The following is a 229,683-nucleotide window of genomic DNA, read 5'->3' as shown; positions in this document are numbered from 1 at the left end:
GAAGGGCTACGAGTTCCGCTCGGAGACCGACACCGAGGTCGCCGCCGTCCTGCTCGCCGACACCTACAACGACCTCGACGGCCAGGACCTCACCGCCGCGATGCAGGCGACGTGCCGCCGGCTCGAGGGCGCGTTCACGCTCCTCGCCGTGCACGTCGACCACCCCGGCCACGTCGTGGCCGCCCGCCGCAACTCCCCGCTCGTGCTCGGCCTGGGCGAGGGCGAGAACTTCCTGGGCTCGGACGTCTCCGGGTTCATCGACTACACCCGCAGCGCCGTGGAGCTCGGCCAGGACCAGGTCGTGTCCATCACCGCCGACGACTACGAGATCACCGACTTCCACGGCAACCCCGCCGAGGGAAAGCCCTTCGAGGTGCTCTGGGACGCGGCCGCCGCGGAGAAGGGCGGCTTCCCGTCCTTCATGGAGAAGGAGATCCACGACCAGCCGATGGCCGTGGAGCAGACCCTCCTGGGCCGGCTCGACGAGAAGGGCAACCTGACCCTCGACGAGCTGAAGATCGACGAGTCGCTGCTGCGCTCGGTCGACAAGATCATCGTCATCGCCTGCGGCACCGCGTCCTACGCGGGCCAGGTCGCCCGCTACGCGATCGAGCACTGGTGCCGGATCCCCACCGAGGTGGAGCTCGCCCACGAGTTCCGCTACCGCGACCCGATCGTGGACGAGCGCACCCTGGTGGTCGCGATCTCCCAGTCGGGCGAGACGATGGACACGCTCATGGCCGTGCGCCACGCGCAGGAGCAGGGCGCGAAGGTCGTGGCGATCTGCAACACCAACGGCTCCACCATCCCGCGCGAGGCCGACGCCGTGCTCTACACGCACGCCGGCCCGGAGATCGCCGTGGCCTCCACCAAGGCGTTCCTCGCCCAGATCACCGCCGCCTACCTGCTGGGCCTGTACCTGGCGCAGCTGCGCGGCAACAAGTTCAAGGACGAGATCGGCACGATCCTCGCCGAGCTCGAGGCGATGCCGGCGAAGATCCAGACCGTCATCGACAACGAGGACCAGGTCAAGGAGCTGGCCCGGGCCATGAAGGACGAGGGCTCCGTGCTGTTCCTGGGCCGCCACGTGGGCTACCCCGTGGCCCTGGAGGGCGCGCTGAAGCTCAAGGAGATCGCCTACATCCACGCCGAGGGCTTCGCCGCCGGCGAGCTCAAGCACGGCCCGATCGCGCTGATCGACGAGGGCCAGCCCGTGTTCGTGATCGTGCCGTCCCCGCGGGGCCGCGACTCGCTGCACGCCAAGGTCGTCTCCAACATCCAGGAGGTCCGCGCCCGCGGCGCCGTGACCATCGTGATCGCCGAGGAGGGCGACGAGTCGGTCTCCGACTACGCCAACCACGTCTTCCGCGTCCCGGCCGCGCCCGCGCTGCTGCAGCCGCTGCTGGCGACCGTCCCGCTGCAGATCTTCGCGTGCGAGCTCGCCGGCGCGAAGGGCTACGACGTGGACCAGCCGCGCAACCTCGCGAAGTCCGTCACCGTCGAGTAGGCACGACCCGCCCGACCCTCCGCCGGCCCGCCGCCCCGCCTCGTCCGAGGACCGGGGCGGCGGGCCGGCGGCCGTCGGGGCCCCGGCCGGGCGCCGCCGGGGTCGCTAGGGTGGGGGGATGATCATCGGCACCGGCATCGACGTGGTGGACATCGCCCGCTTCGAGGAGCAGATCGCCCGCACCCCCGGCCTCGTGGCCCGGCTGTTCGTCCCCTCCGAGCGGGAGCTGCCCGTGCGCTCGCTCGCGGCACGCTTCGCGGCCAAGGAGGCGGCGGCCAAGGCGCTCAAGGCCCCGCCGGGGATGATCTGGCAGCACTGCTGGATCGAGAAGGACGCCTCCGGCGCGCCCCTGCTGTGCACGGAGGGCACGGTCGCCGCCGAGGCCCGCCGGCAGGGCATCGACCGCTGGCACCTGACCATGACGCACGACGGAGGGATCGCGATGGCCATGGTCGTCGCCGAGCGCCTGGACGAGCCCGCGGCCGGGCAGGAGGGGCCCGCGTGATCGAGGCGTACACCGGCGCGCAGGTGCGCGCCGCCGAGACCCCCTACCTCGAGCGCGGCCAGGGCCCGGCGCTCATGCGGCGCGCCGCCCACGGACTGGCCCTCGTCGCCCTCGAGCGGCTACGGGACCGGCGCGGGCGCGTCGCCGGGGCCCGCGTCGTCGTGCTGGCCGGCACCGGCAACAACGGCGGCGACGGCCTGTGGGCCGGGGCCGAGCTGGCCCGGCGGGGCGCCGCCGTGCTCGCGGTGGCCGTCGGGGACCGGCTGCACCCGGAGGGCGAGGCGGCGCTGCGCGCCGCGGGCGGGCGGGTCCTGCCCGCCGCCGACGGCGCGCCGGCGCTCCGTCGGGCCGTCGAGCAGGTCCTGGACGCCGACCTCGTGCTCGACGCGGTCCTGGGCACCGGCGCCCGCGGGGGGCTGCGCGGCACCGCGGCCGAGATCGTGCGCGCCGTCCTGGACCGGTGGCCGGCTCCCGGGGGCCGCGCGCCCCTGGTGGTGGCCTGCGACGTGCCCTCGGGCGTCTCCGCCGACACCGGTGCGGCGGACGGGCCGGTGCTGCCCGCGGACGCCACCGTGACCTTCGGCGCCACGAAGGCCGGGCACCTGCTCCCGCCGGGGGACCGGCTGTGCGGGGAGGTGCGCACCGTGCCCCTCGGCCTCGAGGACGCCCTCCCCGCCCCCGCCCTGCGGCGCCTGGAGCACGACGACGTCGCCGCGCTGTGGCCCCGGCCCGGCGCCGGCTCGCACAAGTACTCCCGCGGGGTGGTGGGCGTCGTCGCCGGCTCGGCCACCTACCCGGGCGCCGCGCTCATGTGCACCCGCGCGGCGGTGGACGCCGGCGCGGGCATGGTCCGCCACCTCGGCGACGCCGGGACCCGCCGGCTCGTGTGCCTCACCAGCCCCGAGGTCGTCGCCTCGGAGGACCACCCCGCCGACCTGCACGTCCAGGCGTGGGTGGTGGGCCCCGGCGCGGTGGGGGACCCCGCGCAGGAGTCCCGGATCGACGCGGTGCTCGCCGGGCCCGTGCCCGCCGTCGTCGACGCGGGCGCGCTCGGCGCCGCCGCCCGGGCCGCCGCCGACGGAGCCCTGGGCCCCGCCAAGATCCTCACCCCGCACGCCGGGGAGCTCGTGCAGGTCCTGGCCTGGCTGGCCGCCCTCGGCGCGACCGACGAGGCCCCCGACCGGGCCGCCGTCGAGGCCGACCCCGCCCGGTGGGCCCGGACGGCCGCGGAGGCCACGGGCGCCGTGGTCGTGCTCAAGGGCGCCACCACGCTGGTGGCCGCCCCCGGCGGGACGCTGCTCTCCCAGGCGGACGGCAGCCCCTGGCTCGCGACCGCCGGCAGCGGGGACACCCTGGCCGGCGTCATGGGCGCCGTGCTCGCGGGCTGCGCCGAGCACCCCGACGCCTTCGCGGCGGCGGGGGAGTGGGCCCGCGGGGACGCGCGCTTCGCCGTGGCGGCCGCGCTCGCGGTGGCCGTGCACGGCTACGCGTCCCGCGCCGACGGGCTCGGCCCCGTGCCGCCCACGGCCCTCTCGGCCGCCGTGCGCTCGGTCCTCCGCCTGGCGCCGTGAAGCGGCGCCCCGGACCGGCGCCCCGGACCGGCGTCCCGGCGCGGTCCGGGCTCTCGCCGCACGGCCCGCGGCGGGGGCGGCGCCGTGCTCCGGCTAAGGTTAAGACCACTAGCCACATTTGCAGTCCGCTGAGGGTGACCCCTGCCCGGCGGGCGTGACAGGAGATCCCCCATGGAAGTCTGGCCCGGTCATGCGTATCCCCTCGGTGCGACATTCGACGGCAACGGTACGAACTTCGCGCTCTTCAGCGAGGTGGCGGAGAAGGTCGAGCTGTGCCTGTTCGACGAGGACGGCACCGAGAACCGGATCGAGGTCGCAGCCCAGGACGGCTACGTCTGGCACTGCTACCTCCCGCAGGTCCAGCCCGGCCAGCGCTACGGCTACCGCGTGCACGGTCCGTGGAACCCCGCGGAGGGCCAGCGCTGCAACCCGTCGAAGCTGCTGCTCGACCCCTACGCCAAGGCCGTGGCGGGCCAGTTCGACTGGGCCCAGCCGCTGTTCTCCTACAACTTCGGCGACGAGGACTCGTTCAACGACGAGGACTCGGCCCCCCACATGGCAATGGGCGTGGTGATCAACCCCTTCTTCAACTGGGAGGGCGACCGCACCCCCCGCACGCCGTACCACAAGTCCGTGATCTACGAGGCGCACGTCAAGGGCCTCACAGAGCTGCACCCCGAGGTGCCGGAGGAGCAGCGCGGCACGTACGCCGGCGTTGCCCACCCCGCCGTCATCGCGCACCTGCAGAAGCTCGGGGTCACCGCGATCGAGCTCATGCCCGTGCACCAGTTCGTGCAGGACAGCACGCTGCTCGAGAAGGGCCTGCGCAACTACTGGGGTTACAACACCATCGGGTTCTTCGCCCCCCACAACGAGTACCACTCCACCAACGACCTCGGCGGCCAGGTCCAGGAGTTCAAGGCCATGGTCAAGGCCCTGCACCAGGCCGACATCGAGGTCATCCTCGACGTGGTGTACAACCACACGGCCGAGGGCAACCACCTGGGCCCCACGCTGTCCATGAAGGGCATCGACAACCAGGCCTACTACCGCACGGTGGAGGACGACCAGAAGTTCTACATGGACTACACGGGCACCGGCAACTCCCTCAACGTCCGCCACCCCCACTCGCTGCAGCTGATCATGGACTCCCTGCGCTACTGGGTGACCGAGATGCACGTGGACGGCTTCCGCTTCGACCTCGCCGCGACCCTCGCCCGCGAGTTCTACGACGTCGACAAGCTGGCCACCTTCTTCGAGCTCGTCCAGCAGGACCCGGTCGTCTCGCAGGTCAAGCTGATCGCGGAGCCGTGGGACATCGGCCCCGGCGGCTACCAGGTGGGCAACTTCCCGCCGCAGTGGACCGAGTGGAACGGCAAGTACCGGGACACCGTGCGCGACTTCTGGCGCGGCGAGCCGGCGAGCCTCGGGGAGTTCGCCTCCCGCATCACCGGTTCCGCCGACCTCTACGAGCACACCGGCCGGCGCCCGTTCGCCTCGATCAACTTCGTCACCGCCCATGACGGCTTCACGCTGCGGGACATCGTGTCCTACAACGAGAAGCACAACGAGGCCAACGGCGAGGACAACAACGACGGGGAGTCCCACAACCGCTCCTGGAACTGCGGCGTGGAGGGCCCCACGGACGACCCGAAGATCCTCGCCCTGCGGGCCCGCCAGCAGCGCAACTTCCTCGCCACCCTCCTGCTGTCCCAGGGCACCCCCATGGTGCTGCACGGCGACGAGCTGGGCCGGTCGACGAACGGCAACAACAACACGTACTGCCAGGACAACGAGCTCTCGTGGATCAACTGGGAGAACATGGACGGGCCGCTGGTCGAGTTCACGTCCGCCGTGATCCACCTGCGCCACGACCACCCGACGTTCCGCCGCTCGAACTTCTTCGACGGGCGCCCCGTCGAGATGGACGAGGACGACACCCGCCGGCCCATGCCGGACATCGCCTGGCTCAACGCCGACGGCTCGCCGATGAAGCCCGCCGACTGGGACGAGCCCCTGTCCCGCGCCATGGGCATGTGGCTCAACGGCCACGGCATCGCCGGGGTGGACATGCGCGGCCGGCCCATCACGGACGTGAACTTCATCATGTACTTCAACTCCAACCCGGAGCCCGTGAAGTACAAGCTGCCGCCGGTGCGCTACGGCCGGCAGTGGGAGGCCGTCCTCGACACCGCGGGGGAGCACTCCGACGGGCAGATCCGCAAGGCCCGCAGCACGCTCACCCTGGCGGGCAAGTCGATGGTCGTGCTGCGCGCCTACGAGCAGCCCGAGGAGGAGCCGGACGCATCGGTCGCCGCCTCCGTGGCCGCCTACGCGAAGGCGCCGCAGGACCAGTGACCCGGCACGCCAGCAGGCTGTCGACCCGGACACGGGTCGACAGCCTGCTGGCGTTTTCGGGGTCCTCCCGACAGACTGGTCCGGTGCGCACACCTACCTCGACCTACCGACTGCAGATCACCTCCGACCTGACCCTCGACCGGGCGGCGGGCCTCGTGGACTACCTCCACGACCTCGGCGCCGACTGGGTCTACCTCTCCCCGATCCTGCGGGCCGTCGACGGCTCCGACCACGGCTACGACGTCGCGTCCCCCGCCGAGATCGACCCCGTCCGCGGGGGCGCCGCCGGGCTGAAGGCCCTGTCGGACGCCGCGCACGCGCGGGGGATGGGCGTGCTCGTCGACATCGTCCCCAACCACCAGGGCGTGGCCGTGCCGCGGCAGAACCCCTGGTGGTGGTCCCTGCTGGCCGAGGGCCGGGACTCCCGCTACGCGAAGGCGTTCGACGTGGAGTGGGAGGCCGGCGGCGGCAAGGTGCTGATCCCCGTGCTGGGCGACGGCGACGGCGAGCTGGAGCAGCTGCGCGTCGAGGACGGCACGCTGCGCTACTACGACAACGTCTACCCCCTGGCCGAGGGCACCTGGGCGGAGGGCGACGACCCGAAGGACGTCCACGCCCGGCAGCACTACGAGCTGATCAACTGGCGCCGCGGGGACACCGAGCTCAACTACCGCCGCTTCTTCACCGTGGCCACGCTCGCCGGGGTGCGCGTCGAGGACCCCGAGGTCTTCGACGAGTCGCACGCCGAGATCCGGCGGTGGATCGACGAGGGCCTCGTCGACGGCCTGCGGATCGACCACCCGGACGGGCTGCGGGACCCCAAGGCGTACCTCGAGCAGCTGAAGGAGCTCACCGGCGGTGCCTACGTCGTCGTCGAGAAGATCCTCGAGCCCGGCGAGCGGCTGCCCCGGGACTGGGCCACCCAGGGCACCACCGGCTACGACGCCCTCGGCGTGGTCGACCGGCTGCTCACCGACCCCGCGGGGGAGTACGCCCTCACCAGCCTCGACGCCCGCCTGCGCGGCGGCGAGCCCGTGGAGTGGGACGAGCTGATCCACGGCACCAAGCGCGCCATGGCCGACGGCGCGCTGCGCGCCGAGGTGCTGCGCCTCGCCCGGGCCGTGCCCGCCGACGCCGGGCTCGGCCACGAGGAGGCCGCGGACGCCATCGCGGAGGTCCTCGCGAACTTCCCCGTCTACCGCAGCTACCTGCCCGAGGGCGCCGAGCACCTCCGGACGGCCCTCGACGCCGCCCGCGCCCGCCGCCCCGAGCTCGCCGGCGCCCTGGCGACCCTCGGCCGGCTGCTCGGCGCCGACGCCGCGGACGACGCCGAGCTGGGCGAGCTGGCCCGGCGCTTCCAGCAGACCTCCGGCATGGTCATGGCCAAGGGCGTCGAGGACACCGCGTTCTACCGCTTCACGCGGCTGACCTCCCTCACCGAGGTCGGCGGCGACCCGTCGCACTTCGCGGTGGCGCCCGCGGAGGCCCACGCCGAGCTCGCCCGCCGGGCCGCCGAGGAGCCCCTGGCCATGACGGCGCTCTCCACCCACGACACCAAGCGCTCCGAGGCAGTGCGGGCCCGGATCACGGTCCTCGCCGAGGCCGCCGAGCAGTGGGCCGGCGTGGTCGGGACCGTGAAGCGGCTCGCCGAGCGGGCCGGCGTCCTCGTGGGCGACGGGCCCCTGGTCAACCTCGTGCTGCAGGCCCTGGTCGGGGCCTGGCCCGTCGAGCAGGACCGGATCACCGACTACGCCCTCAAGGCCGCCCGCGAGGCCGGGAACTCCACCGCGTGGGTCGACGGCGACACAGGGTTCGAGGAGCGCCTGACCCGGTTCGTCGACCTGGTGCTGCACGACCCCGAGATGCGGGCCGTCGTCGAGGGCTTCGCCGAGCACGTCACCGCCGCGGGCTGGGCCAACGGGCTCTCCGCCAAGCTCGTCCAGCTCACCATGCCCGGCGTGCCCGACGTCTACCAGGGCTCCGAGCTGTGGGCCGCATCCCTCGTGGACCCCGACAACCGCCGGCCGGTCGACTTCGCGCAGCGGGCGGAGATGCTCCAACGGCTCGACAGCTCCGTCACCGGCTCCGCGCAGGGCACACCCGCCGTGGGCCCCGACGCCGCCGCCAAGCTGCTCCTCACCAGCCGGGCCCTGCGGCTGCGCCGGGACCACCCCGGGCTGTTCACCGGCTACACCCCCCTGGCCGCCTCCGGCCCGCTGGCCGAGCACGTCTTCGCGTTCGACCGCGGCGGCGCCGTGGCCGTGGCCACCCGCCTGCCCCTGGGCCTCGCCGCCGCGGGCGGGTTCGCCGCCGAGACCCTCGACCTGCCCACGGGCGACTGGGAGGACGTGCTGACCCGCCGTCCCCACACCGGCGCCGTGGCGCTGGCCGACCTGCTGGCCGACTACCCCGTGGCGCTGCTGCGCCGGAAGGACTCCTGAGCACCCCATGAGCACCCGAGAGCACCTGAACCGCTTCGACGTCTGGGCCCCCCACGCCAAGGACGTCGACGTCCGGATCGAGGGCGTGGACCACCGCATGGTCCCCGCCGCCGCCCTGCCCGAGGGCTCCGCGGAGGGCCCCGCCGCCCGCCGCGACGGCTGGTGGACCCTCCCCGACGACGCCGAGGTCCCCGCCGGGACGGTCCGCTACGGCTACGTCCTGACCAAGACCTTCGACGAGGGCACCGCGGAGGAGCGCACCCAGGTCTCCGACGTGCTGCCCGACCCGCGCTCCCGCCGCCAGCCGCAGGGCGTGCACGACCTCTCCTGCACCTTCGACCCCGCCGAGCACACCTGGGGCGACGCCGCGTGGAAGGGCCGCACGCTGGCCGGGTCCGTGATCTACGAGCTGCACGTCGGCACCTTCACCCCCGGCGGGACCCTCGACTCCGCGGTCGAGCGGCTCGACCACCTGGTGGAGCTCGGCGTGGACTTCGTCGAGCTGCTGCCCGTCAACGGGTTCAACGGCGAGCACAACTGGGGCTACGACGGCGTCCTCTGGTACACCGTCGACGAGTCCTACGGCGGGCCGGCGGCCTACCAGCGCTTCGTGGACGCCTGCCACCAGCGGGGGATCGGCGTCATCCAGGACGTCGTCTACAACCACCTGGGGCCCTCGGGGAACTACCTGCCGCTGTTCGCCGAGTACTTCAAGCCCGGCGCCAGCACGTGGGGCGACCTCATCAACCTGGACGGGTGGGGCTCCGACGGGGTGCGCGAGTACATCCTGGACAACGTGGAGATGTGGCTGCGCGACTACCACGTGGACGGCTTCCGCCTGGACGCCGTGCACGCGCTGCAGGACCACCGGGCGCTTCACATCCTGGAGGAGATCGCCGACCGCGTGGAGCGCGTCGGCGTGGAGACGGGCAAGCCGCTGTTCACCGTGGCGGAGTCCGACCTCAACGACCCCCGCATGATCACGCCCACCGCGGCCAACGGGCTGGGCATGACCGGGCAGTGGCTCGACGACTTCCACCACGCCGCCCACGTGGCGCTCACCGGGGAGACGCAGGGCTACTACGCCGACTTCGCGTCCCTGGAGACCCTCGACAAGGTGATGCGGGAGGCGTTCTACCACAACGGCACCATGTCCACGTTCCGGGGCCGCCACCACGGCCGGCCGGTCGACAAGCGCCGCGTGCAGCCGTGGCAGTTCGTCACCTGCATCCAGAACCACGACCAGGTGGGCAACCGTGCCGCCGGGGACAGGATCAGCGCGACGCTGACGCCCGAGCAGCTGGTGCTCGGCGCGACCCTGCTGCTGACCCAGCCGTTCACCCCCATGCTGTTCATGGGGGAGGAGTGGGGCGCCTCCACCCCGTGGCAGTTCTTCACCGCCCACCCCGAGCCCGAGCTGGGCGAGGCCGTCGCACAGGGCCGCAAGGCCGAGTTCGCGTCCATGGGCTGGGACGAGTCCACGGTCCCGGACCCGCAGGCGCCCTCCACCTTCGAGAACTCCCGCCTGGACTGGGCGGAGCCGGGGCGCGACGGGCACGCCCGCGTGCTGGCGGCCTACCGCGAGCTGATCGCCCTGCGCCGCTCCGTGCCCGAGCTGACCGACCCGCGCTTCGACACGATCGCCACGGCCCACGACGACGACGCGCGCTGGTTCGTGCTCAGCCGCGCCGCGCACCCCGGCTCCCCGCACGGGGTCGCCGTCCTGCTGAACTTCGGCGCCGCGCCGGCGCGCGCGCCGTTCCCCGGCCGGGCGGACGCCGAGGTGCTCTTCCGCTCCGGCGAGGTCTCCCTCACGGCCGGGCCCGACGGCGGCGCGCTCGCCGCGCTGCCCGCCCACGGCGCGGCCGTCGTCCGCTGGTGAGCCGGCCCGCCCGCCCCGCCCCGCCATCCCCTCCCGACCACGAAAGGCCCTCCGTGCTGACCTACGGACCCGACGCCCGCTACGTCCCCGCCGCGGACCGCTACGAGACCATGCCCTTCCGCCGCGTGGGGGAGTCGGGGCTGAAGCTGCCCGCGATCTCCCTCGGCCTGTGGCACAACTTCGGCGACGACAAGCCGCTGGAGACCCAGCGGGCCACGCTGCGCAAGGCCTTCGACCTCGGCGTGACGCACTTCGACCTCGCCAACAACTACGGGCCGCCGGCCGGCGCCGCCGAGGTGAACTTCGGCACGATCCTGGAGCAGGACCTCGCCCCCTACCGGGACGAGCTCGTGATCTCCTCGAAGGCCGGGTGGGACATGTGGCCGGGCCCCTACGGCTTCGGCGGCTCCCGCAAGTACCTGGTGTCCTCCCTGGACCAGACCCTGCGCCGCACGGGCCTGGACTACGTCGACATCTTCTACCACCACCGCCCGGACCCCGAGACCCCGCTCGAGGAGACCATGCGGGCCCTCGACCACATCGTCCGGTCCGGCCGGGCGCTCTACGTGGGCGTCTCCTCCTACAACGCGGAGCTCACCCTCCGCGCCCAGGAGATCATGCGCGGGCTGGGCACGCCGCTGCTGATCCACCAGCCCTCCTACTCGATGCTCAACCGGTGGATCGAGGCGCCGTCCGAGAGCGGGACGTCCCTGCTCGGCGCCCTCACGCAGGCCGGGATGGGTTCCATCGTGTTCACGCCCCTCGCCCAGGGCATGCTCACCGACCGGTACCTCGACGGCGTCCCCGCCGACTCGCGGGCCGCGGCGGAGAAGTCCCTGGACCCGGAGTGGCTGACGGAGACCACCCTCGGGAGGATCCGGGGCCTGCGCGAGATCGCGGCGGGCCGCGGGCAGTCGCTGGCCCAGATGGCGCTCGCCTGGGTGCTGCGCGAGCAGGCGGACGGGCAGGTCACCACCGCGCTCGTGGGCGCCTCCTCCCCGGAGCAGATCGAGGACAACGTCGGCGCCGTGCGCAACCTCGAGTTCACGGCCGAGGAGCTGGCGGAGATCGACCGGCTGGCCTTCGACTCGGACATCAACATCTGGGCGGGCGCCCAGGACTCCAAGCACGCGTGACGGCCGGGAGCCGCTGACCCATGGAGGCCTCGCAGTACCTCGCCCTGCTCGGGCTGTGGATCGCCGGGATCGTCGCGCCCGGCCCGGACGTCCTGGTGATCCTGCGCAACGCGTCGCTGGGCTCCCGCCTGGCCGGGGTGCTCACGGCGGTGGGCGTGATGACCGGCAACCTCCTGTGGATCACGCTCTCCCTCACCGGGGTGACCGTGCTGATCGGGCGGGCCGACGCGCTACAGGGCCTGATCCAGGTGGCCGGGGCCCTGTTCCTGGGCTGGCTGGGCGTGGGCGGGATCCGGGCCGGTCTCGCCGCCCGGGCCGCCCGCGCCGCCGTCCCGGCGGGGGACGGTCCCGCGGACCCGGGCGGGGCCCCGTCCCCGGGACCGTCCGGGGAGTCCCTCCCCGCGGCCCCGCCGGGGCGCACGCCCACCCCGCTGCGGGCGTTCGTGCTCGGCCTCGTGACGAACCTCTCGAACGCGAAGGCCATCGTCTTCTTCGTGGCCCTGTTCGCCAACGTGGTCCCCGCCGGCGCCCGCTGGTGGGAGAACGTCCTGGTCTTCGTGCTCCTCGTGGCCGTGGGCCTGGCATGGTTCACGGCCGTGGCGTGGATGGGCTCCGTCGAGCGGCTCGCCGTCCGCTTCCGCCGCAACGCCGCCGCGGTGGAGCTCGCCTCCGGCGCCCTGTTCCTGGTGCTGGCGCTGGGCCTGCTGCTCAGCGCCCTGTGACCCGGCGGGTGCCGCTCCGTCCCCGGGGTGGGGCCCGGCCCGTCCCCGCTGAGTGAGGGGCCGGTTCTGTGCCGTCTCGGCCGCGGGTCTAGACTGGACCGCTGAGTCTTCCCTGCTGCTCCCCGGACGCCGGAACGGGCGTCTCCCTGGCGTGCGCCCGGGACGGGAGGCAGACGACCATCGACAAAGGAGAACCGTGTCCCACCACCCGATCCGTGTGGCCATCGCGGGCGTCGGCAACTGCGCCTCGTCCCTCGTCCAGGGCGTCCACTTCTACGCCGCGGCCGATCCCGCCCAGTCCGTCCCGGGGCTGATGCACGTCCAGTTCGGCAACTACCACGTCAACGACGTGGCGTTCGTGGCGGCGTTCGACGTCGACGCCGCGAAGGTCGGCCTGGACCTGTCCGAGGCCATCCACTCCTCGAAGAACAACACGATGACCTTCGCGGAGGTCCCGCACACCGGCGTGACGGTGAAGCGCGGGCCCACCCTGGACGGTCTGGGGGCCTACTACCGCGAGATGGTCGAGGAGTCCACCGCCGAGGCGGTGGACGTCGTGCAGGCCCTCAAGGACGCCGACGTCGACGTGCTGGTGTCCTACCTGCCCGTGGGCTCCGAGGAGGCCGACCGCTTCTACGCCCAGGCCGCGATCGACGCCGGGGTGGCGTTCGTCAACGCCCTGCCCGTGTTCATCGCGGGGACCCCGGAGTGGGCGGAGAAGTTCACTGCCGCCGGCGTGCCGATCGTCGGCGACGACATCAAGTCCCAGGTGGGGGCCACGATCACCCACCGGGTGCTGGCGAAGCTGCTGGAGGACCGCGGGTACGTGCTGGACCGCACCTACCAGCTCAACGTGGGCGGGAACATGGACTTCATGAACATGCTCGAGCGCTCCCGCCTCGAGTCCAAGAAGATCTCCAAGACGCAGGCCGTGACCTCCAACGTGGCCCGCGAGTTCGGCACCCGGGACGTGCACATCGGCCCCTCCGACTACGTCGAGTGGCTCGACGACCGGAAGTTCGCCTTCGTCCGTCTCGAGGGCCACGGCTTCGGCAACGCCCCGATCTCCCTGGAGTACAAGCTGGAGGTCTGGGACTCCCCCAACTCGGCCGGGGTGATCATCGACGCGATCCGCGCCGCCAAGATCGGCCTGGACCGCGGCATCGGCGGGCCCCTGACCTCCGCCTCGGCGTACTTCATGAAGTCCCCGCCCCAGCAGCAGGCCGACGAGACCGCCCGGGCCAACCTCGAGGCGTTCATCCGCGGGGAGCTCGAGCGCTGAGCACACCCCGGACAGCAGAGGACCCCCGCACCCCACGGTGCGGGGGTCCTCTGCTGTCCGGGGCAGGCGCACCGTCACGGGGCCCGAGTCCATGCGGCCCGGCGCTGCCGGCAGGTCCTCCGGCCGACGACCGCTGAACCCCGGCGCACCGGTCGTCTAGACGAACTCCTCCAGGCCCGCCCGGTGCAGCACGAACGCCGTGAGGGGGTCGTAGACGCGCGGGGGGAGGTTGTCGTCCAGCGGCACGGCGACCTCCACCTGGCCCTGGGCCTCGGCCACGAACACCCCCGGGTCGTTGCAGTCGGCGAACGCGATGGTGCGCAGCCCGCGCGAGCCGGCGGCGCCGGCGAGGCCGTGGTCGGCGACCACGAGGTCCGGCGGGTTCTGCCCGTCCCGGCGCAGCCTCTGCAGGGTGAGGGCCATGGGGGTGGGATAGTGCGTGTGGCGCAGCCCGCCGTACTGCTCCACCATCACGACGTGCTCGATCTGACGGACGTCGCCGTCCTCGAACGCGAAGCCGTCCGGGACCTGGACCACGTGCGCGCCGGCGCGGCGGGCCACCCGGGCGAACTGGGCGTAGACGGGGAACAGCCCCGCGGGGTGGCCGGTCGCGAACAGGAGACGGCCGCCGGCGGCGACGACCTCCCCGAACACCCGCGCGTAGCGCTCCAGCGCCGCGAGGGTCAGGTGGGCGCCGATCGTGTCCTGGCCCTGCCGGTGCTCGGGGTCGGGGGAGATGCCGACGCGATCGCGCATCAGGGCGAACACATCGTCGTAGGTCCACTCGCGGGTGCGCACCACGCCCATGTGCTGGTGCTCGTCGCCGTCCAGGAAACCCTGGATGTTGCGCAGGTTCGCCTCCCGGGGGGTCGCGACGTTCCCGGTGATGCGGTGCAGGTCGAGGTGGCGTGCGAGGTCTTCGGGGGGAAGGGGAGGATTCGTCACCGTTCGAGTGTATTCAGCTGCCGGCGGCTACCGTCGCGTACCCCCGCCCGCCCGTAGGCGTCCACGGTGGCGCGGGCCGTGCGCTCCCAGGAGTACTCCCGCGCCCGGCGCGCGGCGGCCGCGCCCAGGCGCCGGAGGGCCTCCGGGTCACGGGCGAGGTCCACGACGGCGCGCGCCCACGTGCCGGGGGCGCGGTCCCGGACGAGCCGGCCGGTGGCCCCGTGCAGGACGGCGGTGCGCAGGCCGTCGACGTCCGTGGCGAGCACGGGCGTCCCGCAGGCCTGGGCCTCGAGCGCCACGAGCCCGAAGGTCTCGGAGGAGGAGGGGACGACGACGGCGTCGGCCCGGCGCATCCGCGCGGCGAGCTCCTGCGCCGGCAGCGCCGGCGAGAACACCACGGAGTCCCCGAGCCCCAGCTCCCGGACCCGCGCCCGCAGCGCCCCGATGAACGAGGGCGCGCCCACCCCGGTGATCTCCAGCTCCACCACGAGGTCGGGGGCGAGCTCGCGGATGCGGGCGAGTGCCTCGACGAGCACCTGCGGGCCCTTCAGGGCCTGGAGCCGCCCGGCGAACAGCAGCCGCAGCGGCCGGGCCGCGGTGCCCGGGCCGTCGCCGGCCCCGGGGGAGACGCCGGGAGAAGCCGCGGGGGAGTTCGCGGGCCCCGCCGGGTGGAAGACGCCCAGGTCCACGCCGGGGGCGATCACCGCCAGGCGCGCGGGGTCCGCGTCGTAGAGCTCGAGCATCTGGTGGGCCTCGGCCCCGGTGTTGACGACCGTCGCCTCGGCGCGGGCGACGAGCGCCTCCTCGGCCGCGGCGCGCTCCTCCGGCTCGAGACCCTCGCCCAGGGCGGCCCGCAGGTTCTTCGCCCGGGCCGTGGTGTGCAGGCTCAGGACGAGGGGCACGCCCCACTCGTCCGCGAGGACGCGGCCCGCCGCCCCGGAGAGCCAGTAGTGGGCGTGCACGGCGTCGGGGCGCCGGTCCTCGGCGTCCAGCGCGGCGCCGAGGACGGCGGCGAAGGGGTCGACGAAGCGGGGCAGGTCCTCCTTGGCGGCCCCGGCCGCGCCCGGCAGGGTCACGGTGAGCAGCCGCATCCCCGGGCCGACGGACTCGGCGCGCAGCCCCTCCGCGCCGGGGGCGTCCGGGGAACGGTCGAGGACGGCCATGTCCACGGTGTGCCCCGCGTCGGCGAGGCCCGCGGCGAGGTGGCGCACGTAGACGTTCATGCCGCCCGCGTCCCCGGACCCCGGTTGTTCGAGGGGCGAGGTGTGCAGGCTGACGAGGAGGACGTGGAGGGCGGCATCGGGCACGGCTCAACTGTAGCCGCCGGGCCGCGGCCGGGCACCCGGGGCGAGCACGGCCCCGGGCCGGCCGGTGCGACAATAGGGGGGTGAACCGTGCCGAACCCGTACTGTCCCCCGCACCCGCCGCGGCCTTCGCCCCTCCCGCCGAGCGCAGCGCCGTCGTCGACCTCGCAGCGGTCCGCCACAACGTGCGCCGGCTGCGCGGCCTGGCCGCCCCCGCCCGCCTGATGGCCGTGGTCAAGGCCGACGCCTACGGCCACGGGGCCGTGCCCGTCGCCCGCGCCGTGCTGGAGGCCGGTGCCGACGCGCTGGGCGTCGCCCACGTGGGCGAGGCCCTGGAGCTGCGGGCGGCCGGCATCACCGCGCCGGTCCTCGCCTGGCTGCACACCGTGGACACCGACTTCCGCGCGGCGCTGGCGCAGGACGTGGAGATCGGGGTGAGCGGCTGGGAGCTGACCCCCGTCGCCGAGGCCGCCCGCGCGCTCGGCGTCACCGCGCGGGTCCACCTCAAGATCGACACGGGCCTGGGCCGCAACGGCGCCACGGAGCAGCAGTGGCCGCGGCTCGTCGCCGCGGCCGCGGAGGCGGAGGCCGCGGGGCTGGTGCGCGTGGTCGGGATCTTCACGCACCTGGCCGTGGCCGACGACCCGGCCCGGCCCGAGACGGGCGAGCAGCTCGCCCGCCTGCGCGCCGCCGTGGACGCAGCCCGGGCCGCCGGGCTGCGCCCCGCCCTCCGGCACGCGGCGAACTCGCCCGGGCTGCTCTCCGCCGCGGGCCGCGAGCGCCCGGACGAGATGGTCCTGGACATGGTGCGGGTGGGCGTCTCCCTCTACGGCCTCTCGCCGTTCCCGGACCGCACCCCCGAGGACCTCGACCTGGTCCCGGCGATGACGCTGCGCACCACCGTCAACGCGGTCAAGGAGGTGCCCGCCGGGCAGGGCGTGTCCTACGGGCTGAACTACGTCACCGACCGGCCCACCACCCTGGCCCTCGTGCCCCTGGGCTACGCGGACGGCGTGCCGCGGGTCGGCACCGGCGGGCCGGTGCGGATCAACGGCAGGACCTACCCCGAGGTCGGCCGGGTCGCGATGGACCAGATCGTCGTGGACCTGGGCGCGCCGGGCCTGTCCGCGCCCGAGCACGGGCTGCTCGGCGCGGAGGCCGTCCTGTTCGGGGCGGGGCAGAACCCGTCCGCGACCGAGTGGGCCGACGCCGCCGGCACCATCAACTACGAGATCGTCACCCGGGTCTCCCCGCGGGTTCCCCGCCTCTACGTGGACGGCCCGGGGGAGGGCGGGCAGCGCCCCGCGGAGCACGCGGACGGGGAGCCGGCGTGAGCGCGTGGACCCGGACCGTCGTCGTGGACGGGCCCGAGCAGACGCAGGCCCTCGCGGAGCGCCTGGGGGCCCAGCTGCGCGCCGGGGACCTGGTGGTTCTCACCGGCGAGCTCGGCGCCGGGAAGACGACGTTCACCCAGGGCCTGGGCCGCGGCCTCGGCGTGCGCGAGGGCATCATCTCGCCCACGTTCGTGCTGGTGCGCCGCCACCCCAGCGCCCCCGACGGCCCCCGCCCGGGCGGGCCCGACCTCGTCCACGTGGACGCGTACCGGCTGTCCTCGCCCGCGGAGGTCGACGACATCGACCTCGAGGACACCGTGGACACGGCCGTGACCGTGGTCGAGTGGGGGACCGGCCTGGTCGAGCACCTCTCCGACTCCCGCCTGGAGGTCTCCCTCGAGCGCGCCGTGGGCGCCGACCCCCTGGACCTCGGCGACCTCACCGGCCCGGCCGAGGAGAGCGAGGAGGAAGGCGAGGAGGCCGACGACGCCGAGCCCCGGCGCATCACCCTCACCGGTGTCGGCCCGCGCTGGGCGGGAGGGCCCCCGCGGCTCTGACCGCCGAAGCTCTGACCGCCGAAGCTCTGACCCCCACGGCCCGGCCCTGATCCCCTGACCCCGGCCCGCCCGCAGCCGTCGCCCGCGGGGCCGACGCCTCCGCCGGGCGGGCACTAGAATGGCCGGGTGCTTCTCTGCCTGGACTCCTCCGCCGTCGCCTCCGCCGCCCTTGTCACGGGCGGCGGCGAGGTGCTGGGCAGCTTCGCGAGCCCGGACACCCGCTCCCACGCCGAGGTCCTGGCCCCCGCCGTCCGCGCGCTACTGGCCGACCGCGGCCTCACCGGCGCGGACCTCGGCGGGATCCTCGTGGGCACCGGCCCCGGCCCCTTCACGGGCCTGCGCGCGGGGATCGCGACGGCCCGGGCTCTCGCCTTCGCGTGGGACCTTCCGCTTCACGGGCTGATGAGCCTCGAGGCCGTGGCCCAGGACGCCGCGGGCGCCGCCCGCGCCGCCGGCCACGACGAGTTCCTCGTGCTCACCGACGCCCGCCGCAAGGAGGTCTACTGGGCCCGCTTCGCGCTCGCCGAGGACGGGCCCCGGCCGGTCGGCGGCCCCGGCGTGGCCGCCGCCGGGCAGCTGCCGGAGCTGCCCGCCTACGGGCGCGGCGCGGGCCTCTACGCCGACCGGCTGGCCCGTCCCGTGGCGGAGTTCGCCGAGGCGCAGCCCACGGCGTCGTCGCTGGGCCTCGCCGCCGTGCGCCGCGCGGCCCGCGGGGAGGCCCTGTCCCCGGACACGACCCCGCTGTACCTGCGCGAGTCCGACGCGAAGGTCCCCGGCCCGCGGAAGCGGGCGAGCGCGTGAGCCCCGCCCCGGAGCCCGGCTGCTGGACCCTGCGCCGGATGGTCCCCGAGGACGTCGCCGTGGTGCACGCCCTCGAGCGGCGGCTGTTCCCGGTGGACGCCTGGCCGCTCGAGATGTTCTTCGCCGAGCTCGCCCAGCCCGTGTGCTGGTACTGGGTCGCCGAGCAGGACGGCGCGATCGTCGGCTACGCGGGGCTGATGTGCATCCCCCCGGTCGGCGACGTCCAGACGATCGCCGTGCTCCCCGAGCACGAGGGCCGCGGGATCGGCTCGGCCCTGCTGCGCACCCTGCACGGACAGGCCGTGGAGCTCGGCGCCACGGAGATGCTGCTCGAGGTGCGGGCGGACAACCCCCGCGCCCAGGAGCTCTACCGCCGCTTCGGCTACGAGCAGATCCACACCCGGCCCCGCTACTACCGCGACGGCGCCGACGCGATCGTCATGCGCTGCGACCTCACCCGCCCGGCGGAGCCCGGCACGACGACCTCCGAGGGAGCCACCCCATGACCGACGGACCACTGGTGCTGGGCATCGAGTCGTCCTGCGACGAGACCGGCGTGGGCGTCGTCCGCGGCCGGACGCTGCTGGCCAACACCGTCTCCTCCTCCATGGACGAGCACGTGCGCTTCGGCGGCGTGATCCCGGAGATCGCCTCCCGCGCCCACCTGGACGCCATGGTCCCGACCCTGCGCGCCGCGCTGGACACCGCCGGGGTGGCGCTCGAGGACCTCGACGCAATCGCGGTGACCTCCGGCCCGGGCCTCTCCGGCGCGCTGATGGTCGGGGTCGCCGCCGCGAAGGCCCTCGCCGTGGCCACGGGCAAGCCGCTGTACGCGATCAACCACCTCGTGGCCCACGTCGGCGTGGGCGTGCTCGAGGACTCGGGGATCGAGGGCTTCCAGGGGGCGTTCGACGACGGGCTGCCCCGCGGGCTCGGGGCGCTGCTCGTCTCCGGCGGGCACACCGAGATCCTGGCCGTCGAGGACCTGACCCGGGACGTGCGCCTGCTCGGGGCCACCCTCGACGACGCCGCGGGGGAGGCCTACGACAAGGTCGCCCGCGTGCTCGGCCTCGACTACCCCGGGGGGCCCGCCATCGACGCGGCCGCCCGCCGCGGTGACCCCACCGCCTTCCGCCTCCCCCGCGGGCTCACCGCGGGCAAGTACATGGGCTCCGCCGAGAAGCCCGGCCCGCACCGCTACGACTTCTCCTTCTCCGGGCTCAAGACCGCCGTGGCCCGCGTCGTCGAGGCCTACGAGGCCGAGGGCGAGCCGGTCCCGGTGGAGGACGTCGCGGCGTCCTTCCAGGAGGCCGTGGCCGACGTCATCACCCGCAAGGCCGTGCTCGCGTGCACCGAGCAGGGCCTGACCACCCTGCTGCTGGGCGGCGGCGTGGCCGCGAACTCGCGGCTGCGGGAGCTCACGGCGGAGCGCTGCGCCGCGCACGGCATCGAGCTCGTGGTGCCCAAGCTGTCCCTGTGCACGGACAACGGGGCGATGGTCGCCGCGCTCGCCGCGCGCGTGGTCGCCGAGGGCCGTGCCCCCTCGGACCTGGGCTTCGCCGTGGACCCGTCCCTGCCGGTGACGACCGTCTCGGTCTGAGCGCCGCCGGGCGCCCGCGCTCAGGCGTTCTCGCGGGTCCTGCGGACGATGTCGAGGGCCACGGCGTGCAGGTCCCCGCCGTTCGCGGCGGCGACCGCCCGCTGGCGCTGGTAGCCGGCGCCCTCCTGCATGATCCGCTCCACGTCGGAGAGCTCCTTCGAGCAGCCCAGCCGCGCCGCGACCGGCTCGAGCCGGTCCAGCAGCGCGCTGAGGTCCTCGCAGAGCTCCCGCTCCGTGTTGCGGGGGTCCGTGATGATCTCGGCGTCGAGGCCGTAGCGGGCCGCCCGCCACTTGTTCTCGCGGATGTGCCAGGGCTGCAGCCGCTCCGGGGCGCGGCCGGCCTCGACGTCCCGGGAGAGGGAGTCCACGAGGCACTGGGTGAGGGCGGTGAGGGCCCCCACCTCCCACAGCGTGGAGAGCCCGTCGCAGAACCGGACCTCGGTGGTGCCGAGACGGGGCACCGGGCGCACGTCCCAGCGGCACTCGCTGAGCTCGTCGATGATCCCCGTGGAGATCATGTCCGTCACGCACTTCTCGTACTCGTCCCAGGACGCGAAGTGGTAGGGCAGCCCGGCCGTCGACAGCTGCTGGAAGATCATGGAGCGCTGGGACGCGTAGCCGGTGTCCTCGCCCGCCCAGAAGGGGGAGTTGGCGGACAGCGCCAGCAGGTGGGGGTAGTAGGTGAGCAGCCCGTCGAGCACCGGCAGGGCCTTGCCCGGGGTGTCCAGGCCCACGTGCACGTGCACTCCGTAGATGACCATCTGCCGGCCCCAGTACTGGGTCCGGTCCACGAGCTTGTGGTAGCGGTGCTTGTCGGTGACCTGCTGGTCCTGCCAGCGCGCGAAGGGGTGGGTGCCGGCAGCGAAGATCTCCAGTCCCTGCGGGCCGGCGACGCCGCGGATCTCGTCCATCATGGTGGACAGCTGCTCCGTGGAGGCGGCCACGTCCCGGCACACGCCGGTGACCATCTCCACCGTGTTCAGCAGGAACTCCCCGGTCAGGTGGGGGTGGTTGCCGTGCTCGCTCCACTCGGGGTGTCCGGCCAGGACGGCCTCGTACATCTCCCGGCCGCGGGGGACGAGGTCGCCGGTGGCGCTGTCCACGAGGGCGATTTCCCACTCGACGCCGAGCGTCGACTGGTCGGAGCGGGCGAACGAGATCTCCACGCGGCAGGTCCTTACGTGCGTCGGCGAGCGGGTGGGGCCACCACCCTCGGGTCCCTCAGTCTACGGTTTCGACGACCAGCACCACGCGCTTCTCGGCGGCGTCGGCGCCGCCGCCCGGGCCGCCGCCCGGGCCACCGTGCGTGCCGCCGGGCGCCGTCCTGGTCACCACGAGCGTGGCCCGGTTCGGGCCCCTGGGGGCGAGCTGGCGGCGCAGCTGCTCGGGGGTCACGTCCGTGCCGCGCTTCTTGATCTCCAGGGTGCCGACCTCGTGCTCCCGCACCCACCGCCTGAGCACCTTGACGGTGTGCGGCAGCACCTCCCGCACCCGGTAGGCCCGGGCGAGCGGCGTGCGCACGAGCTCGTCCGAGGTGAGGTAGGCGATCCGCGGGTGGATCAGCCGCGCGCCCAGCTGCCGCGCGAGGTCCGCGACGAGTCCGGCGCGGATCACCGCGCCGTCGGGCTCGTACAGCCAGGCGCCCACGGGGCCCACCTCGGCCTCCTCGTGCCCGGGGTCGGCGTCGCGGGGGCTGACCAGCTCCGCGGCCCCGTGCTCGCCGAGCACGAGCGCGGCCCGCCGCACGCCCGGGCGGGCCACGGCGTTGAACCACAGCACCGCCTCGACCACGTCCCCGCGGTCGGAGACCCACTGGGCCTCGCACCCGGCGGGCACGGCCTCGTGGGGGATGCCGGGGCCCATCTTCACGCCGACGGGCAGCCCGCGCGCGGCGAGCGCCTGGGCGAAGGACAGGGGCGGGGAGAACGCCTCGGGGTCGAAGATCCGCCGGGTGCCGGAGGACGACGTCGTGCGCCGCGCCGGGTCCAGCCACACCCCGTCGGGCATCCCGCCCGGCAGCGCGGCGAGGTCCAGCGACTCGACGTCGGCGTGCACGACCGTGGCCTCCGGGAAGGGGGTGAGGTTGACGGTGGCGACCGCCGCGGTGGTCTCGTCGAGCTCCACGGCGGTGACGCGCCGGTCGAGGGCGGCCAGGGCCATGGCGTCCGCGCCGATCCCGCAGCCGAGGTCGGCCACGTGGGCGAGGCCCGCGTCGGCGAAGCGCCGGGCGTGCAGCGCGGCCACGCGCAGCCGGGTGGCCTGCTCCAGGCCGGCCTTCGTGAAGAGCATGTGCCCGGCGAAGTCGCCGAACTTCTCGCGGGCCCGCGTGCGCAGCCGGGACTGGGTGAGGGCCGCGGAGACCAGGCCCGGGTCGAAGCCCTCGGCCCGCAGCCGGGACGCGGCGCGCAGGGCGTCGGCCTCGTCGTAGGGGCCCAGGGAGTCGAGCAGCGCCATGCCCTCCGCGGTCAGCAGGGGCGCGATCTCGCGCGGGTCGGCGGGGGCGTCGGGGCTCATGGGGGACCGTTCTGCCGGAGGGGCGGGGGCGTCAGGCGAAGTAGATGCCGATGCGGTGGCCGTCGATCTGCTCGACGCGGATGTCGATGCCGTAGACGTCCCGCAGCACCTCGGGGCGCATGATCTGCTCGGGCGTGCCGTGGTGGACCAGCGCCCCGTCCTTCATGGCCATGATGCGGTCCGAGTAGCAGGACGCGAAGTTGATGTCGTGGATGACCAGCACCACGGTCTTGCCGAAGTCGTGCGCCATCCGCCGCAGCAACTGCATCATCTCCACGGCGTGCTTCATGTCCAGGTTGTTGAGGGGCTCGTCCAGCAGGACGTAGTCGGTGTCCTGGGCGATCACCATCGCGATGAACGCCCGCTGCCGCTGCCCGCCGGAGAGCTCGTCGACGTAGCGGTCCGCGAGCTCGTCCAGCTGGAGGTAGCGCAGGGCGCGGTCCACGTGCTCCCGGTCCTCGGCGGTGTGCCGGCCCCTGTTGTGCGGGTGGCGGCCGAAGGCCACGAGGTCCCGCACGCTCAGCCGCACGCTCAGGGTGTTCTCCTGACGCAGGATGGACAGCTTCCGGGCGAGCTGGTCCGAGGGGGTCGAGAGGACGTCCAGCTCGTCCACGAAGACCGTGCCCTCGTCCATCGGCAGCAGCCGCGCGGCCATCGACAGGAGGGTCGACTTCCCGGCGCCGTTGGCGCCGATGATCGAGATGATCCCGCCCGCCTCGATGGTCCCCGAGACGCGGTCGACGACCGTCCGGGACCCGTACCTCTTGGTGAGGCCGGTCAGTTCGATCACGGTGCACTCCTTCTCACTTGATGGACCCCCGCAGCAGCATGACGAGGAACAGCAGCCCGCCCGCGAACTCGATCACGATGCTCAGCGCCGTGTCGAAGGCGAAGACCTGCTCGAGGACCACCTGCCCGCCCACGAGGGCGATGATCCCGAGCAGCACCGCGATCGGCAGGACGTGGCGGTGCCGGAACCGGCGGCACAGCGCGTAGGCCAGGTTCGCCACGATGAGGCCGAAGAAGGTGATGGGCCCGACCAGCGCGGTGCACACGCCCACGAGCACGGAGCAGACCACGAGGACGGCGGTGACCACCCGGGCGTGGTCGATGCCCAGGCTGATCGCGGTGTCCCGGCCCAGGGCCAGGACGTCGAACTGGCGGCGCAGCCCGAGGACCACGAGGCTGGCCAGGCCGACCAGGACGAAGGACACGCGCAGCAGGCCGGTGTCCACGTTCGTGAAGGACGCGAACATCGCGTCCTGCAGGACGACGAACTCGCTGGGCTCCAGCAGCCGCTGCAGCAGGGAGGAGACGCCCCGGAACATGGTGCCGAAGACGATGCCCACGAGCAGCACCAGGTGCAGGGACGTGCCGGAGCCGGTGAACAGCCAGCGGTAGATCGCCCAGCTGAACGCCACCATGAGGGCCAGCTCGACGCCGAACTTGGTGGTGGACCCGAGGGCGACCACCCCGCTGGAGCCGATGAAGAACACCAGCCCCGTCTGGATCAGCAGGTACAGGGCGTCGAAGCCCATGATGGAGGGGGTGAGGATGCGGTTCCCGGTGATCGTCTGGAACAGCACGGTGGACACGCCCACGGAGTAGGCCACGAGCACCATGGTCAGCACCCGGTTGACCCGCCGCGGCAGGACGTAGCCGAGGTTCCCGCCGAGGTCCACCGTCAGGTAGAGGGCGACCGAGGCGGCGGCCAGCACCGCGAGGACGCCGATCCACGCGGCGGGGGACAGGGCGGCGGGTGACAGGGACGGGCGGCGCCGCAGGCGCGGGGCGGTGGTGACGGAGGGGGGCAGGGGGGAGGTGCCGGCGCTCATCGGCGGCGCCCCCTCAGCAGCATGGTCAGGAACAGGGCCGCGCCGACCACGGCCACGATGGTGCCGACCGGGATCTCGTACGGGTACCGGATCACGCGGGCCACGATGTCGCACACCAGGACGAAGCCCGCGCCGAAGACGGCGACCCACGGGACCGTGCGGCGCACGTTGTCCCCGATCAGCATGGAGACGAGGTTGGGGACCACGAGGCCCAGGAACGGGATCGAGCCGATGGTCACCACCACGACGGCGGAGATCAGCGCCACGAGCGTCAGGCCCAGGGCCATGACCCGGCGGTAGTCGATGCCGAGGTTCGTCGTGAACTCCTGGCCCATGCCAGCCACCGTGAACCGGTCCGCGGCCACGTAGCCCACGACGGTCAGGGCCAGGACCAGCCACAGCAGCTCGTAGCGGCCGCGGATCACCCCGGAGAAGTCCCCGATCATCCAGGAGTTGAGGGTCTGCAGCAGATCGAAGCGGTAGGCGAAGAACGTGGTGAGGGAGGCGATGACGTTGCCGAGCATGATGCCCACGAGCGGCACGAGCAGGGTGTTGCGCAGCGGCACGCGCTGGAGGACCAGCAGGAACAGCGCGGTGCCGGCGACCGCGAACACCGCGGCGAAGCCCATCTTCGCCATCAGCGGGGCGGCGGGCAGGAAGATGCTGACCACGAGCAGCCCGGCGGAGGCCGACTCGACCGTGCCCACGGTCGAGGGCTCCACGAACTTGTTGCGGACCATCAGCTGCATGATCAGCCCCGCCACGGCAAGGGCCGTCCCGGCCAGGACGACGGAGGCGGTGCGGGGGAGGCGGGAGACCGCGAGGATCTCCGTCGAGGCCCAGAAGCCGTCGGCGTCCCCGGAGACCAGCTGGTGCCACAGGGACCAGGGCGTGACGTCGAGGACGCCCACGAACGTGCTCACCACGGCGAGCAGCAGCACCACGGCGCTCGCGGCGGCGAGGCGGCGGGCGTTGCGCCGGCCGGAGGCCCCGGGGACGGCCGCCGCGGACCCCGAGGGCGCGCCCGGCGACGGAGGACCCGCCGGCACGGTGCCGGGGGTCGCAGGGGCCGGGGCTGTGGTCGCGGCGGGGTTCATCGCTGCGCGTGGGCGGTCATCGGGGACCTTCCGGGTCGGGGGCGGCCGCCCCCAGGGGCGGCCGCGGGAGGAGAGGGGGCCGGGCCGTCCCGCGCGGGCGGTGGCGATCGCCGCGCGGGACGGCCCGGGAGCCCGGCCCCGGGGTCAGGACAGGGAGTCCTCGACCTCGGTGATCATGGCCGGGAGGTTGTTCAGGCCGAAGCCCACGAGGTACCAGCCGGCGCCGTCGAGGTAGGTGATCCTGTCCTCCCGGGCCGCGGTGGTGCCGTTGACGAGCTCGTTGTCCAGCACCTGCTGGGCGGCGTCGCCGGACTCGCCGATCGTGGTGTCGCGGTCGATGACGTAGAGCCGGTCGGGGTTCGCGTCGGCGATCGCCTCGAAGGAGACGGCCTCGCCGTGGGTGCCCTCGGCCTCGACCTGGGCGGCCGACTCCAGGCCCAGGGCGTCGAAGACGATGTTGCCGAAGCGGGAGCCGGGGCCGTAGGCGTTGACCTCGCCCGCGCTGGTCAGCAGGAACAGGGCCGAGCCGGCGTCCGCGGCACCGGCCTTCGTCCGCTCGATCTGCTCGTCGATCGCGGCGAGCTTCTCCTCCACCTCGGCCTCCTTGCCGAAGATCCGCCCGAGGGTCTCGGACTGCTCGGTGAAGGAGGCCATGGCGTCGGCCTGGTCGATGCTCAGGTCGACCGTGGGGGCGATCTCGGACAGCTCGTCGTAGTACTCCGCGGTGCGCCCCGAGATGATGATGAGGTCCGGGTCCGCCTCGGCGACCGACTCGAGGTCCGGCTCCTTCAGGGCCCCGGCGTTGACGTACTCGTCCGACTCGTACTTCGAGAACTGCTCCGGCAGGCTCGAGCCCTTGGGCAGGCCCTGGACGTCCTCACCGAGGGCCTCGAGGGAGTCGAGCACGCCGAGGTCGTAGGTGATGACGTTCTCCGGGTCGGCCGGGACCTCGGTGGTGCCCTGGGCGTGCTCCACGCTGACGGTCCCGGCCGCCGAGCTCTCGGCGCTGCCGGCGGACGCGGCGCCGCCGGTCGAGCAGCCGGCGAGGGCCAGGGCGGAGGCCGCGGCGAGCAGGGCGCTGGAGCGCTTCAGGAGGGTGCGGGTCATGGGTGTTCCTTTGCGAAGGCCGGCGGCGCCCCGCACGGGGAGGCGCCGTCGGGGGTCCGGTGGGCGCGACGGCCTGCGCGCCTGTGCGCGGGTCGTCGGGGAGGGCACCCTGTCTCGGCCGAGGTTAGGTCTGCCTTAGCGCCAACCTAAGGGGTGCCGGGCCGGTGAGGCAAATCATTGGGCAACACCCGTGTGCCCTAATTGCCCCTGGCTGCCGCGTCCCGTCCGCCGCGCTGGCACTCGCCTTGACCGACTGCCAGCCCCCTCCTACAGTTGGCCTTGGCACTCTCCGGGTGAGGGTGCTAAGGGCCAGGCGATCGATCGGCACCGCGACGACGGTTGGTGCGCCAACCGGCCCGAAGCACGACGGCGGGCCCCGCCCGCGGTCGCCCATTGTTTTCCACGCCTACAGAAAGGGAGAGATCGTGTCGGTCTCCATCAAGCCCCTCGAGGATCGCATCGTCGTTCAGCCGCTCGCCGCTGAGCAGACCACCGCGTCCGGTCTCGTCATTCCCGACACCGCCAAGGAGAAGCCCCAGGAGGGCAAGGTCCTGGCCGTCGGCCCGGGTCGTGTCGACGACTCCGGGAACCGCATCCCGGTCGACGTCAAGGAGGGCGACGTCGTGATCTTCTCCAAGTACGGCGGGACCGAGGTCAAGTACAACGGCGAGGAGTACCTGGTGCTCCCCGCCCGCGACGTGCTCGCCGTCGTCGAGAAGTAGACCCCGCGCACACCGCGCAGTCCTGACGAAGGGTGCCCGCCGCACGACCCGCTTCACCGGCGGGCCGCGGCCGGCACCCTTCGCCGCTCCCGTCCCCGACATTCCCCGCTGGACCCCCAGCCACCCAGAAGGAGCCATCGTCCATGGCGAAGCAGCTGGCATTCAACGATGCCGCCCGCAAGTCCCTCGAGAACGGCGTGAACAAGCTCGCCGACACCGTCAAGGTCACCCTCGGCCCGCGCGGGCGCAACGTCGTGCTCGACAAGAAGTGGGGTGCGCCCACGATCACCAACGACGGCGTGACCATCGCCCGCGAGGTCGAGCTCGACGACCCGTACGAGAACCTCGGCGCGCAGCTCGCCAAGGAGGTCGCGACCAAGACCAACGACGTCGCCGGTGACGGCACCACCACCGCGACCGTCCTGGCCCAGGCCCTGGTCAAGGAGGGCCTGCGCAACGTGGCCGCCGGCGCCGACCCGCTGAGCCTCAAGCGCGGCATCGAGAAGGCCGTGGAGGCCGTCTCCGAGCGCCTCCTCGCGAACGCCCGTCCCGTCGAGGGCGCCAACGTCGCGCACGTCGCGACGATCTCCGCCCAGGACCCCGCGATCGGGCAGCTCATCGCCCAGGCCTTCGACACCGTCGGCAAGGACGGCGTGATCAGCATCGAGGACGGCTCCTCGACCGAGGTCGAGCTCGAGGTCACCGAGGGCATGCAGTTCGACAAGGGCTACCTCTCCCCGTCCTTCGTCACCGACCTCGAGCGCCAGGAAGCGGTCATGGAGAACTCCCTGGTGCTGATGTACCAGGGCAAGATCTCCTCCGTCGCCGAGATCATGCCGGTGCTGGAGAAGGTCCTCCAGGCCAAGAAGCCCCTGACGATCATCGCCGAGGACGTCGAGGGCGAGGCCCTCTCCACCCTCGTGGTGAACAAGCTGCGCGGGACCCTCGACGTCGTGGCCCTCAAGGCCCCGGGCTTCGGCGACCGCCGCAAGGCGATCCTGCAGGACCTCGCCGTGCTCACCGGCGGCGAGGTCGTCACCAGCGAGCTGGGGATCACCCTGGAGCAGGTCACCCTCGAGCAGCTGGGCACCGCCCGCCGCGTGACGGTCACCAAGGGCAGCACCACCGTCGTCGACGGCGGCGGGACCGAGGCCCAGATCCAGGAGCGGGTCGCCACGATCCGCGCCGAGGTCGAGCGCACCGACTCCGAGTGGGACCGCGAGAAGCTCCAGGAGCGCCTCGCGCGCCTGGCCGGCGGCGTGTCCGTCATCAAGGTCGGCGCGGCCACCGAGGTGGAGGCCAAGGAGCGCAAGCACCGCATCGAGGACGCCGTGTCCTCGACCCGCGCGGCCCTCGAGCAGGGCATCGTCTCCGGCGGCGGCACCGCGCTCATCCAGGCGGCGAAGGTCCTCGACGAGTCCGACCTCGGGCTCACCGGGGACGCCGCCACGGCCCTGAAGATCGTCCGCCGCGCGCTGCAGCAGCCGCTGTACTGGATCGCGAGCAACGCGGGCCAGGACGGCGCCGTGGTCGCCGCCCGCGTCGCCGAGCTCGAGCTGGGCCACGGGTACGACGCGGCCACCGGCGAGTACGTCGACATGGTCGCCGCGGGCATCATCGACCCCGTCAAGGTCACCCGCTCGGCCCTGCAGAACGCGGCCTCCATCGCCGCGCTCGTGCTGACCACCGAGACCCTCGTGACGGACAAGCCCGCCGAGTCGCAGGAGCACGGCCACCAGCACTGAGCCGTGCCCGGCGCCGCGTCCGGCGCCCGGTTGCCGACGGACCCGTCCCACCACCGGTGGGCGGGTCCGTCGCCGTTCCCGCCGAGCCGCTCCCGCCGAGCCGCTCCCGCCGAGCCGCTCCCGCCGAGCCGCTCCCGCCGAGCCGCTGCCGTTCAGCCGTTCCTCAGGTCGCGCGAGTAGGGTGCTGTGGTCCTGCCACGTCCCGGCGCTCCAGGAGGAACCCCGCCCATGCCGACCCTCAGCGCACCCGTCTCCGGCCCCCCGGCCCGGGCCCCGCGCCACCGGAGCGCGCGGCCCGGCCGCGGCGCGGACCGGTACTCCGGGTTCCGCCCCGAGGTGCAGGGGCTGCGGGCGCTGGCCGTGCTGCTCGTGGTGGCCTACCACGTGTTCCTCGGCCGGGTCTCCGGGGGAGTGGACATCTTCCTGCTCATCTCGGCGTTCTTCCTCACCCTCTCCTTCGCGCGCAAGCTCGAGGCCGGCCGGCCACTGGCGCTGGGCCGCTACTGGCTGCACGTGTTCAAGCGGCTGCTGCCCCTGGCGGCCCTCACCGTCCTGGCGACCCTCGTGCTGGTCGCGCTCCTCTTCCCGCCGGAGCAGGTCGAGCAGCTCCGCACCGAGGCGTGGGCCTCGCTGCTCTACGCCGAGAACTGGGCGCTGGCGGCCGCGGCCGTGGACTACTACGCCGCCGACCACTCGACGGCCTCGCCGTTCCAGCACTTCTGGTCCCTGTCCGTGCAGGGCCAGGTGTTCCTGCTGTGGCCGCTGGTCTTCGGGCTGGCGGCACTGCTGAGCCGGCGGGGCCGGTGGCGCCCCGTGCCGGTGCTGGCGGTGGCCTTCGGCGTGATCTTCGCCGCCTCCCTGGCGTACTCGGTGCACGTCACCGCCACGGACCAGGCCTTCGCGTACTTCGACACCCGGGCCCGGCTGTGGGAGTTCGCCCTGGGCTCCCTCCTGGCCCTGGCCGTGCCGTACCTGCGCCCGCCCCGGTGGGCGCGGGTCCTCCTCGGCTGGCTCGGGCTGGCCGGGATGCTCACGGTCGGGCTGGTCGTCGACGTGCAGGGGGCGTTCCCCGGCTGGATCGCCCTGTGGCCGCTGCTGTCCGCGGCCGCGATCATCGTGGCCGGGCAGTCCGGCTCCCCGGCGGGCGTGGACCGGCTCCTGTCCTCCCGCCCGCTCGTGCGGCTGGGCGACGCCTCCTACGCCCTGTACCTCGTGCACTGGCCGCTGCTGATCACCTACCTGGTGCTCCGCGACCGGCCGATGGCCGGGCCCCGTTCGGGCGCGGCGATCATCCTGCTCTCGCTCGTGCTGGCCGTGCTGGCCACCCGGTACGTCGAGAACCCCCTGAAGCGCTGGGCCTGGCCCGAGCGCGGCCGGCGGACGCTGGCGGTGTCCATCGCGGTGAGCCTGGGCCTGGTCGCCCTGCCCCTGGGGTCGTGGCACGTCCTCGACGAGCGGCGCGACGCCCGCATCGCCGCCGCCCAGCACGTCAACAACCCCGGGGCGGCCGTCCTGCTGCCCGGCTTCCGGTTCCAGGGGGACCCGGCCGCGCCCACGCTGCCCCTGCCCGAGGACCTGCCCGCCGGCGCCTCCCCGGTGGGGGAGCCCTGCCCGGAGGACGTCGCCCTCGGCGACGCCTACCGCGAGTTCTGCCACGAGACCGTGGCCCAGGCGGACCCCGCGAAGACCGTGCTGGTCACGGGCAACAGCCACATGCAGCACTGGCTGCCGGCCCTGAAGCCCCTCGCCGAGGCCAACGGCTGGCGCCTGGTGGTCTACCTCATGCCCGGGTGCTTGTACACCACGGCCGAGGAGCAGCCCGCGTCCGAGACGTGCCGGCGCTGGTTCGAGGGCACCGACGACGTGCTCGAGTCGGTGGACCCGGACCTGATGTTCGTCCAGGGCACCTTCACCAACCCCTCGGGCGAGTTCTGGAAGCCGGGGCTCGAGGAGCGGGTCCGGGAGCTCGACGCCCGCGGCGTGCAGGTGGTCGGCGTGCGTGACGTCCCCCGCTTCGGGACGGAGCCCGGCGAGTGCGCGATCGAGCACGGCGCGGACGCCCCGGAGTGCGTGTACACGCACCCGATGCTCGGCACCCCGGACCCGCAGGCGCCGCTGGCGCAGGAGCTGGAGCGCTTCTCCGCCGTGGACATGACCGACCTGGTCTGCCCCGAGGAGCAGTGCCGGCCCGTCGTGGGCAACGTCTACGTCTACTTCGACGACGACCACCTCAGCCGTGTCTACTCGGCCACCCTGGCGCCGATGTTCGCGCAGCGGGTCGGCGAGGCCCTGGCCTCCGACGGCGTCGAGGCCCCCGCGCTGCCGTGAGGTCACGCACATCCGCCGCGGGGCCCGCCCGCGGCTCCCGGGGCGGCCCGTAGAATGGTCGGGACTCCCTCCAGCTGAAAGGCTCCACCGTGTCGGATACTGCTGTCCCCACCGCCCTGCTCGAGGACCCGTTCGGGTTCACCGGCCTGACCTACGACGACGTCCTGCTGCTGCCGGGGAACACGGACGTCATCCCGTCCGAGGCCACCACGCGCACCCGCCTGTCGCGGCGCATCACCCTCGAGGCGCCGCTGCTGTCCGCCGCGATGGACACCGTCACCGAGTCCCCGATGGCGATCGCCATGGCCCGCCAGGGCGGGATCGGCGTGATCCACCGCAACCTCTCCATCCAGGACCAGGCCGCGCACGTGGACCGCGTCAAGCGCAGCGAGTCCGGGATGATCACCGACCCGGTCACCATCTCCCCGGACGCCACGCTCGAGGAGCTGGACCGGCTGTGCGGCTACTACAAGGTCTCGGGCCTGCCGGTGGTCGACGCCGAGCAGAAGCTGCTGGGCATCATCACCAACCGCGACACCCGCTACCTGCCCGAGAGCGACTTCCCGCGGCGGCGCGTGCACGAGATCATGACCCCGATGCCCCTCATCACGGGCAAGGTCGGGATGGCCAAGGAGGACGCGCACGGGCTGCTCGCCACCAACAAGATCGAGAAGCTGCCGCTCGTCGACGACGAGGGCCGCCTCACCGGCCTGATCACCATCAAGGACTTCACCAAGGCGGAGCAGTACCCGCGCGCCACGAAGGACGACGAGGGCCGGCTGCGCGTCGGCGCCGCCGTCGGCTTCTTCGGCGACGGCTTCGAGCGCGCCATGGCCCTGGTCGAGGCCGGCGTGGACGCCCTGTTCATCGACACCGCCAACGGCCACTCCCAGGGCGTGCTGGACATGGTCGCCCGGCTCAAGGCCGAGCCCGCCGCCGCGCACGTGGACGTCATCGGCGGCCAGGCCGCCACCCGGTACGGCGCCCAGGCGATCATCGACGCCGGCGCGGACGCCGTGAAGGTCGGCGTGGGCCCCGGCTCGATCTGCACCACCCGCATCATCGCCGGCGTCGGCGTCCCGCAGGTCACCGCCGTCAACGAGGCCGCGAAGGCCGCGATCCCGGCCGGTGTGCCGATCATCGCCGACGGCGGCCTGCAGTACTCCGGGGACATCGGCAAGGCCCTCGTGGCCGGCGCCGACTCCGTGATGATCGGCTCCCTGCTGGCCGGCTGCGACGAGTCCCCGGGCGAGCTGATCTTCGTCAACGGCAAGCAGTTCAAGGCCTACCGCGGCATGGGCTCCCTGGGCGCCATGCAGTCCCGCGGCAAGAACACCTCCTACTCCAAGGACCGCTACTTCCAGGCGGACGTCGCGAGCGACGAGAAGCTCATCCCCGAGGGCATCGAGGGGCAGGTGCCCTACCGCGGCCCGCTCTCCGCCGTGGTCCACCAGCTGGACGGCGGCCTGCGCCAGACCATGTTCTACGTGGGGGCGCACAGCATCGACGAGCTCAAGACCAAGGGCCGGTTCGTGCGCATCACCCCGGCCGGGCTCAAGGAGTCCCACCCGCACGACATCACGATGACCGTCGAGGCCCCCAACTACAAGCGCTGAGCGCCCCGGCCCCGCACCGTCCGGAAAGGACACCATGAGCTACGACATCGAGATCGGCCGGTCCAAGCGCGCCCGCCGCACCTACTCCCTCGACGAGATCGCCCTCGTCCCCTCCCGCCGCACCCGCGACCCGCAGGACGTCTCCACGGACTGGCAGATCGACGCCTACCGCTTCTCCATCCCGTTCCTGGGCGCCCCGATGGACTCGGTGACCTCCCCGGAGACCGCCATCGCGCTCGGCCGGGCCGGCGGCCTGGGCGTGCTCGACCTGGAGGGCCTGTGGACGCGCTACGAGGACCCGCAGGCCGTCCTCGACGAGATCGCCGACCTCGGCGGCGAGGACGCCCCGGCCGCGACCCGCCGGATGCAGGAGCTCTACGAGGCGCCCGTGCAGCCGGAGCTGATCACCGCCCGGCTGGCCCAGGTCCGCGAGGCCGGGGTGATCGTGGCCGGCTCGCTCACCCCGCAGCGCACGGCGGAGCACTACCGGACCGTCCTCGCCGCGGGCGTGGACGTCTTCGTGATCCGCGGGACCACGGTCTCGGCCGAGCACGTCTCCCGCAACCAGGAGCCGCTGGACCTCAAGAAGTTCATCTACGACCTCGACGTCCCCGTCATCGTGGGCGGGGCCGCCGGGTACACCCCCGCGCTGCACCTCATGCGCACGGGCGCGGCGGGCGTCCTCGTCGGCTTCGGCGGCGGCGCGTCGCTGCGCACCCAGACCACCCTCGGCATCCACGCGGCCATGGCCACGGCCATCTCCGACGTGGCCGCGGCCCGCCGCGACTACCTCGACGAGTCCGGCGGGCGCTACGTGCACGTCATCGCGGACGGCGGCGTGGGCGTCTCCGGGGACATCGTGAAGGCGCTCGCGATGGGCGCCGACGCCGTGATGCTCGGCACCGCCCTGGCCCGCGCCGACGAGGCCCCCGGCCAGGGGTGGCACTGGGGCGCGGAGGCCCACCACGGGCACCTGCCGCGGGGGCTGCGTACCCGGGTCGGGACCGTCGGCCCCCTCGAGGAGGTGCTCTTCGGCCCGTCCCGCCACGTGGACGGGACCTCCAACCTCGTGGGCGCGCTGCGCCGGTCGATGGCCACCACCGGCTACCTGGACCTCAAGGAGTTCCAGCGCGCCGAGGTCGTCGTCCGCACCTGAGCCCCCGCGCCGGGCGCCCGGCGGCGGGATTGGCGAACGCCCAGGAACGAGCACTAGCCTTGACGGGTGCTCAAGACCGCCCTGCGCCCCCGTTCGCTCCTCGCCCTGGCGCTGTCCCTGGGGATCGCGGTGGCGTTCGTGCTGCTGAGCCAGTGGCAGCTGGAGTCCAGCGAGCAGTCCCGCACGGTCGCCGACCCCGCCAAGGACGTGGCCCGTCCGCTGACGGAGGCGGACCGGGCCGGCACCGCGGTGACCGTGCCCGAGGCGGACCAGCTGGTCACCGCGACCGGCGTCTACCGGGACGGCTCCACCGTCCTGGTGCCCGGCCGGCTCCAGGACGGCGCCGAGGGGTGGTGGGTCGTCTCCGCCCTGACGCTGCCCGGCACCGAGGAGCAGTGGCCCGCCGCGGACGGCCCCCTCACCGTCGCCGTGGCCCGCGGGTGGGTGGCCGACCCCGCCCTGGCCCCCGACGAGCCGGCGGGGACGGTCGGCGTCGTCGGGCGCTACCTGCCCCCGGAGGCGCCGCTGCCCGGCGAGGACCTCCCCGACGGGCAGGTCCCCACCGTCTCCCCGGCGCAGCTCACCAACCTGTGGGACGCGCCCCTCTACGCGGGGTTCGTGGCCGCCTTCGCGGAGAGCCCCGCGGGGCAGCCCCTCCAGGTCGGCGACGACGGCGCCCTCGCCGCCGACCCCTCCCTGCTGAGCCCGGAGCTGTCCCGGCTGGAGATCGACCAGCAGCCCACCGACGAGTCCGTCAACCTGCTCAACCTCTTCTACGCCGTCGAGTGGGTCGTCTTCGCCGGGTTCGCCGTGTACATCTGGTGGCGCTTCGTGCGCGACCAGTGGCTGCGGGAGCAGAACCCCGAGGAGTACTTCTACCTCGACGGCGACCACGACGGCGACCACGACGGCGAGTACTACTGGGACGAGAGCGCCGGGCGCTACTACTACTACGACCCCGCGGCGGGGGAGTACTACTGGTTCGACGACCAGCCCGCGGACCAGCCCGTGCCGCAGGACCAGCCCGCCGACAGGACCGAGAACAGGACCGGAGCCCACCATGACTGAGCCCACGCAGCCCACCCCCACGCCGACGTCCGCGCGGTCGTCCGCGCCCGCGCCGAAGGAGCGCGCCGACGGGGTGCGGGTCCCGCTCCCGCGCGACGCCGCGCCGTCGCGGGCGGCGACCCCCGGGCGGGTGCCGCGCCAGCCCGCGGCCCTGCAGCCGCGCCGCCGCTTCGGGGGGACCGAGGCGCAGATCCGCGGGGCCCTGAAGTTCTACATGGTCTCCGCGTGGATCTCCGGCACGTTCCTGCTGCTGCTCGTCGCCGAGATGATCACCCGCTACGGCCTGGGCTACGACCTGGTCGCCGGCGGCACGGACAAGCTCACCGGCGCCACCGTGCCGCTGGGCTGGCAGGACCTGGAGCTGGAGAACCTCTCCGGCGGGGTCAACATCTCCACGTGGATCCTCATCGTCCACGGCTGGTTCTACGTGGTCTACCTCATCTCCTGCTTCCGCGTGTGGACGCTCATGCGCTGGCCCTTCCCGCAGCTGGTCGTCATGGCCCTCGGCGGCGTCGTCCCCTTCCTGTCCTTCATCGTGGAGCGCAAGATCCACGCCTCGACGGCGGCGGAGCTGAGGGCCAACCCGAAGGCCGCGAAGCGGTACTGAGCCTGCCCTAGACTGGAGGGCGTGACCGAAACACCTGAGACCCGCACCGACCTGGAGCAGCGCCCGGTCCTGGTGGTCGACTACGGCGCGCAGTACGCGCAGCTGATCGCCCGCCGCGTCCGCGAGGCCAACGTCTACTCCGAGATCGTCCCCCACACCTGGCCCACCGAGAAGATCCTGGCGAAGAACCCCGCCGCGATCATCCTCTCCGGCGGCCCCTCGTCGGTCTACGCCGAGGACGCCCCGCAGCAGGACCCCGCCCTCTTCGAGGCCGGCGTGCCCGTGTTCGGCATCTGCTACGGCTTCCAGGCCATGGCGCAGGCCCTCGGCGGGACCGTCGCCCACACCGGCGCCCGCGAGTACGGGGCCACCACCGCCACCGCCGTCGGCGGGCCCGGGGCCTCCATCCTGGAGGGCTCGCCCGGCACCCAGACCGTGTGGATGAGCCACGGCGACTCCGTGGTCGAGGCCCCCGCCGGCTTCGAGGTCCTCGCCTCCACCGAGACGACCCCCGTGGCCGCGTTCGCCGACGACGCCCGCCGGCTCTACGGCGTGCAGTGGCACCCCGAGGTCAAGCACTCCGTGCACGGGCAGAAGGTGCTCGAGCACTTCCTCTTCGACGGCGCCGGGATCGAGCCCACGTGGTCGACCGGCAACATCATCGAGGAGCACGTCCAGCGGATCCGCGAGCAGGTCGGCTCCGCCTCCGTGATCTGCGGGCTCTCCGGCGGCGTGGACTCCGCCGTGGCCGCGGCCCTGGTCCAGCGCGCCGTGGGCGACCAGCTCACCTGCGTGTTCGTCGACCACGGGCTGCTGCGCGAGGGCGAGGCCGAGCAGGTCGAGCAGGACTTCGTGGCCGCCACCGGGGTGAACCTCTACGTCGCCGAGGAGAAGGAGCGCTTCCTCAGCGCGCTCGCCGGCGTCACCGACCCCGAGCAGAAGCGCAAGATCATCGGCCGGGAGTTCATCCGCTCGTTCGAGGCCGCCGCCGAGGAGGTCGCCAAGGCCGCCGCCCAGGAGGGCGAGCCCGTGCGCTTCCTCGTGCAGGGCACCCTCTACCCGGACGTCGTCGAGTCCGGCGGGGGCGAGGGCGCCGCCAACATCAAGAGCCACCACAACGTCGGCGGGCTCCCCGAGGACCTGCAGTTCGAGCTCGTCGAGCCGCTGCGGACCCTGTTCAAGGACGAGGTCCGCGCCGTCGGCCGCGAGCTCGGGCTGCCGCACGAGATCGTCGGCCGCCAGCCGTTCCCCGGGCCCGGCCTGGGCATCCGCATCATCGGCGAGGTCACCGAGCACAACCTCGGCATCCTCCGTCGCGCCGACGCGATCGCCCGCGAGGAGCTCACCCGCGCCGGCCTCGACGACGAGGTGTGGCAGATGCCGGTCGTGCTGCTCGCCGACGTCCGCTCCGTGGGCGTCCAGGGCGACGGCCGCACCTACGGCCACCCGATCGTCCTGCGCCCCGTGTCCAGCGAGGACGCCATGACCGCCGACTGGTCGCGGCTGCCCTACGACCTGCTGGCCCGCATCTCCAACCGCATCACCAACGAGGTGGAGGAGGTCAACCGGGTGGTCCTGGACGTCACGTCCAAGCCCCCGGGAACCATCGAGTGGGAGTAGGCCCCCCGGCCTGCCCCACCCCTCACCGGCGAGGAACGAAGAGCTGAGGTCGAGCGGTCCGCACGGGCCGCTCGACCGACGCATGACCGGTGCGCGGCCCAGGGGCCGTGGCACGGGAGGAGAAGCATGTCGATCGGATCCGACCGCACCCCCCAGACGTCGGAGACCCCCCAGGAGCAGCCGCGGCGCGTCTCGCTGCAGCCCTGGACCCGCCAGATGGACGCCTACACGGGCCCGGACACGCTGCTGGACTTCAACCAGGTCGACAACGTGTGCATCGACCTCACCGAGGCGAACTCCTCGGGCCAGGCCCAGCTGCTGATGGGCCGGCCCACCCGTCTGTCCACGATCGTCCACGACCGCCAGGCGTACGGGGTCGCCGCCCGCGCCGCCCGGTCCCTGCGCACCAAGATCCACGAGCTGTCCGTCAACCACGGGCTGGACGCGGCCTACCTGGCGGCCGGCACCGCCTCCTGGCTGGCCCGCCCCAAGGGCTCCGACCCCACGGGCGCCGGACAGCGGCGGTGGATCGCCCCGGTGCTGCTCGCCCCCGTCACCCTCAAGCCGCGCCCGGACCTCGACGACTTCGAGCTCCAGATCGTGGGCCCCGCCCGGCTCAACCCCGCCATGGTGCGGCGGCTGGCCGCCGACCACGGCGTGGACCTCACCTCCGGCGACCTCGCCCGCCTCGCCTACGGCACCCGCCGGCTCGACCCGGCCCCCACCCTCGAGACCCTGCGCGCGGTGGCGGGCTCGGTGCCGGGCATGCACGTGGAGCACCGGCTGCTCGTGTCCACCTTCGCGGACCTGCACGACCGGCCCGCGGACCTGTCCGTCGTCGCGGAGACGGCGGTGATCCGGGACCTGGCCCGGCTCAAGGACCCCCAGGTCGGGCGGATCCCGCAGGTCGAGGAGATCACCGTCGAGGCCCCGCCCACCGACGAGCGGGACCCCGCCGACGAGCTGCTGCTGCTCGACGCCGACGGCCCCCAGCAGGAGGTGCTGGACCTCGCCGCGCAGGGCCGCTCCTTCGTGGTGACCGCGGCCCCCGGCACCGGCCAGCTCGACACCGCCGTCAACACCGTCGGCACCCTCGTCGCGCAGGGCCGGACCGTCCTGGTGCTGGGGGAGCGGCGGACCACGCTCGCCGCGTTCCGCCGGCGGATGGACGGCCTCGGGCTCGGCAGCGCGGTGCTGCCGCTGTCCTCCCAGCTCAGCGACGCGGACGTCGCCCAGCAGCTCGTCCGGGCGATCACCCGCAACGAGCGCGCCGAGCGCCCCGAGCTGGACGAGCTGCACGCGACGCTGCGGGAGTCCCGGGACCGGCTCGCCGAGCACGTCCGGTCCCTGCACGCCGTCCGGCCCCGCTGGTCCGTCTCCCCGTACCGTGCCATGCAGGCCCTCGCCGAGCTCACCTCCCGGCGGCCCGCGCCGGCCACGCCCGTGCGCTTCCCCCGCTCCGTCCTCGACGCCGTCCACGACCGGGACGACGCCGTCGCCCGCCTGGAGCGCGCCGCGGCCCTCGGCGCCTTCGACGCCGACGTCCTCGCCGGGCCCTGGAGCGGCGCCCGGCTCGTCAACGAGGACGAGGCCCGGCAGGCCCACCGGCTCGCCCAGTCCCTGCTGCTGGAGCTCACGACCCTCGAGACCGGGATGCGCCACGTGCTGGCCACCAGCGGGCTGCGCTCCGGCGCCACGGTCCCCGAGTGGGGCCGGCAGCTGCGCCTGCTCCAGGAGGTCCAGGACTCCCTCACCCGCTTCACCCCCGACATCTACGACCGGCCCGTGACCGACCTCGTCGCCGCGACGGCCGGGTCCGCCTGGCGCCGGGAGCAGGGCATCGAGATGACGGGCCTGCAGCGCTCGCGGCTGCGCAAGGCCGCCAAGGAGTACATCCGGCCCGGGGTGCACCTGTCCGACCTGCACAGCGCGCTGGTGCGGGTCCAGTCCGAGCGGGAGCGCTGGCGCGAGTGGGCCACCACCCGTGAGCAGCCCGCGGTCTCCGACCGCGTCGACGAGATCGCCGCCGTGCAGTCGCGCTTCGTCGAGGACCTCGAGGGTCTGGCCATCGCCCTGGAGGGCTCGCCCGCCGGGCGGGGGCTGCTCGAGCTGCCCGTCGGCGAGCTCCGGGAGACCCTCGACCGGCTCATCAACGACGAGGCGAACCTCGCCACCCTGCCCGAGCGCACGGTCCTGCTCGACGAGCTGCGCAGCCACGGCCTCGGCCCGTTCGTGGACGACCACGTCCGGCGCACCGTGCCGCTCGAGCAGGTGCGCGGGGAGTTCGAGCTCGCCTGGTGGCAGTCCACGCTCGAGGCCATGATCAGCGGCGACGACTTCCTCGCCATGCCCGACGGGCACGCCCTGCGCCGGGTCGAGTCCACGTTCCGCCGGGCCGACTCCGCGCACGTCGCCTCCGGGGCGGGACGGCTGCTGTGGGAGCTGGCCGAGCGGTGGCGCCGCTCCCTCCGCCGCTCGCCGCGGGCCGCCGTCGCGCTGCGGACGATGCTGCGCGCCGGGGCCGCCCCGCTGGAGGAGCTCGGCGCGTCCGCCGGGGAGCTGATCGGCTCGCTCGTGCCCGTGTGGACGGCGAGCCCGCTCGTCCTGTCCGCGGCGCTGCCCGAGGAGCACCGCTTCGACGCGGTGGTGGTGCTCGACGCGGAGAGCTCCCCGCTCGCGGCGGTGCTGCCCGCCCTGACCCGCGGCCGGCAGGTCGTCGCGTTCGGCGACCCCCACCTGGGCCGTCCCCAGCCGTTCACGGTCGCGCCCATGGCTGCGCCGGGCGGGGCGCAGCCCGTGGTCGAGGTGGACAGCGCCTTCGACGCCCTCTCCCGCGTGGTGCCCGAGCGGACGCTGCGCACCATGTACCGCTCCATGGACGAGCAGGTCTTCGGCTACCTCAACGAGCACTTCTACGGCGGCCGGCTGACCCGGCTGCCCCACGGGGAGTCCGTGACCGGCACGACCCCCGTCCTCTCCGTCGAGCACGTCCCCGACGGGATCGGCGCCCTGACCGCCGGGATCGAGGGCATCCAGGCCCCCGCCGCCGAGGTGCGCCGCGTCGTGGAGCTCGTCTTCGAGCACGCCGCGCGGCACCCCCAGCGCTCGCTGGCCGTGGTCACGGCCAGCGCGGTGCACGCCGCCCGGATCGCCGAGGCGGTCCGGCAGCGGATGCGGGAGGAGCCGGGCGCCGCCGACTTCTTCGCCCCCGGCCCGGAGTCCTTCCGGGTGGTCGACCTGCACCGTGCGGCCGGCATCGTGCGGGACACGGTGATCTTCTCCCTGGGCTTCGGCAAGACGGCCAACGGCCGCACCGTTCCCTACCTCGGGGCGCTGTCGGAGCGGCACGGGCGGCAGTTCTTCGTGCTCGGCATGACCCGAGCCCGGCACTCGACCCTGATCGTGACCTCCCTGGACCCCGGAGAGGTCGAGGGCAAGGGCCTCCAGCACGGGGCCCGGGACTTCGCGAACGTGCTGGGCATGCTCATGGGGGAGGGCGCCGGGCGCAGGCCCAGCTCCCAGGACACCCACGACGACGCCCTGGTGCTCGACCTCGCCCGGCGGCTCACCGCGCGCGGGGCCTCGGTGCTCCTGGACTACGCGGGCGTCATCGACCTCGTGGCCTGGGCCCGGACCGAGTCCCTGTCCGCCGGGGGCGCGCTCCCTGAGCGGGCCGGCACGCGGGCCCGCCCGCTGCGGATCCCCGTGGCCGTCGAGTCGGACGGCTCGCCCACCGCCTCGGCGCTGTCCGTGCGCGAGCGCTCCCGGCTGCGGCCCCAGCAGCTCGAGCGCACGGGGTGGAACTACCTGACGCTGTGGACCATCGAGGTGTTCAGCGACCCGGACACGGTCGCCGAGCTCATCCGCCGCTACCTCGGCCTGCCCGCCGGCCCCGGGGGCTCCTCCCGTGCCGGCTGAGCCGGAGGACCGCCCCGGGGAGGGGGCGCCGGCCCCGCGGCCGCGGCGGCGCGGCCCCCGGCGGGCGACCGGCGGCACGGCCCCCGGCACCTGGTCCGGCCCGGAGCCGCGGCTGCCCGGGGCGCCGGCGCCCGGGGCGGGGGAGGAGTCCCGCGAGGGCGGGGAGGACCACGAGCGGTGGCTCAGGGAGCAGCGCCCTCCCCACTGGGGCTGATGCTGGGGCTGACACCGGGGCGGGCACCGGGGCCGGATGGCGCCGGGACGAGGACCACGGTGGCGCGGCCCGCGCCGACGGCCCCCGCCAGCTGCGCGGCGTCCTCGTGCGCGGCGCCGACCACGAGCAGGCCGCCGTCGTCCCCGAGCCCGTCCGCGAGCAGGCCCTGATCCTGCCGCCCGTCCTGGGCGGAGACCCACAGCACCGGCAGCGCGCGGCCGAGGACCTCCCGCCCGGCGGGGCCCGCGCCGTCGGGCAGCCCCACCACGTCCACGTGGTCCCCGGCCCGGACGTGGCGCAGCACCCCGGGGTCGTCGATCCGCAGGGTCACGGCCGTCACGCCGGGCGGCCGGCCGGTGAGCAGGCCCGGCCCCATCACGGCGGCCTCGGTGAGGGGCAGCCCCGGCACGGCGGCGCCGGCCAGGACGCGCCCGACCAGGCGGCCGGGGTCGGAGACGGCGCCCTGCGGGACCAGCCCGTCCGGGTAGGCCGCGACCGCGAGCTGCCCGGCGGACAGGACCGTTCCGGCGGCCAGCGGCTCGGCGGCGGTGACCACGGGGACGGTGGGCGCCTGCGGCGGGCTCAGCCGCAGCACCACGACGGTCAGGGCGAGGCTCAGGAGCGCGGCGGCCGCCAGCCGCCGCCGCCGCGACAGGGCGGTGCGCAGGTGCAGGGAGAGGGGATAGCGGCGGCGCGCCGCGCGCGGACGTGGGCTCACGCGCCCGACGCTAGGCCCGGCGCGGCCCCGGTGGCCCGGCGCGCCGCCGGGTCGTGGACGCGGGCCCGGCCGTGGCCCGGGGGAGCCCTGCGGTGCAGTGCCGGTGCCGCCCGGGTGCCGGGGCGGGGGGCCTCAGGAGGCGGTGCTGCCCGCGGTGGCGGGGGCCGCCGACGCGGTGGAGGACGAGTCCCCGGAGGCGGAGGGCGACGCCGTGGACGCCGTGGCGGGCGCAGACGCCGAGGATGAGGACGACGCGGCGGCCTCGGTGTTCCCGGAGCGGGAGTCGTTCCGGTAGAAGCCGGAGCCCTTGAACACCACGCCCACGGTGTTGAACTTCTTGCGCAGCTCCCCCTCGCACTCGGGGCAGACGGTGAGGGCGTTCTCGCTGAACGACTGGCGGATGTCGAACGCGTGGCCGCAGTCCTTGCAGGCGTAGGCGTACACGGGCATGGGTCCTCCTGGACGGGTCGACGGGCACCTCTGGCACTCGCGTGGTTCGAGTGCCGATTCTACCGTGTGCGCGCGGCGGCCTCCGCCCGGGGCGCCAGCCGTTCCAGGCCCTCCTCGGTGAGGGCGAGCTGCACGGGCGCGTCGAGCTCGTCCACGGGGACGGAACCGGCGGGCAGGACCTCGTCCGCGAACACGCACGCCGCCGTGACCATCTCCGGGTGGGCGGTGCGCGGTAGGTGCGCCAGGAAGCGGTCGTAGTAGCCGCCGCCGAAGCCGAGCCGCGCCCCGTCCCTGGCCACGGCCAGTGCGGGCACCAGCAGCACCCCGACCGAGCGCATCACCTCCGCGCCGTGGCGCGGGCCGACCGGCTCGCGCAGCTCGGTGAGGCTGCTGTCGCGCACGGTGCTCTCCGGGGTCCACCGGGCCCAGGACAGCCGCCGTCCCGGCTCGCACACGGGCACCCACACCCGGTGGCCGTGCCGGTGCGCGGAGGTCAGCGCGCGCTCGAGGGGCGGCTCGGTGGGCATCGGCAGGTACGCCGCGATGTCGAGGTGGCCCCGGTCGGCGATCAGCTCCCGGACCTGCCGGTCGAGCCCCGCGGCGGCGTGCTCCCGGGCCGCCCGCGGGCGCCGGGTGCGGGCCGCGCGCAGCTCGTGGCGCAGCCGCGCCTTCCGCTCGGCGGGTCCGTCCGCGTCCGTCATGGTGGTGTGCGCTCCCGTCCGCCGGTTCTCCCGGCCGTCGTGGGGGCCGCTGGTGCGAGGGTAGCTGCGGCGGTCGGGGCGATCAACAGGGCGGTGCGGATTTTCCGTTAGCCTGAGCCCATGACTGGAAACAACAACCGACGTGCCGTCCGGAAGGCGGTCATTCCCGCGGCCGGGCTCGGCACCCGCTTCCTCCCCGCGACCAAGGCCATGCCCAAGGAGATGCTGCCGGTCGTGGACCGGCCGGCCATCCAGTACGTGGTGCAGGAGGCGGTGGACGCCGGTCTCGACGACGTCCTCATGATCACCGGCCGCTCGAAGCGGGCCCTCGAGGACCACTTCGACCGCGTGCCCGCCCTGGAGCACCAGCTGGAGGAGTCCGGCAAGACCGCCCAGCTCCGCGACGTCCAGCACGCCTCCGACCTCGGCGAGATCCACTATCTCCGCCAGGCCGACCCCATGGGCCTCGGGCACGCGGTGCTGCGCGCCAAGATCCACGTGGGGGACGAGCCCTTCGCGGTGCTGCTCGGCGACGACCTCATCGACGCCCGGGACGACCTCCTCACCGAGATGATCGCGGTCCAGGAGCGCACCGGCGGCTCCGTCGTGGCCCTGATGGAGGTCCCGCAGGAGCAGATCAGCTCCTACGGCTGCGCCGACGTCACGCCCGTCGAGGGCGAGGACTACGTGAAGATCAACGGCCTCGTGGAGAAGCCCTCGCCCGAGGACGCCCCCTCCAACCTGGCGGTCATCGGCCGCTACGTCCTGCACCCGGACGTCTTTGAGGTGCTCGAGAACACCCCGCCGGGCCGCGGCAACGAGATCCAGCTGACCGACGCCCTGCAGACCCTGGCCGTCCGCGACGGCGAGGGCGGCGGGGTCTACGGCGTGATCTTCAAGGGCCGCCGCTACGACACCGGCGACAAGCTCAGCTACCTCAAGGCCAACATCATCCTGGCCTCGGAGCGGGAGGACCTCGGCCCGGAGCTGTGCGCCTGGCTGAAGGACTACACCCGCTCCCTGCCGGCGGACTGAGCGGCACGCCCCCCGTGGCCGGACAGTTCCGCTGGCCCGTCACCGTCTCGTGGGGAGACCTCCGGCTCCGCCCGCTCACGCGGGCGGACCGGAGGGAGTGGGACGAGGTGCGGTTCCGCAACCGCGAGTGGCTCGACCCGTGGGAGGCGACGAACCCCGCCCCCGGCGGGTCCGCCCCTACCTTCGGGCAGTTCGTGCGGACCCTCGACCAGCAGGCGCGGCACGGCACGGCCCTGCCCTTCGTCATCACCGAGCGCCACCCGGAGACGGACCGGCACGACCTCATCGGCCAGCTGACCGTCTCCGGGATCACGTGGGGCTCGTTCCTGTCCGCGACCCTCGGCTACTGGGTGGACCAGGAGCAGGCGGGTCGCGGCGTGGCGCCCATGGCCGTGGCGATGGCCACGGACTACTGCTTCCAGGGCCTCGGGCTGCACCGGATGGAGATCAACATCCGCCCCGAGAACACCAAGTCGCTGCGGGTCGTGGAGAAGCTGGGCTTCCGGGACGAGGGCCTGCGCAAGGACTTCCTGCACATCGGCGGGCGGTGGACGGACCACCGCAGCTTCGCGCTCACCGCCCCCGAGGTGCCGGAGGGCCTGGTGCGGCGGTTCACCGGCTCGGACCGCCCAGCGGTCTGGGAGTGAAGGGGGCCCGCGCCCGCGGTGCCCCGCCCGGCGCCGACGACGTCGGCCCCCGCGGCCACCCCAGCGGGATCCGCATTGACATCCACAGTGACATCCACAGCGACACCCGCAGGCGCACGCCCCCACCGGGCCCGCGGTAGTAGGCTGTCCCTCACGGCCCGACCGGGGCCCCGAGCACGCCGGCGTCCTGCGCCGGCGGTTCCCGTCCGCTCGCCGGCCGAGCGCAGAAGAACAGGACCGCGACGATGATCTGGGTGAGCAGTTCGGCCGTGCTGGCCGTGGTGTGCGCCCTGTCCCTCTTCTGGGTCGTCCCACGCCTGCAACGTCGCCGCGAAGCCCCCGTCGAGGCCCAGGTCGAGATCGAGGACAGCGATCTCGCTCCGGAGCACCTCGCAGCCGAGGCCGAGCCGCCCCCATCCGTGTCCCGCCGACGAAGGATCACCATGGCGACCACCGACACCACGTCCCGGCGCGCGGGCAGCAGCGCCGCCTCCCGCTCCGCCCCGGGGACCCTGCACGTCAGGTGGGACCGCACGGGCATCTTCCTGGCCGGCTGCGCGGCCCTGCTCGGAGCCCTCGTCACCGCCGTCGTCGCCCCCTTCTCCGCCGCCGTGGCCTGGCCGTGGCCGGTGTTCCTGGGCCTGCTCGGCGTGGGCTCCGTGCTGGCGCTGCGCTACCTGGCGGTCCAGGAGCGCGCGGCCCGCCGGGCCGGGCGCCCCGCCCCCGCCCGTCCGGCGGACCCGCACGCCCCGCGGGCGGACGTCTCCCTCTTCGACCACGAGGGCGCCGCTCCCGAGCAGGCCCGCGCCGGCACCGTGCCGGCCGAGCAGGAGCTGGACCTCCCCGCCGAGCACGAGCAGCCGCAGACGCCCGCCGCCGCCACGCCCGTCCCCGCCACGCCCGTCCCCGCCCCCACCCCGGCCTTCACGGTCGAGGAGCTGCGCGCCGAGGCGCTCAGGGTGGCCCGCGAGTCCGGCGCGGCGACCGCGGACCGCACCTGGGAGCCCGTGCCCGTGCCGAAGCCGACCTACGCCGCAGCCCCTGTGGTGCAGCGGCCCGAGCCCGAGCCGCTGCCCGTCCCGGAGCAGCCGGCCGCCCGCTCGGCCACCCTGAAGGAGGCCGTCCGCACGGGGGAGGAGCGCGGGCGTGCCGCCCTCGACCTGGACGACGTCCTCAAGCGCCGCCGGGCCTGAGCGCCCTCTCCGCCCACCACGACCGCCGCACGTCCCTCCGGGGCTGCGGCGGTTCGTCGTTGCCGGGCACTCCCCGGGCCGGCCCCTGGCCCGCCGCCGGGCCGCGCGTATCATCGCGGGAAGAGCCGGCGGGTGGCCGAGGCCCCCGCGCACCCGACCGAGGAGGACCCATGAGCCCCGTCGCCCACCACGAGGTCGAGCGGAAGTACGAGGTGCCGGAGGGCACGCAGGCTCGCATCGACTGGAGCGGGCTGCAGGGCTTCACGGTGGCCGCGGAGCCCGTCGAGCACCGCATGGAGGCCGTCTACTACGACACCGCGGACATGGCCCTGGGCCGGCGCATGGTCGCCCTGCGCCGCCGCCGCGGCGGGGCCGACGACGGGTGGCACATCAAGTTCCAGGAGGCGTCCGCGCGCCGGGAGCTGCAGTTCCCGCTGCTGCGGACCCCGGACCGCATGCCGGCGGCGGTCCGCCGTCTGCTCGCGGGTCTGACGCACGGCGAGCCGCTCGTGCCGATCGCCACGCTGCGGACGGTCCGGCGGGTGCTGATGATCAGCGACGAGGGCGGCACGGAGGTGGCGGAGGTCGCCGCCGACGACGTCGAGGCCGTCGACGAGCGCAGCGGGACCGAGCGGTCGTGGTCGGAGTGGGAGGTCGAGCTCGTCGACGGGTCCGTGCCCGAGGAGCGGCAGCAGGAGATCTTCGACGCGGTCGAGGAGGCCGTGTTCGCGGCCGGCGGGGTGCCGTCCGCCTCGCGGGCCAAGATCGCCCGCGCGCTGGGCGAGGACGACGCGGCCGGGGACGAGCCGGCGGGGCGGGGGAGCGCGCCCCGGAAGCAGGACGGGAAGAACGGCAAGAGCACGAAGAGCGGCAAGACCGGCAAGAACGGCAAGAGCACGAGGAGCGGGACGGGCGTCCTGCGGACGGTGCTGTCCGAGCTCGCCGAGCGGCTGGTGCTGTGGGACTTCAAGGTCCGGCTCGACCTCCCGGACGCCGTTCACCAGATGCGCGTGACGTCCCGCTCCCTGCGCAGCGTCCTCAAGGCCGCGGCCCCCTTCTTCGAAGGAGACGCCGCCGATGACCTGTACGTGCGGCTGCGGGCCCTGGCCCGGGCCCTGTCGGTGGCCCGGGACGCCGAGGTGGCGGCGGAGCTGCTGCCGGCGCGCGTCGAGGAGCTGGACGGGCTGGTCGGCCCGGAGGCGGCGACCGCGCTGCAGCGCTCGGCCCGGGAGGAGGCGGAGGCCGCCTCCGCCACCGTGCGCCGGCACGTGACCTCGAAGCAGCACCTGCAGCTGCTGGCCGACGTGCAGGCCTTCGCTGCCGATCCGCCCCTGACCGAGGCGTGCGCGGGGCTGTCGGCGCGCGAGGTCTCGGATGCGATGGTGCGCAGGGCGGTGCGCAAGGTCGTGCGCGTCGCGGAGCGCGGCGCCGCCGCCGAGGAGTCGGGCACGGAGACCGACGCCGCCCACCGGCTGGAGCACCTCCACACGGTCCGCAAGGCGGTCAAGCGCGTCCGCTACGTGGAGGCCGCGCTCGGCCGCGCGGGGTTCCGCCCGGGCAAGTCCCTGCGCCGGGCCGCCGCCGACGCCGAGGACTACCAGGACTCGCTCGGCCGCGTCATGGACTCCGCCGTCGTGGAGGGGTGGCTCGCCCGCTCGGCGCAGGCGCTCAACGGCTCCGAGGAGGACCGGTACGCGGTGGGCGTCCTGCACGGCGCGGAGAAGGTCCACCTGCACACCGGGGTCACCGGCGGCTCGGACGTGGTGGAGGTGCTCCTGAAGCAGCTCCGCCAGGACCTCTCCTGACGGTCCCGTGCCCGGCCCGCGGGGGCCCGATACCATCACCTCCGCGGCGGCCGTGGTCCCCACGTCGGCCGGCGCGGACTCCCTGGCGGAGCAGCGCAACGCCGCGCTGAGGGCCATGCGGGAGACGCAGAGGTCCACCCAGGCGCGGGACGCGCAGGCCGAGTAGGAGGCCAGGGCCAGGGAGCTGGGCCTGTAGTCCTCCACCGCGCCCTGCGCCCGGCACTGCGTCCTGCGTCCGATCCCACCGGGGCCGGAGGAGCCGGCCCCCCGGAACCAAAAAAATGGCCCGCCCGGTCCAGTAAGACCGAGCGAGCCGCGGACACCAGACGGCGAGATCTAGATGTCCACCCCACAGACTACCCCACCCCTGCCCCATCAGGGGGAGCCGTGGCACCGACTCGGAGCGCGGTTTCCCGCTGCTGGGACGATCTCCCGTCTCCTGTGGGAGAACCCCAGGCGGATCCGCTACAATGCCGCCGTCCGAACCCGCAGAGAAGGGCCTGGGATGGGCGAGCTGACCGCACCTCGGTACCGGGTGCCGTTGCGGCTGCGGAGCGTGGAGGGCAGGATCGCCACCTTCGTGGTGCCGCCGGAGTTCGCAGAACATCTCGCATCGGCCACGCCGGCGAAGGACGCCTGGACCCGGGACTTCAACACCGGTCTCGTGGGCGGGGTCCGCATCGACCGGACGACGGAGCCGCCCACGATCATCAGCTACCTCACCCGGCCCCTGCAGCAGCTGGACGTTGCCAGCGAGGGGTGGGTGGCGCTGCTCCGGCGGGACCCCCGGCCCCGGGCCAAACGGCCCTACCAGGTGGTCTCCGTCACGCGCAGCATGGGACAGGGCAAGGCCCAGGGCTCACTGGGCAAGCCGGCCCCGGTCCGCGTCGCCCCGCCCATGGCCCTGGACGACCGGCTTTGACGGTCCGGCGGCAGGGGCGCGCTCGGCTCGTTCGGGGGCCGAGCGGGGGCCCGGCCCGTTCTCCGGGGCAGAGCAAAGGGTCCTCACCAGGCGTTCTGCCCGGTGAGGGCCCTTCTCGGGGTGGAGCTAAGGGGAATCGAACCCCTGACCTTTTCATTGCGAACGAAACGCTCTACCAACTGAGCTATAGCCCCGGAGCAACCGTTTCATCCTATACGGGCGGCGTCGGTTTCGCATCTCGGGCCCCGGCGCGCCACGCCGGGAGCGCCGGCGGGCGGCGGGGGACGGAAGCGGGAATCGGGCCCCGCCCCGGCAGTGGGTAGATTGGCGGCCATGAGCGAAGCACCCGGGAACCGGGACCCCATCGAGAACGAGCACACCGGCGGCCCGGACGCCGCGGCGGCCGCAGGGCCGAGCGCCGACCTGGCCGTGGCCTTCGTCCCGGGTGTCATGCCGGGCAAGTGGTTCTTCCGGTGGCGGGACCGCAACCCCGGCCGCGTCCTCGCCGAGCTCCCGCTGGAGACTGACGCCTGGCGGGAGGAGCTCGCGGCGGGCCGGGCCCACGCGTGCTTCGTGCGGCTCCCGCCGCACCCCCGGGCCGGCGTGGACGACATCGCGGCCCTGCGCGAGGAGTACCGGGCCGTGGAGCTCTACGCGGAGCAGCAGGTCGTGGTGCTGCCGCAGGACCACGAGCTGACGCTGCTCGACGAGGTGCCCGTGGCCGAGCTCGCCGGCGAGGTGCTGCTCCAGGACCCCGCGGCCCTCCCCGAGCGCGAGCGGCTGCGCTCCCCGGAGCAGGCCGCGGCGGACGCCCCGCTGCCGGCGATGCGCCACACCAAGGACGCGATCGACCTCGTCGCCGCCGGGCTGGGGCTCGTGGTGGTGCCCATGTCCCTGGCGCGGCTGCACCACCGCAAGGACCTCGTCCACCGGGTGGTGCCGGACGCCGCCACGGTCCCGGTGGCGCTGGTGTGGCCGCAGGACCTCCCCGAGGAGCGCGAGGAGCTCGTCCAGGACTTCGTGGGCGTGGTGCGCGGGCGCGGGCTCAACAGCTCGCGCGGCACGGCGACCCCGCCCGAGCCCGCGCCGGCGAAGGGCCCCGCCCGGAAGCCGGCCGGGGCGGCGTCGTCGTCGGGGCGCACCGGGCGCGCGGGCGCGGGCAGGGGATCCGGCGCCCGCAGGGGCGCAGGGAAGGGCGGCCGCGGAAAGGCCCCGGGCCGGGCCAAGGGCCGCCGCTGAGCGCTACCGGCTGACGGCCACCGTGTAGGACCACAGCTCCGAGGACGTGCCCACGGGCCGCGGACGGGACGCGCCCTCCTCGGCGGACCCGTGGCCGTGGGAGCGGGCGAAGTCCTGGGAGGACGTCCAGGCCTCGAAGGACTCCTCGTCGGCCCAGCGGGTGAGCACGAGCCACTGCGTGCGCCCGTCCGTGGGCTGCAGCAGCTCGAAGCCCTCGAAGCCGGCGACCCCGGCCATGGACCCGCCGTGGGCGGCGAAGCGCTTGCCGAGCTCGTCGCCGGAGTCGGCGGGGACGGTGATGGCGTTGATCTTGATGATGCTCATGCGTCCGATCCTGGCACATCCCGCCGCACGGCCCGCACCTGCCCGGTCTCCGGGAGCGCGCTGGACCCGCCGGCCGGCTCGGCCTGCCGGATGACCGTCTGGTTCAGCAGGGGCACGTGCAGGCCCTCGCGGTCCAGCATCTTCTTCATCCGCAGCCGCAGCGCCCGCGCCACGTCCCACTGCTTGAGGGGCACGGTGCGGACGGCGATCCGCACGGTGATGGACTCGCCGGTGACGGCCTCGACGCCCCAGACCTCGGGGTCCTCGGTGATGAACTCGCCCACCTTCGGGTCGTCGCGGAGCAGGGCCGCCTCGTGCAGGATCAGCTCGCTGAGCAGGTCGATGTTCGTGTCGTAGGGGACGGGGACGTCCAGCACGCAGCGGGCCCAGCCCTGGGACTGGTTGCCGACCCGCAGGATCTCGCCGTTGCGCACGTGCCAGAGGGTGCCGTTGACGTCCCGGACCTGGGTCACCCGCAGCCCCACGGACTCCACGGTGCCGCTGGCCTCCCCGAGGTCGACGACGTCGCCGATGCCCAGCTGGTCCTCGGCCACCATGAAGATCCCGGAGAGGTAGTCCTTCACCAGGGACTGCGCCCCGAAGCTCAGCGCCACGCCGGCGATGCCGGCGGAGGCCAGGACCGGGCCGATGTTGTAGTCGAGCTCCGAGATGACCATGAGCAGCGCGACGGCCCAGATCACCACGGTCGAGACGGAGGACAGCACCGATCCGATGGTGTGGGCGCGCTGGGCCTGCCGGGCCCCGGCCAGGCCGGCGTCCTCCACCCACCGCGGCCGCCCGCTCTCCAGCCGGCGCACGATCCTCGACCGGGTGCCCCGGGCGATCCCGCCGGTGATCCTGCGCAGGAGCAGGCGCACCACGGCGGCCAGGATCGTGGCGCCGAACAGGACGAGGACGATGCGCAGGGGCTTGTCGAGCCAGAAGTCCCAGCCGAGGGAGGGGGCGGGGGCGGGGAGCGAGAGGGGGGAGGACAGGGGGAAGAGCATGGGGGAAGCGTAGCGAAGCCCGCTCCGGACCTCCGCACCGGCGGGCGGCGCCCAGCGTCCTCCCGGGGCCGTCGGGCACAATGGTGCGCAGACCCGTGGCGCCGCCGCGCACGCCCCGACCCCGAGGATCCCATGACTTCTTCTCCCAGCACCGTCCTGCCCGCAGCCCTCCACGCCGCCGCCGACCCCGCGGCGGAGAGCCTGGGCGGGATCGCCGACTGGGCGGTGAGCATCATGGAGGCCATCGGCGCGCCCGGCGCCGGTCTGCTGGTGGCGCTGGAGAACCTGTTCCCGCCGCTGCCCTCGGAGGTCATCCTCCCGCTCGCCGGGTTCACCGCGAGCCAGGGCAACTTCACGGTGGGCGGGGCGATCTTCTGGACGACCCTGGGCGCCGTGGTGGGCGCGATCGCCCTCTACTGGATCGGCGCCGCGCTCGGCCGCCGGCGGCTGCGCGCCATCGTGGACCGGATGCCGCTCGTGGACCTGCACGACCTCGACCGCACTGAGGAGTGGTTCGCACGGCACGGCAAGGCGACGGTCTTCTTCGGGCGGATGGTGCCGATCTTCCGGTCGCTCATCTCCATCCCGGCCGGCATCGAGCGGATGTCCTTCGGGATGTTCGTGCTGCTCAGCGCGGCGGGCTCCCTCATCTGGAACACGATCTTCGTGCTGGCCGGGTACTACCTGGGGGAGAACTGGCACGTGGCGGAGCAGTACGCCGGGATCTTCTCGAAGGTCGTGGTCGTCGCCGTGGCGGCCTTCCTCGTCTGGTGGGTCGTCAAGCGCGTGCTGCGCAACCGCCGGGGCCTGTCCGACGCCGCGCTCCGCGAGCGCGGCGACTCCTGACCCGCCCGCTCAGAGCCACTTCTTGAGCTTGAACACCGTGTAGAGCGAGACCCCCGTCAGGAGCATCAGCCCCAGCGACATGGGGTAGCCCCAGGTCCAGGACAGCTCGGGCATGCGGTGGAAGTTCATCCCGTAGACCGAGCCGATGATCGAGGGGGCGAAGAGGATCGCCGCCCACGAGGAGATCCGCTTCATCTGCTCGTTCTGCTCGATCGCGGCCTCGTTCTGCCGGGCGGCGAGCAGGGTGGAGTCGAGCATGAGCGCGTTCGTGAGCGACGCCTGGAAGGACTCGATCTTGTTGTCCACGACGATCAGGTGGTCCAGGACGTCGCGCAGGCCGTGCCGCAGCTCGAGGTCGGTGCCGTCCTGGCCGAGCTCCTCGAGGAACTGGTGCAGCTCCATGTGCAGCGGCGCGACCGCCCGGTGGAAGGCGCTGACCTCGCGGGTGAGCTGGTAGATGCGCTGGGACACGAGACCGTCCCTGTCGGCCGTGGCGGAGACCAGGGCGTCGGAGATCTCGTCGATGTCGTTCTCCAGCCCCTCCACCACGGGGAAGTAGTCGTCCACCGTCTGGTCGAGCACCGCGTAGAGCACGGCCTCGGCGCCGGTGCTCAGCAGGCGCGGCTCGGACTCCACCCGCTCCCGGACGCGTCCCACGCGGGCGTGCTCGGAGTGGCGGACGGTGATGACGAAGTGCTCGCCGGTGAAGATGTGGATCTCCCCGAAGTCCACGGTCTCGGTCGCGTCCTGGTAGACGGCCGGGCGCAGCACCGTGAACAGGGTCTGCCCGTAGCGGTCCAGCTTGGGCCGCTGCTCCGCCTGCCGGATGTCCTCCACCGCCAGGGAGTGGAGGTCGAAGTGGCGGGCGACGGAGTCGAGCTCCCGGTCGGAGGGGCGGTGCAGGCCGATCCAGACCAGGACGCGGTGCTCGCCCGGTTCCGCGCACCGGGGGTCCTCCGCGAGCAGCCGGTCGAGCAGGCGGTAGGTCTCCTCGAGCGTGGCGGGGGTCGCGATGCGCTGACCGCCCCGGTAGACGGCGTTGTCGACGATGCTCACGCGGCCCATTATCCCCGGCGGCGCCCGCGGCACGGCGGACGCGCGGACCTTCCTAGAATGGGCCCATGAGTCTTCCCATGGACACCCGGGTGGGTGCCTACGCCGTCATCGTCCAGGACGGGGCGGTGCTGCTCAGCCACTGGAACCCCCGCCACCCCACGCTGCATGGGGCGTGGAGCCTGCCCGGGGGAGGCATGGAGATCGGGGAGCAGCCGGCCGAGACCGCCGTCCGGGAGGTGCTCGAGGAGACCGGTTTCACGGTGGAGCTCGACGAGCTGCTGGGGGTGCACAGCCGCCACATGGAGCCCGGCGAGCGGCTCGACGGGCTCGGCCGGCCCTTCCACGCCCTGCGCGTGGTCTACCGCGCGCACATCACCGGGGGAACGCTCACCGCGGAGACGGACGGCTCCTCCGACGAGGCGCGCTGGTTCCCCCTCGACGCCCTGCCCGGGCTCCCGCTCGTCAGCCTGGTCCCCGTCGCGCTCGAGCTCGCCGGGCACCGCGGCCCCGCCCGGGAACGGCGGTGAGCCGCCCCCGCGCGGCCGCAGCCCTCCTCGCCGCGGCCGCCGCCGTCCTGTCCGGCTGCGGCCCCGCCGACCCGCCGCCGGCGCCCGAGACCTCGGCGCCCACGGCCACCGCCCCGGCCACGCCCTCGGCCGCCGCCGGGCCGGTCCGGATCGCCACGGGCCCCACGGAGCAGACGGCCGTCCTCGCCCACCTCTACGCCGGCCGGCTGCGCGAGGCGGGCTTCGACGCGAGCGTGGTCGACACCGGGACGGACCGGGACGCCTACCTCGGGGCCCTGGAGCGGGGCGAGGTCGAGCTCGTCCCGGACCACTCCGGCAACCTGTACCTGCACCTGCGCGGACTGGAGCCCGTGGGCCCCGCCACCCCGGCGCCCACCGGCACCCCGGCGCCGACCCCCACGCCCGCCCGCGGCGGGCTCGCCGAGGACCTCTCCGAGCTGCTCGGCCTGGGCGGCGAGGGCGCGGACAACGACGACGTCCTCGCGGGCGTGCGCGACGTCCTGCCGGAGGGCCTGCGGATCCTCGAGCCCGCGCCGGCGGAGAACACGGTGGCGGTCGTCGTGACCAGGGCGACCGCCGTCGAGCACTCGCTGGAGGACCTCGCCGACCTCGGCCCGATCTGCGCCGGGATCGCCCTGGGCGCGGACCCCGACTTCGCCGACCGGCCCTACGGCATCGAGGGCCTCGCCGAGGCCTACGAGTGCGTGCCCGAGGACGTGGTGCCCTTCGGCTCCGCCGAGGAGCTGGTCACCGCCCTGCTGGAGGACGAGGTGCAGGCCGCGGCGCTGTTCACCGCGTCCCCCGAGATCGAGGACAACGCCCTCGTGGTCCTCGGCGACCCCCTCAACAACTTCGTCCCGCAGCGGGTCGTGCCCGTGGCCGACGAGGACCTGCCGGAGGCCGCCGCGGACGTCGTCGACGAGGTCTCGGCGGGGATCGGCACCGAGGACCTCGTGCTCATGACCCGGATGACCACCGCGCGCGACCCGTACCGCCCCGAGGAGGCCGCCCGCTACTGGCTGGAGGGCGGCGACGACACCTGAGCGGCGTCGGGGCCGTCCTCCGTCCCGGGGGTAGGGTGGAGCGCATGGCAGTGGTGAAGCAGTCCGAGAAGCTCAAGAACGTCCTCTACGACATCCGCGGCCCGGTGCTGGAGCAGGCGGAGCGCATGGAGGCGGAGGGCCACCGGATCCTCAAGCTCAACATCGGCAACCCTGCCCCCTTCGGGTTCGAGGCGCCGGACGCGATCCTCGTGGACATGATCAAGAACCTGCCCAACGCGCAGGGCTACTCGGACTCCCGGGGCATCTACTCCGCCCGCACCGCGGTGGTGCAGTACTACCAGACGCGCGGGATCATGAACCTCGACACCGACGACGTCTACCTGGGCAACGGCGTCTCCGAGCTGATCACCATGTCCCTCCAGGCCCTGTGCAACCCGGGCGACGAGATCCTCGTGCCGACCCCGGACTACCCGCTGTGGACGGCGTCCGTGGCGCTCGCCGGCGGGACCCCCGTGCACTACCGCTGCGACGAGGAGGACGGCTGGAACCCGGACCTCGAGGACCTCGAGGCGCGGATCACCCCGAACACCCGGGGCATCGTGATCATCAACCCGAACAACCCCACGGGCGCCGTGTACTCCCGCGAGGTGCTGCAGAAGATCGTGGCGCTCGCCGCCGAGCACGAGCTGCTGCTGTTCTCCGACGAGATCTACGAGAAGATCACCTACGACGGCGCGGAGATGATCAACACCGCGTCCCTCACGGGCGAGGACGTCCTGTGCCTGACCTTCTCGGGGCTGTCCAAGGCGTACCGGGTGGCCGGGTACCGCTCCGGGTGGCTCGCCATCACCGGGCCGAACTGGAAGGCCGAGAGCTTCATCGAGGGCATCAAGCTGCTCGCCAACATGCGCATGTGCGCCAACGTGCCGGCCCAGCACGCGATCCAGACCGCGCTCGGCGGGTACCAGTCCATCAACGACCTGATCCTGCCCGGGGGCCGGCTCAAGGCGCAGCGCGACCTCGCGCACCGGCGGCTCAACGAGATCGACGGCGTCACCTGCCAGCAGGCCGACGGCGCCCTCTACCTGTTCCCGAAGCTCGACGTCGAGAAGTTCCACATCGTCGACGACGAGAAGTTCGCGCTGGACCTGCTCAAGGAGCAGAAGATCCTGGTCAGCCACGGCACGGCCTTCAACTGGTCCGAGCCGGACCACTTCCGCCTCGTGACCCTCCCGTCCGTGGAGATGCTCGGCACCGCCCTGGACCGGATCGAGGAGTTCCTCTCCAACTACCGCCAGTGACCGGCCGGCGGCCGGTCCCGCCCCACCAGGAGGTCCGCGCATGACCGTCGGCGAGAAGCTGTCCGGCACCGGGTTCGAGCAGGACGTGCGGCCGCTGCTGCGCGCCCGTCCGGGGCTCTCCCTGGCCGCGGTGGACACCGGGGCCACGCCCGGCTTCGCCGGCACCAAGCGGCTCGGCCTCTCGGTGCGCGCGGCCCGCGACGGCGAGCTGGCCCTGCTGCAGCGGCTCATCTACGCCAACGCCACGACCGGGGCCCGGCACCGGCTGCTGCTGGTGCTCCAGGGCATGGACACCTCCGGCAAGGGCGGGATCCTCCAGCACGTGCTCGGGGGGCTGAACCCCCACGGCGTGCACACCCACGGCTTCGGCCGGCCCACCCCGGAGGAGGCCGCCCAGCACTTCCTGGAGCGGATCCGCCGGCAGCTGCCCCGCCCGGGGGTGATCGGGGCCTTCGACCGCTCCCACTACGAGGACGTCCTGGTGCCCGTGGTCCACGACACGATCGACGACGAGCAGCTGGAGCGGCGCTACGCCGAGATCCGGGAGTTCGAGCGGGAGCTGGCCGAGGACGGGACGCTGATCGTCAAGGTCTTCCTGCACCTGGGCCTGGCGGCCCAGCGGAAGAACCTGCTGGCCCGCCTCGAGGACCCGACCCGGCAGTGGAAGTTCGACCCCTCGGACCTCGAGGCCCGCAGGCAGTGGGACACCTACATGGCCGCGTACGAGCGGGCCATCGACGCGACCGACGCCGACCACGCGCCCTGGTACGTGGTGCCCACCGACAAGAAGTGGTACTCCCGCGCCGTGGTGCAGGACCTGCTGATCTCCGCGCTGGCCGAGCTGCAGCTGGACTGGCCGGCCCCGCCCTACGACGTCCGGCTGATGCGCCGGCGCCTCGCCCGGCTCTGACGCGCCGCGGCTCAGGACTCCTCGGCGGGCTCCCCGCCGTCGGCGTCCGCGCGGCGGGCCCGGGCGGCGTCGAGCCGTTCGCGGGCGCCGTCGAGCCACTGCTCGCACCGGGCGGCCAGCGCCTCGCCGCGCTCCCACAGGGCGAGGGACTCCTCGAGGGACGTGCCCCCGGCCTCGAGCCGGGAGACGACCTGCACGAGCTCCTCGCGGGCCTGCTCGTAGCCCATGCTCGCGATGTCGGACAGGTCGGGTGCTGCGGGGTGGTCGGTGCTCGCCATCGGTGCGGCCTCTCGTTCGGACGTGCTCGGTCGGGTGGTCCCGTGGTGGGTTCCGGGGGTTCTCTGAAGGCGGTGGGGGCGCGGGCTCAGCCCGGCCCGGGGTGCTCGCCGGGCCTGCGGGCGGAGACCGTCTCGGCCCGCACGCCGAGCTCGCCGGCGGCCAGCCGCACGCCGAGCGCGTCCCCGGGCCGCACCGCGGCGGCGTCGGTGACCACGGCCCCGGAGGCGTCCAGGACCACGGCGTAGCCGCGCTGCAGGGTCTCCTGCGGGGACAGGGCGCGGACCCGGGCGCGCAGGTGGCGCACGGCGTCGCGGTCCCGCAGCGTGCGGGAGTCCACGGCGGACAGCGCGCGGGTGCGCAGCCGGTCCACGTCCTCCTCCCGCAGCAGGATCATGTCCTCGGGCTGGGCCAGCGCGGGGCGGGAGCGGACCCCGGCGAGGCCGGCGGCCTCCCGGTCCAGGAACGTCCGCACGGCCCGGTCCAGGGACGCCCGGGCGCGGGCGACCCCCGCCCGCTCCTCGACCACGTCGGGGACGATCCGCTTGCCGGCGTCCGTGGGCGTCGAGGCGCGCAGGTCCGCCACCCAGTCCAGGATCGGCTGGTCGTTCTCGTGGCCGATCGCGCTGACCACGGGGGTGCGGGCCGCGGCGACCGCACGGACGAGCTGCTCGTCGCTGAAGGCCAGGAGGTCCTCGAAGGAGCCGCCGCCGCGGGCGATGACGATGACGTCGACCTCCGCCATCACGTCGAGCTCCCGGAGGGCCTCGGTCACGGCGCGCACGGCGCCGGAGCCCTGCACCGCGACCTCGCGGACCTCGAAGCGCACGGCGGGCCAGCGCAGGGTCGCGTTGCGGATGACGTCCTTCTCCGCGTCCGAGCTGCGCCCGGTGACCAGGCCCACCCGGCGGGGGAGCAGGGGCAGGGGCTGCTTGCGGGAGGCGTCGAAGAGGCCCTCCTCGGCGAGGGCCCGGCGCAGCCGCTCGAGCCGCTCCAGGAGGTCCCCGAGGCCCACGGGCCGGATGCCGTGGCCCAGCATCGACAGCCGGCCCGTCTTCGTCCAGAAGTCCGGCTTGAGCTGGGCGACCACGCGCATGCCCTTCTCGAGCGGGCGGTCCAGGTGGGCGGTCGCCCCGGCGAAGAGGGTCACCGGCACCGAGATCTCGGCGTCGACGTCGCGCAGGGTCACGTAGGTGACGCGGGCGCGCTGGTTGAGCTCGATGATCTGCCCCTCCACCCAGGTGGGGGCGCAGCGGGCGATGTAGGCGTGCAGGTTCTCGGAGAGCAGCCGCAGCGGCCACGGGTTCTCCGGCGTCGTCCGGTCCGCCCGCGGCGGCAGCTCGCGGGCTCCGTCCCCCGGCGCGTCCTGCGGCGGCTCCAGATAGGTCATGCTCCATGCATACCACCCCCGCCGGACAGCCGACCCGGGCCCGGGCCCCCGCGGGCGCGCCGGGGACCCGGCAGGGCTGTGCGGCACGGGAATCCTGCCTACAGTGGTCGCGTGAGCTCCACCGCCACCGCCACCGCCACCGCTCCCGGGCCCGGCTCCCCACGACGGGCCGCCACCGTGCTGCGCACCGGCCTCGGCACGGTCCTCGGCCTCGCCACGGCGTCCCTCGTCGCGGTGCTCGTGCCGCTGCACTGGGCCGGGGAGACGGTGGTCTCCCGCGAGGGCTTCACCCGCGTCGTCGGGACCCTCGCCGACGACCGCGCCTTCCAGGAGGAGCTGGCCCGCACGGCCGTGGACCGGGCCGTCGACTCGTTCGTGGGGGAGCGCTCAACGGGCATCGCCTTCCTGGACCGCCTCGTCGACGAGGCGGCCCGCCGTGCCGGGGACGTCGCGGTGAACCTCTCCGCCGACCCCGCCTACCAGCGCGCCTGGACCCAGGCGCTGGTCCGCACCCACGCGGCGAACGTCCCCGCCGACGGCGCGGTGGAGCGGGCGCCGGCGGACCTCGTGCTCGACCTCACCCCGCTGCTCGGCGCGGTCGACGGCGCCGTGCAGCGCGCCGTGGGGGTGGACACCGGCCTGGCCGGCCGGCAGGGCGTGCTGACCGTCCCGGGGACCGGCACGGGCCGGCTCGTCGACCACGGGACGCGGCTGACCGGCATGGCCGAGCCGCTCACCTGGGCCGCCGGGGCACTGGGGGTGCTCGCGCTCGCCGTGACCCGGCACCGGTTCGCGACCCTCGCCGTCATGGGCCTCGGCTCGCTCGCGGGCCTCGGGGTCGTGTGGGTGGTCGTCGAGCGGGGCGTGCACCGGACCACCGGCGCCCTGGGCTCCGACCCGCTCGTGCAGCTCGTCGTCGACCGCGTCACGCAGCTGCTCCTGGGCGAGCTCGGCGAGCGCATGGTCACGGCCGGGTGGGTGGCCGGCGCCGCGGGCGCCGTCGGCCTCCTGGGGGCCGTCGCGGTGTCGGCCGGCTCACGGCGCCGGAGGCGCGCCACCGCGTAGCATGGAGGCCATGCCGACCACCGTTGCGCTCTCCATGCCCACCGTCCCCCGTCAGCGGCGCTCGCCCGAGGACGTGGCCGCCGCCGCCCCCGTCGACGGCCCCAAGAAGGTCCTGCTCGCCTCCCCGCGCGGGTACTGCGCCGGTGTGGACCGCGCGGTCATCGCGGTGGAGAAGGCGCTCGAGCACTACGGCGCCCCGGTGTACGTGCGCAAGGAGATCGTGCACAACAAGTTCGTGGTCGGCACCCTCGAGGAGCAGGGCGCCGTGTTCGTGGACGAGACCGACGAGGTGCCGGAGGGGTCCCTGCTGATCTTCTCCGCCCACGGCGTCTCCCCGGCCGTCGTGCAGTCCGCCGAGGACCGCAGCCTGCGCACCATCGACGCCACGTGCCCCCTCGTGACCAAGGTGCACCGAGAGGCCGTGCGCTTCGCCAGGAGCGACTACGACATCCTGCTCATCGGCCACGACGGCCACGAGGAGGTGGAGGGCACCTCCGGGGAGGCCCCCGAGCACATCCAGGTCGTCAACAGCCCCGACGAGGTCGACAAGGTGGTCGTCCGGGACCCCGACAAGGTCGTGTGGCTGTCCCAGACCACCCTCAGCGTCGACGAGACCCTGGAGACCGTCGAGCGGCTGCGCGAGCGCTTCCCCTCGCTGCAGGACCCGCCCAGCGACGACATCTGCTACGCGACCTCCAACCGGCAGACCGCGATCAAGAAGGTCGCCCCCGACGCCGACCTCGTGATCGTGGTGGGCTCCGCGAACTCCTCCAACTCCGTGCGGCTCAAGGAGGTCGCCCTCGAGTACGGCGCCCGCCGGGCCGAGCGCGTGGACTTCGCCCACCAGGTGGACGAGTCCTGGTTCGAGGGCGTCGCCACGGTCGGGGTGACCAGCGGCGCGTCCGTGCCGGAGGTGCTCGTCCAGGACGTCCTGCGGCTGCTGGCGGAGTACGGCTACGGCGAGGTCGAGGAGGTCGTCACCGCCGAGGAGGACGTCCTGTTCTCCCTCCCCAAGGAGCTGCGCGCCCGGCTCACCGCCGCCGGGGACACCTCCCACCGGCTCGGCGGCCGCGGGGCCCGGCCCACGCGCTGACCCGGGGGACGACCGGCGGGTAGACTTGTCTCCCGTGGCTCTTACTATCGGAATCGTCGGACTGCCCAACGTCGGCAAGTCCACCCTGTTCAACGCGCTGACCCGCAACACCGTCCTGGCGGCGAACTACCCGTTCGCGACCATCGAACCGAACATCGGCGTGGTCAACCTGCCGGACCCCCGGCTCGACCGGCTCGCCGAGATCTTCGGTTCCGAGCGCATCCTCCCCGCCACCGTCTCCTTCGTGGACATCGCCGGCATCGTGAAGGGCGCCTCCGAGGGGGAGGGCCTGGGCAACCAGTTCCTCGCCAACATCCGCGAGGCGCAGGCCATCGCGCAGGTCGTGCGCGCGTTCGACGACCCGGACGTCATCCACGTGGACGGCAAGATCGACCCCGCCTCCGACATGGAGACCATCAACACCGAGCTGATCCTCGCCGACCTGCAGACCCTCGAGAACGCGATCCCGCGGCTCGAGAAGCAGGTCAAGATCAAGAAGGCCGACCCCGCCAAGCTCGCCGCCATGCAGCAGGCGCAGGCGGTGCTCGAGCGGGGGGACACGGTCTTCGGGGTCGCGGAGAAGGAGAAGCTCGACGTCGAGCAGCTGCGCGACCTGAGCCTGCTCACCGCCAAGCCCTTCATCTACGTCTTCAACGCCGACGACGGGGTGCTGGCCGACCCCGCCAGGCAGCAGGAGCTCCGGGACCTGGTGGCCCCCGCCGACGCCGTCTTCCTGGACGCCAAGCTCGAGTCCGAGCTCGTGGAGCTCGACGAGGAGGAGGCCCGCGAGATGCTGGAGATGTCCGGCCAGGACGAGGCCGGCCTCGACAAGCTCGCCCGCGTCGGCTTCCACACCCTCGGGCTGCAGACCTACCTCACCGCCGGCCCCAAGGAGTCCCGCGCCTGGACCATCCCCGTGGGCGCCACCGCCCCGCAGGCCGCCGGCGTCATCCACACCGACTTCGAGCGCGGGTTCATCAAGGCCGAGATCGTCTCCTTCGAGGACCTGGACGCCGCCGGGTCCATGGCCGAGGCCAAGGCCGCCGGCAAGGTCCGGATGGAGGGCAAGGACTACGTCATGCGCGACGGCGACGTGGTGGAGTTCCGCTTCAACGTCTAGTCCTGCATATATACCCTAGTCAGACGGCATGTTGTCGCTCAAGGTCCGCATGGAGTCCGCAGGAATACCGAACGCGGAGTCGATGAGGCCCTGAGCAGCGGCCCTTGTCCTGTCTTCGGCCGTGGGCCAGAGGTGGCTGTACGTGTTGAGCGTGACAGTGGGTTTCTTGTGGCCCAAGGCCCTCTGCACGGTCACGACGTCGCAGCCGGCAGCGATGAGCCCGGAGGCGTAGAAGTGCCGGAGGTCGTGGAGAACGAACCCGGTCACGCCCGCAGTCGCGGTGGTCTTCCGCCACCAGTGCCCGACCGTGTTTTGGTGTGGTGGGTTGCCTCTCGAGCCGATGAACAACCAACCGTCGCCGTAGACGCCACTGCCGATATGCTCTTCCAACATCGTGGTGAGACTGTCCGGTGCGTACACGGTGCGTTGCGACCCGTACTTCGGTTCGCGGACTTCGACACCGCCCGGTGCCCGTTGGACTTGCCGCTCTATCCGGATCGTGCGGCCCTCGATGTCGATGTCCTCGGCGCGCAGACCCGCAGCTTCCCCGAGCCGTAGACCAGCGAACGCGCAGACCGCCCAGAACGTCCGTGTGTGATCCTCGGACGCGCCCAGGATCATCCCGACCTGCTCGGGTGTGGGAATCCTTAGCTTGTGCTCTGTGGAGCCGGTGGAGGGCAACCTCACGCCTCGCATGAAGTCTTCGGGAAGCCTCTTGTCGTGGACTGCGCCACGGATGACGGTGTGGACGTTGTTGAAGCGGGTTCGGATGGTACCGGGCGCGAGTCGGGTGGACATGTCCTTCACCCAGTGTTCGGCGTGACCCCTGCTGAGCTTCCCGAACGGGGTGCCGGCGAAGGTGCAGTCGCGGACTGCTAAGCGCATGGCGCGTTCGGTTCCGGCTTCCCAGAGCTGACGCGCAGCGTACTCCTCGAAATAGTCCGTCAACGTGGTGCGCCCGTGCCCGGGATCGACGTAGCGGCCAGTGCGGACCGAAGTGGTCACCTCATCGAGCCAGTGTTGAGCGTCGATCTTCCGGGGAAAATGCCGGGCGTGCTCTTTACCCTCGTGGTCCCTGTACCGGGCCCTCCAGGAGCCATTAGGGCGTTTCTTGATGGATGCCATCAGTCGTCGACACCCATGGCAGGCAGATTTTCACCGCTGGGGATAGGAAGTTGCGCCTTGATGATGTCGAAAAGCATTGCCCTAAGGCGTTTCGTTTGCTCTATATCGCCGCTCAAAAGCACGTGGCCCGCGCCGGGTGGTGACATTTCCTCGCGCGCACGGGTTGCGACCCATCCGGGATAATCCGCGGCTGAGGCTGGCGGTTCCTGGTCGCTGGACGCCAGGCTGGCGAGCAACTCAGGGTCCGTGGCCAGCATATCTTCGATATCACCGGCAGTAGTAGCCACCCTGAAAACAGAACTGTGAAATTCCTTCAAATATCTGCTCAGCTCGTTGCGGATTGTGTTTAGTTCGGCCCGGGCGCTTTGGCCGTGGATGAGGTAGTCAAGTGGCACATCTAGAGCTTCAGCCAAGGCAACGGCCTCAAATAACTTAACCGTCCTCGTGCCCTTCTCAATACGGGAGATACCGGAGGCGTCCACCGATGCACCGAGTGCAGTTACACGTCTAGCCAGGTCCCGTTGACTCACCTCTTGAGCCTCACGGTAGTGGCGAACTCGTCCGCCGAACTGGGTGTCAAACATCTTCTCTGAGGGCTCTTCGTGTTGCATGTCTGCAAGGGTATTGCAGAAACCGCAATCCATGCTAGTCTGTTGCAGGACAGCACGGGGTGTGCGGATCTGCAACGGAAGGAGGCGCAACAGATGGACAAGTTCATGACGGTTGAGGAAGTCGCGGAAGCTCTGCGCAAGACGCCGGGCGCGCTGCGATACCAGATCCATGCGGGGACGGCCCCGCCGTCGGCGCGGATCATGGGCCGGCGACTCTTCAAGGAGTCAGACGTCATCGCCTGGATCGAACGACAATTCGTAGCCGAAGACCACAAAGCCATGGCTTAGCACCACAGAAGTCCCGGGTATCCCCGGGCGGAGAGCAGAGCAAATGCTCACAAGTCACGGCACAAGACTGCCTAGACATGAATTAGCCGCCATCGTCTTCCAGCAGTACAAGGAAGACGGTGAACCAATATCCAAGTCCAAAGCGGGGCGCATCGCGGACAAGATCATCCGCGGAACCTTCAACCCTGACCCGCGACTAGCAAGCGCAATTGAGTACCAAGATCCAACGGGCAATACAGCAGCCGCCAACGTGGATCGAGAAAGACAACGGCCCCAGTGCATCGCCGCCAAGCTCACGCACCAGGGCCTCTCTAGTCCCCCAGGAGGGAACCGAAATGTCTACTGACAACACTACCGGAACCACGCAGGACGTCAACACGCTTTCCCGGTGCCACCGATGTGGCAAGAAGTACCGAGGTCGAGGCGAGTGGAACGTGGAGATGCGACGGGGCGTCCCCCAATGGATTCTCTGCCCCGACTGCCAGAGCCCGGAAGAGAACGCCGAAGCCGCCATCAATGAGGCGATGCTCCACTACGGCCGCGATTCGTTTGGCCGGTGCCTCGCTATGCCGAAGGGCATCTCCCTGTGAGCGGCGTCTTCTACCCGGACGAGGACCACCTGTTCCCCTACGTCCTCGACTTCCGGGCCGAACACATCAAAGCAATGGACCACAACGACGTCCGACACTTCATGGCCGCGCCCATCCCCCGGGACGCCCGCCACCTGTACCGCCAGGAGAGAAAGTGACCCACTGGACCGAGGAGGAAGACTTCGACCCCGCGAACCCCTACGGCGTGGACCTCGGGAGTGCCCCCGCACTCCGGGTCGTACCCACTGGAGACCGTCTATACCACCCCCACCACCATGATGGGGAAGGTGGTAAAGACGGCGAAGACGGCGAAGACGCCACGGAGAAGCGCACCTCCTTGAAGCTTCGCCGCCTCACCGACATGCGAACCCCACCACCCACGCGGTGGATCGGCACGGGCTTCTTGCCGCGATCCGAGATCACCGTCCTCGTGGGTGACGAGGGGATCGGTAAGTCTCTGGCCTGGGTGGCGGTCGCCGCAGCAATCACAACGGGGAAAGCTTTCAAGCCGTTCAACATCCCCGCTCGTGACCCTGCGGACGTGGTGCTCGTGATCACCGAGGACAGCTTGGGGGAGGTGCAGGCCCGTCTACAGGTTGCCGGCGCTGACCTGTCCCGGGTGCTCGTGTACTCCCACGACGACGACGGCACGGGTTCTCCCACGTTCGGGAACAACGCCCGCGATGGTGCGTTCCTCGCTCTACGCGGCTACCTGGAAGCCGAGGACGTGCAACCTGCGCTGCTGGTCGTGGACGCATGGCTGGACACCGTGCAAGGGAACCTCAACGTCCGTGACACTCAGCAGGCGCGGCAGGCTCTTCACCCGTGGAAGGTGGTGGCGGCTGGGCATGACCTCGCGGTGGTCCTGTTGACCCACACCAACCGGATCGACACGGGGGATACCCGGGCGAAGATGGGCGCGACTGCGGCACTGCGGCAAAAAGCACGCATGGTCTTGTTCGCCACGAAACCGCCCACTGAGGATGATGACCTCCGTCGACGTCTGGTGATCGGACCGGAGAAGTCGAACGTGACGGGTTTGGCCAACGCGATCAGCTTCGACGTGGACGTGGTGCAGGTTCGCCCGCCGTCCGACGACGACCCTGGCACCACCGCCCGGCTCGCGAACCCCGAGGACATGGGTGCGCCGGTTGGTGACCTGTTCGGGAAATGGCATCAGGAAACACGGGATATACGGAACGGTGACGGCGACAAGCTCGAGCCCGCCCGCATGGTCCTCCGCGCCTACATGCAGGGTCGTGAGTCGGCTAACCCGTCCGATGTGAAGAAGCACCTCAAGGAGCGCGGCGTCAGTCGACGCAACACCGAGACCGTGATGAAGGAGCTGGGGAAGTCGACGAACGTCGGCCCGGATTGGTCTTACCGGCTCAACCCCTCGGATGACTGAGCAACCGTCTTTACCGTCTTCGCCGTCTTTACCGTTTCCACCGGGATGGGGGAGTGGTGGTGAAGACGTATTAGTGAGGCCCGCAGCCGTAATGGTTCGCGGGCCTCACCTGTACCCGGAAGGAACAGACATGGAACAAACAATCACCGAGGCCCCCGACGATCCCCGAGTGGCGCAAAGGCTAAAGACAGCCAAGAGCAAGGCCGAGCTTCAAGAACTCGTTCGGAGCCTCGACCGTAGGAACATGCGGCTCCAGAAAATCCGCGACGACCTCGCCGTGCAGCTCGCACAGGCCCGGCTCAACAAAGGCACACGATGAAGAGGAACACCGCATGACCACGAAGCACCCCGTCCCCACGATCGACGCACACGAAGTACGCGCCGAACTCGCAGCCCTTGGCGCACGCCTGGACGCCATTGAAGACACCGTGACGCATTCGGCATGGCGGCTCGACCACCTGATCGACCTGCTGACCGCATCGAAGGGGAAGTAACCGCCTTGGACCGATACGAATATCGCAAGACGTATTTCAGGCAGACAGCAGTCGGGTGGGTATTCGTCCCATCAGCGCCAGGCCCCGGATCACCCGGCATCAGATTCACGACCCCGGGCCACGCCGGTGGTTGGTTGCCTCTCGGGGAAGTTGACGACTTCTGCGAAGCGCTTAGAGCAGCCGCACGCGCCTCGTCCGCCCAGTACGCAAACCGCGCCGAAAGGTGGGCCGCATGAAACCCGTACTCGTCGGACCAGTGATTAGCACCGCCGCATTCGTCCTCGCAATCATCACCAAACTGGCCGCATAAGGAAACCCGTGGATATCACAGTCAATCTCTATAACTGGAACCGCGGGAAAGGACCCGACAAGGAAATCCCCGGCGTAATGGTCCGCCGCACCGACGACAGAACCTTCATGTTCCTCCCGATGGATCGACTAATCCATATCGCGGACCAGCTCGTCGATAGCTATGAGCAGCACGACCACGAAAGGAACTGAATTGTTTACCACAGCCCCCAATCACTACGAATCCAATCTTGAGCACGACCGGACGATCACCGCGTCACCCGCGCTCATCACAACCCCCGACAGGGAACACGAACCCGGGGTGGCCGTCTTCACGCGCCGCCGAGTCGTCGCCGTCATCTCCCCCGAGTCCGCTAAGGGGCTCGCTCTTGAACTGGCAGACGCTATCGACGCTCACGACCGGCGCACCAAGGTTCGCAGGGATACCGCGGTGAACGCAGCCTTCGCGGACTTGGCCGACAGATGATCCCCTGCACGCGTCCCGTATGGGCCGTATTCGCAGATGGAACCCGCGTTCCTGTGATTGCTTTCAATGCACAGGGGAAGGCGCTCATCGTCAACAGTGACGGAGACCTTGCAGTAGCCGCGAAGGCACCGCGATTTGATCGCATCACAACCAGGGAAGAGAGCTAACAAATGAACATTTCCGCCATGACCGCACCAGAGCTTGAAAAGCACCTCAAAGACATTACGGCCGAGCAGGCGCGCCGGCGTGACCCCGCAGCAAACGCAATCCCCGACGAAGACCGAAACGAATACCTAGCGGCAATGTCGAATGGTGCGTTGCAGGTGGACACAGATTATATCCGCCAGGAACTCTTCCGCCACGACGCAGACACACGCCGCAGTCGCGCCTACTTCAACTGAACACCGAACCGAAAGCAACAGGAGACACACCATGACGAACATGACCCGCACCGTCCGTACCGGCACCGTCGCTAACGTCCTCGAGACCGCAATCCCCGAGTGGGTGACCATGCGAGACACCGCCGTCCGACTCCGTAAGGAAGTCCAGCGCCGGCAGGTCGACCGCCCCACCATCATGGACACCAGCAAAAGCGTGTCCGATGCCCTCCTCGCAGCCGACGGGCCCGCCGATATGCAGGCCGTCCTCGACGCCGCGCGCCTCGAGAAGCACCGCCTCGATGCAGGGCAGCAGGACCTCGACGCCATCGCACACGCCATGGGCCGAGCCGAGCACCAGCTCCGCACCATCGAAGAGGACTCGACGGACGCCGTAGTCACCGAGATTCGGGGACGGGTGGACAAGATCGCATCCCGCGTTTACGGGCTCCGCCACCGCCCCCTGTCTGCGCAGGAAGCTATCGAACTGGGCGCGATCGATGAGTGGAAGGTATTGCAGGAGCTCGCCGGAGAGTGGCAGCAGCTCGCCGCCGCCTACCAGACCCTAACCAGGCACACCGTCTCCGGGCTCGACGTGTCGATCCTCGCCGCCGCGGCATTCTGTGATGATCCCTTGGCGAATCACCCCTACATGATCGGCCGACGACGGGCAGCCGCCAAGGCCAACGTCCGCCCTCAGGCAAGGAGCTTCCACGAGGTTCAGCACGCCTGGGCCAGCAACGCCCCCTCGACGCAGTTCCCCACCGACCAGCCCCGGGGTGGAGCCCTCCCGATGGGCGCAGATCCGGTGCACTGGATCACGTATCTGGCAGACAAGCACGCACTCGTCGTCCACGACCCGCACGAGGGCATCGCACTGTGGAAGGCAGCGGAAGCCGCTACCGACGACCTCACCGCGCACTCCGCTGAGTCCCGCGCCGTGGCCCGAGTGCAGTACGCAAAGTTGGTGGGGGATGACCAGCTCGAGACCGTGGCCGACCTGCGCCCCCTCATCGAGCAGGGCAAGCGCCGGCCGGCACGGGGCTCCTTCTTCGGCTAACCCCCGGGTGCTCTGACAACAGCACCCCCACCGCATGACCAGCAGGGGCCCCAACAACCACACGTTGCCGGGGCCCCTGCCATGCCCCCGAGACCACCACGCGCCCGTCAGCAGCACAGCACCACCACACGGGCACAGGGCACCACTGAGCCCGGAGAAGCGCACACACGGGCGCACACAACATCAGCAACAGGAAGGAGGGATATGGAAAGAAACCATCGACGCGTGCAAGACAGGATCAAAGCACTGAAACGCCAATGGGAGAGGGAAGGGCGAACCTGCACATACTGCGGGACTGAACTCTTATGGGGGACATCAGGTCTGGAGAAATCACTGGAAGCTGACCACGTTATACCTGTCAGCTTAGGCGGTCACGTCCTTGGGGAAATGATCCCGAGTTGCAGACTGCACAATCAACGGCGGCAGAACAAGACAGTCCAAGAGTTTATGCAATTATTCGAAGACGAACGATCAAGTAAACGCTTTAAAAGCATCAAGGGTAAAGGCACCAACGTGCCTAAAAATATCCCCGAAGTGAAGCGCCCGCTTCTCTGGTAGCCGGCAACACCACACAGCACCAGGACGCGCAGCACACACAACAAAGCCATCGGAGCATCAGACTTTTTACCGACACGCTGGCCAAGCCAGCGTATCACAGGCCACCAACAACACGACACGCCGCTGACAAGGATAAACGCAACGGGTACCCGGTTACCCCTTCCCGGACCCCCTTGTGGCGCCCACTCACCTTATTGTCTTTCCCCGTAGGAACCTCCTGAAACTATGCCCCTATGGGGGTCTGGGAGGGGCTGTGCGCCGCTCTGAGGGACTTGCTGGGATCTGGGGTAGTCCCGTGTGTTTCTGCGGATTCTGGGGGCTTAGCGGGGATCGGCTCAGTAACGGATACGGGGCCGCTGGACCTATCGCAGACACATGATTTGGAAAGTAAATGAGCATGGAAACGTGCAGAAAGTGCATGATTGACATGGAGGGAACGAAATGACCGAGCAGAAGAAGCGTGCTCCGAGGAATCTGGGGCGGGCGGGGAAGAGCCTCTGGAATCGCGTGATGGATGACTACGAACTCAGCCCGGCGGAAGAGGCTGTGCTAGTTGAGGCGGCTCGGGTGATGGACACGCTCGAGCGCCTGGAGACGGAAGCGGCGGGGCAGCCGCTCACGGACTCTTCTCCGCAGGGGCGCGTGGTGAACCCGCTTCTACGTGAGGCGAGAATGCAACGTCAGACTTTGGACCGGCTGGTGAGGTCCCTGGGCATCCCGTTGGTTGAGGGCACCTCGAGGGGGAACCGGCGCGGGAATTCGCAGGAGGAGCCCACGGGGCCGCGGAGCTTCCATGTCGTTGAGGATGCGTCCTGATGGCCCGCAGGGTGGTGCGAGAGGTTGTGGGGCCGGCTGTTCCGAGATGGGTTGTCGAGTATCAGCCGGGGCGGTTCGTGGATCAGGGGGATTGGGTGGTTGCTGTGTGGGATTGGGTGGAGGCGAACCTGTCTGCGGAGCACCGTTCTGCTGCGTATGACTTGATGGAAGCTAGCTTCCAGGCATGGATGGGGGCCGGTCGTGGCGCGTAGGGCTGTCCGGGCAGCGGATCGGGGGCCAGCAGTGCCCCGCTGGTGCGTGGAGTTCCATGAGGAGAGCTGGCCCGGGGGGTTCCGTGAGTGGTCGTCAGCGGTCCGGGCGTGGATCCAAGAGAACCTTTATGCGTGGGAGCATTACGGGGCGTGGATCGACATTACCCGCAACATCTACGTGACGCAGGACGAGCTACGCGCCCGAGGGTACTGGGCGAACGCCGATAGAGCTTAAACAAGTCGGGGCCGTGCCGGCAGTTCTCCTGGAAATGTTTGCAGGGCCTCTGAGATAAGTTTCTCCGAGGCCCTGCCATCCTTACGTGGGCGGATTTCTATTTATTGTGTTTGAAGGTGGCTGTCTTACTAGTATCCCACTCAGTCCAGCCACTATCCCATTTACCGTCGCGGGATCGGGTGATGAATCGGATCCTGTGGTACACGTCCTCGCGTTCGGCCCCTGTGTCCGGGAGTCTGCTTATCGTGCTTAATCTAAATTTTCCTCCGGTGTCCTTGAAGGTGCGAGTGTGTGTCGTGGCGCCCTTTCTCATGGATCGGCGGGGTGTAACTACATAAATTTCTTGCTGAACTTCAAGACGTCGATCTGCTGCACAGTCCAAGCTTATTCGGTAGTTAATTGTTCTCTCGCCATCCTTCGGGTCATCCTGGGCGAGAATGGGCGCCAGCGGGTTGAGCGTGCAGCCGCCCCGGGTCGTTGCTGCCTCGGCCGCTGGTGCAACGGCTAGGGGGCCCGCGGTGGCGGCGAAACCTAAGACGGAAATGAGGGCTATTCTGCGCGCGGCAGGCCGGATCCGTTTTTGGAGGCCCTGGTTTCTGGGCATGATGAAACCCCTATCATTGAGTGGTCCATTTTGGGTGACCCTTATTGCTGATGTCCGTAGCAGGTCAAGTGCCAGCTGTGGATGTCAGGTCTCCGAGTGAGGCTCAATTATTTTGGAAGAGGGTGCGTTACAGGCGCATGACTACTGTTCGGTTGCCACGGTGGTATATATTTCAAAATTGTTATGATGATTCGGGGGTGAAGCTTTTACTCCGAATGGCATGGCTGGACAAGGTCCGGAAAAACGAAGCCCCCCAGCAACGGTGCCGGGGCGCTGTCTTGTCTGTACTACCTGGCATAACTGAGGGCGTGAAACTCACTGCCGAACACATCGCAGCTATCCGGGCCGTATCTGCGCCGGGGATGACTGAGGGCAGCGGGGCTCGCCGGTACCCGTACAACAGGGAGCCCTACGGGCGTGCCCCTATCCCCACGGCCCGGGGCGTCATCGTCGTTGACGGCAAGGTGTTGCGGACCGAACGCGGCCCCGTGGTGGAGTTTTGGCGTGACGCGGGCGCACTGGGCATCCTCGACGTCTTCATTCCCGGGGCATGGGTAGAGCGGATCCGGCGGGATGAGTCGGCATGGCGACACCTGTACGACGAGCATGGAACCGACTGGTGACAAACCAAAGGACGTTTCTGCAACGCTCCGGTTGCCGCACCCATAAATCCTTATGGGTGACGTCCCCGTACCCTCATACCTACTAATGGGTTCCAAGTTCAAAATCGTATTGTTACGCAGGACTTAAACATGACTGCATGGTAGTCACGCACCAGTAACGCCAAATGGGCTCAACTTGTGATTGCCTCAAGCGAAATATATGGCAAAAGCAAAATTGTGGGTCATGTGCCATTGCCGGCAAATCGTAGAATTCGATTCCTAGCCGTGGTGGCCACCTATAAACGAATTTATAAAGTGGCTCCATCTGGGACGACGTAGGCCCGCAGTCGGAGCCTCTACAAGGGAGCGTTCAAATGTCGAATGAATTTGTGAGTGGATTACCGGCAAGTCACCATGACTCAGATCGGATCGGAGGTCTGATGCCCACTCGCAGACAGTCTTTGGCCGTCGGGGCAGGAGTCCTGGGTTCATCGTTATTGGCGGCCCCGGCTGTGTCCGCCACCCCCTTGAACAGTGTGGTAAGGACGGCGACTGCTCAGGAAGATGCTGCCCAGGCGGCTGCAAATTACAGGCAGTGGAGAATTGGGGCTAACAAAGCGGGGGTAGTTAAGTCGAAAAATAGCTTTGCGGCGCATCCTGAGTTCAATTACAGTCTGAAAAATATGAAGACCATTAAGTTCCTGCAGTATGAGAAGCAAAGCTGGGGGATAAATCTTGGGTGGACGGATGATGCCACCGACAAAACCGAAAAGAAAGTGTCCCGATGGTTCTTTACTAGAAGGGGTGAGGAGGGGAGCTCAATACTTTATGGGGAGGATATTGCCCTTGGTAATGGCGGGGGGAAATCCTTCCTCTACTACAGTGAACGACTTCTAGGTATCAACTTGGACTGGTCCGGCACGCAAAAGTTTGAATGGCAAATTTTGGGCGGCAAGAAAGGGACTGTGGTTAAAAGAGATGCCCCTGTCGCCATTTTCAACACCAAAGCGAATCTTTTCTTCATCTACTTTGATCGAAATCGTGGGGGTGACATTGGCTGGAATGATAGCACAAGGTGGGGGACGCAGCTAAAGAAAATGGCGGAGAAAAAAGCCATAGAGCTGATCAAAAAGGAACTTGGCGCGTAAGTCCCGTAAGGATTTTAGGCTCAAGGGATTAGGTCCAATTCTTCGCTATTTCTGCAGTTTCCGATAAGTAGTTGGCAGGCTGGTGCTTTCTATGTCTACCGTTTCCGAAAATTTTGACGGTCCTAGGTTAAGGCTCCAGCAATTACCTCACTGAGCTCATGGCGAAGCGCCCCCGGCAATTTTGCCCGGGGGCGCTTCTGCATTTAGCAGGTGTCAGGCTGCGTCGAGTGCCCGGAGCTTGCCTTCGAGGAGTTCGAGGTTGCTGATGAGGGCTCGGATGCCGGCGGCGTCCAGGTCTTCGGCAGTGATGTTCAGTTCAGCTGCGGTGCGTGCTTCGCCGCTTCCCTTGTTCAGCGCCACGGTGATGCCGTAGCCGTTCTCGTGGAAGGTGCGGGGTGCCGTGGTGTGGAGGACTGAGTCTGGGGCGTCCTCGATGCAGTGGGCGGGCTCGCACTAGGACGTGTGGGCAGAGGTGTGGGTGGTGTTCACGGGGGGCTCCTGAGGGGGTCGGAGTGTTGGTGGGGGAGTGGTCCGCAGTCCGCATGGAGTCCGCAAAAGGCTCGAATACGGACCGGATCAGCCTATGGCTGACTCATACAGAAACCGCGGAATCATGCGGTTAACTGGCCTGTGCTACTGCACACAATCAGACTACGGACATTCCGCTTCAACGTCTGACACGGCGAATGAGCCGCGCCGGCGCGCGGCTCATTCGGACTGGGGCCGTCTGCGGTTCCGCTTGGTCTCGGAGTGCCGGCGTTTGCCTTCGGCCCGTCGGCGCCGCGAGCCGCTCGTGGGCCGGGTGGGTCGCCGGGCGCGAGGCGGAACCAGGGCATCGCGCAGGAGGGCGGCAAGGCGTTGTCTCGCCGCCGTGCGATTGCGCCGCTGCGAACGGTGCTCCGCGGCGCTGATGGTGAGCACCGTGCCCGAGAGTCTCCCGGCGAGCCGGTCGAGGACAATCTCGCGCTGGGTGTCGCTCAGCGCAGTCGTCGTGGCCAGGTCGAGAGAGAGCTGGACCCGCGTGTCGGCGGTGTTGACGCCCTGGCCACCGGGCCCCGAGGCGTGGGAGAACTGCTCGACCAGCTCTCCCGCCGGTACCCTGAGGCCGCGGGGGATGCCGGGGCCCGGGGGCACGCAGAGATCGTCCACACGACGATTGTGCCGCACCTGCGCCGACACCGGACGCGACGTCTCCGGTGAGCACGAACAACGGGCCTCCGGCCGTGACGCGGATCCCCACGTCACGGCCGGAGGCCTTTCCGGGGTCCTGGAGCCGCGGCGGCGGTCAGGACCCCGGTTCGAGCAGGGTCAGTCCTGCTCGCCGGCCGTCCTGCGCGCGGTGTACGGCAGCACGAGCCGGGACCGGTGGGCCGCGTCGCGGTAGATCTTGTGGGTGACGGGCCGGCCCACCGGCAGGTGGAAGGCGTCCGGCGGCAGCAGCGCGTTGTGCTCGTCGGCCAGCGGCTCGTCGCAGGACAGCTCCACCGTCAGGCGGTGACCCGGCTTGAAGGTGTTCGCGAAGGGGTAGAGGCGCACCACGTACTCCTCGATCCTCCCGGGCTCCACCGGCACGGTGCGGGTGTGCGGGTGGTACGGGTTGCCCTCGGTGGTGCGGTCGTCGAGCTCGCGGTGCGAGGCCTTGAGGTAGCCGGTGGTGATCAGCTGGCGCTTCCCGTTGGGGGCCGAGTCCCACAGGCGCAGGATGAAGTTCGTGTCCTCCTGGTCGATCTCCGCGAAGATGTGGGCGGCGCCGGTGCCGATCAGCTCCGTGTCCTCCTCGAACGGCTCGGTGCTCCAGTCGAGGATCTCCACCTTGTCGGTGACCGTCAGCGGGGCCTGGTAGAAGCCGTCGGGGGCGGCGTGCTGCGCCCCCATCAGCTCGGGCTCCGTGGACAGCTTGCGGCGCGGGCGCAGGTAGAGCGACCGGTGCTCCACGTCCTTCGGCGGCCACTGGCTGCCGGTCACCCGCTCGCGCGAGCCCTCCACGAACACGGAGACCGCCGGCTCGTCCATCACGCCGTTGTCGATGCCCTTGATCCAGTAGTCGTACCAGCGGAACATCTTGTCGTGCTCCTCGATGAAGGGGCGCGACTGCATCGGCGGGTAGGAGCCGATGTCCAGCTTCTTGGGGCCCTTCAGCTCGTTGAACAGCTCGATCGTGCCGTCCATGGTCCACCCGCGCCCCTGGTCGATCTGCAGGTAGACCGGGACGTCGATGTTCGGGGCCAGCGTGATGGGGTTGCGCTCCTCGTACCACTCCCCGTCCAGCTCGTTCATCACGATGTCGAACCACGCCTCGTGGTTCTTCGGGTAGTTCAGGACGTGCACCAGGTTCGGCCAGGCGGCGACGTCCGGATCCTGCAGACGCTTCTCGACGAGCTTCTTCAGCTCCTCGGGGGAGTGCTTCTCGATCATGCGGGACTTGACGTTGTCGGTGAACGCCCAGCCGGAGTCGCCGCCGCGGCCCTCGCGGGCGGCGCGCGGCATGAACCACATGACGCCGCCGTGGTAGGTGGTCTCGTAGAAGTCGTAGTGGCCGCCCGAGACGAAGATCGCCTTGAGGTGCGGCGGGCGCTCGGCGGCGGCCAGCACCTGCATGGAGCCGAAGTAGGAGATGCCGACCATGCCGACGTTGCCGTCGCACCAGGGCTGCTCGGCGACCCACTCGATGAAGTCGTAGGCGTCCTGGCCGAGCGAAACGCCGCCGGCGTTGTAGTTGCCGATGTGCTCGCCGCCGGAGTCGCCGGAGCCGCGCAGGTCGCCGATGACGTGCGCGTAGTCCTCCTTGACGATGCGGGCGATGTCGCCGGCCTCGATGCAGCCGTCCCACATGGGGCTGGGGCGCCGCTGCGGCGGCATGGTGAGGGCGAGCGCCTGCAGCTCCTTGCCGTAGGGGCTCAGGGCCACCAGGGCCGGCCGGGGCTTGTCCTCCGTGCCGTGGTAGACGTCCAGGGCCAGCTCGACCCCGTCCCGCATCGGAGCCCTGAGGTCCTTGCGGATATGGATGGTCTCCCCACCGGCATCCCAGGTGTCGACTTCAGCCATGAGTGTGCAGCTCCTTCTTGGACGATCGAGTGCCAGCTTTCCCGCTGGACAGACCTGCTCTCCCGAGCCCGATCATGGACATATTATTATACTAATGTGGTTGTGGGCAAGGTCACGCCCCGTCGCGGGGGCGGCCGGTCGCCGCCGGGCCCCAGCGCCCGGGCACGCGCACAACCCCGTGGTCGATGATGGTCATCGGACACCGAGAAGTCCTACAACCGAGGAGCGAGCGATGACGCACGACGTGAAGGTCCACTCGCTGGTGTCCCCCTGGGGCCGTTTCGGCCTCTACAGTTTCTTCATCGATGCGCCGGAGCCGGCCGTCGTGGACACCGGGATCACCACCTCGCCGGCCGAGGGCATGGCCCCGGCGCTCGAGGCCCTGGGGCGGCGCATCGAGGACGTCCGCTGGATCCTGCTCACCCACGGCCACATCGACCACCTCGGTGGCGCGCACGCCCTGTGGGAGCTCACGGGCCGCCGCGCCCAGGTCGTGATCCACGAGGCCGACGCCCACCTGCTGCGCTCCCGGCGCGCGCACGTGGACCACTACCTCGACGTGCGGCAGAAGTACCTGAACGACCCGGAGGGCGAGGCCAAGCAGACCGGGATGGCCGAGCAGGCCATCTCGGGCGAGATGGAGCCGACCCTGCTGGTGAAGGGCGGCGAGCGACTCTCCCTCGGCGGGGGAGTCTCCGTCTCGGTGCACCACATCCCCGGCCACACCGCCGGGTCCGTCGCCTACGTCGTCGACGGGCAGAACGACGTCTTCGTGGGCGACGCCGTGCAGGCCCACGGCGCCGCCAACGGCTTCCCGGGCTACGAGGACCCGACCGCCTACCGGGCGAGCCTGGAGCACCTGCGGGACGAGGTCCGGCCGAACCGCCTGTTCCTGGGCCACCCGTACCGCGGCCCGGACGGGGAGCCCTACGAGATCGGGCTGGCCGGGGACACCGCCCGGCAGGCCCTCCAGCAGAGCCTCGACCTCGAGGCCCGCATCGCCGAGTCCGCCCGGCGCTGCCTGCAGGACGGTCCGCGGGAGACCGACTCGGTGTACTCCCCGTTCGCCCGGGTCGCCGAGGAGCTCGGCTACACCGGCGACCCCACGCTGGAGCCGTCCCCCTTCTTCACCACGCTCGACGGCTACCTGCGGCGGTCCGCCGCGGCGCGGTGACCCTCCCGGCGTGAGGCGCCCGCGGCGCGTCCCGCGCCGGCGGCGGCAGCACGGCGGCGGCGGCACGACGGCGGCACGCATCGGAGGATGCGTGCCGCCGTCTCCGCGTCACGACGCGGGTTCAGGAGGCCGGGGTCAGGAGGCCGGGGTCAGGAGGCCGCCGCCACCGGGTCCTTCGTGGCGGGTCCGTCGTCCGCCGCGGATCCGTCCCGGCCCCTCTTCCGTGCCAGCGGGACGAACAGGAACGCCAGCCCGGCGACGACCCCGGGGAGGGCGAAGAAGATGAAGTTCATCTGGACCGGCAGGCCCAGCGTCAGGAGGACGCCGCCGAACAGCGGCCCGACGATCGCCCCCATGCGCCCGACGCCCGACGCCAGCCCGATCGCCGTCGACCGCATGAACGACGGGTAGTACTGGGACACGAAGGCGTACGAGATGTTCTGGGCTCCCATGGTGCAGGCGCCCGTGACGGCCACCAGCAGCAGGAGGACCGCCATGTTGTTCCCCAGCCCGAGCAGGGCCAGGGAGATCGCCGAGATCACGTACATGGGCACGAGCACCCTCTTCACTCCCCAGCGATCCGCCAGCCTGCCCAGGACCAGGGTGCCGACGATGGCTCCGACGTTGAGCACGATCATGAAGGTCAGGCTGGAGCCCAGGGCGTACCCGGCCTTGACCATCAGGTTGGGCAGCCAGGTCGTCACGCCGTTGATCATCAGCAGGCACATGAAGAAGGCGACCCAGATCATGATCGTCCCCAGTGCGCGACGGTTCGTGAACAGCGCGCCGACGGGGCTGCCGGGCTCCTTCTCGTGGACTCCCTCGAACTGCGCGTCCGCGGGGAGCTCCGCCGACGGGACGACCTTCGCGAGGGCCGACCGCAGGTCGTCGATCCGGCCCTTCTCCAGGAGCATGGCGGGGGAGTCGAGGAAGTACTTCAGCATGAACGGCAGGAAGAGCAGGGGGATGACGGCGACCCGGTAGACGCTCTGCCAGCCGAGGGCGGGGATGAGGTTCATGGCGACCAGGGCGGCGAGGATGCCGCCGACGGAGAAGAAGCACATCACGACGGCCACCATGGTGTTGGCCATGCCCTTCGGGGCGTAGTCCGTCAGCATCGCGATGAGGGTCGGCAGGATGCCGCCGATGCCCAGGCCGGCCAGGAGCCGCAGGGCCGAGAAGGTGACCGGCTCCGGGGCGAAGCCGCACAGCGCGGTCGCGATGCTGAAGAGGACGACGCTGGCCGCCAGGATCCTCCTCCGCCCGAACCTGTCGGCGAGGATGCCGAACAGGACGGCGCCGACCATCATGCCGAAGAACCCGTAGCTGCCGATGGCCCCGGCCTGGACGGGCGACAAGGACCAGTCCTCGATGAGGACGGGCAGGACCGAGCCGTAGACGACCAGGTCGTACATGTCGAAGGTGATGATGAAACAGGCCCAGAACAGCATTCCGGCGTGGAAGCGGTTGAACCTGGCCTCGCCGATGAGGCCGTGGATGTTGATCGTGGTCATCACAGTGTTCCCTTGGTGGACCGGTGCGGCGCGGAGCGGCCGCCCGGGGCGGTGGGTGACAGAAGGACGGGCGCGGGACGAACGGGCATCCCGCGCACGCGAGGAGTCCCGCAGGGCGGCGCCCGCGGATCCAGGGCATGGTGCGTGCCGAACGGCGGCACGGATCCGAGGATCCGTGCCGCCGTTCGGCCGGGGGCGGCCGGGGCCCACCCCGGCCGGCTCAGCGCCGGTTCAGCGCCGGTCCAGGAACTCGGCCGTCTCCCGGAAGACCCGGTGGAACTCCGGGATCCAGGAGAAGTTGGCGACGAACCCGTGGTTCGCCCCCGAGTAGCGGCTGACCGTCGCGTCCACGCCGGCCTCCGCCAGGCGCTGGCCGTAAAGCTCGCCCTCGTCGCGCAGCGGGTCGTGCTCCGCCGTGACGACCAGGGCGGGCGGCAGGCCGGAGAGGTCCTCCCGCTTGATGGGGGAGACCAGCGGATCCGCCGGGTCGGCCCCGCTCTCGAGGTAGAACGCGTTGAAGGGCTTGAGGCCGGCCGTCTCGAGGCCGTACCCCTCGGCGTTCTCCCGCAGCGAGGCGTAGCGGTCGACGTCGAAGTCCAGGTCCAGGGACGGGTAGAACAGGATCTGGTGCGTGATGCCGTCGAACCCGTCGTCCTTCGCCATCGCGGCGACGGCGGCCACGAAGCCGCCGCCCGAGCTGTCGCCCGCGACGGCGAGGTCCTTGCCGTCCCACTTCAGGCTCTCGCCCTGCTCGGCGGCCCAGCGGACCACCCCGTAGCAGTCCTGCAGGCCGGCCGGGAAGGCTGCCTCCGGAGCCAGGCGGTAGCCGACGGAGACGACCTTGTGGCCGGTCTCCTCGGCCAGGGACCGCGCGACGTGGTCGTGCGTGTCCAGGCTGCCGAGGAAGAAGGCCCCGCCGTGGAAGTAGACCAGCAGGCCGTAGGAGTCGGCCTCGACCGGCGTGTAGATCCGCACCGGCACCTCCCCGGACGGGGTCGACGCCGTGACGTCCTCGACGGCGTGGAGCGGCAGCCGGTCCTCCGGCGGGGGCACCTGGGCGGCCTCGCCGGCGCGCATGGCCTGCGGGTCCAGCGGCGAGCCGTCGAGTGCCGGCAGGGTGGCGAGGATCTTGGCGATTTCCGGATGGATCGTCATGGCGTCAGGCCTGCGACCGGGCCGAGGGCTTCTGGCCGGGGAAGACGTCCTCGACCTCGTCCTCGGTCCACCCCTGGCGGGAGATGCGCTGCAGCTCGTCCGTCACCGGCTTGCGGGTGGCCTGGTACAGGGCCAGTGCCTCCTTGACGGAATCGGCCTCCGCGAGGGCGTCGGCGAGGGCGCCGGCGTCCTCGATGGCCGAGTTCGCGCCCTGGCCCTGGTGGTGCAGCATCGAGTGGGCCGCGTCGCCCAGGAGCACCACCGAGTCGGAGTGCCACGTGCCGACCGGGTCGATGTCGTACACGGCACGGATGTTCACGGTGTCCATGTCGAGGTCGCGGGTCATCTCCACGATCCGCTCGTCGAAGCCCTCGACCGTCGCCAGGAGATCCTCCTTCGTGATCTTCGGCGCCCAGGTGCTGTCCGGGGCCAGGGCGGTGATGTCGAAGGACACCTGGTTGCGGTGGCGCAGCGGCAGCAGGTAGACCTTGGTGCCCTTGCCGATGTACATCCGGAGGTTGTCGTCGTCGATCATCCCGTGGGCGTCGTCGAGGGAGACCACCGCGCGGTAGGCGTGCTCGCCGGAGAACACGGGCCCCTTGTCGCTGAACAGCTGCTGCCGCACCACCGACTTGATGCCGTCGGCGCCGACCACCAGGTCGGCCTCGGCGGTCTCGCCGTTGGTGAAGGTGAGGACGGAGCGGTCGCCCTTGTCCTCGATCCTCTCCAGCTTGTGGCCGAGCTTCACCATGCCCTCGGGGAGCACTCCGAGCAGGGCCTCGATGAAGTCCCCGCGGTGGATCAGGTAGGTGTGGGTCTCCTCGCCGAACTCCGGCCAGGTGTCCTTCATGATCGGGTCACCGGTGGCCGTGAGGATCTCGAAGTAGTCGCTCGGGGAGCTCACCTTCGCGATCGCGTCGAAGATCCCCCACTGGCGGAAGCGGTGCATGGTGGCCGGACGCAGGCCGATGCCGGCGCCGACCTCCCCGATCTGGGCCGCCTGCTCGTACACGGTGACGTCGGCGCCGAGCAGGCTCAGGGCCTTGGCCGCCGCGGCGCCGCCGTACCCCGCGCCGATGATCGCGATCTTGAGGTTCTTGATGTCAGAAGCCTTCATGTCTTCATTCTCTTTCGTGTGCCAGGACGTGCCTGGAAGAACTGGGATGTGTGCTGGTCGGGCGGGGAATCAGCTGCGGATCGACAGGAAGTCGGCCGGGTTGTCGACGAAGATCCGGGTGATCGTGTCCTCGTCGACGGCGTTGTGGCGCAGCTCGGGGATCAGGACCTCGAAGATGTAGTTCACGGTGTGGCCCTTCACGCCCGGCCAGCCCAGCGGGCTGCAGTTCGCGTCGGCCGAGGCGAGGACCCTGTCCGAGTGGCCGCCCTTGACGAAGCGGAGGAAATGGTCCATGCGGTCCTTGCGGGGGCGGGCCCAGAACGGCGGGTCCGGGAGCTCGGTCTCGTAGCCGAACGTGTCGAAGCCGAGGCGGCCGCCCTGCTCGATGATCCACCGGTCCGGGGTCTTCTCGGCGTTCACGCCGTCGTCGACGTGCCCGAAGAGCACGCGGTCCAGCGACAGGCCCTCCTCGTGGAAGATGTTCACCGCGGGCTCGGGGTCGATGGCCAGGTGGGTGAGGACCGGCACCCCGGTGGCGACGGCGGCGCGGGCGGCGGCGCGGTAGATCCGCTTGTCCAGCTCCGTCATGCGGCCACCGCGGCTGACGCCGACCTTGATGACGCCGGCCTTGGATCCGGTGCTCCCGATCCCGACCGTGATCTCGTGGACGAAGTGGCGGGCCAGGTAGTCCACCGACGCCCGCGAGAAGTGCGGCAGCGCGGTGTCGCCGCCGACGAAGCCCGTGCAGGCGACGATGTGCACCCCGGTCTTCTCGGACAGCGACTTGTAGTAGTCGACGTCGCGGCCGTTGCAGATGCCCGTGGCGTCGACGAACGTGCGACCGCCGTACTCGTGGAACTGCCGCAGCTTCGGCACGGTCTCCTCGTACCGCTGCTCGGGCGTCTTCCACCACTTCGTGTCCAGCTCGGAGCCGGGCATGCCGTACCCGATGTGCTCGTGGACGGCCACGTATCCGAGTTCTTCGGCCGGGACCGGTCCCAGCACCGTGTTGATTCTCGACAAGAGCTTCACCTAACAGTTGGAAAGAATGATGTGGGCGCGCGTTCTCAGCGCAGGGTCAGCAGGTTCCGCGGGTTGTCCACGAGGATCCGCCGGGCGTCCTCGTCGGTGAGCCCCGCCGACTTCGCGAAGGGCACGAACGTCGAGGCGACGTAGCCGAACGGCAGCTCGTAGTCCGGGTGTCCCTTGGCCACGCCGATCGCGCTGCTCGAGAGCAGGATCTGGTGGCCGTGGCCGGCCTCGACGAGCTCGAGGAGCAGGGCCGCGCGCTCGCGGTCGTCCACGTGGTCCTCGTCGTCGTCCAGGCCCACGTGGTCCAGGGCGACGAAGGCGCCCCGGCGGGCGACCTCCAGGGGCGCCCCGGCGGCGACCGCATCCCTGCGGTCGAGCCCGCCGACGACGACCCGGTCGGCCGGGAGCTGCTCGTCCAGGACGACGCCGAGGTCGTGCAGCGCGTCCTTCCCGTACCGGATGGAGACCGGGACGCCCGTGGCCAGGGCGGTCCGGGCCGCGCCGCGGAACAGACTCTCGTCGGTGGGGGTCATGCCCTCGCGGGTGGCCGTGGTGGCCACGATGCCCGCGGCGCCGCGCCGCTCCACGCGGGGGACGACCATGCCCTCGATGACCTCCTTGGTGAAGAGGTCGGCGAACTTCTCGGCCGGCCACGGCGTCGGCGGGTTGGTCTGCGGCGTCAGGAAGTAGCCCCCGAGCATCTCCTCGGGGCCCATGCCCGTCGAGGCGACGATGTGCACGCCGGTCGAGCGCGAGAGCGCCTCGTACAGGTTCACGTCGCGGCCGTGGAACATGCCCGTGCTGTCCACGATCGTCCGGCCGCCGGCCTCGCGGAAGTCCGTCAGCTTCGCGGCCAGGATCTCGAAGATCTCGGCCCGGTCCATGGTGATGTCGTACGCGTGCTCCGCGCCCGGAACCACGGAGAGCAGGGCCTCGTGGACCGCGACCACCCCCAGTTCGTCAGCGGGGACGGGGCCGAGCACCGTGTTGATGGTCTTGCTGGTGACAGTCGTTGTATCCGTCATTGGCACAACCTTTCGTCAGCGTCGCGCCGGTTGCGGCATGACGCGCTGGGAAGGATGATGCACCGCGGCCTCTGGAGGAACTCCTCGCCGAACTCGGTGCAGGCGGCTGTGGTCGAAGGAGTCAGTGCACCGGGGGGCCCGAAGTCCGCCTCTGGGCCGTAGTCCACTGCCTGGGAATGTGATCTCTCTTACGTTGTCTACTAAATTGACACGGTGTAAGGCGAAAGTCAAGGAAGGGTCTCCCGGCGGAGGCCGGTGCTGCGGGTTCTGGGGGAGGGGTTCTCGACCCGCGGGTGGGCGGGAGGATGGCCGACGTCGTGGCCGGGGGCTCAGGCGACCGGGTGGACCCTGTGCGCCGCCGGGGGGATCACCGGCTCGTGACGAAGCGGTACTTGAAGTCCTCGGCCCGGTGCACCGCGGACCGCCATCCCGCGGGCAGGCCGCCCGTCGTGTAGAAGGTCGTCTCGATGACGAGCAGCGGGCTCCCCTCGAGCACGCCGAAGGTCGCCGCGTGCTCGGCGGTCGCCGCCGTCGCCCAGGCCTCGTGCTCGGCCCGGTCGAGGGTGATGCCGAACTCCCGCTCCAGCAGCTCGAAGGCGGAGCCCGTGCCCTCCAGCTCCCCGGCCGTGGGGCTGAAGCCCTCGGGCGCCCGGATGTAGACGCTCGCCTCGACCAGCGGCTCGTCCTCGGCCGAGATCAGGCGGGTGAAGTGCAGGAGCCGCTCGTGCGCTGTGATCCCCAGGCGGTGCCGGATGTGGGCGGGCGGCTCCACCCGCTCGATGCCGGAGACCTTGGAGGCCGGGTGCAGCCCGCTCTCGGAGAGGTACTGGTACAGCGCCCCCGGCCGCACGTCGGCCGGCCGGTGCACCCGGGCGCCCGTGACCGGGAACGTCCCCCTGCCCTGCTTCCGGTAGACGTAGCCCTCGCTCGCGAGCTCCTTGAGGGCCTGGCGGATGGGGGCCCGGCTCACCCCGAACCGGTCGAGCAGCTGCGCCTCGGTCATCGGCTTCTGGGGATCCGCGACCCCCTCCGCGACCTCCGTGCGCAGGATGTCCTTGATCTGCCGGTACAGGGGGACCCCGGAGGAGGGGTCGAGCTCGCCAGAAGCCATGGGTCGTCGGCCCTCCAGGTCGTCGGTCACCGGAATGGATCTCCCGGCAGTCAACCACAGACCCGGGACAGCACGGGGGACGCCCGTGGCCAGGACGCCCGCGGCCGGGCGCACCCTTCGGCGGAGGCGCCGCCCGCGCGGCCGGGCGCGGGCGGAGGGCCGCCGCTCAGCCGGTGCAGACCGCCTCGGCGGCGACCAGGACCCCGTCGCTGATGGTCGTCTCCGCGCGCAGGTTCGGCTGCGGGCCGGTGCTCACCAGCAGGATCGTGCGGCGGTAGTGCTCCATCGGCCGGTAGTCCACGTAGCCGAAGCTCGCGGTCTCACGGTAGACGTACGGGCTGCCGTCGGAGCCGGCGCCGGTGCCGTGCACCTGGTCGCGGACCTCGTGGCTGCCGTCGGCGTGCTGCATCCGGACCCTGGTGTACGTCCCGGAGATGCTCACCTGCTCTCCGGCGCAGCCGGTGAAGGTCATCCCGGAGTAGGACCCCCGGGTGACGTCGGCGGGGGCCGCGTGGGCTCCCGCGAGCGGAAAGGCGGTGGCGACGAGGACGACCGCCCCCGCGAGGACTCGACCGGACCGGTGCATAGGACGCTCCTGTGCTGTGGGTTCCCGACCCAGGAGCGGGGGGCGAGGGGCGGGTGGGAACCTCGGAACGACTCCCCTCCCGGCCCACCCTAGGGCTCCGTGTGCGAACGCACAACGCACGAGGGCTCTGTTGCGGCCCGCGTCCGGAGCACCGGGCGCCCGGGTACGGGGACCCAGGAGAGGCGGGGGCGGGGCCGGACCTACTGCTCCGGGTCGGGCCCGGGCGGTCCCACCGCCTCGATGTAGTCCTCCACGTCGACGAGCACCGCGGAGCCGGCCTGCGCCGCGTGGAGCGCGACGGCCAGGCTCTCGACGTCGTCCTCGCGCAGGGGCGCGTCGGGCAGCTCGATCTCGTAGCGGTCCTCGCCGTCGACGACCACGGGGGTGATCTGGGCCTGGCCGGCCGCCAGGTCCACCACGGTCGCGGGGAGGGGCGTGGCGTCCTCCTCGGGCTCGGGCGGGCGGGGGGAGGTGACTGGGGGTTCCATGGGTCCGTCCTCGGGTTCGGGTGTGATGACAGGATACTGACGGTTGCAGGAATCGCGAGGCCCCCTCGCGGGCCGGAGTCGTCCTCCCCGCCCGGCGGCGTCACGCACCCGCGGCGCGCCGCTCCTCGAACCGCTCCGCCCATCCGGCCACGTCCCCGTGCGAGAGCGCCGTGGCCAGCAGGTCGGGGAAGGCGTCCGGGGTGCAGGCGAAGGCCGGCACGCCGAGCTGGGCCAGGGCGCCGGCGACGTCCTGGTCGTAGGAGGGGGCGCCGGAGTCGCTGAGCGCCAGCAGCACCACCACCTGCACCCCCGACCCGGAGAGCTGCCGCACCCGGCGCAGCAGCTCCTCCCGCACTCCGCCCTCGTAGAGGTCCGAGATCAGGACGAAGAGGGTCTCCTCGGGCCGCGTGATGAGCTCCTGGCAGTAGGCGACCGCCCGGTTGATGTCGGTGCCGCCGCCCAGCTGGGTGGCGAACAGCACCTCGACCGGGTCGCCCAGCTGGTCGGTGAGGTCCACGACGTTCGTGTCGAAGACCACCATCGACGTCCTCACCGACCGGATGGAGGCCATGACCGCCCCGAAGATCGCGGAGTAGACCACGGACTCGGCCATGGACCCCGACCGGTCCACGGCCAGGACGATCTCCCGCTCCACCCTGGTGCTGCGCCGGGCGTAGCCGATCAGGGTCTCGGGGACCACCGTCCGGTGCTCCGGCAGCCAGTGCCGGAGGTTGGCGCGGACGGTGCGGTTCCAGTCGATGTCGGCGGGCCGGGGGCGGCGGGTGCGCGCGGAGCGGTCCAGGGCGCCGCGCACGGCGGTCCGCGTGGGCTCGGCGATCCGCTCCTCGACCTCCTTCACGACCCGGCCCACCACCTCGCGGGCGGTGTGCCGGGACTGCTCGGGCATGAGGTGGCCGAGGCTGACGAGGGTGCTCACCAGGTGGACGTCCGGCTCCAGGGCGCCGAGGAGCTCCGGCTCCAGCAGCAGCGCCCTGAGGTCGAGCCGCTCGATGGCGTCCTTCTGCATCACCTGCACCACGGTGGACGGGAAGTAGGTGCGGATGTCGCCCAGCCACCGGGTCAGCGCGGGCGCGGAGGCGCCCAGGCCCCCGCGCCGGCTCCGCCCGGACGGCGCCCCGTCGCCGTCGTACAGGGCGCCGAGCGCCTCGTCGACGGCGCGGTCGTCGGGCGAGAGGGGGAGCCCTCCGGCGCCCGTGCACGCGGCGGCCGACGACGGGCGGTCGCCGCCCACCATCAGCCGCCACCGGCGCCGCCGTTCGGTGTCGTCGACCTGGCTCATGGGACTCCCAACAGGGTGCGGACGGTGGCGAGGACGTCGGCCGCCCCGGCGAGCAGCTCCTGCTCGGCCGCGGGCCCGTCGCGGCCGGGGGTCCGCCGGTGCCCCGCGGCCTCGACGATCCGGCGCTTCTCGGCGGGTTCGAAGGCCCCGAAGGTGCGGCGCAGGTACGGCAGGGCGTCCACGAACTCCTGGGGCGCCAGCGAACCGACCCAGTCGTCCAGGACGCCCAGGAGCCGGTCGTCGTGGATCAGCAGCAGCGCCCCGCCGGCGAGGAAGCCCTCGACCCAGTGCGCCTTCTGCACCGGGGGAGCGCCGCGGGACAGGGCGCGGCGCAGCCGTCCCGCGGCGTCCTCGGCGTCGATCCGCCCGGCGTCCAGGAGCAGGCGCACCAGGCGCCCGGTCAGCACCCCGGGCAGGTCGTGGCGGCCCAGCAGGTCCTCGAGGGCGCCGGCCCACAGCTCGTCCAGGGCCGGGTCCCGCAGCAGGGGCACGGCGTGGTGGCAGGCCTCCAGCTGCTCCCGGACGTCCTCGGCGGCCTCGTCCGACAGCCCGCTCGTCGCAGGGCCCAGGCCCGAGCAGATCCGCACCAAAAGGGCCCCGGCCACGTGGGAGAGGTCGGCCGCGTCCCGTGACCGGACGGAGCCGTAGCGGTGGGCGCGGGCCAGCGGCGGGAACGCCTCCAGCAGACGGCCGATGTCCGCGGTGCGCGCCGAGAGGGCGTCCAGTTGCGCGAGCAGCCCGGGCAGGGCCTCGGGCAGGCCGGCGGTCACGGCGTCGTCGACCGCCCGGGTCACGTCGGCCAGCTCCTCGTGCCGGCGGGCCAGCCGCGCGGCGGCCGCGTCGGGGACGGTGGTGCCCCACAGGGAGGCCTCCACGACCGCCACGGCGAGCTCGGGCCGCCACTGCAGCGCCCAGCCCTCCTTGAAGGTGCCGGTGCCGGTGACCGGCTGCGCGGTGCCCCAGCCGATGCCGAGGACCCGCAGCCGGTGCAGCAGCTGCGAGCGCTCGAGGTCTCCGTCCTGGCGCAGGTCCAGCACGAGGGAGCGGGCCTCCGGGCTCTGCCGGAGCCGCAGCCGCCGGGCCGTGGCCCGGAGGTCGGCCTCCAGGGGGAGGGAGACCGCGGCCTCCGGGACGGACCCCAGGGCCTCGCCCACCACGACCTCCCGGACGACCATGCGCACCGCCGTTTCGTCGCCCTCGCACAGCACGGCGCGCACGGCGTCGAGCACCTCCTCGAGCCCGGCCAGGGGCCGTCCCCGCAGGGCCGCGAGGGTCTCCGCCAGCCGCACGGACTCGATGACGTGGGCGCTGGAGGCCGGGAGGTCGTGGGCCCGCAGCTGCCCGGCGACCCTCGTCATCCACCGGGCGACGGGCCGGTCCGGTGCGGTGAAGAGGTGGTGGTACCAGCCGGGGGAGTCGATCCCCGCGCCGTAGCCGGAGTCCCAGGAGAGGCGGGAGTGGGTCCACGGCACCCAGGTGGCGGTGCACTTCAGCCTGGGCAGGCCCTTGAGCAGCGCGTTGTCCGGGCCGGCGGGCGGGAGCCTGCCCGCCAGCGCCGGCGCGTGGAAGGCCCCGCAGACCACGGCGATCCGCTGGGCGCTGCGCTGCTCGGCCCTCAGCACCTTGCGCATGTGCGCCTCCCGCAGGGCGTCCAGCGGCTCCTCCTGCGGGTCCAGCACCTGCGGGCGCAGTTCCGCCATGGCCTCCGCGAGCGCGTCGAAGGGGTCCCCGTCGGACCGGGACTCCACGACGCCGTCCCACCACCGCTCCGGGTCCTCGTGGCCGGCGGCCCGGGCCAGGGCCGCGATCGGGTCGGCGCGCAGGGCCGGGTCCGCCGGCGGGACGGCGGGGGGCCCGTCCCCGTCGTCCTCCTGCCGGTCCTGCCCCGCGCCGCCGCGGGCCTCCTCCTCGGCGCCGCGGGCCTCCTCCTCGGCGGCGCGCAGCGCGAGGCGGTGCGTCGCCGGCAGGTCCAGGAAGCGGACCCGCACCCCGTGGTCGACCGCCCAGCGCAGGGCCTGCCACTCGGGGGAGAAGACCGCCAGGGGGAAGAACGCGGCCAGGGACGGGCGCTCGGCCGCGTGCGCCAGCACCGCCACCGGGGGCACCAGCCCCGGGTCCGCCAGCAGCGCCACGAGGTCGTCCGCCTCGGGCGGGCCCTCGACCAGGACGACGTCCGGGTGCATCGCCTCCAGGGCGGCCACCACGGTGCGGGCGGACCCGGGGCCGTGGTGGCGCACGCCCAGCACGCGCGTGAGCCGTCCCGCCGGCACCCCGTCGGAGCCCGGCTCGCTCACGCGGTCACCTCGCGGCACGCCCGGTAGAACTCCCCCCACCCGTCGCGCTCGCGCACCACGGCCTCGAGGTACTCGGTCCAGGCCACGCGGTCGCTCACCGGGTCCTTGACCACGGCGCCGAGCAGGCCGGCGGCGACGTCGCCGGGGCTGAGCAGGCCGTCGCCGAAGTGCGCGGCCAGGGCCAGGCCGTTGGTGACCACCGAGATCGCCTCCGCGGTGGAGAGGGTGCCGGACGGGCTCTTCAGCGCGGTGCGGCCGTCCGCGGTGGCGCCCTCCCGCAGCTCGCGGAAGACGGTGACCACGCGGCGGATCTCGTCCGCGGCCGAGTCCACCGGGGGCAGGTCCAGGGAGGCGCCGAGGTCCGCGACCCGGCGGGAGACGATCTCCACCTCCTCGGCGACCGTGGCGGGCAGGGGCAGGACCACGGTGTTGAAGCGGCGGCGCAGGGCGGAGGAGAGCTCGTTGACCCCGCGGTCCCGGTTGTTGGCGGTGGCGATGACGTTGAAGCCGCGCGTCGCCTGCACCTCGGTGGCCAGCTCCGGCACGGGCAGGGTCTTCTCGGAGAGGACCGTGATCAGCGCGTCCTGCACGTCCGAGGGGATGCGGGTGAGCTCCTCGATGCGGGCGATCCGCCCCTCGGCCATGGCCGTCATGACGGGGGAGCGCACGAGGGCGGCCTCGGAGGGGCCGTGGGCCAGCAGCTGGGCGTAGTTCCAGCCGTAGCGGATCGCCTCCTCCGCGGTGCCGGCCGTGCCCTGGACGAGCAGCGTGGAGTCGCCGCTGACGGCGGCTGCCAGGTGCTCGGAGACCCAGGACTTCGCGGTGCCGGGCACGCCGAGCAGCAGCAGCCCGCGGTCGGTGGCCAGGGTGGCCACCGCCACCTCGACCAGCCGCCGCTGCCCCACGTACTTGGGGACGATCCGGGTGCCGTCCGGCAGCGTGCCCCCCATGAGGTAGGTGACCACCGCCCAGGGGGACAGGGCCCAGTTCACGGGGCGCGGGCGGTCGTCCGCGGCGGCCAGGGCCGCCAGCTCGCCGGCGAAGGCCTCCTCGGCGTGGGGTCGCAGGACGGCGGTGGTCTCGGTCATGACAGCTCCTCGTGCAGGGCGGAACGCAGGGTCAGGGTCTCGACGGCACGGTGGAGCGGGGTCCGCCACGCCGCGCCGTCGCCGCGGGCGGTGAGTTCGCGCAGGGCCGCGCCCACGGCCGTCAGGTCCGCGGGCCCGACCCGGTGCAGGAGCATCCGCCAGTGCGCGGCGGTGGGGCCCCCGCCGGTCGGCGCCTCCCGCACCAGGCGCTCCAGCCAGGCCCGCCACACGGCGGCCGGCAGCGGCGCGGCCAGGGCGGCGACCGCGTCCCACGGCCACCGGTCCTCCGGCGACCGGAGGGCCTGCGCCACGAGCCGCTCCTGCTCGGGCCGCTCGAGGAGGCGCAGCAGGTCCTGGTCGAGCGGCCGGACGGCGGACCGGTCGCCGGCGCGCCGGACCTGGCGCGGGCGGTGGACGATCACCGAGGCCAGCCGGCGGTGGCGGAAGGTGAGGGCCGCCGTGCGCAGGTGCGGCCACGGGTCCGTGCCGGCGGCCTCGAGCAGGGCCGCCAGCTCGAGCACGTCGAGGCCGAGGATCCGGGGCCAGGAGTCCGGGGGGACCCGGGAGACCACCTGCAGGACGCGGGCCGGGGCGCTGTCGCGGGGGATCCCCCAGCGCTCGGCGTCCGGGGGGCCCTCCCCGCCGAGGACCAGGCGGGGGGACCGGGCGAGGCGGCGCTGGACGGTGATCCACTCGGCCGCCCAGGCCTCGTGCTGCCGGGCGACCGCGGAGCCCGGGAGCCGCGCCAGGAGGTCCCGGGCCGCGGCGCGCGGTCCCGCGGCCCTCCCCTCCCACTGCCCCGTGAGCAGCGGCAGGTCCTCCGGGCCCAGCCCGACCTCGAGGGCGGGCAGCAGCGCCGCGCGCTCCCGGGGCCGGACGACGGCGAGCTCCTGCTCCAGCAGCTCCCGGCCCAGCGCGGGGTCCGCCGCCCGCAGCGCGCGCAGGGCGGCGGTCCGGGCCTCCGGCTCCGTCGCCCGGGCCCACCGCTCCTGTGCGGAGAGGCGGGGCCTCTGGCCGGGGAACGCGCCCTTGGCGAAGAGCCAGGCGCCGGCCTGTCCGGCCACCGGCTCCAGCACCGCCCAGCGGTCCTCGTCCGCGCCCTCCAGGCACCGGACGAGCGTCGAGGGGGAGAGGCGCAGCCCGCGGGCGGCGACGAGCCGGACCGCCTCGGAGAGCAGCTCGGGGTCGCCCGCGAGCCGCTGGACCACCCCGGCGAGGCGGGGCGGGACGGCAGGGCGGGTCTCCGGGGGCGGCGCCTCCGGCCGGGAGGGGGCGGCGGGGCGGACCCGGGCGCGCCGGGCCGTGGCGTACTGGGCCGCGGCGTCCAGCAGCCGGGGAGCGGGACCCCCTGCTCCTGCCCCGCCGGCCCGGGCGTCCTCGCCGGGCACGCTGATCTCCCCCGGCAGCCCGGCCAGGTCCACGCGACGGGAGGCGCAGCCCAGCGTGGCGGCGACGGCGAGGTCCGGGAAGCCGGTCACAGCACGACCACCGTCCCGTCCTCCAGGAAGGCCGTGGGGGTCAGCCCGTCCGGGCCGATCTCCCCGACCACGGGGAGGGACCGCGCGGCGGTCAGGCCCAGGAGCTCGACCAGCCCGGGCCACCGCCCGAGCAGGGCGACCGCGTCCCCGTCGTCGTCGGTGAGCACGAAGCACCCGCCCACGAGGTCCACGGTCCCGCGGACCACCACGGGCCAGCCGTCGGACCACGGGTCCCGGGCCAGCGTCTCCCGCCACTGCGCCCGGGCCCGGGCGAGCGTGCCGCCCGGCCAGGTGCAGTCCGCGGGCCGGCCGTGCTCGGCGTGCACCGTTCCGAGCGCCGCCCGCAGCGGCGGCCGTCCCGGGTGGAAGTGGAGGTCGGCGTCGACCTCCTCGCCCCGCCGCAGGGGGGTGGCGAAGCCCTCCCCGCCGCGGGAGTAGTAGTGGACGCTCGCCCAGCGCCCGGTGCTGCGCCCGCGCAGCCACAGCGTGCGCGTGCTCAGCCGGTCCTCCTCCGTGTCCCGCAGCCCCACCACGGTCCACCGGTCCCGGACGGGCGGGACGCGCAGGAGCTCCTCGGTGGTCACCGTGAAGCCGACGCGCCGGCGCACCACGGCCGCGAGGTCCTCGTCCAGCTCCGCCGCGCGCGCCCACGCCCGGGCCAGCAGGTGCAGCCGGGCGAGCTCCTCGAGCAATCGCTCGTTCCAGCCGTCGCCGGAGCGCACCACGCGGGGGAGCCGCCGCAGGGCCGAGGCGACGGCGGGGGCCTGGGCGTCCACCATGCGGGCGGCGACCTGCTCGGCCCACTGCTCGGGGTCCCGGGAAGCGGCGGCCAGCCCGGAGGACACCTGGTCCTGGAGCCACCGCTCCAGCTCGGCCATGCCCTCGGAGACGCGCTCCTCGCGGCGGGCGGCGCGCTGCTCGGCGCCGCGGCGCCGGGCCTGGGCCGCGGCGGGGTCCTCGGGCACCGCGTCCGCAGGGGACCCGTCGTCGCTCTTCCTCCGGGCGGCACCGGAGCGGGCGAAGCGCTCGGCGAAGTCGGTGAGGGTCCCCGACTCGTCCAGCCGGGCGTCGGCCCACAGGAGGAGCAGGCCCAGGACGTGCTTGCACGGGAACTTCCGCGACGGGCAGGAGCACTTCCAGCGCCGCGCGGCCACGTCGACCGTGACCTGGTACGGGGTGCTGCCGGAGCCGTGGCACTCGCCCCAGAGCAGCGCGCCCTGCGTCCCGGTCCCGGACCACGGTCCCGGCACGGCCAGCCGCCGCCCGGCCGCCCGGGACGAGGCGTCCGGGGCGACCTCCATCACCTGGTCGGGCGTCCATCGAGGAGTCACACGCGCAGTCTAGGGTGTGCGATCGCACACACCCGGGGGGCGGTGGCGCCCGCGACACGCGGCCGTCACGGAGCGTCACGGGCGGCGCGCTCCGCGCCGGCGTGGCGCGCCCGTCCTCAGCTCAGGGCGCGCTTGATGGCCTCGCGCTCCCTCTCCAGCATGCGCACCCGGTGGCCCAGCTTGAAGAGCCGCACCGAGCCCACGAGGGCCATGATGAGGGCCCCGGCGATCGCCGCGAGCAGCATCGCGACGCCGAGGGGGAGGTTGAACGTCCAGCCCAGGTAGGTGAAGTCCGCCGGGACGTTGTTCTGCAGGATGAACACGAGCAGCAGGATCAGGATCAGCAGGCCGAGGATCAGGGCGATCCAGGTGGTCCCCGCGATGCCCCGCTTCGGGTGCTCGTCGAGCCGGGGGTCGGTGTCCACCCGCGGCCGGGGAGCCTCCGCCGCGGCGCCCCCTCCCCGCGGGCCCCGCCGGGTGTCGTCCTGCTCCAGGGACGAGGACGGCGTTCCGGCGTCCGGGACCTGCCCGGCGGGACCGCCGGTCCCGGTCCCGGGGACGTCGTCCTGCCGGCGTGCGTCGGAAGGGTCGGGTGTGCGGTCCATGACGGTCCTCTTCCTGGTCGCGCGGATTCCTGGTCGCTCGGAGCTCCACTGCTCACGGTAGTCCTGGCCGGTCCGCGGATGAAGCCCCCGCGGCGCTCACCCGGCCGTGAGGGTCCGCCGGAGGAAGCCGTGGACGGCCTCGGCGACCAGCCGCCCGGCCTCCTCCTGGTCCAGCGGTGCGGTCCGGCCGACCTTCAGCCCGTGGTCCGCGCCCTCGACGGGCACGACTTCCACGGCCGGCGCCCCGGGGACGGCCCCGGGGACGGCCCCGGCGACGGCCCTGGGGACGGCCGCGACGATCTCCTCGGCGGAGCCGAACGGGTCGCGGGTGCCCTGCACGACCAGCACGGGCACCCCGGGCCGGAGCAGCTCCTCGGCCCGGGTCCGCTCGGGCCGGCCCGGCGGGTGCAGCGGGAAGGCCAGGCACACCACGGCGACCGCGTCCACGGCGCCCGCCGTCCGGCACGCCACCCGGGCCCCGGCGCTGCGGCCCCCGACGGCGAGGGGCAGGCCCGCCGCCAGCTCGCCCACGGCGGGCGCCGTGGCCAGCCACGCGGCGTCGAGGGCCGCAGGGCGGGGGGCGATCCGCTTCCCGGCCACCACCCACGGCTGCTCGTGCCGGACCACGGTGACGCCGTGGCGGGGCAGCGCGGCGGCGAGGGCGAGGAGGTCCCGCGATCCCGCGCCGCCGCCGGCGCCGTGGCCCAGCCACAGCACCGCCCGCGGCTCGGCGGCGGGAGACACCAGGAGGCGTCCCGGCCCGGCGTCGGTCGGCACGGTGAGGACCTCCACGGCCCGGGCGGCGGCGTCCCCGGCCGTGCGCTGCGGGCTCTGCTCGGCGGCGTGTGCGGCGGCGCGCTCGGTGTCGTGCTCGGGGGCGTGCGGGGCGGGGTTCTCGGCGGGGCTCGGCATGGCCACCACGGTAGCCGGGCCACGCGGGTCAGCCGGCGGCGTCGAACGCCTCGCGCAGCCACCGGTGCACCTCGGCGTCCACCTGCTCCGGAGCGCTCAGCTCGAGGTGGTGCATCCAGGCCCGGGGGGAGGGCCGCACGACCTCCTTGAACCGCGGCGAGGCCAGCCGCCGCGGCAGGGCGATCGACAGCACCGCGGGGACGTCGGAGCGCACGTACATGCCGGGCCGCCAGAGCCAGGCGAAGCCGCGGCGGCGGCGGAACGCCACCTGGCTCCTGGTCGCACGGACCTGCGCGCCGCCGAGCTCGCCGACGGCGTCCCGGACCGCGGCGAGGATCCGCAGGCCGGCGGGGGAGCCCGCGAAGAGCGTCCCGGGATCGTGCTGGTCGTCCGGCATGCCCCCAGGATGCCCGGGCGGCCCGGCGGGACCTAGCATGACGGCATGGCACCACCGCTCCCGTCCGGCACCGCGCGTCCGTCCCGGGCGGACCTCGAGGCAGCCCGGGGCACGAGCCTGCCCGACCTCCTCGGTCCCGGGCTGAGACTGCTGATCTGCGGCATCAACCCGAGCCTGTGGGCGGCCGCCACCCAGGCGCACTTCGCGCGGCCCGGCAACCGGTTCTGGCCGGCCCTGCACGACGCCGGGCTCACCGACCGGCTCGTGGACTGCTCCGCGGGGATGACCTCGGCGGACCGCGAGCACGTGGTGGCCCGCGGCATCGGCATCACCAACCTCGTGGCGCGGGCGACCGCCCGGGCGGACGAGCTCGACCCGGCCGAGTTCGTGGCGGGCCGGGAGCGGCTGGCCCGGCTCGTGGCCGAGCGCCGGCCCGCGGTGGTGGCCGTGGCGGGGGTCACCGCCTACCGGCACGCGTTCGCGCAGCCGCGGGCCGTGCTCGGCCGCCAGGACCAGGAGCTCTGCGGGGCCCAGCTGTGGGCGCTGCCCAGTCCCAGCGGCCTCAACGCGCACGCGTCGCGGGCGGACCTGGCCGCGGCCTTCGCCGAGGCCGCCCGGGCGGCGGGCGTGCTCTGACCCGCTCCCGGGACTACTCGAAGTCGGCCAGCCAGAGGTCCGGGCCGAAGACCTCGTACTGGATGTCCCGCGGCGGGACGCCCTTGGCGATCAGGCCGCTGCGGACCGACTGCATGAAGGGCAGCGGGCCGCACAGGTAGTACTGGGCGTCGTGGGGCAGCTCCACGGAGCTCACGTCCATGAGGCCCGCGTGCTCGTGGGCGGCGGGGGAGGCGGAGGGCTGCTCGTACCAGGTGGCCATGGTCCCGTCGAGGAGGCTGCCGAGGTCCTCCGTCACCTGCTCCCGCAGCGCGAATTCCTCCGGCGAGGTGTCCGCGTGCAGGAACAGGACCTTGCGCTGGGCGCCGGCCTTGACCATGTGGGAGAGCATGCCCGCCATGGGGGTGACGCCGATGCCGGCGCTGGCCAGGACCACCGGACGGTCGGTGTACTCCAGGACCACGTCGCCCGAGGGCACGGAGAGCTCGATCTCGTCGCCCACCTGCACGCGGTCGTGGAGGAGGTTGGACATCTCCCCGGCCGGGGTGCCGTTGCCGCGCACCCGCTTGACGGCGAACTGCCGATGCTGGCCGTCGTCGGCCCGGGTGAGGCTGTACTGCCGCGGCTGGCGCACGCCGTCGGGCATCTCCATCCGGAGGGTCACGTACTGCCCCGGCAGGGAGGGCTTCACCTCGCGCTCGTCGACGCGCTCGACCACGAAGGTGACGACGTCCTCGGTCTCGGGGACCTTCTCCGCGACCCGCCAGGTCCGCCAGATGGTCTCCGGGGAGAGCCGCACGGCCTCGTAGAGCCCGCGCTCCTTGTTGATCAGCACGTTCGCCATCAGCCAGTAGACCTCGTCCCACGCCGCGGCCACCTCGGGCGTCACGGCGTCGCCCAGCACGTCCACGATGGCCCACATCAGGTTGTCGTGCACGATCTGGTACTGGTCCGGGCGCAGCCCCAGGGACACGTGCTTGTGCGCGATGCGCGACAGCAGGTGGTCCGGGAGCTCGGTCGGCTTGTTCACCAGGTAGCCGGCGAAGGCGGCCACGGAGCCTGCCAGCGCCTGCTGCTGGCGGCCGTCGGCCTGGTTGCCCCGGTTGAACAGCCCGTCCAGCAGCTCGGGGTGCTCGCCGAACATGTGCCCGTAGAAGCGGCGGGCGATCTCCTGGATGTTCTCCCCGACGACGGGAAGCGTGGCCTTGACGACTGGGTACGAGGTGTCTGACAGCACTGTGGCTCCTGGGGTCCGGCGACGTCGGCGGTGGTTCCTCGGCGTCCCGCCAAGCTAGCACCGGCCCCTCCCGTCCACCAGGGTCCGCCGGGGTGCTCAGACGAACAGCAGCAGGCTCAGGGCCATGACCGCCATCCCGGCCACGAGCCCGTAGATCGACAGGTGGTGCTCGCCGTACTCCCGGGCCGTGGGCAGCAGCTTGTCCAGCGAGACGAACACCATGATCCCCGCGACCCCCGCGAAGACGACCCCGAAGAGGGTGTCGGTGAGGAACGGCCGCAGCAGCAGGTAGCCGAGGATCCCGCCGACGGGCTCGGCCAGGCCGGACAGGAACGACCAGGTGAACGCCTTCCGGCGGTTGCCCGTGGCGTGGTAGATCGGCACCGACACCGAGATCCCCTCGGGGATGTTGTGCAGGGCGATCGCGACGGCCACCGGGATCGCGATGGAGGGCTCCTGCAGGGCCGAGACGAAGGTCGCGAAGCCCTCCGGGAAGTTGTGCAGGGCGATGGCCAGCGCGGTGAGCGTGCCCATGCGCATCAGCCGCCGGCTGCGCCCGTCGTCGTCGTGCGGGAACTCGTGGGGGTTCGCGGGGGCGGGCACGAGCCGGTCGATCACCGCGATCAGGGCGACCCCCGCGAAGAACCCGCCCACCGTGGCCCACGCCCCGCCGCGCTCGCCGAGCTCCGCGACGAGGGCGCGCTGCGCCTTCACGAAGATCTCGATCATCGACACGTAGATCATCACGCCGGCGGAGAAGCCGAGGCTGATGGAGAGGAACTTCGCGTCGGTGCGCTTCGTCATCAGCGCCAGGAAGCTGCCCAGCCCCGTCGCGAGGCCCGCGAACAGCGTCAGGGCCGAGGCGAACAGCAGCTCGTTCACGGGCGGGTCTCCATCGGGTCCTCCGGGGTGGGCGCTCGCAGTCTAGCGAACGCTGGGGCGGGCCCGTGCGCCAGAATGGACCGGTGACGAGCAGGGACGACGCGACGGCCGACAGCGCCTGGGCGGACCGGGCGCGCGCGACCGCCCGGCGGTACCTGGCCGCGTGGGAGCTCGCCCCGGACGGCGACGAGGAGATCGACGGGGAGGCCGACGACGGCGCCCTGCTCCGGCCGGTGAGGACGCCCGCCGGGGAGGCGGCCGTCCTGCGGGTCTCCCGGCCGGTGCCGGGGACCGAGCACGAGCACCTGGCGCTGCGGCTGTGGGGCGGGCGCGGCGCCGTGCGGCTGCTCCGCGCCGAGCCGGCGGAGCGGGTCCTGCTGCTCGAGCGGACGCGGGCCGAGGACCTGCACTCGGTGCCCGTCCTGGAGGCGTGCCGGGTGCTGGGCGAGCTCGCCGGCGTCCTCGCCCGCCCGCCCCGGCCGCCGTTCCCGCCCCTGTCCGGGCTGGCCCGGGGGTGGCTGGCGGAGCTGGAGGGGGCCGCGGAGCTGGACGCCCGCTTCCCCCGCCGCTTCCGGCTCCAGGCCGTGGCCGCCCTGCGCCGGCTGCTGCGGGACGACCTGGACGCGGTCCTCCTGCCGGCCGACCTCCACTACGGCGCGGTGCGCGCGGCCGACCGCGCGCCCTGGCTGGTCGTCCGGGCGGAGCCGGTGCTCGCCGTCCCCGAGTTCGCCCTGGTCCCGGCCCTGCGCGACCGCACCGCGGAGGCGGGGCGCGGCGGGGCGCTCGCCGCGGCCCTGGAGGACCGGCTCGAGGCCCTGGCGCTCGCCGCGGACGCGGACGCGGACCGGCTGCGCGCGTGGGCGCTCGTGCGGTTCGCGCTCACCGCCCACCGCGGCCCGGACGCGACCGGGCTCGTGCAGCTGTGCAAGGCGGTGCAGAGGGGCGCCTGATCGTCCTCGGCGGGGGACGGGCCCGTGGCTCAGCCGGCGGGCGGGCGGGGCCGGCGGCCGAGGTCCGCGGCGAGCGGCCGCCACGCGGCCACCAGCAGCGTCAGCGCGGTGGGCACCAGGACCGCGAAGCCCACGGCGAGGTAGCCGAGCGCCCCCAGGACCCCGCCCGCGAAGAACAGCGCCACGAGCGCGGCCAGCAGCCTCAGCTTCGCGGCGTCGCCCGAGACAGGGTCCGAGCCGGCCAGGCGGCTGCGGTAGAGGAACTTGCCCAGCTCGATCCCGATGTCGGTCACCATGCCCGTGACGTGCGTCGTGCGGATCTGGGCGCCGGAGATCTTGGTGATCACCGCGTTCTGGAGACCCATGGTGAAGGCGAGGACGGGGATGAACAGCAGGTCCCGGTGCTCGTGGACGACGCTCTCGGCGAGCAGCCCGAACAGCATCATCATCAGGCCCTCCAGCAGGAGCACGTTCGCGTAGCGGCTGTGCAGACCGCGGCGGCGCGCCCAGTTGAACATCAGGGCGCAGCACGCGGCCCCGGCGGTGAACGCGGCGAGCGCCAGCAGTCCCACCAGGACGAGGCGGAGGTCGCCGAGCACGAGGTGGTCCGCGACCGTCGCGACGAGCCCCGTCATGTGGGAGGTGTAGACCGCGACGGCCACGAAGCCGACCGAGTTCAGGATCCCCGCGACCAGCGCCAGCAGGTAGGCGAGGTGCCGGTTGAGCGCGGGGGTGCGGCGCGGGCCCGCGACGTTGAGCAGGTAGCGATCGATCCGGGCCCTCATGGGCCAGAGCCTAGCCCCCGGCGGTCCGTGCACCTCGCGGGATCCGCGTCCGCACGGCCGTGGGGCGGTCCGTGCGGGACAATGGCGGTGTGGCTGTCGGAACCGGAAGCGCGACCCAGGACCCGTCCCTGCGCGAGGCGCGGTCGCTCCTCGCCGAGCTGGAGGTCGACCCCGGGCGGGGGCTCACCGCGGACGAGGCCCGCGCCCGGCTCGCGCGCCACGGCCCCAACGAGCTGCGCTCGGCCCCGCCGGTGCCGCTGTGGCGCAAGGTCCTGGCCCAGTTCCAGGACCCCTTGATCTACCTGCTGCTGGCCGGCATCGTCATCTCGCTGGGCGCCTGGGCCGCCGAGGGCGCGCGGGGCGTGCCCGTGGACGCGCTCGTGATCGGGATCGTCGTGGTGGCCAACGCTGTCCTGGGCTACGTGCAGGAGGCCAAGGCGGCGGACGCTGTCGCCGCGCTGGCCGTGCTGACCGCCGCGAACTCCACCGTGCTGCGCGACGGCCGGCTGACGACCGTCCCGTCGGCGGAGCTGGTCCCCGGGGACGTCCTGGCCCTGGCCGAGGGCGACGCCGTGGGCGCGGACGCGCGGCTGCTCTCGGCCGCGGCCCTCCGGGTGCAGGAGGCGTCGCTGACGGGGGAGTCCGAGGCGGAGCTGAAGGACCCGGCGGTGCTGCCTGCCCCCGCGGCCCTGGGGGACCGCAGCAACATGGTCTTCAAGGGCACGGCCGTCGCCCAGGGCGTGGGCCGCGCCGTGGTGACGGCCACCGGCATGGCGACCGAGGTGGGCGCCATCGCCGGCATGCTGGAGAGCACCCGGATCGAGCCGTCCCCGCTGCAGAAGGAGATCGCGGCCGTGTCCCGGTCGCTGGGCCTGGGGGTGGTGGCCATCGCCGTCGTCGTGATGGGCGCGGTGGTCCTGGTCCACGGCGTGCGCGGCGTCCAGGACCTCGTCACCGTGCTGCTGCTGGGCGTGTCCCTCGCCGTGGCCGCGGTCCCGGAGGGCATGCCCGCCATCATCTCGCTCGTGCTGGCCATCGGGGTGCGGGCCATGGCCCGGCGCCAGGCGGTGGTCAAGGACCTGCACTCCGTGGAGACGCTCGGCGCCGCGTCGGTGATCTGCTCGGACAAGACCGGCACCCTGACCCGCAACGAGATGACCCTGAAGCGGCTGGTGACCCCGTCCGGGACGGTGGAGCTGTCCGGGGCGGGGTACTCCCCCGAGGGGGAGGCCACGGTCGTCGAGGCCCGCTCCGGCGCCGAGCAGGCGCTGCAGGAGGCCAGGGGCGTGCTGGTGGGCGGGGCGCGGGCCAACAACGCACAGCTGAACCAGGCCGCGGGCGTGTGGACGGTCCAGGGCGACCCGACCGAGGCGGCCTTCCTGACCGCCGTGCACAAGCTCTACGGCGCCGCCGACCGCGCCGACGACTTCGCGCGGACCGCGGAGCTGCCCTTCACCTCGGAGCGGAAGATGATGTCCGCCCTGGAGATCGAGACGGACACCGGCCGGCGCTACCTCTTCACGAAGGGCGCCCCGGACGTCCTGCTGAGCCGCTGCTCGGGCGTGCGGGTCGGGGACGCCGTCGAGCCGTTCGACGAGGTGCGGCGCCGGGAGGCGGCCGCGGCCGTCGAGGAGCTCTCGGCGCAGGCGTTCCGCACCCTCGCCGTGGCCGTGCGCAGGGTCCACGACCACGAGCCCGGGGACCTGGGGGAGGCCGCGGAGCAGGACCTGGTCTGGCTCGGGGTGGTGGGCATCATCGACCCGCCGCGCGAGGAGGCCGCGGCCGCCGTGGCCGAGGCCCACTCCGCCGGGGTGCGCACCATCATGATCACCGGCGACCACCCCACGACCGCCGCCCGGATCGCCGCGGTCCTGGGCATCGTCCCGCCCGGCTCACCGGCCCTGACCGGGGCCGAGCTGGACGGGCTCACGGACGAGGAGCTCCGGGAGGCGGTCCGCGGCGTCTCGGTCTTCGCCCGGGTGGCCCCGGCGCACAAGCTGCGGATCGTCGCCGCCCTGCAGGCCGACGGCAGCGTCGTGGCGATGACCGGCGACGGCGTCAACGACGCCCCGGCGCTCAAGGCGGCGGACATCGGCGTGGCCATGGGCATCACCGGCACGGAGGTGACCAAGGAGGCCGGGCGGATGATCCTCGGCGACGACAACTACGCCACGATCGTGGCGGCGATCCGCCAGGGCCGGGTCATCTTCGAGAACATCAAGAAGTTCCTGCGGTACCTGCTGTCGTCGAACATGGGCGAGGTCGCCACCGTCTTCCTCGGGGTGGTCCTGGCCGGGGTCCTGGGCCTCACCGACGCGGGGACCGACGGGATCGCGCTGCCCCTGCTCGCCACGCAGATCCTGTGGATCAACCTCGTCACGGACTCGGGCCCGGCCCTCGCGATGGGCGTGGACCCCGAGGTCGACGACGTCATGGCGCGCCCGCCGCGGCGGCCGCACGAGCGGATCCTGGACCGGCGGATGTGGGCCCGGATCGGGCTCGTGGGCCTCGTCATGGCCGCCGTCACGCTGCTCACCATCGACATCTTCCTGCCGGGCGGGCTCGTGCCGGGCCAGGACTCCCTGGAGGTCGCCCGCACCGCCGGGTTCACCACCCTGGTGTTCGCGCAGCTGTTCAACGCCCTCAACTCCCGCTCGGACCTCTCCAGCGCCTTCCACCGCATGTTCGTCAACCCCTGGCTGTGGGGGGCGCTGACCCTCGCCGCGGCGCTGCAGGTGCTCGTCGTGCACGTCCCCGTGCTCCAGGTCGCGTTCGGCACGCAGCCCCTGGACCTCGCGCACTGGGCGGTGGCCGTCGGGATGGCCTCGATCGTGCTGTGGGCCGAGGAGCTGGCCAAGCTCGTACGGCGGTCCGCCCGCCGCCCGCGGCCCGCCGGGGCGTCGGCCTGACCCGCTCGCGGCCCGCCCGCACGGCGTCCGGCCGGGGCCCGCTCAGCGTTCGGTCGGCGGGAGCCCGAGGGCCTCGATCGTCTCCGAGGCCAGGGCGATGCCCGCGCCGCTGTAGAGGTTGAAGACGGTGCGCACACCGCGCGCCCGCAGCTCCTGCACCTCGTCGTCGTACTGGGCCACCGCGGCCACCGCCCCGGAGAACCCGCTCGCGCTCAGCTGCTGGAGGGCCACCACGTTGGAGCCGTGGAAGGGCATGGCCAGCACGGCCACCTGCACGTGGCCGGTCGCGATCACCCGCTCCCAGAACTCGGTGTCCGTCGCGTCCGCGCTCTGCACGTCGAAGCCCTCCGCGCGCAGGCGCTCGGCCCGGTCCGTGGAGTTCTCGATGCCCACCACCGAGAAGCCGTACTCGTCGGCGAACTCCCGGTACGCAGCCTGGCCCACCCGCCCCATGCCGAGCACGAGCACCTCGGCGTGGCCGATGTCGATGGGCCGGTCCTCCGGGTGCAGCTTCCGCTCGGGGTGCTCCGGCAGCAGCCCGGCCAGGGCCGTCGGCAGGGGGGACCCCCGCCGGTTCAGGAGGGTGGACACCACGAAGCTCGCCGCGACCGCCACGGAGAGCATCACGAGCCACTCCTCGACGAGCAGCCCCGTGGACACGCCGACGGCGCCGACGATCAGGGCGAACTCCGAGTAGTTCGTCAGGGCGAGGCCCGCCCGCGCGGAGGTTCGCCGGCGCAGGCCGAAGCCCCACAGCAGCAGCACGAACAGCAGCGCCTGGGCCGGGAGGAGCGCCAGCAGCAGCAGCCCCATGGCCACCGTCCCGAGGTCCGGCAGGCCGTGGAACCCGATCGAGACGAAGAACGCCACGAGCAGCAGGTCCTTGAAGGTGAACAGGGCGCGGGACAGCTCGCCGGCGTTGGGATGGGAGGCCAGCAGCACGCCCACCACCAGGGCCCCGAGGTCCCCCTTGAGGCCCACCGCGGAGAAGGCCAGGTAGCCGGGCACGAGAGCCATGACGATCCCGAACAGCGCCTGCATCTCGCCGTGCCCGATCCGGTCCCAGACCCGGCGGAACAGCCAGGCCCCCGGCAGCAGCAGCACCAGCGCCAGCGCCCAGGGGCTGGGCCACCCCTCTCCGGTGACGGTGATGAACGCCACCGCCGCGATGTCCTGGACCACGAGGATGCCGATCGCCACGCGGCCGTAGAGGGAGGTCGTCTCGCTGCGGTCCTCGAGCACCTTGAACACGAGCACGGTGCTCGAGAAGGACAGGGCGAAGCCGGCCAGCAGCAGGGACCTCGGGCTCTCCTCCGGCAGCTGCAGCCCGACGACCATGAGCAGCCCCAGGAAGCCCGCGCCCAGGGCGGTGCTGAGCGCCGCGTGCAGGCCGGCGGTGCCCCACACCTCCTTGCGCAGCAGCGAGCGCACGTCCAGCTTCAGCCCGATGCCGAACAGCAGCAGCGTCACGCCGAGGTCGGCGAGCTGGTCGACGGCGTCGAGCCGCTCCACGCCCAGGCCGTTGAGCACGAAGCCGGCCGCCAGGAACCCGATCAGCGGGGGCAGCCGGAAGAGGACGGCCAGCGCGCCCCCGCAGAACACGACGACGAGGTACACGGCGACTGTCGACACTGGCAGCTCCCTCGTCGGCGGGTGGGCGGGGACGTCACCAGTGTAGGGCGCGCCGCGCCGCCCCGGCCGGTGGCGGCGCCCCTCCGGCACCGCGCGCCGCCACGGGCGCCGGCCCGCCCGGACCGCCTAGAGTTGGGCGCAGAGCCCAGTCCACGGGGAAGGACCCGCAGCATGCACCAGACCCCCCGTCCGGCGGGCAGCACCGCCGGGCCCACCCGCACCGAGCGCCTGGACGGCCTGCCCTTCAACACCCAGCACCGGAAGCTGCTCGTCGGCTCCGGCGTGGGCTGGGCGCTGGACGCCATGGACGTGGGCCTCGTGTCGTTCGTCATGGCCGCCCTGGCCCAGCAGTGGGGGCTCGGGGCGGGGCAGCTGTCCTTGCTCGCCTCGATCGGCTTCGTGGGCATGGCCGTGGGCGCCGGCCTGGGCGGGCTGCTCGCCGACCGGATCGGCCGCCGCCAGGTCTTCGCCCTGACCCTGCTCGTCTACGGCCTCGCCACCGGGGCGTCGGCGCTCGTCGGCACGCTGGCGGCCCTCGTGGCGCTGCGCTTCGTGGTGGGCCTCGGCCTCGGCGCGGAGCTGCCGGTCGCCTCGACCCTGGTCTCCGAGTACGCCCCGCGGCGGATCCGGGGCCGGCTGGTCGTGATCCTCGAGTCGTTCTGGGCCGTGGGGTGGATCCTCGCGGCCCTGGTGGGCTACTTCGTGGTGCCGTCCTCCGAGGAGGGCTGGCGCTGGGCCCTGGCGATCGGCGTCCTCCCGGCCCTCTACGCCGTGGTGGTGCGCCGGGCCCTGCCGGAGTCCGTGCGCTTCCTCGAGGGCGCCGGGCGCGCCGACGAGGCCGAGGAGGCCGTGCGGGCCTTCGAGCGCGCCCGGCCGCTGGGCGGCGGCCGGTCCGAGGCCGCCGAGGAGCCCCCCTCCGCGGCGCCCGACGCCGCGGAGGGCGCCCGCGGGATCTGGTCGGCCGCGCTGCGCCGCCGCACGGCCGCCCTGTGGACCGTCTGGTTCTGCATCAACTTCGCCTACTACGGGGCGTTCACGTGGCTGCCCACGCTGCTGGTCCAGCAGGGCTTCACCCTGACCCGCTCCTTCGGCTACGTCCTGATCATCACCCTGGCCCAGCTGCCCGGCTACGCCGTCGCGGCGTGGCTGATCGAGGTGTGGGGCCGGCGGATCACCCTGGCCGTCTTCCTGGCCGGCTCGGCGGTCAGCGCGGTGCTGTTCGGGATCGCCTCGATGGGCACGGTCGTGATCGCGTGGCAGGTGATCGGCGCCGGCATGGCCCTGTCGTTCTTCAACCTGGGCGCCTGGGGGGCGCTCTACGCCATCGGCCCGGAGCTGTACCCCACCTCGGTGCGGGGCACGGGCACGGGCGCGGCGGCCGCCTTCGGCCGCGTCGCCTCGATCCTCGCGCCCCTGTCGGTGCCCCTGCTGCTGCGCCTCGGCGGGGAGCGCTACGACCTCATCGCGGTCTTCGCCGCGTTCGGCGCCGCGTTCCTGCTGGCCGCCCTCGCCACGTTCGCCATGCCCGAGCAGCGGGGCCGGGCGCTGCGATGACCGCGGCCCCGGACGTCCCGGTCCTCACCGACCGCGAGGTGGGGCTGGCGCGGCTGGTCTCCCACGGGCTCGTGGCGCCCGCCGACGTCGCGCCCGAGGACGTGGTGCGCCGGCTCGGCGCGGTCCAGGCCCAGGACCTGCCGGGGGCGCTCGTGGCGGTGGGGCTGCGCCGGGCCGCCGGCGCCGCCGGGCTGCGGGAGGCCTTCGACGAGGCCCGCGTGGTGCGCACCTGGCCCATGCGGGGGACCCTCCACCTCGTGCCCGCCGAGGAGCTGCGGCCGTGGCTCGCCGTGCTCGGGCCCCGCACCGCGGCCTCGGTGGCCGCCCGCCGCCGGGCCCTGGGCGTCGACGAGGTCCTCGACGCCGCCCGCGGCACGGCGCTGGCCGCCCTGCGCCACGGCCCCCAGCCGCGCGAGCGCCTCCACGCGGCGTGGGAGGAGGCCGGGCTGCTGGGGGTTCCGGGGCGCGCCTACCACCTGATGTTCGCCCTGCACCTGGAGGCCACCCTGTGCCTGGGCCCGCTCACCGGCGACGCGCGGGACCAGCTCGTGGTGCCCGTGGCGGACTGGCTGCCCGTCCCCGTGACGGGGGACGCCGGCCCTGCCGCACCGGGGGACGCCGGCCCTGCCGCACCGGGGGACGAGGGGGTCCCGCCCGTCGTCGTGCGCTGGCTCCGGCGCTACCTGCGCGGTCACGGACCGGTCTCCCTCGACGACGCCGCGCGCTGGTCCGCCCTGCCGAAGTCCGTGGTGCGCGCCGCGGCCGCGGGGCTCGACGACGTCGTGGCGGTGCACGACCGCCGCGGCCGGGAGCTGTGGTGCGCCCCGGAGGTCCTCGAGGAGCTGCCGCGCGCCGCCCGCCGGGCCGCCGGGGTCTTCCTGCTGCCGTCCTTCGACGAGTTCGTGCTCGGCTACGGCGACCGCTCGCACGTGCTCGCCGAGGACCGCGCCGCGCGCATCGTCCCCGGTGGGAACGGCGTCTTCCGCCCGGTCGTGGTCGCGGGCGGGCGGATCGTGGGGACGTGGGGCCGGCGCCGCCGCGCCGCCGGGGACGAGCTGGTGCTGGAGCCCTTCGAGGAGCTCTCGCCCGCCCGTCGGCGCGCCGCCGAGCGGGCGTTCGCCCGGCTGCCGGCCCTGCCCTGAGCGGCGCCCGCAGGCCTCCCGGAGGGCCTGTGTCGGGACCCGGAGTATCGGATACTTATCGTTTCGGTAAACGATGCGTTTCCCCGGGGGTTTCGTGCTGACGAGCTATCTACGCAGGGGTAATGTGTGACATCTGTGAGTTGGGTCACGTCATGGGCTCCCCCTGGCCGCAGTGCGCGGCAGGCTCACGATCCGTTATCACGACCGAGGAGAACGACATGCGATTCGATCGCGGAACCAAGGCCCTGGGACTGGCCGCGGCGTCAGCCCTCGCGCTGAGCGCCTGCGCCAGCGTCGGGGGCCCGTCCGGCGGCGACGAGGAGACCGGCGGCGCCGGCGGGGAGGGCTCCGGCGGCGTCATCACCGTGGCCGAGACCAACAACTTCACGTCGGTCAACTCCGCCACCACGGAGCACAACAAGGACATCAACGGCAAGATCAACTACATGATCCGCGAGGGCTTCACCTTCGTGGACTCCGAGCTCAACGTCGTGAAGAACGAGGGCTTCGGCACCTACGAGGTCGTCTCCGAGAACCCGCTCACGGTCGAGTACACGATCAGCGAGGACCAGCAGTGGTCGGACGGCAACGCCGTCGACCAGGCGGACCTCATGCTGTGGTGGGCGACCACCTCCGGCTACTACAACGACGCGAAGACCAGCGAGGCGGGCGACGTCGAGTCCGGGGCGAACTACTTCTCCATCGCCGGCTCCACCGACATCCTTGACGGCACGGACCTCCCGGAGTTCAGCGAGGACGGCCGGACCATGACGCTGACCTGGGACGAGCCGCACGCCGACTGGGAGCTGGCGCTCTCCGCCAGCGACGGCTACCTCCAGCCCGCCCACGTGGTCGCGGAGCAGGCCGGGATGTCCGAGGAGGACCTGCTCGCCGCGCTCCGGGACTCCCCGCAGGGGGACCCCGAGAGCCCCCGGGAGCGGCCCGAGGTCGAGCAGATCGCCGAGGCCTGGGACACCGCCTTCAACTTCGCGGAGATGCCCTCGGACGAGTCCCTGCTCGTGTCCAACGGCCCGTACGTGATCACGGACATCGTCAAGGACCAGTCGGTCACGCTGTCGAAGAACGAGAACTACCAGGGGGACCACGTCGGCCAGGTCGACGAGATCACCGTCCGGACCATCGGCGACTCCACCGCCCAGATCCAGGCCCTGCGCAACGGCGAGGTCGACATCATGGCCCCGGTCTCGGTCACCAAGGACACCATGGACCAGGTCTCCTCGATCGAGGGCGTCCAGGTGCTCGAGGGCCCGCAGCTGGCCTACGACCACGTGGACCTCAACTTCGGCGCCGACATCTTCGAGGACCAGGCCGTGCGCGAGGCGTTCCTGAAGACCATCCCGCGCCAGCAGATCCTCGACCAGCTGATCAAGCCCGTGGTGGAGAACTCCGAGGTCCTGAACTCGCAGCTGTTCGTCACCAGCGAGGAGGCCTACGAGGGCGCCGTCGCCGAGAACGGCGCGGCCGAGAAGTACCCGGCGGAGCCCGACATCGAGGGCGCCCGCCGGCTCCTCGACGGCAGGACCCCGACCGTCCGGATCCTCTACAACTCCGAGAACCCCGTGCGCGTGGACACCTTCGCGCTGATCAAGGAGTCCGCGGAGCAGGCCGGCTTCACGGTCGAGGACCTCGGCGACCCGCTGTGGGGCGAGAAGCTCGCCGAGGGCAACTACGACACCTCGCTGTTCGGCTGGGTGAGCCCGGGCGTCGGCACGGAGGCCCTGACCCAGATCTTCAAGGCCGGCGGCGGCGGCAACTACAACTCCTACTCCAACCCCGAGGTCGACGCCCTGGCCACGGACACCCGCGTGACGCTCGACGAGGAGGAGCGCCGGCAGAAGATGTACGAGATGGACCGGATCCTGTTCGAGGACGACTACGGCCTGCCGCTGTTCCAGTCCCCGGGCATGTTCGGTGTGGCCGAGGACGTCAACGGCGTCGAGTACATGGCCAACCAGACCGGCGTCTTCTGGAACTTCTGGGAGTGGAGCCGCGGCTGAGCACGTGACGGCGGACCAGCTCAGCTGAGGCCGCGGGTGCCGGGTCCCAGGACCCGGCACCCGCGGCCGGACCCCGACCTCTCCCACCGAGGAACACCATGCTCTCCTACGTCCTGCGCCGGCTCATCACTGCCGTGCTCATCCTCTTCGGGGCGTCGTTCATCGTCTACATGATGACCGCGCTCTCGGGCGACCCCCTCGGCGACCTCTACGGCGTCCCCAACTCCGAACGCCTGATCGCCGCCCGCGTCGAGGCGCTGAACCTCGACACCCCTCCCGTCCTGCGCTACTTCGACTGGCTGGGCGGGGCCCTCGGCTGCCTCGCCCCGTTCGCCGCCACGTGCGACCTCGGGGTCACGGTGGAGGGCCAGCAGGTGACCGGCCTGCTCGCGGCCGCCGTGGTCCAGACCCTCCTGCTCGTCACCGCCGGGACCGTCCTGGCCATCGTCGTGGGCATCACCCTCGGCATCGTCTCGGCCCTGCGCCAGTACTCGGGCCTCGACTACACCGTCACGTTCTTCACCTTCCTCTGCTTCTCCCTGCCCAGCTTCTGGCTCGCGGTGCTGCTCAAGGAGTTCGCGGCCATCAGCTTCAACAACTTCCTCCTGGACCCGGTGGTCTCCTGGGCCACCGTCCTGGGCGTGTCCGCCGTCGTGGGCCTCGGCTGGTACGTGGCCTCCTACGGCGCCCGCCGCACCCGCCTCCTGCTCGGCGCCACGGGCTTCGTGCTCACCGCCGCGGTGCTGTGGTTCCTCCTCGCCACCGACTGGTTCCAGCAGCCGGCCCTCGGCATCCCCCTCATCGCCCTCACGGGCGTGCTCGTGGCCGTCGTCGCCACGTTCCTCCTGGCGGGCCTGCGCAACCGGCGCGCCCTGTACGGCGGGCTGGCGACCGTGGGCGCCGGCCTGCTGCTCTACTTCCCGGTCCAGGGGCTGTTCGCGCAGGGCGGGCTCGGCGTCGTGGTCCTCCTGCTGGCGGCCACGACGGCGCTCGGCGCCGGCATCGGGCGGCTGTCCGGCGGCTACGACCGCGGCCAGAACGTCCGCGTCGGCGCGGTCACCGGGCTGCTCGTCATGGGTCTCGTGGTCCTCGACCGCTTCATGCAGTCCTGGCCCCAGTACCTCGACCACGGCCGGATCCGGGGCCGCCCGATCGCGACCGCCGGGTCCACCACCCCGGGCATGTCGGGGGACTTCTGGATGACCGGCCTGGACCTGTTCACCCACCTGCTGCTGCCCACCATTGCCCTCACGCTGCTGGCGCTGGCCAGCTACAGCCGGTACTCGCGGGCCTCGATGCTCGAGATCATGAACCAGGACTACGTGCGCACCGCCCGCGCCAAGGGCGTCTCCGAGCGCTCCGTGGTGATGCGCCACGCCTTCCGCAACGCCCTGATCCCCCTCGCCACCCTCGTGGCCTACGACATCGGGGCCCTGATCGGCGGGGCGATCATCACCGAGCAGGTCTTCGCGTTCACCGGCATGGGCAACCTGTTCGTCAACTCCGTGCACAACGTGGACCCGAACCCGGTGATGGGCGTGTTCCTCGTGACCGGGATCGTGGCGATGGTCTTCAACCTCCTCGCCGACCTCGTCTACTCCGTCCTCGACCCCCGAGTGAGGGTGAAAGCATGAGCCAGTACTTCCCCGGCCAGGTCCCCGGCGACCCCGAGAGCACCGTCGACGAGGCCGCCGACGACCGGCCGCACACCGCCCCCGGCGAGACCCCGGAGCAGACGCGGGGCAGGAGCCAGGGCCAGCTGGTGCGGCGGCGGTTCCTGCACAACACCGCCGCCGTGGTCTCCCTCGCGGCCCTGACCTTCGTGGTCCTGCTCTCCGTCACCTCGATCGGGGTGGGCCCGGTGCCCGGGTGGTGGAAGTGGGACCCCACGACCACCGGCCCTCTCCTGGCCGGCGGGGCCCCCACCATGGGCCTGGACCCGCTGCGGATCGGTGACCATCCGTTCGGGCAGGACAACCTGGGCCGCGACCTGTTCGCCATGACCATGCAGGGCACCCAGTACTCCCTGCTGGTGATGTTCATCGTGGGCGTCGTGGCGGGCCTGGTCGGGACGGTCGTGGGCGGCGTGGCCGGCTACTTCCGGGGCCTGACCGAGGCCGTGCTGATGCGCCTGACCGACGTCATCATCATCATCCCGCTGGTCATCATCGCCGCGCTGCTCGGCAAGATGGCCAGCGAGTACGTCCGCCGGCAGGGCTGGCCCACCTCGGCGACCGTCGTGGTGCTCGGCCTGCTCATCGGCGCCGCCTCGTGGCCCGCCCTCGCCCGCCTGGTGCGCGGGGAGTTCCTGTCCCTGCGCGAGCGCGAGTTCGTGGACGCGGCCCGGCTCGCCGGCGCCTCGAGCGGGCGGATCATCTTCCGGCACATCCTGCCCAACACGGTCGGGGTGATCACGGTCAACGTGACCCTGCTGATGTCCTCGGCCATCCTCCTGGAGACGGCGCTGTCCTACCTGGGCTTCGGCGTCCAGGCCCCGGACTGGTCCCTGGGGCGGCTGATCAGCGCCAACCAGACGGCGTTCGTGACCCGCCCGTGGCTGTTCTGGTGGCCCGGCGTGTTCATCGTGACCATCGCGCTGACCATCAACTTCGTCGGCGACGGGCTGCGGGACGCGTTCGACCCGCGGCAGAGGAAGTTCAACCCGAAGAAGGCCCGCGAGGCCGCGCTCCCCGCCGAGGACGCCGCGGAGCGGACCGGCTCCACGGCCGTGGCCGGCGACGGGGCCCCCCGGTGAGCGCGCGCCGCGGGGGCGCCTCAGCCCGCCAGCAGGCCCGCCGCCGCCAGGCCCGCCAGCACCAGCAGCACCAGGGCGGGGACGGGGTGCAGCTCGGTGCGCACGGCGTCGTCGTCGGCGTCCCGGTCCGCGAACACGTCCAGGGTGCCGTCCTCGACCATCGACTGCCAGCGGCGGCGGATCAGGTCCGCCGCGGCCCCGCCGCGGGTGCCGAGCAGGTCGCCCGGGCGGAGGGTCCCGTCCGGGCGGGCCGAGGGGTGCGTCCCCCGGAGATCCCCCGGGCTGCCCCGCAGCGCGGCCGAGGCGCCGCCGGAGGGCAGGGCGAAGCACGACCACGCGCCCTGCGGCGTGACCAGGGTCAGGGTGAAGCGGGTCCGCACGTCCACGAGCGCCCGCCACGGCACCACGACGGTGTGCAGCGGGTTCACGATCCGCACGCCCCCGTCCTCCACGACCACGCGCGGGCGCCAGTACAGCCACCAGCCGAGCTGGCCCAGGGCGGCGCCGACCAGCACGGACGCGACCGCGGAGGCCGGCCCGCCGGCCAGCCCCAGCACCGCGACCGCGGCCCCGAGCGCCACCAGGAAGCCGGTGAGCCACGGGGCGGCGGCGGAGCGGAAGACGAGGGGGGACGCGGTCGAGGGCACGGAAGCCATGCTAGGCACTCCTGCCCCGCCCGTCCCCGCCCCACCACCGAGAACGGGAGACCCCGACCATGAGCTCCAGCAGCACGACCGTCCTGGCCCCGGCGCGCCGCGGCGCCGAGGGGGTGCCCGTCCTGCAGGTCGAGCACCTCAGCGTGGACTTCGGCGTGGACCAGCAGTGGGTGCCCGCCGCGATCGACCTGTGCTACCACGTGGACGCGGGGGAGGTGCTCGCGATCGTCGGCGAGTCCGGCTCCGGCAAGTCCGCGAGCTCCATGTCGATCCTCGGCCTGCTGCCCTCGAACGCCCGGGTGCGCGGCTCCGCGAAGCTCTCGGGCCAGGAGCTCGTCGGGCTGACCGGCAGCGCCCTGCGCCGGGTGCGCGGCGAGGAGGTCGCCATGATCTTCCAGGAGCCGATGACCGCGCTGAACCCCGTCTACACCGTGGGCCAGCAGATCGTGGAGACCGTCCGGCTGCACCGGGACGTCTCGCCGGCGGAGGCCGCCGAGCGGGCCCTCGAGATGCTGCGCCTCGTCGAGCTGCCGGACCCGCAGAAGGCGTTCCGCTCGTACCCGCACCAGCTCTCGGGCGGCCAGCGCCAGCGCGCGATGATCGCCCAGTCCCTGGCCTGCGACCCCCGGCTGCTGATCGCCGACGAGCCCACCACGGCCCTGGACGTCACCGTGCAGGCCGAGATCCTCGACCTGATCCGCAACCTCAAGGACAAGCTGCACTCGGCGGTCGTGATCATCACCCACGACATGGGCGTGGTCGCCGACCTCGCCGACCGGATCGTGGTGATGCGCCGCGGCCGGATCGTGGAGACCGGGACCGCCGCGCAGATCTTCGGCAGCCCCGCCCACCCCTACACGCAGACCCTGCTCGGGGCGGTCCCGCACCTGGGCCGCGGCGGCGCGGGGGAGGAGGCGGTGGACATGGTCGCCTCCCTCGAGCGGGCCGTCGAGGGCCGGATCGGGGCCCTCGGCCGCGAGCCCGCCGCGGACACCGCCGCGGTGCGGGTGCGGGAGCCGGTGCTGGCGCTGCGCGACGTCGCGATCGAGTACCCCCGGCAGGGCCGCAACCCCGCGTTCCGCGCGGTCGAGGGCGTGAGCCTCACGATCGCCGCCGGCGAGGTGCTCGGCCTCGTGGGGGAGTCCGGCTCCGGCAAGACCACGATCGGCCGCGCCGCGGTGGGGCTGCTGCCCGTCGTCGAGGGCTCGCTCGTGGTGGACGCCCAGGAGCTGCACGGCGCGTCCCGGCGCCGGGTCGAGGCGGTCCGCAAGCACGTGGGCATGGTCTTCCAGGACCCCTCGTCCTCGCTGAACCCGCGGCTGCCGATCGGCGAGTCCATCGGGGAGCCGATGTACCTGGCCGGGCGGGCCAAGGGGGCCGTGCTCCAGCGGCGCATCGAGGAGCTCCTGGACCGGGTGGAGCTGCCGCGCTCCTACCGGAACAGGTACCCGCACGAGCTCTCGGGCGGGCAGAAGCAGCGCGTGGGCATCGCCCGGGCGCTGTCCCTGGCGCCGAAGCTGCTCGTGGCTGACGAGCCGACCTCCGCCCTGGACGTGTCCGTGCAGGCGAAGGTGCTCGAGCTGTTCGAGCAGCTCCAGGCGGAGATGGGCTTCGCGTGCCTGTTCGTCACCCACGACCTCGCGGTGATCGACCAGCTCGCGGACCGGATCGCGGTCATGCGCTCCGGCCGGATCGTGGAGCAGGGCTCGCGCGAGCAGGTGCTGCGCTCCCCGCAGGAGGACTACACCCGCCGCCTGCTGGCCGCCGTGCCGCTGCCGGACCCCGAGGCGCAGCGGGAGCGGCGCGAGCTGCGGGCCCGGCTGCGGGCGGCCGGGTCCTGACGGGCGCGGCCCCCGCAGCCGGGGACCGGGCGCGGCTCCCGCCGGGGCCCCGGCGGGGGGCCACTCGTACGATCTGGGTATGGATCACCCGCTGTGGCCGGTGGCCCGCGTCCTGGCCCGTGGATAGGGTGACAGCATGATCAATCCGGCACGCCTGCACTCGGACCTGTCCCGCCTCGGCCGCGAGACCGACATGTTCCTGGCCACCATCGAGTCCCTGTCCGACGACGAGATGGCGGCCCCCTCACTGTGCGGAGGGTGGACCCGGGCCCACGTCATCGCGCACATCGCCTCCAACGGGCGCGCCCTCGTCAAGCTCATCGACTGGGCCGTCACCGGCCAGGAGCAGGCTCCCTACGCCTCGACGGAGGCCCGCAACCAGGAGATCGCGGAGCTGGCGGCCCTGCCCCGGAAGGAGCTGGTCGAGAAGGTGCGCGAGACCGCCGCGTACTTCGCCGAGCAGGCCCAGCGGCTGACGGGCGAGCTCGCCGTCGAGGAGGTGCACCTGCACGGCAAGCAGATCCCCGCGACCTCCATCGTGGCGCTGCGCATCGCCGAGGTCGTCGTGCACCACCACGACCTCGACACCGCCTGGACCATCGAGGAGGCCGACCCCGACTCGCTGCTCAACGCCCTCGAGGCGGCCGTGCGCACCATGCGCGCCAAGGGCGCCCCGGGCATGACCCTGGTGACCGAGGAGCGCGACGAGTGGGTGATCGGCGACGGCGCCCTGCGCGTCGAGTCCGACCGCGAGGGGCTGCTGGAGTGGCTGGCCCGCGGCGACGCCGAGAACGTGGAGGCCGACGGCCCGTTGCCGGCCCTGCCCTCCTGGTGACCCGCGACCGTGCGCAGCAGGTGATCCGCGGCGCGCGCGGAGCCGGCGGTGGAGCCCGTGGCTGTTCGCGGCCGCACCCTGCTCGTGCGCGGGCCGGCGCTCTCCTCCGGTAGCGGCCGGCCCGTGCCCGACCGCGGTCCGGGCTGATGGGATGAGCACCCGTCACGGCCGTCCGGAGGACGCCGGCGCGCCGCTGGTGCTGCGGCCGGCGTCGGCCCGGGCGATCCCCGTCCTCGTCTGGGCGCTGTGCGGGTACCTGCTGGCCGACGCCCTGGTCCGGGGTGCGTGGGACGTGGCCCTGGGCGGCCTGCCCTGGCTGGCGCTGGGCTCGGTGGTGGTCCACGCCGTCCTGTGGCGCCCCCGCCTGGAGATCCACCGGGACCGGGTGGTCGTGGTCAATCCCCTGCGCGAGTACGAGCTGCCGTTCGGGGAGCTCGACGACGTCCGGGTGGGCCCGGCGGTCTCCGTGTCGTGGCGGGGGAGGCGGATCCAGGTGTGGAACGGCCCGGGCCTGGGCCGCGGCCGGCCGGGATCCCGGGGGACCACCTCCGGGCACCCCCTGAGCCGGGCATGGCACAGCCACCTGGACCACCGCGCCGAGGACCCGGCCGGGCCGAACGCGCCGTCGGGCCGGAGCCGGGTCCACGCGGGGGAGTGGGTGCTGGTGGCCGTGCTCGCTGCGGTGTGCGTGGCAGGGACGGCCGGCTGAGCCGCCAGCGCTCCCGGGTCAGCCGGTGTAGCCGACCTCCGTCCACTTCTCGGCGCCGGAGAACTGGAACGCACCCAGGTTGGCGATGTCGGCGCTGACCCCGACGACGGTGGGCGTCGCGTAGAACGGGACCATGGCCCGCATCCCCCAGAACTTCCCGTCCATCTCGTTGGCGAGCCCGATCCGGGCGGCGGGGTCGAGCTCCGAGGTGGCCCGTTCGTAGATCTCGCCGATGGAGTCGTCGGTGATCCCGAAGTAGTTCTGCGGCGAGTCCACCGGGTAGAACAGGTTCGCGGAGGTCGTCACGGGGAACGCCGTGCCCTGCCAGGAGAACGTGACCATGTCGAAGTTCCTCGGCGTGACGTAGTCGGAGAAGTACTTGTCCGAGGGCACGGTCTCCAGCTCGACGCGGAAGCCGATCGCGTTGAGGTCCCTCTGCACCTGCTGCGCGCGGGCGGCGTTGGACTGGGTGTCCGCCGGCACCACGATGGTCAGCTCGAGGGCCTCGCCGTCCTTGCGGCGCACGTCGCCGTCCATCGCCCATCCTGCGTCGTCGAGGATCCGCTGCGCGGCCTCCGGGTCCTGGGCGAGCCAGCCGCCGGAGTTGTCCTGGTAGCCGTTCTGGCCGGGCATGTAGACGTAGTTGTCCACATTGACGACCGGGGCCTCGACGGGGCCGACCGCGGCCTGGCCGATCACGTCCCGGTCCAGGGCCGTCCCGATGGCCTCCCGGACGGCCCGGTCCGCCAGGGGGCCGCGGGTGGCGTTCATGGTCAGGTGCGTGTAGAGCAGTCCCGAGGACTTGTAGACCCGCCCGTCCTCACGGTCCATGGCCGTCCGGTAGGCGTCGCCGTCCGTGCCGATGTTCACCACGTCGATCTCCTTGTTGGCGAAGGCCTGGGCCTGGGACGCCTGGGAGACGACCCGGAAGGTGATCGTGTCCAGCTTGGGCGTGGCACCCCACCACCGCTCGTTGCGCTCGAACACCACGACGCCGTTGCGCGCGTCCACGCTCCTGGCCCGGAAGGGCCCGTTCGACAGCATCGGCTCCTCGGCCATCCCGGTGTTGAACTCCTCCGGGTCGCTGGAGCGCTCGTCGGGGAGGGAGACCCCGACGTAGTTCGGCCAGTCCGCGAAGGCGCGCTCGAAGGTGATGACGACGTGGTGCTCGTCGTCGCCCTGCTCGATGCTCCGGATGTCCTCGTAGCCCTGCGTGGACGCGGGCTGGAACTGCTTGTCGCTTCCGTTCAGGGCCTTCCAGAACGCGATGTAGTCCTCGACGTCGATGGCGGTGCCGTCCTCCCACACGGCCTCGGGATTGAGCCGGACCTCCACGACCGTGGGGTCGTCCTGGACGACCTCGACCGACTCGGCGTAGTCCGGGTCGACCTCCCAGCTGCCGTCCCGCGTGATCCTGACGGGTCCGCCGAGCTGGGGGGCGTTGAGGTCGCTGTTGTCCACCAGGGCGCCGTCCAGGTGGGCGGAGTTGAAGTTGGCGGGGATGTCGGTGATGGGGAAGGTGAGGTTGCCACCGTCCCGGAGCTGCGCGGGGTCGACCTGCTGGTAGTCCGCGTTGGGCAGCGCCTCCTCCGAGGCGGCGTCCCCCGTGCCGGGGGCGCCGCCCTGCTGCTGGCAGGCCGAGGTCGTCAGTGCGGCCGCCACGATCAGCGACAGTGCCGCACACTTCTTGCGAGCGAGTGCCAAGGGATCCTCCTAGGGCGTGTTCTCCGATGACCGGTCCTCGTGCGCGCGGGGCGCGGGGGACCGGGTCCCCGCCCCGCTCCTGCCCGCCACGAGCAGGTGGTTCCGCTCGGCGTGGTGGCAGGCGGCGGTGAGCGGGCCCAGTGCGCGCAGCTCCGGCTCCTCGTCACGGCAGCGGGACCGCGCGTCCTCGTCGAGCACCCGGTAGAGGGGGCACCGCGGGCGGAACGGGCACCCGTGCGGCTCGGCGGTGGGGCTCGGCAGGTCGCCCTCGAGGAGGATGCGGCGCCGTGCGGCCTCCACGCCCGGGTCGGGCACGGGAACGGCCGAGATCAGCGCCTGGGTGTAGGGGTGACGGGGCCGCGCGTAGAGGGGGGCCACGGGGCCCTGCTCGACGATCCGCCCGAGGTACATGACGGCGACCGTGTCCGCGATCTGCCGGACCACGGCGAGGTCGTGGGCCACGAACACGTAGGACAGGCCCAGGCGGTCGCGCAGGTCCTCGAGCAGATTGATCACCCCGGCCTGGATCGACACGTCCAGGGCGGAGACGGGCTCGTCGAGCACCAGCACCCGGGGCTCGGTGCTGAGGGCCCGGGCGATGCCCAGGCGCTGCCGCTGCCCGCCTGAGAACTCGTGCGGGTACCGGGAGGCCATCGAGGGATCGAGCCCGACGAGCTCCAGCGTCTCGGCCACCCGCCGGGAGATCGTCGCCCGGTCGGCGCCCTGCGCGGTCAGCGGCTCGCCCACGAGGGCTGCGACCGGCAGCCGGGGGTCCAGCGCGGCCATGGGGTCCTGGAACACGACCTGCACGTCCCGCCGCAGGTGCCGCCGCTCCGCCTTCGTCAGCTGCGCGACGTCGCGCCCGTTGATCCGGATCGTCCCGTGCTGGGGCCGCGCCATCTCGAGGATCTCCAGGACGGTCGTCGACTTCCCGCACCCGGACTCGCCCACCAGGCCGAGGGTCTGGCCCCGGCGGAGGGTGAAGGACACGCCGTCGACGGCCCGGACCGTGCCCACCCGTCGTTTGACCACCGCACCGCGGGTGAGAGGGAAGTGCCGCACCAGGTCGGTGACCTCCAGGACGGTCTCGCCGTCGTCGGCGACGGTCCGGGCGGCCACGCCCGCCGGGCGGGGAAAGACGTCGGCCGCGTGCACGGCCCCGGACTCCAGCTCCGGCGCGCGCCAGCACGCCGCCGCGTGCACCCGTCCCGGGTCCCCGGGGAGCGGCCCGCGGCGCTCCGTCCCCACCGGCAGCAGCGCCGGCTCCTCCTGGCGGCAGCGGTCCACCACCAGGGGGCAGCGGGGGGCGAACGGGCATCCCGGGCCCAGTGCGTCGAGGGACGGGGGGCGCCCTTCGAGGGGCACGAGCCGCTCCGTGCCCGCGGTGGTGAGGTTGGGCACGGAGCGGAGGAGCCCGAGGGTGTACGGCATGCGGGGGGAGTAGAAGATCTCCTCCACCGTGCCCTGCTCCACCACGGTCCCGGCGTACATCACGGCCACGCGGTCGGCGTGGCCTGCCACGACCCCCAGGTCGTGGGTGATCAGCAGCACCGCGGCGCCGGTGAGTCGCCGCGCCTCCTGCAGGACCTCCATGATCTGCGCCTGGATCGTCACGTCCAGGGCGGTGGTCGGCTCGTCCGCGATGATCAGGTCCGGGTCGTTGGCGATCGCCATGGCGATCATCGCGCGCTGGCGCATGCCGCCGGAGAACTCGTGGGGGTAGGCCCGGGCACGCCGCGCCGCGTCCGGGATGCCCACCGTCCGGAGCAGCTCCACGGCCCGGGCGGACGCGGCGGCCGGGCTTGTCGAGGCGGCGTGCAGGCGCAGGACCTCCTCGACCTGGGCGCCCACCGTGTGCACCGGGTTCAGCGCGGACAACGGGTCCTGGAAGACCATGGAGATCCTGTTCCCGCGCAGCCGGGACAGCGCCCGGTCGCTCATCCCCAGCAGGGACCGGTCCTGGAACCGCACGTCACCGGTGACCCGGGCGGTGCTGGGCAGCAAGCCCATGACGGCGGTGGCGGAGACCGACTTGCCCGAGCCGGACTCGCCGACGACGGCCAGGAACTCGCCGCGGCGGACGGTGAAGCTCACGTCCCGGACCGCCCGGACGTCGCCGGACCGCTGCGGGAACGTCACGCTGAGCCCGTCCACCTCCAGGACGGCCTCCGAGGGGCCGGACGGCACGACCGGTCCGGCCCGGACGGTCGTGCTCTCACGCACGGCCGGCCCCCGAGGTCGGATCGATGGCGTCCCGCAGCGCGTCGGCCATGATGCTGGTCGCGGTGAGGGTCAGGACCAGGGCGAGCGCCGGGAAGACGAAGACCCAGGGCCGGGTGACCGCACCGGGGGTGCCGGCCGCCAGGAGGGTGCCCAGGGAGACGTCGGGGGGCTGGACGCCCAGGCCGAAGTAGGAGAGGGAGGTCTCCGCGAGGATCGCGCCCACCACGCCGAGCGTCGCGTCGACGATCAGCAGCGACGCCACGTTCGGGAGGATGTGCCGGGCGATGATCACGGGCGTGGACAGGCCCATGAACCGTGCGGCCTTCACGAACTCCCGGTCCCGCAGGGACTTGGTCTGCGCCTTCACGACCTGGGCGGTCACCATCCAGGAGAACAGCGCCACGATCCCGATGATCGCCACCCAGCTCAGACCCCTCAGGGCCGGGGCGAAGAGGAGCAGGATGTAGAAGGCGGGGAGCACCAGCAGGAAGTTGATGAACCACACGATCACGGTCTCCACCTTGCCGCCGAGGTAGCCCGCCACGGACCCGACCACCGCGGCGATCGCGGTGCCGAGCAGGCCGGCGAACAGGCCGATGACCAGCGACTTGCGCAGCCCGGAGTTGACCTGGGCGTAGAGGTCCTGGCCGATCCGGTCGGTGCCGAACCAGTGCTGGAGGGAGGGGGCCTGGCTGAGGGCGAACGGGTCCTGGTCGGCCGGTCCGTAGATGTTGGGAATGTTCCCGAACAGCGCCCACAGGACCATGAGGACGAGGATCGACGCGCCGACCCAGAAGCGCGGCATCGAGCGCAGCCGCCGCTGGACCATGGCGGCCCGCGAGGTGCCCGGGGACGCCGCCGGGCGGCGCCGGCGCGGCCCGGGCCCCTCGGCGCCCGGGCCGGGGCCCGGTTCGCCGCCGGGCAGGACCCGGACGTCGGGAGTGGACATGTGTCAGGACCTCACACGAGGGTCGAGGGCGGCGTAGAGGATCTCCGAGAGGGTCGAGGAGATCAGGACGAGCACGGCGGCGAAGAACACGGCGCCGGTGGCCGCGTTGACGTCGGACTGCGTGACCGCGTCGATGGTGAACTGCCCCATGCCGTTCCAGCTGAAGACGACCTCCAGGAAGGTGGAGCCCGCCAGCAGGGTGCCGAAGCTGTAGGCGAAGTAGGTGGTCATGGGGATGACCGCCACGCGCACCCCGTGGCGCCACAGGGCCGAGGTGCGCGTCCGCCCCTTCGCCCGTGCCGTGCGGATGTAGTCGGCGTTGAGGACGTCCAGCATCATGGAGCGCTGGTACCGGGAGTAGGCGGCGGCCCCGAACAGGGTCAGGGCGATCGTCGGCAGCAGCATGTGGGAGACGGTGTCGGCGAGCCGGGGCCAGAACTCCGGGGGGACACCCGGCGTGTAGGCCCCGGTGAAGCGGATGACCTGCTCGCCGACGGCGGCGTTGAACCGCGTGGCCAGGATCATCAGGACGACCCCGCCGACGAACGTGGGGGTCGCGATCAGCACGTAGGAGGCGTAGGTGATGACGCTGTCCGCGGCCCGGTACTGCCGGACCGCGCCCCAGACCCCCAGTGCCACGCCCAGGACCGCCGCCAGGACGGAGCCCACGACGAGGAGGCGGAGGCTCACCCCGGCCCGGGCCACCATCTCCGTCAGGACGTCGGTCTGGTGGATGGTCCGGCCGAAGGAGCCCTCGGTGACCAGCCGGTGCAGCCAGGCGCCGGTGCGTTCGAGCACGGGGACGTCGGGATTGACGCCCAGCTCGTCGACGGTCCGGGTGATGCTCTCCGGGTCCAGCGGGGGGTTCCGCCCCTGGTAGCGACGGGTCGGGTCCATGAACGCGCTCGTGAGCATGTACGCGCAGACGGTGGCCAGGAAGGTGAGGACCACGTAGTTGACCACTCGCCGGAGGATGTAGCTGAGCATCGGGCTCCTCGCTCCGCGGGGCAGATCGCCGGCGTCCGGGGATGATCGGGATCCCGGGGCGCCGCAGAAGGCCCGCCTGTGATATGCCGCACATTCTAGTCTTCTCACTGGTCAGATGGATATCGCCCCGGCGAGGACTGTGGACGGCGGCCCCCGGCTGAACCGGGCCCGAGGCCTCGGGAGCGGGCAGGGTAGGCAGGATCACAGCGGGAGAGGCCCCTCCCGGGGTAGACTGTTCGGTGGCCCGCTGTACGGGCGCCCCCGCCCGGGTCCCTCCGGGCGCGCGGAGGCGCCCCCGGCCCGCACCCGCGGGAGGGTCGATCCTCCCCTCCCATCTCCACCCGAAGAGAGACCCACGCGTATGACTGTCACCTCCACCACCGCCCAGCGCGCCGACCTCCGCAACGTGGCCATCGTGGCCCACGTCGACCACGGTAAGACCACCATCGTGGACGCGATGCTGCAGCAGACGCACGCGTTCTCCGCCCACGGCGAGGTCGAGGAGCGCGTGATGGACTCCGGTGACCTGGAGCGCGAGAAGGGCATCACCATCCTCGCGAAGAACACCACCGTGTTCTACGACGGTCCCTCCGCGAACGGTGAGACCATCACCATCAACGTCATCGACACCCCGGGCCACGCGGACTTCGGCGGCGAGGTCGAGCGCGGCCTGTCCATGGTCGACGGCGTCGTCCTGCTCGTCGACGCGTCCGAGGGCCCGCTGCCCCAGACCCGCTTCGTGCTGCGCAAGGCCCTCGAGGCCAAGCTGCCCGTGATCCTCGTGGTCAACAAGGTGGACCGCCCCGACGCCCGCATCGAGGAGGTCGTGCACGAGTCCATGGACCTGCTCCTGGGCCTCGCCTCGGACATCTCCGAGGACGTCCCGGACCTGGACCTCGACGCCGTCCTGGACGTGCCCGTGGTCTACGCCGCCGGCAAGGCCGGGCGCGCCTCCCTCGAGCAGCCCGAGAACGGCACCCTGCCCGAGAACGAGGACCTCGAGCCGCTGTTCCGGACGATCATCGAGCGCATCCCCGCCCCGTCCTACAACCCCGACGGCGTGCTCCAGGCCCACGTGACCAACCTGGACGCCTCCCCGTTCCTGGGCCGTCTCGCGCTGCTGCGCATCTTCAACGGCACCCTGAAGAAGGGCCAGACCGTGGCCTGGGCCCGCGCGAACGGCGAGCTCAAGAGCGTGCGGATCTCCGAGCTGCTGGCCACCAAGGGCCTCGACCGCGTGCCGGCCGAGTCCGCCGGCCCCGGTGAGATCGTGGCCGTCGCCGGCATCGAAGACATCACCATCGGCGAGACCCTCACCGACCTGGACAACCCGCAGCCGCTGCCGCTGATCACGGTGGACGACCCCGCGATCTCCATGACCATCGGCATCAACACCTCCCCGCTGGCCGGCCGCGTCAAGGGCGCCAAGGTCACCGCGCGCCAGGTCAAGGACCGTCTCGACAAGGAGCTCGTCGGCAACGTCTCCCTCAAGATCCTGCCGACCCAGCGCCCCGACGCCTGGGAGGTCCAGGGCCGCGGCGAGCTGGCCCTGGCCATCCTCGTGGAGCAGATGCGCCGCGAGGGCTTCGAGCTCACGGCCGGCAAGCCGCAGGTCGTCACCAAGACCGTGGACGGCAAGGTGCACGAGCCCTACGAGCACATGACCATCGACGTCCCCGAGGAGTACCTCGGCGCCGTGACGCAGCTGATGGCCTCCCGCAAGGGCCGCATGGAGGGCATGTCCAACCACGGCACCGGCTGGGTGCGCATGGAGTTCAAGGTCCCCTCCCGCGGGCTCATCGGCTTCCGCACGAAGTTCCTGACCGACACCCGCGGCGCGGGCATCGCCTCCTCCTACGCGGACGGCTACGAGCCGTGGGCCGGCGAGATCGAGTACCGCACCAACGGCTCGCTGATCGCGGACCGCGCCGGCGTGGTCACCCCCTTCGCGATGATCAACCTGCAGGAGCGCGGGTCCTTCTTCGTGGAGCCGACCTCCGAGGTGTACGAGGGCATGATCGTGGGCGAGAACTCGCGCGCCGACGACATGGACGTGAACATCACGAAGGAGAAGAAGCTCACCAACATGCGTGCGGCCTCCTCGGACACCTTCGAGAACCTCACGCCCCCGCGCAAGCTCACCCTCGAGGAGTCCCTCGAGTTCGCCCGCGAGGACGAGTGCGTGGAGGTCACCCCGGAGGCGATCCGCATCCGCAAGGTGATCCTCGACGCCAACGAGCGGCTCAAGGCCAACCGGGCCCGGGCCCGCGCCTGATCCCGCCGGCACAGCAGCAGGAGCGGTCGTGACCCAGTCCGTCCCGTACTACCCCGAGCAGGGCGCCCTCGTGCGCGAGGACGCCCTGCCGGGGCTGCTGCCCCCGGGCGTGCGCCCGGAGGACGCCCGGCTGCTGTTCGTCCACGCCCACCCCGACGACGAGTCCATCGCCACCGGGGCCACGATGGGCCGCTACGCCGAGCTCGGCGCGCAGGTCGTGCTCCTGACCATGACCCGCGGCGAGCGGGGCGAGGTCATCCCCGAGCACCTGCGCCACCTCGAGGTCGGCCGGCCCGGCTGCGCCGACGACGGCACGGCGCTCGGCCTGTACCGGGTCGGTGAGCTCGAGGACGCCGCCGCCCGCCTCGGGACGGCCGACCGGTTCTTCGCGGGGGAGGCCCCCGCCCTCGACCCGGCCGTGGGCTTCGCCAACGGCACGGGCCACTACCACGACTCCGGCATGTCCTGGGGCGCCGACGGGCGGGCCGCCCCCGCCCCCGACGCCTCCGCGCACAGCCTCACCGCGGCCACGGTCGACGAGGCCGCCGCCCACGTGGCGGCCGCCGTCCGTGCCGTCCGCCCGCACGTCGTCGTCACCTACGACGACGACGGCGGCTACGGGCACCCCGACCACGTGCGGACCTCCGCGGTCACCGTGCGGGGCGTCCGGCTGGCCGCCCGCCCCGGCCTCGACGAGGACGGGGGCGTCGTCGACCCCTGGGACGTCCCCCTCGTGTGGGCCGTCGAGGGCGAGGCCCGCGCCGGCGACCCCCGGCCCCAGGCAGTGGTGCACGGCTCCCCGGAGCGCAAGCGCGCCGCCATGGCCGCCCACGCCACCCAGATCGTGCTGGGTGAGGGGGAGCGCTTCGCCCTGTCCAACGGGGTCTGGCAGAGCGCCGGCCCCGTCGAGACGTTCCGGCTGCTCGCCGGCGACCCCCGGGCCGTCCCCTCCGGCCGGGGGGAGGACCCGCACCGCCGGGACGCCGGCGACCCCGCCTCCGTGCCCGTGAGCCTGGTCACGTCCGCCGCGGCCGGCCTGGTGGGCGGCTGCGTGGCCACCGTCTTCCACGGGGCCATCTGGTACTCCGCCGCCGGCTGGTGGCTGCCGTGGGGGCTGCTCTTCGGCGGGGCCCTCCTGCTGTGCCTGTCCGTGTGGGCCGGCACCGCGACCCGGCGCGTGTGGGCCGCCGCCGTGCCGGGGCTGAGCACCTACCTCGTCGCGTGGCTGTTCGCCTACGGCCGCGACGGCTCCGCGCTCGTGGTGACGGACCCCGCCGCGCCGATCGGCGTCGTCGGCCTCGCCTGGTTCGCCGTGGTCTTCCTGGTGACCATGCTTTCCGTGCTGGTCACCGCCCGCTGGCTGCGGACCCGGCGCCGGGAGCTGCGCCCACGCTGAGCGGGGCCCGGCCGTCCGCCGCGCTCAACCCCGCCGCCCGCGTCGCCGCCGCGCTCAGCCCCGCAGGGGCCGCCGGCGCGGGGGAGGCGGTGGGACCGCCCGGGCGGCGCGGACGTCGCCCGCCGCGATCACCACGTCACCGCGGCGCGTGCGCACCGTGACCGTCTCCGCGTCCACCCCCACCAGCTCGCCCAGGGCGTCGGTCAGCGGCAGCCCCGAGGCGTCGTCGCCGGGCAGGGCCCACCGCACGCTCACCCGGGTGCCCGGGGCGAGGCCCGCCAGGAGACCGAGGGCCCCGGCGGCCGCCCCGCCGCGCGGACCGCTCGGCGGCCCGCCGGGGGACCCGCCCCGGGACCCTCCGAGGAACTTGTCCTGTAGCTCGCCCTGTAGCTCGCCCTGGGACTCGCTGTGGGACTCGCTGTGTGACTCGCCGGATGACGATGTTGACCCCGATGTCGGAAAACCCATGGGCGTCATCGTAGCGAGGACCCGGTCGTTAGACTGGTCCGAGAATCCCAGCAGAAAGGTACCAACGCCGTGACCTACGTCATCGCCCAGCCCTGTGTCGACGTCAAGGACAAGGCCTGCGTCGAGGAGTGTCCTGTCGACTGCATCTACGAGGGGGAGCGTTCGCTCTACATCCACCCCGACGAGTGCGTGGACTGCGGCGCGTGCGAGCCGGTCTGCCCCGTCGAGGCCATCTACTACGAGGACGACACCCCGGAGGAGTGGGCCGACTACTACAAGGCCAACGTCGAGTTCTTCGACGACCTCGGCTCCCCGGGCGGCGCCGCCAAGCTCGGCAACACCCACAAGGACCACCCGATGATCGCGGTGCTGCCCCCGCAGAACCAGGACGCCCAGTGACGGTGGCGGCCCGGCCCTTCGGGCTGGACCTCCCGGACTACCCCTGGGACACGATGGCCCCGTACCGGGACCTCGCCGCACGGCACCCGGACGGTGTCGTGGACCTGTCGATCGGCACCCCCGTCGACCCCACGCCGGCCGTGATCCAGGAGGCGCTGGCCGCCGCCGCCGACGCCCCGGGCTATCCCACCACGCACGGCACCCCCGCCCTGCGGGAGGCGGTCGCAGCCTGGTACGAGCGGCGCCGCGGCGTGCCCGGTCTCGACCCGGCCGCGGTCATGCCCACCGTCGGCTCCAAGGAGCTCGTGGCCTGGCTGCCGCTGCTGCTCGGGCTCGGCCCGGGCGACGTGCTCGTGCGCCCGTCCGTGGCCTACCCCACCTACGACATCGGCGCCCGGTTCGCGGGCGCGGAGGCCGTGGCCGCGGACGACCTGGACGAGCTCGACCCCCAGGTCCGCGCCCGCGTGCGGATGGTGTGGATCAACTCGCCCGGCAACCCCACGGGCATCGTCCGGGACGTCGCCTCGACCCGCCGGATCGTGGACCAGGCCCGCGCCCTCGGCGCCGTCGTGGCCTCCGACGAGTGCTACGCCGAGCTCGGCTGGGGCCCCTGGGACGTGCAGCAGGGCGGGACCCCGGTCCCGTCCGTGCTCGACCCCCGGGTCACCGGCGGGGACGACTCCCTGCTGCTGTCGGCGTACTCCATGTCCAAGCAGTCCAACGTGGCCGGCTACCGGGCCGCCTTCCTGGCCGGGGACGCGGCGCTCATGCGCAACCTCGTCAACTCCCGCAAGCACGCCGGCATGATCGTCCCGTCGCCGGTGCAGGAGGCCATGCGCGCGGGCCTCGGCGACGACGAGCACGTGCTGGCGCAGAAGGCCCGGTACCGCTCGCGCCGCGAGCGCCTCGTGCCCGCCGTCGAGGCGTTCGGGCTGCGGATCGACGCCTCCGAGGCCGGGCTGTACCTGTGGTGCACCGCCGGGGAGGACACCTGGGACACCGTCCGCCGGTTCGCAGAGCAGGGCGTCGTGGTGGGCCCGGGCGTGTTCTACGGGACGGCCGGCGAGGGCTACGTCCGGCTGGCCCTCACCGCCCCCGACGAGCGGATCGACGCCGCCGCGGCCCGCCTCGGCGCGGCCTGAGAGGCAGCGCCGGGGGCGGGCCGCCGCGCCCGCCCCCGGCGCGGCGGGGCCCCGGGATTGGTCGCGGTGCGGCCGGACCGGGTAGGTTGGACCCTGACTATCGCTGTGTCCCGGGACACGCACGTGCCGCGCCACCGGCGGCGCACGGCGCGGCCGGCCGGGCACCGGACACCGAATCCATCGCGGAGGACGAACATGACTGAGTCTGCACAGGAACTGGCCACGGCCCAGCTCGCGTACGGGGAGAACAAGTCCCTCGAGCTGCCGATCCTGGACGCCACCGAGGGCAACAAGGGCTACGCGATCTCGAGCCTGCTCAAGGAGACGGGCAACGTCGCCTACGACCCGGGCTTCGTGAACACCGCCAACGCGCGCTCCGCCATCACCTACATCGACGGCGCCAACGGCGTGCTGCGCTACCGCGGCTACCCCATCGAGGAGCTCGCGCAGCACTCGAGCTTCATCGAGACCGCGTACCTGCTCATCTACGGGGAGCTGCCCACCCCGGACGAGCTCTCCGCGTTCGACACCCGGGTGCGCCGCCACACGATGGTCCACGAGGACCTCAAGAGCTTCTTCAACGGCTTCCCGCGCAACGCGCACCCGATGCCCGTGCTCTCCTCGGCCGTCTCGGCGCTGTCCACGTTCTACGCGGACTCCCTCGACCCCTTCGACGAGGAGCAGGTGGAGATCTCCACCATCCGCCTGCTGGCCAAGGTCCCCACGCTGGCCGCCTACGCGTTCAAGAAGTCCAAGGGCGAGCCGATGCTCTACCCGCAGAACGACCTCGACTACACGCAGAACTTCTTGCGCATGTGCTTCGGCGTCCCCGCCGAGGACTACGAGATCGACCCGGACACGGCCAAGGCCCTGGACGTCCTGCTGATGCTCCACGCCGACCACGAGCAGAACTGCTCCACCTCCACGGTCCGGCTCGTGGGCTCCTCCCACGCGAACATGTTCGCGTCCGTCTCCGCCGGCATCAACGCCCTCTACGGCCCGCTGCACGGCGGCGCGAACGAGGCGGTGCTCGGCATGCTCAACCGGATCCAGAAGGACGGCGTCGAGCCGGAGACCTTCATGGAGAAGGTCAAGAACAAGGAGGACGGCGTCCGCCTCATGGGCTTCGGCCACCGGGTGTACAAGAACTACGACCCGCGCGCCCGGATCGTGCGCAACTACGCCCACGAGATCCTGGAGAAGCTCGGCGGCAACGACGAGCAGCTCGAGATCGCGATGCGCCTCGAGGAGAAGGCCCTCGCCGACGACTACTTCGTGGAGCGCAAGCTGTACCCGAACGTCGACTTCTACACCGGCCTGATCTACAAGGCCATGGGCTTCCCGGAGAAGATGTTCACCGTCCTCTTCGCGATCGGCCGCCTCCCCGGCTGGATCGCCCAGTGGCGCGAGATGATCGAGGACCCGGAGACCAAGATCGGCCGCCCGCGCCAGCTGTACGTGGGCCAGAGCGAGCGGCACTACCCGCAGCGCTGAGCCGGCGCCCCGCCGTGGACGGCCGGGACCCCGCCCCTTCCGGGGGCGGGTCCCGGCCGTTCCCACGTCCTGCCGGGTGCTCCCCGGTGCCGGCCGGTTCCCGGGCCGCAGGTCCGCCGGTAGCCTGGGCCGCATGAACGAGCAGCGGCACACCCCCGACCGGATCACCGAGCTCGGCCCGGACGAGGTCTTCGTCTTCGGCTCCAACGCCCGCGGCGCGCACGCGGCGGGCGCGGCCCGCACCGCCGTCGAGCGCTTCGGCGCCGTGCCGGGCGTCGGCCACGGCCTGCAGGGCCGGTCCTACGCGATCGACACCATGAGCGGGTTCGCCGCGCTCGAGCGGGAGGCGGCGGAGTTCGTGGCGTTCGCCCTCTCCCGCCCCGACCTGACGTTCTGGCTCACCCGGGTGGGGACGGGGATCGCGGGCCACGACGAGCGGCGGGTGGCCGCCCTGTTCGCGGACGCGCCCCCGAACGTGGTCCGGCCCCCGGGCTGGTGAGCCCGGGGGCCGGATCCGCCGCGCGCCGGCGTCAGGCCCGGGACGCCTCGGCCTGCTCCTGCCGGGCGTATCCCTCGGGGTTGTTCTTCTGCCAGTTCCAGTGGTCCCGGCACATGGTGTCGATGTCCCGCGCGGCGGACCAGCCGAGCTCGGCCAGGGCCGCCGAGGGGTCGGCGTAGGAGACGGCGGCGTCGCCCGGGCGCCGGGCCACGACCTCGTAGGGGATCTCCCGGCCGGAGGCCTTCTCGAAGGCGGTGCGGACCTCGAGCACCGAGTAGCCCTTGCCGGTGCCGAGGTTCCAGGTGTGCAGTCCGCCGTGCGCGGCGAGGTGGTCGAGGGCCCTGAGGTGGCCGTCGGCGAGGTCCACCACGTGGATGTAGTCGCGCACGCCCGTGCCGTCCGGGGTGGGGTAGTCGTCGCCGAACACGCGCAGCTTCTCGCGCCGGCCGACCGCCACCTGGGCGATGAAGGGGAGCAGGTTGTTGGGCACGCCGGTGGGGTCCTCGCCGATCCGGCCGGACTCGTGCGCGCCCACGGGGTTGAAGTAGCGCAGCAGGGCGACGCTCCAGGACGGGTCGGAGGCGGCGAGGTCCACGAGCATGTCCTCGATGTGCTCCTTGGTCCGCCCGTAGGGGTTCTGCGCGTCCATGGGCTGCTTCTCGGTCAGCGGCATCTCCTCGGGGGCGCCGTAGACGGTGGCCGAGGACGAGAACACGATGGAGCGGCAGCCGTGCTCGTCCATGGCGTGCAGGAGGTTGAGGGTGCCGGCCACGTTGTTGGTGTAGTACCAGAGGGGCTTCTCGGCGGACTCGCCGACGGCCTTGAGCCCGGCGAAGTGGATCACGGCCTCCGGGCGGTGCTCCCGGAACAGCCGGTCCAGGCCCTCGGGGTCGAGCAGGTCCACCTTCTCGAACGCCTCGACGGAGCGCCCCGCGAGCTCCTGGACGCGGTCCAGGGCGGTCAGCGACGAGTTGGCCAGGTTGTCCATGACGACGATGTCGTGCCCGGCCTCGAGCAGGGCCAGGACGGTGTGCGAGCCGATGTACCCGGTTCCCCCGGTGACGAGAATCTTCATGCCCCCAGCGTATCGGGGGGACCCGGCTCTCATGGATTTGCAACAGAAATGACGACGTCCCCGGGGTCGGGAGCGTCGTCCGGGCGCGCCTCGGCCGATTCCCGCCAGCCCGGCGCGGGGGCGAAGCGGGAGGTGCGCTGGTCGTCGCGCACCCACGTCCTGCCGTCGAAGGACACCTCGGCGATCCCCAGGTCCTCGGCGGCGGCGACCGCCCAGTGGGCCAGCGCCCAGCCCGTCGGCTCGCCCGGGGCGGGCACGAGGACCCGGCCGTCCTCGGCGCGCGGGGCGGGCGCGGCGGCGCCGAACGCGCCGGCCAGTGCCCCGGCGGCCGCCCGCGGGTCGCCGGGCGCCTGCGGGCCGGCGAGCACGCAGTTCAGGGAGGCCTCGGCGCGCCCGGTGAGGGCCGCGGCGAAGGCCGTGGCCATGCCCTCGTGCTGGGCGTAGGCGCCGGGGTGGGCCGAGCGCTGGACGGCCTGCGCCGCCTCGGTCACGGTCAGGGAGCCGAGGTCGACCTCCGCGAGCCGGTCGTAGAACGCGGTGGTCGAGTACTCCGGGTCGAGGATCTGCTCGACGGTGCCCCAGCCCTGGGAGGGGCGCTGCTGGAACAGCCCCACGGAGTCGCGGTCGCCGTAGTCGATGTTCACCAGCCGGGACTCCTGCATGGCGGTGGCCAGGGCCACGACGGCCGCGCGCGGTTCCGCCCCGCGCTCCACCGACTCCGCCACGACGAGAGCCGCGTTCGCGGTCTGCTCCGCGGTGAGGGTGTGCCGGGTCCGCTCGCCGCCGGTGTGCTCCGTGGTCGCCACGCACCGCGGCTCGCCCGCGGAGGGCCGACCGACCCGCAGCTCCACCACCACCAGGACCACGGCGGCCGCCACGGCGCAGACCAGCAGGAGGGCGAAGAGGGACGTCCAGGCCGCCCTGGTGCGGCGGCCGGAGGCGGGGGAGGGCACGGGTTCTCCTGGTCGGGCGGGGAGGGGGCCGGGAGGGCAGCGCCGCGGGGGCCGGTGCCCCCGCGGCGCCGGTGCTCAGTTGGCGTGCAGCGCCGCGTTGAGCTCCACGGTCGCGCCGGTGCGCGGCAGGACCTCCACCGCGCCGGTGAGGGAGTTGCGGCGGAACAGGAGGTTGGGCACTCCGGAGAGTTCGGAGGCCTTGGCGGTGGACTCCTTCCCGTCGGCGTGGACGCTCACCCGGGTGCCGGCGGTGACGTAGAGGCCGGCCTCCACGACGCAGTCGTCGCCCAGGGAGATGCCCACGCCGGAGTTCGCGCCCAGCAGCACCCGCTGGCCGACGGTGATCCGCTCCTTGCCGCCGCCCGAGAGGGTGCCCATGATCGAGGCGCCGCCGCCGATGTCCGTGGCGTCGCCCACGACCACGCCGGCGCTGATCCGCCCCTCGACCATCGACTGGCCGAGCGTGCCGGCGTTGAAGTTCACGAAGCCCTCGTGCATCACGGTCGTGCCCTCGGCGAGGTGCGCGCCGAGCCGGATCCGGTTGGCGTCGCCGATCCGCACCCCGCTCGGGACGACGTAGTCGACCATGCGCGGGAACTTGTCGACGCTGTGCACGGTGAGGTGCCCGCTCGAGCCGCGCAGCCGGGCCCGCAGCACGTCCAGCTCCTCGGCGAGCACGGGACCGCGGTCGGTCCAGGCGACGTTGGCGAGCAGGCCGAAGACGCCGTCCAGGTTCAGGGTGTTGGGGCGCACGAGCCGGTGGGAGAGCAGGTGCAGGCGCAGGTACGCGTCGGCGGCGTCGGCGGGAGCGGCGTCGAGGTCGATCACCGTCTCGACGAGCTCGCCGCGGACGTTGCGGTCGGGGTCGGCCGTGGCGGCGAGCCGCAGGTCGGCGTCGAGGGAGGTGTCCACGGCGTCCGACAGGGACGGGGCCGGGTACCAGACGTCGAGGACGGTTCCCTCCTTGGGGCCGGAGGCCACGACGGTGGCCAGGCCGAGACCGGAGGCGGGACGAGGGGTGGATGCAGTCATGGCCTCCATCCTAGGGGAGGCGCCCCCACCGGCCCGAGCCGGGGCCGCCGCTATGCTGGGCGCCATGACCGCCCCCGAGACGACTCCCCGGACCACCCCCGCCCTGGACCTCGCCGCCGACCCGGCCGAGCTCACCGCCGCCCTGATCGACATCGGCTCCGTCTCCGGCGCGGAGGGCCCGATCGCCGACGCCGTGGAGGCCGCCCTGCGCGGGCTGCCGCACCTGAGCGTGCACCGCGACGGGGACGCCGTGGTGGCCCGCACCGACCTCGGGCGGGCCGAGCGGGTCGTGCTCGCCGGCCACCTCGACACGGTGCCGCTGCCCGCCGTCCCCGGCGCGCGCGGGACCGTGCCCTCCGCGTGGGAGGACGCCGGCGGCCGGCGGGTGCTCTACGGCCGCGGCGCCGTCGACATGAAGGGCGGCGTGGCCGTCCAGCTGGCGCTAGCCGCGGCCCTGACCGCCCCCAACCGGGACGTCAGCTACGTGTTCTACGACCACGAGGAGGTGGACGCGGCCTCGAGCGGGCTGGGGCGCCTCCAGCGCAACGCCCCGGAGCTGCTCGCGGCGGACTTCGCGGTGCTGCTCGAGCCCACGGACGGGACCGTCGAGGGCGGGTGCAACGGGACCATGCGCTTCCGGATCACGACGACGGGCCGCGCCGCCCACTCGGGCCGGTCCTGGATCGGCGAGAACGCCATCCACAAGCAGGCCGACGTCCTGGCCCGGCTGGCGGCCTACGAGCCGCGCACGGTGGCCGTGGAGGGCCTCGAGTACCGCGAGGGGCTCAACGCCATCCGGATCACGGGGGGCGTGGCCGGCAACGTGATCCCGGACGCGGCGAGCGTGGAGGTCAACTTCCGGTTCGCCCCGGACCGGAGCACGGACGACGCGCTGGCCCACGTGCGGGAGGTCTTCGCCGGGTACGAGCTCGAGATCACGGACCTGTCCCCGGCGGCCCGGCCGGGCCTGGACCGGCCCGCCGCGGCGGCGTTCGTGGCGGCGGTGGGCCAGGAGCCCAAGCCGAAGTACGGGTGGACCGACGTGGCCCGCTTCTCCCAGATGGGCGTCCCGGCCGTGAACTTCGGCCCGGGCGACGCGCTCCTGGCCCACACCGACGACGAGCACGTGCCCGCCGAGGCCGTCCGGGAGTGCTACCGCGCCCTCGAGGCCTGGCTCACGGCCTGACCGGCCGGTGCCTGCGGGGCGGCCGGTGTCTGCGGGGCGGCCGGTGTCTGCGGGGCGGCCGGTGCCTGCGCGGTGGCCGCAGGGACGACGAGGGGCCGGGACCGTGCGGTCCCGGCCCCTCGGCCGCGGTGTCGTGGGGCGGCGTCAGGCGGCGTCCTCCCCGGCCAGGGGGCCCTCGGACGGCTTGGTCCTGCCCGCTGTGCGGTAGCTCAGGAAGCGGGACAGCCACGCGGCCAGCACCGAGAGCAGGTAGTTGATCACCACGAAGACCAGCGCGGCCACGAACAGGGCCTGCAGGATGTTGCCGTCCCCGGAGCCGAGCCGGCGGGCGCTGGCCAGCAGCTCGGGGTAGGTGATGATGTAGCCCAGCGCGGTGTCCTTGAGGATCACGACGAACTGGCTGACCATCGACGGGAGCATCGCCGTCAGGGCCTGCGGCAGCTCGACCATGCGCAGCGACCGGGCCGGGGTGAGCCCGATCGCCAGCGCCGCCTCGCGCTGGCCCTTGGGCAGCTGGTGGACCCCGGAGCGGATGAGCTCGGCGATCACCGCGCCGTTGTAGAACATCAGCCCCAGCACCACGGCCCAGAAGGGCACGTTGGAGGGCTCCACCAGGTCGGCGCGCCCCAGGCCCAGGTAGAAGAAGATCATCATCACCAGCACGGGCACCGCGCGGAAGAACTCGACGACCACGGTCGAGACGAAGCGCACCGGGGCGAGCTGGGAGAGCCGGCCCAGGCCGAAGACCAGGCCGAACACGATGGACAGGACCACGGCCAGCAGCGCCGCCCGGAGGGTCTGCCACAGGCCCGGCAGCAGGAAGTTCTCCCACGTGCGGCCGGTGAACAGGGACGTCCACTTGGCGGCGTCGAGCTGGCCCTGCTCGGCGAGCTTGCCGAGGACCACCCACGCGAGGGCGGCGACCAGCAGCACCCCCACCAGGTTCAGGATCAGGGTGACCCGCCGCGCGCGGGGCCCCTGGACGTCGAACAGGACGTTCTGTGCTGTCGAGGAGGCCATCAGCGCTTCACCGCCAGTTTCCGGGAGGCCCAGGTGGTGAGCAGGCCCACCGGGACGACGAGCAGGACGAAGCCGAGCGCCACGGTGAGGAAGACCGCGATGATCACGTCCGGGCGGAACTCGATCATGGTCTTCATCAGCGCGGAGATCTCGGTGACGGACGCGGCCGCCGCGACGGTGGTGTTCTTGGTCAGCGCGATCAGGGTGTTCCCCAGCGGGGTGATCGCCCCGCGCAGGGCCTGCGGGAAGATCACGAGCCGCGCCGCGGGCAGGAAGCTCAGCCCGATCGCCCGGGCGGCCTCGGCCTGGCCCACGGGCACGGTGTTCACGCCGGAGCGGATGGACTCGCACACGAACGCGGCGTGGTACAGGCTCAGGCCGATCACGGCGTAGAGGAAGAAGTTCCGGTTGAAGTCCGGGGACAGGTTGATGCCCAGCTGGCTCCACACGCCGAGGACGAGGAACACCAGGATGATCGTCAGGGGCGTGTTGCGGAACAGGTTGACGTAGCCGGTCCCGAGCAGCCGCAGCGACGCGATGGGGGAGATGCGCATGAGCGCGACCAGGGACCCCAGCAGCATCGACCCGATCGCGGCGAGGAAGGTCAGCTGGATGTTGACCCAGAAGGCGCCCAGCACGTCGTACTGGTCGAACAGGCTCGCGAAGTCGTTGAGGTAGTCGGTCACAGGAGCTCCCGGAGCTCGAGCAGGTCCTGGGTCACGGCAGGTGCCCTTCGTCGGTCGGGTGGAGGTCGGTGCCGCGGGGCGGCGGTCCCGCGGGGTGGAGCGCGGGCGCCGCGCCGCTGCGCGGTCCCCGTGGCCGGGCGGACGGGCCCGGCCACGGGGACCCTGCGCTCAGCGCCCGGTGCTCAGGCGCAGGGCGCGGGCTCCGGGGGGTTGAGCTCGGCGTTGTACCGGTAGTCGGCGCCCTCGGTGTTGGCCGTGACGGCCTCCTCCCAGGCGCCCTCCTCGACCATCTTGGTGATGGCGTCGTTGATCGCCTGGCACTGGTCGGAGCCCTTGGGCAGGCCGACGCCGTACTGCTCCTCGGAGAACGTGTTGCCGACGACCTTGAACTTGCCCTGGTTGGCGTCGGTGGAGGCGAGGCCGGCCAGGATGATGTCGTCGGTGGTCACGGCGTCGACCTGGCCGGACTCGAGCGCCGTGAGGCAGTCCGCGTAGCCGGGCTGCTCGAACAGGCCGACCCCGGGGTGGTCGTCCTTGACCTTCTGGGCCGAGGTCGAGCCGGTGACGGAGCACAGGTTCTTGCCCTCCAGGTCCTCGGGGCCCTGGATCGAGGTCTCGTCCACGCGCACCAGCAGGTCCTGGCCGGCCACGAAGTAGGGGCCGGCGAAGTCCACGGTCTGCTTGCGCTCGTCGGTGATGGAGTAGGTCGCGAAGACCATGTCGACCTGGTCGTTGGCCAGCATGTTCTCGCGGTTGGCGGAGGGCGCCTCGACCCACTCGATCTGGTCCTCGGTGTAGCCCAGCTCGCCCGCCACGTACTTCGCGACGTCGACGTCGAACCCGGTGTACTCGCTGCCGTCCCGGTAGCCCAGGCCCGGCTGGTCGTACTTGATGCCGATCCGGACGCCGTCCCCGGAACCGCCCGCGTCGCCGCCGTCCCCGCCTCCTCCGCACGCGGTGAGGGTCAGGGCCGCGGCCGCGGCCATCGCGGCCAGTCCGAGGGGCTTCGTGCTGCGCATGGTGTGCTCCTTGCTTCGGTGAGCGATCAGTGGACGATCGGTGGGGGTCGCTGAGGCGGGTGGGGTCAGTGCCCGAGGATCTTGCCCAGGAAGTCCTTGGCGCGCTCGGAGCGGGGATTGGTGAAGAACTCCTCGGGGGTGCTCTCCTCGACGATCATGCCGTCGGCCATGAACACGACGCGGTCGGCGGCCTTGCGGGCGAAGCCCATCTCGTGGGTGACCACGATCATCGTCATGCCCTGCTTCGCGAGGGCGACCATGGTGTCCAGGACCTCGTTGATCATCTCGGGGTCGAGGGCGGAGGTCGGCTCGTCGAAGAGCATGACCTTGGGCTCCATGGCCAGGGCCCGGGCGATCGCCACGCGCTGCTGCTGGCCGCCGGAGAGCTGGGCGGGCAGCTTCTCCGCCTGGTTGGCCACGCCGACCCGCGTCAGGAGCTCCATGGCCCGCTCCTTCGCCTCGCCCGGCGAGCGCCCCCGGACCTTCATGGGTCCCAGGGTGACGTTCTGCAGCACCGACTTGTGCGCGAACAGGTTGAAGGACTGGAAGACCATGCCGACGTCGGCCCGCAGCCGCGCGAGCGCCGCGCCCTCCTCGGGCAGCCGCTTGCCGTCGATGAGGATCTCGCCGTCGTCGATGCTCTCGAGGCGGTTGATGGCCCGGCACAGGGTCGACTTGCCGGAGCCGGAGGGGCCGATGACGACGACCACCTCGCCGCGGGCGACCTCCAGGTTGATGTCCTTGAGCACGTGGAGGTCCCCGAAGTGCTTGTTGACGTGCGACATGCGGACCAGGGCTTCGCCCGACCCTGGAGCGGCCGGGACGGCGGCGGACGGAGTGGCGTGTGACATACCGTCGAAGATAGCGGAGTTTTCCCGTCTGTGACGCTGCCCACGTTGCTGTTGCGTAAATTCCTTACTCCAACGTAGGAAACTTGCCGGACTCCGCCCGGGGAGGGGCGGTCCCGGATGGCGGGAGCGCCGCGCGGGCCGCATAGCCTGGGGGCATGAGCGAACTCCTCCTCGCGCTGACCGCCGTCGTGCTGTTCCTGACCGTCGTGGCCGTGGTGGTCCTGGGCCGGGAGCGGCCGCCGCGGTGGGCCGCGCCGTGGGCCGCGGCCGCGGGGGACGGGGTGCGCCCCGAGCGCTCCTCCGACTCCGCGCTCGTGCTCCCCGACCCGGTCGCCCCGGATGACCTGGACCGGGTGGCGTTCCACGTCCGCCGCCGCGGCTACGACCCCCAGGAGGTGCACGCGGTGCTCGAGCACGTCGCGCGGTCCCTGCCGGCGGACTCCGGCCGGGACCCCCGGGCGTGAGCCACCGCTGGGCGGCCCTCCCGGGCTGGGCGCAGGCGCTGCTCGTCTGGGCGGCGTCCCGGGTCTGGGGCTGGGCCGTGCTCACCACGGTGGGCCGCCAGCAGGGGCCCGGGCCGTGGGGCGACGGCGCGCTGGGCTACCTGGCGTTCGCCGGCACCTGGGACTCCGACTGGTACCAGCGGATCGCCGAGGAGGGCTATCCCACCGAGGTGCCGCGCGACGGGGACGGCCGGGCGCTGGAGAACGCCTGGGCCTTCTACCCCGTCTTCCCGGTGCTCGTCCGGACGGTCACGGCGCTCACCGGGACGAGCTGGGACGCGACGGCGGCCACCGTGTCCCTGCTCGCCGGCTTCGGGGCGGCGATCCTCGTCCACCGGCTCTTCACCCGCTTCGCCCCGCCCTCCACCGCCCTGTGGGGCGTGGCGCTCGTCGCCTTCGGTCCCGTGTCCCCCGTCCTCCAGGTCCCCTACGCGGAGTCCCTGCACCTGCTGCTGCTCGCCGCGGCCCTCCTGCTCGTCACCGACGGCCGCCACCTCGCGGCCGCTCCCGTGGTGCTCGCCATGTGCCTGACCCGCCCGGCGGGGGTGCCGTTCGCCGCCGCCCTGGGCATCGCCTGGCTCCTGCGCACCGTCCACCGGTACCGCTCCGGCCGGGTGCGCCGCCCCGGCGACGTCCTCGACGGGCTCCTCGCGCTCGCGCTGTTCGGCTGCGCCGCCGCGCTCGCGTGGCCCGCCGTCGCGTGGGCGGTCACCGGGGAGCCGACGGCCTACACCGACACCGAGACGGCCTGGCGCGGCGACGACCTGCGGCTGGTGCAGCCGTGGTTCGGCACCGGCGTCCAGCTCTTCGGGCCGGTCGCCGGGCTCCTGTTCCCCCTCGTGCTCGTCCTCGCAGGGACCGCCCTGCTGCGGTCCCGGCCCGTGCGCGAGGGCCTCGGGCCGTTCGTGCGGGTCTGGCTGGCCTGCTACGCCGTCTACCTGCTGCTCTTCCTGCACCCCCAGACCAGCACCTTCCGGCTGCTGCTGCCCCTCTTCCCCCTGGCCCTGCCGCTGGCGGCGGTCTCGGACTCGCGCGCCTACCGGGTCGCGTGCCTGGTCTCGGGCGCGGTCCTGCAGCTCGTGTGGGTGGGGTGGCTGTGGCACTGGAAGCAGCTGCCCGGCGGCGGCGACTACCCGCCCTGACCTCGGCCGTACCCCGGCCTGCCGCGGTCCGGGCGGCGGCCGCGCAGCGGCTGTGCCGGGGGCGACGCGCCCCCGGTCCCGCGCCGCCTGGCCTGAGCAGGCACGGGCGCTCGGATAGGATGGGAGTCACACCAACTGAGGAAGAGGAGTTCCCACATGGCGGCCATGAAGCCGAGAACCGGTGACGGACCGATGGAGGTCACCAAGGAAGGGCGCAGCCTCATCATGAGGGTGCCGCTCGAGGGCGGCGGGCGGCTCGTGGTCGAGCTGAAGCCGGACGAGGCCGCGGAGCTCAGGGAGTGCCTCGCCGGCGTCACCGAGTGAGACAGTCCCACGGCGAGGGGCCCGGCACCGACAGGTGCCGGGCCCCTCGCCGTCCCCGGGGGAGGGCGGGGCCCCGGCGGCGGGCGGGTCAGCGGCGCACGGCGAGCAGCAGGCCCGAGCCGGTCGGCAGCAGCGCGGTCGCGAAGCGCTCGTCCTCCCGGAACAGCCGGTGCACCGCCCGCATGGTGCGGGTGTTCTCCTCGCGGTTGGCGGGCTGGGCCACCTTGTCCTGGTGCAGGGCGTCGTTGACCACGAGCAGGCCCCCGGGGCGCAGCAGCCGCACGGCCTCCTCGGCGTAGTACAGGGTGCCGGCGGTGTCGGCGTCGAGGAACACCATGTCGTAGGCGCCCCCGCTCAGCCGCGGCATGACGAGCGAGCCCCGGCCCGGGATGGCGCGGGTGCGGTTGGACGGCACCCCGGCCTCGCGGAAGGTGTCGCGGGCCGCGCGCAGGGCCCGGATGTCCGTGTCGATAGTGGTGAGCACGGACGCCGGGGGCAGGCCCCGGAGCAGCGCGAGACCGGAGACCCCGGCCCCGGTGCCGACCTCCACCACCGTGGCCGGCCGGGCGGCCGCGGCCAGGACCGTGAGGGCCGCGGCCGTCCCGGGGGTGACCGGGGGGATGCGCAGGGCCAGGGAGCGCTCCCGGGCGCGGTAGGCGAGCTCGTCCTCGAGGGCGAACGCCTCGGCGTACGACCAGCTCGTCGTCTTGTCCGCGCCCATGTTCCGCCCTTCGTCGCTGTGGTGGCTGCGCGTCATCTTACCGCCCGGCCACCGTCCAGTCCGCGCCCAGCTTCCCGGCCGATCATGGGAGGACCGGCGCGCCGCGCCGGTCCCGCGCACCGATCCGCGCCCCGACAGGAGGACCGGCCATGCCCCGCCCGCACCCCACCGGGACCGGTCCGAGCCTGCTGCCGCTGGCCGCGGCCGCGGCCAGCGCGGTGCTCGTCGTGCTCGTGGGGTCCGGCTACGCCGTGGGCCGCAGCGTCCTGGACGAGTCCGCCGCGGGCGGGCCGGAGCCGGTGCCCGTCGCGGCGTGGACCGGAACCGGCGGGGTGCTGCACGCGGACGACGCCTCCGCCGCCCGGCTGCGCGATGAGGGGTGGACCCTGCCCACCCTCGCCTCCGACGGCTACCGGGTGGCCTCGATGACCCGCGGCTCCCTCGCCGGCCGCCCGGTCGTGACCATCGCGCTGCAGCGGGGGGAGGACGACGTCGTCGTCGTCGAGCAGCGGGGCCGGGTGGACCGGCACAACCCCATGGATGGGCTGACGGGCCTGCCCGTCAGCGCGGAGGGCCTCGAGGCGTCGGCCGTCGCGGGCGTGCCCCTGTGGGTGGAGCCGGGCCGGCCGTGGCGGGCGGTGCTCGTGGGGGAGGACGTGGTCTACACCGTCACCGCGGACACGAGCCCCTCGGCCATGGCGCACACCGTCGCCCTCGTCGTGGCCGACGAGCGGGGTCGCGTCGTGGAGCCCGCCCCGGGCGAGCCCGGTCCCGGCTCGACCGTCCTCACCGGCCTGCGCGAGATCTTCGGCTGAGGCCACCGGCCCCGACTGGTAATCTTCCACTGTGTTCGGCATCAACGGCGGCGAAGCCATCATCCTGGTGCTCCTGGTCCTGTTCGTCATCGGGCCGGAGCGGCTGCCGGAGTACGCGGAGAAGCTCAAGGATCTCGTGAAGGCGGCCAAGCGCTACGCGACCGGCGCCACCGAGGAGCTCAAGGAGACCCTGGGCCCCGAGCTCGCCGACGTCGACTGGCGCAAGCTCGACCCCCGCCAGTACGACCCCCGCACCATCGTGCGCCAGGCCCTGCTCGAGGACGACGACGAGGAGCCGTCGCCGCCTCCCCGCCCGGCGGGACCGGTGCTGACGCGGCTCGCCCCCGGCGAGCGCGCCCCCTTCGACGCCGAGGCCACCTGAGCCGGACCGCGCCGGCCCGGCTGCGGCCACCGGGCGGTCTCAGCGGGGGTTGAGGCCCAGGGGCCGTCCGGCGAGCCCGCGCCGCCGGGTCCCGAGGTTCTCCGCCACGGCCCGCAGCGCCGCCGCCGCGGGGGAGTCCGGGGCGGACCACACGACCGGCCGGCCCGTGTCGCCCCCCTCGCGCAGGGCGACGTCGAGGGGCACGGCGCCGAGCAGCGGCACGTCGTAGCCCAGCCGCCGGGTCAGGGACCGCGCGATCCGCTCGCCGCCGCCCGAGCCGAAGAGCTCGAGCACGCTGCCGTCCGGCATGGGCATCCCCGCCATGTTCTCGACGACCCCGGCGACCGTCTGGCCCGTCTGCACGGCCAGGGCCCCGGAGCGCTCGGCCACCTCCACCGCCGCCTGCTGCGGCGTGGAGACCACCAGGACCTCCGCGGAGGGCAGCAGCTGCGCCACCGAGATCGCGATGTCGCCTGTTCCGGGCGGGAGGTCGAGGAAGAGGTGGTCGAGGTCCCCGAAGTGCACGTCCGTGAGGAACTGCTCCACGGCGCGGTGCAGCATCGGCCCCCGCCACGCCACCGGCTGGTCCGGGTCCACGAACATCCCGATCGAGATCACCTTCAGCACGCCCTCGCGGTCACCCCGGCGGGCCTCGGCCGGCACCTCCACGACCGGCGGCAGGATCATGTCGCCGACCTGCGTGGGGCCCCGGTCGATGCCGAGCAGGCCCGGGACGGAGAAGCCGTGGACGTCCGCGTCCACGATGCCCACCGTGCGTCCCTGCGCGGCCAGCGCCGCGGCGAGGTTGACGGTGACCGTGGACTTGCCGACGCCGCCCTTGCCGCTAGTGACGGCGTGCACCCGGGTCAGGGAGCCGGGGTCGTTGAACGGCACGGTGCGGGTGTGGCCCACGCGCTGCTTCAGCGCCGTGCGCTGCTCGGGGGTCATGACGCCGACCTCCACGGCCACGGAGCGCACCCCGTCCACGGTCCCCACGGCCTCCCGGACGTCGTGCTCGATCGTGGAGCGCAGGGGGCAGCCGCTGATCGTCAGCAGCACGTGCACGACGGCGTGCCCGGCGTCGTCGAGCTCGGCGGAGCGGATCATGCCCAGCTCGGTCACCGGCCGGCGCAGCTCGGGGTCGAGCACGCGGTCGAGCGCGGCGCGCAGCCCGGGGTGCAGGCGGCCGGTGTGCAGCTCGTCGGGGCGCCCGGCGTCCGCGCCGCCGTCGGCGGGGCGGTGGTCGGCGGGGTGGTGATCGGTGGGGTGGTGATCGGTGGATCGGTCAGACACGGGGGATCCCCTCGGTCGCGGGCGGGGCGGAGCGGTCCGCGCTCCTGGACTTCTTGCGGCCGGTCCGCTTCGGCTGCTGGGCGGGCTCCGCGGCGTCGGCGGAGCCGTCCTCCTTCGCCTCGAGGATCTCCTCGAGCACCGAGCGCAGCTCGGAGCGGACGAAGTCGCGGGTGGCGACCTCGCGCAGGGCGATCCGCAGGGACGCGATCTCGCGGGTCAGGTACTCGGTGTCGGCCAGGTTCTGCTGCGCGCGCCGGCGGTCCTCCTCCTGGGTGACGCGGTCGCGGTCGTCCTGGCGGTTCTGCGCCAGCAGCAGCAGGGGCGCGGCGTAGGAGGCCTGCAGGGACAGCATCAGCGTCAGCAGCGTGAAGTTCAGGGCCCGGGGGTCGAACTGGGCCGACTCGGGGGCGAGGGTGTTCCAGGCCAGCCACACGACCACGAAGACCGACATCCAGAACAGGAACTGGGGGGTGCCCATGAAGCGGGCGAAGCCCTCGGTCATCCGGCCGAAGGAGTCGGGGTTGGGGCGGAACCGGTCCAGGAGGCCGGGCCGGTGCTCGCGCGGCTGGTCGAGGGCGTTGCCGCGGGCACGCCGGGGCTCGCGCTCACTCATATCGTCTGCCCACCTTCCGGATCGGGGTGCCGTCGTCGGCGGTCCGCCAGTCCTCGGGGAGCAGGGCGTCGAGGACGTCGTCGATCGTGATCGCCCCGACCACCCGTCCGTGGTCGTTGACCACGGGGATGATGGTGAGGTCGTAGGTCGCGAGCTCGCGCGCGACGTCCTGCACGGACGCGAGGTCCGAGACGGGCTCGAGGGAGCGGTCGATGAGGTTGCCGACGGCCTCGGGCGGGGGATAGCGCAGCAGCTTCTGGGTGTGGACCATCCCCAGGTACCGGCCGGTGGGGGTCTCCAGCGGCGGGCGGGCGACGATCACGGCCGCCGCCACCGCGGGGCTGAGCTCCTCCTGGCGGATGTGGGCGAGCGCCTCGGCCACGGTGGCCTCCGGCGGCAGGATGATCGGGACCGGGGTCATGAGGGAGCCCGCGGTGCCCTCCTCGTACTCGAGCAGGCGCCGGACGTCCTCCGCGTCCTCGGGCTGCATGCGCTCGAGCAGCTCCTCGGCCTCGGCGTCGGGCAGCTCGTTGAGCAGGTCGGCGGCGTCGTCGGGCTCCATCTCCTCGAGCACCGTGGCCGCGCGCTCGCGCTCCATGTTGGTGAGGATGAAGACCTGGTCCTCCTCGGGCAGCTCCTGCAGGACGTCGGCCAGACGGTCGTCCTGCAGCTCGTGGGCGATCTCCAGCTTGCGCTTGTCCGACATGTCGTGGATCTCGTCGGCGAGGTCGGCGGGCTGCTCCTCCTCGTGGGAGGCGACCCACTGGGTGGCCGGCTGGTGGCCCGCGGCGGACGGGTCCCCGGCGTCCTCCCAGTCGACGATGAGCGTCTCGTTGCGCCGGCGCATGAGCCCGCCGGTGGTGGCCGTGCGGCGCACGAAGAGCTGGGTGACGACCCAGTCCCCGTTGTTGCGGTTCTGCTCCATGGCCATGTCCTCGACCGTGGCCGTGCCGGAGCCGTCGCGCAGCACGACGGTGCGGTCGAACAGCTCGGCGACGGCGAGGGTCTCGGCCCCGCGCTGCTCGAACCGGCGCAGGTTCACCAGGCCCGTGCAGATGATCTGCTCGGCGTCGATGCTGGTCACACGGGTCATGGGCACGAACACCCGCTTCTTGCCGAGCACCTCGACCACGAGGCCCACGACGAGGGGGCGCCGGGAGAAGCGGCCGTGCCGGGAGCCGCTGCGCATCAGCACGACGACGTCGCGCAACCGGCCCAGACGGTCGCCCAGCGGGTCGAACACGTCGAGCCCGATCAGGCGCGCGATGAAGATCTTGTTGACGTTGCTGCTCACCGTACAAGACTACCCACCGGCCCGGGGCGGGAGGGGCGGGGGCGCCGCCGGCCGGCCGGGGACTCGGCGGACGACCAGCCGGATGGGGGACAATGGCCCCATGAGTTCTCCACGGTCCGCGTCCTCCGCCCGCTCCGCCCCCCGCGGTCTTCCCCGCGGGGAGGTGATCGGCCGCTACGCCTCCTACGCCGACGCGCAGAAGGCCGTGGACCACCTCGCGGACGAGCAGTTCGAGGTGGACAAGGTCGCGATCGTGGGCAACGACCTGAAGTCCGTCGAGCAGGTCACCGGCCGGCTCAGCTACCCCAAGGTCGCCGGGCAGGGCGCGCTCAACGGCATGGTCTTCGGCGCGTTCCTCGGGATGATCATGTCGCTGCTGGGCGGGGAGCAGTGGGTCTCCTCGCTGCTCGTCTCCGTGCTCATGGGCGGCGCCTTCTGGATGCTGCTGGCCACGGTGACCTACGCCACGCAGCGCGGCAAGCGGGACTTCACCTCGACCAACCAGATCGTGGCCACCTCCTACGACGTCGTGGCCGCCCCCGAGGTCGCCCAGCGCGCCCGCCAGGTCCTCCAGGGCCCGCACGGCGTCCCGGGCCTGCCCGCGCAGCCGCCGCCGCCGCCGCACGCCGGGGCCCCCGGGCCCGGGGGCCCCACCGCGCCCGGGGCGCCGTGGCAGCGTCCCTCCTACGGCACCCCCGGTCAGCAGCCCGCCCCGGGTCCGGTGCCCGGGGCGCGCCCTGCGGAGCCGCCCACGCGCTCCGCGACGTTCCAGGACCTGCCCGACGGCCGGCCCCAGTACGGCATCCGGCTGGACGAGGAGGAGGAGGCGCCTCCCGAGGCCCCGCGGCCCGCCGGGGTTCCCGGGTCCCGGACCCCGGAGTCCCGCGCCCCGGAGCCCAGGGCCCCGGGCCAGGAGCCGCCGGCCGGCGGCAGCTCCCCGGCGCCCCGCTGACGGGCGGGCCGGCTCAGCCGGGCCCCGGTCAGCTGGGCTCGCCGCCCTCCCGGGCGTGCCACAGCCCGGTCATCCACGCCTCGACGTCCTCGGGGGTGCGGGGCAGCCCCTCGGAGAGGTTCTCGTTGCCGTCCTCGGTGATCAGGACGTCGTCCTCGATGCGCACGCCGATCCCGCGGTACTCCTCGGGCACGGCGAGGTCCTCCGCCTTGAAGTAGAGCCCGGGCTCGATCGTGAAGACCATGCCGGGCTCGATCACGCCGTCCACGTAGAGCTCCCGCTTGGCCTGCGCGCAGTCGTGCACGTCCAGGCCCAGGTGGTGGCTGGTCCCGTGCGGCATCCACCGGCGGTGGTGCTGGCCGTCGGCGGACAGCGAGACCTCCGCGGCGACGGGCAGCAGCCCCCAGCTCTCGAGCCGGCGGGCCAGGACCTCCATGGCCGCGGCGTGCACGTCGCGGAAGCGGTTGCCGGGGACGGCGGCGTCGAACGCGGCGTCGGCCGCGTCGAGGACCGCCTGGTAGATCCGGCGCTGGACGTCGCTGAACCGCCCGTTGACGGGCAGGGTGCGCGTGATGTCCGCCGTGTAGAGGGACTCCGCCTCCACCCCGGCGTCCACGAGGATGAGCTCGCCGGGGATCACCCGCCCGCTGTTGCGGATCCAGTGCAGCACCGTGGCGTTGTTGCCGCACGCGGCGATGGTGTCGTAGCCGAGGTCGTTGCCGTCCATCCGGGCGCGGGCGAAGAACGCGCCCTCCACCATCCGCTCCCCCCGGTGCCGGTGGCCCGCGGCCGCGGGCAGCACGTGCACGATGTCGGTGAAGCCCGCGATCGTGGCGTCCACTGCCTCCCGCAGCCGGGCGATCTCGTGCTCGTCCTTGACCAGGCGCAGCTCGGACAGCGCCTCGGCGAGCTCGCCGTCGAGCGCGTCGGAGGCCTCCACGTCCACGCCGGTGTTGATCCGGGAGGTGTCCACCAGGGCATCGATGTTGAGGTCGACCTCCCGGACGAGCCGGATCCGCACGCCGCCCAGGGCGGCCGGGCCGGCGTTCTTGGTGACCGCGACCTCCAGCCCGCGCAGGTCCTGCGTGCGCAGCCCGTAGGCCGTGCCCAGCTCCGCGAGCGTCGGCCGGGGGCCCACCCAGAACTCGCCGTTCTTCGCGTCGGCGTAGAACTCCCTGGAGTCGCGCCCCGCCATGGGGTGGAAGTAGAGCGTCGCCTCGTGGCCGCTCCCGTCGTCGCCCCGGCCCTCCTCGACCGGCTCGAGCACCAGCACGGCGTCGGGCTCGTGGTCCACGCCCAGCCCGGTGAGGTGCGCGAACGCGGAGTGGGGGCGGAAGCGGTAGTCGGTGTCGTTGGAGCGGACCTTCAGCGGCCCGGCGGGGACGACGAGGCGCTCGCCGGGGAACCGCGCGGAGATCCGCCGGCGCCGCTCGGCGGCGAAGCCGGCCACGGGCAGGCGCTCCGCCTCGACGGGCTCCGACTCCGCCCACTGCGAGGCCATGAACTGCTGGAAGGCGGTGGAGTCCGGGCGCTGGGACCGGTTGTCGACCCGCTCCGAGAGCGGCTGCGCGCCCTGCTCCGGGTGCTGCTCCTGGTTCGGCTCCTGGTTCGGCTCCGTCGTGCTGTGCTCTGTCATGGTTCCTTCCTGGGGTCGTTCCTCTCATCGTGCCACGCGAACCTGCGCCGCGGCCCGGGGCCGGTCAGCGGCCGGGGCCGCGGCCGGTATCGTGGTGGGGGTGAAGATCGACCTCCACACCCACTCGGCCGACTCCGACGGCACGGAGTCCCCGGCCGACGTCGCGCGGGCGGCCCGCGCGGCCGGCCTGGACGTGTTCGCGCTGACCGACCACGACACCACGTCCGGGTGGAAGGACGCGGGGGACACGGCCGTGGCGCTCGGCGTGAGCTTCGTGCCCGGCATGGAGATCTCCTGCACCACCGAGGACGGCATCTCGGTGCACCTGCTGAGCTACCTGCACGACCCGGCGGACCCCCAGCTGCTGGCCGAGGTGGAGTCCTCCCGCTCGTCCCGCCTGACCCGCGCCGAGCGCATGGTCGAGCTGCTCTCGGAGGACTACCCCATCGACTGGGACGTGGTCCGGGAGCACGTCCACGAGGGCGCCACCGTGGGCCGGCCCCACATCGCCGACGCCCTGGTGTCCGTGGGGGTCGTGGAGTCCCGCTCGGCGGCCTTCGCGTCGGTGCTCAGCACCCGCTCCCGCTACTACGTCCCCCACTACGCCCCCGACCCCGTGCACGCCGTGCGCCTGGTGCGCTCCGCCGGCGGCGTGCCGGTCTTCGCGCACCCGCTCGCCGCGGCCCGGGGGCGCGTGGTGGGCCCCGAGGTGTTCGAGGCCATGATCGACGCCGGCCTCGCCGGGCTGGAGGTGGCCCACCGGGACAACCCCGACGACGCCCGCGCGCTCCTGTCGCGGATGGCCTCCGAGCACGACCTGGTGGTCACCGGCTCGAGCGACTACCACGGGGCCGGCAAGCCCAACCGGCTGGGGGAGAACCTCACCTCGGTGCAGTCCCTCGTGCGGATCGAGGAGCAGGCCACGTCGGGGGTCCGGGTCCGCCACCCCTGAGGCCTCCGTCCCCGCGGCTTCTACCACCGTGCGGGGACCCCCGGACACCGCTGCACCCCCGGATCGGCGTGAGGTTCCTCACGTCCGGCGTGCCCGCCTCACCGCGCTCCGGGCCCGCCACCACGGGCTCGCCGGGCGTTCTGCGGGATGCCGGGCCGGAGAACCCGGCAGATCGCCGCGTGCTACGGTCACTCGGTCGCCCCGGGTGATATATCAACACCGCAGCACCCCCGGGCGGCCCCCTTCTGCTCAGCCGGCGGCCGGTGCCCCGCGGTGCCCGCCGCCCCGACGAAAGGACCCGCATGCCGCCCGCCGACATGGATCCGCCCTTCGGCCTTCTGCTCACCCTCGGTCTCCTCGTGCTCTTCTACGGGGGGACCTTTCTGATGTCCGCGCGCATCGGGCACAAGGAGGAGAACGCGGACAGCTACATGACCGCCGGGCACGGGATCGGCTTCGGGGTCTCCGCGGCGTCGATGACCGCGACCTGGATCTGGGCGTCCTCGATGTACGCCTCCGTCACCTCCGGCTACACCTACGGCATCTCGGGACCCATCCACTACGGGCTCTGGGGCGCGCTGATGATCCTGTTCATCTACCCGTTCGGCCGGCGGATCCGGAAGGTCGCCCCGCACGCCCACACCCTGGCCGAGGTCATGTACGCCCGGCACGGGCGGTCGAGCCAGCTCATGCTGGCCGGCTCCAACGTCGTGGGCAGCGTGATCAGCCTGATGTCCAACTTCATCGCGGGCGGCGCCCTCATCTCGATGCTCTCGCCGTTCAGCTTCGTCCAGGGCGTCGTCGCCATCGCCGCCGGGGTGCTGCTCTACACCCTGTGGTCCGGGTTCCGCGCCTCGGTGCTGACCGACTTCGCGCAGGTCGTGGCGATGCTCGGGGCCGTCGTGGTCATCGTCCCGGCCCTGTTCCTCCTCCTGGGCGGGCCCTCGCTCTTCACGGAGGGAGCCGAGAACCTGTCCCCCCAGCAGGCGGACTTCTTCTCCGCCGACGCCTTCCTCAACCAGGGCGCCCCCTACATCGCGGCGGTCCTGGCCTACGCGATCGGCAACCAGACCATCGCCCAGCGCCTGTTCGCGGTGCGCGAGGACCTGATCAAGCCCACGTTCGTCACGGCGACCATCGGCTACGGCGCCACCGTCATCGGCATCGGCATGATCGGCGTGCTGGCCCTCTACGCCGGGATCACCCCGGCCGGCGGGGACCCCAACAACCTCCTCCCGCAGGTCGCCGCGAGCTACCTGCCCGGCGTGCTGCTCGCCGTGTTCTTCATCATGATCATCGGCTCGCTGTCCTCCACGGCCGACTCGGACCTCTCGGCGCTGTCCTCCATCGCCATGGCCGACATCTACGGCCAGGGCGTGGCCCGCAGGGGCGGGGTCGACCCGAAGCGGATGCTGTTCGTCGGCCGGCTGACCATGGTCGTCGCCACGGCCGTCGCCGTCGTCTTCGCCAGCCTGCAGCTGAACATCCTGGACCTGCTGGTGTTCGTGGGTGCGCTGTGGGGCGCGCTGGTCTTCCCCGTCATCGCCAGCTTCTACTGGGGCAAGGTCACGAACAGGGCGTTCACCGTCTCGGTGCTCGCCGCGCTGGCCGTGTTCCTGCCCGTGCGCTTCGGGGCCGTCCCCGGCACGGGCCTGCTGCCGCTGCTCGTCGAGGCCCTGGCGGTCGTCGGCGTGGGCGTGGTCCTGGGCCTGATGGTCTTCGGCTTCCTCGGCACCCGCCCCGCCCTCGTCGTCGGCCTGCTCGGCTCCCTGGCCTCCGCCCCGTTCGTGCTGGGCTTCCTGCGCGACTACCAGGCCCTCACCGGCTCCCTCGTGGCCTACGCGGTGAGCACCCTCGTGTGCTGGGCGCTGTCCGTGCGCAGCGCCACGGACTTCGACTTCGCCGAGATCGGCCGCCGCACCGGGGACTTCACCGACGACGCCGCCGCACCGGCCGCTCCGCCGGCCGATGCCCTCTCCGGCGCCCGCGCCGAGCACTGACCGCCGCACCCGAAAGGACTCCCATGTCACCGTTCGTCCTGACCCTCTACGTCCTCGTCTGGCCCGTCCTCGTGGCCGGCGTCCTCGCCGTGCTCTGCACCGCCTTCGGCAGGGAGGCCGCCGAGGCCAGGCGGGAGGGGCGCGAGCTCGTCTGAGCCGGCTCCTCTCCCGCACGACGACGGAGGCCCGGACCGCATCGGTCCGGGCCTCCGTCGTCGTGCGGGACCCTGCGCCCGGGCTCTCCCGGCCCGGGCGCTCACGTCCTCGCGGTCACTCCCACACGGCCGCCTCCGGCAGCCGGGCGCGCATCACCTCGACGGCCTCCGGGTTGCGGTCCACGCACACGAACCGCCGGCCCAGCTGGCGGGCCGCCGCGCCCAGGGTGCCGGAGCCCGCGAAGAAGTCCAGCACCCAGTCCCCGCGCGCGGAGCTCGCGGCGACCATGCGCCGCACCAGCCCCACCGGCTTCTGGGTGGGGTAGCCCGTCTTCTCCCGGCCGGTGGGGGAGACGATGGTGTGCCACCACACGTCCGTGGGCAGCTTGCCCAGCTCCGCCTTCTCCGGCGTCACCAGGCCCGGTGCCATGTAGGGCTCCCGGTCCACCTCGGCGCTGTCGAACAGGTAGCGGGCCGGGTCCTTGACGTAGACCAGCACGTTGTCGTGCTTGGCGGGCCACCGGCGGCGGGAGCGCCCGCCGTAGTCGTAGGCCCAGATGATCTCGTTGAGGAAGCACTCCCGGCCGAAGATCGTGTCCAGCATGACCTTGGCGTAGTGCACCTCCCGGTAGTCCAGGTGCAGGTAGAGGGTCCCGTCGTCCGCGAGCACCCGCCACGCCTCCCGCAGCCGGGGCTCCAGGAAGCCCCAGTAGTCCGCGAAGGCGTCGTCGTAGCTGCGCAGGGCGCCCAGCACGGTCTCGTAGGAGCGGCCCCCGAACCCGGTCCGGTCGCCCTCGCCGGCGGCGACCGGGGTCATGGTGGACTCCCGGCGCCGCTGCGTGCGGCCCGTGTTGAAGGGCGGGTCCACGTAGATCATGCGGAAGGCCCCGTCGGGCAGCCGGCGCAGGAGATCCAGGTTCTCCGCGGCGACCACCGCGTCGGGGCCCTCGGCGTCGAAGACGAAGGACGTCACTCGGCGGCGGGAGCGCTCTGCGCCTGCTGGGCCTCACCGTTGCCGCGGCCGCCCCGGCGGCGGCGACGGCGGGTGGTGCCCTCCGAGGTCCGCTCGACCGACGTCTCGCGGGTCTTCTCGCGCGGGGCGCGGGAGGAGCTCTCCCCGCCGGCCGGGCCCTCCGCGGCGGCGCTGCTCGCGCCCTCACCGCGCCGGCCGCGGTCCTCGCGGCGGTCCTCGCGCCGGTCGTCGCGGCGGCGGGACTCGCCGCCGGAGCGGGACCCGGGACGGTCGCCGGAGCGCCCGCCGCGCGGTCCGCCCTTGCGCCCGCCCGGCTCGCCGAGGTCCTCGAGCACCTCGGCGTCGAGACCCGCGTGGGTGCGCTTGGACCGGGGGAGACGGCCCTTGGTGCCCTTGGGGATGTTCAGGTCCGCGAAGAGGTGCTCCGAGGAGGAGTACGTCTCCACCGGCTCCGGCACGCCGAGCTCCAGGGCCTTGTCGATGAGCCGCCAGCGCGGGACGTCGTCCCAGTCCACGAAGGTCACGGCCGTGCCCTTGTTGCCCGCGCGGCCGGTGCGGCCGGTGCGGTGCAGGTAGGTCTTCTCGTCCTCGGGGCACTGGAAGTTGATGACGTGGGTGACGTCCTCGACGTCGATGCCGCGGGCGGCGACGTCGGTGGCCACGAGCACGTCGACCTTGTTGTTGCGGAACGCGCGCAGGGCCTGCTCGCGCGCGCCCTGCCCGAGGTCGCCGTGGATCGCCGCGGCGGCGAAGCCGCGGGAGATCAGCTCGTCGGAGAGCTTCGCGGCGGCGCGCTTGGTCTTCGTGAAGATGATCGTGCGGCCGCGGCCCTCGGCCTGCAGGATCCGGGCCACGACCTCGTCCTTGTCGAGGTGGTGGGCGCGGTAGATCACCTGGCGGATGTCCCGCTTGGTCGCCCCCTCGTCGGGCGCGGCGGCGCGGATGTGCATCGGCTTGGTCATGTAGCGGCGGGCCATGGCGACGACCGGGCCGGGCATGGTCGCCGAGAAGAGCATGGTCTGGCGCACCTCGGGGACGGCGGAGAGGAGCTTCTCCACGTCGGGCAGGAAGCCGAGGTCCAGCATCTCGTCGGCCTCGTCGAGGACCACGACGCGCACGGCCGAGAGGTCGAGGTGCCGCTGCCGGTTGAGGTCGATGAGCCGGCCCGGGGTGCCGACGACGACCTCGACGCCCTGCTGGAGCTCCTCGATCTGGGGCTCGTAGGCGCGGCCGCCGTAGATGGTCGCCACGCGGGCGTTGCGGGTCCGGGCGGCCACGGAGAGGTCCTGGCCCACCTGCACGGCGAGCTCGCGGGTGGGCACCACGATGAGGGCCTGCGGCGCGCCGGGCTTCTTGAGCTTGTCCCACCCGGCGTCCTCGCGGCCGGTGACGCGCTGGAGGACGGGGATGCCGAAGCCCAGGGTCTTGCCGGTGCCGGTCTTGGCCTGCCCGATGATGTCCTGGCCGGACAGCGCCACGGGCAGGGTCATGGCCTGGATGGGGAAGGGGGAGGTGATGCCCGCGGCGGCGAGGGCCTCGACGATGTCCTGGCGCACGCCGAAGTCGCCGAAGCCCTGGGGCAGCGGCTCGGGCTCGTCGGTGGTCTCCACGACGACCTCGGCCTCGGCGCCGAGGGCGGCGCTGTCCGGCGCGTCGTCGGCGGAGATCGTGGTGCTGGAGGTGCTGGTTGCGGTGGGGTCCTCCGCCGCCGGGTCGAGCTCGGGGGCGTCGTCCGGGGCGGTGCCGGTGATGTGGTCGGTCACGGGTCGGGTTCCTTCGTTCGGGCACGCCCGCTTCAGCGGAGGGGACGCCGTGGTCCTGCCTCCGGGCGGCAGTACGGGCCGCGGGGCGTGCGGTGGTGGAAGCCGATCGCGAGCGGGGGCCGCCTCGGCCGGGCGCGCCACGGGTCGTGGCGCCCGGGCCCGGTCCTGCGTGCGGCCGCCGTGGGGCGGGCGCGGGCGCGGGAGCGGGGGCGGGAAGAGGTGTGTCGTTCGTCGAAAGCGCGGGTACGACCGGTCATCCAGTGCGCTTAACAGTGTAGCCCGACGACCGCGCGGGTGCCGCGAGGTCGCCGGGCCGGGTTCCGCCGGGGCCGGCGGGGAGGGTCCTAGTCCTGCTTGGCGAACGGTGTGAAGCCCACGGTGCGCTTCTGCTCGGCGCCCACGGAGGCGTAGCCGATGACGTTCGCGGGGACCACGGTCACGTTGCCCTTGGTGTCGGTGAGGGTCAGCGGGTCGCCGGAGGAGACGGCGGCGGTGATCCGGTCGACGGCCTCCTGGGCCTGGAGCGCGGAGTCGACCACGATCTCGCGGGCGACGTGCTGGACACCGATCTTGATTTCCATGGTTCCTCCTCGGGGCGGGACGGCGTGCGTCCCGGGTGGGTCTCGTCCCGGTCAGTCTAGGGAGGGCCCTACTCCCAGTCCTCGTCGATGATCGAGATTCCGCCCCAAGCTAAACGGAAGATCTGGCGCTGCGCCTCGGCCCGCCCGCCCGTGTCCGGGTTGCGGCTCCAGTGCACCGCGGCGGTCTGCGCCATGCCGGTCAGGGAGCGCGAGACCAGCACCGCGTGCGGGTGGCTCAGCCCGGCGTTCGGGCCCAGCACCCCGGCGATCGCGTCCGCGACCGCGAGGTGGAACGCCTCGAAGCGCTCGGCGACCTCCGGGTCCGCGAGGAGGTCGGACTCGAAGATCAGCCGGTGGGCCTCCGGGCGGGACTCCACGAAGCCGAAGTAGACGTCCAGCATGGACTCCACCCGCTCACGGTTGACCTCGCTGCCCTGCAGCGCGGACACGAGCGACGACGAGAGCTCCTGGAGGTAGTGGTCGACGAGCGCCAGGTAGAGCTCCCGCTTGCCGGGGAAGTGCTGGTAGAGCACCGGCTTGCTCACCTGGGCGGCGTCGGCGATGTCGTCCATCGACGCACCGTGGTAGCCGTTGGAGGAGAACACGGTCAGCGCCGTCTCCAGCAGCTGCCGTCGGCGGGCCTCCCGGGGCAGTCGCGCGGGGCGGCCCCTCCTGGTCTCGGTCATGAAGCGTTCCTCCTCCTGCGGCCGGTGGAGCCGGCCACGCGTGTGGTGCCCTACCCGGCGGCCTGGGGCCGCCGGGTGGCGTCTGACGTGGGCTGCTCGGCGGGGGGCGCCGCCGGCCGCTCCGCGGGGGAGGGGGGGATCTGGATGCCGTAGAGGGCCTCGAGGCCGGTGATGTACTCGTCCTGCCGGCCCTGGGCTGCGAGCTCCCGGGCGCGGACGGTGGGGGTGTGCAGCAGCGAGCGCACCATGCGGCGCATCGCGAGCTCGATCTGCTCCTTCGCGGCGGTGCACCCGTGGTGGGCGGTCACCTTCTCGAGCTCGGCGTCGAGGACGGCCATCGTGTGCTTGCGCAGCGCCACGATGGCGTCGTCCATGTCCCGGCCGCTCTGGACCGCGGCGAACTCCTGGGCGGCGCGCTCCACGATGCCGGTGGCGGCGTCCACGGACTCGCGGGTCTCGTCGGGGGCGGCCACGCGCACGGACTCGAGGGAGATGAGCTCCACGCCGGGCAGGTCCGCCACGGCGGGGTCGAAGTCGCGGGTCAGGGCGAGGTCGACGACGGTCCGCTGGCCGGGCGGGAAGGCGCCCGCGCCCATCGGCGCGGAGCCGCCGCTGCAGCCGATGACCACGTCGGCGCGCTCCAGGGCGGCGGGCAGCTCCTCGGCGGAGACGGGCGAGCCGCCGCGGTTCTCCGTGAACTGCTCGGCGCGCCCGGACGACGAGTAGACCTCGATGTCCGCGCACCCGCGGTCGCGCAGGGCCGCCATCGTCGCCCCGGCGTAGGCGCCGGTGCCGAAGACGAGGGCGCGGCGCGAGGGCCAGGTGCCGGTGGTGACGTCGTCGGCGAGGTCGAGGGCCACCGAGACGATCGAGCGGCCGCGCTCGCCGAGCGCGGTCTGGGTGCCGACCTTCCGGGCGGTCCGGGCGGCGGCCTCGAAGAGCCGGACCAGGTTGCCGGAGGTCGTGCCCTTCTGCTGGGCCTCGTTGACGGCCCGGCGGACCTGCCCGGTGATCTCGCGCTCGCCGACGACCGCGGACTCCAGGCCGGAGACGACCGTGAACAGGTGGTGGGCCGCGTCCGAGTCGGCGAAGGGCACCAGCAGGTCGGCGACGTACTCGGGGTCGAGGCCGGAGCGGGCGCCGATCTGCTCGGCCAGGTCCGCGTGGACCTGCTCGAGGGCGGCGCCCGGCGGCGTGCCGGGCCCCGGCGCGAGCTCGCCGTAGAGCTCCAGCCGGTTGCACGTCGAGAGGGTCACGGCGCCCTGGAGCCGTCCGGCGCGGACCAGGTCCTCGGACAGCCCGAGCGCACCGGTGCTCAGCCGAGCAACGGTGTTCAGATCGACGTTCTGATGGGATGCGACGAGTGCGAAGAGGACCACAGTCCATTCATACTAGACGGTCACGAGAAATCCTCGCCCCCGTGACGCGGACCCGCCGCGGCGACCGGGTGCTGACGCTGCGTCAGTAAACCGTGTCGGTGTTCCTTGGCACAATGGAGCCACTATGGCTACCACCCCTGAGACGGCGAGCACGCCGGACACGTCGACCGCAGCCGTCCCCGGGCACCCCGCCGGCGGCACCGCCTCCCCGTCGGCGCTGGAGCGCCTCACCGGCTCCCTGGAGGCGCTGCCGGAGGGGCACCCCCTGCGCTCGGCGGGCACCGCCGACGCGCCCCTGCTGCAGGCCCTCACCGGGCGGGTGCCCGACCGCCGCCCCGTGTGGTTCATGCGCCAGGCCGGCCGGTCCCTGCCCGAGTACCGCGCGCTGCGCGCGGGCACCGCCATGCTCGACTCGTGCCTGGACCCGGCGATGGCCTCGGAGATCACCCTCCAGCCCGTGCGCCGGCACGACGTCGACGCCGCCATCTTCTTCTCCGACATCGTCGTGCCCATGCGCGTGGCCGGCGTGGGCGTCGACATCGTCCCCGGCCGCGGCCCCGTCCTGGACCGCCCCGTGCGCACCGCCGCGGATGTCGCGGCCCTGCCCGAGCTCGACGACGCGGCGCTGGACCCGATCCGGGAGGCCGTGGCCCGCACCGTCGCGGAGCTCGGCGCCACCCCGCTGATCGGCTTCGCCGGCGCGCCCTTCACCGTGGCCGCGTACATGGTCGAGGGCGGCCCCTCGCGGGACCACCTGCTGCCGCGGACCATGATGCACGCCGACCCCGCCGCCTGGCGGGCGCTGGCCGAGTGGGCCGCCCGCACCTCGGGCGCCTTCCTGCGCGCCCAGGTCGAGGCCGGGGCCTCCGCCGTGCAGCTGTTCGACTCCTGGGCCGGCTCGCTGTCCCTGGCCGACTACGAGGACCACGTCCTCGAGCACTCGGCGGCCGCGCTGGCCGCCGTCGCGGACCTGCCCGTGCCCCGCATCCACTTCGGCACCGGCACCGGGGAGCTGCTCGCGGCGATGCGCGACGCCGGCGCCGACGCCGTCGGCGTGGACTACCGGCTCCCGCTGGCCGAGGCGAGCCGCCGGCTCGGCGGGCGCACGGTCCTCCAGGGCAACATCGACCCGGCCCTGCTGGCCGCCCCGTGGGAGGTCCTCGCGGAGCACGTCCGCGACGTCCTGCGCGGCGGGGCCGAGGCGCCCGGCCACGTCGTCAACCTCGGCCACGGCGTGCCCCCGGGCACCGACCCGCAGGTGCTGACCGACCTCGTTGCGTTCGTCCACGACCAGCCGCTCGACGGCCGGGGCGCCCCCGCCGCCACCGAGCCGGAGGGGGCGAGCCGGTGAGCCCCGACCCCGCCGGACCCGGCTCCTCCGGGTCCGGCCCCTCCCGGCCCCCGCGCTCGGCGCTCGTGGTCGGCGGCGGCATCGCCGGCCTCGTGGCCGCCCGCGACCTCGCGGCCCGCGGGCTGAAGGTCACGCTGGTCGAGGCCCAGGACCACCTCGGCGGCGCCGTCGGCGCCCACCGCGTCGCGGGCCTGGTGCTCGACTCCGGCGCCGAGTCCTTCGCCACCCGCTCCCGCGCCGTGCCCGACCTCCTGGCGGAGCTCGGGCTGGCGGACCGCGTCGTGCAGCCGAACCGGGCGGGCTCGTGGCTGTACCTGCCCGAGGGGGCCGTGCCCGCGCCGAACTCCGGGGTGCTCGGCATCCCCGCCGATCCCACCGCCCCCCGCCTCCGGGCGACCCTCGGCCGGGCCGGGGTGCTGCGCGCCGCCATGGACCGCCGGCTGCCCGCCTTCGTCGGCACGACCGAGCGCTCCCTGGGCGGGCTCGTGCGCGCCCGGATGGGGGAGCGCGTGCTCGAGCGGCTCGTCGCGCCCGTCACGGCGGGCGTGCACTCCGCCCACCCCGACGACCTCGACGTGGACACCGTGGCCCCGGGCCTGCGCCGCGCCCTGCGCGAGCACGGCTCCCTCGGCGCCGCCGCGGCGGCGCTGCGCCGCGCCGCGCCCGCCGGCTCCAACGTGGCCGGCCTGCGCGGCGGCATGAACGCGCTGTCCGAGACCCTGGTGCGCGACCTCGAGCGCACCGGCGTGAAGCTCGTGACCGGCTACGACGTCATCGCCCTGGACCGCGACCCCCGCCGCCGCGGCTGGATGGTCATCCAGCGCCAGCCCCGCAACGGGGACAAGACCGCCGTGGCGCGCGGCGAGCTGCTCGTCGTGGCCACCGACGGGGCCACCGCGGTGCGCCTGCTCTCGAGCCACCGGCAGGAGCTGCAGCGCTTCGTCCCGGAGCCCGGTCCCCAGGTCGCCCTGGCCACCCTCGTCGTGGACGACCACCGGCTCGACGGCGCGCCCCGCGGCACGGGCCTGCTCGTGAGCGAGGAGGCCCGCGGCGTCCGCGCCAAGGCCCTCACCCACGCGACCGCCAAGTGGGAGTGGATCCGCGAGGCCGCCGGCCACGGCCGGCACGTCCTGCGCCTGTCCTACGGCCGGGCCCAGTCCGACGCCGCGGCGGTGCCCCCCGAGGTGTCCCTGCCCGACGACCAGCTCATCCGCCTCGCCCTCTCCGACGCCTCGACCCTCATGGGCCTCACGCTGCGCCCGGAGCAGCTCGTGGCCGCCGACATCGTGCGCTGGCGCTCCGCGCTGCCCCGCGCCGGCGTCGGGCACGCCCGGCGGGTCTCGGAGTTCCGCGGCGCCCTCGGCGAGCTCCCCGGCGTCGTCGCCGTCGGCGCCTGGCTGGCCGGCACCGGCCTCGCCTCCGTCGTCGGCGACACCCGCGCGCAGGTGCAGGGGCTGCTGGACCGCGCCGGCGTGCCCGCCCCGAGACCCGCCCCGGACTCCTCCACGGACTCCGCGGCGTCACCCGCGGCCCCCACCACGGCCCCACCGACGCCGCCCACGACCGCACCCCGACGAAAGGACTGAGCAGTGTCCCAGCACACCGCACCGCACGCATCCCAGGGACGCCCCGACCCCCGCCCCGAGCACTCCGAGGGCGCCGGCGAGGACCGGCTGCACTGGGCCGTCTGGAGCGTCTTCGCCCGTCCCGCCGGCGGGGCCGAGGCCCGGACGGCCGGCGACGACGCCGCGGCCGCGGCCGAGTTCGACGCCGTCGTCGAGCAGCTGGCCGCCGAGGGCGTGACCCTGCGCGGCGCCTACGACGTCTCCGGCATGCGTGAGGACGCCGACGTCCTCACGTGGCTGCACGGCCCCGACGCGCAGGCCCTGCAGGCCGCCGTCCGGCGGCTGCGCCGCACGGACCTGCTCTCCGGCACCCGGCAGGTCTGGAACGCCATGGGCGTGCACCGCGAGGCCGAGTTCACCGCCAACCACTCGCCGTCCTTCGCCCGCGGGGTCGCCCCGGAGCAGTGGGTGTGCGTCTACCCGTTCGTGCGCTCCTACGAGTGGTACTACATGAACGCCGAGCGGCGCAGCGAGATGCTGCGCAACCACGGCATGAAGGCCCGGGACTTCCCGCAGGTGCTCGCCAACACCATCGCCTGCTTCGGCCTCAACGACTTCGAGTGGCTGCTGGCCCTGGAGGCCCCGGAGCTCGTGGACCTCGTGGACGTCATGCGCCACTTCCGCAACACCGAGGCCCGGCTGCACGTGCGCGAGGAGACCCCCTTCTACACCGGCCGCCGGATCCGCAGCGACGAGGTCGCGGAGGTGCTGCGGTGACCGCCGGCAACCCCCTCTCGCAGGCCCGCGCGCACGCCCCCGAGGACTACGACGCCGTGATCCTCTCCTCCTTCGGCGGGCCCGAGGGGCAGGACGACGTCATCCCCTTCCTGCGCAACGTCACCCGGGGCCGCGGGATCCCGGACGAGCGGCTCGAGGAGGTCGCGACCCACTACCGGGCCAACGGCGGCGTCAGCCCCATCAACGCCCAGAACCGCGCGCTGCGCTCCGCGCTCGAGGCCGAGCTGCTGGGCCGGGGCCTGAGCGTGCCCGTGCTGTGGGCGAACCGCAACTGGGCCCCCTACGTCCAGGACGTCGTGCGGGAGTGCCACTCCCGGGGCATGCGCAAGCTCCTGGTGCTGGCCACGAGCGCCTACTCCGGCTACTCCAGCTGCCGCCAGTACCGTGAGGACTACGGCGTCGCCCTCGACGAGCTCGGCCTCGCGGACGAGATGCAGATCGACAAGGTGCGGCAGTACTACGACGCCGAAGGCTTCCTGCAGCCCTTCGTCGAGGGCCTGCGCGAGGGGCTGGCGCGGGTGCGCTCGCAGCTGGGCCCCGACGGCGGGCGCGTGGCGGTGCTGTTCTCGACCCACTCCGTGCCCACCGGCGACGCCGAGGCGTCCGGGCCCGCGCGGATGGAGTTCGAGGAGGGCTCGGCCTACGTCGCCCAGCACCTGGCCGTGGCCCGCACCGTGCTCGAGCGGGTCGGCCCCGAGGAGCTCGGCGACCACACCTGGGACCTCGTCTACCAGTCCCGCTCCGGGCCCCCGCAGGTGCCGTGGCTCGAGCCGGACGTCAACGACGCCGTCGAGGAGCTCGCCGGCCGCGGCGTCGCGGGCGTCGTCATCGTCCCGCTGGGCTTCGTCTCCGACCACATGGAGGTGATGTGGGACCTCGACACCGAGGCCCTGCAGACCTGCGAGCGGCTGGGCCTGCCCGCCGTGCGCACGCCCACCGCCGGCACGCACCCCGCCTTCGTGAAGGGCCTCGCGGACCTCGTGGAGCAGCGCCTGGCCGGGCCCGACGCCCCGCCCCGGCGCTCCACGTGCGCCCAGGGCACGTGGTTCGACGACTGCGCCCCCGACTGCTGCGTCAAGGTCCTGCGCGGCGCCACGGGCCCGCGCCCGACCATCGCGCAGCGGCCGGCGGGCGAGCCGATCCCCGTGGGCCTCGACGAGTCCGGGGAGGTGCGGTGGGCGTGAGCGCCGACGCCGCACGCGCGCTGCCGGTCGTGCGGGTCGGCACCCGCGGCTCGCAGCTCGCGCTCACCCAGACCACCGCGGCGGCCCGCGCCGTCGCGGCCGCCGGGGGCTTCGAGCCGGAGCTCGTGACCATCCGCACCGAGGGCGACGTCCTCACCGGGCCGCTGTCCCAGATGGGCGGCACCGGGGTGTTCGCCACGGCCCTGCGCGCCGCGCTGCTCGCAGGCTCCGTGGACCTCGCCGTGCACTCCCTCAAGGACCTGCCCACGGCGCCCGTGCCCGGCCTCGTCGTCGCCGCCGTGCCGGAGCGGGAGGACCCCCGGGACGCCCTGTGCGCCCGGGACGGGCTGACCCTGGCCGGCCTGCCCTCCGGGGCGAAGGTCGGCACCGGCTCCCCGCGGCGCGCCGCCCAGCTGCGCGCCGCCCGCCCGGACCTGGAGGTCGTGGACATCCGGGGCAACGTGGGCACCCGCCTGGCCCGCGTGGCCCCCGGGGACCTCGACGCCGTGGTGCTCGCCGCCTCCGGGCTGCGGCGGCTCGGCCGGGAGGACGCCGTCACCGAGCTGATCGACCCCTCCGTGATGCTGCCCGCGCCGGGCCAGGGGGCGCTGGCCCTCGAGTGCCGCAGCGAGGACGCCTCCGGCGACGCCCCCCTCGCCGCGGGCCTGGCCGCCGTGGACCACCTCGAGACCCGGCTGGCCGTGACCGCCGAGCGGGCGCTGCTGACCCGGCTCGAGGCCGGCTGCGCGGCCCCGGTGGGCACGCTGGCCCGGCTCGAGGGCGACGAGCTCGTGCTCGACGCGGTCGTGGCCGACCCGGACGGCACCGAGCTCATGCGCCGCCGTGGCGCCACCGCCGGGCGGACCGTGGACGCCGCCCGCGAGCTCGGCACCCGGCTGGCCGAGGAGCTGCTCGCGGACGGCGCCGGCCGTCTGGCCCGGCTGACGCTCTGAGCCCCGTGGCACGGTCCGCGGGTCACGACCACCCGGGCGCCCTGCGCGGCGCCCGGGTGGTCGTGACCCGCGCGGCCGACCGCGCGCGGCCCCTCGTGGAGCTGCTGCACGCCGAGGGCGCCCGGGTCCGGCTCGCGCCGCTGCTGGAGGCGACGCTCCCGGCGGACACCGCGCCGCTGGCGGCGCTGCTCGCCCGCGCCGCCGACCCGTCCACCGCTCCCGGCACGTGGCTGGCCGTGACCTCCGTCAACACCGTGCGGGCGCTCCAGGCGCTGGCCGGCGGACCGGCAGGCCCGGGGGAGCGGCTCGCCGCGGCCCGCCGCGCCGGGCTGCGCGTGGCCGCGGTCGGCGACGCCACCGCCGCGGCGCTCCGGGCGGCGGGCCTGGCCCCCGATCTGGTGCCCCGCGCGGCGCACTCCGCCGAGGGCCTGCTCGCCGAGTGGCCCGCGGAGGAGCGCCCGGGCACCGTGCTGCTGCCGCTGTCCGCCCGCGCCCGCCCCGTGCTGGCCGACGGCCTGGCGGCGAGGGGGTACCGTGTCCGTGCGGCGACGGCGTACACCACGGTGCCGTGGCCCGCGCCGGCACCGCTGCCGTCCGGGCGGGAGGACGCCTCCGGGGCCGCCGACGTCGAGGTCCTCGACCGGGCCGGGCTCCTGGCGGCACTGGCCGCGGGCGGGACCGACGCCGTGGTGCTCACCGCGCCGTCGCACCTCGCCGAGCTCGTGGGCGAGGACCCCGCCGTCCTGGCGGGCGCGGCCCTCGTGGCCATCGGGGAGCCGACCCGCCGGGCGGCCGCCGACAGGGGCCTGCGGGCCCTGGCCGCGCAGCTCCCCACCCCGGAGGGGATCCGGGACGCCCTCGTCCGGGCGCTGGCCGTCCGGGCACCGGGCGCGGCACCGACGACACCGACAGCACCGACGACACCGACAGCACCCATCGAGGAGACGACCCCGTGACCCACCGCACCCCGCGCTACGACCTCGTGTCCCGGCCCCGCCGGCTGCGCACCACCCCGGCCATGCGCCGGCTCGCCGCGCAGACCAGGGTCCACCCCGCCGACCTGATCCTGCCCGTGTTCGTCCGGGAGGGCCTCACCGAGCCCGCCCCGCTCGGGTCGATGCCCGGCGTCGTCCAGCACTCCCTGGACTCCCTCCGCCGCGCCGCCGCCGAGGCCGCCGCGAAGGGCCTCGGCGGGTTCATGCTCTTCGGGGTGCCCGCCGAGCGGGACGCCTGCGGCACCGCCGGCACGGACCCGGACGGGATCCTCAACCGCGCCCTGCGCGAGATCCGCGCCGAGGTCGGCGACGAGATCGTCCTCATGGCCGACCTGTGCCTCGACGAGTTCACCGACCACGGCCACTGCGGCGTCCTGGCCGCCGACGGCACCGTGGACAACGACGCCACCCTCGAGGTCTACGGCCGGATGGCCGTCGCCCAGGCCGAGGCGGGCGCGCACGTCCTCGGCCCGTCCGGGATGATGGACGGGCAGGTCGGCGTGATCCGCTCCGCCCTCGACGAGGCCGGGCACGGCGACGTCGCCGTCCTGGCCTACTCCGCGAAGTACTCCTCCGCGTTCTACGGCCCGTTCCGCGAGGCCGTGGACTCCCAGCTGCAGGGCGACCGCCGCACCTACCAGATGGACCCCGCCAACCGCCGCGAGGCGCTGCACGAGCTGCAGCTGGACCTCGACGAGGGCGCCGACATGGTCATGGTCAAGCCGGCCATGAGCTACCTCGACATCCTCCGCGACGTCGCCGAGGTCTCCCCGGTGCCCGTCTCCGCGTACCAGATCTCCGGCGAGTACGCCATGATCGAGGCCGCCGCCGCCAACGGGTGGATCGACCGGAGGGCCGCGGTCCAGGAGTCCGTCCTGTCCATCCGCCGCGCCGGGGCCGACTCGGTGCTCACCTACTTCGCCGTCGAGCTCGCGGACTGGTACCGCGAGGAGAACGGCACCGCCTGACCCCCCCTCCCCGTCCCCCAGCCGGACCCCCGGCGAAAGGAAGCACAACTGCCATGAGCGTCTCCCAGGAACTCTTCGACCGCGCACGGAAGGTCATGCCCGGCGGCGTGAACTCGCCGGTGCGCGCGTTCAACTCCGTGGGCGGCACCCCGCCCTTCATCACCGCGGCCAAGGGGCCGTACCTCACCGACGCGGACGGCCGCGAGTACGTCGACCTCGTCTGCTCGTGGGGCCCCGCCCTGCTCGGCCACTCCCACCCGGTCGTCATCGACGCCGTCCACGAGGCCGTCGAGCGGGGCCTGTCCTTCGGCGCGACGACGCGCGGGGAGACCGAGCTCGCGGAGCTCGTCGTCGACCGGGTCGCGGCGATCGACGAGCTGCGCATGGTCTCGACCGGCACCGAGGCCGCCATGACCGCGATCCGTCTCGCCCGCGGCGTGACCGGCCGCGACCTGGTCGTGAAGTTCGCCGGCTGCTACCACGGCCACGTGGACGCGCTGCTGTCCGAGGCGGGCTCCGGGGTGGCGACCCTCGCGCTGCCGGGCTCGGCGGGCGTCACCGCGGCGACCGCGGCCGAGACCCTCGTCCTGCCCTACAACGACCTCGCCGCGGTGGAGGAGGCCTTCGCCGCCCACCCGGGCCGGATCGCCGCCGTCATCACCGAGGGCGCTCCCGCCAACATGGGCGTCGTCACGCCCGGTGAGGGCTTCAACGCCGGCCTCCGCCGGATCACCCGCGAGCACGGCGCCCTGATGGTCTTCGACGAGGTGCTCACCGGGTTCCGCGTCCACGAGGCCGGGTACTGGGGCCTCACCGCCGGTGCGGAGGGCGGCTGGGAGCCCGACCTGTTCATGTTCGGCAAGGTCATCGGCGGCGGCCTGCCCGTGGCCGGCGTGGGCGGGAGGGCCGAGATCATGAACCACCTCGCGCCGCTGGGCCCGGTCTACCAGGCGGGCACGCTGTCCGGGAACCCGGTCGCGATGGCCGCCGGCGCCGCCACGCTGCGCACCGCGGACCGGATCGCCTACCAGACCGTCGACCGGCGCTCCGCGCAGCTGCAGGAGGCCGTGGGCGCGGCGCTGGACGAGGCCGGTGTGGACCACTCGATCCAGACCGCGGGCAGCCTGTTCTCCGTGGCCTTCGGCACGTCGGCGACCGGGGTGCACGACTACGCGCAGGCCAAGGCGCAGGAGTCCTTCCGCTACCCGGCCTTCTTCCACGCCATGCTCGACCAGGGCGTCTACATGCCCCCGTCGGTGTACGAGGCGTGGTTCCTCTCCGCGGCCCACGACGACGCGGCCATGGACCGGATCATCTCCGCGCTGCCGGCGGCGGCCCGGGCGGCCGCGGAGGCGCGGCCGGCCGCCTGACCCCCGCTCCTCCGAGGGCGCTCAGACGTCCTCGGAGGAGCCCACGGGCCACGTGCCGTCGACGACCGCGTCCGGACGGGTGCGCCGGAAGTACTCCTGCAGGCTCTCCGCCTGCTCGGCCGCCCACCCCACCTGCTTCGCGTGCAGGTCCGCGGCGGGGCGTGCCAGCTCGGGGAAGCGCCGTGCCATGAGCACGGCGAGCCGCTCGGTGGCCACCGCGTCCGCCGCGGAGGTGTGCGCCGCCGTGAGCTCGACCCCGTACTCCTCGCACAGCGCACCGAGGGTGCGCTTGCCGCGCCGGTACCGGTGCACCTGCTTGTTGAGCACGAACGGGTCGAGCACGGGGTAGGGGACCGGGACGGCGACGCCGTGCCGGCGGCCCTCCCGGGCGAGGACCGTGAAGTCGTAGGAGGCGTTGAACACCAGCACCGGGGTGCCGGCCGCGAAGAGCTCGCCGAGCACGGCGGCGATCTCCCCGACGACCTCCCGCACCGGGCGCCCCTCGGCGCGGGCCCGCTCGGTGGTGACGCCGTGCACGGCCGCCGCCTCCTCGGGGATCTCCACCCCCGGGTCCGCCAGCCACTCCCACGTCTCCGTCACCTCGCCCGAGGCGTCGGCGCGCACGATCGACGCCGTGACGATGCGTGCGGTGCGGGGGTCACGGCCGGTGGTCTCAAGGTCGAACGCGGCTCTCGGCCCCTCCGTCCAGGCCGGGGGCCCGCTCCCCGGGGCGAGGTCGAAGAGCGCGTCCTGCTCCGCCCCGGGCGCGACGGGCGGGGCCGCGGGCTGCTCCGCCCGTCGCGGGGCGGCCTCCGGCAGGGGCAGCTGGTCGGGGGCGCTGGCAGGGCCTGGTGTCGAGGACATGACTTCACCGTACCGGCCGCCTCCGACCCGCCACGCCCTGCCCCGGGTGGGGCGGGCGGCGCACGGGAGCACGGGGCGGGGCGCCGTTAGCGCGTCGGAGTGCCGTGATGGGATGGGATCATGCGGCAGACCGAGCACAGCGTTCCCCTCACCGTGCAGACCGGCGCCGGTCCGGTGCGGTGGACCCTCGTGCCCCCGAGCGGCCCGGCGGCGCAGCGGGCCCCGTGGCGGCCCACGGAGGCGCAGGCGGACGTGGTCTCGCTGTCCGCCGGCTGCGGTCCCCGGCTCGTCGTGGGCGGGCCCGGGACAGGACGCACCCGCGTGCTCGTCGAGCTCGCCGCGCGCCGGATCCGCGAGGGCCTCGACCCCGACCGGCTGCTCGTCCTCACGCCCTCCCGCCTCTCCGCCGCACGGCTGCGGGACGACCTCACCGCCACGGTGTCGGCCACCATGAGCTCCCCGCCCGTGCGCGCGTGGCAGTCCTACGCGTTCGACCTGCTGCGCCGGGCCCAGAACGAGGGGCTGCTGGAGGGCGTCGCCCAGGCCCCCAAGCTGCTGTCCGGGCCGGAGCAGGACGTGCTCATCGGGGAGCTCATGGCCGGGCACGCCGCGGGGGAGGGCGCCGTCGTGGTGTGGCCGCCCGACCTCCAGGAGGCGCTGGGCACCCGGGGCTTCCGCCAGGAGGTCCGCGAGGTGTTCGACCGGATGTCCGAGTACGACCTCGGCCCGGCCGGCCTGCGCGCGCTCGCCGCCCGGCTGGACCGCCCGGACTGGACCGCGGCCGCGGCCGTGCGCGCCGAGTACCAGGCGGTGCGCCGGCTGCGGATGCCGGAGTCCTACGACCCCGCGGCGCTGGTCTCCGAGGCCGCGCGCCTGCTCGAGGAGCAGCCGGAGTTCCTCCGCGCCGAGCAGGAGCGGCTCGGGCTCGTGCTCGTCGACGACCTCCAGGAGGCGACGCCCTCCATCCACCGGCTGCTGTCCGTGCTGTGCCGCGGCCGCGACACGGTCGTGACCGCGTGCCCCGACACCGTGGTCCAGGGCTTCCGCGGGGCCCGGCCGGACCTGCTCCGCACCCTCGACGACCGCCTCGCCGAGCCCGGCCGGCCCCTGGCGCGCCACGTCCTCACCACGAGCCTGCGCATGCCCGCGGCCGTGGCGGAGGCCTGGGGACGCATCGCCGAGCGGATCCCCGCCGTGGGCGGGGCCCGCGGCCACCGCGCGATGGCGGTCCCGGCACCGGGCGAGCGGGACGGCGCCGGGCAGGACAGCGCCGGTCAGGACAGCGCCGGACAGGACGGCGCCGGGGCGGCATCCCCCGGGGGGAACGGCGCGGGGAAGCCGGCGGACGGGTCCGGCACGTCCGCCGGCGAGCGCGCGGGGGAGGTGCTGACCGTGGTGCTGTCCTCCCCCCTGCACGAGGCCCGGTGGATCGCCCACCAGGTCCTCGAGCGCCACCTCGTGCACGGCGTCCCGCTCGCGGACATGGCGGTGGTCGTGCGCAACGGCCGCTACCTCGAGGGCTTCGAGCGCCAGCTCTCGGCCCTCGGCGTCCCCGTCAGCACCTCCGCGGCCGAGACCCCCGTCCGGGACGAGCCCGCGGTGCGCCCCCTGCTGGACGCCCTGAGGATCGTCACCGAGGCGGAGGCCGCACGGATCCGCGGCGCCGGGGACGAGGGGAGAAGAGAGGAGGGGGAGCAGACCGACCACTTCGGCTTCCTCACCGTGCAGGCGGCCCTGGACCTGCTCTCCTCCCGGATCGGCAACGCCTCCCCGATGGACGTCCGGCGGTTGCGCCAGCGACTGCGGGCCGAGGAGCTCGCCGCCGGCGGCGGTCGCACCAGCGACGACCTGCTCGTCGAGGCGCTCGCAGTGCCGGGCGCCCTCGACGCCGCCGGCGTCCGGTCCGTGCCGGCCCGCCGGGTGGCCCGGATGATCGCCGCCGGGACGCGGGCGCTCCGGGAGGAGGGGGCCACCGCGGAGACCGTCCTGTGGGCGCTGTGGGAGGCCGCCGGCATCGCCGACACGTGGCGCCGCCGCGCCCTCGAGGGCGGGCCGGGCGGGGAGCGCGCCGACCGCGACCTCGACGCCGTGGTGGGACTCTTCGAGGCAGCCGAGCGCTACGTCGACCACCTCCCGGGAGCCGGCCCCGCCCAGTTCCTGGACTACATCGACAGCCAGGACCTGCCCATGGACACCCTGGCGGCCCGGGCTCCCACCGACGAGACGGTCGAGATCATGACCCCGGCCACAGCCGCGGGCCGGCAGTGGCCGGTGGTCTTCGTCGCCGGGGTCCAGGAGGGCGTGTGGCCCAACACCCGGCTGCGCGGGCAGCTGCTCGGCGCGGACCTGCTCACCGACGCACTCGATCTCGGCGCGGAGCAGGCCGCCCGGGTCACCCCGGTGACCCGGATGCGCGAGGTGCGCCACGACGAGCTGCGCTCCTTCTCCGCGGCGGTCTCCCGCAGCCGCGGGACGCTCGTGGTGACGGCGGCCCTCAACGAGGACGAGCAGCCCTCCGAGTTCCTCGACCTCGTCGACCCACCGGGCTCCCGGGACGGCAGCCGGGCCGTGGTCGAGGCCCCGAGGCCCATGACGCTGCGCGCCCTCGTGGCGGAGCTGCGGCAGTGGGTCCAGCTGCACGACGAGGACCCGGTGCGCTCGGAGGCGGCCGCCCGGCTGCTGCACCGCATGGCGGAGTCCCCGCGCCCCGTGCCCGGCGCCCGCCCCGACACGTGGTGGGGGGCGGCCGAGCTGACCAGCACGGACCCGGTGTTCGACGACGGCGTCCCCGTGCCCGTGTCACCGTCCCGGATCGAGACGATCCACCGGTCCCCGCTCGACTGGTTCGTGGCCGCCTCCCGCGCCGAGGCCGCCACCGACCTCAGCCGCAGCCTCGGCTCGCTCGTCCACGCGATCGCGGAGGAGATGCCCGAGGCCGCGGGCTCCGAGCTCGTCGCCGAGCTCGACCGGCGCTGGCCCACCCTCGGCCTGCCGGAGACGTGGGAGGCCGAGGTCCAGCTCGAGCGGGCCCGGCAGATGCTGGGCAAGTTCGCCCAGTACGTCGTGGACGCCCGCAACAAGCACGGCCGCCGGCTCGCCGCGGTCGAGGGCTCCTTCAGCGTGCTCGTCCGGGGCCGCGCCCGCGACGCCCTGCTGCGGGGACGCGTGGACCGGCTGGAGCTGGACGACCAGGGCCGCTTCGTCGTGGTGGACCTGAAGACGGGGCGGAACCAGCCCGTCGGGTCGAAGATCGCGGAGCACCCCCAGCTGGCCGCCTACCAGGTGGCCCTCAGCGCCGGTGCGGGCTCTGCCATGGTCGCGGGGGAGGACGAGGCCGAGCTGGAGCTGCCCGAGGGGACGGTCACGGAGCTCTCCGGCGGCGCCCTGCTCGTCCAGCTGGGGACCACGACCCGGTCCCCGTCCGTCCAGCAGCAGGATCCCCTGGACCCGGACGCCACCTGGGCGCGGGAGCTGATCACGCGGGCGGCGGAGCTCGTCGCGGGGGAGCGGTTCACGGCCCGCCACGACCAGGGGGAGGGCGTCTTCGGCGGGCACGGGTGCAAGCTGCCCCAGATCTGTCCCCTGTGCGCCGAGGGCCGGCAGGTGAGCGAGCCGTGAGCGCGCCCCCGGACCCGGACCGGACACCCCTGCCCCCACCTCCGACGAGGCCGAGAGAGCGCGCATGACCGAGACCCCCCACGCACCGGCTCCCGAGCACCCGTACGGCGGGGTCGAGCCCCGCTACACCCCCGAGGAGCTCGCCGAACTGCTCAATACCCTCGAACCGGGCGACGCCCGCCTGCCCACGCGCGAGCAGTCCGCCGTGATCTCGGCCCCCCTCACGCCCCGGCTCGTGGTCGCGGGCGCCGGGTCCGGCAAGACCGCGACCATGGTCGACCGCGTCGGGTGGCTCGTGGCCAACGGCGTCGTGGCCCCGGACCAGGTGCTCGGGGTGACCTTCACCCGCAAGGCCGCCGGGGAGCTGGGGGAGCGGATGCGGGCCCGGCTGAACCGGCTGCGGACGCTGGGCCTCGTCCCGGAGGCCGGGGACGAGGACGACGACGTCCCGTCGGCGCCGCAGGACCCCACGGTCAGCACCTACCACTCCTACGCCAACACGCTCGTGCGCAACTACGGGCTGCGGATCGGCATCGAGCCGGACACCACGCTCCTGGGCCAGGCGCAGACCTGGCAGCTGGCCGCCCTGACGGTGGAGGCCTGGACCGGCGAGCTGCTCGAGGCCATGCCGGCCAAGTCGACCATGGTGAAGGCCGTCCTGGACCTCGCGTCGGCGTGCGCGGAGCACCTCGTGCCCCCGTCCGCCGTCGAGCGGTTCGCGTCGGGCCTGCTCGGCGAGCTGGCCACCACCCCGCCCGCGCGCCGGAAGAAGACCCTGGGACCGCAGCTGAAGAAGGTGGAGGACAACCAGCGCACCGCCTGGGTCCTCGCGGAGCTCGTCGCGGAGTTCTCCCGCCGCAAGGACGAGGCGCAGGCCATGGACTTCGGGGACCTCCTCTCGGCCGCGGCGCGGCTCGCGGAGGAGGACCCGGTCGCCCGGCGCACCGAGCGGGAGCGCCACCGCGTGGTGCTGCTCGACGAGTTCCAGGACACCTCCCACGCGCAGCTGCGGCTCTTCGCCGCCCTGTTCGGGCACGGGCACTCCGTCATGGCGGTGGGCGATCCCCAGCAGTCGATCTACGGCTTCCGCGGCGCCTCCTCCGGCCAGCTGTTCGGCTTCTACGACTCGTTCCCGGTGGCGGCGGGCCAGGACGGGGAGCCCAGCTTCCTCACCACGGCGTGGCGCAACTCCACCCGCATCCTCGACGTGGCCAACACCCTCGCCGTCCCCCTGCGCAGCCTGCCGGAGTGGGCCCGGGGCTCGTCGTCCGTGTCCGTCCCCCCGCTGGGCCCCCGCCCGGGCGCAGGTCCCGGCGAGGTGCGGCTGAGCCGGTACGCGACCGACGTCGAGGAGGCCGCCGCCCTCGCCGAGCAGGTGCAGGCCCGCCGCGAGGAGCACCGCGGCGGGCGGGAGGAGGAGATGCCCACCATGGCGGTGCTGTGCCGCAAGCGCTCCCAGATCGAGCCGGTCCGCCGCGAGCTGGCCGCCCGCGGCATCCCCTACGAGGTCGTGGGGCTCGGCGGCCTGCTCAGCACCCCGGAGGTGGGCGACGTCGTCGCGACCCTGCGCGTCCTCGACGACCCGGGCCGCTCCGACGCGCTCGTGCGGCTCCTGGCGGGCGCCCGGTGGCGGATCGGGGCGCGGGACCTCATGGCGCTGTCCGACTGGGCCGCCCACCTGGAGCGCCGCCGCACGGAGGCCGCCCGGGCCGGTCGCGCGGAGGACCTCGAGAGCCCGGTCACCCGGGAGGAGGCGGAGGAGGACGCCCTGGTCGAGCCGGACCTGTCGGACCACGCCTCCCTGATCGAGGCCCTGGAGACCCTCCCGCGGCCCGGCTGGGTCTCCGCCCACGGGCGCAGCCTCTCGGAGGCGGCCCGGGAGCGGATGGTGCGGCTGCGGGGCGAGCTGGACCACCTGCGGTCCTACCTCTCCGACGACCTGCCCAGCCTGCTGCATGAGATCGAGACCGTCACGGGCCTCGACATCGAGGTCGCGTCCCACCCCCACCGGTCCTCCCACCACGCCCGGCGCAACCTGGACGCCTTCCAGGAGGCCGCGCAGACCTTCGTCTCGTCCTCGGCGACCGGCGACGTCTCCGCGTTCCTCGCCTGGCTCGACGTCACGCTCGCCGAGGAGAACGGCCTCGAGCCCGGCCCCGACCACGCCCGGCGCGACGCCGTGCAGCTGGTCACCGTCCACTCGTCCAAGGGGCTCGAGTGGGACCACGTGTACGTCCCGGGGCTCAACGCGAAGAACTTCCCGACGGACAACGCCGCCCGGTGGACCCTGGACACCGGGACGCTGCCCTGGCCGCTGCGGGGCGACGCCCGGTTCCTGCCGCAGTGGTCCGTCGACACGACCGACCTCAAGGCGCTCGAGGACTCGCACAAGGAGTTCCTGGAGCTGGCCGCGCAGCACGCGGAGGACGAGGAGCGCCGCCTGGCCTACGTGGCCGTCACCCGGGCGCGCGACGTGCTCGAGCTGTCCTGCACGGTCTTCCGGGGGACCGCAGTCAAGGGCCAGGAGCCCTCCGTGTTCGTGGCGGAGCTCGAGCCGCTGACCGAGGGGCCGGCACCGGTCGTCCGCCGGGGGGACTGGGCGCAGGTGTCCGAGGGCGCCCGCAACCCGGCCGCGTCCACGGTGCTGAGCGCGCCCTGGCCCTACGACCCGCTCGAGGGGCCGGAGATCACCGAGACGGTGACGGGGGAGGACGGGGGGACCACCGTGCGCACCACCCCGCCCCCGCACCCCGGGCGGCGGGCGATGCTGGAGCGGGCGGCCCGCGCCGTCCTGCAGCGGGGCTTCGAGGACACCGCCGACCTCGACGTCGAGGACCTGCTCGGCGTCGCCGAGCGCGACGGGCGCGAGCCGGACCCGCGCCGGTGGTCCGAGGAGGCACGGATCCTCCTGGCCCGGCACGAGGAGGCCCACGCCGAGCGGACCGTGCCCATGCCCTCCCACGTCTCGGCCTCGACCCTCGTGGCGCTCTCCCGCGACCCCGAGGACGTCGTCTCCGGGCTGCGCCGGCCCATGCCGCGCCGACCGGGCACCGCCGCCCGCCGCGGCACCACGTTCCACGCGTGGGTCGAGCAGTTCTACGGCAGCTCGGCGATCTTCGACGTCGGGGAGCTGCCCGGCTCCGCGGACGAGTATGTGGACGTGGCCTACGACCTCCCGGAGCTGGCCGAGACGTTCCGCTCCGGGCCGTGGGCGGACCGCCAGCCCTACGCCGTGGAGTTCCCCCTCGAGACGCCGATCGCCGGGGTGACCGTGCGCGGGCGGGTCGACGCGGTCTTCCGCAACGCCGACGGCACGTGGGAGCTGGTGGACTGGAAGACGGGGCGGGCGCCGGCGGGGAAGGAGCTGCAGGAGCGCTCCGCGCAGCTGGCCGTCTACCGGCTCGCGTGGTCGCGGCTGCGCGGGGTGCCGCTGGAGGACGTCACCGCGGCGTTCTACTACGTGGCGGAGAACCGGGTGGTGCGCCCGCACGACCTCGCCGGGGCGGACGAGCTGGAGGCTGTGGTCCGGGAGGCCTACCGGGTGGTGCTGCGCCCCTAGACACACCCCGTCAGGGCGTCGACAGCGGTGGGATGCTGACGTGGGGAGAGCCTCCGGGCACGTCAGGCCCGTCCGGACAGGATGAAGTGCCAGTACAGGAACGGCAGCCCGTAGCGCTTGAGCAACCACATGTCCCGGCGCTCACGGGTGGTGTCGATCAGCGGGATGCTCGGGGCCGGCTGCATGGAGTAGTCGAACTCGGCCAGCAGCATCTTGTTGCGCGCCGTGGTCAGCGGGCAGGACCCGTAGCCGCTGTAGCGGGCTGCGACAGGCCGGCCGTCCATCACCGCCAGCAGGTTCTCGACCAGCACCGGGGCCTGCTTGCGGATCGCGGCCCCGGTCTTGGAGTTCGGCGTCGAGCCCGCATCGCCCAGCGCGAAGACGTTGGGGTAGCGGGTGTGCTGCAGGGTGTGCTTGTCCACCTCGACGTACCCGCCGGGATTCTCCGGGTCGGCCAGCGGTGTCGCCCTCAGCCAGTCCGGGGCCGACTGCGGGGGAGCGGTGTGCAGCATGTCGTAGTGCAGCGTTTCGTGCGTGCCGGCCAGGTCGTCGGTGATGACCACCTCCTGGGCGACGGGATCCACCGCGGTCAGCTCGCTGTTCGTGCGGACCTCGATCCCGTACCCGGCCACGACCCGCTCCAGCTCGTCGGCGAAGACCTTCACCCCGAACATCCCCGGAGTCGGCAGCACCAGCACCACGCGGATGTCGTCCAGCACCCCCTGCTCCCGCCAGTGGTCCGCGGCGAGGTAGGCGATCTTCTGCGGGGCCCCGGCGCACTTGATCGGCCCGGAGGGCATGGTGAACACCGCGGTGCCCGAACGCATCCCCCGGATCAGGTCCCAGGTCTTGGGCGCCAGGTCGTACCGGTAGTTGCTGGAGGCCGCCGGGGACTCGACCGCCTCGGCCATGCCTGGGATCCTGTGCCAGTCCAGCTGGATCCCGGGGCAGACGACGAGGTGGTCGTAGCGGATCTGCGCCCCGGAGGCCGTGGTGACCAGATTGGCCTCCGGGTCGATGCCGGCCGCCGCGTCACGGATCCATGCCACCCCCTGGGGCATGACCGAGGACTGGTCCCGCACCGACTCCTCCTGCGGGGCCCGTCCCCCGCCGACCAGGGTCCACAGGGGCTGGTAGTAGTGCTTGTCGCTGGGCTCGAGCACAGCGATGTCGCTCTGGCCGGCACGGCGCAGTCGAGCGGCCACGCTCAACCCGGCGTTGCCGCCGCCGATGACCAGGATCTTGTGGTGGATGCTCATCGCGGTGATGCCTTCCTTCGAGGTTCTGCAAGGACCAGAGGTGTTCATGGGGGGTCCCTTCCATGGGGTGTTCATCCGATCGCGCCGGACCACGCCCGGTCAGCGCAGGCCCAGGCCTGCCATCTGCTCGCGGGTGAGCTGGCCTCCGTTGGCCGCGGCGGCTTCGAAAACCGGCAGGTGCACCTCCTGGGAGGCGCGACGCAGGTTGGTGAAGACGCGGGTCAGGGCGGTGTCCCCGCTGACCTCGGCCAGCAGCCGGTCGTAGAGCGCGACGTTGTCCACCTCCTCGGCGGCCCAGGCGTCGGCAGCGGCCTGGAGGTCGGCAGGTGCGGAGATCGTGCCGGTGTAGGGGTTCGGCGGGACCTCGACCCCGAGCCGCTCCAGCTGGCGGGTCAGGGCGTCGATGTGCCGCTCCTCGGCGGCCTGGATGCTCACGTACGGCTCGACGGGGCCGAACTCGTCGATGACCGCCTGGTACTCCGCCGAGGCCTTGTACTCGCCGTCGGGGGACATCAGGGCGTCCCAGGCGGCCGCGGCCAGGGGGTCGGTCGGGGCGGCAGGTGTCGACACCGACGGGGCCGGCTCGGCGGCACCGGGTGCGGACGGTGACATTGACGGTGACGGTGGTCCGGGCTGCGATGCGGAGCTCGTCGTCGGGACGGGCGTCCCTGATGCGGTGGCGCCCCCGGTCGTCGGGGTCGAGCCGGCGCAGGCGCTGAGGAACATCGCGAGGACCACCGCCGCGACGGGCACGATCAGTTTCTGGTGCATGGTCAGCTCTCCATCGTGTGAGCAGGCCGGTGGGGAGTCCTGGTTCGACGGTCTGCGATGACGTTGGTCACAGAATACCCCAGGGGGTATTTATGTCCAAGGGTCGGCACGGAACGGGAGCATCGACGGCGTTGAGGTGTGTCGTACCAGCCGGTCCGCCGGCGTTCGGGTTCGTCCTCGACGGATCCCCGGAGGCGGGGTTGACGGTCGGGCCCGAAGCGTGCTGCCGCGTGCGGCGCCATGCGCATTCCCCGTTTCCGCGGGGGTCCGCGGGGGTCCGCGGCGGCCTGTGGGCGGCTGTGCGGAACGCCGGACCCGGAGGCTCCTGCCGCCCCCGGCGATCGGGAGGGTCGCGGCAGACGGCAGGTCAGGGCACGGGGTCAGGGCGCCGGGTCAGTGCACCGGGGCGGGACTCCCGCCCGCGGCGGCGCCCCCGGCGCCGTCCCGGGCCGTGGCGGCGGGGGACGGCGCCGGAGCGGCCGTCGGCGCCGCGGCGCGTCGGGCCAGGTCCTTCTCGAGCCGCGCGAGCATGGCCTCGGCGTCGGCGACCACGGAGTCGAGCCCGCGGTCGAGGCCGCGCATGAGCCACTGGGCCAGCGCGAACTCGGCGTCCAGCCGCGCCCGCTCCAGCAGGTGGGCGTCCGGCTCCCGGTCCGGCGCCCGGAACGAGGCCGTGCGGCAGGCCTCGGCGTAGGCCTCGATCACGGTGTCCGCGAGGTACGTGTCCCGGGCGCCGATCAGCCACGCGAAGTCCTCAGCGGGGTCGCCCACGTGCAGGTCCGTCCACCCGGTCACGCCCCGGACGCGACCGCGGGCGATCACCAGGTTGTCCTCCTGCAGGTCCCCGTGCACCACGCGGGTCGGGAAGCGCCATGCCTGCCGGTCCTCGAGGATGGCCGCCCAGCGGCGCAGCAGCGCCTCCGGCACCCGGCCGGTGGCCTCGGCCCGCCGCAGCTCGGAGAGCCGGCGCTCCCGGCACTGCTCCGCGGTGTAGCCGGGCAGGTCGGCGTCCTCCACGAGCGAGCACGGCAGCGCGTGGATCGCGGCGAGGATCCGCCCCAGCTGGACGGCCAGGGTGGGCGGGGGATCGGCGCTGGGGACGTGCCGGAGGTCGTCCGGGTCGGGGTCCGCGGCCATCCTGGCGAGCGCGTCGATGCTCAGCGGCACGCCGTCGATGTGGGAGTGCACGAACGCGTGCAGGTGCCCGTGCTCGACGGAGCCCACGGCGGTGGGCACGAGGAACGGCAGCCGCGAGCGGATGGCGGGGGTGAAGGCGCGCAGGACGAGGTGCTCGGTCTCCAGCCGCACGCTCGCCTCGGGGCTCAGCGGGGAGCGCACGCGCCAGTGCCGGCCCTCGGCGTCGAGGATCACGGCGGAGCGGAAGTCGGCGTCGTCGTCGGGCGAGGGCCCGACGGCCACGGGTGCGATTCCGGGCACGCCTGCGGCGGCGACGGCGGCCAGGTGCTCCAGGGACGTGCTCACGTCGTCCACCCTACAAGAGCCCCGGCGGGAGGCGGCCGCGCCCGTCCACGGCGCCCGCGTGACGGGTCCACGGGTCCGCCCGGGTCGCTACAGTGGACTCGTGCCCGCCTCCACCGATCCCCTCCCCGAGCCCTCCACCGGCCTCCGCTCCGAGCGGCTCCCGCTGTCCCGGCTGCCGTTCGCGGCGACCGCCTTCGACCGGGACGCGGTCGAGCGGGAGCTGCGGGACGTGCGCGCGGCCGCGGCCCAGGACCCCGCCACGCTCGTGCTCGTCCTGTCCGGCGGGCTCGCCCCCGTGGTCGGGGACGCCCTCGTGCTGGTGCCCGCCGCCGGCCTGCCGGCCCTGCCCGAGGACCCGCGCCGGCCCGAGGTCTACCTCGGCCGGCTCCCCGGCGCCGGCGGCGCCCCCGGGCCCCGGGTGCTGCTGCGCCCCGTGCCGGCGGCCGCCGAGCACGCCGCCGAGCATACGGACCCGGGCACGGCCGAGAACGCGGCCGGACCGGATCCCGTGCGCCCCGGGGACTCCCCGGACACGCTGCTGGAGGCCCTGCTGGACACCGTGGCCCGGCACGCCGCCGAGCGGTCCGATCCGGGCGCGGGGGACGGCCTGCGCTGGGCCGGCCTGCGGGACCTGGGCCCCGTGCTGCCTCCCACGGACACCGCCCTGCTGGTCACGGCCCAGTCCGTGGGGCTCTGGCACCGCGACCACCCCCGCTGCCCGCGCTGCGGGGAGCCGACCGAGGTGATCCGCTCCGGCTGGGCCCGGCAGTGCCCGCGTGACGAGTCCCTGCACTTCCCGCGCACCGACCCCGCCATCATCGTGGCCGTCACCGACGGCGACCCCGACCCCGCCCGGGAGCGGCTGCTGCTGGGCCGCTCGGCCCTGTGGCGGGGCAACCGGTTCTCCACGCTCGCGGGCTTCGTCGAGCCCGGGGAGTCCCTCGAGCAGGCCGTGGTCCGGGAGGTCGCCGAGGAGGCGGGCCTCGTGGTCGGGGACGTGCACTACCTCGGCTCGCAGCCCTGGCCGTTCCCGCGCTCCCTCATGCTCGGGTGCCGCGCCGTGGTGCGCTCCGGCGCGGCCGTCCCGGACGGCCAGGAGATCCTCGAGCTGCGCTGGTTCACCCGCGCGGAGCTGCGCACCGCCGCCCGCACCGGGTCCGTGACCCTCCCCGGACGGGTCTCGATCGCCCACGCCCTCATCGAGCACTGGCTCGGCGAGGACCTGCCGGAGACCACCTGGTGAGCGCTGCCGAGCCGGCGCTCTCCGCGGACGCGACCCTCGACGTGGACGCGCCCCTCGACGTGGACGCGCCCCTCGACGTGGACGCGCCCCTCGACGAGCGCATCCTCGCCGGCCTGGACCCCGAGCAGCGCGAGGTCGCCACGACCCTGCGGGGACCCGTGTGCGTGCTCGCCGGCGCCGGGACCGGCAAGACCCGGGCCATCACCCACCGCATCGCCTACGGCATCGCCACGGGCGTCTACGTCCCCCAGAAGGTGCTGGCGCTGACCTTCACCGCGCGCGCCGCCAACGAGATGCGCAACCGGCTGCGCGCGCTCGGGGCGGGCGGGGTGCAGACCCGCACCTTCCACGCCGCCGCCCTGCGGCAGCTGCAGTACTTCTGGCCGCAGGCCGTCGGCGGCCCGCTGCCCGGGCTCGTGGAGCACAAGGCGCGGCTGATCACCGAGGCGGCGCAGAACATGCGCCTGTCCACCGACCGCGCGGCCGTGCGGGACCTCGCCTCCGAGATCGAGTGGGCGAAGGTCTCGATGCTGACCCCGGACACGTACCCCACCAGGGCGGCCCACCGGGACATGCCGATGGGCTACGACGTGCGCACCCTGCAGCGGCTCTACCAGTCCTACGAGGAGCTCAAGACGGACCGGCACCTCATCGACTTCGAGGACGTCCTGCTGCTGACCGTGGCCGTGCTCGAGGAGGACGAGCGGGTCGCCGCGACGGTCCGCGAGCAGTACCGGCACTTCGTGGTCGACGAGTACCAGGACGTGTCCCCGCTCCAGCAGCGCCTGCTCGACCAGTGGCTCGGGGGCCGCGACGACGTGTGCGTGGTGGGCGACGCCTCCCAGACGATCTACTCCTTCACCGGGGCCACGTCCCGGCACCTGCTGGAGTTCCCGCGACGCCACCCCGGCGGCCGGGTGATCGAGCTGGTGCGGGACTACCGCTCGACCCCCCAGGTCGTGGAGACCGCCAACCGGCTGCTGGCCGCGCGCCGGCCCGGCCGGGACTCGACGCCCGGCGCGTGGGCGCCGCCGCTGCGCCTGGTGGCGCAGCGCCCGGACGGCCCCCCGCCGTCGTGGAACGAGTACGCGGACGACGAGGCCGAGGCCGCCGGCACGGCCGCCCGGATCAAGGACCTGCTCGACGAGGGCGTCCCCGCCGCCGAGATCGCCGTCCTGTTCCGCACCAACGGGCAGTCGCAGGCGTTCGAGACGGCGCTCGCGGAGGCCGGGATCGGCTACCAGCTGCGCGGCACCGAGCGGTTCTTCAACCGGCCCGAGGTCAAGCAGGGGGTCGTCCAGCTGCGCACCGCGGCCCGGGCCGCCGACGCCTCGGACGACCCCACCCGCCTGGTGCGGGACATCCTCTCCTCCCTCGGCTACTCCGACCGCGCGCCGCGCTCCACCGGCGCCGTCCGCGAGCGCTGGGAGTCCCTGGCGTCCCTGGTGTCCCTGGCCGACCGGATGGCCGCGGACTTCGCCGCCCGCGGGGAGGACTTCGGCCTGCCCGCCTTCGTGGCGGAGCTCGAGCGGCGGGTCGCCCAGCAGGACGCGCCGGTGATGAACGGTGTGACGCTCGCCTCGCTGCACTCCGCCAAGGGCCTGGAGTGGGACGCCGTGTTCCTGGCGGGCCTCAGCGAGGGGCTCATGCCGATCAGCTTCGCCGAGACCTCCGACGAGGTCGACGAGGAGCGCCGGCTGCTCTACGTGGGCATCACCCGTGCCCGCGAGCACCTCGTGCTGTCCTGGACGCTGTCGCGCACCCCGGGCGGGCGGCCCACGCGCAAGCCCTCCCGGTTCCTCGACGCGCTGCGCGACGCCGAGCCGGCGCGGCCGCCCGCGAGCAGGGGCCGTTCCCGGAGGTCCCGGGCTCACTCCTGAGCGAGACCGCACAGGCACTGGCCGCGGTCGACCTCCAGCCACTCGGTGCACCCCGGGAACGGGGGGTGCAGGACGGCGGCCCACCCGGGCCCCGTGTCCTCCTCGCCGGCGACCTCCGCGTCCGCCGGGCCGGTGGTCTCCACCCACAGCGCGTCGAGGCCCAGCGCCAGGACGTCCACGGCCAGCCGGGCCGCCACCGCGGCCTCGTACGCCGGGCGCGCCCAGTCATCCAGGACCCTGGCGCGCCCCGTGCCGCGCGCGGGGGGCCGCCGGCGCCCGAGAGTGGCGCGCAGGCAGCCGGGACACGGCCGGTGGGCCCAGGGGACGACGGGCCAGCGGACGACCACGCCGTCGAGCCGGTGGACGGACACGAGCGGGTGCCGGGGGTCGATGCCGCACGCGCCCCACGGATCGTCCGGCAGCGGCACCGCGCCCCCACGGGGCCCCGGCCGGGAGAGGGCGCCGTGCCGGACGCTGCGCACCACGACGGTCGCCGGCAGCAGCGTCCCCGGGAACAGCCCGGGCCCGCTCACCGGGGCGCAGCGGGGGTCGAGCTCGCGCAGCCGCCGGCGCAGCACGGTCTCCCGCGGGCGCCCGACGTCGGTGCGGCGGTAGACGCCCGGGACGACGTCGGCCTCGGCCACGGGGTCCGGGTCGTTGACGTTGAGCGAGAGCACGCCGCAGCGCAGCAGGTGCACGGCCAGCGACGCCGCGATGCCGTCGAGGCCCAGGAGCAGGACGTGCACCTCCTCGGCGTGCGGGCGGTCCACGCAGTGCAGCGAGGGGTGGTCGAAGCCGTGGTGGGGCGGGGGAGGAGAGGAGGAGTCGGACGGCACGGCGCACCTCGCGGGACTGGGGGACCTGGCCCTGCCAGTGTGCCGCCGGGCACCGGCCGGCTGCGGCGCCGGCGGTGCTGTGCACTGTCCGGACGGGACGGTGTCCACATCGCCGGCCGTGCGGAGGCCCGGCCCGGATTCGCCGGTCCGGCCGGGGCCGTGTTCAATGACCCCATGCCCGTACCGTCGCAGCCCGAGGTCGTCGTGCGCCGATCCGCACGCCGCCGCAAGACCGTCTCCGCCCACTGGAGCGAGGACACCGTCGTGCTCTCCGTCCCCCAGTCGGCCACCCGCCGGGAGATCGACCACTGGACCCGGGAGCTCGTGCCGCGGGTCGTGGAGCGCCGCCGCCGCGAGGCTGCCCGGGGGGCGGCCCGCCGCTCGGACGACCGCCTCCTCGAGCGTGCCCGGGAGCTGTCCCGCCGCCACCTGGAGGGCCGCGCGGAACCGTCCGACGTCAGGTGGTCGGCGCGGCAGAACTCCCGCTGGGGGTCCGCGACCCCGGCCACGGGCGTCATCCGGGTCTCGGCCCACCTCCAGGACGCCCCGGACTGGGTGCTCGACTTCGTGCTCGTGCACGAGCTGGCGCACCTGCTCGAGGCGGACCACAGCCCCCGGTTCCGGGAGCTCGAGGGACGCTGCCCGCACGCGGAGCGCGCACGGGCGTTCCTCGACGGCGCGGCCTGGGCCCACCGGCACCCCGCCGCGCCGTCGGCCGGCATCGACGAGGGCGCCGGGGAGGAAACCAGCGCGGGCGCCGGGGAGGAAGCCGGCGCGGGAACCGGCCGGGGCGCCGGAGTCCCGGGCCCCGACGCCGGTGATCAGCGGGGGCCGTCGCCCTCCTGAGGGCCGTCGTCGCGGGGCCGGTCGGGACCGGAGCCGTCGGTGCCCTCGGCGCCGGGCTCCTCGTAGCCGCCGGCGAGCAGCTTCTGGAGCGCGGCGTCGACCTCGTCCGCGGACGCGGTCAGCAGGCCGCGGCGCTCGGAGAACCCGGCAGGGTCGTCGAGGTCCTGGTCCGTGGGCAGCAGCTCGGGGGAGTCCCACATCGCGTCCCGGTCCTGCAGGCCGCGGCGCTCGCCGACGACCTGCCAGAACTGCGCGGCCTCGCGGAGCCGGCGCGGGCGCAGCTCGAGACCGACGAGGGAGCCGAACGCGTGCTCGGCCGGACCCCCGGAGGCGCGGCGGCGGCGCACCGTCTCGGCGAGCGCCCCGGCGGAGGGCAGGTTGGCCGTGGAGTCGGCCGTGACCACGTGCACCCAGCCCTCCACGAGCGCGAGCACCGTCTCGAGCCGCTTGAGGGTGGCCTGCTGGTCCGGGGTCTGCTGGGGCGCGAAGATCCCGGAGGACAGGGCCTCCTGCATGCTCGCCGGGTCCATGGGGTCGAGGTCGCGGGCGGCCTCCTCGATGCGGGCCATGTCGATGTGGATGCCCGCGGAGAAGCGCTTGACGAGGTCGAGGATGTGCCCCCGGAGCCACGGGTTCGCCGCGAAGAGGCGGACGTGGGCGGCCTCGCGCACGGCCAGGTAGAGCATCATCTCCTGGACGGGGATGTCCAGGCCCTCGGCGAAGGACCTGATGCCGGCGGGCAGCAGCGCGGAGCGGCCCTCCGCGAGGGGGAGGCCGATGTCGGTCGAGCACAGCACCTCGCGGGAGAGCCCGCCGACCGCCTGCCCCAGCTGCATCCCGAACAGCATGCCGCCGGCGCCGGCGAGCATGCCGGAGGCCCCGCCCATCATGGCGGACAGCTCGGCGGGCAGCTGCTGGGTGAGGGCGTCGGTGAGGGCCGCGGTGACCGACTCCGCGACCGGGCCCGTCATCTCCTTCCACGTCCCCAGCGTGGCCTCGATCCACTCGGCGCGGGACCAGGCCTCGGGACGGACCGCGGTCTGGTCGAACTCGGTGTGGCCGGTGAGCCACAGCTCCGCGAGCTTCATGGCGTCCTCCACGGCCCCGCGCTCGGCGGGCGTGACGGAGGGGTCGCCGTCCGCGGCCGCGATGCGGCGGGCGTGGTCGTGGGCGAGGGTCCAGTTGACCGGGCCCTCGGAGGCGCCGGCGCCGCTCATCATGGACTGGATCTGCTGGAACATCATCTGCATGGCCTGCGGGTCCGCGGGCATGCCCGCGCGCTGGAGGTCCTCGGGGCTCATCCCGCTCTGGCCCAGGAGGCGCTCGAGCATCTCCTGGAACGGGTCCTTGCCGTCGTCGGGCTCGTCCCCGGGGCGGTCGTTGGGGGGCTGGGAGGTCATGGGTCCACCGTTCGTCTGATCGGGAGCTGGGGACCGGCGGCACGGGCGCGCCGGACGTCTCTGGTCCCAGCGTAGCGAGCCCTGCGCGGGGCGGACCACGGGGCAACTCCCAGTTCGCTGGGAGCTCAGGCCCCCGGCCCGCGGGATAGACTGGGGCGCCCGGACCGGGCGCCCCAGGGGGAGCGCGGTCCACCCGCCACCGACCGTCGAGGACCGCCCGTGACCGTTTCCCCCCGCCCGCGCCCCACCGGCCGCCGACGGAGCCTGGAGTCGTGGTCGCTGCTGGGCTCGGCGGGCCTGCTGCTGGCGGGCGCGCTGCTGCCCGCGCCGTTCGTCATCGAGGCGCCGGGCCCCACGTTCAACACGGTGGGGGAGCACGACGGGCAGGAGCTGCTGGGCGTCTCGGGGGCGCAGACCTACCCGAGCGACTCCGTCCTGGACCTGACCACCGTCTACGTCTCGGGCGGGCCGAACAGCGACGTCAACGCCCTGAGCGTCCTCGGCGCCTGGCTGGACCCGTCGGACACCGTCCTCCCGGCGGACGCCCTGTACCCGCGCGACGTCTCGGCCGAGGACGTGGACCAGTCCAACACGGTGGCCATGGACTCCTCGCAGGAGAACTCCATCGCCGCGGCCCTGTCCCACCTGGACATTGACTACGGCATGCGCCTCGTGGTGCACGGCACGGTCCCGGACGGTCCCTCCCACGGGGTGCTCGAGGACGAGGACGTCCTGCTCACCGTGGACGGGGCGCAGATCGCCTCGCTGGCGGGGCTGAAGTCGGGCCTGGACGAGGCCGGCGACGCGGGCGTCGTCCTCGAGGTCGAGCGCGACGGAGCGGTGCGGGAGGTGCCCGTGGACACCGTCCTGGACGAGGCGTCGGGGCACCGCCAGCTCGGCGTCTTCCTCCTGCCCACCTACGACTTCCCGGTCGACGTGGACTTCGAGCTCGACCAGGTCGGCGGCCCGAGCGCGGGCATGATGTTCGCCCTCGGGATCATCGACGAGCTCACCCCCGGCTCGCTCGCCGGCGACCGGCACGTGGCCGGCACGGGCACCATCACCCCCGAGGGGGAGGTGGGGCCCATCGGCGGGATCCGGCAGAAGCTCCAGGGCGCGGCCGCCGCCGGCGCGGAGGTCTTCCTCGTGCCGCAGGGCAACTGCGCGGAGGCGCAGGGCCACGTCCCCGAGGGGCTCACGGTCGTGTCCGTGTCGACCCTCGACGACGCCGTGGCCGCCGCCGAGGCCGTGGGCCGCGGCGGCGACCTGTCCGCGCTGCCCGGCTGCGAGCCGCGGTGAGCCGCGCCGCCGCGTCGATTGCACCCCCGTGAACGCCACGGGCAGAATGGTCGGGGCGCCCCTGACCGTGCCCGCCCCACGCGCCCGACGACCCCGACTCCACACAGCACGCCTGACTTTCGACGCGGAATGCAGAGGTAACCAGTGACCGCCGGACCAACAGCCCCCCGACCACCGAGGCAACCAGCCGGACAGCGGAAGAAGCGGGGTGCGCTGGGGCCGACCGTCGTCATCGTGCTGGCCCTCGTGGCCGCCTTCGTGGGTCTCACGCAGCTGTACACGGACGTCCTGTGGTACGACCAGCTGGGCTACCTCAGCGTGTTCGTCACCGAGAACGTCGCCAAGATCTCGATCTTCGCCGTCTCCGCCGTGCTCGTGGCCGCGCTGATGTTCGCCAGCCTCTACCTCGCCTACCGGAGCCGGCCGATCACGGCCGAGTCCATCGTGGACGACAACCTGCGCCGCTACCAGGAGGCCCTGGAGCCGGTGCGCAAGATCGTCCTGGTCGTGGTGCCCGTGCTGTTCGGCCTGTTCGCGGCGTCCACGGCGATGACGCAGTGGGACACGGTCCTGCTGTTCTTCAACCAGGAGCCGTTCGGCCAGGAGGACCCGCAGTTCGGCCTGGACATCGGCTTCTACGTCTTCACCCTGCCCTTCCTGCGCTTCCTCATCGGCTTCCTCGTCTCCGCGATCCTGCTCGCGGGCGTGGCGGGGATCCTGATGCACTACGTCTACGGCGGGATCCGGATCAACGAGCGCGGGCTGAGCACCACGCGCGCCTCCCGCGTGCACCTGGGGGTGCTCGCGGCGCTGTTCCTGCTGCTGCAGGCCGCGAACTTCTGGCTGGACCGGTACTCGACGCTGCAGTCCTCGTCCGGCAAGTGGACCGGTGCGCTGTACACGGACGTCAACGCCGTGATCCCCACGAAGGCGATCCTCGCCGCCGCGGCCCTGATCGTCGCGGTGCTGTTCCTCGTGGCGTCCTTCATCGGGCGCTGGCGCCTGCCGCTGATCGGCACCGCGATGCTCGTCGTCGTGGCGGTCGTGGCCGGCGGGATCTACCCGTGGGTGGTCCAGCGCTTCCAGGTCACCCCGACGGAGCAGGCCCTGGAGAACGAGTACATCCAGCGGAACATCCAGCAGACCCGGGAGGCCTACGGGCTCGAGGCGACCGAGGTCATGGCCTACGACGCGACGACCGAGACCGCGCAGGGCGCCCTGCGCCAGGACACCGAGACGACGTCGAACATCCGCCTGCTGGACCCGAACGTGGTCTCCGCCGCGTTCTCCCAGCTGCAGCAGTTCCGCCCGTACTACCAGTTCCCGGACACCCTCAACGTGGACCGCTACGAGATCGACGGCGAGGTCCAGGACACCGTGATCGCGACCCGTGAGCTCAACCCCGACCAGAACCAGGGCTGGTACAACCAGCACGTGGTCTACACCCACGGCTACGGCGTGGTCGCGGCCTACGGCAACCGGGTGGAGGCGGACGGCAAGCCCCAGTTCATGCAGGCCGGGATCCCCTCCCGGGGCGTGATCTCCGACGACTACGAGCCGCGGATCTACTTCGGCGAGAACTCACCGGAGTACTCCATCGTGGGCGGCGGGGAGGGCGACGTCCCGCTCGAGCTGGACCGCCCGCAGACGGCGGGCGACGAGGAGGGCGACGCCAAGACGACGTTCAACGGCGACGGCGGGCCCAGCGTCGGCAACTTCTTCAACCGGCTGTCCTACGGGATCAAGTTCCAGTCCTCGGACCTGCTGCTCTCGGACGCGGTCCGCCCGGAGTCCCAGGTCCTCTACGACCGGGACCCGCGCGAGCGCGTGGAGAAGGTCGCCCCCTACCTGACGGTCGACGGCGCGCCCTACCCGGCGATCATCGACGGCCAGGTGCAGTGGATCGTGGACGCCTACACCACCTCGGACGCCTTCCCGTACTCGACGCCCTCGGTGCTGCAGGAGGCCACCCAGGACACGCAGACCGCCCAGGGCGCGGCGGCCGCGCTGCCGGCGGAGCGCGTCAACTACATCCGCAACTCGGTCAAGGCCACGGTCAACGCCTACGACGGCTCCGTGACCCTGTACGCGTGGGACGACCAGGACCCGCTCCTGAAGGCCTGGCAGAACGTCTTCCCGAACACGCTCAAGCCCTACTCCGAGATGTCGGCGGACCTCATGGCGCACGTGCGCTACCCGCAGGACATGTTCAAGGTCCAGCGCGAGCTGCTCAACGAGTACCACGTCACGAACGCGAACGACTTCTACAACGCGAACGACGTGTGGTCCGTGCCCAACGACCCGACGCAGGAGAGCAACGTGCCGCTGCCGCCGTACTACCTGTCGATGCGGATGCCGGGCGAGGAGGAGGCCAACTTCTCCCTCACCACGTCCTTCATCCCCCAGCAGTCGCAGACGGGCAACACCCGCAACGTGATGTACGGCTACCTCTCCGCGAACGCCGACGCCGGCACGGGGGAGGACGGGGTCAAGAGCGACGAGTACGGCAAGCTGCGGCTGCTCGAGCTGCCCCGCTCGTCCGTGGTGCCGGGGCCCGGCCAGGCGCAGAACCTGTTCAACTCGGACACCGACGTCTCGACCGAGCTGAACCTCCTGCGCCAGGGCGCCTCCGAGGTGATCAACGGCAACCTGCTGACGCTGCCCGCCGGCGGCGGCATGCTCTACGTCCAGCCGGTCTACGTCCAGTCCTCGGGCGACGCCGCGTACCCGACGCTGCGCCGCGTGCTCGTGGGCTTCGGCGAGGAGGTCGGCTTCGCGCCCACCCTCGACGAGGCGCTGGACGAGGTGTTCGGCGGCGACTCCGGCGCCCAGACCTCCGCCGGCGCCGGCGTCGACGACGCCGAGGCCGCTCCCGACGGCGAGCAGCCCGCCGAGGGCGGCGCGCGGCCGCCGGCCGGCACGGGCGACACCCTGCAGGACGCCCTCAACGAGGCCAACCAGGCGGTCCGGGACTCCGACCAGGCGCTGCAGGACGGCGACTGGGCCCGCTACGGGGAGGCCCAGGACCGGCTGCAGGACGCCATCGAGCGGGCCCTCGAGGCGGAGGGCGTCGTCGAGCCCCAGGCGGACGGCGCCCTGGCGCCGGAGGAGGGGGGCGAGTAGCCGATTTGCCAGCCCACCCCGCGGTCCGTATAGTCATACGTGTCGCCGCGGGGTGGAGCAGTTCGGTAGCTCGCTGGGCTCATAACCCAGAGGTCGCAAGTTCAAATCTTGCCCCCGCAACCACGGAAGGCCCCCGGACCGTCACGGTCCGGGGGCCTTCGTCATGCCCGGGCGCAGGACCGGCCGGTCAAGGACCGGCCGGCGCAGGCGCCGCGGCGCGGAGCCCCTCCGGCCGGCACGACGAACGCCCCACGGCGTCCACCGCGGGGCGTTCTGCGTGCGAGGGCTCCGGAGGAGCCGGGGGTCAGACCTCCTCGGCGGAGACGATCTTCTCGGCGCTGCGGGACTTGAGGGCCGCGAGCCGGGCCTCGACCTCCGACTGCTGGCCCAGGGCCTCCAGCGACTCGAACTGGGCGTCGAGCGAGGACGCGGCCAGCTCCTGCTGCCCGAGGATCCGCGCCTCCTCGCGGCGGATCTTGTCCTCGAAGCGGGAGACCTCGCTCGTCGGGTCGAGGACGTCGAAGGACCTGAGGGCGTCCTGCACCTGGGACTGCGCCTGCACGGTCTTCTGCCGGGCGTTGAGCTCGTCGCGCTTGGCCGAGAGCTCCTGGAGCTTGCCGCGCATCTTGTTCAGGCCGTCCTTGAGCTTCTCCACGACCTCGGTCTGCGACTGGATCTGCGGCTCGGCGCCCCGGGCCTCCGTCTCGTACTGGATCTGGCGCTGCAGGGCGACCTTCGCGAGGTTGTCGAACTTCTCCGCGTCGGAGGACCTGCCGGTGGCGCGGAACTCCTCCGCCCTGTTGGAGGCGGCCAGCGCCTTGTTGCCCCACTCCTGGGCCTCGCGGACGTCTTCGGCGTGGTCCTGCTCGAGCAGGCGCAGGCTGCCGATGGTCTGGGCGACGGCGGCCTCGGCCTCGCGGATGTTCTCGGTGTAGTCGCGCACCATCTGGTCCAGCATGAGCTGCGGGTCCTCGGCGGCGTCGATGAGGGCGTTGATGTTGGCCTTCGCCAGCTGGGCGATGCGACCGAAGATCGACTGCTTGATCATGGTGTCCTTCTCTCTCCTGGTGCTGCGCCCGGGCGGTCCCCGGGCGGTCGGTGCGGATGGGTGTGGTGGGTGGACAGGAACAGGGGCGGCGCGGGTGGCGGCCCCGGGGGCGGGGCGTCAGAAGCTGCCGCCGACGCCTCCGTCGAAGCCGCCGAAGCCGCCCCCGCCCCCGCCTCCGCCGAATCCTCCGCCGAAGCTGCCGCCGAAGCCGCCCCCGCCGTTGAGGATCGACCCGAGCAGGATGCCGCCGAGCATGGCACCGCCCACGCCGCTGTTGGACCGGCCGCGGTAGCCGTGGCCGCCGGCGGGCGCGCCGAAGCCGCCGTAGCCGAAGCTGTCGACGTCCGACTGGGCGATGTACTGGGCCTCGCCGGCCAGGCGCATGGCCTCGTTGGCGTGGGTGACGGCCTCGGAGGGGTTGGACTGGCGCATCTGCTGGGCGGCCTCGAGGTAGCGCTCCGCCTCGGCGAGACGGGTGCGGGCCTCCGGGCCGACACCGCCCCGGCGGGCCCAGATGTACTCGCTCGCGGAGCTCACCTGGGCCTGCGCGGCCACGAGGGTGTGCGACAGGGTCTCCCGGGCCGAGCGGTCCCGGTCGTTCTGGGAGCGCACGGAGGCGAGGCCCTTGTCGAGCTCGTCCTTGGCCACCGCGAGGCGGCGGCCGAGGCCGAGGGGGTCCATCCGCCCGCCGGTCATCTGCTCCTCGACGAGGCGCAGGACGGCGTTGACGCCGGCGGCCGCGCCCGCGAGCTCGGGGTTGGAGCCCCGCTGCACGAGGGCGTCCGCCTCCGCGACGTCGCGGCGGGCGATCGCCACGGCGTCCTTGAGGGACTCCTCCGCCTGGGCGAGCTCCGTCGCGGCGTGCTCCACCGCGTCCAGGAGGCCGCGGGCCTGGCCCACGCCCTCCTCGGCCGCACGGATGTCGAGGACGGCCTCGCTCGTCCGGCCCCGGTCCAGCTCGACGCGCGCCTCGGCCACGGCGGACTCCACGAACGCCAGGCGCTCCCCGGCCTGCTCGACGTTGTCGCGCACCGGGGCGAGGGCGGTGTCGTTGTAGCGGGCGGCGAGCGCGCCCAGCTGGGCCTCGGCCGTGGCCACGCGCGGCTCGACGGACCGGGCCGCCCGCTCGACGTCCTCGACGGCCTGGGGCGCGCGGGTCTCCAGGCGGCGCAGGGCGCTGAACGCCTGCTCCTGCTCCTTCAGCGGGCGCTGGGCCTCCTGGGAGCGCCCGATGATCTCGGCGAGCCAGGCCCGCTGCTGCTCCTCGGTGTCGGGGATGTGGTCCTCGAGCTGCTGCTGGAGGGCGAAGGAGGCCTGCATGTGCTGCTTGGCGTCGGCGATGGCCCGGCGGAACCGCTCGACCTCGTCCGGGCCGTACTGCAGCTCGGCGAACGCGAGCTCCTGCTCCGAGTGCTGGATGGCGTTGTCGGTGGACACGAGCAGCTCCCCGGCGCGCTTGCGCAGCTCGGGGACGGGCACGTCCTGGTACGGGACCGCGGGGCCCTGGGGGCCGCCGGCCGGGCCCTGCGGGGCACCGGCCTGGCCCTGCCGGCGCTTCTTGTTCCGGCTGGCGATCCCGTACACCGCAAGACCGCCCACGCCCAGGGCCCCGAGGCCGAGGAGGCCGAGGCCGGCGCCCCCGCCCCCGCCGGAGTCGGCGGCCGCTCCGCCCGTGCCCGCGAGCTCGGCCTCGATGCTCCCGACGGCCCCCCGCACCGCGCCGTCCCAGTCGCCGCTCGAGAGCGCGGGCCGGATGTCCTGGAGCACGTCCTGCAGCTGGGCGTCGCTCAGCGGCCCGCTGTCGTGGGCGTCGAGGCGGACCTGCCGGGCGTCGGTCGCGATGACGAGGACGGCGTCGTTGGTGCCGAAGCCGTTGAGCTCGGCGAACTCCTGGACCCACTGGTCGGGGTCGGCGGGGCCGGTGAACTCGTCGACGGTCACCGCGTAGAGGACGAGGTTCTCCTCCGCGGCCAGGGTCTCGATCTCGGCCTCGAGCGCGGCGGGGTCGTCCAGGACGCCGCTGCCGTCCACCACCCGCTCGCCCGGCGGGACGTCCACGGGCGGCTGCGCGACGGCGGCTCCCACGGGCACGAACAGGGCGAGCGTCAGCCCGCAGGCGGCAGCGGTCCGGCGGGAAATGGGGCGCCAGTGCATGATCTCCCTCACGTGGTCGGTGGTCCCGATTGTAGGGCCGGGCCCGCCGGCCGGGGCAGGACGCCGCGCGGCCCTACGCGGAGGGCGAAAGCGGACGGCTGCTGGTGAACTTCCGGGGCAACAATCGGTCCGGAGTGCGGAGCCACCACGCCCAGCCGGCGCCCTGCGGGCGTCCAGGGAGCACACCCCGCACGGTCAGGGCTTTCAGCCTCGTCTCAGTGCCGGGGGAGATACTGGGACCCAGATCCGGCGCCCCGGACGGCCGCCCCCGGGGCGGGCCGGCCCGGGCCCGCCCCGCACCAGCAGGAGGAGACGTCCATGTCCGACCACCGCGACCCCCGGTCCGGCACCGACCCGCAGCCGACCCAGCCGATCCCCCCGGTCTCCGCACGGCCGGACGGCGGGCCCTGGGCCCCGGGCGGCGAGCGCGGGCACTGGTCCGGGAACGGCGACCGGTACGGCGCCGACGCCGAGGACGGCACCGGGTGGACCCGGCCGGTCTACGGGGCCGGCCACGAGGGCGGGCCCGGGGCCGGCGCTCCGCAGCAGGGATGGGACGGCGCTCCCGCGGACCCGTTCGGGGCCCGGCCGGCGGAGCGCCGGAGGTTCTCGGGCGCGTCGCTGGTGACGGGCATGGCGCTGGCGGCCCTGATCGGGGCGGGCGCCGCCGTGGGGACGGACGCCCTGCTGGAGGACGGGCAGATCGGCTCGGCCGGCGGGTCGACCTCGACCTCGAGCTCGATCATCGTCAACGACCAGGACGACGTGAACGCGGTCACCGCCGCCGCCCAGAAGGCGTCCCCGTCGACGGTGACGATCTCCTCCTCGAGCGGCAGCGAGGCCGGCTCGGGCTCCGGGGTGATCATCGACGACCAGGGCCACATCCTGACCAACACGCACGTGGTGACCCTCGACGGCACGGCGAGCGACCCGGAGCTGGAGGTCCGGCTGGACGACGGCTCGGTGCACACCGCGACGGTGGTCGGCACCGACCCGCTGTCGGACCTCGCCGTGATCAAGATCGAGGTCCAGGGCCTGACGCCGGCGACCCTGGGCTCCCTCGACGACGTCAACGTCGGCGACACCGCGATCGCCATCGGCGCCCCGCTGGGCCTGTCCGGCACGGTCACGGACGGGATCGTCTCGACCCTGGACCGCACCATCGAGGTCGCCTCCTCGGCCGCCCCGTCCACCCCCTCGGAGGGGGACGGGCAGGACGGGAACGGCGGCAACGACTTCTTCTTCAACTTCCCCGACGACGGCGGGCAGGGCGGCGGCTCCCGCGACGCCCAGTCGATCGTGTACCTCAACGTCATCCAGACCGACGCGGCCATCAACCCCGGCAACTCCGGCGGACCGCTGATCGACACCGACGGCGAGGTCATCGGGATCAACGTGGCCATCGCCTCGGCCGGGTCCTCCGCCGAGGCCGGGAACATCGGCGTGGGCTTCTCCATCCCGATCGACAACGCGAAGCGGGTGGCGCAGGAGATCATCGACAACGGGCGCGCGACGCACGGCTACCTCGGCACGAGCGTGACGGCGGCGCCGGCCGCGGAGGGGCGCAGCCAGGCGTTCTCCGACGGCGCCGTGATCCGCGAGGTCGTCGCCGGCTCCCCGGCCGACGAGGCCGGCCTGGAGGTGGACGACGTCATCACGGAGTTCAACGGCCACCGCATCCAGGACGCGAACTCCCTCACGGCCGCCGTCCGGGAGCTGCCCGCCGGCGGCACCGGGACCGTCCGGTACGTGCGGGACGGCGAGGAGCGCACCGCCGAGGTGATGGTCGGTGACGCCGCGGACCAGGAGTAGCCGCCCACCAGGAGCCGCCGCGGGCCAGGAGCAGGAGCGGAACAGGGGCCGGGGCCCCTAGCGCTGCGCCCCCGGGAAGCCGAGCTGGCGCCAGGCCTCGTAGACGGCGACGGACGCGGCGTTCGCCAGGTTCAGCGAGCGGCGGGCCGGGAGCATCGGGATGCGGACCCGCGCGGTGACGTGCGGGTCCGCGAGCACCGGCGCGGGCAGGCCCGTGGACTCGCGGCCGAACATGAGGACGTCGTCGGGCCGGTAGGCCACGTCCGTGTGGGAGGTCTCCCCGTGGGAGGTGAAGGCGAGCACGCGCGCCGGGGCCAGCGCGGCCCACGCGGCCTCCAGGTCGGGGTGGACCGTGAGCACGGCGAGGTCGTGGTAGTCGAGGCCCGCCCGGCGCAGGTGCGCGTCGCCGAAGCCGAAGCCCAGCGGCTCCACGAGGTGCAGCTCGGCCCCGGTGACGGCCGCGAGGCGGATGGCGTTGCCGGTGTTCCCGGGGATCTCGGGGGTGTGGAAGAGGATGCGGAGCATCCCGACAGTCTACGGAGCGCCCCGTCCCCTCCGGGCGCGCGCCCAGCCCGGGGCCCTACACTGGCGCCGTGCCGCGCAACACCGTCTACCTCGACCACGCCGCCACCGCCCCCCTCCGCCCGTCCGCGCTCGCCGCGGTCACGGAGCAGCTGGCGCGCGGCGGCAACCCGTCGTCCCTGCACCGCCCGGGCCGGGCGGCCCGCGCGGTCGTCGAGCAGGCCCGCGAGGAGATCGCGGCCGCGCTCGGCGCCGACCCCGTCGAGGTGGTCCTCACCTCCGGGGGCACCGAGGCGGACAACCTGGCCGTCCAGGGCCTGTACCGGCACCGGCGCGCCGCCGACCCGCGCCGCCGGCGCGTCCTCGTCTCGTCGGTGGAGCACGCCGCGGTGGCGGAGACGGCCGAGTGGCTGGCCGCGCACGAGGGCGCCGAGGCCGTGTGGCTGCCCGTCGACGCGCACGGGCGGGTGGAGCCGGAGGCCGTGCGGGAGGAGCTGGCCCGGGACCCGGGCTCCGTCGCGCTGCTGAGCGTGATGTGGGCCAACAACGAGGTGGGCACCGTCCAGCCCGTGGCCGAGCTCGCGGCGCTCGCCGAGGAGTTCGGCGTCCCCTTCCACTGCGACGCCGTCCAGGCGTTCGGCTCCCTGCCCGTCGACGCGCACCTGCCCGGGCTCACCACCCTCGCGGTCTCGGCGCACAAGCTCGGCGGCCCCGTGGGCGCCGGCGCCCTCGTCGTCGGCCGCACGGTCGGGCTCGAGCCGGTCCAGCACGGCGGGGGCCAGGAGCGGAAGGTGCGCTCGGGCACCCTCGACGCCGCCGCGATCGCCGGCTTCGGGGTCGCGGCGCGCGAGGCCGCGGCCGAGCGCCAGGACGAGAGCGCGCGCCTGGCCGCGCTGCGGGACCGGCTGGTCGACGGCGTCCGGCGCGCCGTGCCGGGCGCCGTCCTGCGCGGGCCGGAGGACCGGGAGCACGCGGGGACGCGGCTGCCCGGCAACGCCCACTTCACCTTCCCCGGCTGCGAGGGGGACTCCCTGCTGTTCCTGCTGGACGGCGCCGGGATCGCGTCCTCGACCGGCTCGGCGTGCCACGCCGGGGTGCCGCGGCCCTCCTCCGTGCTCCTGGCCATGGGCCTGGACGAGACCACCGCCCGCGGCGCGCAGCGCTTCAGCCTGGGCCGCACCAGCACCGCGGAGGACGTCGACGCGCTGCTGGCCGCGCTGCCCGAGGTGCACGAGCGCGCGCTGCGGGCCGGGCTCTCCGGCGCGGCCCTGCGCTGACCGGCGGCCCCGCGGGGCGGGGCCGGGCCGGGAATAGGCCCCGGCGGCGCTCCGTTGAGGACACGGGCCCCCGGCCCGCCCGCCCACGACCGGTGGCGGCCCCGGCGGCGCCCCACCGACCACCCACGACCCCTGGAGACGATCACACCGTGCGAGTACTGGCAGCCATGAGCGGCGGCGTCGACTCGGCCGTGGCCGCGGCCCGCGCCGTCGACGCCGGCCACGAGGTGACGGGCGTGCACCTGGCCCTCTCCCGCACGCCCGGGACCCTGCGCACCGGCTCCCGGGGCTGCTGCACCATCGAGGACTCCCGCGACGCGTGGCGGGCCGCGGACCTGCTCGGCATCCCGTACTACGTGTGGGACTTCTCGGAGCGCTTCCAGGCCGACGTCGTCGACGACTTCGTGGCCGAGTACGCCGCCGGGCGCACGCCCAACCCGTGCCTGCGCTGCAACGAGAAGATCAAGTTCGCCGCGCTCCTGGAGAAGGCCCTGGCCCTCGGCTTCGATGCCGTGTGCACCGGCCACTACGCCAAGGTCGTCGACGGCGCCGGGGGCGGGCGCGAGCTGCACCGCGCCGCGGACTGGGCCAAGGACCAGTCCTACGTCCTGGGCGTGCTCACCGCCGAGCAGCTCGAGCACGTGCTCCTCCCGCTGGCGGAGACCCCCTCCAAGGCCGAGGTCCGCGCCGAGGCCGCCCGCCGCGGCCTGTCCGTGGCGCAGAAGCCGGACTCCCACGACATCTGCTTCATCCCGGACGGCGACACCCGCGGCTGGCTCGCGGAGCGGATCGAGCTGGCCGAGGGCGAGATCAAGGACGTCGAGGGCAACGTGCTCGGCACCCACCCCGGCGCCAACGCGTTCACGGTGGGCCAGCGCAAGGGCCTGCGGATCGGCACCCCGGCCCCCGACGGCAAGCCCCGCTTCGTCCTGGAGATCCGGCCGAAGACCAACGAGGTCGTGGTGGGCCCCGAGGCGATGCTCGCGGTGGACGAGCTGCGCGGCATCCGCCCCACCTGGGCCGGGCGCCCCGTCCCCGAGGCGGCCGAGCTGCTGCGGGACGGGCGCGCCGCGGGGGAGGCGTCGTTGTCGTTCCCCGTCCTCGCCCAGGTGCGCGCCCACGGGGACCCCGTCCCCGCGCGCGCCCTGCTGGAGCTCGTCGAGGGCCCCGACGGGCCCGACGGCGCCCCGGCGCCCGAGCTCGTGGTCCGCCTGGACGAGCCGATGCGCGGGGTGGCCCCCGGCCAGTCGCTGGTGCTCTACCAGGGCACCCGCGTCCTCGGGCAGGCCACGATCGACCGGGCGCACTCGCTCGCGCGCCCGGACGTCGCCGCCTCCCGCTGAGCCGGCCGGGCCCGCCCGGTCGGTAGACTGGCCCGCATGAACGCACTGCACGAGAACGCCCCCGCCGACGTCAGAGCCCACCACGACTTCGACGCCGACGCGTCCTCGCTGGAGGGGACGGCCGACGCCGAGGTGCTCGCGGAGCTCCGGTCCATCCGCGGCACCATCGACAACATCGACGCCGCCCTCGTGCACCTGCTCGCCGAGCGGTTCAAGGCCACGCAGCGCGTGGGCGTGCTCAAGGCCGCCCACGGCCTGCCCGCCGGCGACCCCGACCGGGAGACCGCCCAGATCACCCGGCTCCGGGCGCTCGCGGCCTCGGCCCAGCTCGACCCCGAGTTCGCGGAGAAGTTCCTGAACTTCATCATCAGCGAGGTCATCCGCCACCACGTGGCCATCTCCGAGGACCACCGGCGGCAGGACGACGACGCCTCGTGAGCCCCGCTCTCCCTCCCGGCACCCGGCGCGCCGACCCCGACGTCCCGCACGTCACCGCCACGGCGCTCGGGTCGATGCCCGGCACGGACGTCGTGGAGGCCGTCACCGTCCTCCGCGGCGAGCTCGGCGCCCCGCACCTGTCCTTCCTCCCCGTGCTGCCCGCCCGCGGTCCCGCCGCCGACCCGGTGGCCCGCACGGCCGCCGTGCTGGACGGGCTCTACGCCGACCACCAGCCCCACGGCCTGCGGGTCTCGGGGACCCCCGGCAAGGAGTCCCGGGCCGCCCGCGCGCTGTTGGCGAGCGACGTCAACGTCCTCGCCGACGTGCTCGGCGCCGAGTCCGGCACGGACGACGCCCCGGTCAAGACGCAGCTGCTCGGCCCGCTGAGCCTCGCCGCCGAGCTGCACCTGCACGCGGGGGAGCGGGCCCTGCGGGACCACGGGGCGCGCCGCGACATCGCGGCGTCGCTGGCCTCCGGGATCGGCGAGCACGTGCGGGCCGTGCGCGCCGCGGCCGCCGGGCGCGACGTCGTCGTCCAGCTCGACGAGCCCCTCCTCGACCGCGTGCTCGCGGGGAGCCTGCCCACCATGAGCGGCTACCGGACCCTCCGGGCCGTCCCCGCGGCCGAGGCCCGGTCCGCGCTGGCGGCGGTGGCCGACGCCTGCCGGGAGGCCGGCGCCGCCGAGGTGGCCCTGCGGCTGCCGGACGGGCTCGACCCGCGGCTCGCCGCCGACGCCGGGGCGGACGCGGTCCAGGTGGCGTCCCCCGGCGCCTCCGCCCGCGACTGGGAGCCCCTGGCCGCGCTCGTGGAGGAGGGGCTGGGCCTGTGGCTCGGCGTCGTCCCCCTGTCCCCGGGGGCCGTGCGGGCCCGCACGCTGGCGGAGGGGGTCTGGGGCGTCTGGCGGGACCTCGGCCTGCCGGCCGCGGTGCTGGACCGGGTCCGGATCACCCCGCTCGGCGAGCTCGACGAGCTCGACCCGGACCGGCTGCGCGCCGTCCTCGGACTGCTCACGGAGACCGCCGAGGCGCTCGCACGGACGGCCGCCGAGGCCTGAGCCCGGGCAGCCCGCCCCGACACACTGCGTGCCGAGGTGCGCGGCCCGGCCGGAATCGGCGACAATGCATCAGGGACCTCGGTCCACCACGGCGCCCCGGACCTCCCGGGGCCACGGCGAGCGCCCGCTGGGCGGGCCCGCCCCACACCTGCGGAGAGGCGATGAACGCGCGAATACTTGTCGTCGACGACGACGCGGCCCTGTCGGAGATGATCGGGATCGTCCTGACCGCGGAGGGCTACGAGCCCGTGTTCTGCTACGACGGCGCGACCGCCGTGGACACCTTCCGTGCCGTGCGGCCCGACCTCCTGCTCCTCGACCTCATGCTCCCGGGCAAGGACGGCATCCAGGTCTGCCGGGAGATCCGGGCAATCTCCGACGTCCCCGTGGTCATGCTCACCGCGAAGTCCGACACCGTCGACGTGGTCCGCGGCCTCGAGGCCGGGGCGGACGACTACGTCCCCAAGCCCTTCAAGCCGGCCGAGCTCGTGGCGCGCGTCAAGGCGCGGCTGCGCCCGGTGGAGCGGGCCGCCTCGGCCGAGCTGCGGATCGGCGACGTCAGCATCGACGTCACCGGGCACAGCGTCCGCCGGGGGGACCAGGAGATCAACCTCACCCCCCTCGAGTTCGACCTGCTCACCGCCCTCGCGCGCGCCCCGCACCAGGTGTTCTCCCGCGAGATGCTGCTGCGGGACGTCTGGGGCTACCAGCACGCCGCGGACACCCGCCTCGTCAACGTGCACGTGCAGCGGCTGCGCTCCAAGATCGAGCTGGACCCCGAGAACCCCGAGATCGTGGTGACCGTGCGCGGGGTCGGCTACAAGGCGGGCTCGTCCGCACGATGACCGCGCCGGACGCCGCCGCGAGCCCCCGGCGCAGGGGGTTCGCCCGCAGGCTCGCCCGACGGCTCCGTCTGGGGCGCGTGCTGCTGCTCCGGCGCTGGCGCCAGTCCCTGCAATTCCGGGCCATCGCCGTGTCCCTGACCCTGACGGCGCTCGCGTTCTTCGTCACCGGCAGCTTCCTGTCCCACCAGATCGCCGACCGCCTGTTCAACGACCGGCTGCAGCAGGTCCTGGCCGGGGCCACCGCCGACTTCGAGGACGTGCAGGCGAGCTTCGACGCGTCCGACGCCTCCGCCCGGGACGAGCTGCAGGCGCTCGTCGCCTCGACCCTCGGGTCGCTGGCGACCGACAGGGCGGATACGGAGCGCCGCTGGATCCTGGTGCCGATGGACTACACGAGCGGGCAGACGCTCATCCCGGCGCAGAGCCAGAGCCCCTGGATGACGTCGAGCACCGTGCCCCCGGAGCTGCAGGAGCGGCTCGAGGAGCAGGACGGCGTCTTCTGGCAGCCCGCGTCGGTGCGGATGGCGGAGGACGGGGACACGGTGCCCGTGATCGTGGTGGGCACGGTCGTGGAGCTCTCGCAGAACTCGCCCTACGGCCTGTACCTCGTCTACGACTTCTCCGACCCCCAGCGCACCCTCGACGCGATGCACGCGGTGCTGCTGCTGTCGGTCGTGGCCCTGCTGCTGCTGGTGGGCGCGATCGTCTGGTACGTCACGCGCGAGGTGGTCCGGCCGGTCTCCACCACCGCCCGCGTGGCGGAGCAGCTGGCCGAGGGCGACCTCGGGGTGCGGATGCCCGTGGGCGGCACGCACGAGGTGGCCCGCCTCGCCCGCTCCTTCAACCGGATGGCGGACAGCCTGCAGGAGCAGATCACCCAGCTGGAGCAGCTGTCCTCCATGCAGCAGACGTTCGTCTCGGACGTCTCCCACGAGCTGCGCACCCCGCTGACGACCGTGCGGATGGCGGCCGAGGTGCTCTTCAACGCCCGGGAGGACTTCGACCCCGTCAACCGCCGCTCCGCCGAGCTGCTCTACCACCAGGTGGACCGCTTCGACTCGCTGCTCGCGGACCTGCTCGAGATCTCCCGCTTCGACGCCGGCGCCGCCCGCCTGGAGGTGGCCACCGTCGAGCTCTTCTCGATCATCCACGACGTCGTGGAGGCCGCCGCGCCGCTCGCGGCGTCCTCCGGCTCGGTGGTGCGGGTCCGCTCGCACCTGTCCCGGTGCACGGTGCAGGGCGACCACCGGCGGATCGAGCGGATCCTCCGCAACCTCGTCGTCAACGCGCTGGAGCACGGGGAGGGCCGGCCCGTGGACGTGCTCGTGGCGCAGTCCGAGACCGCGGCGGCCGTCGCGGTGCGGGACCACGGGATCGGGATGACCGAGGAGGAGGCCGCCCAGGTGTTCAACCGCTTCTGGCGCGCGGACCCCGCCCGTGCCCGCACCACGGGCGGCACGGGCCTGGGGCTCGCCATCGCGACCGAGGACACCCGCCTCCACGGCGGGCGCCTCGAGGTCTGGGGCGCCCCGGGCGAGGGCGCGTGCTTCCTGCTCACCCTGCCCCGGACGCGCGCCCGGCGGCTGGGCCCCGACGACCCGAGCCCGCTGCCCCTGCCGCCCGACGACCTGGCGTACCCCGAGACGGCCGAGACCACCCCCACCGGCTCCCTGAGCCTCATGGCCGCGCCCGGCCTCGTGGAGCCCGCCGGCACGCCCGCGGATGCCCCGCAGGCGGAGCCCGTGCACGACGAGGAGGCCAGGCCGTGACGAGGACAGCACGGGGCCTCGCGGGGGCGGCGGCGCTGGTCCTGGCCCTGGCCGTGGGGCTCAACGGGTGCGGGGCCATCCCGCGCTCGGGACCGGTGCACCGGCACGCGGAGTCCACCCCCACCGCGGCGGAGCCGACCTACCGCGCCGCGCCGGCCGGCCCCGTGGCGGGGGCGACGCCCCAGGAGGTCGTCGAGGGGTTCCTGGCGGCGGGCACCGGCGTGGCCGACGACTACTCGGTGGCCCGCGAGTACCTCACACCCGAGCTCGCCGGCCGGTGGCACCCCGACGCCCGCACGATCGTGCAGCGCGGGGACCCCGCGCTCGCGCCACGGCTCGAGGACGACCAGTACCGCCTGAGCGTGGAGGTGGACGGCGTGGTGGACGGCTCCGGCGTGATCGAGCGCAAACCCGGCGGCGCCACGGAGGTCCTCGACTTCAGCGTCACCCAGGTGGACGGCGAGTGGCGGATCTCCGACGCGCCGGACGCCACGGTGCTGTCCCGGGACGACTTCCGCGAGATCTTCGCGCCCCACGACCTCTACTTCACGGACGAGGACCTCTCCAACGTCGTGGCGGACCCCCGCTGGTTCCCCGACCGGGTGCCCGTGACCACCTCCATCGTGCGCGCCCTGCTCAGCGGCCCGGCGCCCTACCTGCGGGGCGCGGTGACGACGGCGTTCCCCGCCGGCACCACGCTGGCGCGCTCCTCGGTGCCGGTCCAGGACGGGACGGCCACGGTGGAGCTCAGCGTGCCCGACTTCGACCCGGCCAACATCGAGGTCAACCGCAGGATGCACGACCAGCTCGCCCTGAGCCTCGGCGCGCTGAGCACCGTGACGGACGTGGAGCTGCGGGTCGACGGCGCCCCGGTGGAGCTGGGCACGGGGTGGTCGGACACGCCCCCCGTCGCGGAGGTCACCGTGCCGTCCCGGCAGATCGGGCTGCGGGAGGGCGACCTCGTCTTCTACCAGGGCGGGCAGACCGACCCGGTGGACGGCGTGGGCCCCCTGGACGCCTTCCGGCCGGCGAGCCCGGCCATGGACGCCGCGGCCGAGCACTTCGCCTTCGTGGACGCGGGCACCGGCTCGCTCATCACCCTGGGGCGCGACCGGGACCCGCAGGTGCGCCTCAGCGGCACCGGCCTGAGCCGGCCCAGCTTCGACGAGCACGGCTGGGTCTGGGTCGGGGACTCGGCCGGCGTGGTGCGCTCGGTGTCCGCGGAGTCCGGCGGTGAGGCCGTGCGGGTGGACGCCCCGTGGCTCGGGGCGCGGACGGTGACGTCGCTGCGCGTCTCCCGCGGCGGGACGCGCGCGCTGGTGGTCACGCAGCAGGACGGGGTCTCCCAGATCTGGCTCACCGGGATCGTGCGCGCCCCCGACGGCACCCCGCGGCGGCTCAACCAGGGCTACCGGGTGGCGGCGGACGTGGAGGCGGACGTCGCCCTGTGGCTGAGCGACCGGGAGTTCGTGGCGGCCCCCGTCGGCGCCGGCGGGACGGTCCGGCCGCGGGTCTACGACGCGGCGGGCCGGTACCGCGAGCTGCCCGGCCTCGCGGGCATCACCGGTCTCAGCGGCGGCAACGGCACGTCCTCCGTGTTCGCCGGGGCGGACGGCACCCTCTACATGCTCACGGGCGCCTCCTGGTCGCCGCAGAGCGAGGACGTGCGCGACACCGCGTTCGCCGGCTGAGCCGCCCGCCCCTCCACAGGCCCCGCCCCTCCACAGGCCCGCCCCTCCACAGGCCCGGCGGTCCACAGCCGCGCCCGGGCAGCCCCACCGCCGGCGCCCGCGGCGCAGCATGGGTCCGTGCCCGCCCCGCAGCCCGCCCTCGACCGTGCCGCCGCGCGCCTCGCAGCCCTCCTCGGCGAGGCCGTCGAGGTGCTGCTCCCGGTGGAGTGCGCCGTGTGCCGGGCGCCGGGCTGCGCCCTGTGCCGGCCCTGCCGGCTGCTCCTGCGCCGCTCCTGCGCTCGGCCCTTCGAGGCCTCCGCGGCCGCCCCGCTGCTCGAACCCGCCCTGTCCGTCACCGCGGCCGGCCGCTACGCCCACGAGCTGGCCGGGTGCCTGCTGGCGTTCAAGAACGGCGGCCGCACCGACCTCGCCCCCGTGCTCGCCGCCTGCCTGGCCACCGCGCTGCACCACGCCGCGCCCGCGTGGCGGGCGGCCGCTCCGCCGGGCCCGGTGCCCGGACCGGTGCTGCTCGTGCCCGTGCCGGGCAGTCCGGCGGCCCTGCGCCGCCGCTGGTTCCAGCCCGTGCGGGTGCTGCTGGAGGACTGCGCGCGCCGGGGAGTGCTCCCGCCGGGGACCGCCGCGGCCCCCGCGCTGCGGCACCGGCACGCCGCCGCGCGGCGCTCCGGGCCCGCGCAGAAGCTGCTCGGGGCGGCGGGACGGCGGAGCGGCCCCGCCGGGTCCCTGCGGGCGGTCGTGCGGCCGGGCACCCGGTGCGTCGTCGTGGACGACGTCCTCACCACGGGGGCGACCCTCGCGGAGGCGGCCCGCGCGCTGCGGGACGCGGGAGCCGTCGTCCTGGGCGCCGTGGTGGTGGCCGCCGTGCGCGCCCCCGCCGTTCCGCCCACCGCTGATTCACCTCCGCACTCCGGGCCGTTCTGGTGAATATCACGTGTGATTCCTCTAACGTTGAGTCACGGGACGCAACACCACCTCCCGTGTGGGCGGTCCCCCGGTCCGTCCACGTCACCCCCGAGAACTGGAGGGCATCATGGAACTGAACGTCATGGGACGGAACGTCGCCGTACCGGAGCGCTTCAAGGAGTACGCCGCCGAGAAGGTCGTCAAGTTCGAGGAGCTGGGCGAGAAGGTCCAGCGCATTGATGTCAAGGTCACCAAGGACCACTCCCTGCCCGGCCACCAGGGCATGGGGGTCGAGATCACGGTGTCCGGCCGAGGACCCGTCCTGCGGGCGGAGGCCCGTGGCGACGACAAGTTCGCGGCCTTCGACGAGGCCTACGGCAAGCTGCTCGAACGGCTGCGCCGGGCGCGCGACCGCCGCAAGGTGCACCGTGGCGCCCACCGTCCCACGGCCGTTCACGAGGCCACCGGCGCGCTGCCCGTGGTCCCGAGTTCCGGACCTCTCTACTCCACCCCCGAGGAGCTCGCCACCGCCGAGGAGGAGGCGTTCGACCAGAGCGTCAGCCTCTCGGACGCCGTCACCCCCGTCGAGATCCGGCGCAAGCGGTTCCCCGCCGCCGAGCTCAGCGTCGACGAGGCCGTCGACCGCATGGAGCTGGTCGGCCACGACTTCTACCTCTTCGTCGACAAGGAGACGGGCGAGCCCTCGGCCGTCTACCGGCGCAAGGGCTGGAGCTACGGCGTCATCAGCCTGAGCGAGGACGGCCAGGAGTCGGAGGAGAGCGTCCGGGCCTACCAGCCCGAGCCGGCGCGCTGAGCGCCGGGAGCAGACCCCGCGGAGCCCGGCGGCCACGCCCGCCGGGCTCCGCCGCGCCCGGAATCCCGGGATGTCTCCCGTAGACTGGAAGGTGGTGCCGGACCCCCCGCAGTCCGGCACGGCAGTCGAGCACCGAGGAGCGTGGCACGTGGCGTCATTCCTGGAGAAAGTCCTCAGGACCGGAGACAAGAAGGTCCTGTCGAGGCTCCGGTCCTACACGGACGCGATCAACAGCCTCGAGGACAGCTTCCGGGAGCTGAGCGACGCCGAGCTGCGCGCCGAGACGGACGCGTTCCGGGCCCGGGTCGCGGACGGCGAGGCCCTGGACCGCCTGCTGCCCGAGGCGTTCGCCGTGGTCCGCGAGGCGGCGTCCCGCACGCTGGGCCAGCGCCACTACGACGTCCAGCTCATGGGCGGCGCCGCCCTGCACCTCGGAAACATCGCCGAGATGAAGACCGGCGAGGGCAAGACCCTCGTGGCCACCGCTCCCGCCTATCTCAACGCCCTCTCGGGCAAGGGCGTGCACGTGGTGACCGTCAACGACTACCTGGCCGAGTACCAGGCGAACCTCATGGGCCGCGTCTACCGCTTCCTCGGCATGGAGACCGGCGTGGTGCTCGCCAACCAGGACCCCGAGGTGCGCCGGGCGCAGTACGCCGCGGACATCACCTACGGCACGAACAACGAGTTCGGCTTCGACTACCTGCGCGACAACATGGCGTGGAGCCCCGAGGAGCTCGTCCAGCGCGGGCACAACTTCGCGATCGTCGACGAGGTCGACTCCATCCTCATCGACGAGGCCCGCACCCCGCTGATCATCTCCGGGCCCGCCTCCGGCGAGGCCAACCGGTGGTACACCGAGTTCGCCCGTCTCGTGCAGCGGCTCAAGCCGGGGACCGACTACGAGGTCGACGAGAAGAAGCGCACCGTGGGCGTGCTCGAGTCCGGGATCGAGAAGGTCGAGGACTGGCTCGGCATCGACAACCTCTACGAGTCGCAGAACACCCCCCTCATCGGGTTCCTCAACAACGCGATCAAGGCCAAGGAGCTCTTCCGCGCCAACAAGGACTACGTGGTGCTCAAGGGCGAGGTCATGATCGTCGACGAGCACACCGGCCGCATCCTCGCCGGGCGCCGCTACAACGAGGGCATGCACCAGGCCATCGAGGCCAAGGAGGGGGTGGAGATCAAGGCGGAGAACCAGACCCTCGCCACGGTCACCCTGCAGAACTACTTCCGCCTCTACGACAAGCTCGCGGGCATGACCGGCACCGCGGAGACCGAGGCCGCCGAGTTCATGAACACCTACGGGCTCGGCGTGGTCGCGATCCCCACCAACAAGCCGCTGGCCCGCATCGACCGCTCCGACCTCGTCTACAAGAACGAGGTCGCGAAGTTCGCCGCCGTCGTCAAGGACATCGAGGAGCGCCACGCGAAGGGCCAGCCCGTGCTGGTCGGCACCGTCTCGGTCGAGAAGAGCGAGTACCTCTCCAAGCTGCTGTCCCAGCGCGGCGTGCGCCACGAGGTGCTCAACGCGAAGAACCACGCCCGCGAGGCCGCGATCGTCGCCCAGGCCGGGCGCCGGGGCGCCGTGACCGTCGCCACCAACATGGCCGGCCGCGGCACCGACATCATGCTGGGCGGCAACGCCGAGTTCAACGCCGTCGAGCGCATGCGCGAGCGGGGCCTGGACCCCGTGCGGGACGCCGAGCAGTACGAGCGGGTCTGGGACGGGGTGCTCGCCGAGTGCGAGGCCGCGACGAAGGCCGAGCACGAGGAGGTCGTCGCCCTCGGCGGCCTCTACGTCCTGGGCACCGAGCGCCACGAGTCCCGCCGGATCGACAACCAGCTCCGCGGCCGCTCCGGCCGCCAGGGCGACCCCGGCGAGTCCAGGTTCTACCTCTCCCTCGCGGACGACCTCATGCGGCTGTTCAACGCCGGCGCCGCGCAGCGCCTCATGGCGGGCGCCCCGGACGACACCGCCCTCGAGCACAAGATCGTCTCGCGCGCGATCGCCTCCGCCCAGAGCCAGGTCGAGGGCCGCAACGCCGAGCAGCGCAAGAACGTCCTGAAGTACGACGACGTCCTCAACCGCCAGCGCGAGGCCGTCTACCGCGACCGCCGCCGCGTCCTGGAGGGGGACGACCTCCAGGAGCAGATCGCGCAGTTCGTCGACGAGGTCATCACCTCGACGGTCGTGGACCGCACCGCCGTGGGCCACCCCGAGGACTGGGACCTGGAGGGGCTCTGGGAGGCGCTCGCCACGATCTACCCGATCACCCTGACGGTCGACGAGGTCGTGGAGGAGGCGGGCGGGCGCACCCGCCTGACCGCGGAGTTCCTGCGCGAGCAGATCCTCTCCGACGCGCGTCTCGTCTACGCCCAGCGCGAGGAGGAGGTCGGCGCCGAGGCCATGCGCAACCTGGAGCGCCGGGTCCTGCTGTCCGTCATCGGGCGCAAGTGGCCCGAGCACCTCTACGAGATGGACTACCTCAAGGAGGGCATCGGCCTGCGCGCCATGGCCCAGCGCGATCCGCTCGTGGAGTACCAGCGGGAGGGCTACGCGATGTTCCAGGCCATGATGGAGGCCATCCGCGAGGAGACGGTCACGTTCCTGTTCAAGATGGAGGTCCGCCGCCAGCGCGTCGGCGCCGCCGGCGGAGCCGTCGACCTCCAGATCCCGCGCCAGCCGAGCTTCCTGCAGTACACCGCCCCGGGGGAGTCGGGGGAGACGCAGACGCGCGTCGAGCCCGTCCGCGCCGGCGCGGACGGCACGGGGCCGGCCGCCGAGGAGCCGGCCGTCAACCGGGCAGAGCGCCGGGCCCGCGCCCGGGCGGGCGCGTCCGGCGGCGGCGACTCCGAGGCCTGAGCCCCGGGAGGCGGGATCAGCCCACCTCGAGCTGCGTGACGCTCCAGCCGCGGCCGAGCCGCTCGACCCGCATCGCCACGGCCCGGCTGCGCTGCGGCTCCGCGACGACGAGCGCCACCTCGTAGACCCCGCGGTCCACGCGGCACACCCGGCACCGGCGCACGTGGGGGTTGCGGTGCAGCTCCTGCAGCTGGGCCTTGCCCTCGAACTGCTCCTGGAGCAGACGCAGCATCTCCGCGCGCTGCTGGAAGCGCTGGACGATCTCCGGGGTCGTCCACCGCGCGAGCTGCGCGGCCGGCCGGCTGCCGCCCAGCACCTCGACGGCCGCCTGACCGATGGAGCGGGCCAGGGCGGTGACCCGGCCGAGCTCGTCGTGGACGTCGTCGCCGACCGTGCGGGTGGCGCCCCAGGTGTAGCCGCCGGGTGCTGTGGGCGGGACGGCAGGGGCAGCAACTGGGCCCGTGGCCCGAGCCTGGGTCCGTGGCTGGGTCCGTGGCTGGGTCCGTGCCGGTGTCCGGGCCGCGCCGCGGACGTCGGGGTCGGAGGGTGCGGGAGCGTTCATGGCGGTCTCCTGGGCTGGGGTCGCGGCGGCGGTCGGTGGACGGGTCGAGGATCGCGGGACGAGGACCACGGTGCGCGGGGCTCGGTGCGCGGGGAGCGGGGCCTCAGCCCGGTGGGGCGGGGACGGCGAGCCGCTGACCGGGGAGCAGGTGGTCGGGCCCCTGCGGGAGGACGTGCCGGTTGAGCTCGTACCAGGCCGGCCAGGCCCGCGCGATCTGCGCGTCCGTCGCCCGCGGCCCGAGCTGCTCGGCGGCGAGCGCCCACAGGGTGTCGCCGCGCAGGACGGTGAGCGCCCCGTCGGTGGTGCGCCGCGCCAGCGGCGGCCGTCCGGGAACGGGCTGGGGGGCCGCGACAGTGCCGGGAACAGCGTCCGGGACGGAGCCGGGGACGGCCGCCGGTGTCCCCGGCCATCCGTCGTCCGGCGAGCCGGTGCGCGGCGGTCCGGCCGGCGGTCCGGCGGGCACCGCGGGATCCTGCGCGCCCACGGCGACGGGGCCGTCGGGGCCGGACCAGAACGGCGACGCGGCGCCGTCCGCGACCGCGGCGGGAGCCGCCAGCAGCTGCGCGCCCAGGACCGCCGACGCCGCACGCAGCAGGAGCGCGGGGGACAGCCGCCCGCAGAGCCTGCCGAGCCGTCGCCGGCCCCTGCGCGGCGCGAGCACGGCGACGAGGGCCAGCGCGGAGGCCGCGCACCACAGCAGCACCACCGCGCAGCCGAACCCGGCCGCGGCCAGGCCGAGGGACGTCGCGGGGCCGGGCTCCCGGAGGCGCAGCAGGACGGCCCCGCAGCCGGTGAGCCCCAGGCCCAGCAGCGGCACCGTGAGGACGGGCCACAGCGCTGCGGTGGCGGTGGACGCTGGTCGTTGCCTGCCGGTCATCTCATTCCCCCGAACGAACCCGAGACGACACTGGATGATTTTTATTCTTGTTTGATATCATTTGGTGTCGTTTGACGTGATGGGAGATTGATACCACCCGGTCCTGCCGGCTGTAAAGGGCAGGGCTCGTGCCGGTGGACGGAGGACGCCTTGACCGGCGTGAGGGCCCTCTGCCTACGGTGAGGCCCTGCGCGGCCGGAGGGAGGCGTCGATGCGCTGGGAGGACCTGTTCGCCGACATGGAGGCGCAGCTCGCCGCGGCGTCGCAGCAGAGCCTGGAGTGGGAGGCGGGGGAGCAGGCCCGCGCGGAGTACTCGAGGGTGGGCGTCGTGGACCGGCTGCGGGCGCGGGCCGGGGACCCGGTGCGCGTGCTGCTGGCCGGCGGGCTGCCGCTGGAGGGCCGTGTGCGCTCCCTCGGCGCCGGGTGGGTCTCGCTGGAGGACCAGGGCGTCGAGCACGTGGTGCCCCTGGCCGCCGTGGTGTGGTGGGAGCGCCTGGGCCGCGGCTGGGCGCCGCACGAGGACGCGGTGACCGGGCGGCTGGGCCTGGCGCACGCGCTGCGGGCACTGGCCCGGGCCCGGGCGCGCGTGCGGATCCGGCTGGCGGGGGAGGGCCCGCAGGCCGTCCTGGAGGGGACGGTCGACGCGGTGGGCCGCGACTTCCTCGACCTGGCGCTGTACCCCGACGACGACTACCGCCGGAGGGACAGCGTCACCGCGGTGCGGACGGTGCCCTTCCACGCGGTGCTGTGCGTGTCCTCGCTCGCCGGCGCCTGAGCCGGCACCGGCGCGGCGACCCGCCTCAGTCGGCGGAGCCGGAGCGCACGGCCTGGGCCGTGCGCTCGTAACCCTCGGTAATGTACTGCTCGAGCTTCGCCGTCTCGACGCGCCACTGGCCTCGTCCGCCGACCTGGATGGCGGGCAGCTCCCCGCTGCGCACGAGAGCCCGCGCCTGCGAGGCCGAGATGTTGAGGATCTCGGCGACGTCCGCCAAGGTCAGGAAGCGCTGCTGCGACATCTCCCACCTTCCTCCTCGTGGGCGCTCGTGGGTGCGCGCCGGCTCCAGTGTGCCACCGAACCCCCTCGTGCGGCTCCCCGTCCACAGGGCGCGGCCGTGCTCCGTCCCGGTCCGCGGACCGGGGCGGACCGCGGAGCACCGGGACGGGCGTGTCCACAGTTGTGGGCCGGCCGGTTCCCCCGGGCCCCGGGACGGACCAGAATGTGGCGGAGCGCGGGCGGGGGGCCCGCGCCCGGACGAGGCAGGGGGTGCCCCATGGGGGAGGCGGCCAGGGGCTCCGAGCCGGCGTCCGCGCGGTTCAGGCGGCCGGCGTGGCGGGACCCGCGCCTGCTCACCGGGCTGCTGCTCGTCCTGCTCTCCGTGGCGGGCGTGGTCGCGGTCGTCGCCGCCACGAACCGCACGGACCCCTACCTCGCGGCCGCGCGGGACATCGAGGTCGGCCAGGCCGTGACCGCGGAGGACGTCGTGGCGGTCGACGTCCGGCTCCAGGACGCCGGGTCGCTGTACGTCCCGGCGGACGCCGCGCCCGGCCCGGGCACGGTCGCCGTCCAGCGGATCGCGGAGGGCCAGCTGCTGCCCGGCTCCGCCCTCGCCACGGCGGACCGGCTGGACCGCAAGCCGGTCGGCATCCCCGTGGCCCACCCCCTGCCCGGCGACGCTCGCCCGGGCTCCCGCGTGGACGTGTGGGTCGCGGCCCCGAAGGCCTCCGGCCGCGGCTACGAGGCGGCGCGGCTGCTGCTGCCCGCGGCGGAGATCGCCTCCGTCGAGGCCGAGGAGACCGCGCTCGGGGCGGGGCGGGGCACCGTGGTGCACGTGCTCGTCGAGGACGAGCCCATGGAGGAGCTCGTGGACGCCCTCGGCAACGACGCCCGCGTGACCCTCGTGTGGAACCCGGCGGGGCGGGCCCGGTGAGCATCCCCGTGGTGACCCTCGGGGTCTCCACCTGGCCCCTGGTGGACGGGATCGAGCGGCTGCACGGGCCCGTCACCGTGGTCCGCCGCTGCCTGGACCTGACCGAGCTGCTGGCGGCGGCGCGCAGCGGGCTCGCCCGGGCCGCCCTCGTGGCGGAGGGCGCCGAGGAGATCACCGCGAGCCTGCTCGACCAGCTCCGGCTGGGCGGGGTGGCGCTGCTCGTGCTGGAGGGCCACGACGCCCCGCGGCTGGCGGGGCTCGGCGCCACGGTCGTCCCGGAGCGCGCGGAGCCCGCGGAGGCCGCCCGGCTCGTGGAGCGGGCCGTGGCCGGAGCCCCCGCGCCCGCCCCGACCGGCTACGCGGACCCCGCCGGGGCGGCGGGCCGGGAGAGCGTGCCCGGGCGCACCGGGGACGCCGGGCCCCTCCCGGACGCAGACCCGGGTCCGCGGCCGGCCGGGCGGATCGTGGCGGTGTGGGGGCCCACCGGCGCCCCGGGCCGGACCACCGTCGCCGTCAACCTGGCGGCCGAGCTGGCGCTGCTCGGCGAGGACACCGCGCTCGTCGACGCCGACACCTACGGGCCCTCCGTGGCGGCGGCGCTGGGCATGCTGGACGAGGCCGCGGGGCTGGCGCAGGCGTGCCGGCTGGCCGACCAGGGCCGGCTGGACGGGGACGCGCTGCGCCGCACCGCGGCGGACGTCGCCGTGGCCGGGCGCACGCTGCGGGTGCTGACGGGCCTGACCCGGCAGGACCGCTGGCCGGAGCTGCGCTCCAGCGCCGTGGCCGCGGTGCTGGAGCGCTCCGCCCGGGAGTTCGGCACGACGGTCGTCGACTGCGGCTTCGCCCTCGAGGCCGACGAGGAGCTCAGCTTCGACACCGTGGCCCCGCGCCGGCACGCCGCGGCCCTGACTGCCCTGGAGCACTCCGACGTCGTCGTGGCCGTGGGCGCCGCGGACACCATCGGCGTCCCGCGGCTGGTCAAGGGCCTGCCCGACGTCGCCGCCGCGGCCCCCGGGGCCCGGCTCGTCGTCGCCGTCAACAAGCTGCGCCGCTCGGCGGCCGGCCGCTCCCCGGAGCTGGGCATCCGCGAGGCCTGGCAGCGCTTCGGCCCCGGGCCCGCCGTCGAGCTGTTCCTGCCGTGGGACCCGGAGGCCCTCGACGAGGCGCTGCTGGCGGGCGCCGTCCTGGCGGAGACCGCGGCCGGCTCGCCCGTGCGCGCCGGCCTGCGGGAGCTCGCCGCCCTAGTGCTGGCGGGGCCCGGCGAGGAGGCCGCACCGGTGCCGCCGGTGCACGGTACTAGGCTGGGCGGCAGGGTCGGGGCCTGGTTGCGCCGCTGATCCGGGGCCGCGGACCGCGTCCCCGCCCGCGACGACCGGAGGAGACGTGGCGTTCACCGAACCGCTCAGGAACTGCGGGGACTTCGGCCCCGGCGACTACGAGTGGCTCCACCTGCTCGTGGGCGACTGGCAGCTGATCTCGGACCTCGGCTTCGGCGACCTCGTCCTGAGCTTCCCGGTCGACTACATCCCGGCCGCCCGCAGCGGCAACGGGCGGGGGATGCCCGCGCCCGGCAGCGGTTTCCGCGTCCTCGCGCACGTGCGCCCGGCGACCGGGCCCACGGTCTTCCACGAGGACATGGTGGGGGAGCTGCTGCCCGCCGAGCTGTCCGACCCCCTGCGCGCCGCCTGGGTGAGCCAGCGGATCGAGCAGGTCCGCCCGGCCCGCGGGGACGCCCAGGACGCCGGGACCGTCAAGGCGGTCCCGCTGGTGCGCAACGGCAAGACCCTCGCCCTCCTCACCGTGCACACCCGCCAGCGCCCCGGGCAGCAGGCCTCCCGGCAGGAGGCCGTCTACCGGGAGAGCGCCGACCAGCTGCTGCGGATGGCCAACGAGGGGCTGTGGCCCGACTTCTCCGCGCCCACGGGCTCGCGCCGCGGCGCCCCGCGGGTGGGTGACGGCGCGATCCGGCTCGACGCCGAGGACCGCGTCGTCCACGTCTCGCCCAACGCCGACTCCGCGCTGCGCCGGCTGGGGATCGACGGGGACCTGCTGGGGGTGCGGCTGATGGACGTGGTCCCGCCCGCGCTGGGCGTCTCGGCCGCGCTCGACGAGACGCTGGCGCCCGTGCTCAGCGGGCGGATGCCCTGGCGCACCGAGGTGGAGGGCTCCCGCGTGTCCGTGAACTTCCGCTCGGTCCCGCTGCGGGACCGCAGCGGTCGCCTCGGCGCGGTGCTCCTGTGCCGTGACGTCACCGAGCTGCGCCGCCGCGACATGGAGCTGGTCACCAAGGACGCCACCGTGCGGGAGATCCACCACCGGGTGAAGAACAACCTGCAGACGGTCTCGGCGCTGCTGCGCCTGCAGGCGCGCCGGATGAGCTCGGACGAGGCCCGCCAGGGGCTCGAGCAGGCGATGCGCCGCGTGGCCACCATCGCGATGGTGCACGAGACCCTGTCCCAGGGCTACTCCCAGAACGTCGACTTCGACGAGCTCATCGAGCGGCAGTTCCGGCTCGCCGCCGAGGTCGCGTCCCCGGAGCAGACGGTCCGCACCCGGATGATCGGGGAGTTCGGGGAGCTGCCGAGCCGGATCGCCACCCCGCTGGCCCTCGTCATCAACGAGCTCGTCACCAACGCCGTGGAGCACGGCCTGGCGAACCGGACGGGGACCGTGACCCTCGAGGCCAGCCGGGTGCCCGGTGAGGACGGGACGGGCCAGGTCCTGGAGGTCGTGGTGAGCGACGACGGCGTGGGCATGGGCGACGCGGTCATCGAGGAGTCCGGGGCCGGCGCGTACCGGCCGGCGGGCGCCGGGGAGGGGCTGGGCGTGCAGATCGTGCGCACCCTGGTGGCCAGCGAGCTCGGGGGCTCGATCCGCTGGGCGCCCCGGGAGGGCGGGGGCACCGAGGTGACGGTGCACGCGGCCCTCGACGAGTAGGCGCACGGGCGGGGACGAGGAAGGACCGGGACCCCTGGGGGTCCCGGTCCTTCCGGCGCCGAGGTGCTCGGGCCGGGGTGCTCAGGAGGCACGGCGGGCGCGGGCGGCGCGGCGCTTGAGGGCGCGGCGCTCGTCCTCGCTCATCCCGCCCCAGACGCCCGCGTCCTGGCCGGACTCGAGGGCCCACTGGAGGCAGGTGTCCATGACCGGACAGCTCCGGCACACGGCCTTGGCCTCCTCGATCTGGAGCAGAGCAGGTCCGGTGTTGCCCACGGGGAAGAACAGCTCGGGATCCTTCTCCAGGCATGCTGCGCGACTACGCCAATCCATGGTCGACGATCGCTCCTTTCGAGGACGGGTCCCGGCGATGCAGGGCAGGACGAGCCTGCTGCGAACGCGTCCGGGACAAGAGAAAAGGCCCATTTGTCACGGGCCTTGTGAAGAACTGACGTCAACTCTCCCACGTGAACACGGCGTAAACAAGGGTAATGAGACGCCCTTCACAGGTGTTCGGGTGAGTCGTTGCTCACAGCCCCCGGAGTGTCCGGTGCGTCCCCGGGAACCGCTCGACGGCCCCGGCCGGGCGCCGTCCGCGGGGACCGGCCGGTGGCGCGCGGGAGCGCCACTACAGTGTCAGGGGGCCGGCCGCGGCCCCGCCCGTCCGGAAGGAGACCCCGCCATGACTCCAGCCCCCACCCCCGACCGCGGGCCCCGGCCCCGCGAGGTCGCGGTCCTGGCGGGACTCGTCCTGCTCGAGGCGCTCGGCCTGGCCGTGGCGGCGCTGCGGCTGCTGTGGACCCTGCTGTTCGAGGAGCCCCTCACGGTGGGCGGGACCGTGTTCCTGACCCTGGTCGCGGCGGCCGGGGCCCTGTGGCTGCTGCGCGTGGGCCGCGGGCTGTGGCGGGGGTTCCGCTGGCCCCGCGCCGCGGCGCTCGTCGTGCAGCTGTTCCTGCTGGTGGTCTCCTTCCCCCTGCTGCAGGCGGGGGAGTGGGCGGGCCTGGGCCCGGCCGTTCCGGCGCTCGTGGTGCTCGTGCTGCTCTTCCGGCCGGCCGTCCTCGACTGGACCACCCGCACCCTCCGCTGAGCGGCGGCCGCGCCCCGCCGCCCCGCCGATGACCGGCGTGCCGGGCGGCCGCGCGGCTAGAGTTGGAGCGCCCGCGCCCGGCCGCGTCGTCGTGCCCGTCCCCCGCCGCGCGCGCAGCCCCGAAGCGAACCCTCGAACAGGTGGTCCCGTGAGAACACGCCGCATCGTCATCGTCAGCCGCATCTTCGTCCCCGAGCCCGCCGCGGCGTCGTTCCGGCTCCGCGCCCTCGCCCGCGGCCTCGCCGAGCGCGGGGCGGAGGTCACGGTGCTCACCACGCGGCCCCCGGCGTCGGCCACGATCGAGCCCGAGCCCTACGCGGTGCGCCGCTGGCCGGTGCTGCGGGACAGCTCCGAGTACGTGCGCGGGATCGTGCAGTACCTCAGCTTCGACGTCCCGCTGTTCTTCCGCCTGCTGGCCACCCGCGCCGACCTGGTGATCAGCGAGCCGCCGCCCACCACGGGCATGGCCGTGCTCGCCTCGTCGCTGCTGCGCCGCCGCCCCTACCTCTGGTACGCCCCCGACGTGTGGACCTCCGCCGCCGGGAAGATGGAGATCTCCGCCCTGCTCAAGCGGGGCATGCGGCTCATGGAGACCCTCGCCGCCCGCCGCGCCGCCGGGGTGCTGACCGTCTCCGAGCCCATGGGGCGGGAGCTGCAGTCGGTCACCGGCGTCGAGTGGGAGAAGGTGTTCGTCGCCGAGAACGGCATCGACACCGACGTCTTCCGGCCGGAGGGGCCGACGGCGGACCCCGGCGCGCCGTACTTCGTCTACGCCGGCTCGATGTCCGAGTGGCAGGGCGCGGACGTGTTCGTGCGGGCCATGCCCCGCGTGCTCGCCGCCCACCCGGACGCCCGGCTGCACTTCTTCGGCCGCGGCTCCGACACCCGGCGGGTGGAGGAGCTGGCCCGGCGCCTGGCCCCCGGCAGCGTCGTCTTCGAGGGCCTGCGCCCCGCCGCCGACACCGCCGAGTGGACCCGGGGCGCGGTCGCCGCGCTGGCCTCCATCGTCCCGGGCATCGGCTACGACTTCTCCCGCCCCACCAAGATCTACGCGGCGGCCGCCTGCGGGACGCCCGTGCTCTTCGCCGGCGTGGGCACGGCCGCCGAGCTGGTCCGGGACAACGGGCTCGGGGAGGCCGTCGACCACGACGCCGGCGCCGTCGCCGAGACCATGATCGCCCTCCTGGACCGGCGCCTGGACCCCGCGCTCGCCGAGCAGAACGCCGCTCTGCGCCGCCGCCGCGCCGCGTGGGCGGCGGAGAACGCCTCCCTGGCGGCCTCCGGGCGGCTGGCCGCGGACTGGGTGCTCAGGGGCTTCCCGGACTGATCAGGTACTTTGGGTACGCAGCGCATGCCCGGTGCGCCCGTGCCGTCCCCCGCGGCTCCCCGACCACCGGGACGTCCCTCGACACCAAGCACAGGAGTTTGCCCGTGAACGCAGATCTCGTCGTCGTCGGGTCAGGCCTCTTCGGCCTGACCGTGGCAGAGCGGGCCGCCAACGAACTGGGCCTCACCGTCGCCCTGATCGACCGCCGGCCCCACATCGGCGGCAACGCCTACTCGGAGAACGAGGAGCGGACCGGGATCGAGGTGCACCGCTACGGCGCGCACCTGTTCCACACCTCCAACGAGCGGGTCTGGGACTACGTCAACCGCTTCACGGGCTTCACGGACTACGTCCACCGGGTCTACACCCGCCACCAGGGCGAGGTGTTCCCCATGCCGATCAACCTCGGCACCATCAACCAGTTCTTCCGGGCGGCGTACTCGCCCGGCGAGGCCCGGGCGCTGATCCAGGAGCAGGCCGGGGAGCTGGCCGGGACGGACCCGCAGAACCTCAACGACAAGGGCATCCAGCTCATCGGCCGCCCCCTCTACGAGGCGTTCATCAAGCACTACACCGGCAAGCAGTGGCAGACCGACCCCAAGGACCTGCCGGCGTCGATCATCTCGCGCCTGCCCGTGCGCTACACCTACGACAACCGGTACTTCAACGACAAGTACGAGGGCCTGCCCGTGGACGGGTACACCGCCTGGCTCGAGCGCATGGCCGACCACCCGAGGATCGACGTCCGGCTGGACACCGACTTCTTCGACGAGGGCCACGACTACTCCCGCTCCGCGGTCCTCGGCCAGGTGCCCGTCGTCTACACCGGCCCGGTGGACCGGTACTTCGACTACGCCGAGGGCGACCTGTCGTGGCGCACGATCGACCTCGAGGAGGAGGTGCTGCCCATCGAGGACTTCCAGGGCACCTCCGTGATGAACTACCCGGACGCCGACGTCCCGTTCACCCGCATCCACGAGTTCCGCCACTTCCACCCGGAGCGCGACTACACGAAGGACGCCACGGTGATCATGCGGGAATACTCCCGCTTCGCCGAGAAGGGCGACGAGCCCTACTACCCGGTCAACACCTCCGTGGACCGGGAGAAGCTGCTGAAGTACCGCGACCTCGCCCGCGGCGAGGACAAGGTGCTCTTCGGCGGGCGCCTGGGCACCTACAAGTACCTCGACATGCACATGGCGATCGGCGCCGCGCTGTCCATGGTCGACAACCGGATCGCGCCCCACTTCACCGGCGGGGCCACCATCGAGAGCGGGGGAGTGGACGCATGAGCCAGCATTCCGTGACCGGGGCGAACCCCGTGGTCGCCGGGCAGGAGGCCGAGCAGTACCTGGCCAGGATCTCCACCGCGCCGGAGGAGCGGGGCGAGGACCTGCGCGAGGTCGCGCGCGTCGTGTTCCCCGCCAACCGGGACCTCGACTCCCTGCCGCTCTACGTGGACGGGCCCATCAACCTCTCCGGCCCCTCCTCGGCGGGCTCGGAGGCCATGGGCCACCCCGACGACATCCTCTCCCGGCGCTCCGTGCGGATCCGCCCGGGCCGCCGCGTCTCCTTCGGCTCCTACTTCAACGCCTTCCCCGCCAGCTACTGGCGCCGGTGGACGGTGGCGGAGAAGGTGGTGCTGCGCGTGCGCACCGCCGGCAGCGGCTCGCTGCTCGTCTACCGCTCCAACGCGCGCGGCGTGTCGCAGCGGGTCGAGGACCGCCGGGTCGAGGGCGGGCAGAGCAGCGAGTTCGAGCTCACCCTGGCCCCCTTCGGCGACGGCGGCTGGTACTGGTTCGACCTCATCGCCGACGAGAGCGGCATGGAGCTGGTCGAGGCGGCGTGGCTGGTGCCCACCGCCGGCCGCGCCACCGGCCGCGTCACGCTGGGCATCACGACCTTCAACCGGCCGGACTACTGCGTCAACACGATCAGGACCATCGCCGCCGCCGAGGGGCTCGACGAGGTCCTCGACGAGCTGATCATCGTGGACCAGGGCAACAAGCTGGTCTCCGACGAGCCCGACTTCCCCGAGGCCCAGGCCGCCATGGGCGGGCGCCTGCGGATGATCCGGCAGGGCAACCTGGGCGGCTCCGGCGGCTTCGCCCGCAACATGTACGAGGTGGTCGAGGGACGCCCCGGCGCCGACGGGACCGAGAAGTCCGACTACGTCCTGATCCTCGACGACGACATCCTCCTCGAGACGGAGGGGGTGCTGCGCGCGGTGGCCTTCGCGGACATGTGCCGCACCCCGTCCATCGTGGGCGGGCACATGTTCGACATGTACAACAAGCCCCTCCTCAACGCCTACGCAGAGGTCGTCAACCCCTACCGGTTCGCGTGGGGGCCGATCGAGGACCTCGGCGGCGTGGACTTCGCCGAGCGGGGCCTGCGCTCGCGCCCCAAGCTGCACCGGCGCTGGGACGCCGACTACAACGGCTGGTGGATGTGCCTCATCCCGCGGGTCGTGCTCGAGGACGTCGGGCTGTCCCTGCCGGTGTTCATCAAGTGGGACGACTCCGAGTACTCCCTGCGCGCCCGGGAGGCCGGCTACCCCACGATCTCCCTGCCCGGGGCGGCCGTGTGGCACGTCTCCTGGGCCGACAAGGACGACGCCGTCGACTGGCAGGCGTACTTCCACGAGCGCAACCGGCTCATCGCCGCCCTGCTGCACTCCCCCTACGCCAAGGGCGGGCGCATGCTGCGGGAGTCGCTGACCACCGACACGAAGCACGTGGTGTCGATGCAGTACTACGCCGCCCGGGCGGTGCTGCTCGCGATCCAGGACGTGATGGCCGGGCCCGACAGGCTGCACGAGGTGCTCCCGACCCGGATGCCCGAGATCCGGGCCATGAAGGACGAGTACACCGACGCCCGCATCGTCAAGGACCCCGCCGCGTTCCCGCCGGTGCGCCGCAGCAAGCCGCCGAAGTCCCAGTCCGGTCCCCGGAAGCCGTCCAAGGCGGCGCTGGTCCCCTGGGCCGTGCGCACGGTCCTGAAGCAGACGGTCAAGCCCGTCCGCGAGCTCTCCCGGGAGCACCCCGAGGCGAGCGTGGCGCACATGGACAGCGCCTGGTACGCCCTGGCCTCCCTCGACTCGGCCGTCGTCTCCAACGCGGACGGCACCGGGGCGTCCTGGTACCAGCGCGACCCGCAGCAGGTGCGGGCGCTGGTGGCGGAGAGCATCCGGCTGCACACCGAGCTGTTCGGCCGCTGGGAGGCTCTCGCCCAGCAGTACCGGGAGGCCCTGCCGCGGATCACGTCCCCGGAGGCGTGGGCGCGGACCTTCGCCGCCAACTCCCCGGCGCCCCGCGACTGAGCGCAGGACCACCGTGCCCTCGGGTGCCGTCCGGGACGCCCCGGACGGCACCCGCCCCCGTTCACCCTCGAAAGGACAGGCGAGCTCGCATGAGCGCAAGCGCCCCCCAGCTCACCGCCCCGGGCCAGGACCGCGGCCTCCGGGAGGTCTTCAGCAACCCCTTCCTGCTGAAGCTGCTGGTCGACAAGGAGATCCAGATCCGGTACCGGGGCACCGTCCTGGGCCTGCTGTGGTCCTACATCAAGCCGGGGGTGCAGTTCCTCGTCTTCTACGTCGCGATGGGCGTCTTCCTGGGCCTGCAGCGCGGGGTCGAGAACTTCGCGGTGTACCTCTTCGCGGGGATCATCGTGATCAACCTCTTCACCGAGGCGTTCAGCAACGCGGCCCGGTCGGTGGTCGCCAACGGCGGGCTGCTGAAGAAGATCTACCTGCCGCGGGAGCTGTTCCCCGTCGCCTCCCTGTGGGTGGCCTTCGTGCACTTCGCCCCGCAGGTGCTGGTGCTGCTCGTCGCCTGCGTGGCGACGGGGTGGCGGCCGGGCTTCCTGCAGGTCCTCGCCGCGCTCGCCGGCGTCGTCGTCGTCTCCGTGTTCGCGCTGGGGCTGGGCCTGCTCTTCGCCACGTTCAACGTCTTCTTCCGGGACGCGGAGAACATCGTGGACCTCATCAACATGGTGGCCACGTGGGCGTCCCCGGTGCTCTACATGTGGACCATGGTCCGGGACAGCCTCTGGGGCTGGGTCTACTACGTCTACATGCTCAACCCGCTGACCGTGTCGGTCGAGCTGTTCCACTTCGCCTTCTGGGAGCCCACCACGGAGACCATGGCCTGGTCCGTGCCCCCGCACCTGCTCTCCCTGTGGACCCCCGTGGCCCTCGTCGTGTCCTTCGTGACCCTCTTCCTCGGCGACCGTCTGTTCCGCCGGTTCGAGGGCAACTTCGCCCAGGAGCTGTGATGTCCGCGATCCCGTTCAAGAAGCCCGGCGTGGTCCGTTCCGAGGACACGGTCGCGATCCGCGTCGAGCACGTGACCAAGGAGTTCGTCCTCCGCCACACCCGGTCCATGAAGGAGGCCTTCGTCTGGCTCCTCAAGGGGCGCAAGGGGGAGCTGTCCGTCACCTTCAAGGCGCTCGACGACGTCACCTTCGACGTGCACGACGGCGAGACCGTGGCGCTGCTCGGCTTCAACGGCTCCGGCAAGTCCACCACCCTGAAGATGATCTCCGGGGTGATGCACCCCGACAGCGGCTCCGTGGCGACCCGCCGCCGGGTCGCGGGCCTGATCGAGGTCGGCGCCGGGTTCCACCCCGACCTCACCGGCCGCGACAACGTCTACCTCAACGGCGCGATCCTGGGCATGACGCGCGCGGAGATCGACGAGAAGTTCGACGAGATCGTCGCCTTCTCGGAGATCGGGGAGTTCATCGACACCGAGGTGAAGTTCTACTCCTCCGGCATGTACCTGCGGCTGGCGTTCTCCGTGGCGATCCACACCGACCCCGAGGTCTTCCTCGTGGACGAGATCCTCTCCGTGGGCGACGAGCCGTTCCAGAAGAAGTGCATCCGCCGGATCAAGGACCTGGTCCGGCGCGGCAAGACCCTCGTGGTCGTCAGCCACGACCTGGACCTCATCATGGACATCTGCGAGCGCGGCATCGTCATGGACCACGGCAGCAAGGTCTTCGACGGGTCGTCCGTCGCCGCCGTGGCGATGCTGCGCAACCGGCCGCCGGAGGACGTCCAGCGCGAGCAGAACGAGCGGGTGGAGCGCCGGCTCGCCGACAAGCGCCGCGAGCGGCGCGAGCAGGCCGAGGCCGCCGCCGCCCGGGGGGAGACCTGGGTGCCGGAGTACGACCCCGAGCTGGACGACCCCGCCGAGCTGGACGACCCCACGAAGGTCCGGCGCTCCCTGGGCAACTGAGCCCCCGCCGGGGCCCGGTCAGAGCCCCGGGCAGCCGGTGATCCGGTAGAGGGCGGCGTCGGGGCCCTCGGCGTCGACCAGCTCGAACCCGCGCTCCGGGATCAGGGTGTCGTAGCCGCGGGTGTCGAAGTAGGCGTACGGGTTCACCCGGGCGTCCCCGAAGTCCAGCACCCACCGCACGTCGTGCGCGGCGAGGGCCTCGCAGACCCCGGGCTGGGTGGTCATGTCGTCCAGGTGCCGCACGAGCAGCCGCGCGCCGTCGTCGTCGGGCAGCAGCCCGGGGTGGGGGATCAGGACGTCCGTGCCCCCGATGCCGTACGCCAGGCCCGTGCCGGTCAGCGGGTTCCCGAAGACGACGTCGCCCTCCGGGACCTCCTGGTCGAGCCGCTCGAGCAGCGCGAGCTCCTGGGGGGTCAGCAAGCTCCCGTAGCCGCTCCAGCCGTAGTGCTGGTCGCCGAGCCGCACCACGTGGGTCATCGCCGCCCCCTGCAGCACCACGAAGCCCAGGAGCACGGCGAGCAGGCCGGCGCCCGCCTGCACCGCGGGGGAGGCCGCCAGGCGCTGGGCGGTCCCGCCGCCCCGGCGCTCGGCGAGCCCGCGCAGGCCCGCCGCGGCCCGGGCGGCCACGGCCGCGGCGCCCGCCGTGGCCACCGGCACCGCCAGGACGGGCACGAGGGCCGCCAGCCGCTGCGCGTCGTTGTACCAGACGCCCGTCCAGTCGTAGCGCAGGTCGAGGTCCCGCTGGGCGGCGGCCGTGAGGTACAGCCACACGAGGACCGCCCACCCGCCGACCACCCAGCGCGAGCGCGTGCGGGCCAGCACGGCCAGGCCGATCAGCACCAGCACCACCAGGCCCCACGTCAGCTCCGGGTTGCGGGGGTTCACGCCGGCGAGGGCCTCGCCGAGGGCCTGCGGCGCGGTGACGTGCGGCTCCCAGGTGGATGCCTGCCGGCTGGCGCGGGCCGACTCCCAGACCCGGTCCAGGACGAGGCCGTAGGCCACCAGGCCGGCCGCGCCCAGGGCGGTGGTCCACCACGCCGCGCCCGGCCGGCGGGCCCGGCGGGACCAGGCCACCACCAGCATCAGGAGCAGCAGCAGCAGGCACACGAGCACGCTCGAGGGGTGGGCCAGGCCCATGGCACCGACGACGGCGAGGATCGTCGTCCAGCGGGCGGCCGGCCCGAGGCCGCTGTCCCGCACGGCCAGGCCGGTGGCCTCCGCGAGCAGGCCCAGCAGCAGCGGGATCATGACCATCGACATGAGGTTCGGGAAGAGCACGCCGTAGAAGGTCAGCAGGTACGGGAAGGCGGGGAAGCAGGTCAGGACCAGCCCGGCGGCCACGACCGTGACGGGCCGGTCGCCCAGCACGCGGGTGACCAGGAAGATGCTGCCCAGCGTCCAGACCCCGGCGGCCAGCACGAACGTGGTCGCGTTGACGACCGGCAGGACCGGCAGGCCGGTGGTCTGCACGAGCAGGGCCACGGCGTCGTGCCACGCCCCGGGGTAGAAGGTCGGGTCGGTGGCGCCGAGACCGCCGAGGGTGAGGGACGACGCCCGGCCCGTGTCCACGATGTAGCGCACGGCGTTGAGGTGGAAGTTGTTGTCGTAGGTCTGCGAGACCGCGTCCGGGGTCACCAGGATCAGCGTCAGCCGGTGCGCCACCAGCCCGGCGCCGAGCACCGCGGCGCACCAGAGGGCGGCCGTCGTGGCGCGCGCCGACCGGCCGGGGGCCGCCATCGGCCCGTCCGCCGGGACGCCGTCCCCGCGACCGCCCGCGCCGTCGTCCTCGCCGGCGAGCGCGGCGCCACGGGCGCGCAGCCGGGGCAGCCGCAGCAGCAGGAACAGCACGCCCGAGACCAGCAGCACGGCCGCCCCGACGGTCAGGGCGCTCCAGGGCACCCCGGCGAAGCCGAACAGCACCGCCGAGGCGGCGAGGGCGGCGACGGTCAGGGGCACGGCGGCGGCCGCGCGCAGCAGCCCGCGCAGGCCGATCGCCTGCGTCAGCAGGAGGCCGGGGAGGATCAGGAGGACCGCGACGAGGAGGTAGGACGGCAGAGCTTCGATCCACGTCAAGGGACGGTTCTCCTGAGCACGAGGGGAGTGGGGCGGGGGCACGCCGGCGGCCGGCGGGACCGCCTCAGCTTACCCAACGGGCCCGGCGCGGCGCGGGACCGCCCCGATCCTGTGCGAGAATGGCCGGGTGAGTCGTGTCTGGATCGTCATGCCCGTGTACAACGAGGCGGCCGTCGTGGGGGACGTGCTGAAGCACCTGCGGAGGACCTTCCCGCACGTGGTGTGCATCGACGACGGCTCCTCCGACGACTCCGCCCGGATCTGCGCGGAGGCCGGCGCCGTCGTCGTCCGGCACCCCATCAACCTCGGCCAGGGCGCGGCCCTGCAGACCGGGTTCGAGTACGCCCTGCAGGACCCCGAGATGGACTGCGTGGTGACCTTCGACTCCGACGGCCAGCACCGCGTCGTCGACGCCTGGGACATGGTGCAGCGGATCCGCTCGGGGGAGGCGCAGGTCGTCCTCGGCTCCCGCTTCCTGGACCGGCGCACCCAGGTCTCCGCGCTCAAGCGGATCGTGCTGCGCACGGCGGCGTTCTTCTCCAAGCTGTCCACCGGCATGGACCTCTCCGACGCCCACAACGGGCTGCGCGCCGTCGACCGCGGCACGCTCGGCCGGATCCGGCTGACCCAGAACCGCATGGCCCACGCCTCCGAGATCGTGAACCAGCTCGCGGACATCCAGCCGCGCTGGGTGGAGCACCCCGTGGAGATCATCTACACCGACTACTCGAAGTCCAAGGGGCAGTCGCTGCTCAACGGCGTGAACATCCTCGCCGAACTGCTGGTGAAGTGAGGGAGTGCCACCGATGATCTACGTCGTCCAGATCCTGCTCGTGCTGGCCGTGGGCTACGGCGCGGTCGCGCTCATCCGCGGCGGGGCCAACGCCAAGCACCAGGCCATCCGCCGGGTCGTGGGGCTCGCCTTCTTCGTCTTCGCGGCCCTGTCCATCTTCTTCCCGGAGATGCTCTCGACCGTCGCGCACTTCTTCGGCATCGGCCGCGGCACGGACCTCGTGCTGTACGGGTTCGTGGTGATCTTCATGATCTCGCTCGCCAACTCCGCCCACCGGAACCGCCAGCAGGAGGCCAACGTGACCCGGCTGGCCCGGCACATGGCGATCGCCGAGGCCGAGCGCCCCTGGGCGGGGGCCGCCCCGGCCGCCGCGCCGTCGGAGCACCGCTTCGAGGCCGTCTCGCCGGCCGCCCGCCCGCTGGACTGACCCGCCCCGGACCGCCGCCGGGAACCGGCGCCGCGCCGCGGCGCCCACCTGTCCCCGGGACCGTCCGTAGACTGGCCCGGGGCCGGACCGCGCGCCCCGGGGAGAGCCGTCCGCGCCCGGCGCCGGCGGCGCTGCCCGAGACCGACCACCCCGGAGCAGAACATGACGACGGCCACCCGCCGCGGCAGGGCGCGCCGCCGCGTGCCGGCACGCGCGCGGCCCCTGGTGCTCCTGGTCCTCGCCCTGGCCCTCCTCCTCGCGGCCGCGGCACTGCTGCTCGCCCTGCGCGCGCCGCACGCCCCGGCGGACCCGGTGGCGCTCCACGACGGCGACCTGGGGGTGACCCTGCGCTGGACCGACGCGTCCCTCAACGAGCGGGCGTTCGAGATCAGGTCCCGGGCCGAGGACGGCCCGTGGACGGACTGGCGGTCCGTGCCGTCCCGGTCGGCCGTCACCACCGGGCGGGCGTACGAGGACACGCACGCCGTGCCGCGCCGCGGCACCACCTACTGCTACGAGGTGCGGGCCGCCGGTCCCGGGGGCGCCGCCGGGGTGGACGCCGGCTGCGCGGTGCCGACCGTGCGCAACCAGCGCCAGGCCGTGCCCGCGTACTTCTACCCCGACCCGGGCACGGGGCTGTGGCCGGCCATGTGCTCGGCCATGAACCCCGAGGGCGGGGGCTCCGTCGCGGTCCTCAACCCGGACAGCGGTCCGGGCGACACGGCGGACCCCGGCTACGCCCAGGCGATCACCGGGTGCCACGACCGGGGGCACAGGGTGCTCGGCTACGTCTCCACCGACTACGGCCGCCGGCCCCTCGACCGGGTCCTCGAGGACGTCGACCGGTACGACGAGCTCTACGACGTCGACGGCGTGTTCGTGGACGAGATGGGCAACGACGCCGAGGACCCGGGGACGGGCAGCGACGTCCGCAGCTACTACCGGGACGTCTACGACCACGTCAAGGAGCGGAGCGAGGGGAGCGCGCTCGTGATGGGCAACCCCGGCGTCCCGGCGGCGCGGGCCTGGCAGCTCAGCGACCCCGTGGCGGACGTCCTCGTGGTCTTCGAGGGGCCCGCCGACGTCTACGAGGAGTGGACCCCGCCGGAGTGGGTGCGCGGGCAGCCCCCGGAGAAGTTCGCCCACCTGGTGCACGCCACCCCCGCCGACCGGCGCCTGGGCGTGTGCGAGCTGTCGACCCTGCGCAACGCGGGCTACCTCTACGTCACCGACGACGTGCTCCCCAACCCGTGGGACAGCCTGCCGCCGTACTGGGACCGGCAGGCGCTCGCCTGCGGCTGACCCGGCCCCGGTGTCTCCGCCCGCGGTGGTCCCTGCAGTGGTGTTCGCTTCTGTGACGTCCGGTGTCGGCGGGGGGAGTGCAGGGCCCGGCCCCGCGCTCCTAGACTGCGGAGCACCGGGGCAGCACCGCCCCGCGCGCCCAGGTCGTGGGAGGACCGGATGACCGCTGCCCATGCCGAGCGCAGGAGCAGGACCCGGATAGTCGCGCTGCTCACGGCCTGCCTCCTGGTGGCCGTCGGCGTCGGCGTGTCCGCGGGCGCCGCGCAGGGCGACCAGCGCCAGCTCGTGCCCGCCTACTTCGCCCCGGACGCCGAGGGGGAGCTGTGGCCGGCCACGTGCCGGGACATGCGCGCCGCGGACGGCGGGTCGATCGCCGTCCTCAACCCGGCCGACGGACCCGGCGCCCAGGCGGACAGCCGGTACGCGGACGTGGTCGCGGACTGCCACGACCGGGGCCAGAAGGTCCTCGGCTACGTCTCCACCCGCTACGGGGCTCGGCCGCTCGCGGAGGTCACCGCCGACATCGACCGGTACTACGCCGACTACGCCGTCGACGGCGTCTTCGTGGACGAGATGGCCGAGAGCCCCCAGGACCCGGCCACCGGCCGGGACCTGCGGGCCTACTACCAGCAGGTCTACGCGCACGTCGGGCAGCGCACCGCCGGGACGGAGCTGGTCGTGGGCAACCCGGGCGTCGCCGCCGGCACGGACTGGCAGCTCGACACCCCCGTGGCCGACGTTCTCGTGGTGTTCGAGGGTTCCGCGGCCGCCTACGAGGCGTGGACGCCGCCGAGGTGGATCGCCGCGCACCCGCCGGAGCGCTTCGCCCACCTCGTGCACACGACGCCGGAGGACGCCCTGGCCCGCGTGTGCGAGCTGGCCGGGGAGCGCAGCGCCGGCCACCTCTACGTGACCGACGACTCCGGCGCGAACCCCTGGGACTCCCTGCCGTCGTACTGGGACCGGGTGGCTCCCTCCTGCGGGTGACCGCAGACCCTCCTGCTCGTTGCGTCTGCATAGTGTGACGCCGGGGGCGTTCGCCGCCGCGACCATCGCCCCTTGTCGGCGAGCCCTGTCCACAGGCCGGCACCCCTGGTCTGCCGACACCCGCCCCGTCTGGCCTATGTTCCTGTCCATGCGCTCCGGGGGGAGCGCGACCGGCGCGGGGGCGCCGGGACCGCACAGGGGGTCTCATGACGGCAGTGCTCTCCGAGGACGCCCTCGGCCTCGTCGAGGCAGAGGTGCGCGAGCTCATCCGGCGCCGCGGGCTGGACCCGGTGCTCCAGGTCGAGGAGACCCGCGTGCTCGTCGACGCCGCCGTCCGCGACTACGACCAGCGCTCGGCCCGCGGCGTGCTGCCCGCGCTCGCGGACCTCGACGCCGCCCGCCGCGCCGTCCTGGACCTCGTGGCCGGCTTCGGGCCCCTCCAGCCGCTGCTCGACGACCCGGAGATCGAGGAGATCTGGATCAACGGCCCCGCGGAGGTGTACGTGGCCCGGGGCGGGGAGTCGGAGCTCACGAGCCTGGTGCTCACGGAGGCGCAGATCCGCAACCTGGTGGAGCGCATGCTCAAGAGCTCGGGCCGCCGTCTCGACCTCAGCTCCCCCTTCGTGGACGCCGCGCTGCCGGACGGCTCGCGGCTGCACGTGGTGATCCCGGACGTGACCCGCACCCACTGGGCGGTGAACATCCGGAAGTTCGTGGCACGGGCGCGCCGGCTGGACGACCTCGTGGAGCTGGGCTCGCTCACCCACCAGGCGGCGCGCTTCCTCGACGCCGCCGTGGCCAGCGGCCTGAACATCCTCGTCTCCGGGGCGACCCAGGCGGGCAACCCCGCATAATCCGAAGCAACCGGCATTCAGACGTGCTGGTGAAGGGTTCAGGGGGGGCGCCTGGACTGTCAGCGTTAGGGCGTCCCGCCCCAGGCATAGGCTGGGGGTACCCGGTCGAGAGGATGCTAGTGAGCAAGAAAAGCCGGACGCTGACCGAACGGTTGGTGTCCTACCAGGTTTGGGTTTGGTCGACGCTGCTTGCCTTTATTGGTGCAGCGGTGATGTTTGTTTCCAACCTGCCGTGGTTGGACGGACATGAAGCATGGCGAACGACGTTTAATCAACTGGGGGCAATTTTTGTGACAACGGGCGGCTTGGGCGTCCTGTGGGACATTAGAGCTAAGCGTGCGTTCATGGACGAGGTGATCCAAAAGGCGCGACTTTCGTCCGAGGTGGACTCCACCGGTCTTGATCGAGCCACCATGGATTGGATGGACGTTCCCTGGTCCAATTTGTTCTCGCGCGCCAAACGTATTGAGGTTTTCATCGCCTACGGTCGAAGCTGGCGAACGCGCCATTGGGAAACACTCAAAGAATTTGCTACGCATGACAATCACACGTTGTGGATGTATTTTCCGGACCCGGAGGATGAACCGACGATGCATGTCCTGGCACAGCGGTACGACTATAGCGTTGAAAAAATGAAGTCGCATGTGCGGGATGCTGCCCAAGCATTCTCACGACTCGGTAATGGCAGCGTCGCTGATGTTCGGGTGTACTACCGGGCGGGCGATCCCACATTCACTTGCTACAGATTCGATGACACATACCTGATCACGCTTTACTCCCATGGACGGGAACACGGGCGTGTTCCCACGATGTTGTTCGATGGGAAGGGCAGCTTTGGGGAGTTCTTTAAGCGGGACCTAGAAGCAATTAGGGAGCAAAGCACTCCGGTATCTTTGGAGGAGCTTGCTCAGAAAGAGGCAGGAAATTGATAGAAGCACCCGAATTGCAGATCGTTGAGGGTGACATCACGCCTGTTTTTGAGAACGCCGCGCGAGACAGCGGTGTAATTGCGTGGGACATAGAAACCAGTGGATTAGATTGGTCTCGTGATCGCATTGGGACTTGTCAAATACATGTTCCCGGATTGGGGACTCAAATAATTCAAGTCACGGACTCAATCCCCGAACGCCTGAGGGAATTGCTGTCGTCCGAGGCTACCGTAAAAGTATTTCACCATGCACCCTTTGATCTTAGGTTCATGAGTCACCACTGGGGTGTGAGTCCTCAAGCGGTTGGGTGCACTAAGATACTTTCAAAAATTGTTAGTCCGGGCAAGGAGCCTAAAGAGTATAGCTTGAAGCCAACTCTTCAACGTTACCTGCATGTGGATTTAGATAAATCGCAGCAGACCTCCGATTGGTTGGCGTCATCTTTGAATAAGGAGCAGATCAACTACGCTGCCCAGGATGTTGAGTACCTAGTGCCCTTGTTTGCTCGCCTTATGGGTATAGCTCGCTCTCGAGGGCTGGCCGATATGGCTGAGAGGACCTTCGCATACCTACCGACAAGGATTGAAACGGACCTCAGAGGGTGCGGTGACGTGTTCGCGTACTAGGGCGCGCGGGGCGTGGCGGGCGCAGCCCGCGACGCCCTTGACTTGAACTAGCAACGTAACTCGTGGGGGTTTGGCGGGGCTGGGAGGTGCCCACGCTGCCCCGTAGGCAAGGGACGCAGCGCCCGCAGCCCGCCCCGCGGGCGAGGACGAACGGTCCTGCGGCAGTCTTCCAGGTGACCCTGGGCAACCTCCCAGCCCCAGCGGGACGGGGAGGTGCCGTGGGGCACCGGAGACCGTGGTATCACTTAAGCAATGTCGCGCAGGGGAACAGCCAGTCCCGAACCCTGACAGAAAAAATACTAAGAAGGTGGCCTCTTTCGGGTGAGGTCGAGCGTGCCGGTAGGCCAGCATCCACAAGTCGCTCAAAGGCATAGAAGAAGAGGCCCATCCGGAGCGAGACCGGGTGCTGAGGTCTGTCTTCTGTAGCTACATCTCACGATCCACGGACTTCAGCGGTTCCTAGTCGGTTTCCGCCCCCGGAGTCCCTGTGTCTGTTGAATCCTCCCGCCCCTCGTCCGTTCTCGCCCCTCCTCGCGCTGGCTGGTTGCTGTCCCTCTACCCCGATGCGGGGGAGGGTGGCGGCTGCTTCGTCGGCTCCCACCAGCCCGACCGCTCCTACGTCGCCCCCGGCACGGGCCGTGATCCGGAACGTGCCGCCAAGGAAGCTGCCCGTCGTGCTCGGGGCAAGCTCCGCCGATACTGCGCTGCGAATCGCCTCAACCGTCTGGGCACACTGACTTACGGTGACCCGCGCTGTTCTGACCCACGGGAACTGCGCCAGCACGTCGGGCTGTTTTTCCGGGAGCTGCGCGTGGCGCTCGGTGGGCGTCCGCTGCCGTATATCTGGGTGCCGGAGCTGCACAAGGACGGGGTGCACTTCCACGTGCACTTCGCCGTGGGCCAGTTCGTTCCCCAGCGACTCATCAAGACCACGTGGGGGCGTGGCTTCGTCGGGATCAAGCGTCTGGGCGGTGGGCCGATCGGCTCCGGGTCGCTGGGTGAGGCCCGGATCGCGGCACGGTACCTGTCCAAGTACGTGGGCAAGACCTTCGACGATCCCACGGTGCGGGTGCCGGGGATGCACCGCTACGAGGTCGCCCAGGGATACCAGCCGAGGAAGCTGCAGCTCTACGGCACCACATCTGAGTCAGTCATCGAGCTTGCTTCGAAGGAGTTTGGTGTCGCGCCGGCGGTGCGCTGGAACTCCGAGGAAGTCGAACTGTGGGTCGGTCCGCCGGCCATCTGGGCGCAGTGGGACGGCCAGCCGTGAGCGGGGTCGATCCGGCGGTGCTGGCCGCGTGGGTGCGTGCGTCCTGTGAGGCCCAGGGTGTCCCGGAGAAGGTGACCGATCCGGTGGCGCTGCGCCGCATTGGCGACCTGCTAGGGACGGAGGCGGGGAGGTAGCGCGCGCACGGCGCCTTGGCGCCGAGCACGCAACCGCCCCGCCCCGGCCCCTACAGCCGCCACTCGGGCACGACGCGATTCGGGTCCAGCCCGTGCCGCCCCGGCGTGGTGGCGGGCAGGATCGTGACCTTGTGCAGCACGGCCTTGATGATCGCCACCTGCTGGGACAGGTTCAGCGTGTGCCACTTGGCCCGCAGCTCCTGACCCTGACCGATGTACTCGGCAGCGTCGGCCGGGTGGGTGAGCCGTGAGAACGCTCGCCGGTTGGTTTCCAAGCGGGCCTCCACGCGGCTCTGCATGGTTTTCATCTGGGCGCGGGTGATCTCCCCGTCGGCCCACATCTCCGCCAGCTCGTTGAGCTTCGCGGCATCAGCCTCGATGGCTTCTTCCAGGGCACGCGCTTCCTCCGGTGCGGTGGTGTCCTCCGTGAGGGTCCGGTGCAACTCCGGGGAGTCCAGCCGGTACAGCACAGCCTCGGCGATGAACTCCTCCAGCCGCTCGGCATAGATGAAGATGCCGCCGCAGCCGCGGGAGTCAGGGCCTTTGAGGCAGCCGTATCGGCGGTACTGGCCGCGTGGGTGGGAGTGCATCCGGTTGCCGCACTTGCCGCACTCCAGCATCCCGCTCAGCGGGTAGCGGCGGGCGCTGCGGTTGGTGCGCCGGGCCGGATCGAGCAGCTTCCGGCGCAGCCGCTCGCCCTCGTCCTCGGTAATGATCGGCTCCCAAACCGCCTTGCCGATCACCTGCCCTTGGTGCACCCGCATGCCCCACATGCGCGGGTTCGTCAACACCGTCCGCACGGTATTGGTCCGCCACTCCTTGCCCTGGGTCGTCGTGACGCCCTTGTCCTGCAGCCAGGTCACCAGAGAGATCAAGGTCTCCCCGGCCAGAGCCCGGCGGGTCAGTTGGCGGATCACCGGAGCTTCTGCCGGATGGTGAGTCACCCGGTCATCAAGGAAACCAAAGGGGCGCGGGCCGCCCATCGTAGGGCGTCCGGACTGCGCAATCTCCAAGGACTTACGAGAGATACGGCGGCTCTTGGCGTTGGACTCGTTCGCTGCCACCGCCGCCAGCAACCGGGCCATGAGCAGACCGTCACCGTTGACCAGGTCCACGTCACCCGAGGGGGTCACCACGTCGCGCAATTCGGCGTGGCCGCAGATCTCTGCGAAGCGCTCCAGTTCAATCGGGCGGCGGTGCAACCGGTCCATGTGCCACACGATCACCCCGTCCCGGCGGCCTTCCGCGATGTCCCGAAGCATGCGCTCGTACTCCGGGCGCTTCTTGCCCGAGTAGGCGCTGATGTCGTCGTCCACGTACTCCTGCGCCACGGTCCAACCGCGACGCTCGGCCTCGGCCCGGCAGTCCTGGAGCTGGCGCTTCACCCCCAGCTCTTCGCCGGTCCGGTCCTGGGAGATGCGGGCGTAAATCGCCACCGCGCTGCGCGTCTTCGTCATAGGGGTAGGTTAGCGCCAGGTCGGTAAGACCACGCTGCTCAACTGCCTGTGCGCGTCCATCGGGGCGCGGGAGCGGGTGGTGACGGTGGAGGAGATCTTCGAGCTGCAGGTGCCGCTGCGCGACGTGGTGGGCATGCAGTGCCGCCAGCCGAACCTGGAGGGGACGGGGGAGATCCCGCTGCGCCGGCTGGTCAAGGAGGCCCTGCGGATGCGCCCGGACCGGCTGGTGGTCGGGGAGGTGCGCGAGGCGGAGAGCC

201 protein-coding genes, 2 tRNA genes and 2 pseudogenes (1 of these 205 only partly in view) are annotated in these 229,683 nt (G+C 73.2%); 125 read left to right on the top strand and 80 right to left on the bottom strand.

Annotation, left to right across the window (positions count from 1 at the left end; genetic code table 11):
- From glmS to IEW07_RS06045, 9 genes are all read left to right on the top strand, one after another.
- Nucleotides 1-1,507, top strand: the 3' portion of a protein-coding gene (gene glmS / locus IEW07_RS06085; protein ID WP_188535288.1) for a glutamine--fructose-6-phosphate transaminase (isomerizing). 404 nt of this gene lie to the left of the window's left edge; the window shows 1,507 of its 1,911 coding nt (coding positions 405-1,911); its start codon lies beyond the left edge, outside the window; its stop codon occupies nt 1,505-1,507.
- Between the two features lie 118 nt (nt 1,508-1,625).
- Nucleotides 1,626-2,012: a holo-ACP synthase gene (locus IEW07_RS06080; RefSeq protein WP_188535287.1), complete on the top strand. Its 387-nt coding sequence runs from the start codon at nt 1,626-1,628 to the stop codon at nt 2,010-2,012.
- On the top strand, nt 2,009-3,583 hold the full coding sequence (locus IEW07_RS06075; RefSeq protein WP_188535285.1) for an NAD(P)H-hydrate epimerase: 1,575 nt from the start codon (nt 2,009-2,011) through the stop codon (nt 3,581-3,583). Before IEW07_RS06080 ends, IEW07_RS06075 begins: the two co-directional genes overlap by 4 nt.
- Nucleotides 3,584-3,754: 171 nt before the next feature.
- Nucleotides 3,755-5,941 (top strand): glycogen debranching protein GlgX, encoded by a 2,187-nt coding sequence (glgX, locus tag IEW07_RS06070; RefSeq protein WP_188535283.1) that lies wholly within the window; start codon nt 3,755-3,757, stop codon nt 5,939-5,941.
- A gap of 83 nt (nt 5,942-6,024) precedes the next feature.
- Nucleotides 6,025-8,382 carry a malto-oligosyltrehalose synthase gene (gene treY / locus IEW07_RS06065; RefSeq protein ID WP_188535281.1) on the top strand — a complete coding sequence of 786 codons (2,358 nt, stop codon included), beginning with the start codon at nt 6,025-6,027 and terminating at the stop codon, nt 8,380-8,382.
- A gap of 7 nt (nt 8,383-8,389) precedes the next feature.
- Nucleotides 8,390-10,264 carry a malto-oligosyltrehalose trehalohydrolase gene (gene treZ, locus IEW07_RS06060; protein ID WP_188535279.1) on the top strand — a complete coding sequence of 625 codons (1,875 nt, stop codon included), beginning with the start codon at nt 8,390-8,392 and terminating at the stop codon, nt 10,262-10,264.
- A gap of 53 nt (nt 10,265-10,317) precedes the next feature.
- Entirely contained in the window at nt 10,318-11,400 is a 1,083-nt protein-coding gene (mgrA, locus tag IEW07_RS06055) for an L-glyceraldehyde 3-phosphate reductase (RefSeq protein WP_188535277.1), read from the top strand.
- 20 nt (nt 11,401-11,420) lie between these two features.
- Nucleotides 11,421-12,122 (top strand): LysE family translocator, encoded by a 702-nt coding sequence (locus IEW07_RS06050; protein WP_188535275.1) that lies wholly within the window; start codon nt 11,421-11,423, stop codon nt 12,120-12,122.
- A 196-nt stretch (nt 12,123-12,318) separates the two neighbouring features.
- Nucleotides 12,319-13,404, top strand: coding sequence for an inositol-3-phosphate synthase (locus IEW07_RS06045; RefSeq protein WP_188535273.1), 1,086 nt, complete (start codon nt 12,319-12,321; stop codon nt 13,402-13,404).
- Between the two features lie 156 nt (nt 13,405-13,560).
- On the opposite strand, the gene IEW07_RS06040 is transcribed toward IEW07_RS06045, so the two are convergent.
- Together IEW07_RS06040 and IEW07_RS06035 are read right to left on the bottom strand one after the other, a co-directional pair.
- The gene (locus tag IEW07_RS06040; RefSeq protein WP_188535271.1) at nt 13,561-14,349 is read right to left on the bottom strand and encodes a phosphatase; all 789 of its coding nucleotides are present in this window, start codon (nt 14,347-14,349) and stop codon (nt 13,561-13,563) included.
- Entirely contained in the window at nt 14,346-15,656 is a 1,311-nt protein-coding gene (locus tag IEW07_RS06035; RefSeq protein WP_188535269.1) for a glycosyltransferase, read from the bottom strand. The genes IEW07_RS06040 and IEW07_RS06035 overlap by 4 nt, the downstream gene beginning before the upstream one ends.
- An 80-nt stretch (nt 15,657-15,736) precedes the next feature.
- On the opposite strand from IEW07_RS06035, the gene alr reads away from it, so the two are divergent.
- The 5 genes from alr to tsaD all read left to right on the top strand — a co-directional run bounded on the left by alr (nt 15,737) and on the right by tsaD (nt 19,945).
- Nucleotides 15,737-16,987: an alanine racemase gene (gene alr / locus IEW07_RS06030; protein ID WP_188535267.1), complete on the top strand. Its 1,251-nt coding sequence runs from the start codon at nt 15,737-15,739 to the stop codon at nt 16,985-16,987.
- Nucleotides 16,984-17,544, top strand: coding sequence for a tRNA (adenosine(37)-N6)-threonylcarbamoyltransferase complex ATPase subunit type 1 TsaE (tsaE, locus tag IEW07_RS06025; RefSeq protein ID WP_188535265.1), 561 nt, complete (start codon nt 16,984-16,986; stop codon nt 17,542-17,544). Before alr ends, tsaE begins: the two co-directional genes overlap by 4 nt.
- Nucleotides 17,545-17,670: 126 nt before the next feature.
- Nucleotides 17,671-18,345: a tRNA (adenosine(37)-N6)-threonylcarbamoyltransferase complex dimerization subunit type 1 TsaB gene (gene tsaB, locus IEW07_RS06020; protein ID WP_188535263.1), complete on the top strand. Its 675-nt coding sequence runs from the start codon at nt 17,671-17,673 to the stop codon at nt 18,343-18,345.
- Between the two features lie 38 nt (nt 18,346-18,383).
- Complete coding sequence (rimI, locus tag IEW07_RS06015) at nt 18,384-18,851, top strand: ribosomal protein S18-alanine N-acetyltransferase (protein WP_188535400.1); 468 nt, start codon at nt 18,384-18,386, stop codon at nt 18,849-18,851.
- On the top strand, nt 18,848-19,945 hold the full coding sequence (tsaD, locus tag IEW07_RS06010; protein WP_188535261.1) for a tRNA (adenosine(37)-N6)-threonylcarbamoyltransferase complex transferase subunit TsaD: 1,098 nt from the start codon (nt 18,848-18,850) through the stop codon (nt 19,943-19,945). The genes rimI and tsaD overlap by 4 nt, the downstream gene beginning before the upstream one ends.
- A 20-nt stretch (nt 19,946-19,965) precedes the next feature.
- Here tsaD and IEW07_RS06005 read toward each other — a convergent pair whose 3' ends face one another.
- From IEW07_RS06005 to IEW07_RS05980, 6 genes are all read right to left on the bottom strand, one after another.
- The gene (locus IEW07_RS06005) at nt 19,966-21,111 is read right to left on the bottom strand and encodes a glutamate--cysteine ligase (RefSeq protein WP_188535259.1); all 1,146 of its coding nucleotides are present in this window, start codon (nt 21,109-21,111) and stop codon (nt 19,966-19,968) included.
- Between the two features lie 55 nt (nt 21,112-21,166).
- Entirely contained in the window at nt 21,167-22,459 is a 1,293-nt protein-coding gene (locus IEW07_RS06000; protein WP_188535257.1) for a THUMP-like domain-containing protein, read from the bottom strand.
- A gap of 31 nt (nt 22,460-22,490) precedes the next feature.
- A complete protein-coding gene (locus IEW07_RS05995) occupies nt 22,491-23,249 on the bottom strand; it encodes an iron ABC transporter ATP-binding protein (protein WP_188535255.1) in 759 nt (252 codons plus the stop codon).
- Between the two features lie 13 nt (nt 23,250-23,262).
- The gene (locus IEW07_RS05990; RefSeq protein WP_188535253.1) at nt 23,263-24,294 is read right to left on the bottom strand and encodes an iron chelate uptake ABC transporter family permease subunit; all 1,032 of its coding nucleotides are present in this window, start codon (nt 24,292-24,294) and stop codon (nt 23,263-23,265) included.
- Nucleotides 24,291-25,391, bottom strand: coding sequence for an ABC transporter permease (locus IEW07_RS05985; RefSeq protein ID WP_188535251.1), 1,101 nt, complete (start codon nt 25,389-25,391; stop codon nt 24,291-24,293). Before IEW07_RS05985 ends, IEW07_RS05990 begins: the two co-directional genes overlap by 4 nt.
- 144 nt (nt 25,392-25,535) lie before the next feature.
- Complete coding sequence (locus IEW07_RS05980; protein WP_188535249.1) at nt 25,536-26,498, bottom strand: siderophore ABC transporter substrate-binding protein; 963 nt, start codon at nt 26,496-26,498, stop codon at nt 25,536-25,538.
- 425 nt (nt 26,499-26,923) lie between these two features.
- On the opposite strand from IEW07_RS05980, the gene groES reads away from it, so the two are divergent.
- The 9 genes from groES (at nt 26,924) to IEW07_RS05935 (ending at nt 41,278) form a co-directional block, all read left to right on the top strand.
- Nucleotides 26,924-27,220, top strand: a complete 297-nt coding sequence (groES, locus tag IEW07_RS05975) for a co-chaperone GroES (RefSeq protein WP_047801805.1) — start codon at nt 26,924-26,926, stop codon at nt 27,218-27,220.
- 143 nt (nt 27,221-27,363) lie between these two features.
- Nucleotides 27,364-28,965 carry a chaperonin GroEL gene (gene groL / locus IEW07_RS05970; RefSeq protein ID WP_188535247.1) on the top strand — a complete coding sequence of 534 codons (1,602 nt, stop codon included), beginning with the start codon at nt 27,364-27,366 and terminating at the stop codon, nt 28,963-28,965.
- Nucleotides 28,966-29,193: 228 nt separating this feature from the next.
- Complete coding sequence (locus tag IEW07_RS05965; protein WP_188535245.1) at nt 29,194-31,293, top strand: acyltransferase family protein; 2,100 nt, start codon at nt 29,194-29,196, stop codon at nt 31,291-31,293.
- 89 nt (nt 31,294-31,382) lie between these two features.
- Nucleotides 31,383-32,909 carry an IMP dehydrogenase gene (gene guaB / locus IEW07_RS05960; RefSeq protein ID WP_188535243.1) on the top strand — a complete coding sequence of 509 codons (1,527 nt, stop codon included), beginning with the start codon at nt 31,383-31,385 and terminating at the stop codon, nt 32,907-32,909.
- Between the two features lie 34 nt (nt 32,910-32,943).
- Nucleotides 32,944-34,065 carry a GuaB3 family IMP dehydrogenase-related protein gene (locus tag IEW07_RS05955; protein ID WP_188535241.1) on the top strand — a complete coding sequence of 374 codons (1,122 nt, stop codon included), beginning with the start codon at nt 32,944-32,946 and terminating at the stop codon, nt 34,063-34,065.
- A 66-nt stretch (nt 34,066-34,131) separates the two neighbouring features.
- Nucleotides 34,132-35,133 (top strand): SURF1 family protein, encoded by a 1,002-nt coding sequence (locus IEW07_RS05950; RefSeq protein WP_188535239.1) that lies wholly within the window; start codon nt 34,132-34,134, stop codon nt 35,131-35,133.
- A complete protein-coding gene (locus tag IEW07_RS05945) occupies nt 35,126-35,740 on the top strand; it encodes a DUF3817 domain-containing protein (RefSeq protein WP_188535237.1) in 615 nt (204 codons plus the stop codon). Before IEW07_RS05950 ends, IEW07_RS05945 begins: the two co-directional genes overlap by 8 nt.
- 21 nt (nt 35,741-35,761) lie before the next feature.
- A complete protein-coding gene (gene guaA, locus IEW07_RS05940) occupies nt 35,762-37,360 on the top strand; it encodes a glutamine-hydrolyzing GMP synthase (RefSeq protein ID WP_188535235.1) in 1,599 nt (532 codons plus the stop codon).
- A gap of 126 nt (nt 37,361-37,486) precedes the next feature.
- Nucleotides 37,487-41,278: a hypothetical protein gene (locus tag IEW07_RS05935; RefSeq protein ID WP_188535233.1), complete on the top strand. Its 3,792-nt coding sequence runs from the start codon at nt 37,487-37,489 to the stop codon at nt 41,276-41,278.
- Nucleotides 41,279-41,460: 182 nt separating this feature from the next.
- Here the strand turns inward: IEW07_RS05935 and IEW07_RS05930 are convergent, their stop codons facing one another.
- From IEW07_RS05930 to IEW07_RS05920, 3 genes are all read right to left on the bottom strand, one after another.
- Nucleotides 41,461-42,210 carry an SAF domain-containing protein gene (locus IEW07_RS05930; protein WP_188535231.1) on the bottom strand — a complete coding sequence of 250 codons (750 nt, stop codon included), beginning with the start codon at nt 42,208-42,210 and terminating at the stop codon, nt 41,461-41,463.
- Between the two features lie 132 nt (nt 42,211-42,342).
- Nucleotides 42,343-42,660, bottom strand: coding sequence for an FmdB family zinc ribbon protein (locus IEW07_RS05925; protein WP_188535229.1), 318 nt, complete (start codon nt 42,658-42,660; stop codon nt 42,343-42,345).
- Between the two features lie 59 nt (nt 42,661-42,719).
- Nucleotides 42,720-43,361 (bottom strand): 5-formyltetrahydrofolate cyclo-ligase, encoded by a 642-nt coding sequence (locus tag IEW07_RS05920; protein WP_188535227.1) that lies wholly within the window; start codon nt 43,359-43,361, stop codon nt 42,720-42,722.
- Between the two features lie 120 nt (nt 43,362-43,481).
- Between IEW07_RS05920 and galU the strand changes: the two genes are divergently transcribed.
- The 5 genes from galU to IEW07_RS05895 all read left to right on the top strand — a co-directional run bounded on the left by galU (nt 43,482) and on the right by IEW07_RS05895 (nt 48,963).
- On the top strand, nt 43,482-44,396 hold the full coding sequence (gene galU / locus IEW07_RS05915) for a UTP--glucose-1-phosphate uridylyltransferase GalU (RefSeq protein ID WP_188535225.1): 915 nt from the start codon (nt 43,482-43,484) through the stop codon (nt 44,394-44,396).
- A 14-nt stretch (nt 44,397-44,410) separates the two neighbouring features.
- Entirely contained in the window at nt 44,411-45,043 is a 633-nt protein-coding gene (locus tag IEW07_RS05910) for a GNAT family N-acetyltransferase (RefSeq protein WP_188535223.1), read from the top strand.
- A 245-nt stretch (nt 45,044-45,288) separates the two neighbouring features.
- A complete protein-coding gene (locus IEW07_RS05905) occupies nt 45,289-46,236 on the top strand; it encodes a hypothetical protein (protein ID WP_229741603.1) in 948 nt (315 codons plus the stop codon).
- Nucleotides 46,237-46,406: 170 nt separating this feature from the next.
- Entirely contained in the window at nt 46,407-48,041 is a 1,635-nt protein-coding gene (locus IEW07_RS05900; protein ID WP_188535221.1) for a CYTH and CHAD domain-containing protein, read from the top strand.
- Between the two features lie 505 nt (nt 48,042-48,546).
- Nucleotides 48,547-48,963 (top strand): hypothetical protein, encoded by a 417-nt coding sequence (locus tag IEW07_RS05895; protein ID WP_188535219.1) that lies wholly within the window; start codon nt 48,547-48,549, stop codon nt 48,961-48,963.
- 121 nt (nt 48,964-49,084) lie between these two features.
- Here IEW07_RS05895 and IEW07_RS05890 read toward each other — a convergent pair.
- Nucleotides 49,085-49,157 (bottom strand) — tRNA-Ala (locus IEW07_RS05890).
- Between the two features lie 139 nt (nt 49,158-49,296).
- On the opposite strand from IEW07_RS05890, the gene IEW07_RS05885 reads away from it, so the two are divergent.
- Nucleotides 49,297-50,202 carry a LysR family transcriptional regulator substrate-binding protein gene (locus IEW07_RS05885; protein WP_188535217.1) on the top strand — a complete coding sequence of 302 codons (906 nt, stop codon included), beginning with the start codon at nt 49,297-49,299 and terminating at the stop codon, nt 50,200-50,202.
- Between the two features lie 3 nt (nt 50,203-50,205).
- On the opposite strand, the gene IEW07_RS05880 is transcribed toward IEW07_RS05885, so the two are convergent.
- Entirely contained in the window at nt 50,206-50,526 is a 321-nt protein-coding gene (locus IEW07_RS05880; protein WP_188535215.1) for an antibiotic biosynthesis monooxygenase family protein, read from the bottom strand.
- Nucleotides 50,523-51,533 carry a mechanosensitive ion channel family protein gene (locus IEW07_RS05875; protein ID WP_188535213.1) on the bottom strand — a complete coding sequence of 337 codons (1,011 nt, stop codon included), beginning with the start codon at nt 51,531-51,533 and terminating at the stop codon, nt 50,523-50,525. The genes IEW07_RS05880 and IEW07_RS05875 overlap by 4 nt, the downstream gene beginning before the upstream one ends.
- A 132-nt stretch (nt 51,534-51,665) precedes the next feature.
- Between IEW07_RS05875 and IEW07_RS05870 the strand changes: the two genes are divergently transcribed.
- A complete protein-coding gene (locus tag IEW07_RS05870; RefSeq protein WP_188535212.1) occupies nt 51,666-52,379 on the top strand; it encodes a DedA family protein in 714 nt (237 codons plus the stop codon).
- Between the two features lie 9 nt (nt 52,380-52,388).
- On the opposite strand, the gene IEW07_RS05865 is transcribed toward IEW07_RS05870, so the two are convergent.
- On the bottom strand, nt 52,389-53,435 hold the full coding sequence (locus IEW07_RS05865) for a magnesium and cobalt transport protein CorA (RefSeq protein WP_188535210.1): 1,047 nt from the start codon (nt 53,433-53,435) through the stop codon (nt 52,389-52,391).
- Nucleotides 53,436-53,500: 65 nt separating this feature from the next.
- On the opposite strand from IEW07_RS05865, the gene IEW07_RS05860 reads away from it, so the two are divergent.
- Genes IEW07_RS05860 through IEW07_RS05845 form a run of 4 tightly spaced genes read left to right on the top strand, consistent with a single transcriptional unit; the run spans nt 53,501 to nt 57,177 of the window.
- Nucleotides 53,501-53,962: an NUDIX hydrolase gene (locus tag IEW07_RS05860; RefSeq protein WP_229741602.1), complete on the top strand. Its 462-nt coding sequence runs from the start codon at nt 53,501-53,503 to the stop codon at nt 53,960-53,962.
- On the top strand, nt 53,959-55,005 hold the full coding sequence (locus IEW07_RS05855) for a glycine betaine ABC transporter substrate-binding protein (protein ID WP_188535208.1): 1,047 nt from the start codon (nt 53,959-53,961) through the stop codon (nt 55,003-55,005). Before IEW07_RS05860 ends, IEW07_RS05855 begins: the two co-directional genes overlap by 4 nt.
- A gap of 44 nt (nt 55,006-55,049) precedes the next feature.
- Nucleotides 55,050-56,267, top strand: a complete 1,218-nt coding sequence (locus IEW07_RS05850; RefSeq protein WP_188535206.1) for a pyridoxal phosphate-dependent aminotransferase — start codon at nt 55,050-55,052, stop codon at nt 56,265-56,267.
- Nucleotides 56,268-56,307: 40 nt separating this feature from the next.
- Nucleotides 56,308-57,177: a PPK2 family polyphosphate kinase gene (locus IEW07_RS05845; protein WP_188535204.1), complete on the top strand. Its 870-nt coding sequence runs from the start codon at nt 56,308-56,310 to the stop codon at nt 57,175-57,177.
- A gap of 11 nt (nt 57,178-57,188) precedes the next feature.
- Here the strand turns inward: IEW07_RS05845 and IEW07_RS05840 are convergent, their stop codons facing one another.
- Nucleotides 57,189-57,455: an exodeoxyribonuclease VII small subunit gene (locus IEW07_RS05840; protein ID WP_188535202.1), complete on the bottom strand. Its 267-nt coding sequence runs from the start codon at nt 57,453-57,455 to the stop codon at nt 57,189-57,191.
- Between the two features lie 86 nt (nt 57,456-57,541).
- Entirely contained in the window at nt 57,542-58,843 is a 1,302-nt protein-coding gene (gene xseA / locus IEW07_RS05835; protein ID WP_188535200.1) for an exodeoxyribonuclease VII large subunit, read from the bottom strand.
- A gap of 111 nt (nt 58,844-58,954) precedes the next feature.
- Here xseA and IEW07_RS05830 point away from each other — a divergent pair, with 111 nt between their 5' ends.
- From IEW07_RS05830 to ychF, 3 genes are read left to right on the top strand one after another with little or no spacing between them, the layout of a single operon-like run.
- On the top strand, nt 58,955-59,908 hold the full coding sequence (locus IEW07_RS05830) for a hypothetical protein (protein WP_188535198.1): 954 nt from the start codon (nt 58,955-58,957) through the stop codon (nt 59,906-59,908).
- Between the two features lie 10 nt (nt 59,909-59,918).
- On the top strand, nt 59,919-61,001 hold the full coding sequence (locus tag IEW07_RS05825; RefSeq protein WP_188535196.1) for a 4-hydroxy-3-methylbut-2-enyl diphosphate reductase: 1,083 nt from the start codon (nt 59,919-59,921) through the stop codon (nt 60,999-61,001).
- A gap of 34 nt (nt 61,002-61,035) precedes the next feature.
- Nucleotides 61,036-62,121, top strand: a complete 1,086-nt coding sequence (ychF, locus tag IEW07_RS05820; protein WP_188535195.1) for a redox-regulated ATPase YchF — start codon at nt 61,036-61,038, stop codon at nt 62,119-62,121.
- 15 nt (nt 62,122-62,136) lie between these two features.
- On the opposite strand, the gene IEW07_RS05815 is transcribed toward ychF, so the two are convergent.
- Together IEW07_RS05815 and IEW07_RS05810 are read right to left on the bottom strand one after the other, a co-directional pair.
- Nucleotides 62,137-63,246 (bottom strand): tyrosine-type recombinase/integrase, encoded by a 1,110-nt coding sequence (locus IEW07_RS05815; protein ID WP_188535193.1) that lies wholly within the window; start codon nt 63,244-63,246, stop codon nt 62,137-62,139.
- Nucleotides 63,246-63,857 carry a helix-turn-helix domain-containing protein gene (locus tag IEW07_RS05810; RefSeq protein WP_188535191.1) on the bottom strand — a complete coding sequence of 204 codons (612 nt, stop codon included), beginning with the start codon at nt 63,855-63,857 and terminating at the stop codon, nt 63,246-63,248. Before IEW07_RS05810 ends, IEW07_RS05815 begins: the two co-directional genes overlap by 1 nt.
- 93 nt (nt 63,858-63,950) lie before the next feature.
- Between IEW07_RS05810 and IEW07_RS05805 the strand changes: the two genes are divergently transcribed.
- The 14 genes from IEW07_RS05805 to IEW07_RS05740 all read left to right on the top strand — a co-directional run bounded on the left by IEW07_RS05805 (nt 63,951) and on the right by IEW07_RS05740 (nt 73,024).
- Entirely contained in the window at nt 63,951-64,145 is a 195-nt protein-coding gene (locus tag IEW07_RS05805; protein WP_188535189.1) for a helix-turn-helix domain-containing protein, read from the top strand.
- 335 nt (nt 64,146-64,480) lie between these two features.
- A complete protein-coding gene (locus IEW07_RS05800; RefSeq protein WP_188535187.1) occupies nt 64,481-64,735 on the top strand; it encodes a hypothetical protein in 255 nt (84 codons plus the stop codon).
- Nucleotides 64,732-64,893, top strand: coding sequence for a hypothetical protein (locus tag IEW07_RS05795; protein WP_188535185.1), 162 nt, complete (start codon nt 64,732-64,734; stop codon nt 64,891-64,893). Before IEW07_RS05800 ends, IEW07_RS05795 begins: the two co-directional genes overlap by 4 nt.
- On the top strand, nt 64,890-66,143 hold the full coding sequence (locus IEW07_RS05790) for an AAA family ATPase (protein ID WP_188535183.1): 1,254 nt from the start codon (nt 64,890-64,892) through the stop codon (nt 66,141-66,143). The genes IEW07_RS05795 and IEW07_RS05790 overlap by 4 nt, the downstream gene beginning before the upstream one ends.
- A 130-nt stretch (nt 66,144-66,273) precedes the next feature.
- Nucleotides 66,274-66,462: a hypothetical protein gene (locus IEW07_RS05785; protein ID WP_188535181.1), complete on the top strand. Its 189-nt coding sequence runs from the start codon at nt 66,274-66,276 to the stop codon at nt 66,460-66,462.
- 13 nt (nt 66,463-66,475) lie between these two features.
- Nucleotides 66,476-66,637, top strand: coding sequence for a hypothetical protein (locus tag IEW07_RS05780; protein WP_188535179.1), 162 nt, complete (start codon nt 66,476-66,478; stop codon nt 66,635-66,637).
- Nucleotides 66,638-66,955: 318 nt separating this feature from the next.
- Nucleotides 66,956-67,138 (top strand): hypothetical protein, encoded by a 183-nt coding sequence (locus IEW07_RS05775; RefSeq protein WP_188535177.1) that lies wholly within the window; start codon nt 66,956-66,958, stop codon nt 67,136-67,138.
- Nucleotide 67,139: 1 nt separating this feature from the next.
- On the top strand, nt 67,140-67,412 hold the full coding sequence (locus IEW07_RS05770; RefSeq protein ID WP_188535175.1) for a hypothetical protein: 273 nt from the start codon (nt 67,140-67,142) through the stop codon (nt 67,410-67,412).
- A gap of 185 nt (nt 67,413-67,597) precedes the next feature.
- The gene (locus tag IEW07_RS05765; protein WP_188535173.1) at nt 67,598-67,813 is read left to right on the top strand and encodes a hypothetical protein; all 216 of its coding nucleotides are present in this window, start codon (nt 67,598-67,600) and stop codon (nt 67,811-67,813) included.
- 31 nt (nt 67,814-67,844) lie between these two features.
- On the top strand, nt 67,845-68,849 hold the full coding sequence (locus IEW07_RS05760) for a hypothetical protein (protein WP_188535171.1): 1,005 nt from the start codon (nt 67,845-67,847) through the stop codon (nt 68,847-68,849).
- Nucleotides 68,850-69,074: 225 nt separating this feature from the next.
- On the top strand, nt 69,075-69,407 hold the full coding sequence (locus IEW07_RS05755) for an HNH endonuclease (RefSeq protein ID WP_188535170.1): 333 nt from the start codon (nt 69,075-69,077) through the stop codon (nt 69,405-69,407).
- Between the two features lie 441 nt (nt 69,408-69,848).
- Entirely contained in the window at nt 69,849-70,223 is a 375-nt protein-coding gene (locus IEW07_RS05750) for a terminase (protein WP_188535168.1), read from the top strand.
- 1,359 nt (nt 70,224-71,582) lie between these two features.
- Entirely contained in the window at nt 71,583-71,897 is a 315-nt protein-coding gene (locus IEW07_RS05745; RefSeq protein WP_188535166.1) for a hypothetical protein, read from the top strand.
- Nucleotides 71,898-72,316: 419 nt separating this feature from the next.
- Nucleotides 72,317-73,024 carry a hypothetical protein gene (locus IEW07_RS05740; protein ID WP_188535164.1) on the top strand — a complete coding sequence of 236 codons (708 nt, stop codon included), beginning with the start codon at nt 72,317-72,319 and terminating at the stop codon, nt 73,022-73,024.
- 213 nt (nt 73,025-73,237) lie between these two features.
- On the opposite strand, the gene IEW07_RS05735 is transcribed toward IEW07_RS05740, so the two are convergent.
- From IEW07_RS05735 to IEW07_RS05725, 3 genes are all read right to left on the bottom strand, one after another.
- Complete coding sequence (locus tag IEW07_RS05735; RefSeq protein WP_188535162.1) at nt 73,238-73,384, bottom strand: hypothetical protein; 147 nt, start codon at nt 73,382-73,384, stop codon at nt 73,238-73,240.
- Between the two features lie 348 nt (nt 73,385-73,732).
- A complete protein-coding gene (arfB, locus tag IEW07_RS05730; RefSeq protein WP_188535160.1) occupies nt 73,733-74,173 on the bottom strand; it encodes an alternative ribosome rescue aminoacyl-tRNA hydrolase ArfB in 441 nt (146 codons plus the stop codon).
- Nucleotides 74,174-74,332: 159 nt separating this feature from the next.
- Nucleotides 74,333-76,069 carry a CocE/NonD family hydrolase gene (locus tag IEW07_RS05725; protein ID WP_188535158.1) on the bottom strand — a complete coding sequence of 579 codons (1,737 nt, stop codon included), beginning with the start codon at nt 76,067-76,069 and terminating at the stop codon, nt 74,333-74,335.
- Nucleotides 76,070-76,301: 232 nt separating this feature from the next.
- On the opposite strand from IEW07_RS05725, the gene IEW07_RS05720 reads away from it, so the two are divergent.
- A complete protein-coding gene (locus IEW07_RS05720; protein WP_188535157.1) occupies nt 76,302-77,243 on the top strand; it encodes an MBL fold metallo-hydrolase in 942 nt (313 codons plus the stop codon).
- 149 nt (nt 77,244-77,392) lie between these two features.
- Here IEW07_RS05720 and IEW07_RS05715 read toward each other — a convergent pair whose 3' ends face one another.
- The 16 genes from IEW07_RS05715 to IEW07_RS05640 all read right to left on the bottom strand — a co-directional run bounded on the left by IEW07_RS05715 (nt 77,393) and on the right by IEW07_RS05640 (nt 94,676).
- Complete coding sequence (locus IEW07_RS05715; protein ID WP_188535155.1) at nt 77,393-78,757, bottom strand: MFS transporter; 1,365 nt, start codon at nt 78,755-78,757, stop codon at nt 77,393-77,395.
- Between the two features lie 231 nt (nt 78,758-78,988).
- Nucleotides 78,989-79,912 carry an alpha/beta hydrolase gene (locus tag IEW07_RS05710; protein ID WP_188535153.1) on the bottom strand — a complete coding sequence of 308 codons (924 nt, stop codon included), beginning with the start codon at nt 79,910-79,912 and terminating at the stop codon, nt 78,989-78,991.
- Nucleotides 79,913-79,916: 4 nt separating this feature from the next.
- Nucleotides 79,917-81,029 carry an FAD-dependent monooxygenase gene (locus IEW07_RS05705; protein ID WP_188535151.1) on the bottom strand — a complete coding sequence of 371 codons (1,113 nt, stop codon included), beginning with the start codon at nt 81,027-81,029 and terminating at the stop codon, nt 79,917-79,919.
- A gap of 69 nt (nt 81,030-81,098) precedes the next feature.
- The gene (locus IEW07_RS05700; protein WP_229741601.1) at nt 81,099-82,061 is read right to left on the bottom strand and encodes a phosphotriesterase family protein; all 963 of its coding nucleotides are present in this window, start codon (nt 82,059-82,061) and stop codon (nt 81,099-81,101) included.
- A 35-nt stretch (nt 82,062-82,096) separates the two neighbouring features.
- Nucleotides 82,097-83,086, bottom strand: a complete 990-nt coding sequence (locus IEW07_RS05695; RefSeq protein ID WP_188535147.1) for a phosphotriesterase family protein — start codon at nt 83,084-83,086, stop codon at nt 82,097-82,099.
- 367 nt (nt 83,087-83,453) lie between these two features.
- Nucleotides 83,454-84,197, bottom strand: a complete 744-nt coding sequence (locus tag IEW07_RS05690) for a GntR family transcriptional regulator (protein ID WP_188535145.1) — start codon at nt 84,195-84,197, stop codon at nt 83,454-83,456.
- A gap of 166 nt (nt 84,198-84,363) precedes the next feature.
- The gene (locus IEW07_RS05685; protein ID WP_188535143.1) at nt 84,364-84,783 is read right to left on the bottom strand and encodes a hypothetical protein; all 420 of its coding nucleotides are present in this window, start codon (nt 84,781-84,783) and stop codon (nt 84,364-84,366) included.
- A gap of 200 nt (nt 84,784-84,983) precedes the next feature.
- A complete protein-coding gene (locus IEW07_RS05680) occupies nt 84,984-85,271 on the bottom strand; it encodes a hypothetical protein (RefSeq protein ID WP_188535141.1) in 288 nt (95 codons plus the stop codon).
- Nucleotides 85,272-85,371: 100 nt separating this feature from the next.
- The gene (locus IEW07_RS05675) at nt 85,372-86,571 is read right to left on the bottom strand and encodes a VWA domain-containing protein (RefSeq protein WP_188535139.1); all 1,200 of its coding nucleotides are present in this window, start codon (nt 86,569-86,571) and stop codon (nt 85,372-85,374) included.
- Nucleotides 86,568-88,865, bottom strand: a complete 2,298-nt coding sequence (locus IEW07_RS05670; protein WP_229741600.1) for a DUF5682 family protein — start codon at nt 88,863-88,865, stop codon at nt 86,568-86,570. The genes IEW07_RS05675 and IEW07_RS05670 overlap by 4 nt, the downstream gene beginning before the upstream one ends.
- On the bottom strand, nt 88,862-89,953 hold the full coding sequence (locus IEW07_RS05665; RefSeq protein WP_188535136.1) for an ATP-binding protein: 1,092 nt from the start codon (nt 89,951-89,953) through the stop codon (nt 88,862-88,864). The genes IEW07_RS05670 and IEW07_RS05665 overlap by 4 nt, the downstream gene beginning before the upstream one ends.
- Complete coding sequence (locus IEW07_RS21415) at nt 89,950-91,431, bottom strand: DUF5691 domain-containing protein (protein WP_188535134.1); 1,482 nt, start codon at nt 91,429-91,431, stop codon at nt 89,950-89,952. Before IEW07_RS21415 ends, IEW07_RS05665 begins: the two co-directional genes overlap by 4 nt.
- Nucleotides 91,428-92,762, bottom strand: coding sequence for an SWIM zinc finger family protein (locus IEW07_RS05655; RefSeq protein ID WP_188535132.1), 1,335 nt, complete (start codon nt 92,760-92,762; stop codon nt 91,428-91,430). Before IEW07_RS05655 ends, IEW07_RS21415 begins: the two co-directional genes overlap by 4 nt.
- Nucleotides 92,763-92,878: 116 nt before the next feature.
- Nucleotides 92,879-93,367 (bottom strand): LapA family protein, encoded by a 489-nt coding sequence (locus IEW07_RS05650; RefSeq protein ID WP_188535130.1) that lies wholly within the window; start codon nt 93,365-93,367, stop codon nt 92,879-92,881.
- 96 nt (nt 93,368-93,463) lie between these two features.
- Nucleotides 93,464-94,279, bottom strand: a complete 816-nt coding sequence (locus tag IEW07_RS05645; protein ID WP_229741599.1) for an alpha/beta hydrolase family protein — start codon at nt 94,277-94,279, stop codon at nt 93,464-93,466.
- Between the two features lie 28 nt (nt 94,280-94,307).
- Complete coding sequence (locus IEW07_RS05640) at nt 94,308-94,676, bottom strand: DUF5655 domain-containing protein (RefSeq protein ID WP_188535128.1); 369 nt, start codon at nt 94,674-94,676, stop codon at nt 94,308-94,310.
- A gap of 45 nt (nt 94,677-94,721) precedes the next feature.
- Between IEW07_RS05640 and IEW07_RS05635 the strand changes: the two genes are divergently transcribed.
- Nucleotides 94,722-95,312, top strand: coding sequence for a mismatch-specific DNA-glycosylase (locus tag IEW07_RS05635; protein WP_188535126.1), 591 nt, complete (start codon nt 94,722-94,724; stop codon nt 95,310-95,312).
- A 13-nt stretch (nt 95,313-95,325) separates the two neighbouring features.
- Here IEW07_RS05635 and IEW07_RS05630 read toward each other — a convergent pair whose 3' ends face one another.
- Both IEW07_RS05630 and zupT read right to left on the bottom strand, forming a co-directional pair.
- Nucleotides 95,326-96,528, bottom strand: a complete 1,203-nt coding sequence (locus IEW07_RS05630; protein WP_188535124.1) for a globin domain-containing protein — start codon at nt 96,526-96,528, stop codon at nt 95,326-95,328.
- Nucleotides 96,529-96,624: 96 nt separating this feature from the next.
- Entirely contained in the window at nt 96,625-97,410 is a 786-nt protein-coding gene (gene zupT / locus IEW07_RS05625; RefSeq protein ID WP_188535122.1) for a zinc transporter ZupT, read from the bottom strand.
- An 83-nt stretch (nt 97,411-97,493) separates the two neighbouring features.
- On the opposite strand from zupT, the gene IEW07_RS05620 reads away from it, so the two are divergent.
- Complete coding sequence (locus IEW07_RS05620; RefSeq protein ID WP_188535120.1) at nt 97,494-98,360, top strand: aminoglycoside phosphotransferase family protein; 867 nt, start codon at nt 97,494-97,496, stop codon at nt 98,358-98,360.
- Nucleotides 98,361-98,389: 29 nt separating this feature from the next.
- Here IEW07_RS05620 and IEW07_RS05615 read toward each other — a convergent pair whose 3' ends face one another.
- On the bottom strand, nt 98,390-99,145 hold the full coding sequence (locus IEW07_RS05615; protein ID WP_188535118.1) for a YoaK family protein: 756 nt from the start codon (nt 99,143-99,145) through the stop codon (nt 98,390-98,392).
- 89 nt (nt 99,146-99,234) lie between these two features.
- Between IEW07_RS05615 and IEW07_RS05610 the strand changes: the two genes are divergently transcribed.
- Entirely contained in the window at nt 99,235-102,054 is a 2,820-nt protein-coding gene (locus IEW07_RS05610; RefSeq protein WP_229741598.1) for a cation-translocating P-type ATPase, read from the top strand.
- A 42-nt stretch (nt 102,055-102,096) separates the two neighbouring features.
- Here the strand turns inward: IEW07_RS05610 and IEW07_RS05605 are convergent, their stop codons facing one another.
- A complete protein-coding gene (locus IEW07_RS05605; protein WP_188535116.1) occupies nt 102,097-103,686 on the bottom strand; it encodes a cation:proton antiporter domain-containing protein in 1,590 nt (529 codons plus the stop codon).
- 171 nt (nt 103,687-103,857) lie between these two features.
- Here IEW07_RS05605 and IEW07_RS05600 point away from each other — a divergent pair, with 171 nt between their 5' ends.
- From IEW07_RS05600 to IEW07_RS05580, 5 genes are all read left to right on the top strand, one after another.
- Nucleotides 103,858-105,240, top strand: a complete 1,383-nt coding sequence (locus IEW07_RS05600) for an MFS transporter (RefSeq protein WP_188535114.1) — start codon at nt 103,858-103,860, stop codon at nt 105,238-105,240.
- On the top strand, nt 105,237-106,382 hold the full coding sequence (locus IEW07_RS05595) for a winged helix DNA-binding domain-containing protein (RefSeq protein ID WP_188535113.1): 1,146 nt from the start codon (nt 105,237-105,239) through the stop codon (nt 106,380-106,382). The genes IEW07_RS05600 and IEW07_RS05595 overlap by 4 nt, the downstream gene beginning before the upstream one ends.
- Before the next feature lie 218 nt (nt 106,383-106,600).
- Complete coding sequence (locus IEW07_RS05590; RefSeq protein ID WP_188535111.1) at nt 106,601-108,400, top strand: ABC transporter family substrate-binding protein; 1,800 nt, start codon at nt 106,601-106,603, stop codon at nt 108,398-108,400.
- A gap of 98 nt (nt 108,401-108,498) precedes the next feature.
- Complete coding sequence (locus tag IEW07_RS05585) at nt 108,499-110,034, top strand: ABC transporter permease (protein WP_188535109.1); 1,536 nt, start codon at nt 108,499-108,501, stop codon at nt 110,032-110,034.
- Nucleotides 110,031-111,155 (top strand): ABC transporter permease, encoded by a 1,125-nt coding sequence (locus IEW07_RS05580; RefSeq protein ID WP_188535107.1) that lies wholly within the window; start codon nt 110,031-110,033, stop codon nt 111,153-111,155. Before IEW07_RS05585 ends, IEW07_RS05580 begins: the two co-directional genes overlap by 4 nt.
- A gap of 20 nt (nt 111,156-111,175) precedes the next feature.
- On the opposite strand, the gene IEW07_RS05575 is transcribed toward IEW07_RS05580, so the two are convergent.
- Entirely contained in the window at nt 111,176-111,811 is a 636-nt protein-coding gene (locus tag IEW07_RS05575) for a PH domain-containing protein (RefSeq protein WP_188535105.1), read from the bottom strand.
- Nucleotides 111,812-111,870: 59 nt separating this feature from the next.
- On the opposite strand from IEW07_RS05575, the gene IEW07_RS05570 reads away from it, so the two are divergent.
- The 3 genes from IEW07_RS05570 (at nt 111,871) to IEW07_RS05560 (ending at nt 115,196) form a co-directional block, all read left to right on the top strand.
- Nucleotides 111,871-113,652, top strand: coding sequence for an ABC transporter ATP-binding protein (locus IEW07_RS05570; protein ID WP_188535103.1), 1,782 nt, complete (start codon nt 111,871-111,873; stop codon nt 113,650-113,652).
- 136 nt (nt 113,653-113,788) lie between these two features.
- Entirely contained in the window at nt 113,789-114,487 is a 699-nt protein-coding gene (locus IEW07_RS05565; RefSeq protein WP_188535101.1) for a maleylpyruvate isomerase family mycothiol-dependent enzyme, read from the top strand.
- Nucleotides 114,488-114,638: 151 nt separating this feature from the next.
- Nucleotides 114,639-115,196 carry a PH domain-containing protein gene (locus IEW07_RS05560; protein WP_188535099.1) on the top strand — a complete coding sequence of 186 codons (558 nt, stop codon included), beginning with the start codon at nt 114,639-114,641 and terminating at the stop codon, nt 115,194-115,196.
- 18 nt (nt 115,197-115,214) lie between these two features.
- On the opposite strand, the gene IEW07_RS05555 is transcribed toward IEW07_RS05560, so the two are convergent.
- The 4 genes from IEW07_RS05555 to IEW07_RS05540 are packed head-to-tail and all read right to left on the bottom strand — an operon-like array spanning nt 115,215 to nt 121,059.
- Nucleotides 115,215-116,900, bottom strand: coding sequence for an ABC transporter family substrate-binding protein (locus IEW07_RS05555; protein WP_188535096.1), 1,686 nt, complete (start codon nt 116,898-116,900; stop codon nt 115,215-115,217).
- Nucleotides 116,901-116,909: 9 nt separating this feature from the next.
- Nucleotides 116,910-119,123 carry an ABC transporter ATP-binding protein gene (locus IEW07_RS05550; protein WP_188535094.1) on the bottom strand — a complete coding sequence of 738 codons (2,214 nt, stop codon included), beginning with the start codon at nt 119,121-119,123 and terminating at the stop codon, nt 116,910-116,912.
- On the bottom strand, nt 119,116-120,072 hold the full coding sequence (locus tag IEW07_RS05545; protein ID WP_188535093.1) for an ABC transporter permease: 957 nt from the start codon (nt 120,070-120,072) through the stop codon (nt 119,116-119,118). The genes IEW07_RS05550 and IEW07_RS05545 overlap by 8 nt, the downstream gene beginning before the upstream one ends.
- A 3-nt stretch (nt 120,073-120,075) precedes the next feature.
- Nucleotides 120,076-121,059, bottom strand: coding sequence for an ABC transporter permease (locus tag IEW07_RS05540; protein ID WP_188535091.1), 984 nt, complete (start codon nt 121,057-121,059; stop codon nt 120,076-120,078).
- 361 nt (nt 121,060-121,420) lie between these two features.
- Here IEW07_RS05540 and typA point away from each other — a divergent pair, with 361 nt between their 5' ends.
- Both typA and IEW07_RS05530 read left to right on the top strand, forming a co-directional pair.
- Nucleotides 121,421-123,334 carry a translational GTPase TypA gene (typA, locus tag IEW07_RS05535; RefSeq protein ID WP_188535089.1) on the top strand — a complete coding sequence of 638 codons (1,914 nt, stop codon included), beginning with the start codon at nt 121,421-121,423 and terminating at the stop codon, nt 123,332-123,334.
- 28 nt (nt 123,335-123,362) lie between these two features.
- On the top strand, nt 123,363-124,730 hold the full coding sequence (locus IEW07_RS05530; RefSeq protein ID WP_229741597.1) for a PIG-L family deacetylase: 1,368 nt from the start codon (nt 123,363-123,365) through the stop codon (nt 124,728-124,730).
- A 54-nt stretch (nt 124,731-124,784) separates the two neighbouring features.
- Here IEW07_RS05530 and IEW07_RS21600 read toward each other — a convergent pair whose 3' ends face one another.
- Complete coding sequence (locus IEW07_RS21600; RefSeq protein ID WP_308738215.1) at nt 124,785-125,198, bottom strand: putative acetyltransferase; 414 nt, start codon at nt 125,196-125,198, stop codon at nt 124,785-124,787.
- A 69-nt stretch (nt 125,199-125,267) separates the two neighbouring features.
- Here IEW07_RS21600 and fdxA point away from each other — a divergent pair, with 69 nt between their 5' ends.
- From fdxA to IEW07_RS05505, 4 genes are all read left to right on the top strand, one after another.
- A complete protein-coding gene (gene fdxA, locus IEW07_RS05520) occupies nt 125,268-125,597 on the top strand; it encodes a ferredoxin (RefSeq protein WP_188535087.1) in 330 nt (109 codons plus the stop codon).
- On the top strand, nt 125,594-126,739 hold the full coding sequence (gene dapC / locus IEW07_RS05515; protein ID WP_188535085.1) for a succinyldiaminopimelate transaminase: 1,146 nt from the start codon (nt 125,594-125,596) through the stop codon (nt 126,737-126,739). Before fdxA ends, dapC begins: the two co-directional genes overlap by 4 nt.
- Nucleotides 126,740-126,934: 195 nt before the next feature.
- Complete coding sequence (locus IEW07_RS05510; protein ID WP_188535083.1) at nt 126,935-128,233, top strand: citrate synthase; 1,299 nt, start codon at nt 126,935-126,937, stop codon at nt 128,231-128,233.
- Between the two features lie 133 nt (nt 128,234-128,366).
- On the top strand, nt 128,367-128,732 hold the full coding sequence (locus IEW07_RS05505) for an A1S_2505 family phage non-structural protein (RefSeq protein WP_188535081.1): 366 nt from the start codon (nt 128,367-128,369) through the stop codon (nt 128,730-128,732).
- Nucleotides 128,733-128,763: 31 nt separating this feature from the next.
- Here IEW07_RS05505 and galE read toward each other — a convergent pair whose 3' ends face one another.
- From galE to dapD, 3 genes are all read right to left on the bottom strand, one after another.
- Entirely contained in the window at nt 128,764-129,807 is a 1,044-nt protein-coding gene (galE, locus tag IEW07_RS05500; protein ID WP_188535079.1) for a UDP-glucose 4-epimerase GalE, read from the bottom strand.
- A 29-nt stretch (nt 129,808-129,836) separates the two neighbouring features.
- The gene (locus tag IEW07_RS05495; RefSeq protein WP_188535077.1) at nt 129,837-130,760 is read right to left on the bottom strand and encodes a hypothetical protein; all 924 of its coding nucleotides are present in this window, start codon (nt 130,758-130,760) and stop codon (nt 129,837-129,839) included.
- A gap of 75 nt (nt 130,761-130,835) precedes the next feature.
- Nucleotides 130,836-131,801, bottom strand: a complete 966-nt coding sequence (gene dapD / locus IEW07_RS05490) for a 2,3,4,5-tetrahydropyridine-2,6-dicarboxylate N-succinyltransferase (RefSeq protein WP_188535075.1) — start codon at nt 131,799-131,801, stop codon at nt 130,836-130,838.
- A gap of 55 nt (nt 131,802-131,856) precedes the next feature.
- Between dapD and dapE the strand changes: the two genes are divergently transcribed.
- Nucleotides 131,857-132,978, top strand: a complete 1,122-nt coding sequence (gene dapE / locus IEW07_RS05485) for a succinyl-diaminopimelate desuccinylase (RefSeq protein WP_229741596.1) — start codon at nt 131,857-131,859, stop codon at nt 132,976-132,978.
- A 144-nt stretch (nt 132,979-133,122) separates the two neighbouring features.
- Here dapE and IEW07_RS05480 read toward each other — a convergent pair whose 3' ends face one another.
- The 4 genes from IEW07_RS05480 to IEW07_RS05465 form a co-directional block, all read right to left on the bottom strand.
- Nucleotides 133,123-133,998, bottom strand: a complete 876-nt coding sequence (locus tag IEW07_RS05480; RefSeq protein ID WP_188535073.1) for an amino acid ABC transporter permease — start codon at nt 133,996-133,998, stop codon at nt 133,123-133,125.
- The gene (locus IEW07_RS05475; RefSeq protein ID WP_188535072.1) at nt 133,998-134,684 is read right to left on the bottom strand and encodes an amino acid ABC transporter permease; all 687 of its coding nucleotides are present in this window, start codon (nt 134,682-134,684) and stop codon (nt 133,998-134,000) included. The genes IEW07_RS05480 and IEW07_RS05475 overlap by 1 nt, the downstream gene beginning before the upstream one ends.
- 182 nt (nt 134,685-134,866) lie before the next feature.
- Nucleotides 134,867-135,703 carry a glutamate ABC transporter substrate-binding protein gene (locus IEW07_RS05470; RefSeq protein ID WP_188535070.1) on the bottom strand — a complete coding sequence of 279 codons (837 nt, stop codon included), beginning with the start codon at nt 135,701-135,703 and terminating at the stop codon, nt 134,867-134,869.
- 65 nt (nt 135,704-135,768) lie between these two features.
- A complete protein-coding gene (locus IEW07_RS05465) occupies nt 135,769-136,488 on the bottom strand; it encodes an amino acid ABC transporter ATP-binding protein (protein ID WP_371870212.1) in 720 nt (239 codons plus the stop codon).
- 221 nt (nt 136,489-136,709) lie between these two features.
- Here IEW07_RS05465 and IEW07_RS05460 point away from each other — a divergent pair, with 221 nt between their 5' ends.
- The 3 genes from IEW07_RS05460 to IEW07_RS05450 all read left to right on the top strand — a co-directional run bounded on the left by IEW07_RS05460 (nt 136,710) and on the right by IEW07_RS05450 (nt 138,523).
- A complete protein-coding gene (locus tag IEW07_RS05460; protein ID WP_188535068.1) occupies nt 136,710-137,018 on the top strand; it encodes a DivIVA domain-containing protein in 309 nt (102 codons plus the stop codon).
- Entirely contained in the window at nt 137,015-138,199 is a 1,185-nt protein-coding gene (locus IEW07_RS05455; RefSeq protein WP_188535066.1) for a putative hexosyltransferase, read from the top strand. Before IEW07_RS05460 ends, IEW07_RS05455 begins: the two co-directional genes overlap by 4 nt.
- Before the next feature lie 156 nt (nt 138,200-138,355).
- Complete coding sequence (locus IEW07_RS05450) at nt 138,356-138,523, top strand: DUF3117 domain-containing protein (RefSeq protein WP_188535063.1); 168 nt, start codon at nt 138,356-138,358, stop codon at nt 138,521-138,523.
- Nucleotides 138,524-138,611: 88 nt separating this feature from the next.
- Here the strand turns inward: IEW07_RS05450 and IEW07_RS05445 are convergent, their stop codons facing one another.
- Nucleotides 138,612-139,244: an O-methyltransferase gene (locus IEW07_RS05445; RefSeq protein WP_188535061.1), complete on the bottom strand. Its 633-nt coding sequence runs from the start codon at nt 139,242-139,244 to the stop codon at nt 138,612-138,614.
- Between the two features lie 149 nt (nt 139,245-139,393).
- On the opposite strand from IEW07_RS05445, the gene IEW07_RS05440 reads away from it, so the two are divergent.
- Together IEW07_RS05440 and IEW07_RS05435 are read left to right on the top strand one after the other, a co-directional pair.
- Nucleotides 139,394-140,059 (top strand): hypothetical protein, encoded by a 666-nt coding sequence (locus IEW07_RS05440; protein WP_188535059.1) that lies wholly within the window; start codon nt 139,394-139,396, stop codon nt 140,057-140,059.
- A gap of 31 nt (nt 140,060-140,090) precedes the next feature.
- Entirely contained in the window at nt 140,091-140,441 is a 351-nt protein-coding gene (locus IEW07_RS05435; protein ID WP_188535058.1) for a twin-arginine translocase TatA/TatE family subunit, read from the top strand.
- A 39-nt stretch (nt 140,442-140,480) separates the two neighbouring features.
- Here the strand turns inward: IEW07_RS05435 and IEW07_RS05430 are convergent, their stop codons facing one another.
- From IEW07_RS05430 to IEW07_RS05420, 3 genes are all read right to left on the bottom strand, one after another.
- A complete protein-coding gene (locus tag IEW07_RS05430) occupies nt 140,481-141,638 on the bottom strand; it encodes an Mrp/NBP35 family ATP-binding protein (protein ID WP_229741609.1) in 1,158 nt (385 codons plus the stop codon).
- An 88-nt stretch (nt 141,639-141,726) separates the two neighbouring features.
- Nucleotides 141,727-142,347: a DUF1003 domain-containing protein gene (locus IEW07_RS05425; RefSeq protein ID WP_188535055.1), complete on the bottom strand. Its 621-nt coding sequence runs from the start codon at nt 142,345-142,347 to the stop codon at nt 141,727-141,729.
- Nucleotides 142,340-143,641 carry a magnesium transporter MgtE N-terminal domain-containing protein gene (locus IEW07_RS05420; RefSeq protein WP_188535053.1) on the bottom strand — a complete coding sequence of 434 codons (1,302 nt, stop codon included), beginning with the start codon at nt 143,639-143,641 and terminating at the stop codon, nt 142,340-142,342. Before IEW07_RS05420 ends, IEW07_RS05425 begins: the two co-directional genes overlap by 8 nt.
- Before the next feature lie 100 nt (nt 143,642-143,741).
- On the opposite strand from IEW07_RS05420, the gene IEW07_RS05415 reads away from it, so the two are divergent.
- Nucleotides 143,742-144,593, top strand: coding sequence for a YflT domain-containing protein (locus IEW07_RS05415; RefSeq protein WP_188535051.1), 852 nt, complete (start codon nt 143,742-143,744; stop codon nt 144,591-144,593).
- 28 nt (nt 144,594-144,621) lie between these two features.
- Here the strand turns inward: IEW07_RS05415 and IEW07_RS05410 are convergent, their stop codons facing one another.
- Complete coding sequence (locus IEW07_RS05410) at nt 144,622-146,229, bottom strand: aminopeptidase P family protein (protein ID WP_188535049.1); 1,608 nt, start codon at nt 146,227-146,229, stop codon at nt 144,622-144,624.
- Between the two features lie 100 nt (nt 146,230-146,329).
- On the opposite strand from IEW07_RS05410, the gene IEW07_RS05405 reads away from it, so the two are divergent.
- From IEW07_RS05405 to IEW07_RS20885, 3 genes are all read left to right on the top strand, one after another.
- Complete coding sequence (locus tag IEW07_RS05405) at nt 146,330-147,181, top strand: PHP domain-containing protein (RefSeq protein WP_188535047.1); 852 nt, start codon at nt 146,330-146,332, stop codon at nt 147,179-147,181.
- A 302-nt stretch (nt 147,182-147,483) separates the two neighbouring features.
- Nucleotides 147,484-149,181, top strand: a complete 1,698-nt coding sequence (locus tag IEW07_RS05400) for a sodium:solute symporter family protein (RefSeq protein ID WP_229741595.1) — start codon at nt 147,484-147,486, stop codon at nt 149,179-149,181.
- Nucleotides 149,182-149,204: 23 nt separating this feature from the next.
- On the top strand, nt 149,205-149,336 hold the full coding sequence (locus IEW07_RS20885) for a putative transporter small subunit (RefSeq protein WP_229741594.1): 132 nt from the start codon (nt 149,205-149,207) through the stop codon (nt 149,334-149,336).
- Between the two features lie 115 nt (nt 149,337-149,451).
- Here the strand turns inward: IEW07_RS20885 and IEW07_RS05395 are convergent, their stop codons facing one another.
- From IEW07_RS05395 to IEW07_RS05375, 5 genes are all read right to left on the bottom strand, one after another.
- On the bottom strand, nt 149,452-150,309 hold the full coding sequence (locus IEW07_RS05395; RefSeq protein WP_188535045.1) for a DNA-methyltransferase: 858 nt from the start codon (nt 150,307-150,309) through the stop codon (nt 149,452-149,454).
- A complete protein-coding gene (locus IEW07_RS05390) occupies nt 150,306-151,976 on the bottom strand; it encodes a DEAD/DEAH box helicase (protein ID WP_188535382.1) in 1,671 nt (556 codons plus the stop codon). Before IEW07_RS05390 ends, IEW07_RS05395 begins: the two co-directional genes overlap by 4 nt.
- 440 nt (nt 151,977-152,416) lie before the next feature.
- Nucleotides 152,417-152,653 (bottom strand): DUF3107 domain-containing protein, encoded by a 237-nt coding sequence (locus tag IEW07_RS05385; RefSeq protein WP_188535043.1) that lies wholly within the window; start codon nt 152,651-152,653, stop codon nt 152,417-152,419.
- A 68-nt stretch (nt 152,654-152,721) separates the two neighbouring features.
- Nucleotides 152,722-153,339, bottom strand: coding sequence for a TetR/AcrR family transcriptional regulator (locus IEW07_RS05380; RefSeq protein WP_188535041.1), 618 nt, complete (start codon nt 153,337-153,339; stop codon nt 152,722-152,724).
- Between the two features lie 50 nt (nt 153,340-153,389).
- Nucleotides 153,390-154,718, bottom strand: a complete 1,329-nt coding sequence (locus IEW07_RS05375) for a glutamyl-tRNA reductase (protein WP_188535039.1) — start codon at nt 154,716-154,718, stop codon at nt 153,390-153,392.
- A 124-nt stretch (nt 154,719-154,842) separates the two neighbouring features.
- On the opposite strand from IEW07_RS05375, the gene hemE reads away from it, so the two are divergent.
- Genes hemE through hemL form a run of 8 tightly spaced genes read left to right on the top strand, consistent with a single transcriptional unit; the run spans nt 154,843 to nt 163,902 of the window.
- On the top strand, nt 154,843-156,069 hold the full coding sequence (gene hemE / locus IEW07_RS05370; RefSeq protein WP_188535037.1) for a uroporphyrinogen decarboxylase: 1,227 nt from the start codon (nt 154,843-154,845) through the stop codon (nt 156,067-156,069).
- Entirely contained in the window at nt 156,066-157,655 is a 1,590-nt protein-coding gene (hemG, locus tag IEW07_RS05365) for a protoporphyrinogen oxidase (protein ID WP_229741593.1), read from the top strand. Before hemE ends, hemG begins: the two co-directional genes overlap by 4 nt.
- A 3-nt stretch (nt 157,656-157,658) precedes the next feature.
- Entirely contained in the window at nt 157,659-158,411 is a 753-nt protein-coding gene (gene hemQ / locus IEW07_RS05360; protein WP_371870211.1) for a hydrogen peroxide-dependent heme synthase, read from the top strand.
- Nucleotides 158,408-159,616 carry a ferrochelatase gene (locus IEW07_RS05355; protein ID WP_188535035.1) on the top strand — a complete coding sequence of 403 codons (1,209 nt, stop codon included), beginning with the start codon at nt 158,408-158,410 and terminating at the stop codon, nt 159,614-159,616. The genes hemQ and IEW07_RS05355 overlap by 4 nt, the downstream gene beginning before the upstream one ends.
- A complete protein-coding gene (gene hemC / locus IEW07_RS05350; RefSeq protein ID WP_229741592.1) occupies nt 159,613-160,569 on the top strand; it encodes a hydroxymethylbilane synthase in 957 nt (318 codons plus the stop codon). The genes IEW07_RS05355 and hemC overlap by 4 nt, the downstream gene beginning before the upstream one ends.
- Before the next feature lie 5 nt (nt 160,570-160,574).
- A complete protein-coding gene (locus IEW07_RS05345; protein ID WP_229741591.1) occupies nt 160,575-161,525 on the top strand; it encodes a uroporphyrinogen-III synthase in 951 nt (316 codons plus the stop codon).
- Entirely contained in the window at nt 161,522-162,532 is a 1,011-nt protein-coding gene (gene hemB, locus IEW07_RS05340; RefSeq protein ID WP_188535033.1) for a porphobilinogen synthase, read from the top strand. Before IEW07_RS05345 ends, hemB begins: the two co-directional genes overlap by 4 nt.
- A 53-nt stretch (nt 162,533-162,585) precedes the next feature.
- Entirely contained in the window at nt 162,586-163,902 is a 1,317-nt protein-coding gene (hemL, locus tag IEW07_RS05335; protein WP_188535031.1) for a glutamate-1-semialdehyde 2,1-aminomutase, read from the top strand.
- 21 nt (nt 163,903-163,923) lie between these two features.
- On the opposite strand, the gene IEW07_RS05330 is transcribed toward hemL, so the two are convergent.
- On the bottom strand, nt 163,924-164,766 hold the full coding sequence (locus IEW07_RS05330; protein ID WP_188535029.1) for a 3'-5' exonuclease: 843 nt from the start codon (nt 164,764-164,766) through the stop codon (nt 163,924-163,926).
- Nucleotides 164,767-164,886: 120 nt separating this feature from the next.
- Here IEW07_RS05330 and IEW07_RS05325 point away from each other — a divergent pair, with 120 nt between their 5' ends.
- On the top strand, nt 164,887-168,384 hold the full coding sequence (locus IEW07_RS05325) for an ATP-dependent helicase (RefSeq protein ID WP_188535027.1): 3,498 nt from the start codon (nt 164,887-164,889) through the stop codon (nt 168,382-168,384).
- Between the two features lie 64 nt (nt 168,385-168,448).
- Nucleotides 168,449-171,943, top strand: coding sequence for an ATP-dependent helicase (locus IEW07_RS05320; RefSeq protein ID WP_188535024.1), 3,495 nt, complete (start codon nt 168,449-168,451; stop codon nt 171,941-171,943).
- Between the two features lie 62 nt (nt 171,944-172,005).
- On the opposite strand, the gene IEW07_RS05315 is transcribed toward IEW07_RS05320, so the two are convergent.
- The 3 genes from IEW07_RS05315 to IEW07_RS05305 form a co-directional block, all read right to left on the bottom strand.
- Entirely contained in the window at nt 172,006-173,202 is a 1,197-nt protein-coding gene (locus IEW07_RS05315; protein WP_229741590.1) for an NAD(P)/FAD-dependent oxidoreductase, read from the bottom strand.
- Nucleotides 173,203-173,301: 99 nt separating this feature from the next.
- Entirely contained in the window at nt 173,302-173,973 is a 672-nt protein-coding gene (locus tag IEW07_RS05310; RefSeq protein ID WP_188535023.1) for a ferritin family protein, read from the bottom strand.
- Nucleotides 173,974-174,366: 393 nt separating this feature from the next.
- A complete protein-coding gene (locus IEW07_RS05305; protein WP_229741589.1) occupies nt 174,367-175,455 on the bottom strand; it encodes a phosphotransferase in 1,089 nt (362 codons plus the stop codon).
- A 100-nt stretch (nt 175,456-175,555) separates the two neighbouring features.
- Here IEW07_RS05305 and nudC point away from each other — a divergent pair, with 100 nt between their 5' ends.
- Both nudC and IEW07_RS05295 read left to right on the top strand, forming a co-directional pair.
- Complete coding sequence (gene nudC, locus IEW07_RS05300; RefSeq protein ID WP_188535021.1) at nt 175,556-176,698, top strand: NAD(+) diphosphatase; 1,143 nt, start codon at nt 175,556-175,558, stop codon at nt 176,696-176,698.
- A 41-nt stretch (nt 176,699-176,739) separates the two neighbouring features.
- Nucleotides 176,740-178,578, top strand: coding sequence for an ATP-dependent helicase (locus tag IEW07_RS05295; protein WP_371870213.1), 1,839 nt, complete (start codon nt 176,740-176,742; stop codon nt 178,576-178,578).
- Here the strand turns inward: IEW07_RS05295 and IEW07_RS21410 are convergent.
- Nucleotides 178,569-179,414 carry a ThiF family adenylyltransferase gene (locus tag IEW07_RS21410; RefSeq protein ID WP_188535018.1) on the bottom strand — a complete coding sequence of 282 codons (846 nt, stop codon included), beginning with the start codon at nt 179,412-179,414 and terminating at the stop codon, nt 178,569-178,571. The two genes, IEW07_RS05295 and IEW07_RS21410, sit on opposite strands and share 10 nt — an antisense overlap.
- A gap of 174 nt (nt 179,415-179,588) precedes the next feature.
- On the opposite strand from IEW07_RS21410, the gene IEW07_RS05285 reads away from it, so the two are divergent.
- Nucleotides 179,589-180,260 carry a M48 metallopeptidase family protein gene (locus IEW07_RS05285; RefSeq protein ID WP_188535016.1) on the top strand — a complete coding sequence of 224 codons (672 nt, stop codon included), beginning with the start codon at nt 179,589-179,591 and terminating at the stop codon, nt 180,258-180,260.
- Here IEW07_RS05285 and IEW07_RS05280 read toward each other — a convergent pair.
- Nucleotides 180,236-181,660, bottom strand: a complete 1,425-nt coding sequence (locus IEW07_RS05280; RefSeq protein WP_188535015.1) for a zinc-dependent metalloprotease — start codon at nt 181,658-181,660, stop codon at nt 180,236-180,238. The two genes, IEW07_RS05285 and IEW07_RS05280, sit on opposite strands and share 25 nt — an antisense overlap.
- Nucleotides 181,661-181,879: 219 nt before the next feature.
- Here IEW07_RS05280 and IEW07_RS05275 point away from each other — a divergent pair, with 219 nt between their 5' ends.
- The 3 genes from IEW07_RS05275 to IEW07_RS05265 all read left to right on the top strand — a co-directional run bounded on the left by IEW07_RS05275 (nt 181,880) and on the right by IEW07_RS05265 (nt 186,205).
- Nucleotides 181,880-182,959: a YlbL family protein gene (locus IEW07_RS05275; protein ID WP_188535013.1), complete on the top strand. Its 1,080-nt coding sequence runs from the start codon at nt 181,880-181,882 to the stop codon at nt 182,957-182,959.
- 144 nt (nt 182,960-183,103) lie between these two features.
- Nucleotides 183,104-186,082 (top strand): UPF0182 family membrane protein, encoded by a 2,979-nt coding sequence (locus tag IEW07_RS05270; RefSeq protein ID WP_188535011.1) that lies wholly within the window; start codon nt 183,104-183,106, stop codon nt 186,080-186,082.
- Between the two features lie 46 nt (nt 186,083-186,128).
- Nucleotides 186,129-186,205 (top strand) — tRNA-Met (locus IEW07_RS05265).
- A 181-nt stretch (nt 186,206-186,386) separates the two neighbouring features.
- Here IEW07_RS05265 and IEW07_RS05260 read toward each other — a convergent pair.
- Both IEW07_RS05260 and IEW07_RS05255 read right to left on the bottom strand, forming a co-directional pair.
- Complete coding sequence (locus IEW07_RS05260; protein WP_188535009.1) at nt 186,387-187,130, bottom strand: PspA/IM30 family protein; 744 nt, start codon at nt 187,128-187,130, stop codon at nt 186,387-186,389.
- 117 nt (nt 187,131-187,247) lie between these two features.
- A complete protein-coding gene (locus IEW07_RS05255; protein WP_188534998.1) occupies nt 187,248-189,284 on the bottom strand; it encodes a TPM domain-containing protein in 2,037 nt (678 codons plus the stop codon).
- A 318-nt stretch (nt 189,285-189,602) separates the two neighbouring features.
- Between IEW07_RS05255 and IEW07_RS05250 the strand changes: the two genes are divergently transcribed.
- A complete protein-coding gene (locus IEW07_RS05250) occupies nt 189,603-191,096 on the top strand; it encodes a S1C family serine protease (RefSeq protein WP_188534996.1) in 1,494 nt (497 codons plus the stop codon).
- Between the two features lie 57 nt (nt 191,097-191,153).
- On the opposite strand, the gene IEW07_RS05245 is transcribed toward IEW07_RS05250, so the two are convergent.
- Nucleotides 191,154-191,621, bottom strand: a complete 468-nt coding sequence (locus IEW07_RS05245) for a tRNA (cytidine(34)-2'-O)-methyltransferase (RefSeq protein ID WP_188534994.1) — start codon at nt 191,619-191,621, stop codon at nt 191,154-191,156.
- A gap of 68 nt (nt 191,622-191,689) precedes the next feature.
- Between IEW07_RS05245 and IEW07_RS05240 the strand changes: the two genes are divergently transcribed.
- The 10 genes from IEW07_RS05240 to secA all read left to right on the top strand — a co-directional run bounded on the left by IEW07_RS05240 (nt 191,690) and on the right by secA (nt 204,619).
- Nucleotides 191,690-192,895 (top strand): cysteine desulfurase family protein, encoded by a 1,206-nt coding sequence (locus tag IEW07_RS05240; protein ID WP_188534992.1) that lies wholly within the window; start codon nt 191,690-191,692, stop codon nt 192,893-192,895.
- 149 nt (nt 192,896-193,044) lie between these two features.
- Complete coding sequence (gene mnmA / locus IEW07_RS05235; protein WP_188534990.1) at nt 193,045-194,238, top strand: tRNA 2-thiouridine(34) synthase MnmA; 1,194 nt, start codon at nt 193,045-193,047, stop codon at nt 194,236-194,238.
- 36 nt (nt 194,239-194,274) lie between these two features.
- On the top strand, nt 194,275-194,676 hold the full coding sequence (locus IEW07_RS05230; RefSeq protein ID WP_188534988.1) for a chorismate mutase: 402 nt from the start codon (nt 194,275-194,277) through the stop codon (nt 194,674-194,676).
- A complete protein-coding gene (locus tag IEW07_RS05225; protein WP_229741588.1) occupies nt 194,673-195,731 on the top strand; it encodes a uroporphyrinogen decarboxylase/cobalamine-independent methonine synthase family protein in 1,059 nt (352 codons plus the stop codon). Before IEW07_RS05230 ends, IEW07_RS05225 begins: the two co-directional genes overlap by 4 nt.
- Before the next feature lie 161 nt (nt 195,732-195,892).
- Nucleotides 195,893-196,576 (top strand): MtrAB system response regulator MtrA, encoded by a 684-nt coding sequence (gene mtrA, locus IEW07_RS05220; RefSeq protein ID WP_188534986.1) that lies wholly within the window; start codon nt 195,893-195,895, stop codon nt 196,574-196,576.
- Nucleotides 196,573-198,345, top strand: coding sequence for an MtrAB system histidine kinase MtrB (mtrB, locus tag IEW07_RS05215; protein WP_188534984.1), 1,773 nt, complete (start codon nt 196,573-196,575; stop codon nt 198,343-198,345). The genes mtrA and mtrB overlap by 4 nt, the downstream gene beginning before the upstream one ends.
- The gene (locus IEW07_RS05210; RefSeq protein ID WP_229741587.1) at nt 198,342-200,036 is read left to right on the top strand and encodes an LpqB family beta-propeller domain-containing protein; all 1,695 of its coding nucleotides are present in this window, start codon (nt 198,342-198,344) and stop codon (nt 200,034-200,036) included. Before mtrB ends, IEW07_RS05210 begins: the two co-directional genes overlap by 4 nt.
- Before the next feature lie 117 nt (nt 200,037-200,153).
- Nucleotides 200,154-200,957: a ComF family protein gene (locus IEW07_RS05205; RefSeq protein WP_188534982.1), complete on the top strand. Its 804-nt coding sequence runs from the start codon at nt 200,154-200,156 to the stop codon at nt 200,955-200,957.
- A 106-nt stretch (nt 200,958-201,063) separates the two neighbouring features.
- Nucleotides 201,064-201,750 (top strand): ribosome hibernation-promoting factor, HPF/YfiA family, encoded by a 687-nt coding sequence (gene hpf, locus IEW07_RS05200; RefSeq protein WP_188534980.1) that lies wholly within the window; start codon nt 201,064-201,066, stop codon nt 201,748-201,750.
- Between the two features lie 148 nt (nt 201,751-201,898).
- Nucleotides 201,899-204,619 carry a preprotein translocase subunit SecA gene (gene secA, locus IEW07_RS05195; protein WP_188534977.1) on the top strand — a complete coding sequence of 907 codons (2,721 nt, stop codon included), beginning with the start codon at nt 201,899-201,901 and terminating at the stop codon, nt 204,617-204,619.
- A gap of 16 nt (nt 204,620-204,635) precedes the next feature.
- Here the strand turns inward: secA and IEW07_RS05190 are convergent, their stop codons facing one another.
- Nucleotides 204,636-205,181 (bottom strand): Rv3235 family protein, encoded by a 546-nt coding sequence (locus tag IEW07_RS05190; protein ID WP_188534975.1) that lies wholly within the window; start codon nt 205,179-205,181, stop codon nt 204,636-204,638.
- Nucleotides 205,182-205,284: 103 nt separating this feature from the next.
- Nucleotides 205,285-206,058 carry a LysM peptidoglycan-binding domain-containing protein gene (locus IEW07_RS05185; RefSeq protein WP_188534974.1) on the bottom strand — a complete coding sequence of 258 codons (774 nt, stop codon included), beginning with the start codon at nt 206,056-206,058 and terminating at the stop codon, nt 205,285-205,287.
- A gap of 211 nt (nt 206,059-206,269) precedes the next feature.
- On the opposite strand from IEW07_RS05185, the gene IEW07_RS05180 reads away from it, so the two are divergent.
- Complete coding sequence (locus IEW07_RS05180; RefSeq protein ID WP_188534971.1) at nt 206,270-206,833, top strand: hypothetical protein; 564 nt, start codon at nt 206,270-206,272, stop codon at nt 206,831-206,833.
- Nucleotides 206,834-206,858: 25 nt separating this feature from the next.
- Here the strand turns inward: IEW07_RS05180 and IEW07_RS05175 are convergent, their stop codons facing one another.
- Nucleotides 206,859-207,074: a helix-turn-helix domain-containing protein gene (locus IEW07_RS05175; protein ID WP_188534969.1), complete on the bottom strand. Its 216-nt coding sequence runs from the start codon at nt 207,072-207,074 to the stop codon at nt 206,859-206,861.
- A gap of 255 nt (nt 207,075-207,329) precedes the next feature.
- On the opposite strand from IEW07_RS05175, the gene IEW07_RS05170 reads away from it, so the two are divergent.
- From IEW07_RS05170 to IEW07_RS05160, 3 genes are read left to right on the top strand one after another with little or no spacing between them, the layout of a single operon-like run.
- Entirely contained in the window at nt 207,330-207,986 is a 657-nt protein-coding gene (locus IEW07_RS05170) for an SAF domain-containing protein (RefSeq protein ID WP_188534967.1), read from the top strand.
- Complete coding sequence (locus tag IEW07_RS05165) at nt 207,983-209,323, top strand: CpaE/TadZ family protein (protein WP_188534965.1); 1,341 nt, start codon at nt 207,983-207,985, stop codon at nt 209,321-209,323. The genes IEW07_RS05170 and IEW07_RS05165 overlap by 4 nt, the downstream gene beginning before the upstream one ends.
- 46 nt (nt 209,324-209,369) lie before the next feature.
- Nucleotides 209,370-210,923: a sensor histidine kinase gene (locus IEW07_RS05160; protein ID WP_188534963.1), complete on the top strand. Its 1,554-nt coding sequence runs from the start codon at nt 209,370-209,372 to the stop codon at nt 210,921-210,923.
- 81 nt (nt 210,924-211,004) lie between these two features.
- On the opposite strand, the gene IEW07_RS05155 is transcribed toward IEW07_RS05160, so the two are convergent.
- A complete protein-coding gene (locus tag IEW07_RS05155) occupies nt 211,005-211,253 on the bottom strand; it encodes a WhiB family transcriptional regulator (RefSeq protein WP_017833636.1) in 249 nt (82 codons plus the stop codon).
- 349 nt (nt 211,254-211,602) lie between these two features.
- Between IEW07_RS05155 and IEW07_RS05150 the strand changes: the two genes are divergently transcribed.
- From IEW07_RS05150 to IEW07_RS05125, 6 genes are all read left to right on the top strand, one after another.
- On the top strand, nt 211,603-212,007 hold the full coding sequence (locus IEW07_RS05150) for a hypothetical protein (protein ID WP_188534961.1): 405 nt from the start codon (nt 211,603-211,605) through the stop codon (nt 212,005-212,007).
- 148 nt (nt 212,008-212,155) lie between these two features.
- Nucleotides 212,156-213,334 (top strand): glycosyltransferase family 4 protein, encoded by a 1,179-nt coding sequence (locus tag IEW07_RS05145; protein WP_188534960.1) that lies wholly within the window; start codon nt 212,156-212,158, stop codon nt 213,332-213,334.
- A 104-nt stretch (nt 213,335-213,438) separates the two neighbouring features.
- Nucleotides 213,439-214,626 (top strand): UDP-galactopyranose mutase, encoded by a 1,188-nt coding sequence (gene glf, locus IEW07_RS05140; RefSeq protein WP_188534958.1) that lies wholly within the window; start codon nt 213,439-213,441, stop codon nt 214,624-214,626.
- Complete coding sequence (locus tag IEW07_RS05135; protein WP_188534956.1) at nt 214,623-216,656, top strand: glycosyltransferase; 2,034 nt, start codon at nt 214,623-214,625, stop codon at nt 216,654-216,656. The genes glf and IEW07_RS05135 overlap by 4 nt, the downstream gene beginning before the upstream one ends.
- 89 nt (nt 216,657-216,745) lie before the next feature.
- Nucleotides 216,746-217,609 carry an ABC transporter permease gene (locus IEW07_RS05130; protein ID WP_188534954.1) on the top strand — a complete coding sequence of 288 codons (864 nt, stop codon included), beginning with the start codon at nt 216,746-216,748 and terminating at the stop codon, nt 217,607-217,609.
- Nucleotides 217,609-218,574 (top strand): ABC transporter ATP-binding protein, encoded by a 966-nt coding sequence (locus IEW07_RS05125; protein WP_188534952.1) that lies wholly within the window; start codon nt 217,609-217,611, stop codon nt 218,572-218,574. Before IEW07_RS05130 ends, IEW07_RS05125 begins: the two co-directional genes overlap by 1 nt.
- Nucleotides 218,575-218,592: 18 nt before the next feature.
- On the opposite strand, the gene IEW07_RS05120 is transcribed toward IEW07_RS05125, so the two are convergent.
- On the bottom strand, nt 218,593-220,647 hold the full coding sequence (locus IEW07_RS05120; RefSeq protein WP_188534950.1) for a DUF6541 family protein: 2,055 nt from the start codon (nt 220,645-220,647) through the stop codon (nt 218,593-218,595).
- A 127-nt stretch (nt 220,648-220,774) separates the two neighbouring features.
- Here IEW07_RS05120 and IEW07_RS05115 point away from each other — a divergent pair, with 127 nt between their 5' ends.
- The 8 genes and pseudogenes from IEW07_RS05115 (at nt 220,775) to IEW07_RS05080 (ending at nt 227,835) form a co-directional block, all read left to right on the top strand.
- Entirely contained in the window at nt 220,775-221,440 is a 666-nt protein-coding gene (locus tag IEW07_RS05115) for a glycosyltransferase family 2 protein (RefSeq protein WP_229741586.1), read from the top strand.
- Between the two features lie 13 nt (nt 221,441-221,453).
- The gene (locus tag IEW07_RS05110; protein WP_188534948.1) at nt 221,454-221,867 is read left to right on the top strand and encodes a DUF2304 domain-containing protein; all 414 of its coding nucleotides are present in this window, start codon (nt 221,454-221,456) and stop codon (nt 221,865-221,867) included.
- Between the two features lie 162 nt (nt 221,868-222,029).
- The gene (locus tag IEW07_RS05105; RefSeq protein WP_188534946.1) at nt 222,030-223,169 is read left to right on the top strand and encodes a spherulation-specific family 4 protein; all 1,140 of its coding nucleotides are present in this window, start codon (nt 222,030-222,032) and stop codon (nt 223,167-223,169) included.
- 159 nt (nt 223,170-223,328) lie between these two features.
- Nucleotides 223,329-224,156: a spherulation-specific family 4 protein gene (locus tag IEW07_RS05100; RefSeq protein WP_188534944.1), complete on the top strand. Its 828-nt coding sequence runs from the start codon at nt 223,329-223,331 to the stop codon at nt 224,154-224,156.
- A gap of 206 nt (nt 224,157-224,362) precedes the next feature.
- Nucleotides 224,363-224,998 (top strand): annotated as a pseudogene (locus IEW07_RS05095) (ATPase, T2SS/T4P/T4SS family); the annotation flags it as partial.
- 131 nt (nt 224,999-225,129) lie between these two features.
- Complete coding sequence (locus IEW07_RS05090) at nt 225,130-225,939, top strand: hypothetical protein (RefSeq protein WP_188534942.1); 810 nt, start codon at nt 225,130-225,132, stop codon at nt 225,937-225,939.
- The gene (locus IEW07_RS21735) at nt 225,936-226,565 is read left to right on the top strand and encodes a ribonuclease D (protein ID WP_371870210.1); all 630 of its coding nucleotides are present in this window, start codon (nt 225,936-225,938) and stop codon (nt 226,563-226,565) included. Before IEW07_RS05090 ends, IEW07_RS21735 begins: the two co-directional genes overlap by 4 nt.
- Nucleotides 226,566-227,109: 544 nt before the next feature.
- On the top strand, nt 227,110-227,835 hold the full coding sequence (locus IEW07_RS05080) for a rolling circle replication-associated protein (RefSeq protein ID WP_229741585.1): 726 nt from the start codon (nt 227,110-227,112) through the stop codon (nt 227,833-227,835).
- 184 nt (nt 227,836-228,019) lie between these two features.
- Here the strand turns inward: IEW07_RS05080 and IEW07_RS05075 are convergent, their stop codons facing one another.
- A complete protein-coding gene (locus IEW07_RS05075) occupies nt 228,020-229,426 on the bottom strand; it encodes a recombinase family protein (protein ID WP_188534937.1) in 1,407 nt (468 codons plus the stop codon).
- A gap of 16 nt (nt 229,427-229,442) precedes the next feature.
- Between IEW07_RS05075 and IEW07_RS05070 the strand changes: the two are divergent.
- Nucleotides 229,443-229,683 (top strand): annotated as a pseudogene (locus IEW07_RS05070) (ATPase, T2SS/T4P/T4SS family); the annotation flags it as partial.

The organism is Kocuria dechangensis (assembly GCF_014636775.1).
In the GTDB taxonomy this organism is placed as follows: domain Bacteria; phylum Actinomycetota; class Actinomycetes; order Actinomycetales; family Micrococcaceae; genus Kocuria; species Kocuria dechangensis.
The sequence above is the reverse complement of the archived record's forward strand: the minus strand, read 5'-3'. Positions and strand labels throughout refer to the sequence as shown.

Excerpts from the sequence above, each read along its gene's own strand:
- IEW07_RS06080 (WP_188535287.1), top strand. The coding sequence starts at position 1,626 with ATGATCATCGGCACCGGCATCGACGTGGTGGACATCGCCCGCTTCGAG.
- glgX (WP_188535283.1), top strand. The coding sequence starts at position 3,755 with ATGGAAGTCTGGCCCGGTCATGCGTATCCCCTCGGTGCGACATTCGAC.
- treZ (WP_188535279.1), top strand. The coding sequence starts at position 8,390 with ATGAGCACCCGAGAGCACCTGAACCGCTTCGACGTCTGGGCCCCCCAC.
- IEW07_RS06050 (WP_188535275.1), top strand. The coding sequence starts at position 11,421 with ATGGAGGCCTCGCAGTACCTCGCCCTGCTCGGGCTGTGGATCGCCGGG.
- rimI (WP_188535400.1), top strand. The coding sequence starts at position 18,384 with ATGGTCCCCGAGGACGTCGCCGTGGTGCACGCCCTCGAGCGGCGGCTG.
- tsaD (WP_188535261.1), top strand. The coding sequence starts at position 18,848 with ATGACCGACGGACCACTGGTGCTGGGCATCGAGTCGTCCTGCGACGAG.
- IEW07_RS06000 (WP_188535257.1), bottom strand. The coding sequence starts at position 22,459 with ATGAGCCCCGACGCCCCCGCCGACCCGCGCGAGATCGCGCCCCTGCTG.
- IEW07_RS05990 (WP_188535253.1), bottom strand. The coding sequence starts at position 24,294 with ATGAGCGCCGGCACCTCCCCCCTGCCCCCCTCCGTCACCACCGCCCCG.
- IEW07_RS05985 (WP_188535251.1), bottom strand. The coding sequence starts at position 25,391 with ATGAACCCCGCCGCGACCACAGCCCCGGCCCCTGCGACCCCCGGCACC.
- IEW07_RS05980 (WP_188535249.1), bottom strand. The coding sequence starts at position 26,498 with ATGACCCGCACCCTCCTGAAGCGCTCCAGCGCCCTGCTCGCCGCGGCC.
- groL (WP_188535247.1), top strand. The coding sequence starts at position 27,364 with ATGGCGAAGCAGCTGGCATTCAACGATGCCGCCCGCAAGTCCCTCGAG.
- IEW07_RS05965 (WP_188535245.1), top strand. The coding sequence starts at position 29,194 with ATGCCGACCCTCAGCGCACCCGTCTCCGGCCCCCCGGCCCGGGCCCCG.
- IEW07_RS05955 (WP_188535241.1), top strand. The coding sequence starts at position 32,944 with ATGAGCTACGACATCGAGATCGGCCGGTCCAAGCGCGCCCGCCGCACC.
- IEW07_RS05945 (WP_188535237.1), top strand. The coding sequence starts at position 35,126 with ATGACTGAGCCCACGCAGCCCACCCCCACGCCGACGTCCGCGCGGTCG.
- IEW07_RS05935 (WP_188535233.1), top strand. The coding sequence starts at position 37,487 with ATGTCGATCGGATCCGACCGCACCCCCCAGACGTCGGAGACCCCCCAG.
- IEW07_RS05925 (WP_188535229.1), bottom strand. The coding sequence starts at position 42,660 with ATGCCCGTGTACGCCTACGCCTGCAAGGACTGCGGCCACGCGTTCGAC.
- IEW07_RS05920 (WP_188535227.1), bottom strand. The coding sequence starts at position 43,361 with ATGACGGACGCGGACGGACCCGCCGAGCGGAAGGCGCGGCTGCGCCAC.
- galU (WP_188535225.1), top strand. The coding sequence starts at position 43,482 with ATGACTGGAAACAACAACCGACGTGCCGTCCGGAAGGCGGTCATTCCC.
- IEW07_RS05905 (WP_229741603.1), top strand. The coding sequence starts at position 45,289 with ATGATCTGGGTGAGCAGTTCGGCCGTGCTGGCCGTGGTGTGCGCCCTG.
- IEW07_RS05900 (WP_188535221.1), top strand. The coding sequence starts at position 46,407 with ATGAGCCCCGTCGCCCACCACGAGGTCGAGCGGAAGTACGAGGTGCCG.
- IEW07_RS05895 (WP_188535219.1), top strand. The coding sequence starts at position 48,547 with ATGGGCGAGCTGACCGCACCTCGGTACCGGGTGCCGTTGCGGCTGCGG.
- IEW07_RS05885 (WP_188535217.1), top strand. The coding sequence starts at position 49,297 with ATGAGCGAAGCACCCGGGAACCGGGACCCCATCGAGAACGAGCACACC.
- IEW07_RS05880 (WP_188535215.1), bottom strand. The coding sequence starts at position 50,526 with ATGAGCATCATCAAGATCAACGCCATCACCGTCCCCGCCGACTCCGGC.
- IEW07_RS05875 (WP_188535213.1), bottom strand. The coding sequence starts at position 51,533 with ATGCTCTTCCCCCTGTCCTCCCCCCTCTCGCTCCCCGCCCCCGCCCCC.
- IEW07_RS05870 (WP_188535212.1), top strand. The coding sequence starts at position 51,666 with ATGACTTCTTCTCCCAGCACCGTCCTGCCCGCAGCCCTCCACGCCGCC.
- IEW07_RS05860 (WP_229741602.1), top strand. The coding sequence starts at position 53,501 with ATGAGTCTTCCCATGGACACCCGGGTGGGTGCCTACGCCGTCATCGTC.
- IEW07_RS05850 (WP_188535206.1), top strand. The coding sequence starts at position 55,050 with ATGGCAGTGGTGAAGCAGTCCGAGAAGCTCAAGAACGTCCTCTACGAC.
- IEW07_RS05845 (WP_188535204.1), top strand. The coding sequence starts at position 56,308 with ATGACCGTCGGCGAGAAGCTGTCCGGCACCGGGTTCGAGCAGGACGTG.
- IEW07_RS05840 (WP_188535202.1), bottom strand. The coding sequence starts at position 57,455 with ATGGCGAGCACCGACCACCCCGCAGCACCCGACCTGTCCGACATCGCG.
- xseA (WP_188535200.1), bottom strand. The coding sequence starts at position 58,843 with ATGACCTATCTGGAGCCGCCGCAGGACGCGCCGGGGGACGGAGCCCGC.
- IEW07_RS05825 (WP_188535196.1), top strand. The coding sequence starts at position 59,919 with ATGCCGACCACCGTTGCGCTCTCCATGCCCACCGTCCCCCGTCAGCGG.
- IEW07_RS05815 (WP_188535193.1), bottom strand. The coding sequence starts at position 63,246 with ATGGCATCCATCAAGAAACGCCCTAATGGCTCCTGGAGGGCCCGGTAC.
- IEW07_RS05810 (WP_188535191.1), bottom strand. The coding sequence starts at position 63,857 with ATGCAACACGAAGAGCCCTCAGAGAAGATGTTTGACACCCAGTTCGGC.
- IEW07_RS05805 (WP_188535189.1), top strand. The coding sequence starts at position 63,951 with ATGGACAAGTTCATGACGGTTGAGGAAGTCGCGGAAGCTCTGCGCAAG.
- IEW07_RS05800 (WP_188535187.1), top strand. The coding sequence starts at position 64,481 with ATGTCTACTGACAACACTACCGGAACCACGCAGGACGTCAACACGCTT.
- IEW07_RS05785 (WP_188535181.1), top strand. The coding sequence starts at position 66,274 with ATGGAACAAACAATCACCGAGGCCCCCGACGATCCCCGAGTGGCGCAA.
- IEW07_RS05780 (WP_188535179.1), top strand. The coding sequence starts at position 66,476 with ATGACCACGAAGCACCCCGTCCCCACGATCGACGCACACGAAGTACGC.
- IEW07_RS05765 (WP_188535173.1), top strand. The coding sequence starts at position 67,598 with ATGACCGCACCAGAGCTTGAAAAGCACCTCAAAGACATTACGGCCGAG.
- IEW07_RS05760 (WP_188535171.1), top strand. The coding sequence starts at position 67,845 with ATGACGAACATGACCCGCACCGTCCGTACCGGCACCGTCGCTAACGTC.
- IEW07_RS05750 (WP_188535168.1), top strand. The coding sequence starts at position 69,849 with ATGACCGAGCAGAAGAAGCGTGCTCCGAGGAATCTGGGGCGGGCGGGG.
- IEW07_RS05740 (WP_188535164.1), top strand. The coding sequence starts at position 72,317 with ATGCCCACTCGCAGACAGTCTTTGGCCGTCGGGGCAGGAGTCCTGGGT.
- IEW07_RS05725 (WP_188535158.1), bottom strand. The coding sequence starts at position 76,069 with ATGGCTGAAGTCGACACCTGGGATGCCGGTGGGGAGACCATCCATATC.
- IEW07_RS05720 (WP_188535157.1), top strand. The coding sequence starts at position 76,302 with ATGACGCACGACGTGAAGGTCCACTCGCTGGTGTCCCCCTGGGGCCGT.
- IEW07_RS05715 (WP_188535155.1), bottom strand. The coding sequence starts at position 78,757 with ATGACCACGATCAACATCCACGGCCTCATCGGCGAGGCCAGGTTCAAC.
- IEW07_RS05710 (WP_188535153.1), bottom strand. The coding sequence starts at position 79,912 with ATGACGATCCATCCGGAAATCGCCAAGATCCTCGCCACCCTGCCGGCA.
- IEW07_RS05705 (WP_188535151.1), bottom strand. The coding sequence starts at position 81,029 with ATGAAGGCTTCTGACATCAAGAACCTCAAGATCGCGATCATCGGCGCG.
- IEW07_RS05695 (WP_188535147.1), bottom strand. The coding sequence starts at position 83,086 with ATGACGGATACAACGACTGTCACCAGCAAGACCATCAACACGGTGCTC.
- IEW07_RS05690 (WP_188535145.1), bottom strand. The coding sequence starts at position 84,197 with ATGGCTTCTGGCGAGCTCGACCCCTCCTCCGGGGTCCCCCTGTACCGG.
- IEW07_RS05685 (WP_188535143.1), bottom strand. The coding sequence starts at position 84,783 with ATGCACCGGTCCGGTCGAGTCCTCGCGGGGGCGGTCGTCCTCGTCGCC.
- IEW07_RS05680 (WP_188535141.1), bottom strand. The coding sequence starts at position 85,271 with ATGGAACCCCCAGTCACCTCCCCCCGCCCGCCCGAGCCCGAGGAGGAC.
- IEW07_RS05675 (WP_188535139.1), bottom strand. The coding sequence starts at position 86,571 with ATGAGCCAGGTCGACGACACCGAACGGCGGCGCCGGTGGCGGCTGATG.
- IEW07_RS05665 (WP_188535136.1), bottom strand. The coding sequence starts at position 89,953 with ATGACCGAGACCACCGCCGTCCTGCGACCCCACGCCGAGGAGGCCTTC.
- IEW07_RS05650 (WP_188535130.1), bottom strand. The coding sequence starts at position 93,367 with ATGGACCGCACACCCGACCCTTCCGACGCACGCCGGCAGGACGACGTC.
- IEW07_RS05645 (WP_229741599.1), bottom strand. The coding sequence starts at position 94,279 with ATGCCGAGCCCCGCCGAGAACCCCGCCCCGCACGCCCCCGAGCACGAC.
- IEW07_RS05640 (WP_188535128.1), bottom strand. The coding sequence starts at position 94,676 with ATGCCGGACGACCAGCACGATCCCGGGACGCTCTTCGCGGGCTCCCCC.
- IEW07_RS05635 (WP_188535126.1), top strand. The coding sequence starts at position 94,722 with ATGGCACCACCGCTCCCGTCCGGCACCGCGCGTCCGTCCCGGGCGGAC.
- IEW07_RS05615 (WP_188535118.1), bottom strand. The coding sequence starts at position 99,145 with ATGAGGGCCCGGATCGATCGCTACCTGCTCAACGTCGCGGGCCCGCGC.
- IEW07_RS05600 (WP_188535114.1), top strand. The coding sequence starts at position 103,858 with ATGCACCAGACCCCCCGTCCGGCGGGCAGCACCGCCGGGCCCACCCGC.
- IEW07_RS05595 (WP_188535113.1), top strand. The coding sequence starts at position 105,237 with ATGACCGCGGCCCCGGACGTCCCGGTCCTCACCGACCGCGAGGTGGGG.
- IEW07_RS05590 (WP_188535111.1), top strand. The coding sequence starts at position 106,601 with ATGCGATTCGATCGCGGAACCAAGGCCCTGGGACTGGCCGCGGCGTCA.
- IEW07_RS05585 (WP_188535109.1), top strand. The coding sequence starts at position 108,499 with ATGCTCTCCTACGTCCTGCGCCGGCTCATCACTGCCGTGCTCATCCTC.
- IEW07_RS05580 (WP_188535107.1), top strand. The coding sequence starts at position 110,031 with ATGAGCCAGTACTTCCCCGGCCAGGTCCCCGGCGACCCCGAGAGCACC.
- IEW07_RS05575 (WP_188535105.1), bottom strand. The coding sequence starts at position 111,811 with ATGGCTTCCGTGCCCTCGACCGCGTCCCCCCTCGTCTTCCGCTCCGCC.
- IEW07_RS05570 (WP_188535103.1), top strand. The coding sequence starts at position 111,871 with ATGAGCTCCAGCAGCACGACCGTCCTGGCCCCGGCGCGCCGCGGCGCC.
- IEW07_RS05565 (WP_188535101.1), top strand. The coding sequence starts at position 113,789 with ATGATCAATCCGGCACGCCTGCACTCGGACCTGTCCCGCCTCGGCCGC.
- IEW07_RS05560 (WP_188535099.1), top strand. The coding sequence starts at position 114,639 with ATGAGCACCCGTCACGGCCGTCCGGAGGACGCCGGCGCGCCGCTGGTG.
- IEW07_RS05545 (WP_188535093.1), bottom strand. The coding sequence starts at position 120,072 with ATGTCCACTCCCGACGTCCGGGTCCTGCCCGGCGGCGAACCGGGCCCC.
- IEW07_RS05540 (WP_188535091.1), bottom strand. The coding sequence starts at position 121,059 with ATGCTCAGCTACATCCTCCGGCGAGTGGTCAACTACGTGGTCCTCACC.
- typA (WP_188535089.1), top strand. The coding sequence starts at position 121,421 with ATGACTGTCACCTCCACCACCGCCCAGCGCGCCGACCTCCGCAACGTG.
- IEW07_RS21600 (WP_308738215.1), bottom strand. The coding sequence starts at position 125,198 with ATGGGTTTTCCGACATCGGGGTCAACATCGTCATCCGGCGAGTCACAC.
- IEW07_RS05510 (WP_188535083.1), top strand. The coding sequence starts at position 126,935 with ATGACTGAGTCTGCACAGGAACTGGCCACGGCCCAGCTCGCGTACGGG.
- IEW07_RS05505 (WP_188535081.1), top strand. The coding sequence starts at position 128,367 with ATGAACGAGCAGCGGCACACCCCCGACCGGATCACCGAGCTCGGCCCG.
- galE (WP_188535079.1), bottom strand. The coding sequence starts at position 129,807 with ATGAAGATTCTCGTCACCGGGGGAACCGGGTACATCGGCTCGCACACC.
- dapD (WP_188535075.1), bottom strand. The coding sequence starts at position 131,801 with ATGGAGGCCATGACTGCATCCACCCCTCGTCCCGCCTCCGGTCTCGGC.
- dapE (WP_229741596.1), top strand. The coding sequence starts at position 131,857 with ATGACCGCCCCCGAGACGACTCCCCGGACCACCCCCGCCCTGGACCTC.
- IEW07_RS05480 (WP_188535073.1), bottom strand. The coding sequence starts at position 133,998 with ATGGCCTCCTCGACAGCACAGAACGTCCTGTTCGACGTCCAGGGGCCC.
- IEW07_RS05470 (WP_188535070.1), bottom strand. The coding sequence starts at position 135,703 with ATGCGCAGCACGAAGCCCCTCGGACTGGCCGCGATGGCCGCGGCCGCG.
- IEW07_RS05465 (WP_371870212.1), bottom strand. The coding sequence starts at position 136,488 with ATGTCGCACGTCAACAAGCACTTCGGGGACCTCCACGTGCTCAAGGAC.
- IEW07_RS05460 (WP_188535068.1), top strand. The coding sequence starts at position 136,710 with ATGAGCGAACTCCTCCTCGCGCTGACCGCCGTCGTGCTGTTCCTGACC.
- IEW07_RS05450 (WP_188535063.1), top strand. The coding sequence starts at position 138,356 with ATGGCGGCCATGAAGCCGAGAACCGGTGACGGACCGATGGAGGTCACC.
- IEW07_RS05445 (WP_188535061.1), bottom strand. The coding sequence starts at position 139,244 with ATGGGCGCGGACAAGACGACGAGCTGGTCGTACGCCGAGGCGTTCGCC.
- IEW07_RS05440 (WP_188535059.1), top strand. The coding sequence starts at position 139,394 with ATGCCCCGCCCGCACCCCACCGGGACCGGTCCGAGCCTGCTGCCGCTG.
- IEW07_RS05425 (WP_188535055.1), bottom strand. The coding sequence starts at position 142,347 with ATGAGTGAGCGCGAGCCCCGGCGTGCCCGCGGCAACGCCCTCGACCAG.
- IEW07_RS05415 (WP_188535051.1), top strand. The coding sequence starts at position 143,742 with ATGAGTTCTCCACGGTCCGCGTCCTCCGCCCGCTCCGCCCCCCGCGGT.
- IEW07_RS05410 (WP_188535049.1), bottom strand. The coding sequence starts at position 146,229 with ATGACAGAGCACAGCACGACGGAGCCGAACCAGGAGCCGAACCAGGAG.
- IEW07_RS05400 (WP_229741595.1), top strand. The coding sequence starts at position 147,484 with ATGCCGCCCGCCGACATGGATCCGCCCTTCGGCCTTCTGCTCACCCTC.
- IEW07_RS20885 (WP_229741594.1), top strand. The coding sequence starts at position 149,205 with ATGTCACCGTTCGTCCTGACCCTCTACGTCCTCGTCTGGCCCGTCCTC.
- IEW07_RS05385 (WP_188535043.1), bottom strand. The coding sequence starts at position 152,653 with ATGGAAATCAAGATCGGTGTCCAGCACGTCGCCCGCGAGATCGTGGTC.
- IEW07_RS05380 (WP_188535041.1), bottom strand. The coding sequence starts at position 153,339 with ATGACCGAGACCAGGAGGGGCCGCCCCGCGCGACTGCCCCGGGAGGCC.
- hemE (WP_188535037.1), top strand. The coding sequence starts at position 154,843 with ATGGCTACCACCCCTGAGACGGCGAGCACGCCGGACACGTCGACCGCA.
- hemL (WP_188535031.1), top strand. The coding sequence starts at position 162,586 with ATGAGCGTCTCCCAGGAACTCTTCGACCGCGCACGGAAGGTCATGCCC.
- IEW07_RS05330 (WP_188535029.1), bottom strand. The coding sequence starts at position 164,766 with ATGTCCTCGACACCAGGCCCTGCCAGCGCCCCCGACCAGCTGCCCCTG.
- IEW07_RS05325 (WP_188535027.1), top strand. The coding sequence starts at position 164,887 with ATGCGGCAGACCGAGCACAGCGTTCCCCTCACCGTGCAGACCGGCGCC.
- IEW07_RS05320 (WP_188535024.1), top strand. The coding sequence starts at position 168,449 with ATGACCGAGACCCCCCACGCACCGGCTCCCGAGCACCCGTACGGCGGG.
- IEW07_RS05315 (WP_229741590.1), bottom strand. The coding sequence starts at position 173,202 with ATGAGCATCCACCACAAGATCCTGGTCATCGGCGGCGGCAACGCCGGG.
- IEW07_RS05310 (WP_188535023.1), bottom strand. The coding sequence starts at position 173,973 with ATGCACCAGAAACTGATCGTGCCCGTCGCGGCGGTGGTCCTCGCGATG.
- IEW07_RS05285 (WP_188535016.1), top strand. The coding sequence starts at position 179,589 with ATGCCCGTACCGTCGCAGCCCGAGGTCGTCGTGCGCCGATCCGCACGC.
- IEW07_RS05280 (WP_188535015.1), bottom strand. The coding sequence starts at position 181,660 with ATGACCTCCCAGCCCCCCAACGACCGCCCCGGGGACGAGCCCGACGAC.
- IEW07_RS05260 (WP_188535009.1), bottom strand. The coding sequence starts at position 187,130 with ATGATCAAGCAGTCGATCTTCGGTCGCATCGCCCAGCTGGCGAAGGCC.
- IEW07_RS05255 (WP_188534998.1), bottom strand. The coding sequence starts at position 189,284 with ATGCACTGGCGCCCCATTTCCCGCCGGACCGCTGCCGCCTGCGGGCTG.
- IEW07_RS05250 (WP_188534996.1), top strand. The coding sequence starts at position 189,603 with ATGTCCGACCACCGCGACCCCCGGTCCGGCACCGACCCGCAGCCGACC.
- IEW07_RS05245 (WP_188534994.1), bottom strand. The coding sequence starts at position 191,621 with ATGCTCCGCATCCTCTTCCACACCCCCGAGATCCCCGGGAACACCGGC.
- IEW07_RS05230 (WP_188534988.1), top strand. The coding sequence starts at position 194,275 with ATGAACGCACTGCACGAGAACGCCCCCGCCGACGTCAGAGCCCACCAC.
- mtrA (WP_188534986.1), top strand. The coding sequence starts at position 195,893 with ATGAACGCGCGAATACTTGTCGTCGACGACGACGCGGCCCTGTCGGAG.
- mtrB (WP_188534984.1), top strand. The coding sequence starts at position 196,573 with ATGACCGCGCCGGACGCCGCCGCGAGCCCCCGGCGCAGGGGGTTCGCC.
- hpf (WP_188534980.1), top strand. The coding sequence starts at position 201,064 with ATGGAACTGAACGTCATGGGACGGAACGTCGCCGTACCGGAGCGCTTC.
- IEW07_RS05190 (WP_188534975.1), bottom strand. The coding sequence starts at position 205,181 with ATGAACGCTCCCGCACCCTCCGACCCCGACGTCCGCGGCGCGGCCCGG.
- IEW07_RS05185 (WP_188534974.1), bottom strand. The coding sequence starts at position 206,058 with ATGACCGGCAGGCAACGACCAGCGTCCACCGCCACCGCAGCGCTGTGG.
- IEW07_RS05180 (WP_188534971.1), top strand. The coding sequence starts at position 206,270 with ATGCGCTGGGAGGACCTGTTCGCCGACATGGAGGCGCAGCTCGCCGCG.
- IEW07_RS05175 (WP_188534969.1), bottom strand. The coding sequence starts at position 207,074 with ATGTCGCAGCAGCGCTTCCTGACCTTGGCGGACGTCGCCGAGATCCTC.
- IEW07_RS05170 (WP_188534967.1), top strand. The coding sequence starts at position 207,330 with ATGGGGGAGGCGGCCAGGGGCTCCGAGCCGGCGTCCGCGCGGTTCAGG.
- IEW07_RS05155 (WP_017833636.1), bottom strand. The coding sequence starts at position 211,253 with ATGGATTGGCGTAGTCGCGCAGCATGCCTGGAGAAGGATCCCGAGCTG.
- IEW07_RS05150 (WP_188534961.1), top strand. The coding sequence starts at position 211,603 with ATGACTCCAGCCCCCACCCCCGACCGCGGGCCCCGGCCCCGCGAGGTC.
- IEW07_RS05135 (WP_188534956.1), top strand. The coding sequence starts at position 214,623 with ATGAGCCAGCATTCCGTGACCGGGGCGAACCCCGTGGTCGCCGGGCAG.
- IEW07_RS05130 (WP_188534954.1), top strand. The coding sequence starts at position 216,746 with ATGAGCGCAAGCGCCCCCCAGCTCACCGCCCCGGGCCAGGACCGCGGC.
- IEW07_RS05125 (WP_188534952.1), top strand. The coding sequence starts at position 217,609 with ATGTCCGCGATCCCGTTCAAGAAGCCCGGCGTGGTCCGTTCCGAGGAC.
- IEW07_RS05110 (WP_188534948.1), top strand. The coding sequence starts at position 221,454 with ATGATCTACGTCGTCCAGATCCTGCTCGTGCTGGCCGTGGGCTACGGC.
- IEW07_RS05105 (WP_188534946.1), top strand. The coding sequence starts at position 222,030 with ATGACGACGGCCACCCGCCGCGGCAGGGCGCGCCGCCGCGTGCCGGCA.
- IEW07_RS05100 (WP_188534944.1), top strand. The coding sequence starts at position 223,329 with ATGACCGCTGCCCATGCCGAGCGCAGGAGCAGGACCCGGATAGTCGCG.
- IEW07_RS05075 (WP_188534937.1), bottom strand. The coding sequence starts at position 229,426 with ATGACGAAGACGCGCAGCGCGGTGGCGATTTACGCCCGCATCTCCCAG.